The following is a 230,686-nucleotide window of genomic DNA, read 5'->3' as shown; positions in this document are numbered from 1 at the left end:
TTGCCCTTGCTCGACGGACTTACGAAGCCCTTCGAAGGGCCAGTCCAGTGCATGCCTTATCGCGCGGTCGTCCATCCAATCGTGCCCATCCACCGGCCGCTTCCGCCTCAACAGGGCTACTAGGTCCGGCGGAAAGACCAAACCAAATCGGCGTTGCGCTCGGTCGAGTTCAGATTGTGTGTAGCCCTTGGTCCACCGACCGATAGTATCGCTCGACTTCCCCACCGCCAGTCTCCCGACTAACTTGCCCCTCATGCTTGCGGCCTTATATGCCATCGGTCGTATGTCTACTATTGGCACGTTTGAGACATCCCAACAGGCCGTTCTGATGTCGGTTCATCGGGGTAGACCGGAAGTGATCGGCGCAGCGCCGAAGTGACGCGATTGACCCGAAGGCGACATCCTCCCGGATGGAAAGTGCTGTCTACGTAGTATAGTGTGATCGGAATATCGGTTGTGAGGGAGGGAACTATGCGAAGGACACTTGCTTCAGCATCGCTGGTTGCCGCGATAGTGGTCGGCGTTACCTTTCCATACGCCGCAAACGCACAGCAGACTCAGCTCGCGCAGGCTGGTGAAGACGTTGCGCAGGGCATGTCGCGCGAGCGACTAGATCGTATCGCGGGCGTTATGAAGCGAGAGGTGGCCAACGGCACGTTCTCGGGCACCGTCACGCTGATCGCCAGGCGCGGAGAGCTGGTCCATTTCGAGGCAAACGGCTTTCAAGACGCCGCTAAGACTAAGCCGATGGCGAAGGACAGCATATTCCGCATGGCATCAATGACTAAGCCGATCGTGACGGTTGCGGCGATGATGCTGGTCGAGCAAGGTGTCTTCAAGATCAACGATCCGATCGCGCGGTACCTGCCCGAGTTGAAGGATTTAAAAGTCGAGGTGAGCAGAACGAACGGTGACGGCACCACAACGATCGAAGATCTGCCAGCGAACCGGGCGGTCACGATCCAGGATCTCATGCGCCATACATCGGGCTTCTTCTATGGTGGCGCCATGAAGTCCAAACGGCTGAAGGACGCCTACGAGCAGGCCAATGTCGAGGCTGGCGAGCAAGATATCACCGGCGACGAGATGTTGAAGCGGCTAGGACAAATCCCGCTAGCTTATCAACCTGGCACGAATTTTCTCTATTCGATCTCGGTGGATGTTCTGGGCCTCCTTCTTGAACGCGCAACAAAGAAGCCGTTGGACGTTGTGCTGCAAGAAATGGTCATCGGCCCGCTCGGCATGAAGGACACGGCATTCTGGGTACCGGGGGAGAAAGCCTCGCGGTTGGCGGAGGTGCTTGATAGCGATCCCTTGAAGAAATTCTCACTACGCTTCTGCAGGACCGAAAGCGAAATCAAGATGTCCTACTTGAAGGGTGGCGCCGGCATGTGTGGTACTGCTGAAGATTACTTCAAGTTTTTGCAAATGATCCTGAACGGTGGCGAGTACGAGGGCAGGCGGTATCTCTCGAAGAAGACTGTAGAGTTCATGCTGCAAAACCATTTAGTTGGCATGGGTGGTTCCACGGAAGCTTCAACGGGTCCTGGCTACGGGTTTGGACTTGGTTTCGCCGTCCGTCTGCAGGACGGTTTTGGTTGGAGCCCGGGCTCAAAGGGCGATGCAATGTGGGGCGGCATATTCGGAACCAGCTTCACCATAGACCCCAAAGAAAAACTGCTCGCCATCCAACTGACACAAGGTGCCACCGCCCGCGTGCAAAGCCGGCATTTGTTCAAGAACCTCGTCTACGGCGCTATGGTCGAGTGATGGAATAGTGGGCTTGGCGCTCCGAGCGCGAAAAGCGCCACTTCGCCTCTTGGCACTTTTCGGAAGTGGTGGTCCCGATGCGTGATGTCCGCAGTTGGGGGAAGACCGGAAGTAGTCGGCCGACGACCAAGATGACGCGATTGATCCGAAGGAGACGTTAGCGAGTGCGGACGCGGCGTCTTGTAATTCGCGAGCTTTGTCGCGTGAGGTTCGCTCCGTCCTGTCACGCAAGGCCCCTGCCTATGACAGGAACACTGCCAGAATTCCACTGCCTTCTATAGATTCCGATTGGCTCCAAGGAGGTCTAGTATGCGCTCCGCTAAGCTGGAGCAAAATGCAGTAGTTTTCATCGCCTCCCGATAGGGACAGCTTTATGCCGACAACGCTTCGAGAGATGGCGCTCACACTCGATCTTGTGGCACGCACCACGCGCGTGGTCGAGGATGCAGGCCCGAGCCCCGGCGCGATCTACATGATGAAGATTACGACGCGGCCATCGAAAACGGTCGGCCTGACATTGCGACCAGCTCTTGACACACGTGTGCCGGACCTGCTCGTGAGGAAGCGGTAGCGCCTTGCGATCGGAAAGGGACAAGGCGGGTGCCACAGAATGCGAGACTCGCGTGACTTCTCAGTGGCAGTACCAGGTTAGGTTCGATCTGAACGATTCTGCCACGGCGGAATCGGTACGCCGAAAACACCGTGTTCCGGCACTGACGTCGCTGTTCGATATCCTCGCCGAGCATAGCGCTGCGCTGAAATGCCAGTTCGACGCCTTTGCGGAGTATGTCGCCGCGGCAGAAGAGCACGGCGTCGAAAACTATCCGCTCTACCAGTGGACGAAGGCGACGATCGAAAATCCGGCGAAGAAGGAAAAGTATTTGAGATCCTTTACAGTCTACGTGGACGACCGGGAGGTCTATGCCAAGGAGATTGCTGACGCGCTGGAGGCGGACTTGCAGCCGCTCGCCACTAGCGGGCTCATCAAGCGAATATCCAAGTACGATACCAATCCCGCCAACAATCCTCAGCCGCCGCAGGGCCCCCGCGGGCGGAGCTAGCCCATCCGCGAGAGCGAAATGAATGCCCCGCTCCCGGCACTTTTCGGACGTCACAACCGGACGCAGGAATGTCTGTTGTTGAGAGAAGAACGGAAGTCGCGATTGTCCTTGGAGTATGGCGGCATCATATGGGGGCCAAGGAACACTGTTGCTCGCGTCTAGTCGGCTCCAACTTTGTCACCAATTGGGGAAGCGTCGGCTTCTTCGGTCCCTTGACTGTGCATCCTGATCTCCAGGAGCGAGGTATCGCCCGAGCACTGCTTGCGAAAACCATGGAGCAATTCAATGCCTGGAATACGCGGCATGTCGGGTTATTCACATTCTCAGATAGCGCGAAGCATATCGCCCTATATCAAAAATACGGCTTTTACGCGCGTTTCCTCACAGCAATCATGTCGGCAAAAGCGGTGCGGCAAACGGCAGCCGGATGGTTGCGCTTCAGCGAGTTAAGTGAAGCGCAGCGAGAGCAGGCTCTCCAGTCGTGCCGGGACGTAGCTGAAACGGTTTACCCGGGTCTCGACCTGTCCGGTGAGATAGGCGCGACGCATGCGCAGGGTTTGGGTGATACAGTTTTGGTTGAAGGTGCCCGTGACATCGCGGCGTTCGCAGTGTGTCACTACGGGCCGCGCAGCGAAGCCGGCACAGACACCTGCTTCGTTAAATTCGGTGCAGCTCGCGACGGTGGATCGGCCGAACACGACTATCTCCGGCTGCTCGACGCGTGCGAGGCTTTAGCGGTCGCTGCCGGCATGTCGAACTTGCTGGCTGGCGCGAACATGGCGCGCCACGAAGCCTATCGGCATCTCGTCGCCCGCGGATTTCGCAGCGAAATTCAGGGCGTGACCATGCACAGACAGAACGATCCCGGCTATTGCCGCCCCGGCGCCTACATCATCGACGATTGGCGATAACATCCAGTAGGCGTGACTTCCGGAAGGGGTCATTCGTCGGCCCGCAACACAATCGAGATCGGCAGATCAAGGCCGGCGCCTTAGCTGTCTTCAGGTTGACGCTTAGCTCTGAAGAGTTCCCTCAATCACGACCCGGGCCGGGCGGTATCAAAGAACCGAAGCGCGTTCTCGTACAGCCTTGCGGGTCATGCCGAAAGGCGCGATGATGTTGTACCGGGCGCATCGATCGTACCGGCGCAAGTTCAACGAATGTCCTGCTTCGTCCTGCGGCTAAGTAAATGCTGGGAGGGGTCGATGGCGCACGTTGGCAAGCACGCGATCGTGGTGGGCGCGGGAATTGGTGGTCTTTTAGCCGCTCGCGCTTTGGCGGATCATTTCAACGAAGTGACCGTACTTGAGCGTGACGCGCTTCCGGATTCACCTGATCCTCGCAAAGGCGTACCACAAGGACGGCATACGCACGGATTGCTTGCCCGTGGGCGCGAGGTACTTGAACAGTCGTTTCCCGGGTTTACTGAAGGAATAATTGCCGAGGGAGCGGTAGCTGCGGACATCGTCAACGATGGGCTTTGGTTCAACTACGGTGTCTATCTTCACAACGCGCCCAGCAAGATGGTTGGGCTCGGCGTGAGCCGACCGACGCTGGAAAGCTTCGTGCGACGGCGGCTCGTTCAACTACCCAATATTCAGGTGCGGGAGCGACGTGACGTTGTGGAGCCCGTGTTTGATCGCCCGTCGGGCCGCGTGACCGGTGTTCGCGTCCAATCAAAAAATGGTTCAGGTGACAAGGAAACAATAGAAGCCGATCTCGTGGTTGATACAACCGGTCGCGGGTCATCAAGCCCCACATGGCTCAATGCGTTTGGTTTCGCAAAACCGCCAGAGGAGCAGATCACTATCAATCTCGGCTATGTCACCCGCTTCTATCGTCTCAAACCCGAACATATGGAGAATTATTTGCATGGCAGGAAGTTCGTTCTTATGGGAGCGTGTTTGCCTGATTTTCGCTTCGGTGCCCTTTTGCCACAGGAGGGCGAACGTTGGACCGTGACGTTAGGCGGTTACATGGACGATCAAGTACCGGTCGATGATGCTGGTTTCCTTGAGTTTGCACGTAGCTTGCAAAAGCCGGAAATATTTGACGTGATCCAGAATGCAGAACCGCTTACGCCGCTTACGTCATACAAGTTTATTTCGAACACACGACGCCACTACGAAAAACTGGCTCACTTTCCAGAAGGCTATCTGGTGTATGGCGACGCCTTGTGCAGCTTCGATCCGGTCTATGGTCAAGGAATGACGGTAGCCTGTGTAGAATCGCTGGCCTTGCGCGAGTGCTTGGCAAAAGGAACGCAAGGAATTGCTCGCCGTTTCTTCCAGATGGCTAGTCGGTTCATTGAAACTCCCTGGCAAATCGCCGTGGGCAGTGACTTGCAAAACCCGCGCGTTGAGGGCAAGCGGACGGCGCAGGTGCGCTTTGTCAACTGGTACATAGCGAAGTTTTACCGAGCGGCGCAACATGACGCCGAGCTGGCAACCAAGTTTTTGGAAGTGGCCAATCTTATGCAACAGCCAACCGCGTTGCTAAGCCCAGCGAATGCGCTAAAAGTGTGGAGTGGAAGTCGGGACATACAGCATCGCGACCTTGGTCGGGGGCGCCAAGCCGCCTAACCACGGTAGACGCGCGCCAGCAGACAGCATCGCCGGCTTCTGCACTCAATCTAATGAGCAGTGCGATCACAGCTACGCAAGCGCTTTTGCAACTGCGTGGCGACGGCAGCGAGGTGCGCATCCGTCCCGAGCTGGGCGGCCTTGGTGCGCGCCGCCAGGAAGGCGAGTGCCCCTTGCCGGGTTGGCCCATGTCTCAAGGGGGTCATCAGCGTTACTACGACTCCGAACAATGTCCGCGTTATCCCAGCCAACAGACATCGCCGCTGGAGTGCGACATGGTGCGCAAAGAGCCGTAGGGTGGGCAAAGGCGCCCTTGCGCTGTGCCCACCATCCATCGACACGTTCATCGTGAATGGTGGGCACGCTTTCGCTTTGCCCACCCTACAATTCTGTGCCTAGTAATTACTCGCCGTTGCCTCGTTCGGAATCCCCTCGATCGGGCATTCGTCGGTGCCGACCGTCGGCCGCGTCATCGCTTCGACCATCTCGCGCGTGCCTTCGGGATCGGCGATCCACTTCGCATAGAAATCGTAGGGGCACTCCGCCACGCCCTTCGCGTCTTCGCCGGAGTTGATCTTGCCGGTGTAGCCGCGATGCAAGAGCTTGAAGAGGTGGTTCTGCGACTGGTTGTTGCGGCGGGCGTCGCGGATCAGGTTCTTCGACAGGGCTGCATACTGGATGCCGTACTCCTCCTCGCCGGTCTCGCCGAGCGTACGGCCGTCGAAGCCGATGATCGCGGAATGGCCGAAATAGGAATAGACGCCGTCGAAGCCGGCGGCGTTGGCGACCGCGACATAGACGTTGTTGGCCCAGGCCATCGCCTTGGAAATCAGCACCTGCTGTTCCTTGGCCGGATACATGTAGCCCTGGCAGCGCACGATCAGCTCCGCGCCTTTCATCGCGCAGTCGCGCCAGATCTCCGGATAATTGCCGTCGTCGCAGATGATCAGGCTGATCTTCAGGCCCTTCGGGCCCTCGGAGACATAAGTGCACTTTCCGGGATACCAGCCCTCGATCGGCACCCACGGCATAATCTTTCGATACTTCTGGACGATCTCGCCCTTGTCGTTCATCAGGATCAGGGTGTTGTAAGGCGCCTTGTGCGGATGCTCCTCGTGGCGCTCGCCGGTCAGCGAGAACACGCCCCACACCTTGGCCTTGCGGCAGGCTTCCGCGAAGATCTCGGTCTCGGCCCCCGGGACCGACGAAGCCGTCTCGTACATCTCCTTGGAGTCGTACATGATGCCGTGGGTGGAATATTCCGGGAAGATCACGAGGTCCATGCCCGGCAGGCCGAGCTTCATGCCCACGATCATGTCGGCGATCTTCCGGGCGTTGTCGAGCACCTCGGCCTTGGTGTGCAGGCGCGGCATTTTGTAGTTGACGACCGCGACGCCGACCGTGTCGTTGCTGGAAGAAATGTCACCGTGGAGCATTGGATCGCCTCTTGTTCTGGTTTGGGTTTGAAGGATCGCTAGAGCATGTGGTCTTAGTCAGACAAGTTAGCCGCAGACGCGCTTTACCTCTCCCGCTTGCGGGGGCCGAGACGAGCGAAGCGGCAGTGTCGCCCGCGGAGACAGCCCCACCCCAACCCTCCCCCGCAAGCGGAGCGCACCTTCTTCGTGGTTGCAATCAAATCTGGTTTCATCATGCTTTAGTGGCTGATCATCCATGGCCGCGCAGTCGGAAAACCCTTCGCGCCGCCCTTTGTCTTGGTCACCAGCCGCGCCGGCTTCTTCTTTCCGGATGAACAGCAGCCGCAGCCGGGACCGTGGGACGCCTTGTATTCGCCTGATGTCTTCGGCGCGTGGGCGCTGCGCTCGTTGGTGGCGATTGCTTTCCGCTTGTCGGACGGCATGCAGAAGAACGCCGGCGCGGTCAGGATTACGCGCGGCGATTCATTGTCGCAGCGCGGGCAGTCCTGCGGATTGTTGTATTCGGACATCGGCCGTATGTCGGTGAACGGACCGCAATCGTTGCAGAGATACTCGTAGACGGGCATTGGGTTTCCTTGCGCGAGGGTCCGGAAGGGAATTTGGCGATGGCGGATGCGGGGCGGCCGGCACGCTTGAGCCGCCCCGCATCCTTCTCGCGCAGGGATCACTTGTCCGGCGAGATCGGCATCTGGATGTCGCCCGTGATGTGTTTGATCGGCCCCGCCGACGACGGCATGATGTCGAAGTCAAAGATCTCCGTCGGCAGCCACAGCGTGGCGCAGGCGTTGGGAACGTCGACCACGCCGGAGATGTGGCCCTGGCACGGCGCGGTGCCGAGGATCGAATAGGCCTGCGCGCCGGAATAGCCGAACTTCTTGAGGTACTCGATCGCGTTCAGGCAGGCCTGGCGATAGGCGATGTGAACGTCGAGGTAATGCTGCTTGCCGGCCTCGTCGACCGAGATGCCCTCGAAGATCAGGTAGTCCTTGTAGTTCGGCGTGATCGGCGACGGCTTGAATACAGGATTCTTGATGCCGTATTTGGCAACACCGTCCTTGATGATTTCGACCTTCAAGTGCAGCCAGCCAGCCATTTCGATGGCGCCGCAGAAGGTGATCTCGCCGTCGCCCTGGCTGAAGTGCAGATCGCCCATCGACAGCCCGCCGCCCGGCACATAGACCGGGAAGAAAATTTTCGAGCCGCGCGACAGATCCTTGATGTCGCAATTGCCGCCATGCTCGCGCGGCGGCACGGTACGGGCGCCTTCCGCGCCGACCTTGGCCTTGGCGTCGCCCTTGGCGCGACCGGCATGGGCGGTCGCGGCAAACGGCGGATTGGCAAGACCCGGGACGCGGGTCGGGTTGGTCGCGATCAGTGCGGTCTCGCGCTCGTTCCAGGTCGCCAGCAGCTTCGGATCGGGCAAACAGCCGATCAGGCCGGGATGGATCAAGCCGGCAAAACTCACGCCGGGCACGTGGCGCGACGAAGTGTAGAGACCCTTGATGTCCCAGATCGATTTCTGCGCCAGCGGGAAATGATCAGTGAGGAAGCCGCCGCCGTTCTGCTTGGAGAAGAAGCCGTTAAAACCCCAGAGGCTTTCCTTCAGTGGACCGACGTCGAGCAGGTCGACGACGAGCAAATCGCCGGGCTCGGCACCCTTGACCCCGATCGGACCGGACAGGAAGTGCACGATCGACAGATCGATGTCGCGCACGTCGTCGGCGGAATCGTTGTTCTTGATGAAGCCGCCGGTCCAGTCATAAGTCTCGATGATGAAATCGTCGCCCGGATTGACCCACGCCACGATCGGAATATCGGGGTGCCAGCGGTTGTGGATCATGTCGTTCTCGTAGGCCGACTTCGAAAGATCGACCTTGATCAGTGTCTCTGGCATCGATAGCTCCCCTTTTTAGAACACAGGTTCAAACGGACAGGAATTTCGAAACTTGCGCGGCGTCGACGCTGTCGCGCGGGTCGTCGCGGACGATCTCGCCGTTCTCGATGACCAGCACGCGGTCGGCGATATCAAGCGCAAAGCTCAAGACCTGTTCGGAGACCACGATGGACAGGCCGCGCTCGTCGCGAATGCGTTTCAGCGTGCGCGCCATTTCCTTGATGATCGACGGCTGGATGCCTTCGGTCGGCTCATCCAGCAGCAGCACCTTCGGCTTGGTGGCGAGCGCGCGCGCAATCGCGAGCTGTTGCTGTTGACCACCCGACAGATTGCCGCCGCGGCGGTTCTTCATCTCCAGCAGTACCGGAAACAGCTCGTAGATGTCTTCGGGCACCTCCGAGCCGCCTGATACGACCAGGCCGGTTTCGATGTTCTCTTTCACCGTCATGGTGGAAAAGATCATGCGGCCCTGCGGTACATAGGCGAGGCCTTTTGCCACCCGCTCGAAGCTCTGCATCGTGTTGAGCTCGGCGCCGTCCATTTTCACCGAGCCGCTCTTCGCGGGCAGGATGCCCATCAGCGATTTCATCAGCGTGGTCTTGCCCATGCCGTTACGGCCCATGATCGCTACGATCTCGTTGGGCGCCACTGACACGTTGAGGCCGTGCAGCACTTCGCTCTGGCCGTAAGCGACGTGAAGATCCGAGATAGCCAGCATGCCCCTACTCCCTCAATGTCCCAGATAAACTTCGATCACTTTCGGATCGTTCTTCACCTTTTCCATTGTTCCCTCCGACAGGATCTGGCCCTGGTGCAGCACCGTGACCTTGTGGGCGATGTCCTCGACGAACTTCATGTCGTGCTCGATCACCAGCACCGAGCGGTCCTTGATGATGCGGTTCAAGAGTTCGGCGGTCTTGGCGCGCTCGCTGACGCTCATGCCAGCGACGGGCTCATCGAGCATCAAGAGTTCCGGGTCCTGGATCAGCAACATGCCGATCTCGAGCCATTGTTTCTGGCCGTGGCTGAGCTGGTCGGCATAGGTATCGAGACGATCCTTCAAGAAGATCATCTCCGCGACCTCCTCGACGCGCTGTTTCACGGCGTCATCGCGCTGAAAGGCGAGCGAGCCGAACACGGAGCGGCCGCGCGGATAGGAGATCTCCAGATTCTCGAACACGGTCAGATCTTCGAACACCGACGGCGTCTGAAACTTGCGCCCGACGCCAGTCTGCACGATCTGATTCTCCTTCAGCTTCGTCAGCTCCTTGCCGCGAAACTGAATCGAGCCCGAGGTGGCCTTGGTCTTTCCGCAGATAAGATCGAGTACGGTGGTCTTGCCGGCGCCGTTGGGACCGATGATGACGCGGATTTCGTTCTCCTCGACATAGAAGGAGAGATTGTTCACGGCCTTGAAGCCGTCGAATGACACCGTGAGCGCCTCGACCGCGAGCAGAAAGGGCTTGGGTTGGTGACCGATGAGCATGCTTGCCTCACTCTGCCGGTGCGCCGTCGGCGACGGAATTGTCGGCCCACGCGCCAGGCTTTGATTTGCGTGATGCCAGCAGCCGGTCGATGCGCGGCTGAACGTAATCGGCCCAGATTCCCGACAGGCCGTTCGGGAACGCCAGCACGACCGCGATGAACAGCGCGCCGAGGCCGAACAGCCAGAGCTGCGGGAAGGATTCCGAAAGGCTGGTCTTGGCAAAATTGACCAGCAGCGATCCCCACACCGCGCCGAAGATCGACATCCGGCCGCCGACGGCGGTGTAGATCACCATCTCGATCGACGGCACGATGCCGACAAAGGACGGGGACATGAAGCCGACATTGAGCGCGAACATGGCGCCGCCGATCGCGGCGAACACCGCGGCCATGCAGAAGGCGAAGATCTTGAAGTTGGCGACGCTGTAGCCGGAGAAGCGGACGCGGTCTTCCTGTTCGCGCATCGCCACCAGGATACGGCCGAGCTTGGTCAGGCGGATGAACTGCGCGATGCCGATGCAGGCGAACAGCAACACCACCTCGACGAAGTACAGGATGATCTTGGCATGGTCCGGCCGGATGTCCCAACCCTTGAGGGTGCGCAGGTCGGTCATGCCGTTGATGCCGCCGGTATAGCCTTGCTGTCCCACGATCAGGATGGTCAGGATCGCGGCGACGGCCTGGGTGATGATCGCGAAATAGGTGCCGCCGACGCGGCGCTTGAACATCGCGGTGCCGATGATCAGGGCGAACAGGCCGGGCACCAGGATGATTGCGGCGATGGTAAAGGTGAGGCTGTGGAACGGCTGCCAGAACAGGGGCAGCGAGGTGATCTGATTCCAATCCATGAAATCCGGAATGCCCGGTGTCGACTGGATCTTGGTGTTCTCGACGCTGGAGGCTTCGAGCTTGAGGAACATCGCCATGCAGTAGCCGCCGAGGCCGAAGAACACCCCCTGCCCCAGGCTCAGAATGCCGCCATAGCCCCAGCACAGCACCAGCCCGATAGCGACAAAGGCGTAGGTCAGATATTTGGCGACCAGGTTGAGGCGGAACACATCCAGCGACAGCGGCAGGATCACGAACAGGATGGCGGCCAGCGCAATGAAGCCGATGAGTTCGGATCGATTGAAGAAGCGTGAGTGGATGATCATGACCGTGCCTGTTTCTGTTATTTGCGGACTTTTAGGGCGAACAGGCCTTGCGGCCGCAGCATCAGAATTCCGACCACAGCGAGCAGCGTGAGCACCTTGGCCATCGAACCCGACATGAAGAATTCCAGCGTCGACTGGGTCTGCGAGATCGAGAAGGCGGAGGCGATGGTGCCGAGCAGGCTGGCGGCGCCGCCGAACACGACAACTAGGAAGGTATCGACGATGTAGAGCTGGCCGGAAGTGGGCCCGGTGGAGCCGATCATGGTGAAAGCGCTTCCGGCGATGCCGGCGATGCCGCAGCCTAACCCGAAGGTGTAGCGGTCGACCTTCTCGGTATTGATGCCGACGGCGCCGGCCATGATGCGGTTCTGCACCACGGCACGGACCTGGCGGCCCCAGCGGGATTTGTACAGGACGTAAGCGACCACGATGGTGATCAGCACCGTCAGGCCCATCACGAAGACGCCGTTGATCGGGACTTCGATGCTGTCGGTCACCTTGAGCGAACCCAGCATCCATTGCGGCAGCTCGACGCCGACTTCACGCGGGCCGAACACCGAACGATAGGCCTGCTGCAGCATCAGGCTCAGGCCCCAGGTGGCAAGCAGCGTATCGAGCGGACGTTTGTAGAGATGGCGGATCAGCGCCCATTCGACCAACATCCCCAGCGCACCGGAGGCCAGGAAGGCCAGTATCATCGCCAGGAAGAAATAGCCGCTGAACAGGCTCGGCAGAAACGCCTGGAAGAAGTTCGACGTCATCCAGGTAACGTAGGCGCCGAGGATCATGAACTCGCCATGCGCCATGTTGATGACGCCCATCTGGCCGAAGATGATCGCTAGGCCCAGCGCCATCAGGACGTAGACGGAAAACAGGATCAGGCCCGCAAACCCCTGCATAACGAAGATGGAGCCCAGATCGCCAATCGAATAGTCGCCGAACATCGATGTTTCTCCGTCGGGGGGATAAAGTCCCCGCGCCGCGAGCAAAGTCGCGACGCGGGGTCGTCAAGCGCGGATTGACGGTCCACGCCAGGGAGCTCTGCTCGGGAAGCTTGCGGAAACCGCTGCGCTTACTGGTAGCCCTTCGGGAACGGATCGGGCTCAACCAGATCCGACGTCTCGAAGATCAGTTCGAACTGGCCGTCGAGTTTGGCGCGGCCGACCCGGGTCTTCGACCAGAGGTGATGGTTTTCATGGATGCGCACATAACCTTCGGGCGCTTCCTTGAATTCGACGCCGGGCGAAGCGGCGGCAATCTTGTCGACATCGAAGCTGCCGGCCTTCTCGCAGGTCAATTTCCAGAGCCACGGACCGAGATAGCCGGCCTGCGTCACGTCGCCGATCACGGTCTTCTCGCCCCACAGCTTCTTGAAGGCGGGAACGAACGCCTTGTTGTTGGCATTGTCGAGCGACTGGAAATACTTCATGCAGGCATAGGCGCCCGCGATGTTTTCGCCGCCGATGCCGTCGATTTCGTCCTCGGTCACCGAGATCGTCAGCAGCGCCTGCTTCGAGAGGTCGACGCCGGCCGCCTTGAGCTGCTTGTAGAAGGCGACGTTCGAGCCGCCGACCACGTCGGTGAAGATGACGTCGGGCTTGGTCAGCTTGATCTTGTTAATCACCGAATTGAATTGGGTGCTGCCGAGCGCGTAATATTCCTCGCCGACGACCTTGCCCTTCAGCACGTTCTCGACGTGCTTGCGCGCGATCTTGTTCGAGGTGCGCGGCCAGATGTAATCCGAGCCGATGAAGAAGAAGGATTTGGCGCCCTTCTCCTTGGCGATCCAGTTCAGGCCAGCGAGAATCTGCTGGGTGGCTTCCTGGCCGGTGTAGATGACGTTCTTGGACTGCTCGAGACCTTCATAGAAGGTCGGGTAATAGAGCATGCCGTTGTACTGCTCGACGACAGGCAGCACCGCCTTGCGCGAGGCCGAGGTCCAGCAGCCCATGATCGCGGCGACCTTGTCGTTGACGAGAAGCTTCTTGGCCTTTTCCGCGAATGTCGGCCAGTCGCTGGCGCCGTCTTCCTGGATGAACTTGATCTTGCGCCCGAGCACGCCGCCCATGGCGTTGATCTGTTCGATCGCGAGCTTTTCGGCCTGGATCGAGCCGGTCTCCGAGATCGCCATCGTGCCGGTGGCGGAGTGCAGGATGCCGACGGTGACTTCCGTATCGGTGACCGCGAGGCCCGTGGTGTTGACGGTGGCGGTTGCAGGAGCCGCCCCGAATGAGGGCCGGGGAAGGATCGAAATGAGCGGCAAGGCCGCTGCGCCCATCAGCAGTTTGCGGCGAAGCGGCGACTGCAAGCCCTTGTTTGGTTCGTCTGACATGAGCACCCCATTTTTTGTTCGAGAACGCTTATTGGTCAGGCGAGGATTGCCCAGAATTGTGCACTGCACAGATACGTGGGATTGCGTATACTGCACCGCAAAATAGCGACGTAGGTTTCTGGTACGGAGTTTGCTGGCTACGCAGGGTCGGGCAAACCGGGCAGGAGCAACTAAGTGGCAGGGCGGCAGCGGATAGACCGCGTCAGGCGCCAGTATAATCAGTGGGTTGCCAACCAGACGCTGGAAGACTACGCGCTGCGCTTCACCGCCAAGAGCGCGCGGCGGTGGTCCGCCGCCCGCGTCGCCAATACGGCCCTTGGCGCCATCTCGTTTCTGGCACTCGAGGCGATCGGCGGCACGATTACGCTGAATTACGGCGCGACCAACGCCACCGTTGCCATCCTTGTCGTCAGCGTCGTCATCTTCTTCTGCGGCCTGCCGATTGCCTATCATGCCGCCAAATGCGGCATCGATATTGATCTCCTGACCCGCGGCGCCGGCTTCGGCTATATCGGCTCGACCATCACCTCGCTGATCTACGCCTCCTTCACCTTCATTTTCTTCGCGATCGAGGCGGTCATTCTCGCCTCCGCGCTGGAGATGTGCTTCGGCATCCCCCGCCCGATCGGCTATCTCATCAGCGCCGTGGTGATCATTCCGCTGGTGACCTACGGCATCACGCTGATCAGTCGCTTCCAGTTGTGGACGCAGCCGATCTGGATCATCCTGCACATTCTTCCCTTTGTCGCGATCGCCTACGCCAATCCGCACTCGTTCACGGAATGGCGAAAGTTTGCCGGCGAACACGGCGACCCTGGCGGGCATCTCGATCTCTTGCTGTTCGGTACCGCCGCCTCGGTGGTGTTTTCGCTGGTGGCGCAGATCGGCGAACAGGTGGACTTCCTGCGCTTCCTGCCGCGCGACCGCCGCACGTCGCGAACGTCGTGGTGGATTGCGCTATTGATCGCAGGCCCCGGCTGGATCATTTTTGGCGCGCTCAAGCTGCTGCTGGGATCGTTCCTCGCCTTCTTCGCGTTGAGTCATGGCCTCTCCAGCGAGCAGGCGGCCGAGCCCGCCCATATGTATCTCGAAGCGTTCCGCTACGTGCTGTCGCAGCCGGACATGGCGCTGGCGCTGACCGGCAGCTTCGTCATCCTCTCGCAGATCAAGATCAACGTCACCAATGCCTATGCCGGCTCGATCGCCTGGTCGAACTTCTTCTCGCGGCTGACGCACAGCCATCCCGGCCGCGTGGTGTGGCTGGTGTTCAACGTCGTGGTCGCGCTGCTGCTGATGGAGATCGGCGTCTACAAGGCGCTGGAGCAGACGCTGGCGCTCTACTCCAACGTGGCGATCGCCTGGGTCGGCGCGCTGGTCGCCGATCTCGTCGTCAACAAGCCGCTGGGGCTCAGGCCACAGCACATCGAGTTCAAGCGCGCGCATCTGTGCGACATCAACCCGGTCGGCGTCGGCGCGATGACGATCGCGACCATCGTCTCGATCTCGGCGTTTTACGGCCTGTTCGGCCCGACGGCGAGGGCGCTTTCCGCCTTCGTGGCGCTGGCGGTCGCCTTCGTCACGGCTCCGCTGATTGCCTGGGCGACGGACGGAAAATACTACATCGCGCGAAAACCGAAGCGGAGCTGGCAGAACCTCGAATCGATCCAGTGCTGTATCTGCGAGCATTCGTTCGAGCCGGAGGACATGGCCTCCTGCCCGGCCTATGCCGGACCGATCTGCTCGCTGTGCTGTTCGCTCGATGCGCGCTGCCACGACCTCTGCAAGCCGCATGCGCGCGCCGGCGCCCAGGTCTCCGACATGCTCGGGAAACTGCTGCCGGAGAAAATCTACGCGCGGATCAACTCGCAGTTCGGACATTATCTCGGCGTGTTCGCGGTTTCCGCCGGCCTCGTTGGGCTGACGCTGGGGCTGATCTATCTGCAGACCTCGGCGACGATGCCCGCCGAGAACTTTGCGCTGTCGGACGTGCTGTGGAAGGTGTTTTTTGCGCTCAGCATCATCATCGGCGTGGTGGCATGGCTGTTCGTGCTGGCGGAGCAGAGCCGCCGCGCGGCGGAAGCGGAGACGCGGCGGCAGACCACGCTGCTGATCCAGGAAATCGACGCGCACAAGCGCACCGATGCCGAATTGCAGCGTGCCAAGGAAGTCGCGGAATCGGCGAACCTAGCCAAGAGCCGTTATGTGGTGGGGTTGAGCCATGAACTGCGCTCGCCGCTGAACGCAATCTCCGGCTATGCGCAATTGCTGGAACAGGATACGAGCCTGGCCACCAAGCCGCGCGATCAGGTGCGCGTGGTGCGACGAAGCGCTGACCATCTGTCGGGACTGATCGACGGCATTCTGGACATTTCCAAAATCGAGGCGGGGCGGCTGTATCTGTCGCGCGACGAGGTGCGCCTGAGCGAATTCCTCGACCAGCTCGTCGGCATGTTTCGCGTCCAGGCCGCCGCCAAGGGCATCGATTTCGTGTTCAAGCGGCCCGCTGTGCTGCCCGTCGTGGTCTATGCCGACGAGAAGCGGCTGCGGCAGGTTCTGATCAACCTGTTGTCGAACGCGCTGAAGTTCACGCAGACCGGCAGCGTGCAGTTCGTGGTGCACTACCGCAGCCCGGTCGCCGAGTTCGAGATCATCGACACCGGGCCCGGCATCCAGGCGGACGATCTCGAACGCATCTTTGCGCCGTTCGAACGCGGCGCGCTCGGCGTCTCGCAGCCGCAGACCGGCACCGGACTTGGTCTCACCATCAGCCGGCTGCTGGCCGGCGTGATGGGCGGCGATATCAAGGTGGCGAGCGAGGTCGGCAACGGCAGCACGTTCCGCGTAAAAATCCTGCTCTCGGAAGTGACCAACCCGACCCGCATCGCGCCGGTGGAGGCGCCGATCTTCGGCTATCACGGCCCGCGCAAGACAATCCTCATCACCGACGACGATCCGACACACCGCGATCTCCTCCGCGAAGTGCTGACGCCGCTCGGCTTCATCCTGCTCAGCGCGCCTGATGGGCCCGGCTGCCTGGCACTGGCGCAACATTGCCGGCCCGATCTGTTCCTGCTTGATATCTCGATGGCCGGAATGGACGGATGGACGGTGGCGCAGACGTTGCGCGAGAGCGGCCACCATCAGGCCCGCATCCTGATGGTATCGGCGAGCGCGCTGGAGGCGCATGGCGCGCCGCTGGCGCAGCCGTTCCATGACGGCTATCTGATGAAGCCGATCGATATCCCGAAACTGTTGGAGACCATCCGGCAACTGCTCAAGCTCGAATGGCAGTATGAGGCTGACCAGATCCCTGCCCCGCACTGGAAGCCGGAGACCGGGTCGCGGCCGCCGGTGAAGCACGTCGAAGAACTGATCGGATTAGGCCAACTAGGTTATATCAGAGCGATCCAGGTCAAACTCGACGAGATCGGGAACGATTACCCCGAACATGCCGATTTCGTTTCGCAAATGCGCGCGCTGATCGACCGCTTCGATCTCGATCAGTACATGGCGACCCTGAAAGCCCTGCACAGCTATGATCATTGAACCGAAAAAACGCGACGTCGCCCTCGTCGTCGACGATTCCCCGGAGACGCTGCGGCTGTTGACCGATGCGCTCGACGGCGCGGGTATGACGGTGATGGTCGCGCTCGACGGCGCTTCCGCGATGCGGATCGTCGATCAGATCACGCCCGACATCGTGCTGCTCGACGCCGTGATGCCGGGCATGGACGGGTTCGAGACCTGCCGGCGGCTGAAGCGCGACGCCGGGCTCGACCACGTGCCGATCATCTTCATGACGGGACTGGCCGAGACCGAGCACATCGTGCGCGGGCTGGAGGCCGGCGGCGTCGACTATGTGACAAAACCGATCGCGGTCCAGGAGATGCTGGCGCGCATCCGCGTTCACCTCGCCAACGCCCGGCTGACCCAGAGCGCGCGCGCCGCGCTCGACGTTTCCGGCCGTTACCTCCTCGCGGTGAATGCCGCGGGCAAGATCCTGTGGGCGACGCCGCAGGCGCAAAAGCTGCTGTCGGACGCGTTTGCGGCCGAGGGCGACGACGTCGTGCTGCCGGAACCGATCCCGCAATGGCTCGATCAGGCCCGCAAGGGCAAGGCCGGCGCCAAGGCCGCCGTGATGACGGCGCTTCACGGCAACGAGCAGCTTCGCCTGCAATATATGGGCAAGCTCGGTGCGAACGAATTCCTGTTGCGGCTTGCCAAGGATTCAGGTGCCGACGCCCCGGCGGAATTCTCCAGCGAACTGGGGCTGACCACGCGCGAGGGCGAGGTGCTGTCGTGGCTCTCCAAGGGCAAGACCAACCGCGACATCGCGCAGATCCTCGGCCTCTCCCCGCGCACCGTCGATAAGCACCTGGAGCAGATCTACTCCAAGCTCGGCGTCGAGAACCGCACCGCGGCGGCGGCGATCGCGGTGAATGCGAAGAACCGGAGGGGCTGAGCGGCTGATTGCCCCTCTCCCGTCCTTCACGGGGAGAGGGCTGGGGTGAGGGGCTGTTTCTAAGTATTCGACTTGCGGCGAGAGCCCCTCACCCCGACCCTCTCCCCGCAAGAGGGGGCGAGGGAGAAGAGACGGCGCGCTCAACGTCGTCATTGCGAGCGAAGCGAAGCAATCCATCTCTCCTCACGGGTGGAGCGATGGATTGCTTCGTCGCTTCGCTCCTCGCAATGACGGTTGGGCAGGCCGCCCTCAGTTCACCGCCGCGAGCTTTCGCGGCTCGGCATCGCTCGGCCCCGCCGGCGCAATCAATCGCTTCAGTTCCGGGATGCAGGCCAGGCGGGCAGCGGCCATGCCGTTGCCGACGATGACAAGCGGTTCGCTCATGGCGCACCCTCACTCGGCGGCTTGGGCGCCACCGTAGGCTTCCGAGATCATGTAGCCGGACAGCGTGCCGTAGGCGGCGGTCCAGGCATCGGCGATTTCCGGAGTCCAGGCCTCGCCGAGCCCTTTTTCGAGCGTCCACAACAGCGTCCCGCCGACCATGGGATAGTGTTCGGGCTTGGCGCCATAGGAGACGTGACGCTTTGCCAATGCGCTGGCGGCCGGCAACACCGACCCGAGATCGCCGAGGCCGTTGACCACGACGGCGAGCGTTCCCATCAGCTTCTTGCGCTGTTCCGTCATGTCGGCGGGAAACATCGCCTTGACCGAGGGAGCGACTTCGAACAGGCGGTCGTAGAACAACACGGCTGCCTGTTCGGAAATCGGAGCGACCTTGGCGAAACTTTGCTGCACGAGATTGACTTGCTCAGGTGTCATTTTCTTCTCCTGCCTCTTCCAAGCCCGGCCTACGCCGGACCAAGCAAAACTCAGGCCGCTTCGACGAAGCGGTGCCGCTCGTAGAGGAACTCGAGCACGCGCTGCCGGCACTTGAGGTAACCGGGGTTGGTCGCGAGTTCGAGCCGCTTGCGTGGGCGCGCCAGCGGCACTTCCAGCACCTCGCCGATCCGCGCACTCGGCCCGTTGGTCATCATCACGATGCGATCCGACAGCAGCACGGCCTCGTCGACGTCATGCGTGATCATCAGGATGGTGTTGCCGAGCTTCTGGTGCAGCGCCATCACCGAGTCTTGCAGATGGGCGCGCGTCAGCGCGTCGAGCGCACCAAAGGGCTCGTCGAGCAAGAGCACCTTCGGCTCCATCGCGAGCGCGCGCGCAATGCCGACGCGCTGCTTCATGCCGCCGGAGATTTCCGACGGGCGCTTGTCCTTGGCATGGGCCATCTGCACCAGGTTGAGATTGTGCATCACCCAGGCGTCGCGCTCGGCGCGGGTCTTGGTCGAGGCGAACACCTTGTCGACGCCGAGCCGGACGTTCTCATAGACCGTCAGCCAGGGCAGCAGGCTGTGGTTCTGGAACACCACCGCGCGATCCGGCCCCGGCGAGTTGACCTCGCGGTTTTCCAAGAGCACGCCGCCATTGGTCGCGCCGGTGAGGCCGGCCACGATGTTGAGCAGCGTGGACTTGCCGCAGCCGGAATGGCCGATGATCGAGACGTATTCGCCCTTCCCGATGGTCAGGTTGATGTCCTTGAGCACCTCGGTCGTGGCGTTGCCGCGGGTGAAGGTCTTGTCGATGTGGTCGAGCTTCAGATAGGCCTGCATGACATTCTCCTTCAATTCAGTGCGGTGCCGCGGGTTACGATCTTCGCCAGTCCCGCAATCAGGCGGTCGAGCACGAAGCCGATGATGCCGACATAGAACAGGGCCAGGATGATTTCGCTGATGTGCGAAGAGTTCCAGGCGTCCCAGATGAAGAAGCCGATGCCGACGCCGCCGATCAGCATTTCCGCCGCGACGATCGCAAGCCACGACAGGCCGATGCCGATGCGAAGGCCCGTGAAGATGTAGGGCGCCGCCGCCGGGATCATGATCTTGGAAAAGAACTCCAGCGGATTGAGCTGCACCACCGCCGCGACGTTGCGATAATCCTGCGGGATGTTGCGGATGCCGACCGCGGTGTTGATGATGATCGGCCACACCGAGGTGATGAAGATCACGAAGATCGCCGAGGGCTGACCGTCACGGAACGCGGCAAGCGACAGCGGCAGCCACGCCAGCGGCGGGATGGTGCGCAGCACCTGGAACAGCGGATCGAGCCCGCGCATCGCCCACACCGACTGCCCGACCAGCGTGCCGAGCGCGATGCCGACAATGGCGGCAATCGAATAACCGTAGGCAACGCGCTGGAGCGAGGCGGACAAATGCCAGAACAGGCCCTTGTCGATACCGCCATTATCGAAGAACGGATCGAAGATCAGTTCCTTTGTGTCCTTGAAAACTTTCGATGGTGGCGGCAGGGTCGAGCCGGTGCGGCGGCAGACCAGTTCCCAGAACAGCATCAAGAGCGCGAGAACGATCAGCGGCGGCACCACGCGTACCGCGGTCTCTTTCGCCATCTTGACGTATTTCTCGGCGCGCGGCGCCTGCTTCGGCGTCATCGTCACCACCGGCGCCGTAGCGGCCGGTGACGCGGTCGGAACGGCTACAGCGGTGGCTTCGGCTTTCATCGCGGGCATCGACATTGAAGTTGTATCTCCGTGTTTCCTGAGCGGGCCGCCCGCAGCTTGCGCGCGGCCCGGGCTTGATCAGACTTCAACACGCTTGATCGACAGGGACTTCAGATAGGCGGCGGGGTTTTCAGGGTCGAACACCTTGCCGTCGAAGAAGGTCTCCTTGCCACGCGAGGTCGAGGCCGGAATGTCTGTTGCGGCAACGCCCATCGTCTTGGCTGCGTCGCGCCACATGTCCTCACGGTTGACCTTGGCGATCAGTGCCTTGCTGTCGAAAGAGGCTTCGTACTTGCCCCACCGGATATCCTCCGTCATGAACCAGAGATCGTGGCTCGGGAACGGATAGGAGGCGTGGTCGCGCCAGTATTTCATGATGTGCGGCGAGTTCTCGACGACCTTGCCGGGAATGCCGTAGTCGAACTTGCCCTTGGCGCGATCGGCGATGTCCTCGACCGGGCAGTTGATCCACTGCCGCTTGGCCATGATGGTCGCGAGTTCGCCCTTGTTCTCCATCTTGTCGGCCCACTGCTGGGCCTCCATGACCGCCATCAGGATCGCCTTGGCGGCTTTCGGATTCTTGTCGACCCACGCCGCGCGCATGCCGAGCGATTTTTCCGGGTGCTTGCTCCAGATCTCGCCGGTATTGATCGCGGTATAGCCGATGCCCTGATGGACCAGTTGCCCGGGCCATGGCTCGCCGACACAGAAGGCGTCCATGGTGCCGACCTTCATGTTGGCGACCATTTGCGGCGGCGGCACCGTGATGGTTTCGACGTCCTTGTCGGGGTCGATGCCGCCGGCGGCGAGCCAGTAACGAATCCAGAGATCGTGGGTACCGCCCGGGAAGGTCATCGCAACCTTGGCCGCCTTGCCGGCCGCCTTCTTCTTCTCGAACACTGCTTTCAGCGGCGAGGCGTCGACGCCAATCTTGAGATCGGCATATTCCTTGGCGACCGAGATGCACTGCGCATCGAGATTGAGTCGCGCCAGGAGGTACATCGGCGTCGGCACATTGTTCTGCGTCACCTTGCCGGCCGAGATCAGGTAAGGCATTGGCGTCAGGATGTGCGCGCCGTCGATGCCGTTGCCTTCCGAGCCGAGCACGAGGTTGTCGCGGGTCGTGCCCCATGAGGCCTGCTTGGCGACTTCGACATCAGGCATGCCGTATTTGGCGAACAACCCCTTGTCCTTGGCGACGAACAGCGGCCCGGCGTCGCTGAGCGCGATGAACCCGAGCGTCGCCTTGGTGACTTCCGGACCTGCGCCTTGCGCAAACGCGCCGGCCGGGAAATTCAGCTTGGCCGCGGCGAGCAAGGCCGCCGTGCCGCCGGTTGCCTTCAGGAGCTGGCGACGGCTGAAGCCGCGACGTGAGGGGGGATTGGTAGGCATCGTCATGGGCGTCGTTGTCCTTTTGCGTCAGTGCGTGAAACGGGGGCCGTCCGATTGGGTCACCGCGCTAGGCGCAAAAAGGCGTGTTCCAGGGAGGCCCCGGAATGGCGGCGTCACAATTCGGATGAGTGGTCTCAAGGGACGGCATCGATGGCGTCAGCACTAGCTATTCAAGCTCCGTGCCAAGCCTCGGGCAGCGCAAAAAACTTATTGATATCAGTATATTGTTAGATTTATGCCGCAAAACTAGGCGACGATCAGGAACCAGTCACAGCTTTCCAAATTTGCGATTCGCTCAATTCTTGTGCGTCGCACAAGAATTGAGCAGGCCGTAGAACTCCCTGCCTTAAACGTCCTCGCTGGCCTTCGCCATCATCGGCTTCGGCGCGTTTCCGGCACCCGGCTTCATCCGGAATTCGTAGGTCATGAGGTGCCAGGGTTCGCCAGCGGGCTTGCCGTCTGGCATCTTCGTATCCGTGCGCTTTTCGATCCTGGCGACCAGTTCATCCTTGACGCCGAACACCACATCGGAATCGAGATATTTATCGCCGTCGATGAAGACATGCGTGATCAGCGGCTGGTAGCCGGGCGCATCGACCAGGAAATGCACATGCGCCGGCCGCATCGGGTGGCGGCCCGTCTGCACGATCATCTCGCCGACCGGGCCGTCGGTCGGGATCGGATAGCTGCACGGCAGGATGGTGCGGAAGAAGAACCTGCCATCGGCATCGGTGATGAAGCGCGCCCGCGACGACGGGCCCTGCGTCGCATAGGCCGGCTTCTGGGAATCATAGAAGCCGTCGCCATCGGCATGCCAGATGTCGACCGGCACAGCCGCCAGCGGCTTGCCTTCGAGGTCGGTGACGCGGCTCTGCACGAACATCCGCTCACCCTGCAGATCGGCCGAGATATCGGTGCCATGCGGCGTCACCTTGTGCTCACCGACATAGAACGGGCCGAGCACGGTGGTCTCGGTGGCGCCCTCGCGTTCCCTGTGGTTCACGGCATCGACCAGCATCGACACGCCGAGCACGTCGGACAGCAGGATGAACTCCTGCCGGATCGGGGTGCACTTCTGCCCGGTCCGAGTCAGGAAATCGATCGCGTACTCCCATTCCTCGAAGGTGAGGCCGGTCTTGCGGACATAGTCGTGCAGCGACTTCACAAGTTCCTGCAGCAGGAATTTGGCGCGCGGATCAGGCGTATTGTCGAAGCTGCGGATCACGGCGGCGGTCAGTTCGGTTTCGCTGAATTGGCGCATTTTTGCTGTCCTGCGGAATAGACGAAGGCTGGCGCGACCCTACACCACCGTTCCACCTCGGATAAGCACGGCCGGTTGGAACGTGAGACACTTTTCGGCTATCAAGACGTCTCGCCAGCCGGAGATCAGCGCCGATGTTAGCCCCTACCCCCGCCTCGCCCGAGCAAGCCGGAATGTCCCAGGCGGCGCTCGATCGCCTCGAGAACCACCTGAAGCAGCGCTACATCGATGCCGGCCGCTTCCCGGGCACGCAGCTCCTGATCTATCGCCGCGGCAAGGTCGTGCACTCGACCTCGCAGGGCTTTGCCGATGTCGAGCGCAAGGTGCCGGTCAAGGACGACACGATCTTCCGCATCTACTCGATGACCAAGCCGCTCACGTCCGTCGCCTTCATGATGCTGGTCGAGGAAGGCCGCGTCGCGCTCGACGAGCCCGTGCACAAATACATCCCGTCCTGGAAAAACCTCGGCGTGTTCGTGGCCGGCACCCATCCGGCCTTCCTCACCCGTCCGCCGTCGCGGCCGATGCTGATCGTGGACCTGCTGCGGCACACCTCGGGCCTGACCTACGGCTTCCAGCAGCGAAGCAATGTCGATGCCGCTTACCGCGAGAACAAGATCGGCGAAGTTGAGAAAGCCGGCACGCTGCAAGGCATGATCGACGACCTCGCCAAAATTCCGCTGGAGTTTTCGCCGGGCGAAGGCTGGAACTACTCCGTCGCCACCGATGTGATCGGCTATCTGATCGGCGTGATCAGCGGCAAGCCGTTCGAGCAGTTCCTCAAAGAACGGATCCTCGATCCGCTCGGCATGAACGACACCGATTTCTTCGTACCCAAAGACAAGGTGCATCGTTTCGCGGCGTGTTATTCGGCCGATCCGCAAGGCGGCTTCAACCCGCTCGCCGCCGATCGCAAGGGCACGCTGACGCTGCAGGACGATCCGGCGACGAGCTCGTTCCTGGAGCCGCCCTCCTTCATCTCCGGCGGCGGCGGGCTCTGCTCGACGACGGCCGATTATCTCACCTTCTGCCGCGCGCTGCTCAATGGCGGCGAACTCGGCGGCGTCCGCCTGCTGGGCCCGAAGACGTTGAAGCTGATGACGTCGAACCACCTGCCGGGCGGGGTCGACCTGCCGGCGATGTCGCGCTCCCTGTTCTCGGAAGCCGCCTATAACGGCATCGGCTTCGGGCTCGGCTTTGCCGTCACCATGAACCCGGTGCAGACGCTGATCCCCGGCAGCCCCGGCGAGTTCAACTGGGGCGGCGCGGCGACGACGTCGTTCTTCATCGATCCAGCGGAAGAGCTGATCACGATCTTCATGACGCAGGTGCTGCCGTCGAGCGCCTATCCCTTGCGGCGCGAACTGCGCACCATGGTGTACGCCGCCATCACCGACAGCAATCTTTGATTTCGGGAAGGCAGGGTTTCCCGCGGCGCGAGAGCGCGGCGGGAGCCCCGGCGCTTTTGCCGGACCAGACTTACATTCTTTATATCATTGGCGAAATTCGGCGGCTTCTCTTATGCTTGCCCCGCTTGGGCGCCGATCCGGGACTTGCGTTGCCGAAACCCTCACTGCCAGTACGTCTCGCCCTTCTGGTCGCGGGAACCACGCTGCCGCTGATCCTCTTCGCGGCCGGCATCGTTTTCAACCATTACAAGCAGGACCGCCAGAACGCGACGCAACGGGTCGTTGAAACGGTCCGCAGCATTCGCCTCGTGCTCGACTCGGAGATGCAGCGGATCACCGGCGCACTCCAGGTGCTGTCGCTGACAAACGCGCTGCGCGACGGAGACTTCGAGGGATTCCGCCGCATTTGCCAGGGCTTTCTCGACCAGTATGGCGAAGGCGGCGTCGTGCTGGTGGCCGACCGCGAAGGGCGGCAGGTGTTCTCCTCGTTGACGCCTGAGACGGCAAACCTGCCGCTCCGCAACAACCTGCCCATGGTCCAGAAAGTGTTCGCGGAAAGGAAGCCGGTCTATTCCAACCTGTTCTTTGGATCGGTGAAAAGAGGGCTGATCGTAACGGTCGAGGTGCCCGTTATCCGCGACAACGAGGTGCTTTACGACATCTCCTTCAGTCCGCCGATCGAAATCTTCCAGGCCATGGTCGAGCAGCAACGCCCCAGCAGGGACTGGACGATCTCGATCTTCGACGGCGAAGGCATCAATTTCGCGCGCGTGCCCAACCCGCAGGAGACAATCGGCAAGCGTGCATCGCCCTCGCTCTATGCGCAGATGTTCGACGGTCCCGAAGCGACCGTGCCGACCATATCGCTCGAGGGCGTACCGCTGATCACGAGCTTTGCCCGCTCCTCGCTCACCGGCTGGACGGTTGCCGCGGGCGTGGCCGAAAGCTCTCTCGTCGCGCCACTCTGGCGCAACCTCGCGATCACAAGCGTGATGGGCGCCGTCCTGCTGATGGTCGGCCTCGCCTTTGCGGTGCGGATGGCAACCCAGATCGCCCGCGGCGAGATGCTGCATAATCTCCTGATCGAGGAGCTCAACCATCGCGTCAAGAATACGCTCGCGGTCCTGCAGTCGATCGCCACCCAGACGTTCCGCAGCGCGAGCCGCACGGAGCGCGCGAAGTTCGAGGGAAGGCTCGGCGCGCTGGCGGAGGCGCACAATCTCTTGAGCGAGGAGAAGTGGCAGGGCGCGGAGTTGCGGGAAGTGATCGCGCGGGTGCTGCAACCCTATCTGTTGAACAATCCGGAGCGGGTGCGGATGTTCGGACCGCAAGTGCCGCTATCGCCGCGGCTCGCGGTGGTGCTGTCGATGATCGTGCACGAGATCGGAACCAATGCCGCCAAATACGGCGCGCTATCCAACGACAGCGGCACCGTCGCGGTGGATTGGGAGATCCTCGAAGAGAGCGACGGGCGCAAATTGCGGTTGATCTGGACCGAGACAGGCGGCCCACCGGTCACGACGCCGGTGCAGCGCGGTTTCGGCTCGCGGCTGATCGAGCGCAGCGCACGCGACCAGCTCGGCGGCGAAGCCACCGTCGACTTCCTGCCACGCGGCGTGGTCTACACGATCAGCTGCGCGCTCAACAGGGACGAGTAGCTATCTTCTTTGACGCGTTTTCTTCACGCGAACCGGAATCCACCCACGGATCAAGTCCGAGGGCATGCTTCGCTTGAAAACTCTGTGTTACTTGAGCATCTCCGGCACGATCAACCGCGGCAGAAACAGCGAAACCTCGGGCCAGATGATGAGCGCGGCCAGCACCAGCAGCATCGGTATCAGCATGATCACCGTGTCCTTCAGCGCATAGCGCAGCCGCACGCCAGCGATCGCGCACGCAATCATCAGGCACAGGCCATAGGGCGGCGTCACCAGCCCGAACGCCAGCGACACGATCGAGATGATCGCAAACTGAACGGGGTGCAGGTCGACCGATTTCGCCAACGGCTCGAGCACGGTGCCGACGATGACGATCGCCGGAATGGCGTCGAGGAAGCAGCCCACCACCAGAAAGCAGAAGGCGATGAAGAAGCCCGCCCCGATCGCGCCCATGCCCCAGGTCGAGACGTTGGCCAGCAGTTCCTGCGGAATCTTGTAGTAGGCCAACAGCCAGCCGAAGGCGCTCGCGGTACCGATGCAGAACAGCGCGACGCCGGCGAGACGTCCGGTGTCCAGCAACGCCTTGTAGAGTTGGCGCGCGCCAGTTTCACGGTAGAAGAACGTCGACAGCGCAACGGAATAGAGCACCGCGACGCATGCAGATTCGGTCGCGGTAAACCATCCCAGCAAAATACCGCCGACGATGATGAACGGCGTCGTCAGCGCCGGTATCGACCGCAAGATCGCCCACCACATCTCCCGCCAACTGTCCTTCGGATAGGTCGGATAGCCGCGGCGCACGGCATAGACATGCACTGTCGCCATCTGCGCGCCCGCGATCAGCAGACCGGGGATGATGCCGGCGAGATACATCGCGGCGATCGAGGTCGAGATCAGCCCGCCCCACACGATCATCAGGATCGAGGGCGGGATGATGACGGCGAGCACGGCGGAGACAGCGGTGATGGCGATCGAAAAGGAGAGATCGTAGCCCTCCTTGGTCTGCGCATCGATGAAGATCTTGGACTGGCTCGCGGCATCGGCCGTGGAAGAGCCGGAGATGCCGGCAAAGAACACCGACAGCACCACGTTGATCTGCGCCAGCGATCCCGGCCAATGCCCGACCATCGAGCGCGACAACGCGACCAGCCGATCGGTGATGCCGCCGATGCTCATCAGGTTGGCGGTCAGCAGGAAGAACGGCACGGCCAGCAGGATGAACGAATTGTAGGCGTTGAACGTCTCCTGCGCGAGCGTCATGATCGACAGGCGCGGCTCGATCATGAGGATCGGCACGCAGGCGAGGCCGAGCGCAAAGGCGACCGGCACTCGAATGATGAGCAGGCCGATGAAGACACCGAACAGGACCATAGCCGCCTGTCCGGCAGAAAGAACATTGCCGCTCATTGCTTTGCCCCAAGCAGAATCCGCGTTTCATCGAGGATCTGTTCGCCCGCAAACACGATCCACGTCACGCCCGCCACGGGCCAGGCGACATGGATCAGCCAGAGCGGCAGATCGGCCAGTTCAGAGGTTCGGTTCCAGGCGAACCGCGTGAATTCGAGCCCGGCCCACACAAACACCACTGCCATCGCCAGCACGCCGAGCCGGGCGAGAATCCGCACCGCGGCCTCGCTTCGGCGTGACAGATCCGGCCAGACGTCGACCTCGAAATGCTGTGCCTCGCGCACGCCGACCATGGCGCCGATCATGATCGTCCAGACGAACAGGAAGCGCGCCATCTCCTCGGTCCAGATGTAGGACGGAATGAACGGCGTGTAGCGCGAGATGATCTGCAGCGTGACCGGAATGACCAGAATGCCGACGCAGGCGGCGAGCAGGAATTCCAGCAGCTTTGCATAGGCCGCCGTCGCTCGGCGCCACAGCGACGGGGTGGACTCAACAGGCATTTCAGTCATTTCGGCTCCGTCTTGGATACCAGCCCGCCGATCCGGGCAAGAAGCGGGGCTTGCCCGGAGGCTTTCGGCGGTCGTTTGGCTCGACGTGCAATCCCGCGCAAACGCGTTTTCGCATTGTCGCGAGAGAAAACCGGCCCCCACCGGTTCACGATTCAAGCCCTATGCGACGTTGATCTTCTCGTAGATGCCCTCGGCGCCGATTTCCTTGGCGTAGGTGGCCATCACGGGATCGGCGAGCTTCTTCATCGCGTCGCGCTCCTCGAAGGGAACGCGCTTGAGCTTGCCTGCCTTCTCCAAAGTGTCGAGCTTGACGACTTCCTCGCTCGACTCCAGTTGACGGCCGTAATCGCCGGCTTCCTTGCCGGCCTTCATGATCGCGTCCTGCAGGTCCTTCGGCAGGGTCTTCAGCGTCTTCACCGAGAAGCAGATCGGCCGGATCGACACCGCGTGCTGCGTCAGGTTGAGATGCGGCGCGACTTCATAGAACTTCATCGCCTCGACGCCCGCCGCCTCGTTCTCGCCGGCGGCGATCACGCCGTTCTGGATGGCGTTGTAGACTTCGTTGTAGGCGATCACGGTCGGGCTCATGCCGACGGCCGCGAACGTCTTCGACCAGATCGGCGCGCCCTGCACGCGCACCTTGAGACCCCTAAGATCGGCGAGATTCTTGAGCGGCTTGTTGGCGAAGATGTTGCGCACGCCGCCGCCGGCATAGCCGATCAGAACCACCTCGGCCTTGGCCGCAACTTCATCGGCGATCGGCGCCAGAATGTTGGCCTCGACCACCTTGTTCATGTGCTCGATGCCCTTGAACACGAAGGGCGCGTCGATGAACGGCGCCGCCTTGGCGAAGGTCGACATGTGGGCCGGCGAGACGATGCCGTAATCGACCGCCTTGCCCTGCGACATGTACTCGAAATACTGCTTTTCGAGGCCGAGCGAAGAGTTGCGGTGCAGCGTGAAGTTGATCGGTTTGCCGTAATATTTCTTCACCAGCTCTTCGAAGCGGAGCAGCGCCCGGTTGAAGGCATGATCGTCGTTGAACTGGACGGCGCCATTGAGCGAGATCGGTGTCTGCGCCTTGAGGATCGATGGAAAGCCCAATGCGCCGGCAGCCGCCGTCGCACCAAGGCCCACGAGTACGGTTCTTCGCTTCATGGCGTTTCTCCCCTGTCATGCCCGTCCCTTGTAAGCGGGACTTTGGGCTTGGCCGACGATGCGGCCACTACGGCAAAGCGTATGCAAAACGGTGCGGCTGTGGAAGCCAATTTAAGTCGTACCCGGGCGCCAATCGGCCGCGGATGGCCATGCCTGTGGTTGCAATCATTTCGGCGCCCGAGGCTCGCGCCGAACCGATGTCCCTGCCGCCAATAGCCGCAAGCGTTCGCCAGCGCTTCGCCGCATGTGCGTGCCGAGCAAACTCGGACGCGCCGCCGGCCTCGTGCACGCAACTGACACACCGCAAATGTTGCACCATGTCGGGTGCGGCCCGGCCCGTCGAAGACGTGCAGGACATTCCCGCTCGGACGACACTCCCCCATACCAATTTGCAGGATTCCGATAGTGCGCGAGCTCGCAGGTTGCCGTAAATTCCCGACACGACTGACCCAGAAGCCGGAGCTGAACTCTGCTGCATTTTATCAGGCATCACTGTTCGCAGAAATGTCTGGCAACAACGCCGATGAATTGCGAACGCCCTGCACGAATAGTCGGCAAAACCCGTAAAAAACCGGTGGTTGAGCGCGACACAGTAAGTATGCTCGCCAAAATCTGTGTCCTTTGAACTCGCAGTGGTTGTGGTTTGTCGAATATTTTGTCAAATGTAGAGAGCGGGGTTTTGCCACTACGCCCCGGGCGCCGACAGCCTTAGGTGGTTAGAGGCGCCGGTATCAGGATGCTGTCAATGCGCGCAGGCGTTTGGCTACCATCCCGCAATAGCTCAGGAATTCCGTGGTTCCCGATTCTAACTCACGGTCCGGACTGAACTTTAACGCGGTACAAATGGACGAAACCCTGACCTACTTTTGCCAGGGTTTCCCGATTGAAGGACGGTAAAACCAGAATGAACAGATCAGCAGCGAAGAAGATGAAACAGCGCAGCGCCGGCAAACCCGATATCGAGTTGGGCAAGCGGATTCGCCTGCGGCGTGTGGAACAGAAAATCTCGCAAGCGGAGCTCGGCGACAAGCTCGGCGTCAGCTTCCAGCAGGTCCAGAAGTACGAGAAAGGCGTCAACCGTGTCGGCGCGGCTCGTCTTCAACAAATCGCTACCGCGCTCGACGTGCCGGTGACGTTCTTCTACGACGGCGACGGCAAGGCGCGTGAAGTCGAGAGCCTGCTCTTCCTGGACAGCGCCTTCAGCCTCAGGCTGCTGCGCGCCTACAGCAAGATCAAGGACCAGACTGTGCAGCGTCAGTTGGTGTCCCTGATGGAATCGATCGCCGCCAACGAGGGCTAGGCACTATCGCGCCTGGATCGCAGCACCGCGGACCCGATCAATCGACGCGAGAAATCGCCGGGTAGCCTGTTGCTGCGCTAGGCCGAATCTTAAGCTGCCCGGGACGAGACCCGTGCGACGCCATCGGGATGGGGGATGGCGGAGTCCGGATGCGCCACAGCGAACAGCCAACGACGACCCCGGTTCAACCAGCAACAACGACTGCATTACTGTCACGCCGATGCCCGCCACGCGCCAATGCGCGTGAGCCCACCCCTGCCCTGACGACCTCACCATTTGTGCCCAGTGCCCTGAGCTGACCACGCGTGCAGATGCGGCGATTGACCGCTGCGCGAAGCTTGTCCGACAATGGACCAGACTTCCCGAACTGAAAGCCGCAATCGATGCTCGACATCCCAAAACCTGCTGAAATCCCGCATGCCGACGGCAAGATCCTGCACAGCGTCAGCGATGGCGTCGGCGTCATCACCTTCAACAATCCCGACAAGCGCAACGCGATGTCGCTGGAAATGTGGGAAGGCCTGGGCCACGCGCTGACTACGCTGCGCGACGATCCCGATGTGCGCGTCGTGATCCTGACAGGCGCCGGCGACAAGGCCTTCGTCTCCGGCGCCGATATCAGCCAGTTCGAGAAGACACGCCACAATGCCGCGGCGGCGGAAGAATATTCGAAGCGGAGCGAGGCGCAGCGCGCGCTGCTCGCAAGCTACCCGAAGCCGACGATTGCCTGCATCCGCGGCTTCTGCCTCGGTGGCGGCATGCAGGTCGCGATGCTCACCGACATCCGTATCGCCTCGGACAACAGCCAGTTCGGCATTCCCGCCGCCAGGCTCGGCATCGCCTATGGCTATGACGGGCTGCGCCACCTGGTCTCGCTGGTCGGGCCGTCCTGGGCGCGGCTCATCATGTATACGGGAATGCGGATCGAGGCGGCGGAAGCCTTGCGGATCGGCCTGGTCGACCGGGTGCTGCCGGACGCGGAATTATGGGACGCCACCATGGATATCGCGCGCACCATCTCCGGCAACGCGCCGCTCGCCATCAAGGCCGCCAAGATCACGATTGCCGAGGTGCTGAAGGACGAAAGCAAGCGCGACATGGAGGCGATCAAGCAGATCGGCATGGCCTGCATGGACTCGGAAGATTTTCGCGAAGGCCGAACGGCCTTCATGGAAAAGCGCAAGCCGCAGTTCAAGGGGAAGTAGGCGCCCTGCGAAGGGTCAATTGGCGAAAGCCTACCCGCGTCATTGCGAGCCAACGGGTCGCGCGAATGCGCGCCCGATGACAGGCTTCGCGAAGCGATCCATAGCTCAGCGCGGGGATAGATGGATTGCTTGGTCGCTACGCTCCTCGCAATGACGGCACGTCGGCCTGCTAAAGTCCCGCCAGCACCGCCTTGGCGATATCCGCCGTACCGTTGCTGCCGCCGAACTCCATCGGCTTGATGCCTCCGGCATAGGCCTTGTCGACCGCGCGCTCGATGCGCTCGCCGGCCTCGGCGGCGCTTTCGAGGCCGTGCTTGTCGGCGAGCCAGTCCAGCATCATCGCAGCCGACAGGATCATCGCGGTGGGATTGGCCTTGCCCTGCCCCATGATATCGGGCGCGGTGCCGTGGCACGGCTGGAACACGGCGTAGCGGTCGCCGATATCGGCCGAGGGCGCCATGCCAAGCCCGCCGATCAGGCCGGCGGCGAGATCGGAGAGGATGTCGCCGAACATGTTCTCCGTCACCATGACGTCGAAATCCCAGGGACGCTTCACCATCATCAGCGAGCAGGCATCGACATAGACCCGGTCCGTCTTGACGGTCGGATGGCGTTTTGCGGCCTCATCGAACATCTCGCGAAAGAACGCGAAGGCCCTGAACACGTTCGCCTTGTCGACGCAGGTCAGGCCGCCATTCGCCTTGCCGCGCGCCTTGCGGCGTTCGGCGAGCTTGAACGAAAACTCGAACAGCCGCTCGGAGGTCTTGCGGGTGATGATGAGCGTTTCGCGCGCCTCGGTGTCGGTGACGACGCCCTTGCCCATCGAGGCGAACAGGCCTTCGGTCGATTCCCTGATGAGCACGAGGTCGATGCCGCGCTGGTCGGCGCCGACGATCGGGCTCGGCACGCCCGGAACGAGGCGCGCCGGGCGCACGCCGGCATAGAGATCGAAATGGAAGCGCAGTTCGATCTGCGGCGCGATCTCGGTATTGTCGGGATAACGCACCGACGGCAGGCCGCAGGCACCGAGCAGGATGGCATCCGCCTCCTCGCACAGCCGCACGGTGCTGTCGGGCATCGATTTGCCGGTCGCGAGATAATTGTTGGCGCCCGCCGGCGCATCGGTGAAGCGAAACTTCAGGTCGCTGGTCGCCTCGATCCTGCGCAGAACTTCGAGCGCTGGCGCCATCACTTCAGGGCCGATGCCATCGCCGCCGAGCACGGCGATGTGGAGGGCGTTATTTGCGGACATGGGGGTTCCTTGGGATCTAGCTCGCACGAACTTTAGGGCTCGTCATGCCCGGGCTTGTCCCGGGCATCCACGTCTTTACCGCGGGTATCGGCAAGAAAGACGTGGATGGCCGGGACATCTGCGCGAAGACGCGCTTCGCGCTTTCGCCCGGCCATGACGGAGAAAGTCTGGACCTACGGCGTCAGCACCGCGCGGCCAACGAGCTTGCCCTTCTGCAAATCGGTCAAAGCTTCATTCGCCTTCGCGAGCGGCATCGTCGTCACCGGAATGGGCGCGATCATCTTGTTGCGCACGAGTTCGAGCAACTCTTCGGTCTCGCGCAAATTGCCGACATAGCTGCCCTGGATCGTGATCGCCTTGATCGGGATCAGCGGCAAAGCAAAGGTCGCGCCGCCGCCGAACAGGCCGACGATGACGAGCTTGCCGCCCTTGGTCAGGCAGTCGAAGCCGAGCTGCGTGGTCTGCGCATTGCCGACGAGATCGATCACGGCGCGAATGGGGCCACCGGCTTTCTTCGCCAATTGTTCCAACGCATCCGGCGCCTTGCCGTCGACGGTGGCAAGCGCGCCGGCGGCTTCCGCAGCCTCGCGCTTGCGCGCATCGATATCGACGACGATGGCGCCCGTGCCGCCCATCGCCTTCAACAGCGACAGCGCCATCAAGCCAAGCCCGCCGGCGCCGAAGATCACGATCGGCGAGTTGAAGGCGAATTCGACCTTCTTCAGCGCGCTATAGGTGGTGACGCCGGAACAGGCATAGGGCGCCGCGGTGACGGGATCGAGCCCCTTCAGGTTCAGCAGATATTTCGGGTTCGGCACCGTCATGTGATCGGCATAGCCGCCGTCGCAATAGACGCCGAGCGAGTTCGGCTTCACCACGCACATATTCTCGTCGCCGCCAACGCAAGTCGGGCATTTGCCGCAGCCGAGCCAGGGATAGACCAGCGCGACGTCGCCGATCTTGAGATCGCCCTTGTCGGCGGCGGTGACGTCGGGTCCGAACGCCACCACCTCGCCGACGGTCTCGTGCCCCATCGTGCGCGGCAGCGACACGCCGCGGTCCTTCAGCGACAACGGCTTGCGGCCATGGCCGAGATCGTAACCGCCTTCCCAGATGTGGAGGTCACTGTGGCAGACGCCCGCCGCCTTCACCTTGATCAGCACCTGCGTGCCGGTCGGCTGCGGCGTCTCCTGATCGACCTCTTTCAGCGGCGCGTTGAACTCGGCGACCTGAAAACTCTTCATCGCTTCTCTCCCGTCATTCTTATTCTTGAACCCCGAACACGTCTTGGGAACGGACATTGCCATGTCCGTCCCATCGAGACAAACGCGTGCAGCGGTCTTCCGGTATTCAGATCAGCGGGTGGTGGCAGGCCACGAACTGGCCCGGCGCGACGGCGCGCAGTTCCGGCATTTCGTCGCTGCATCGCTGGTCCGCGCGGGGGCAGCGGGTTCGAAACCGGCAGCCGGACGGCGGCGCGATCGGCGACGGCGGCTCGCCGACCGGCACGGTCTCGGTGGGACGGACGTCCGGGTCGGGCACCGGGATCGCCTCGATCAGCAGCGCGGTATAGGGATGCGCTGGCCTGGCGAACAACTGTTCGGAGGGGCCGACCTCGCAGAGCCGCCCCAGATACATCACCGCGACGCGGTCGCTGACCGCCTTCACAACAGCGAGATCGTGCGCGATGAACAGCAGCGTCAAGCCGAATCGGCCTTTCATCTCTTCCAGAAGGTTCAGTATCTGCGCACGGATCGAAACGTCGAGCGCAGAGACCGGCTCGTCGCAAACGATGAATTCCGGATTGAGGACGAGCGCGCGCGCAATACAGATGCGCTGGCATTGGCCGCCGGAAAATTCATGCGGCAGCCGCCCGACAACCAGGCTGGGATCGAGCCCGACTGCGGTCAGCACCTCGTACACGAGTTGCTTGCGCTTCTCCGGGTCCTTGACGCCGGCAATCACCAGCGGCTCGGCGACGATATCGCCGATCTTGCGGCGCGGGTTGAGCGAAGCGATCGGATCCTGGAAGATCAACTGCACGCGCTGGCGCATCCGCCGCAAGGCCTCGCCGTGCATCGCCGTGAGATCCTGGCCGTCGAACGACACCCGCCCGGCGGTCGGCCGGCGCAACTGCAGAACGGCGCGCCCCAGTGTCGATTTCCCGCAGCCGGATTCGCCGACCAACCCCAGCGTCTCGCCGCGAGCGATCTGCAGGGAGACACCGGACACGGCGTGAACGATCTTGGGGCCGACCGGATATTCGACGACGAGATTGTCGACTTCGAGCAAAGCTTCAGATGAAGCGGATGGAGCGGCTTGCAGCATCATGCGTTGGCATCCGCGCGGGTTTCGATCGGATGGAAGCAGGCGAATGTGTGTGCGCTGGTCTCGGCAGCCTCGAGCGCCGGTTTCTCGGCCTGGCAGCGGGCCACCGCATAGCGGCAGCGCGGCGAGAACGAGCAGCCCCGCAGCGGCCGGGTCGGATCGGGCGGACGTCCCGATATCGCCGGCAGCGGCGTATGGGGCGCGGCGTCGAGCCGCGGGAGAGCGGCAAGCAGCGCTTCGGTATAGGGCATCCGCATTTTCTTGAACAAATCAGGCGTCGGCGCGCGCTCGACCACGCGCCCGGCATACATGACAGCGACCTCGTCGGTGCGCCCGGCGACGACGCCGAGGTCGTGGGTGATGATGATCATCGCCATGTGCCGGCGACGCTGCTCGCGCGCCAGGAGATCGAGGATCTGCGCCTGGATCGTCACGTCGAGCGCGGTGGTCGGCTCGTCCGCGATCAGGAGTTTCGGTTCACACGACAGCGCGATCGCGATCGCCACCCGCTGCCGCATGCCGCCGGAAAGCTGGTGCGGATATTGCGCCAGCCGCTGCTCGGGCGCGGGGATTCCGACCGCCGCGAGCAATTCGACACTTCGCCTCGTGGCGGCAGCATCGTCGAGTTCAAGGTGCTCCTGCAGCGTTTCGATCAACTGGGTGCCGATCGTGAGCACCGGGTTGAGCGAGGTCATCGGATCCTGGAATACGACAGCCAGCGACCGGCCGCGCAGCTTGCGCAGTTTTTCCGGCGAAAGCCGCAGCAAATCCTGCCCGTCGAACATCACGCGGCCGGAGAGCTTTGCCTTCTTCGGCAGCAATTGCAGGATCGCGCGGGACAGCATGGTCTTGCCGCAGCCGGATTCGCCGACGACGCCGAGCGTGCGCCCGGCGCCGACGGTGAGATCGACATGGTCGACCGCACGCAGATTGCCGCGCGGCGTCGGCAGATCGACGACAATGTCCTCGACGGAAAGCAAGGTATTCCCGGTCACAGCGCGCCCTGACGTGGATCGGTGAGCGCACGAAGCGTGTCACCAACGAGATTGAAGGCCAGTACGGTCAGGAACATGGCCGCCGCAGGCATGAATGCGAGCCGAGGCGCCACTTCAAGGCTCTCTCGCCCCTCCCCGATCATGCTGCCCCAGCTCGATATCGGCGGCGGCACGCCGAGGCCAAGGAAGGACAGCGCGCCCTCGACCACGATGGTGACGGCTACTGCGAGCAGGAAGAAGGCCAGCAGCGGCAGCGCGACATTGGGCAGCAATTCGCGCAGCAGGATGCGCGCATGCGTCGCCCCCAGCGCCTGTGCCGCAATCACAAACTCGCGCCGCGCCAGCGTCAGCGTCGCCGCCCGTGCCACCCGCATGAAGGCGGGAACGCCAAGGAAGCCGAGAATGAGGGTGAGATTGAGAATCGACTGCCCGAGATAGGCGGTCACGGCCATCGCCAGGATCAAGGGCGGAAACGCCAGCAGCACGTCCATGCTGCCGACTACGAGCGATTCGAACCGGCCGCGGAAATAGCCGGCGAGCATGCCAAGTGCGCCGCCGATGGCCAGCCCGATCACCGGTGCGCACAGCCCGACGACGAGCGAAATCCGCGCCCCGTAGATCAGCCGGGACAGTTCGTCGCGGCCAAGACCGTCGGTCCCGAGCCAATGCTCCGCGGAGAACGGGGCGCGCCGTTCCAGCATGTCCATATCGGTCGGGCTCGGCAACGGCAGCACCGGAGCGAAGATTGCGACCGCGATCATGAACGTCATCCAGCCGATCGCCATCCAGAACAGCAGTCCCAGCCGGCGTCCGCGTTTTGCCGGTTCCGCCGCGACGCCTTCATCGATTGTGAGTTCAAGCGTGGCCATGGCGAATCCTGGGATCGAGAACGGCGTAGAGCAGATCGACGATGAAGTTCATGATCACGAAGCCGGCGGCGACCAGCAGCACCACGCCCTGCAGGATGATGAGGTCGCGGGTATAGATCGCGCCGACCAGCAGCCGGCCGATGCCCGGCAGCGCGAAGATCGTCTCGACGATGACAGCACCGCCGATCAATCGTCCGATATTGATGCCTGTGATCGTGACCAGCGTCAGCGAAGAGGGCTTCAACGCGTGCACGAACAGGATACGCGACGCCTTCAGTCCCTTGGCCTTCGCCAGCGCGATATAGTCTTCCTGCAAGGTTGCGATCATGTCGGAGCGGAGCACGCGCATGATCCCCGGCCATTCGGCCAGCGCCAGCGTCAGCGCGGGCAACACCATGAAGCGCAGATTTCCGGCCGGGTCTTCGGTAAAAGGCACGTAGCCCGTCGCCGGCAACCAGCGCAGTTCCACTGCAAACAGATAGATCAACAGGATCGCCGAAAGGAATGCCGGCACCGACAGCATGGCAAACGCGCCGCCGGTCATAAAGCGGTCGAACGCGCTGCCGCTGCGGGCGGCGCAGACGATCGCCAGGGGAACGCCGATGACGAGGCCCATGATCTCGGCCAGGATCATCAGTTCGAACGATACCGGCAAACGCTCGGTCACCGCTTGCAGCACGGTTTGCCCGGTGCGGAACGACCGGCCGAAATCGCCCTGCAGGATGTTGCCGAGCCAGCCGAAGTAACGGATCCAGACCGGCTGATCGAGCCCCATGTCCTTGCGCAGCGCGGCGACGTTCTCCGGCGTCGCCTGATCCCCGAGGATGGTATAGGCGAGATCGCCCGGCAACAGCGACGCGATGAAGAACGTCAACAGCGATACGGCGATCAGGACCGGTATCAGGTACAGAAGCCTACGCGCCACAAACAGCAGCATGGAAGATTATTCCAGCCAGGTGCCGGAGACGTCCACCACCCCGCTGTACATTTTAGGCAAGCCCTTAAGCTTGACGCTCGACAGCGCGTAATAGGTGTTCTGGAAGGTCCAGAACCAGATCGCTTCCTTGTTGATGATACGGCTGATAGCGCAATAATCCTCGATGCGCTTGTTCACATCGGCCGTGGTGCGCGCTCGCTCGAGCAGATTATCGAGTTCGGGATTGGAATAGTTGGCGAGCGCCACCGGGCTGCCGGTACGGAAATTGGCATACATCTGCACATCGGGATCAGCGAGATCGACGATCCGCCATGGCGTCAACTGGAACTGGCGCATGAAGGCGCGCGGCGGGATGGTGGCCTGGTCGACCTGCTCTATCTCCATGTTGGCGCCAGCCCGCTTCCAGAACTGTTGCAGCACCTGACCGACGGTGCGCCCACGTGGCGTCGCTGTAACGAGCATCTTGAAATCGACGGGCTTGCCATAGTCCTTGATCAGCGCCTTGGCCTTCTCGAGGTCTTCGGGAAGCGCGCCATCATCCTTGCATTTGACCCAGGAGCCTTCGCCGTAGGGGTTGCTGGCAGGTCTTGCGAGACCATTGGTAATTGCCTGGGACATCTTCTTGCGGTCGATCGCCATCACCAGCGCCTGGCGGACACGCACATCGTCGAACGGCGCGACCTTGGTGTTGAAGGCGTAGACCTGCGCGCCGGACCCAACATAGGTGTGCACGGTCAGCTTCGGATCCTTCTGCGCCTTCATGATGTTGTCGGCGTCGAATTCGTCGTCCCAGATGATATCGGCCTCGCCGGATTGCAGGCTGGCAAAGCGCGACTGCGCGTCCGGCAGCGGCTTGAGGACGATGCGGTCGAGATAAGGACGGCCCTTGTCCCAATAGTCGGGATTTTTCTCGAGCACCATGCGGTCCCCCGCGGCCCATGACTTCAGGATATAAGGGCCGGTGCCAACGGGATTGCGGTTGTAGTCATCGCCCTTGGTCTTCCATGCCGTCGGCGACTGCACCGAATTATTGCCGCTTGGAAAGCTCACAATTGCCGGCAAGTTCACCGATGGGTCCTTCAGATTGTAGACCACCGTCAATTCGTCGGGCGCCTCCACACTGTTGACAAAGGCAATATAAAAGGCACAGCGACACTTGTTGGCGGGATCTTTCTGCCGATCGAAATTCTCCTTGAACGCTTTGGCGTTGAATGGTGTGCCGTCGTGGAATTTAACGCCAGGTCGCAGCTTGAAGGTCCAGGTCTTGAAGTCCTCGGAAGGAGTCCAGGACAGAGCGAGTTTCGGTTGCACAACGCCCTTGTCGTCCAGAGACGTTAGCGTATCGAAAATCGCCGCTGCTGCAGTTCCGGCCGAGGTATCGAATACACCGACCTTGAGCACATCGAAGCCGGGAATATCGAGTTCAAGGCCGAAGGTTATGCTGCCGCCCGCCTTCTGCGCGCTGGCGGGCATTGCCGACAACGCCACACCAAATCCCGCCACAAGAAATATTCGCGCGAGCGCGCTCGAACGGATCGCCGCCTTCATTGTGTTTCCTCCGATGTGTCGTCCGTCCGGTATTCCGGATCAGGTATGGCTGCCCGCAAGATTGTCCGGAAACGCAGTCGCGGGCAAGGCCGATCACACGCCGTGGATGAAAACGCCGCAGGTTAATGTTTCGCTATGCGGACCGCGCTGTCAGCCACGCGCGATCGCCTGCGCCTTGCCGGCAAAGGATGCGATCTCGTCGTCGGACAGGCCGGTCTCCTTCAAGTAAGCACGCGTGTGCTCGCCGAGCGTCGACATGCGCGACGCCGCCGACACCTTGGCGCCCGACATGCGGAACGGCAGGTTGAGTACCTTGAAGGAGCCGCCGCCATCCTCGACCTCGGCCAATGCGCCGCGATGGGCAATCTGCGGATCGCGCAGCGCTTCAGCGACGGTGCGATAGGCCGAGGACGGAACGCCGTGCGTATTGAGTGCAGCGAGGCACTGCTCAGTCGTCACGGTGCGCGACCACGCTTCGACGCCTTCCATCAGGCTCGTCCAGTTTTCTCGCCGATCGGAATATTTGGCAAAGCGCGGATCGCTCACCCACTCGGGGTGGCCGATCACCTGCATCAGGCTCTGAAAGGTTTTCTCGCTGGCGATCGCCATCATCACATAGCCGTCCGTCGTCTCGATCGGGCCGAACATCGGCCGCTGCGTCGGCTTCACCTCGAACTGCGACCACTGCAATTCGTTCAGCGTCAGGCTCAGCATGGATTCCAACATCGAGACGTCGATATGCTGGCCCTGCCCGGTCGCCGCGCGCTGGTAAAGCGCCGCCGAGATGGCGCCGAACGCGTAGACGCCGGTGAGCACGTCGGCATGATAGATGCCGCAATAGTCCGGCCGGCTGCGTCCCGGCTGATAGGCTAGATGCGCCATCTCATAGCCGGAGGCTGCGTGAATCACCGGCGCATAGGCCGGCAGCTCCGCCGACGGCCCGGTCTGGCCGTATCCCGAGATCGAGCAATAGACCAGTTTCGGGTTGAGCTCGTGCAGCGAGGCGTAGTCGAGCTTCAATCGCCGCATCACGCCTGGACGGAAATTCTCCATCAGCACGTCAGCGGTCGCGACCAGCCGGCGAACCGCCTCCACTCCCTTCGACGATTTCAGATCCAGAACAATACTGTTCTTGCCGACATTGAGCTGGCCGAAGGCCGTCGAGCAGTTATTCCGTACCGGCGGACGGGTTCGCATCGTCTCGCCTTCCTCGGTCTCGATCTTGATAACCTCGGCTCCCATATCGGCGAGCATTCGTGTACAATGCGGTCCGGCAATCGTGGTTGAGAAATCGAGGACCCGCAGGCCTGCGAAGCTGCCTGTCAAATTCCCCTGATCATTGCCGGCTATGGTCATTGCGTCGAACTCCTTCGGCCTTTTGCGGCCATTCGTTGTTGGTGGCCGTGACCCTAAATTGTGCAGCGCCGACAGGGAAGTAGTCGCAGAGGAACGACTATTCGGAGCCAGCGTTATAACGGGTAAGGAAGTTGGACCTATTCTTGCATCTGTTTCATCGCGGCTGGTACGAGGACGTTTTCCGTGAAGGTCTTGTTCGTCACCACTGAGATGGATGACTTCGTCCGGGTAGGCGGACTTGCTGCCGTTTCTGCGGCGCTACCTCGGGCGCTGCGCCGCTGGAGTGACGTCCGGGTCATGCTGCCCGGTTACCGGGACATTCTCGAACAGCTCACCCACATTGAAATTGTTGGAGAATGCGGTGCGCTGGCACAGATGCCAGCCTGCTCGCTCGGGCGGGCAGCCACCAAGGATGGTATGCCCGTCTACGTGCTGTTGTGCTCGCAATTGTACGACCGGCCTGGCAACCCCTATGGCGACGAATCGGGACATGACTGGCCGGACAACGACATCAGGTTCGGCCGGTTTGCCTCTGCCGCGGCCGAACTTGCCGCGGGCAACGTGGACAAGAATTGGGCAGCAGACCTGATCCACGCCAACGATTGGCAGGCCGCCCTGGCGCCAGCCTATCTGGCATGGAGGGGCACGAAGATTCCCTCGATCCTGACCATCCACAACCTCGCCTATCAGGGCCTGTTCCCGCCGGACGCGCTGCGCCGGATCGGGGCTCCCGAAAGTTCCTTCCACATCGATGGGCTCGAATTTTACGACCACGTGTCGTTCCTCAAGGGCGGCCTGGTCTACGCCTCGCATCTGACCACCGTCAGCGCGACCTACGCCAAGGAGATCACGACGCGCGAACTCGGCTGCGGGCTGGAAGGCCTGCTGCAGCAGCGCTCGAACGCCGCGCAACTGACCGGCATCCTGAACGGCATCGACGAAAGCTGGGATCCCAGCGCCTGTGCGCATCTGGCGCAGACCTTTGCCCCCGGCGACTGGAAAGGCAAACAGGCCAATGCCGATTACGTCCGCAAGCAGTTTGGCCTCGCGCTGTCGCGCGGCCCGCTGTTCGGCCTGGTCGCGCGTCTGGTTCACCAGAAGGGCGTCGACCTCGTGTTGTCCGCCGCCGACGAAATCATCGAGGCCGGTGGGCAGATCGTGGTAACCGGCAGCGGCGAGGCCCAGATCGAACAGGCGCTCGTCAATGCGCATCGCCGCAGGCCGGATGCAATCGGCGTCGTCATCGGCTTCAACGACGCCCAGGCGCGGCGAATCTTTGCCGGCAGCGATTTCACGCTGATGCCGTCGCGGTTCGAGCCGTGCGGGCTGAGCCAGATGTATGCGCAGCGGTTCGGATCGCTGCCGATCGGCCACCAGACCGGCGGGCTGGCGGAAACCATCCAGGACGGCGAAACCGGTTTCCTGTTTCCGCAACCGTCCGCAGAATCCTTCCTCGGCGGCGTCAGGCGCGCCTTCGACGCCTTCCGCGCCAAGGACAAGCTCGACGCGATGCGGCGAAGTGCGATGGCGCGTTCCTTTAGCTGGGACCTGTCGGCCGCGTGCTATAGCGCGCTTTATCGCAAGACGATCGCGCCCTCCATCATCGCATAAGTCTGCTATTCCGCCGCTTCCAGCAGGGCTTCCATCTGCTCATGGAGGACGACGCCGGAGAGCGGATCGAATTTGCCGACCCAGGGCTTCTTTTCGAGCACCGAGCTGGTGTGGCGGTAGCCGGCGTCCCAGCGTTGCATGATGCCGGATGGACTGAAATCGATGTCCTTGGTGTGGTCCTCGCGGCTGAGCTGCGGGGCGAGCAGCCGCACCACATGCATCCGGGTCGGGCAGCCGTAACCCACTAGCTCCCTCACCGCCTCGTTATTGCGCTCAGCCTCCGGCAGGCGCGCCGCGAGCTGGTTGATGACATGGCGCAGCCGATGCGCCTGCTGCTGGCGGGCGATGTGGCTGGCGATCCGGCTCGAATATTGCACGTCCTTGTGACGGTTCAGCACCTCCGCCATCGTGGTCGGCTCGGCGCCGGACGGATTCCACAGATGAACGGCGAAGATCAGCGAGTTCTTGCGCGGATTGTCGTCGAACACGGCTTCCGTCGGCGTGTTCGATAGGATCCCACCATCCCAATAGAGCTCGCCCTCGATGCGCACCGCCGGGAACGCCGGCGGCAGCGCGCCAGAGGCCATGATGTGCTTGACGCCAAGTTCGCAATCCCGGCTGTCGAAATAGCGCATCTGGCTGGTGCGGACATGGGCTGCGCCAACGGTCAGGCGGGGCGTACATTGATTGACCAGATCGAAATCGACCAGCTCGCTCAAGGTCCGCTCCAGCGGCGCGATCGAATAATAGCCGGCATTGTCGGCGCCGAGCGGATAGCTGTCGCCGGCATGGGCCAGCGGGTTGGGCCGGAAGAAACCGGGAATGCCGTTGGTCACGGTCGACCAGTAAGACAGCTTTTCGTTGAAGCCCGGAAAGGTATCGCGAAAGCTCCAGACCGGGCTCTGCTCCATCTTCTTCCAGAATTTGCGGAGACGCGACAGCCGGTCCTGTGGCGAATTGCCGGCGATCAGGCTGGCGTTGATGGCACCGATCGAGGTGCCGATGATCCAGTCCGGCTCGATCCCGGCCTCGTGCAACGCCTGATAGACGCCGGCCTGGTAGGAGCCGAGCGCACCGCCGCCCTGCAGCACCAGCACCACCTGTCCGGGCCCGGGCGTGTCCGGCGAATTGGCCTTCGCCGAGGAATGAATGCCCTGAACGTCCTTCATGTCACGCTCCCTGAATGCTGGTTGATCTAGTGCGCGGTCCATCCGCCATCGACCGGCAACGCAGCACCGGTAATCGACGCTCCCGCATCGCTGGTAAGAAACACCGTGAGCGCGCCGAGCTCTTCGACCGTGGCAAAACGCTTGTTCGGCTGCTGCGCCAGCAACACGTCGCGGACGACCTGCTCGCGGGAAATGCCATGCGCCTTGGCCTGGCCGTCGATCTGTGCCTCGACCAGCGGCGTGTAGACGTAGCCTGGACAGATCGCGTTGCAGGTGATGCCGTCTTCCGCCGTCTCCAGCGCCGCGACTTTGGTCAGGCCGACAATGCCGTGTTTGGCGGCAATATAGGCCGCCTTGAAAGGCGACGCGACCAGCCCGTGCGCGGAGGCGATGTTAATGATCCGCCCGAACCTGTTCTGACGCATCGCGGGCAGCGCGAGCCGCGTGGTGTGAAACGCCGACGACAGATTGATCGACAGGATCGCGTCCCATTTCTCGACCGGAAACTGATCGAGCGGCGCGACATGCTGGATGCCGGCATTGTTGACCAGAATATCGAGCCGTCCGTGGCTGGCGACGGTGGCTGCAATCATCTCGGCGATCGCCTCCGGGCTCGTCATATCGGCCGCAGAATAGCTGACCTTGACGTCGAAATCGGCTTCGATCCGATCCCGCGCTTTTGCAATCTCGGTCGCAACGCCGAAACCGTTCAGCACCACCGCCGAGCCGGCTTCCGCCAATGCGCGGGCAATCCCGAGCCCGATGCCGCTGGTCGATCCCGTGATAAGCGAGACCTTGCCGGAAAGCGGGCGCCGGGCCGCAGTATTCTGGGTTTTGAGCTGGATATTCATGGGCCTCCCTTCGTGTGGCTGATCAGCCTCTCGACGAGACCGCTCAGCTTCAGCCTGCACGGCGGGCGGGGTCTAAGAAAATGCCGTTTGGCTTCCAAAACCATACGTCGGCGCTATGGCGGTTTGGGTAGTCATCGGGGGGCGCGATCGGGTAGCTTTGCCGCACGACAGACCGGGGCACGGCCATGGAGATGCATCAGGTTCGCTACTTCCTCGCGGTTGCGCGCGTGCTCAACTTCACGCGCGCCGCCGACGATTGCAACGTCACGCAACCATCGCTGACGCGGGCCATCAAGCAACTGGAAGCCGAACTTGGCGGCGATCTGTTTCGCCGCGAGCGGCCCGCCGCGCAACTCACCGAACTCGGCCAGCGCATGCATCCGCTGCTCAAGCAATGCTATGAGGCCGCGACCGGCGCCCGCGAGCTTGCCTCTTCCTTCAAGAGCGGCGAAGTCGGCGCGCTCAGGATCGCGCTCACCCATTCCGTCGACCTGTCGCTGTTGATCCCGCACCTCGACCAGATCAAGCGGATGTTCAACCGCCTGGAGTTCCGCTTTCTGCGCGGCAATGCCCACGAAGTGGCGGAGTTTCTCAAGAAGGGCGAAGCCGAGCTAGGCATTGCCGCCGAAATCAGCGAAGAGTGGGACCGGCTCGACGCCTGGCCGCTGTTCACAGAAAACTTTCAGTTCGTCGTCAACAAGAACCACCCACTGGCAACGCGCGAGAAAATCGATTTTGGCGATCTGCGCGCCGAGCAATTGCTGTCGCGAAATTACTGCGAGCATGCAACGCGGGTGAACGCTTCGCTTCGCGAGCACGGTCTCGACGTCGATCGCAGCCATGAGATCGCGTCAGAACGCGATTTGATCGAGCTGCTGGAGGCCGATATCGGCATTGCCGTGGTGCCTGACACGGCCTCTATCCCACCGACGCTGAAGCGCGCTGCCGTCGAAGGGCTGGATGCGCGCCGGACCGTGAACCTCTACGGCGTTGCGGGGCGTGAACGGACCGCCGTGGCATCCGCCGTGATGCGCATGCTGCGCGGTGCCGACTGGCAGCAATTTATGCGCAAGGGCGGAACTGCATAGGTCCTGCTCCTTGCCCTGATGAGGTCAGATCAAGCTTTCGGCTGATGCTTCGGAACTGCCTCCCATTCCGGGAATTTCCATGGTTGACGCAAGGCCCCCGGCCAACAAGGGAGATCAGCCATGCCGCAGATCCACACCGACAAACAGCCCGTTACCCAGATCACGATCATCGAGTCAGAGCCCGAGAAGCAGGCCGAGGCGCTATCGGTCATGACCGAGCGCGCCCGCTTCATGGCGCGCCAGCCGGGTTTTGTTTCCATCAGTCTGCATCGCAGCCTCGATGGCCGCCGCATCGTCAACTACGTGCAATGGCAAAATCGCGATCTGCTGCGATCGGCCCATCAATCCCCGGAGTTTCGCAAGCGATGGGGCCATTTCGACGAAATCACCAGCGACATCGATCCGCATCTGTACGAAGTTACCGAAGTCATGGAGGGGGAACGGTAGGCAGCGCTTTCCGCCATGCGCATTCCGAAGGCGCCAAGGAGCTACCGCTCTTCACTCGCACTCTTTAGCGCGGCGAGAAGGTCGTCGATCTCCATGCGCTTGCGAAAATCGGGATCGACGAAGCGCGCCTTCACCAGCCCGTCGCGACCGACCACGAAGGTCGCCGGGATCGGCAGCACCCAGCCGTCATTGCCGTGAAAGCTCGCCATGTCCTGGTATGACAGCAGCCGCTGGATTTCGGCGCCGAGCCAGATCGCAAGGTTGAGCGACAGCGCGTAGCCATTGTCGAGGTCGGTCAGCACAGGGAACGGCGCGTTGGCCTCGGATTTGAATCTTTCAGCATAGGCCTGCGTCTCCGGCATGATCGCAACGGCTTGCGCACCCAACGCCGTGATCCGGACGTGGGCCTGGATCACAGCCCGGACATTTAGCCGGCAATAAGGGCACCAGTGACCGCGATAGAACATCACCGCGACCGGTCCGCGATCGATTAATGACTTCAGGCTGACCAGGTTGCCGGTCTCGTCCGGCAGCAGGAAGGGCGGCATCGCCTCGCCTACCCGCGGCGCATTTTCGCCGCCGCCGTTCTCATTGAGCCGCGCCACCAGCCGGTCGACCGCTTCGCCATAGGCCGGAAATATCTCCCGCCCCGCCGCCGCGTAGGCCTCGAGCTGTTCGCGCAACGAGCCTTCCCTGTCGCGGCATTGCTGGAACGCCTGCTTGAGACGTTCGGCGTTGGCGAGCGTCAGCATTGTCGTCATGGCTTGCTCCAGCATTCCCCGTATTATTTTCTGGTCCGGGCCGCACCGCAAGGGCGGCCCAAACTTTCATTGTGCCTTGATCAGGGCAGATAGAAATTGCCGGTGGGGTCGAGCATGCCCGAGGTCGAGTAGAGCTGCCCCTTGTCCACGAAGAACACGGTATTGTTCGGGACCTTCTTGGCGTTCTTCATCATCGCGTCGTGATTCTTGGGGCTCGCGGCCATGGCCATCGCCGACATCTTGCCGGGGCCGGCATACATGTAGGCCATGCCCGGGTTGAATTCCCATGGAACTTGCGAGAAGGCCGTGGTGGCGACGGCGGCAAACGCAGCGGCGGCAATCAGGGTTTTGGAAAAGGTTTTCATCGGGATTCCTCTGGATGGTGACGCCCGCCAATCGGGCGCTGTCCCATCAGAGGGCGGCCTGATCCGAATGAGAAATGCCGTTGCACAATCGGTTCGATAGCCGCGGCGCATTGAGGAACCTGCAAGCCGACTGCAATCGATCTCCGCCGCACATAGCGCGACGCTATGGAGTCGAGAGCCAACCGGCATTTCCTCCTGGTCGCGAATTCAATGATTTTCGCGGGCGTAGCCGGCCGGATCTTTCGGGCCGAGGCAAAACCTCAAGAGGAGACCACGACATGTCCAAATCAAATCTCGCCTCACGCGCGATGCGGCGAGGCCTCGCGCTTACCGCACTCATCGCGGGCTCGTTTGCAGCGACCTCCACTGCCGTGGCCGGTGAATGCCCGGCCGGGAAGATGCAAGCGAACGTCCGCCCGATGGTCGACTACAAGCCGGTCGGCGTCACTGACGTCACGCTTGGCTCGATCAACCTCGAGAAGCAGCCCGCCAACATCAGGGATCGTGAGCTGCGCTTCCGCAAGCTGACGATCGAGCCCGGCGGCATCGTCCCCTGGCACAGCCATGACGATCGTCCCGCGCTGATCTACGTCCAGCAGGGCGAGATCGTTGAATACGCCAGCAACTGTTCGGAGCCGATCGTGCACAAGGCCGGCGAGATCAGGCCGGAAGTCGCCGGCACCTCGCACTGGTGGAAGAACCTCGGCAAGGAAACCGTCATCCTCTATGTCGGCGACGTCCGTAAGGATCCGCACGATCACAACATGTAAGGAGCTGTAACGAGCGCCACCCGACGCCTCGTTGCCGGATGTGACGGCTTGGAATCCCCGTGTCGCCCCGCACGCCCCGGCCGTCACATCCTTCCTTTTTCCGAGATGACAGTGAGAAGCGCCATGACCGGCATTTCCGCGCCGATGGAAACCGAAGCGGTGGAAGTGCATGGTCACTCGCCGGGCGCGGTGCTGCGATCCTTCATCATTGGCCTCACGGCGTTCCTGACCGTGGTCGATCTGTTCGCGACGCAGGCCATCCTTCCCTCGCTGACGCGGCACTACAACGTGTCGCCCGCCGAGATGGGCGTCGCGGTCAACGCCAGCACGCTGGGCATGGCAATCGCCAGCCTCGTTGTCGGCTTCCTGAGTCCGCATATCGACCGTCGGCGCGGCATTCTCATGAGCCTGATCCTGCTGGCGATTCCGACCACCTTGCTGGCGATCGCGCCCGACCTCACGACATTCACCGTACTTCGGATCGCGCAGGGCCTCTGCATGGCCTCGGCGTTTGCGCTGACTCTGGCCTATCTCGGCGAGCAATGCAGCGCGATGGATGCGGGTAGCGCCTTCGCGGCGTACATCACCGGCAACGTCGCAAGCAATCTGATCGGACGGCTGGTGTCGGCGGCAGTGGTCGACACGCTCGGGCTGGCCTCAAATTTCTATTTCTTCGCGCTGCTCAACCTCGCCGGCGCCGTGCTGGTGTATTTCACCATCCAGCGCGTCGAGCCGATGCAGGCGGTATCCGCGGCGCCGTCGCCGTTCGCGGCGACGCTCGCGCATTGGCGCAATCCGGCGCTCCGCGCGGCCTTTGCGATCGGCTTCTGTATTCTGTTCGCTTTCATCGGCACTTTCACCTACGTCAATTTCGTATTGGTTCGCGCGCCGCTGTCGCTGGGGCGGATGGATCTCGGCTTCGTCTATTTCGTGTTTGCGCCCTCCGTGTTCACGACACTGTTCGCCGGCAAGGCGGTAGCCTGCTTTGGCACGCGCCCGGCGATCTGGGCCGCGCTTGCGGTCGCCGCGCTGGGATTGCCCATGATGCTGTCTTCGCATCTGTTGGCGGTGCTCGCGGGAATGGTGCTGGTCGGCGTCGGTACGTTCTTCGCACAGGCCTGCGCCACCGGCTTTGTCGGGCAGGCCGCCAGCGACAACCGCGGCATTGCCAGCGGAACCTACCTCGCCTGCTATTTCTTCGGCGGTCTCGTCGGAAGCGCCGCACTGGGCCAATTGTTCGACCGCTCTGGATGGACCGCCTGCGTCGCCGGAATCGGCGCGTCGCTGGTCATCGCCGCACTGTTGACCGGGCGGCTTACCCGGTTCGCCGGGTCTCCGGCATGAACAGCCAGATCACCGTCAGGCCGAGGGCTGCAATTCCGGCCAGCCCCGTGAAGGCGACGCTGCTGCCAAAGGTGTCGCTGATGTAGCCCGCCAGCACCGTGCTCAGCGACGCGCCGATGCCGGTCGCGGTGCCGACGACGCCCTGCGCCAGATTGAAGTGGCCGCTGCCATAGGCGACATCGGCCACGATCAGCGGCACCATCACGGCGAGTACGGCCGCGGTGATGCCGTCGAACACCTGCACGAGAACCAGAAGATAGGGATCGCGCACGACTGCGAACAGCAATCCGCGGATCGCCAGCGCGCCGAACGCCATGAGCAGCAGCGGCCGCCTCCCCCAGGCCTGCGCCTTGCGCCCGACCGAGGGTGAAGTCAGCGCGACGATCGCTTGAGGTACGATGATGCAGGCCGCAATCAGCACCGGCGCCCATTGAGCCGATCGCGTCGTGACCACGCCGGCCATGAGCGGCAGCATGGCGGCGTTGGCGAGTTGAAACAGCAATACGCCGCCGGCGAAGATCAGCAGCGGGCGCTGCCGGAGGAGATGCAGCACACTGGTCGCCTCCTTGTCGGTGGCGTTGCTATCCCTGTCCTCGCTCAAGGCGCCGTGCGCCTGCGCCACGTTGATCTCCTGGCCACGAATCCGGGTAAGCGCCAGCAAGGTGGGGATTGTCAGGAGGAAGGTGACGAAGAACACCGACTGGCTTGACAACAGATAGCCGCATGCGCCCATCAGCGCCGCCGCCGAACCGTTGCCGAGGGACGCGAAACGGGCGTTGCGCCCGAGCCGCTCGCCGATCGCGAGCGGCCCTACCAGACCGAGACTGATGGCCGCGATTGCCGGACCCAGCACGCAGCTCGCCAGCGCATGCAGCACCGCCGCCGCGGTCACGACCGGAAAAATTGGCCATAGCGCATAGGCCAGCGCGGCGCAGCCGATGGTGGCGACCGCGAGCCCCGCCACCAGCCGCTCGGAACGGGCTGCATCGACCACGGCCCCGCCCGGCATCTGCCCGAGCAGGCCGATGATCCCGCCGATCGACAGCACGAAGCCGATCTCGACCTGCGTCCATTTCTGCGTGGTCAGATAGACCGCAATGAACGGACCGAACCCGGTCTGCACGTCGGCGAGGAAGAAGATGAACCAGTCGAGGCCACGCTGGCTCCCAATCGACGGTTTGGGCCGCTCGCTGGGAGCGGGCGGCTGCGGCACGATATTGCTCTCGCCGGCGGATCGCCTCTGGCGATCGTCGTTCATCAGATCGAGCGACTGGGACGGGAGCGCGACCAGATCGTTTTCTCCCTTACTTGTCGAAATCCCACGGCTGTAGGCGGCCAGCCGCACCGAGCACGATTACCGGCGCGTCCTGCTTGTATTCCGGCGCCGCCGTCACCTGTTCTTTCGTCAGCTCCAGGGTGATGCTGTCGCTCTTATTGGCAACTCGACCAAAATGCAGCGCACTCCAGTCGACGACTATCTTTCGGCTGCCGACACCGAGAAATCCGCCGAAATCGATGACCGCGGCCCGTACAGCGCCCTCGCGGTCCACAATCACGTCGACGATGCGTCCCATATTTTCGTTGGCTGCACTGCGGACCTCGCGACCCAGAATGCCGAGCGCGTCACGGGCCCCGATCACCGTGACCGAAGCTGGAGGCGCCGGTTCCTTTTTCGTGGCATCTTTTGCGGCATCGGCCGGCGCGGCGCGGCTTCCCTGCGTTCCGCCGTCTTCCGCTACCGATACCGGAAGGCTCATCGCTAACCCGGCGATCATAGATAGGACAAGAATACCGGCGCGCATATGGTCTCCTGATCTTGGCGGACGCTTCGGTTACCCGAATCCGCCATCGCTAATGCGTCAATACGATCGACACCTGAATCTGGCCGCGGGTGCGCAATACTTCGAGCGAGACCTCATCGTCGTGGCGGCGCACCCTCAAGTCGACGCTGGACGGCCCGAGTTGCAGATCGCGCAACACCACCTCGTTGAGGAAATCCGGCAGCTTTGGGTCGCGAAGGCGGATCTCGCCGCGCGCGGCATCGAATTCGAGGCCGAGCGCCGCTTCCAATAGCGTGAAGGGCGTCGCGCTGGCCCAGGCCTGCGGCGCGCAGGCGACGGGATAGAGCACCGGACCTCGGCGCTTTTCGCGGCGGAATCCGCAAAACAATTCCGGCAGCCGCCGCAAGTCCATGTAGCTCGCGGCATCGAACAGGCCCTTGAACAGATGCGCGACCGAATGCTTCAGGCCGTAACGCGCGAAGCCGAGCGCGATCAGCGCATTGTCGTGCGGCCAGATCGAGCCGTCGTGATAGGACATCGGGTTGTAGCGAACCTCGCCGTAGGCCACGGTGCGGATGCCCCATCCCGAAAAGAATTTCTGGCTCATCAGATCGGCCGCGACGCGACGGGCGCGATCGGTTCGGACGATGCCGGTGAAGAGAAGCTGGCCGGCATTGGAGGTTCGTACCTTGCACGGCCGCTTGGCGCCGTCGAGCGCCAGCGCGTAGGTGCCGAGTTCCTCGCACCAGAACGCCTCTTCGAAGCGCTCGGCCAGCAACAGCGCTGCGGATTCCAGTTCCGCCGCGCGATCGATCTTTCCGAGCCGGCGGGCGCAACGTGCCGCCAGCCGCTTGGCGGCGAAGACATATCCCTGAACTTCCGCCAGCGCGAGATAGCCCTCGGCGAGCTGTCCATCGGCGTGGAAGATCGCATCGAACGAATCCTTCCAGCCCTGGTTGGCAAGCCCTTGCTCGGTGGCGCGCTGGTACTCGACGAAACCGTCGCGATCGGGATCGCCGGGACCGTCGATCCATCGCAAGCCCGCTTCGATCGCGGGCCACAACTCGGCCAGCGTGTCATCATCGCTGGTGCGCTCGACATAGAGGCCGGCCAGCAGCACGAACAGCGGCGTCGAATCGACGCTGCCGTAATATTGCGCGAACGGCACTTCGCGCAGCGCCGCCATCTCGCCGCCGCGCATCTCGTGCAGGATCTTGCCGGGCTCGGCATCGGCGAGCGGATCGACCGTCTTGGCCTGAAAATGGGCGAGCCGCCGCAGCACTCCCTTGGCGATGCGCGGATCGACCCACAACATCTGCAGCGCGGTGATCAGCCCGTCGCGGCCGAACGTGGTCGAATACCAGGGAATGCCCGCATAGGGATATCTGCCCTGCGGCGTGTCCGTCATCAGCATGTTGAGATCGGCCATCGCCTGGCACAGCACCTCGTTGAAGATATTGTTCGAGGTCTCGATGCTGGCTGCGCCGGCCGTCGACCGCCGCATCTCGCGGCGATGCGCCAGGAGGCCGCGAAAGAACGGTACCGGCTTCTGCATGATCGGCTTGTTGCAGGACACCGCGACGAACAGGGCGATCACTTGCCCGGGTTCGAGTTCGAAATGATAGGTCGCTGAATTGACGGCGAGCCGGGTCGGCCGCGGCTCGAAATGCAAGGCGGTAATGCGGGCCTGGCCGTCAAGCCCGCTATACTCCAGCACCACATCGGCGGGGCCGAGCAGCCGGCTCGAGCCTATTCCCCGGCGCGATCGGCGCTCGCCACGCACCTCGAACAGATCGGCGAAATCATTGTCGAACAGCAGCGTCAGGTCGAAACTTGCCGGCCGCTCGCCGTGATTTTGCAGGGCGATGCGCTGGTAGGCGGTGCCGCGCCACAGGAAGATCGAGCGCACGATGTGCAGCGTGTCCTTTGGCAGCGTCAGCCTGCCGTTGCGGTACACGTCGGAATTGGTGAGGTCGACGGTCAACGCCGAATTATCGTCACGCAGATTGGAGCCGAGCAGCAGCGGCTGGACGTCGTCGAGCACCATCTCCAGCCGGGCGAGATAACGCGTATCGGCGTTGAACAGGCCGTCGGGCCCGCCGGCAGAGGCGCCGATATCGCCATGGCTGTCGAGTACGATAAAGGTGTCGTCGTGCTTGAGCGAGCGGCGCTGCCGCGTCGCCGGTCCCGTCATCGGAATATAGAACGGCGATTCCGCGACGTGTTCGGCAGCCTCAATGGTGATGAATTGAGTGACTTCGGCTGTCATATTGACCTCAGGCGATTTCCTTGCGTTGCGAGGGACGCATCGGGACGCAAACGCTACTGCCGCAGATCAGGCCGCGTGGCTGGCGAGACGGCCCATTTCGCGCGCGACCAGTTCGCGGTAAGGGCCCCTTCCCTGTACCAGAATATCCGGCGGGCCGTCTTCGATGATCCGCCCGTTCTGCAATACCACCACGCGGTCGAAATTGCGCAAGGTGGCGAGACGATGGGCGATGGCAATCACGGTGCGTCCACGCATCAGCCGCGACAGCGCCTCGCGGATCGCCTCCTCCGATTCGCTATCGAGCGCAGCAGTCGCTTCATCCAGCAGCAGGATCGGCGAGTCCTTCAGGAAGGCGCGCGCGATGGCGATGCGTTGCCGCTGTCCGCCGGAGACCTTGATACCACGATCGCCGACGATGGTCGCCATCCCTTCCGGAAGATTTTCGATGAAATCGCACCGCGCTGCAATCGCCGCGCGCAGCACCTCGTCGTCGGTCGCGTTCGGCCGTCCGTAGCGGATGTTTTCCATGATCGAGCGGTGGAATAGAGAGATATCCTGCGGCACCACCGAGATCGCTTCGCGCAGGCTTTGCTGCGTCACCCGCGCGATATCCTGGCCATCGATCGTGATGCTGCCATGCTCGACGTCGTAGAAGCGCTGCAGCAGTGTGAACAGGCTGGATTTTCCGCCGCCGGAATGACCGACCAGACCGACCCGCTGTCCCGGCTGAATGCGCAAGTTGAACTTTTCGAACACCTGAACACCGCCAGGATAATGGAATGCGACGTTATTGAATCCGACGGCGGCGCCGCTGCGGATCAGCGGCTCGGCCTCGGGATGATCCTTCAATTCGTGCGGCAGCAACAGGGTGGCGATCGCCTCGGTCAGGCGGGCGACATGCTGGGTCACGTCGACCAGTGCTACTGCAAGGTCGCGCGTCGCGCTCAGGATCGAAAGGCCGAGCGTACAGACCAGCACGACATCGCCGGTGGTCGCCGCGCCGCGCTGCCAAAGCGCGATGGCCCATGCCAGCAACGCGATCGTCAGCACGATTGTCACGACGGCGTGTAGCAGCCGCAGCTTCTCGAGATAGCGCAGGCTGCGGCCTCGGGCGTCGAGTTCCCGCTCGACGGTGGCATCGAAGCGGTCGTGTTCGTAGCTGAGGCCGCAGAACGCGCGAACCAGCGGCAGATTGCTGATGACGTCGACCATCTCGCCGTCGACCGCAGCGGCCTTGTCGGCAAAATCGTCATGCAGCGGCTTACCCGCCGCGGCGAGGCGGAACATCGCCATCAGCATGATGGCGGCGATGACGATCAATCCGGCGGACATCGCCAGGCTAACGGTCCCGATCAGGAGAATTGCCGAAATGGTCGCGATGCACGGCGGTAATACGTTCCAGACGAACATGTTCTCGACCGTGAAAACCGCATTTGAGGTCGCGGTGATGCGGCTGGTCAGCATGCCCGGCAGCCGGTCGGAGAAATAGCTGGGCGCATGACCGGTCAGATGCCGGAACATGTCACGGCGGAGATCGCCGGTGACGCCCACGAAAGTGAAGCTCGCCGTCCAGCTTGCAACACGCCACAACAGATTGTCCGCCGCGATCAGCGACATGAGAAAAGCGAATGCCAGCCATACGCTCCCTGCACGTTCCGACCCGGCCGTCAGGCTGTCGACCAGATGCTTCACGCCGTATTGCGTGCCCACGGAGCAGGCAACCGCCGCCACAACAGCAGTCAGAATGACGGCATGGGCCGCGCGGCGCTGCCGGAGATAGCGCAACACAAACGGAAACGGCCGGCGCGCATACCCTGAAAGATTGTCCATGTCGTCTGCAAACCTGTTGAGAGTGAACGGGAATCCCTAACGCGCGTCGCGCACGAGGTCGTGAACGATACTGCGGCGGTTTTGCGGGCACGCGGCCATCAGCGCGCAACAATAAGTCGCCGTAAATCTGTTGTTGTCAGATGGCATCAGCAAGACAGTCGTGTGGAAGAACCAAGATGCGCCGATGAGTGGAACTTCGCAGATGCAAGAACGTTCCACCTATCGGCACACCGGTGTCGACTTGCGGGCTGAGGGCTTCATTCAACTATCATTCCAAACAGGAGACGAAAGATGCGCATCGCGCAGGTCGCCCCGCTGACGGAGGCTGTTCCCCCCAAACTGTACGGCGGCACCGAGCGGGTGGTGCACTGGCTGACTGAAGAACTGGTAGCGTTAGGGCATGAAGTCACGTTGTTCGCCAGCGGCGATTCCCGCACCTCGGCGAAACTCGACGCAGCCTGGCCGAAGGCCTTGCGCCTCGACGGCTCGGTGCGCGACCCCAACGCGCTGCATATGGTGATGCTGGAGCGCGTGCGGCAGAAATGCGACGATGAAGAGTTCGATTTTCTGCACTTTCATCTCGATTACTATCCATTCTCGCTGTTCTACCGGCAGCCGACGCCGTTTTTGACGACGCTGCACGGCCGGCTCGACCTGCCGGAGCATCAGCCGGTGTTCACGACCTTCTCCAAGATCCCGGTGATATCGATTTCCAACTCACAGCGGCGGCCGGTGCCGCAGGCCAATTGGGTGCGCACCATTCACCATGGACTGCCGGAGGATCTGCTGACGCCGCAGCAGGTGAGGCCATCCTATCTCGCCGTGCTCGGGCGCATCGCGCCGGAAAAGGGCGTTGATCGTGCCATCCGGATCGCGACGCGATGCGGTATTCCGCTCAAGATCGCAGCCAAGGTCGACCGCGCCGACCAGGAATATTACGATGAGTTGATCTCCCCGCTGATCAAGGCCAATCCGCTGGTCGAATTTATCGGCGAGATCAGCGACCGTGAGAAACCCGATTTCCTCAGCGGCGCGATCGGCCTCCTTGTCCCGATCGACTGGCCGGAGCCGTTCGGCCTGGTGATGATCGAAGCCATGGCTTGCGGCACGCCGGTCCTTGCCTATAACCGCGGCTCGGTGCCGGAGATCATCGACCCAGGCCTCACCGGCTTCGTCGTGGAAGACGAAACCAGCGCGGTCGCTGTGGTCGACCGTCTCGCTGCGCTGGACCGGGCCGCCATCCGCAAGCAGTTCGAAGCACGGTTTACCGCGCGCCGCATGGCGCTGGATTATCTCGCCGCCTATCGCGGCCTGGTGGAAGAAGCGGAGCCGCGGATCAAGCTCGTCAGCAGCGCGGAGTAGCGGCGCGATAACGCCTTCCCTTGTCGTCGCAAGACGGCCGTAGGGTGGGCAAAGCGCAGCGTGCCCACCATCAAGCAATGGATCCGGACAGATGGTGGGCACGGCGCGTACGCGCCTTTGCCCACCCTACAACTCTCTGCGCTCCGTCATTGCGAGGAGTGAAACGACGAAGCAATCCATCTCACCGCGCATGGAGAATGGATTGCTTCCGCCCTTCGCCAAGGCTTCGGCGGACAAGTCGCTTTGCTCGCAATGACGCTAGGAGATCACTGTCCGCTTCGGCTCGACGATCTCGAACATTCGCGGGAATTCATCCATCAGCATCATCAACTCGCCGAGACGCATCGGGTTGCCGGCGGCCTTGATCTTGCCGGCGCTGACCGCTTCGGGAAACGTGGTCAGCTTGGCGATCACGTCGTCGAGCACGCCGCGTGCCAGGGTAAAGGTAGCATCGGCGTCGGCGGCTTGCGCGCCGGCCGTATAGGTCAGCGCGCAATTTTCCAGATTGAGAATGAAGCTCTCATTGGTATCGGTGAAATTCCAGTTCAGCACGATGCGCTCGCCTTCGGCCTTGGGGCCATTGAGGCGAACACCGAGCACGTCCCATAACTGTTCGGTGCGAAGTGCAGCCAGCGTTTCGCGCGGCATCGTGGAACGCGGCGGCGCCTTCGGCATGCCCTGCCGCAATTCCTGGGCGCCGAACAGATAGGCATTACGCCAGGTCGAACTCTCCGAGGCGTAGCCGAGCTGCTCGAACGTGTCGGCGAGCATCGCGCGCGCCGCCTGGTTGTCGGGATCGGCGAAGACCAGATGGCTCACGGCCTGCGCGACGAAACGGAATTCGCCCTTGGCAAAATCCTTGGCCGCGCGCGCGAGGATCGCATCCGCGCCGCCCATATACTCGACATATTTCTTGCCTGATTCCACCGGCGGCAGCGGATCGAGATTGACGGGATTAGCGTCGTACCAGCCAAGATACTTCTGATAGATCGCCTTCACATTGTGCCTGATGTGACCGTAATAGCCGCGGCCATGCCAGGCGCCCTCCAGGCTCGCCGGCAGGCGGATGGTCTCCGCGATCTCGGCAGCGGTGAGCCCGTGGTTCATCAGGCGAACGGTCTGGTCATGTGCGAACTTGTAGAGATCGCGCTGCTGGCGGATCATGGTATCGATCCGCTCCTGGCCCCAGACCGGCCAATGGTGCTGGCCGCACATCGCATCCGCCTTGCCGCCCCACATCTGCTGGGCTTCGCCGAGATACTTCGACCAGGCCAGCGCGTCGCGCACGTCGGCGCCGCGGAACGGCAGCAGATTGTGGAAATTATGCGTACAGTTTTCCGCAAGGTTGAGAAGCTTGTAGCGCGGGATGAAGAAATGCATCTCGGCCGGCGCTTCGCTGTTCGGCGCCATCTGAAATTCAAACTCGACACCGTCGATCGTCCGCTTGTCGCCGGTTGCCATGATCAGGTCGGTCGGACGCACCAGCGCGACCGCCCCCGCCGCCATGGTCTTGCCCAGCCCGCAATCGACCTGTCCACGCACGCCCTTGGCAAGGAACGGCCCGAACTGATACTGCGCACGCCGCAGCATGGCCGGGCCGGCGATGATGTTTTCGGAGACCGCATGCTCCATGAACAGATTGGGCGCAATGATCGGCACCTCACCGCCGGCGCGCATTGCATCGTCGAGCACGCCGCGCGCGCCGCCCCAATGGTCGGTGTGGGTATGGGTGAAGATCACGGCCGCGACCGGCCGTTTGCCGCGATGCTGGAAATAGAGCTCCATCGCTGCCCGCGCGCCTTCGATCGAGGTCAGCGTATCAACCACAATCACGCCGCTGTCACCCTCGATCAGCGTCATGTTGGCGATGTCGAGCCCGCGCACCTGATAGACGCCTGATACCACCTCGAACAGGCCGTGATGCATGTTGAGCCGCGACTGCCGCCACAGGCTGGGATCGACCGTCGGCGGCGCTTGCTCAGCGGAAAGAAAGCCATAAGGCTCGAGGCTCCAGACCACCCTGCCCTGTGGCGAGGTGATCTTTGCGTTCTCCACCGTGCGAAGGAAGCCGCGCGCCGCGTCGTCGAAATCGCGCGTGTCGGAAAACGGCAGCGCCTTCAGCGTCGCCGCGTGCTGCGCGATGACGGAGGCGGAAGCTTCCTTTGGAGACTCCCGGGGTGTTTCGATCGTGGCTGGTTGGCTCATTGTTGCTTGCTCCCTTGCACAAGACAGAAGGTCGAAAATCCGAACGAGGTCAGCGAAACTGCAGTCCCTCGAACTCGCCGCTGTTGCGCCAACCCTCGATATATTTGAAGTAGGCCATCGGGCCTGCGGGATGGCCGACATTGAGCTTGGCCGCGGGAACCGGGCTCGCGTCCTTCATTGTTGTAGTAGCCGGGCGTGCAGTCGGGCGAGCCGATCATGCGGCCAGCGCCGGTCAGCAGCAGCTCGACCCAGCGCTCTTCCGCCTCCCTGGTGACCTCGATCTCCTTGAAGCCGTTCGTCTGGGCATGCCGGACCATCAGCGCGATGGTCCGCGCGGCTTCGGTCAGGTTGTGCGGCACGTTGGAGATGAGATTGGCGCCCTGCGTCGGCTGGACGAAGAAGGCGTTCGGAAAGCCGTGAACGTGAATGCCGTGCTTGGTGCGCATGCCGGACGCCCAATGCTCCGACAACTTGACGCCGCCACGGCCGGTCAGGTCGAAGCCGGCGCGCCGCTTGTACTCGGTGCCGACCTCAAATCCCGAGGCATAGATGATACAGTCGAGCTGGTATTCCCTGCCCGCAACCACGACACCGTTCTTGGTGATACGCTCGACGCCCTTGCCGTCGGTATCGACGAGATGCGTACCCGGCGTGTTGAAGGCCTGCAAATAGGAATCGTGGAAACACGGCCGCTTGCAGAGCTGGCGATACCAGGCCTTGAGCTTTGCGGCGGCCTCGCGGTCATTGACGATGCTGTCAACCCGGGCGCGGATCTCCTCCATCTTCTCGAAATCGGAATCCTCAAACGCCGCCAGCATGTTTGCCGGCGTTCGCTGCTCGCGCGGCAGATGCATGACCTTGGCGCGAATCCGCCGCGACAGATCGGTCCAGCCGTCCTGCACCAGATCCTCTTCCGCCTAGCCGCCGGCCTGGTTCGCCGTAAAATTCTCCAGCCAGCGCTGCTGCCAGCCGGGTGTAGCTATCCCTGCAAACCACTCCGGATCGATCGGCGCGTTGGCCCTCACATCGACAGAGGACGGCGTGCGCTGGAAGACGTAGAGCTCCTTGCAGGCACGCGCGAGATGCGGCACGCACTGCACCGACGTCGCGCCCGCGCCAATGATGCCGACGCGCTTGTTCGCCAGCTTTTCCAACGGTGCGCCGGAGGGGTTGCCGCCGGTGTAGTCATAGTCCCAGCGGCTGGTGTGGAACGAGTGGCCCTTGAACGAAGAGATGCCGGCAATGCCGGGCAGCTTCGGCACGTGAAGCGGGCCCGTACCCATACCGATGAACTGCGCGGTGAACGCATCGCCACGGTTGGTGCGGATATTCCAGCGAGATTTGGCCTCGTCCCAATCGAGGCTCACGACCTCGGTGTGGAACAGCGCGTTGTCGTAGAGACCATACTGCTTGCCGATGCGCTGGCGGTGCGCGAGGATTTCCGGCGCATGCGCATATTTCTCCGACGGCATGTGCCCGGTTTCTTCCAGCAAGGGCATATAGACCATCGACGCCGTGTCGCATTGCGCGCCGGGATAGCGATTCCAGTACCAGGTGCCGCCGAAGTCGCCGCCCTTCTCGATGATGCGGACATCCCTGATGCCGGCTTCCGACATTCGCGCTGATGTCGCGAGGCCGGCAAATCCGCCACCGATGAAGGCGAAGGTGACGTGGTCGGTTTTCGGCTCGCGCGCGGTAACCGGCGTATAGGGATCGTCGAGATAATGCGCGAGCTGGCCGGCGACGCGAATGTATTGATCGTTGCCGTCTGGACGCACTCGCTTGTTGCGCTCCTCCAGATATTTCTGGCGCAGCCGCTCCTTGTCGATCGGAGCGCTATGCGAGGACGGGGCATGGTCAGTCATTGTCATCCGGGCGCCTTTCGGAAGTGGCGAAGGTGCCCATCATTATCATTGTTCCCCTCCTCTGCGCAGCCCGTCATTGCGAGCGAAGCGAAGCAACACACCTATCCACGCAGGGATAGGTGGGCTGCTTCCGCCTTCGCTCTCCGAGCTACGGCGGTCAGGTCGTCGCTTCGCTCCCCGCAATGACGGACGAGAGAGCCTGCCCGACTACTTCTTCACCTTGCTCGCATCCATCTTGATCGACGTATCCAGCATCTTGACCGAAAACGCCGTGTTCACGTCGAACGGCTTCTCCATGCCGAGATAGGTCTGCACCAGCTCGTAGTCCTTTTTCATGCGATCGGCGTCGATCCAGCCCAGCGCCTTGGTCGTGGTGAATTCGTCCGTCATCAAAAACTTGATGCGCTCCCACTGGCGCTGCTGGTTTTCCTTGTCCAGACCCGATGCCTGGTCGAGCAGCGCCTTGAGGCACGGCGCGACGTCGGCGACGCAGGCGGCATAGGCCTTCTGGCTGATTTTGACGAACTCCTCGACCAGCTTCGGATTCTTTTGCAGATAGGCGCCGTTGACGATCAGCGAATTGCCGTAAGGATTGAGCCCGATGTCCTTCCAGTTGATGAAGCCGAGATCGGCGCCGAACTCGATCACCTTCAGATCGTGCTCGTTGTAGAAGTCGCTGATGATATCGACGGTATGGCTCTTCAGCGCCGCGATCTTCGCGGTCGGGCCGACATTGACGAAATTCACCGAGTCGGGTGCGATGCCGGCGGCCTTGGCGAAGGCCGGCCACATGACTCGCGAGGCATCGCCGGGCGGATTGCCGATCTTGTGGTTCGGAAAGTCCTTCGGCCCGTTCACCCCATAGCTCTTCAGCCAGTAGAAGGTCTGGCCGGTGTTGGCGTAGATGCTCATCAGCGCCACCACGTCGGCGCCCTTGCTCTTGGCCACCAGCGCAGTCGCGAGATCAGCGATGCCGAACGGCGAGCCGCCGGAGCCGACTTTCAGGGACGAGACGCCGGATCCCTTGCCGACCTCGATCGTGAGATCGATGCCGGCCCTCTCGTACCAGCCTTGTGACTTGGCGTAGTAGAACGGCGAATGATCCGCCGTCGGCGTCCAGTTCAGGATGAGGTTGACCGCCTCGGCCGCAACGCTGGGAGCAGCCGGCATGGCAAGCGCAAGCGCCAATCCCGCAATTCGCAAAGCCTTCATTGCACCTTCCTCGTTCTGCAACCGATCTTGTCGTCGCGCATCCGTGACGCTACCAATGCAACAAGGGACCAGACGACTTGTCAACTATTTGGTTGGAAATGCCCAGGAAACGACCTGACGACTTAAAGCCGCAGCGGCGCGATCCGGCTGCGACCCGGAAAAAACTACTGACGGCGGCGCGGCGCGAGTTCGCCAGCAGCGGCCTTGCCGGCGCCCGCGTCGATGAGATTGCCGCGCGCGCGGGCGTTAACAAGCAGCTTGTCTACCACTATTTCGGCGACAAGGACGCGCTCTATCTGGCGGTACTGGAATGGGTCTATGAGGAAATCCGTGCCCAGGAGCGCGAGCTTAACCTCGAGGGACTGCCGCCCGAGCAGGCGATCAAGAAGCTGATCGAAAGTTCCTTCGACTACCTCGCCGCACACCCGGATTTCATCGTGCTGCTGAACGACGAAAACCGTGGCGGCGCCCGCCATGTCCGCGGTTCGCGCAAGCTGGAAGCGATGCATTCGCCGCTGGTCAGCCTGGTTTCGACCACCCTGTCCCAGGGCGTGAAGGCCGGCATCTTCCGTAGAGGTATCAACCCCGTTCACCTCTACATCTCGATCGCCGGACTCAGCTATTTCTACTTTTCGAATACGCCGACCCTGTCGGCGATCTTCGGCAAGGACCTGTCGAGCCGGGCCGCCCGGCAGGCCCGCCGGAAGCACGTGGTCGATCTGGTGATGCATTCGCTGCGCCCCTAATCAACCAGATGGTTGATCGGTAGGAGAGGCCGCGATAGATTGCGCCACGCGGCCGGGAACCGGCTACGAGTCTAACGGGAGTACCGGGTGTTCAGCGGGGATGGCGGATCGGCACGGTCTTTCGCGATCATCCTGATCGTGCATCTGGCCGTGATCGTGCTCTGGCAGGTGCTGGTCGACGTCTTCCAGGTGCCGAAATTCATCCTGCCTTCGCCGCTTGCAACCATCAAGACGCTGGGCACGCCCGGTTATGCCTGGCTCTCCAACCTCGCGGTGACGGCGGCCGAAATCCTCGGCGGGTTCTGCCTCGGCGCGGTGGTCGGCATCATGCTGGCGGTGATGTTCACCTGGTCGCCGCTGGTCAGCCTGTTGCTGCTGCCGCTGTTCGTGACGCTGAACATGATTCCGAAGGTGGCGCTGGGCCCGCTGTTCATCGTCTGGTTCTCGTACGGGATATTCCCGAACATCCTGATCGCGTTCTCGATCTGCTTCTTTCCGATCCTGCTGACGACGGCCCGAGGCTTGAGCGAAGTCGAGCCGGATCTGCTGGATCTCGTAAAATCGCTGCGCGGCTCGCGCTGGACATTGTTCCGAAAGATCCAGTTGCCGGGCGCGCTGCCTTACGTGTTTTCCGGAATGAAGGTCGGCGCGATCCTGGCGGTGGCCGGCGCCATCGTCGGCGAGTTCATCGCCTCCGAGCGAGGGCTCGGCTACCTCATGATCCAGGTGCAGTCGTCGCTCGATACGCCGGCGATGGTGATGGCCGTCGTGCTGCTGACATTGCTGGGCGTGGCGCTGTATGGGCTCGTGCTCGGCCTGGAGCGGATGTTCGTCGTCCGGGACATCCGGCTGCAATAAGACAGGAAGAAACATGCTTCTAACGCGCGAAAGCCTGCCGCAGACGATTTCGGATATCGCAGCACTGGACGAACTGCTGTGCCGCCCGAGCCAGGCGCTGATCGACGATCTCGGCAAGGTCGACGGCGACATCATGATTTTGGGCGTCGCCGGCAAGATGGGGCCTACTCTCGCGGGCCTCGCCAAGGCCGCCGCGCCGAAGCGCCGCGTGATCGGCGTCGCCCGCTTCAGCGATGCCGGCGTGAAAGACTGGCTGCAGGCCCGCGGCGTCGAGACCATCAATTGCGATCTGCTCGACGAGACCGCGATCAAGGCGCTGCCCAAAACTCCGAATATCGTATTCATGGCCGGCCGCAAGTTCGGCGCCGAGGGCGATCTCTCGCTGACCTGGGCGATGAATTCGCACGTCCCTGCCCTTGTCGCGCAGGCCTTTTCTACGTCGCGCATCGTCGCGTTCTCGACTGGCTGCGTCTATCCGTTCGTGCCCGTCAACGGCAAGGGCTCGGACGAGAACATGGCGCCGAACCCGCCCGGCGAATACGCGCAATCCTGCGTCGGGCGCGAGCGCATGTTCGAGTATTTCTCGAAGAAATATTCAACGCCCGGCCGGCTGTTCCGGCTCAATTACGCGATCGACATGCGCTACGGCGTGCTGCACGACATCGCCAGCAAGGTGCTGCAGGGCAAGGCGATCGACGTCAGCCTCGGCCATGTCAATTTCATCTGGCAGGGCGACGCCTCCGCGCAGGCGCTGCGCTGCCTCGCGCATTGCGACACGCCGACCTCGCCGATCAATGTCAGCGGCCACGAAATCCTGGCGGTGCGCGATCTCGCCGCAAAATTCGGCCAGCGTTTTGGCCGCGCGCCCGTCATCACCGGCAAGGAGGAGCCGACGGCGTGGCTCACCGACACATCGCAGGCCGTGAAGCTGTTCGGCCTGCCGATCGTCGACACCGAGCAACTCATCAGTTGGACCGCCGACTGGGTATCGCGATCGATGCCCAGCCTCGGCAAACCCACCAAATACGAGGTGCGCGATGGCCGCTATTGAGCCGATCGACATCGTCGAGCTCGACGTCGACGATGCGCCAGCCGGGCTGGTGTTGTCGACCGAAGCGGGCTGGAACCAGAACGAGGCCGATTGGCGCTTTTTCCTGAGCAATGGCGTTGTGTTCGGCGTGCGTCACGACACGAGGCTGGTAGCATCAGCCGCCCTGCTACCGTACTCGGCTGGCAATGCCTGGATCAGCATGGTGCTGGTGACCTCAGACTTTCGCCGCCGTGGCATTGCGACAAAGCTGGTCGACGCTTGCCTCGGCGCGGCGGCTCGGCGCGGCCTCACCGCCTGGCTGGATGCGACGCCGGCAGGCGCCACCGTCTATGGTCCGCTCGGCTTCACGCCGACACTGCAATTGCGGCGGCTGCGGCTGGAAAAGCCGCAAGGCGCCACAGCGACGCGGCTGCTGGCGGCCGGCAAGCTCGACGCCTTGGCCACGCGCGATAGCAGCGCCATGGGCTTCGACCGAAGCACATTGCTGTCGGAATTTTCTGCGCGACCGGGCTCGCGCATCGTGTCGGATGATCGCGCCATGGCCCTCGTACGCGATGGGCGCGCCGCGCGGCAGATCGGGCCACTGCTGGCCGATCGAACCGAGCAGGCGCTGGCGCTGGTGGACGCCATCGTCGGCTCCGAGACTGGACCGTGGCTGATCGACGCCGTTCATTCTCAGGAAGCGTTTCTGCAGGAGCTCGTTCAGTCAGGCTGGAACATCGAGCGGCCGTTTCAGCGGATGCGCTTTGGCCGTCCCACCGCGCCGCCTGCGCAACTGCCGTTCGCCGTCGCCGGGCCGGAATTTGGATAGGAAGTGCCGATGCACCACAGCGAGATCAAGGCCGAAGTCCGCAAGCTGATCGCCGACGGCACCGTGCTGCCGGCGCATCCGCTTGCGCTCGATGCCAACCGCGCGCTCGATGTCAGGCATCAGCGGGCGCTGACGCGCTATTACCTCGATGCCGGTGCCGGTGGCCTCGCCGTCGGCGTGCACACGACCCAATTCGCGATCCGCGAGGTCGGTCTGTACCGGCCGGTGCTGGAACTGGCAGCGGAGACCGCGGCTTCATGGACCCAACGACCGGTCGCGATGGTCGCGGGGCTCGCTGGTCCGACAAAGCAAGCTGTTGCGGAGGCGCAAACCGCACGCGGCATCGGCTACCATGCCGGCCTGCTCAGTCTGGCCGCGATGAAATCGGCATCCGACGACGACATCATCGCGCATTGCGCGGCGTTGGCGCGCGAGATCCCGCTGGTCGGCTTCTATCTGCAGTCGGCGGTCGGCGGCGTCATCCTCAGCGCCGATTTCTGGCGCCGCTTCGCTTCCATCGATAACGTCATCGCGATCAAGATTGCGCCGTTCAATCGCTACCGGACGCTTGACGTTCTGCGCGGCGTGGCGGCGGCCGGCGCGCTCGACCGGGTCGCGCTCTATACCGGCAATGACGATCACATCCTGCTGGACCTCACTTTGCCCTTTGATCTGCGTGACAAGGGCGTCACCACCCGCGCCTATTTTAAGGGCGGCCTGCTCGGGCACTGGTCGGTGTGGACCGCGAGCGCGATCATGCAGTTCGAGATGTGCAAGGCGGCGCGCGGCAAAGACACCGTACCGGCCGATTTGCTGGCGCTCGATGCCCGCGTCACCGATTGCAACAGCGCGTTCTTCGATGTCGCCAACAATTTCCATGGCTGCATCGCAGGCTGCCATGAAGTGCTGCGGCGGCAAGGATTGATGCAGGGCCTCTGGTGCCTCGATCCCGCCGAGGGTCTCAGCCCCGGCCAGATGCAGGAGATCGACCGCGTCTGCCGCGAGCATGCCGACCTATCCGACGACGCCTTCGTGAAGGCGAACCTGCAGAAATGGCTGGCATGACGGTGGACGAGCCCTTCATCAGCCTGAAGAACGTCCGCAAGGTCTATCGGTCCAAGGGCACGGAATTCCTCGCCGTCTCCGATGTCACCATGGACGTGAAGGAGGGCGAGCTGGTATCCCTCGTCGGCCCCTCCGGCTGCGGCAAGACCACCGTGCTGAAGATCCTGGCCGGTCTGCATGATGCCGACGGTGGCACCATCAAGATCGGCAATTCGAGAACACCGTTCGACCCCGCACGCGACATCGGCATGGTGTTCCAGCAGGCCCTGCTGCTGAAATGGCGAACTATCCTCGATAACGTTTTGCTGCCCGCCGAAATCGTCGGCCTGCCCATGAAGCCCGCGCGGGACCGCGCCCGCGACCTGCTCAACCTCGTTGGCCTCGCCGGCCACGAGAACAAATATCCGCAGCAATTGTCCGGCGGCATGCAGCAGCGCACGGCAATTGCGCGCGCCTTCATCCATGATCCAAAACTGATCCTGATGGACGAGCCGTTCGGCGCGCTCGATGCGCTGACCCGCGAGCAGATGAACCTCGAAATGCTGCGGATCTGGCGCGAAAGCGGCAAGACCATCCTGTTCGTGACGCACAGCATTCAGGAAGCGGTATTCTTAGCCTCGCATTGCGCCGTGCTGACCGCGGGACCAGCGCGGATGGCGGAATACTTCCCGATCGAGCTGCCGTTTCCCCGCGCATTGCCGATCAAGACCACGGATGAATTCGGCGCCTATGCGCGGCGGATTTATGAAAAGCTGGGGTTGAGCCCAAGCGCCTGAGTCTCCTACTCATACGCCGTCGGTCCCGTATCGCGATAAGCCCAGCAACTCTCCCGCGGCAGCGAAACCTCGGTCTCGACGCCGACCTGATGGCGGGCCGCGGTGCCGAGTTCGACGACTTCCAGCCGCCGGCCGAACAGCTCGATGCCGTAGGCGGTCTGCGTGCCCTGGTAGCGGCGATCGAGCACGCGAGCGGAAAAGACGTTGGCGCCGTTGTGCTGGCCGATCGTGATGTTTTCCGGCCGCAGCGCGATGCGTACCTTCTCATCCGGGCTGAGCGGATGCAGCAAGGCCACCTCGCCGCGCCGCCCCTCGCCGAAATCGACTGTGCCGAACGCGCCGTTGCGCGACACCAGCGTGCCGGCGAGCTCGTTGGTCGCGCCGGTGAAATTGGCGACGAACAGATCCGCCGGCCGGTTATAGATCGCGTCAGGCGTATCCATCTGCAACAGCTTGCCGTCGCGCATGACGCCGATGCGGTCGCCCAGCACTACCGCCTCGGCCTGGTCATGGGTGACATACAGCGCGGTCATTCCGGTTTGCTTGAGGATGACGCGCAGATCGTCGCGCAGCCGCAACCGCAATTTGGCATCGAGATTCGACAATGGCTCGTCGAGCAGCAGCAATTGCGGCCGGTAGACGATGCTGCGCGCCAGCGCCACGCGCTGCATCTGCCCGCCAGACAATGCGACCACCGGCCGGTCGGCATATTCCGACAGGCCGACCAGCTCGAGCGCCTCGTCGACCTTGCGGCGGGCGTCCGCGCGAGAGAGTTTGCGGTGCTTGAGCGGATAGACCACGTTCTGCCGCACCGTCATATGCGGCCACACCGCGTAGGACTGAAACACCATGCCGAGATCGCGCAACCGTGGCGGCACCAGAATGCCACGCTCGGGCGACGAGACGACCTTGCCGGCAATGCTGATCTCGCCCGATGTCGGATGTTCCAGCCCCGCGACGCAGCGCAGCGTCGTGGTCTTGCCGCAGCCGGAGGGACCGAGCAGAACCACGATCTCGCCGGCCGGCACGCCGAAACTGACGCCGTCGATCGCCGGCCGGCCGATCGCAAACTGCTTGCGCAGGTCGGTAACTTCGAGGGTCGCCGTCATCGGTCCGACAATTCCACTGATGTGACGATCATTGCGCGTAGCCGTAGGTCTTGTTCCACTCGGCCACCCAGGCCGTGTGCAACTTCACATACTCGTCGAACTTGGGGAACCAGACCTTGACCACCTTGGGATCAAAGCCCTCCGGATAGGCCGGCGGCACCTTCAGCGACGTGAGATTGCCGAGCTCCTTGATCATGAACGTCTGGCCCTCCTTCGACAGGCACCAGTTGAGAAACAGCTTTGCGGCGTTGGGGTGTGCGGCGGTTTTCGGAATGCCCGTGGCATAGGGATTGACCGGTGCGCCCTCCGGCGGAAAGAAGATCTGGATCGGCGCGCCATCCTTCTGCTTTGGATAGATCGCGTTGTAGAGCAACGGCCCCATGGCGATTTCGCCGCGTACCAGCGAATCCGACATCGGCGCGCCCGATGGATAAAGTACCGGACGGGTCGCTGCCTGCTTGGCCCAATAATCCTCGCCGAGCACCTGGCGTTCGAACATCACGCGGGTCCATGTGGTGCCGCCAGACGGGGCGATCACCTGCCCGGTCAATTTGTTGTATTCGGGCTTGGTAAGGTCCATCCAGGTCTTGGGCGGGTTCTTCACCAGTTCGGTGTTGTAGGCGATCGACCATACCAGCGTGACGCGCGGCCAAAGCTGCGGTGCGATTTTCGATTCGGGATTGTAGTCGGCGGCATTTGGCGGCGCGTAGTCCTGGAACATGTCCGCCAGGGGCTGCATCAGCGCGCGGTCGGAATGATCGACCACGTCGGCGATGAGTTTTCCGGCCGCCGCTTCGGTCTTCACCCGGGTGATGAGTTGACCACCTGGCGCGCGCACCATCTCGATCTTGATTTCGGGGAATCGCTTGTTGAAGGCCTTGATGACCTGCTGTTCGACCTCGGCGAAATTCGCGGTGTAGAACACCAGCTTGCCTTCGGCTTTCGCCGCCGCGATTAATTCGGGCGGACCGAATTCCTGCGCCTGTGCCCGCGCGCCCCATGTGAGTGCGAGACCGGCGATGCCGGCGGCTGCCACGATGTTGGTGAGGATCCTTCCAGTCATAGCCAATCCCTCCCTTCCTTTGCCCTTCGTTTTGTTATCCGGTCCGGGCGACGCTGCCCTGCGCCGCACCGCGCGACAGCCAATTGGCGCCGCCAATGAGAACGCCGAGCAGAACGGTTTGCACCAGGCTGAATGCGGCGGTCTTTCCGAGGTTCCCGCCCTCGTAATAGTCGAGCAGCAGCACCGACATCACCATGGTGTCGCTGGTGTAGAGAAACAGCGACGAGCCGAGTTCGCGGATCGCGAGCACAAACAGCAGCGTCATCGAGGCCATCACGCCGGGCCGCGCCAGCGGCAGCACGATCGTCCTGATGGTGCCGAGCACGCCCTTGCCGCAGACCCATGCCGCTTCCTCGAGCTCGCGATGGATTTGCAGGAACGAGGTCGACAATGATTTGACCGTATCCGGCATGAAGCGCGCGATGAACGCCAGCGCCAGAATCCAGATGGTGCCGTAGAGACCGCCGGGAATGCCGATCCATGCCCAGAGATAGGCAACGCCGACCACGAGGCCCGGGATCGCCACCGGCAAGGTCGAGATCACGTCGATCCAGCGCCGGCCCATCACTTGCGTGCGGTGGATGGTGTAGCCGATCGCAAAGGCGAGCGCCCCGCCGACCACGGCGGTGATGATACCGACCTCGACCGCATTGTAGATCGAACGCATGGTCAAGGGATTGTCGAAGATGCTGTGAAAATGCATCAGCGAATACTGCCTGGCGTCAAACAGGCTCGAGACGTCGCGGATGAACATGAATTTCCGGAACGCCGCAACGATCAGCGCCAGCGACGGCAGCACCACCACGATCAGGAGATAGACGATGCCGAGACCGAAGGTGAACCAGCGCCAGCGCCCGAGATCGAGGCTGCGCGGCCGGAACGCCTTGCCGGCGACGGTGGTGTAGCTGCGGCCGCTCAGCACCTTGTGCTGCAAAAACACCAGCAGGCCCGTGACGGCCATCAGGATGATCGCCACTGCAGCGGCGGTGTTGTAGAGCGGCGGCGACCAGTTGGTGAGCTTGAAGATGTAGGTGGTGAGCACCGCCAGGTTGGTCGGCGCCCCCAGCACCGCGGGGATGCCGTAGATGCCGAGCATGACGATGAACGACAGCAGCATGCCCGAGACGATCGCCGGCATGATCAGCGGAAACGTCACCGTGAACAGCGTCGCGAACGCGCTGGCGCCGGAAATCTCGGCAGCCTCCTCCAGGCTCGGGTCCATGTTGCGCAGCGCCGACGAGGTGAACATGTAGACGTACGGCGCGTAATAGATGCCGAACACGAACACCAATCCCCACATCGAATAGAAATCGACGCGCCAGTCGAGCCCAACCCATTTGAACATGGTGTTGATCAGGCCGGTCTTCGGGGAGCCGAGAATGGCCCATGCGACGCCCGCGACCAGCGGCGGCGCGAACAGCGGCAAAATGCTCGCGGCCGCGATAAAACCCTTGAACGGCGTATTAGTGCGGACGACGATCCAGGAAAACAGCAATCCGACCGCGACCGCAATCAGCGTGCCGCCGCCGCAAGCGATCAGCGTATTGGCGAGCGCCTCGGCGACGTTCGGGTTCGCCAGCACGGTGAGGAAGTTCGTGACCGAGAGGTGGCTGAGCTGGATGCCGTCGACCACCGGATTGGTGTCGGTGAGCGCGCCGAGCAGCAGCATCAGGATCGGGTAGATGACGAGGAAGCCGAGGATTGCGAGCAGGAGCGAAACCCACAACCCCGCCCCTACGCGCCCACGCCCGCCCTCACTCGCGCTACGCATGACCTCGCTGCGCCGGCTCGCCAGTCCGTCCAAAACGTTTTCCTCGCCGGTGACCGTCTTTTTATAAAACTGCGGTCGCTGTGCGCCCAAGCCTAGTCGATCGTTGGGCAGGCGGAAAGGTATCCGAAAGTCGGCGCACGGATATGGCGCGGCGGGCGTCCATCCCTTCGCATACGCATCATGCAGCGGTGTGCCTGTGGCTTGCACCGTGTCCGTAGTACACGCCGCCGTGGGCGCGACCGCCCCCGGCGTGGAGAGCCCGAACGAAATGACCGCAGACGCAACCGGAAAGCCATCAACCGCGCCGATCGACGGCCTGCCCCCGGAACTCCGGCGCTGGGCGGTCGCGGCGATCTTTACCGCGCTGGCGATGGCTTCGCTGGATACGGCAATTGCGAACGTCGCGCTTCCCGCGATTGCCGCCGACCTCCATGTCAGCCCGGCCGACGTGGTCTGGGTGGTCAATATCTACCAGATCGCGCTGGTGGCGACGCTGCTGCCGCTCGGTGCGCTCGGCGAAATCGTCGGCCATGAGCGAATCTATATCGGCGGCCTCATCCTGTTCACGCTGGCCTCGCTCGGCTGCGCCCTGGCATGGTCGCTGCCCAGCCTGACGGCGGCCCGGGCACTGCAGGGACTGGGCGCCAGCGGCATCATGAGCGTGAACGCGGCGCTGGTCCGTTTCGTCTACCCGACCCACATGCTCGGCCGCGGCTTCGGCCATAACGCACTGGTGGTTGGAACGGCATTCACATTCGGCCCGACCATTGCCTCGGCGATCCTTGCGATCGGAACATGGCCGTGGCTGTTTGCGATCAACATCCCCTTCGGCGTGATCGCGATCTGGATCGGCCTGAAGACGCTGCCGAAAACGCCGCGCGCGAAGCACGCCTTCGATTTTGCCAGCGCAGCACTGACCGCAAGCTGCCTCGGGCTTTTCATCATCGGCATCGGCAGCGCCGCGCATCAGGCGCCCCCCGCCCTTGTCGGACTGGAGCTTGGCGCTGCGTTGCTGCTTGGCTGGATCATGATGCGCAGAGATGCGGACCATCCGGCACCGATGTTGCCGATCGATCTGTTCCGGCGGCCGATGTTCGCGCTGTCGGCGGCCACGTCGGTCTGTGCATTCGCGGTGCAGGGACTGGCGTTCGTCTCGCTACCCTTCTACTTCGAGGACGTGCTGCACCGGTCTCAGGTCGAGACCGGCTTCTTCATGACGCCGTGGCCGCTGGTGGTGGCGATCATGGCGCCGATCGGAGGCCGATTGTCCGACCGCTATCCCGTCGGCATTCTCGGCGGCATCGGGCTGGTGCTGCTCGGCATCGGCATGGCGCTGCTGGCGACGCTGCCGCCGGACCCCAGCATTGCCAACATCGTCTGGCGCACTGTGGTCTGCGGGATCGGATTCGGCTTTTTTCAAACGCCCAATTTGCGGGCGCTGATGTCGAGCGCGCCGCCGCATCGCAGTGGCGGCGCGAGCGGCATCGTCGCGACCGCGCGCCTGACCGGACAAACCCTCGGCGCGGCGCTCGCCGCCCTGTGCTTTGCGCTGGCCGGCCATAATGGTGCAACCGTCGCGCTGGCGCTCGGAGCCGGATTTGCTGCGCTCGGCAGCCTGATGAGTTTCCTGCGCCTCGCCGTAGGCGCAGAGAAAACGTGACGGCCGGCGATGCAGCACGGCCAGCCGCTACTGCTAATTGAGCGCCCACAGATAGGCCAGCGTCGCCGCGATCCCGAGACCGGTCCTGACCGCGTGCAGCCCTCCCCACTTCACGATCAGCGCACGTGATTCCGGGCCGGCGTCCTTCTCGTCGATAGCGTTCAGTACGCGGTTGGTCGGCATGATGCCGATCAGCGTATAGGGCCAGTTGGCGAGAATGAGCACCGCACCGACGATCCAGCGCCAGTCCCCGGTCAACCAGGCGGCGATCAGGCCAAACACGCCCGAAATGACCGCACAACTCGCCTGCATCGTAAAGCCGCGCGCGTAGCTTGGCTTCCACTGTCGCAACAGACCTCGGTCATCGAGAGCCAGCCTGGCCGGCTGTTCGGCGAAGTTGATGAAAAATGCGGCGCCGGCGAATGCCGCGGCGACGATCGTCGCTAGCTGTCCTGCAAACATGACTCACTCCAGATATCGTTTGCTAATTGACAATATATTGTCATCTTGGGTACTAATAGTCAAATGGCGACAAAACGACATACGCCCGGCGGCGAGGCCCTGACCGATCTGGTGCTGGCGGTGTTCCGGCTCAACGGACGGCTGCTCGCGGCCGGCGACCGCCTTGTGGCCGATCTCGGTCTGACCAGCGCGCGCTGGCAGGTGCTGGGCGCGATCGCCCTTTCGCCAACCCTGCAGCCGGTGGCATGGCTGGCGAGAAGCATGGGGCTTAATCGCCAGGGCGTTCAGCGCATCGTCAATGAGATGCGGGACGACGGCCTCGTCGAGCTGCGCCCCAACCCAAATCACCGCCGCGCCCATCTCGTTGCGCTGACCCGGCGTGGGCAGGATGCCTTTTCGGCCGCCACGAATTTGCAGACGCCGTGGGCAAATGCCCTCGCCAAGGGGATCACGCCCAACGAGATTGCCGCCGCCAGTCGAACCTTGAAGGCGCTGAACGAGCGCCTCGATAGCGCGGATTAGCCCGGCCGCGCCGATGGGGACGATCGCGCCCGACCCGCCATAACACCGGCCGGTCAAGTTTCATCCGGCGCGAAAACGCGTTTTTTACCGTGCGCACAAACGCATTTTCTTGATTTGAACTATTCCAAGTTGCGGGCCATCTTCCGCGCGCAGCTCCCTCGGTGGATGGAGCGAACAGGGGATACGCGATGGCAAATCTCACAATTAACGGCAAATCGATCAATGTGGACGTCGAAGACGACACGCCACTTCTTTGGGCAATCCGGGAGAACGTCGGGCTGACCGGCACCAAATATGGGTGCGGCATTGCACAATGCGGCGCCTGCACGGTGCACATCGATGGCGTCGCGATGCGCTCCTGCGGCGTTACCGTCAGCGAAGCGGTCGGCAAGCAGATCACTACGATCGAAGGTCTCGCCACTGGCGGCACGCTGCATAAGGTGCAGCAAGCCTGGGTGGCCAACGACGTGCCGCAATGCGGCTATTGCCAGGCCGGCATGATCATGGCGGTTGCGGCGCTTCTCAAGGAGAAGCCAAAGCCTACCGACGAAGACATCAACGAGGCCATCACCAATATCTGCCGATGCGGGACCTTCCAGCAGGTCCGCGAGGCGATCCACGCCGCCGCGAACGCTTGAGGAGGACGCCATGAACAAGCACGTCATGCCCAAGCTCAACCGCCGCGCCTTCGTAATCGGCACCGCTGCTGCCGGCGCCGGCCTCGCGATCGGTCTCGATATTCCCTTCGGCGGACCGAAGGTCGTCCGCGCCGCCGACGGCTCGCCGGAAGTCAATGTCTGGGTGGTGATCCGCCCCGACAACACCACGGTAGTTCGCGTTGCCCGCTCGGAAATGGGCCAGGGCACCCTCACCGGCCTCGCCCAGCTCGTCGCCGAAGAGCTCGAATGCGACTGGTCGAAGGTCGTCACCGAATATCCGACACCGGGTCAAAGTGTCGCACGCAAGCGCGCCTGGGGCGATTTCTCGACCGGCGGCAGCCGTGGCATCCGCACCAGCCAGGAATATGTCCGCAAGGGCGGCGCCACCGCGCGCATGATGCTGGTGCAGGCCGCCGCGAACGAGTGGAAGGTGCCAGCCTCGGAATGCAGCGCGGCCAACAGCGTCATCACCCATACGCCGTCGGGCCGGACCACGACCTACGGCAAGGTGGTCGAGGCCGCAGCGAAGCTCACGCCGCCGGCCGACGCCGACGTCAAGCTGAAGGATCCGAAGGACTGGAAGATCGCCGGCAAGGGCGTGAAGCGGCTCGATACCGTCGACAAGACCACGGGCGCAATGATCTACGGCGCCGATATCAAGCTGCCCGGCATGCTCAACGCCGCGATCAAGGACGCGCCGGTCTTCGGCAGCAAGCTGAAGAGCTATGACGAAGCCAAGATCACCGGCATGAAGGGCGTCAAGAAGGTGGTGAAGGTCGGCGACAGCGCTGTCGCCGTCGTCGCCGACACCTGGTGGCACGCCAAGACCGCGCTCGATGCGCTGCCGATCGTCTGGGACGAAGGCGAGAACGCAAAAGTCTCCAGCGAGTCGATCGCAAAATGGCTGGCCGAGGGCCTCGACAATTCGCAGCCGGCCTTTATCGGCAACCAGAACGGCGATGCCAAGGCGGCGATTGCCTCTGCCGTCAAGAAGGTCGAGGCGGTCTACAACTATCCCTACCAGAACCACGCCACGATGGAGCCGCTGAACGCGACCGCGGTCTATACGCCGGACAAGTGCGAAGTCTGGTGCGGCACGCAAAACGGCGAAGCGGCGTTCGCCGCCACGACGGAAGCCTCAGGCCTGCCGGCCGAGAAATGCGAGGTGCACAAGCTGATCCTCGGCGGCGGCTTCGGCCGCCGCGGCATGACCGACTACGTCCGGCAGGCGGTTCTCATCGCCAAGGAGATGCCGGGCACGCCGGTCAAGCTGTTGTGGTCGCGCGAAGAGGACATGGCGCAAGGCAAATTCCACCCGGTCACGCAGTGCAAGCTGACCGGCGCCTTCGATGCCGACAACAATCTCACGGCGCTGCATGTGCGATTGTCCGGCCAGTCGATCCTGTACACCGTGCGTCCGGCGGCGCTGGTGAACGGGATGGATACGGCTGCGTTCCAGGGGCTCAGTCCTTCCGGCGACGCTGCGATCGGCTACTCCGTGCCGAACCTGCTGGTCGAGCATTCCATGCGCAACCCGCACGTCCCGCCCGGCTTCTGGCGCGGCGTCAACGTCAACCAGAATGCGATCTACATGGAATGCTTCATGGACGAACTGGCGCATTCGGTCGGCCAGGACCCGGTCGAATTCCGCCGCAAGCTGATGAGCAAGCACCCCAAACATCTCGCCGTGCTCAACGCGGTGGCCGAGAAGATCGGCTGGGGCAAGCCCGCGTCGCAAGGCGTCTATCGCGGGATTGCGCAGGTGATGGGCTACGGCAGCTATGTCGCGGGTGCCGCCGAAATCTCCGTCACCGAGGGCAGCAAGATCAAGGTGCATCGCATCGTCGCTTCCACCGATCCCGGCTACATCGTCAACCCGGCGCAGGTCGAGCGCCAGATCGCGGGCTCTTTCGTGTACGGCCTGTCCGCCCTGTTCTATGGCGGCTGCACGGTGAAGGACGGCAAGATGGAGCAGACCAACTTCGACACCTACAATTCCATGCGCATCGCCGAGATGCCGAAGGTGGAATGCGTGATGGTGCCGAGCGGCGGCTTCTGGGGTGGCGTTGGCGAGCCGACCATCGGCGTCGCCGCACCCGCCGTACTCAACGCCTACTTCGCGGCCACCGGCAAGCGGATTCGTTCGGTGCCGCTGAAGGACCAGAACATCACGTTCGCCTGACAAAAGTAGCGGCGGCCTTCGGGCCGCCGCTCCATCTTCCGGAGGGGCCGCTGATGAAAACCTTGTCTGTCATGCTCGGGGTGGCAACGATTGTGGCGTCGAGCCTGCCCGTGCTGGCGGCCTCCGTCCCCCCGCCCGGCGCGGCGTCCTGTTCCGGCTGTCACTCCGCCGGAGCAGCATCGGTATCGCGGCTGTACGGCCGCGACGCCGGCGAGATCGTGACCGCGATGACCGGATTTCGCGATGGCTCGGTTCCCTCTACGGTGATGACCCGCATCGCCAAGGGCTTTACGGACGACGAGCTGCGCGCGATTGCGGCGTGGCTCGCGGCGCAGAAATAAGGGGGCCGGCATGGGTATCAGCCATCGCATCAGCCGCCGGGAATTCCTGGGCACCAGCGCGGCCACAGCAGCGTCCCTGACGTTTCCGCTGCCCGCCTTCGCGCAAGCGGCAGCCCGCGTCGTCGTGATCGGCGGCGGTTTTGGCGGCGCGAGTTGTGCGCGTGCCCTCAAACAGATCGATCCGAAACTGCAGGTCACGCTGGTCGAGCCGAACAAGACCTTCACCGCCTGCCCGTTCAGCAACAATGTCATCGCCGGGCTGCGTTCGATCGAGGAGCAGCAATTCGGCTACGACAAGATCGCCGCCGGCGGCGTGACCGTGGTGGCGCAGATGGCGACCGGCGTCGATGGCGCGGCGCGGACCGTTACCCTCGCCGACGGCACCTCGCTCGGCTATGACCGGCTGGTGCTCTCGCCCGGCATCGATCTGCGTTTCGGCGCGCTGCAGGGCTATGACGAAGCCGCCGCTTCGAAGATGCCGCACGCCTGGAAGGCCGGCGAGCAGACGCTGTTGCTGCGCAAGCAGCTCGAGGCGATGGACGATGGCGGCCTGGTGGTGATCTCAGCTCCCGCCAATCCGTTCCGCTGTCCGCCGGGACCTTACGAACGCGCCTGCCTGATCGCGCATTATCTGAAAACCAAAAAGCCGCGTTCGAAGCTGATCATCCTCGATGCCAAGGACACCTTCTCCAAGCAGCGCCTGTTCCAGAACGCCTGGAAGGAGCTTTATCCAGGCATGGTCGAATGGGTCTCGCTGTCGCAAGGCGGCAAGGTCAATGCCGTCGACCCCGCGACCAACACACTGATCACCGATTTCGGCAACCACACCGCGCAGGTGGCCAACGTCATTCCGCCGCAGCGCGCCGGCCGCATCGCGACGGCAGCCGGCGCCACCGACAACACCGGCTGGTGCGCGATCGATCCGGTCACCTTCGAATCGAAATCGGCGCCAAACATCCATGTCATCGGCGATGCCTGTCTCGCCGGCGCCATGCCGAAATCGGCCTTCACGGCGAATGCGCAGGCCAAGGTCTGCGCGGCCGCGATCGCCACGCTGCTGTCGGGCGGAACGCCTGCCGCGCCAAAGCTGATCAACACCTGCTACAGCCTGGCGGCTCCCGGCTACGGCATCTCGGTGGCCGGCGTCTATCAGCCGAAAAATGGAGTGCTGGCCGATGTCGAGGGCGCCGGCGGCGTCAGCCCGGCGGACGTACCACGTGAATTCCGCGCGCGCGAAGCCGACTACGCGCAGTCCTGGTTTGCCACCATTACGGCGGAAGTCTTTGGCTAGGCTCACTTATCGCATGTCGCGTCGCATCATTGCCGGGGTCGTGCTCGCCCTGCCCGGTTTGGCTGCCGCAACGGAACTTCGCCTCTATGCCGTCGCCGGCGACGCGATACCGCAGTCGCTGACGGGCACGGCCGGCGATGTGGCGCGTGGGCGAGAACTTGTGGTGGAACGTTCCAGCACTTGCATCCTCTGCCACAGCGGCCCATTTCCCGAACAGAAATTCCAGGGCGATCTGGCGCCCGACCTTTCCGGTTCCGGCAGCCGCTGGTCGGAAGGTCAGTTACGGCTCCGGCTGGTGGATGCGTCGCGCCTCAATGCCGAGACGATCATGCCGTCCTACTACCGCCTCGACGGCCTTCAACGTGTCGGGACACCATGGCGCGACAAGCCGATCCTGTCGGCGGAACAGATCGAGGATGTCGTGGCGTATCTGGCAAGCTTGCGCGAATAGGAAGACGTGATGCAACAACAACCCGACACAACACGCCGCCAATTCCTCAACCTCGCCGGCGCCGCCGCCATAGCCGGCGCGGTCCCCATCGTCACGGTCCAGCCCACTGAAGCGACGCCAGCGATGCTCGCCTCCGCCATCCGCAACGTGACCGGTGGCGCCGCGGTGAAGACCGGCAAGGTCAAGCTGGACATTCCCCCGCTGGTCGAGAACGGCAATACCGTGCCGATGACGGTCAGCGTCGCCAGCCCGATGGCGCCGGAGGATCACGTCGCAAGTATCCACATCTTCAACGAAAAGAACCCGCAGCCGAACATCGGCAACTTCCATCTCGGTCCGCACGCGGGCCGCGCCCAGATTTCGACCCGCGTCCGTCTCGCCGACAGCCAGAAAATCGTGGCGATCGCAAAGCTCTCGGACGGCTCGTACTGGTCGGCCAGCGTCGACGTCGTCGTCACGCTGGCCGCCTGCACCGAGGATGTCATCTGATGGCTTCAGCACTGATCAACGTTCCTGCGAAGGCCAAACGCGGCGACATCATCGAGATCAAGACGCTGATGTCGCACATCATGGAAACCGGCTATCGCCATACCGCGTCAGGCGAAGTCGTGCCGCGCGACATCATTACGAGCTTTACGTGCCGCTTCAACGGCACCGAGATTTTCCGCGCCGACCTGTTTCCGGCGATCTCGGCCAATCCCTTCATCACCTTCTTCACGACCGCGACCCAAAGCGGCAAGTTCGAATTCGAGTGGATCGGCGACAAGGGCTTCTCCGAAACTGCTTCCGCTTCGATTACGGTCGAATGAGATCTTTCGGCGCCATAGCCGCCGCGCTGCTGGTGGCGGGCGCCGTTGGCGCCACCGAAATTCCGCAGGCCGAACGCCGCTCCGGTTACAGCTTCATGAAACCTGACACCAAGGCGATGCAGGACGAGGATACCGCCAATCCCGGCATGCTCTGGGTGCTCGATGGCGAAGCCTTGTGGAAGCGCAAGTCGGGTGCGGCGGAGAAGGCTTGTGCCGATTGCCATGGTGACGCCCGCACCAGCATGAAGGGCGTCGCCGCCCGCTATCCCGCTTTCGACAAGGCAACCGGGCGCCCCGTCGATCTGGAGCAGCGCATCAATTCCTGCCGCGCTGGCCACCAGCAGGCGACGCCGCTGGCCTTCGAGGGCCGCGAGTTGCTGGCGCTCACCGCCTTCATCGCGCGGCAGTCGCAGGGCGTGCCGATCGAAACCGGCGCCGACCCGCAGCTTGCACCATTCATCGCCAAGGGGCGCGAGCTCTACATGCAGCGGCAGGGACAGCTCAATCTCGGCTGCGCCAATTGCCATGACGATAATTGGGACAAGCGTCTCGCCGGCTCCGCGATCACGCAAGGACACCCGACGGGTTACCCGCTCTACCGGCTGGAATGGCAATCGCTGGGATCGCTGCAGCGGCGGCTGCGGGCGTGCATGTCAGGCATCCGGGCGCAGGCTTATGACTATGGCGCGCCGGAACTGGTCGAGCTGGAGCTCTATCTGATGTCGCGGGCGCGCGGGATGCCGATGGAGACACCCGCCGTCAGGCCCTAGCTTCGGAGGAAGCCTAGCGCTCCGCGAACGCCTTCTCGACCACGAACTGGGCCGGTTCGCCGTGATTGCCTTCGACAAAACCTCTGCCGTTGAGCAGCGTGCGGGTGTCGGCCACCAGCGCGGGGCTGCCGCAGATCATGACGCGGTCATGCGCGGGATCGAGCGAGGCCAGCCCGATATCGCTAAACAGTTTGCCTGATGTGATCAGGTCGGTGATGCGGCCGCGGTTGCGGAAGGGATCGCGCGTCACGGTCGGATAATAGATCAACTGGTTGCGGATGTACTCGCCGATCAGTTCGTCGTTCGGCAGCTTTTCGGTGATCATCTCGCCATAGGCGAGCTCGGCGACACGGCGGCAGCCATGCAGCAGCACCACCTTCTCGAACCGCTCATAGGTCTCGGGATCCTTGATCACGGAAAGGAACGGCGCGAGCCCGGTGCCGGTGCCGATCAGATAAAGGTTGCGGCCGTCTTCGAGGTTGTCGATGACCAACGTGCCGGTGGCCTTGCGGCTGACGATGATCTCGTCGCCCTGCTTCAGGTGCTGCAGCCGCGAGGTCAGCGGCCCGTCCGGCACCTTGATCGAGAAGAATTCGAGCCGGTCCTCATAATTGGCGCTGGCGACCGAGTAGGCGCGGAGCAGCGGCTTCTCGCCGACCTTGAGTCCGATCATGGTGAACTCGCCGTTGCGGAAGCGGAACGAGGGATCGCGCGTGGTGGTGAAGCTGAACAGCGTGTCGGTCCAGTGATGGACGCTCAGCACGCTTTCCTGGTTGAAATTGCTCATCGCACCGTTTCCTGACCTGCTGGCCGGATTGACCGGCCGTATCATTCGTATACGATCATTCGTATACAAATGAATAATCCAGCTTGATCCGATCGTCAAGCCGGGCAGAATGTCCGGCGAAGGCATTGAACCAAAAGGAAAAACCATGGCCCACGATGCACCCCAGGCGACCGGCCCGAGCAAGCTGGTGATCCGCAATATCGGGCTGCTGCTATCGGGTGCCCTGGAAAAGCCGATCCTGGACGGCGATACGATCGTCGCCGAGAACGGCAAGATCACTGCCATCGGCCGCTTCAAGGACGTCGATATCGAGGGCGCTACCACAATCGTCAATGCCAACGGAACCACGGTTGCCCCGGGCCTCATCGACAGCCACGTCCATCCCGTCGCCGGCGACTGGACGCCGCGGCAGAACCAGATCAACTGGATCGACAGCTACCTCCACGGCGGCGTCACCACCATGATCTCCGCTGGCGAAGTCCACATGCCCGGCCGTCCGCGCGACGTCGTCGGGCTGAAGGCGATGGCGATTTTTGCGCAGCGCGCGTTCTGGACGCTGCGGCCCGGCGGCGTGAAGGTTCACGCCGGCGCGCCGGTGATCGAATGCGAGATGGTGGAAGACGACTTCAAGGAAATGGCCGCGGCCGGCGTCAAGCTGCTTGGCGAAGTCGGCCTCGGCGGCGTGAAAGACGGCCCGACCGCGCGCAAGATGGTGGGCTGGGCGCGCAAATACGGCATTCAAAGCACGATCCACACCGGCGGGCCCTCGATCCCCGGCTCCGGCCTGATCGACAAGGACGTGGTGCTGGAAGCCGACACCGACGTGGTTGGCCACATCAACGGCGGCCACACCGCCCTGCCCGACGACCAGATCCGTTGTATCTGCGAGGGTTGCAAGCGCGGGCTGGAGCTGGTTCACAACGGCAACGAACGCTCGGCGCTGTTCACGCTGCGCACCGCGCGCGAGATGGGCGATTTGCACCGCGTTATCCTCGGCACCGATGCGCCGGCCGGCTCCGGCGTGCAGCCGCTGGGCATCCTTCGCATGGTATCGATGCTGTCTTCGCTCGGCGACCTACCGGCCGAACTCGCCTTCTGCCTTGCGACCGGCAACACCGCGCGCATGCGCGAGCTGGACTGCGGCATCATCGAGGTGGGCCGCTCCGCCGATTTCGTCCTGATGGACAAGGCGCAGCATTCGCCCGGCAAGAACATCCTCGAAAGCGTGCAGCTCGGTGACCTCCCGGGCATCGGCATGACCATCATCGACGGCATCGTCCGCACCCAGCGCAGCCGCAACACGCCGCCGGCCGGCAAGGTGCCGGAGATCGTCAGCGGACATTGATGGTGCCGGCCGCGGCACGACGACGCCGGCGCGTGTGAAAAAGTCACATTAAGCCTCGAAGGCAGTGAACGAATTGCCGGTCAGCCCCGTCCAATGCGGGCTGGCCTGACGGCCATTCGCTCAGACCTTCGAGGAACGTTTGAAGAATTCGTTGCAAGTCGCCGGCGGGGTCGTCGGCGCGGTCATTAGCTTTGTCGCGACATTGCTGCTGCTTGAGCTGGTCGGCTTCGGAAACCGGGCCGATCCCATCATGTCCGGCGTGCTGGCGCTGCTGGTGCTCGCGCCCCTTGGCGCGACCGCGGGTCTCGTCCTCGGCACGACGCTGGCGAGGCGGCTGCGCGGCAGAGAAAATACCGGCACACTTCTCCGTAACAGCCTGAAGGCACTTGCCGTTGTCATCGCACTCTGCGTCGCGGCCGGCACCGCCTACTATGTTTACGCAGTCACGACCGCCACGCCCTGGCTCAATCCGAATGCCGCCAATCCGATTCTCGTCTTTGAAGTGCGCCTCCCCGCAGGCGCAGCATTGCCAAGTTCCGCCCGTGACATAGCGATCGAACTGCAGACCGACATCAACCGCATGCCGGGTGAGCCACGCTTCAACCAGTTCCGTAGCGACGGCGACAGGCCGGTGTTCGCGGGCGACGTCGAGCTGGCGTTCCGCACCGCGCATAGGCAGTTGGAGATCAGGATCGAGGGCCAGCCTGACCGACTCTACCGCATCGGACTGTCAGCCATGGCGCCGCATGCCTCCGAGCTCGGGTCGTGGCAGCCGATTCCCGACGGCAGTGAAATTCGCTATCGCGCCAAATGGCCGGGACGGGATTGAGCCCTGCAAGCGCGAGGCGCTCATCCACCTCTTCCTTGAAAACTGGCTTGCCGTTGAGGTGCATTAGCTGAGCAATCCAACTGGTAGTGCTCGCCATTGGAACTCAAACCGCCGTGCTGGTCGGCAGTGTTCATGCAATTGCGAGCATCATTGGCCGGCCGGTCGATGCCGGCCAGTCCGTTTGCCGGTATTCAGGTCTGCAGTGCAAATCCGGAATCTTCATGATCTGGATCACACTCAATCTCATGTTCTCATGTTCTCATCCGCCCATTGCCCGTGCCAGCCAGCGTGGAACCCGCCCGGCTGCTTTGCCGCCAACGGGCGGTATGGTACGGTGCGGATGCTGGAAAGATTGCTTGCCTTACACTGTGTTAGCAGGTTGGGAGCCAATCCGAGCCATGGCCCAGATTCGTGACATCAAGTCGGGCCGCGTTGGTGAGCCTCCACGCGAGCCAACGCCGCGGCGCCTTGCGGCCATCGTGGCAGGCGACATCTCCGGCTACAGCCGCCTGATGCAGATCGACGAGGAAGGGACGCATAACCGCGTCAAGCGGCTCGAGCGCGACCTCATCGAACCCACCATCAGAGAACACCACGGCAGGCTCGTCAAAACCACGGGCGACGGCTTCATCGCCATTTTCGACAGCCCCGTGGAGGCCGTCCGATCCAGCATCGTGATCCAGCAGAATATGGTCGGTCGCAATGCGTCACTGCCCAAGCATCATTGGATCGAATATCGGATTGGCGTCAATCTTGGCGACGTCATCATCGAAACCGACGACGTCTATGGCGATGGCGTCAATATTGCGACGCGGCTCGAGGGCATAGCCAAGGCCGGCGAAGTCTACATTTCCGGCGGCATCTACGAACAGATAAAGCATAAGCTGGTGTGCGGGTACGAGTCGCTCGGTGATCGAAAGGTCAAGAACATCACCGATCCGGTGCGCGTCTACCGCGTGCTTCCCGACCCGTCCGCACTGCACGAGAACCGGAAGCGACGCGAAAGGATCCTGACCTTCCTGCTTATCCTTGCATTACTGATCATTGCGGGAGGCACTCTCTGGAGCATCTTCGCGCCGGTTCGCAAGGCGACGGAACGGGCGTCAGCGCCCGTTTCAGCTCCGGCGGAAGTGCCGAAAGCGCCTGCGCCTGCTGAGAAACAACCAGCGCCGCCGCCCCAGCCCTCTCCTGCCGTGGCACCAACTCAACAACAGGCGACACCTAAGCCGGAGGCCTCTCCGACGGAAAAACAAGCGGCGCCGCTGACGCCACCCGCATCTCCCGCGATTCCTGAGCCTGCACCGACGACACAAGGAGCCGCGTCGTTTCGAGAACCCGAGACGATTCTCCTTCGCGGTGGCAGCTTCGCGATGGGAAGCAACGAAGACCTCTCGGAAAGGCCGGTCCGTCAGGTAACGATCAAGCCATTTGCGATGGGGAAATTTCCCGTCTCGGTGCGGGAATGGAACGCATGCGCCGCGGCAAAGGCATGCGGGTTCACAGCGACTGGAAAGAGCGATGCGCCCGTTACGAACGTGAGCTGGAGCGACGCCAAACAGTATGTCGCCTGGCTTGCGCAAGTCACCCGAAAACCATATCGCCTGCCGAGCGAGGCCGAATGGGAATATGCAGCCCGCGGCGGCACGCAGACCAGATACTGGTGGGGCGATCAATTTCAGCCGGGCATGGTCAATTGCAAGAACTGCACTGACATTCCAGCCGTCGATCAACCGGTCAAGGTCGGAAGTCTGAAGCCAAATCCCTTTGGGCTGTTCGACATGGGCGGCAGCGTCGATCAATGGGTCGAAGACTGCTGGCACAAAAACTATCAGGGCGCTCCCACGGACGGATCAGCGTGGGTCGAGAGCGAGTGTCCCTCGCATGTGATACGTTCCGGCTCCTGGAGAAAAGACTCCAATTATGCCCGGACGTCAAACCGCGGCGCTTATGACACCAATGTGCGATATCCCACCCACGGGTTCCGTGTTGCGCTATCCCCATGAGGTTGAGAGGCAGTCATGAAGGTTATGCAGTGGATCGCTCTGTCCGTAGCGCTCACTTGCCTGCCGTTCGCCGCCTGCGCTCAAGGAAAGCCCGCCGCAAAGGATGCCCGTCTCTATTTCGTGTGGCCGCAGAATGGCGCCGTCATCAAGGGTGCATTCTGGTGCCGCTTTGGTCTGCGCAACATGGGCGTAACCCACGCGGGCGACAACTACCCGAACAGCGGCCATCATCATCTGCTGGTCGACGTGAATGAACCCATCAATCCGAACGAACCGATCCCGCAAGACAAGTCACATCTGCATTTTGGGGCGGGTCAGACCGAAGCCCGGATCGAGCTTCCGCCTGGCAAGCACACGCTTCAGCTCGTGCTGGGCGACGCCGAGCACTATCCGCACGTCCCTCCGGTCATCTCCGAAAAAATTACCATAACGATCAAGTAAAACCCGGCGGCCGACCGCATTGCGGTGTATGGTCGATTGCGCAAACCCCGGCCGGCGGCACTCGCGAGAGGAACTCAACGCGCCGGGTGATATCTTGCTGTTGCGTGCCGCTGAGCCGTGTTGCTGATCATTTCAGGCAAACAGGGAGGCAGTACGATGAACATTCGACCCGATCCCACGTTTCACGCTTCGCCCAAGCTTGCCATGGAAGCTCCGCCGGAGAGCTTCGCCTATACCGTGCTGCTCAGCCCGGACTTCTCGAAGCCGGATGCGCTTGCCGTGATCGACGTCAAGCCGGATTCCCAAAGTTACGGCCAGATCGTGCACACCGTGACGATGCCCAACAAGGGCGATGAGTTTCACCATTTCGGCTGGAACGCCTGCTCGTCGGCGCTGTCGCCGCTCAGCGGACACGCCTTCCTCGAACGCCGCTATCTCATCATCCCCGGCATGCGGTCGTCCCGCATTTACATCGTCGACACCAAGCCGGACCCCACCAAGGCGGCGATCCACAAGATCATCGAGCCCGAAGAGATCTTCAGGAAGACCGGCTACTCGCGGCCCCACACCGTTCATTGCGGGCCGGAAGGCATTTACATCTCTACGCTCGGCGGCGGCGGCAAGAACGGCACTGACGGACCGCCCGGCGTCTTCATCATGGATTGCGAGACGTTCGAGGTGCTCGGACGCTGGGAGCTCGATCGCGGTCCGCAAACACTGCATTATGACTTCTGGTGGAATCTGCCGCGCGATTACATGGTGACGAGCGAGTGGGCACTGCCGCCGCAGTTCGAGAACGGGATCGTCCCGGAGGATCTGCTCTCCAACAAATACGGCCACCGGATTCATTTCTGGGATCTGCGCGCCCGGCGCAATGTGCAGACCATCGATCTCGGCGCCAACCATCAGATGGCGCTGGAAGTGCGTCCCGCACATGATCCGGTTCGTGAATACGGCTTCCTCGGCGTCGTGGTCGACACCACGAATCTCGAAGGCTCGATCTGGACCTGGTGGCGCGAGGGCGGCGTGTTTCACATCGAGAAGACGGCGACGATTCCGCCCGAGCCGGCAGCGAAGGAGCAACTGCCGCCGCTGCTGCAGGGCTTTGGCGCCGTGCCGCCGCTGGTATCTGATATCGATCTGTCGATGGACGACAAATTCCTCTACGTCGCCTGCTGGGGCACCGGCGAGATGCGTCAATACGATGTCCGGGAGCCGAGAAAACCGAAGCTGGCCGGCTCGGTCCACATCGGCGGCATCGCGCGCCGCACGCCGCACCCGAACGGCAAGGCGTTTGCCGGCGGTCCGCAGATGGTCGAGATCAGCCGCGACGGCAAGCGGGTGTACTGGACCAACTCGCTCTACTCGACGTGGGATGATCAGTTCTATCCCGACGGTGTTCCGGGCGCCATGGTGATGGCCAACGCAAAGCCGGACGGCGGCCTCGAACTGGCGCGGGATTACTGGATCAATTTCCCTGACGGTTACCGCTCGCACCAGGTCCGGCTCGACGGCGGCGATTGCTCGACGGATTCATTCTGCTATCCGTCGGTCTAGACTTGAGCGGAGCCGACTGGACACTCGCCTGGCTCTGGCTGGCTGTCATCGCGAGCGGCCTCTATCACGGCGTCAACCCGGGCATGGGCTGGCCGCTCGCCGTGTCGGCTGGACTGATGGAGAGGAGTCCACGGGCGCTAGTGGCCGCGCTGTGGCCGCTCACGGCCGGCCATTTGCTGGCAATGCTGCTGGTGATCCTTCCCTTCGCGCTGCTGGTCGCCGTCGTCGAATGGCAGCGCACGATCCAGATCGGCGCCGGCCTCCTCGTCATCGGCTTCGGTCTGTTTCGATTGGCCAACCGGCGCCATCCTAGAGTTTTGGCGCGAATATCGCCGGCGCAATTGGGACTGTGGTCGTTCGCGGTGGCGCTTGCGCACGGCGCGGCGCTGATGCTGGTGCCGATCTATCTTGGGCTGTGCCGCGAAGCCGAGCTCGACAGCGGCCATGCCGCCGCCGGCACGCTCATCAACGCCAATCTTGGTATGGCGGTGCTGGTCGCCACCGTCCACGCCGCCGCGATGGTCGCCGCCGGTGGATGTTGCGCGTGGCTCGCCTACCGCTATCTCGGCCTCAAATTCATATCGCAAAGCTGGTTCAACCTGGATACGACCTGGGCCGTCAGCCTCATTCTGGTGGGCGCGATCGCACTGGTGCTCAATCTGACCTGACGCGAGCTTGGCCTCAACGCAGCTTGTCGAGCAGCGCAATCAGCGTCTCGCGCTCCTTGGCGTCCAGCGGCGCCAGCGTCTCCCTGGAGATCGCCAGCGCATTCGGCGCGGCCTTCTCCGCCAGTTGCTGGCCAGCGCGCGTGAGACTCACCAGCAGGCGGCGGCCGTCCTCGGGGTCGGGGCTCGTTTCCGTCAGGCCGCGCGCGGTGAGGCGGTCGATCACGCCCTTGATGGTCGCGACATCCATCGCCGTCAGCCGTCCGAGCAGGTTCTGCGAGCACGGCCCGGTCTCGGCAAGCTTTGAGACGGCGGCCCATTGCGTCGGCGTCAGATTGATGCCGATCTCGCGGGCGAAGATGGTGGCATGGCGCTGCCAGACCTGGCGCAGCATGAAGCCGATCTGCTCATCGAGAATGTAGGACGGCCGCGCCGGCTTGACGGCCCGTTTCGGCGAAACACTCCTTCCCATCTGCGTCCCCCGCCCTTCCCTGATCACAACGACAGATGCGCGTCGCGGATATCCGGTCGCGCGTCGAGTTCGGCCATCGTGCCGCCGAAGCAGATCTTGCCGCGCTCGATGATGTAGGCGCGGTCCGAAATCAGCCGCGCAAAATGCAGGTTCTGCTCGGATACCACGATGCTGACGCCTTCCTTCTTCATCGCCAGGATGGCGTCGACCATCTGCTCCACGATTTTGGGCGACAGGCCCTCCGAGGGCTCGTCGAGCAGCACCAGCGACGGATTGCCCATCAGCGTCCGCGCGATGGTCAGCATCTGCTGCTCGCCGCCGCTCATGCGCCCGCCCGGACGATTGCGCATTTCGCCGAGGTTCGGAAACAGCGTGAACAGCTTTTCGCGCGTCCAGTATGGCGCGTTCGGCCGCTTCGGCTGACGACCGACTTCGAGATTTTCATCGACCGTCAGGTCCGTGAAGATGCGGCGCTCTTCCGGCACGTAGCCGAGCCCGCCGCGGACGATTGCATGCGTCGGCTCACGGGAGACGTCCTTGCCTTCGAACATGATCCGGCCCGAGCGGTTCTCGACCAGGCCGACGATGGAGCGGAAGGTCGTCGACTTGCCGGCGCCGTTGCGCCCGAGCAAAGCCACCACCTCGCCCTCGCCGACCTCGAGCGCGATATCGAACAGGATATGCGCCGGGCCGTAAAAGCTGTTGAGATCGGCGACCTGCAGCTTCATGCGCCGGCTCCCTCGCGATGCCGCGCATCGTAGACCAGGCCTTCGCCGAGATAGATCGCGCGCACCTGCGGGTTGCCGCGGACTTCCTCGGGCGAGCCTTCGGCGATCAGGCTGCCACGGTTCAGGACCAGGATGCGGTCGGCATGCTCGAATACCACGTCCATGTCGTGTTCGGTGAAGAGCACGCCGATCGATTGTTCGCGGGCGATGCGCGCGGTGAGCCGCATCAGTTCGATCCGCTCGCGCGGCGCCATGCCGGCGGTCGGCTCATCCATCAGCAGCAGCCGGGGCTGGTTGGCGAGCGCGATCGCAAGCTCCAGCCGCTTGAGATCGCCATAGGCCAGCTCGCCGCAGGGCCGCCCGGCATAGGCGCCCATGCCAACGAGATCGAGCAGGCGCCCCGCTTCGTCGCGCGCGAACTGCGCGGTCGAGCCCCAGAGATTGAACAATTGCCGGCCATACGACACCAGTGCAACCTGCACATTCTCGCGCACGGTCATGGTCGGGAACGTCGCGGTGATCTGGAACGTGCGCCCGACGCCAAGCCGCCAGATCGCGCGCGGCTTGCGGCCGATCGTATCCTCGCCCAAGAGCGTGATGCGGCCGCTGTCCGGCATGTTCTGGCCGTTGAGCATATCGAAGCAGGTGCTTTTTCCGGCGCCATTGGGTCCGATCAGCGCCAAGATTTCGCCGGCGCGCAATTCAAACGACACGCTGCGCACGGCATGGACGCCGCCATAGGATTTGCTCAAGGCTTCGACCTTCAGCAATGTCGGAATCATGCTCATTCGGCTACCTCCACGCGGGAGGTGGCAAGCGCGGATTTCTTGTCATCGGAGGACCGCCGACGATTCCAGAACGCCTCCAGCGTGCCGACGATGCCCTTCGGGAATGCCACCACCATCAATACGATGAAGGCGCCCAGCACCAGCTTCGAGAGATCGGTCTGGCTCACCAGCCAGATATTCGCCGCCTTGAACACGATGGCACCGATCACCGCGCCGGAAACCGTCTCGACGCCGCCGAGCAGCACCATGACCAGCGCATCGACCGACAGCGAAATCCCAAGACTGTCCGGAAATACGCTTCCCTTCAGATAAGCGAACAACGCGCCGCCGATACCCGCAACCGTGCCTGATATGACGAACGCCGTCCATTGCACACGCTTGCCGTTGATGCCGATCGCCTCGCTGCGCAGCGGTGAATCCCGCGTCGCGCGCAACGCAAAGCCGAACGGCGAGAAGACGATTACCCGCAGCGCGGTGACGGCGACCGCGGCGATTGCAAGGGACAGCCAGTAGAACGCGGCCGGGCCCGCCGCCCACTTATCCGGCCAGACGCCCAAAATGCCGTTGTCGCCGCCGGTCACCGCGACCCACTGGAACGCGATCGACCAGACGATCTGCGCAAAGGCCAACGTCAGCATCGCGAAATAGACGCCGGAGAGTTGCACGGCGAAGAAGCCGAACACGGCTGCGCCCAATAGCCCCAGCACCGGACCCAGCAGCAGCGATGCGATCATCGGCAGTCCCGCCGCCTTGGCGAGGAACGCGACGCCATAGGCACCGAGCCCGAAATAGGCGGCATGGCCGAACGAGGCGAGCCCGCCGACCGACATCAGGAAATGCAGGCTGGCGGCGAAGATCACGAAGATCGCGATTTCCGAACAAACAGTGAGCGCGTAGTTGCCGGCGAACAGCGGCAGCATGGCTGCAAGCGCCAGCGCGCCGACCGACATCAACCGCTCAGCCGAGGTCAGCGGCCGCCACGGATTGACGGTCAGCCCCGGCGTACGCCGCGCCGCGGCCTCCGGCTTGCCGAACAGGCCCCAGGGACGCACGATCAGCACCACCGCCATCACAAGGAACACGAGGATGATGGAGATCTTCGGGAAAATCAGGATGCCGAAGGCGTTCAGCTCGGACACCAGCACGGCGGCCACGAAGGCGCCGATGATGCTGCCGAGCCCGCCGATCACCACCACCACAAACACTTCGACGATGATACGAAGATCCAGCGCATGATGCACGGCATCGCGCGGGATTTGCAGCGCGCCACCGAGCGCTGCGAGAAACACGCCAAGCGCAAACACGCTGGTGAACAGCCATTTCTGATTAACACCGAGCGCCGCGACCATGTCGCGGTCCTGTGTCGCCGCGCGCACCAGCACTCCCCAGCGCGTGCGCTGGAATAACAGCCAGAGAATGCCGAGCACGACCGGACTGAGGCCGATCAGGAACAGATCGTAGCTCGGGATGTTCTGTCCGAAGAAATCGACCGCGCCCCTGAAGCCAGGCGCGCGGCGGCCGAGCAGATCGTCCGGCCCCCAGATCATCACCACGATATCCTGAACCATCAGGGTGAGGCCGAACGTCGCCAGCAACTGGAACAGCTCCGGCGCGTGATAGATCCGCCGCAGCAGTATCATTTCAACCAGCACGCCAACGACGGCCACGACCAGCGCCGCCGCGACGATCCCGCCCCAGAACCCGAGCGCACCTGAGAAGCGCTCGGTCAACGTGAACGCGACGTAGGCGCCGAGCATGTAGAACGCGCCATGGGCAAAATTCACGATCCGCGTCACGCCGAAGATGATCGACAGGCCCGACGCGACCAGAAACAGCGACGCCGCGCTGGCGAGACCGGTCAGGAACTGAACGAAGTAGAAGGCCATGGGCGGTCCGGGTTCACATTATTGCGGCGTTGAATTGGCGTCGGCGGGTCCGGCTTACCTCTCCCCGCCGGCGGGGAGAGGTCGGATCGCCCTTGCGATCCGGGTGAGGGGGTACAGGTCTCACAACTTGCATGACTCGTGGAGAGAGCCCCTCACCCCGACCCTCTCCCCGAGCGGGGCGAGGGAGAAGAGCCGTCAATCCTTCGGACGCAGCTTTGCCACTTCCGCGTCGCTCGGAAGATAGTCCGCGCCCTTGCGATAGACCGAGTTCACCATCACGCCCTTGCCGTCCTTCAAAGCGGTCTTGCCGACATAGGCCCCGAGCGTCGACTGGTGATCGATCTTGCGGAAGGTGATCTCGCCGAACGGCGACGGCATCGACAAGCCCTCGGTCGCCGCGATTAGCTTTTCCGGATCGGTAGAGTTGGCCTTGGCAAGGATCGCGGCAGCCGCCTTGATGGTCTGGTAGCCGACAATCGAGCCGAGCCGCGGATAGTCGTTGAACTTGGCCTGATACGCTTTCAGGAACTTGTCATGATCAGGCGTCTTGATGTCGTACCAGGGGTATCCCGTGACGATCCAGCCTTCCGGCGTCTCATCCTTCAGCGGATCAAGATACTCCGGCTCGCCGGTGAGGAAGGAGACCACCGAGCGGTTCTTGAACAGGCCACGGGTGTTGCCTTCGCGCACGAGTTTGACGAGGTCCGCACCGAAGGTGACGTTGAGGATCGCTTCGGGGTTGGCGGCCGCAACCGCCTGCACCACCGGACCGGCGTCGATCTTGCCCTGCGGCGGCCACTGCTCGTCGACCCACTGAATGTCCGGCCGCTTTTCCGACATCAGCTTCTTGAACACCGCGACCGCCGACTGGCCGTATTCATAGTTCGGCGCAATCGTCGCCCAGCGCTTGGCCGGCAGCTTGGCGGCCTCTTCCACCAGCATCGCGGCCTGCATGTAGTTTGAGGGGCGGAGGCGGAAGGTGTAGCGGTTGCCCTTTGACCAGGTGATGGCGTCGGTCAGCGGCTCCGCGGCCAGGAAGAACACCTTCTTCTGGTTGGCGAAGTCGGAGACCGCGAGACCGATATTGGACAGGAACGTGCCGGTCAGCATCGCGACGTTTTCGCTCGACACCAATTCGTTGGCAGCCGTCGTTGCATCCGCCGGCTTGCCACCGTCGTCCTTCGAGATGACAACGAGCTTCTTGCCGTTGATGCCGCCCGCGGCATTGATCTCCTCGACCGCGAGCTGCCAGCCCTTGCGATAGGGCTCGGTGAAGGCCGGCAACAGCGAGTAGCTGTTGATCTCGCCGATCTTGATTTCGCTTTGTGCCATGGCGCTGCCCGCCATGCCCGCCACCGCGATCGCCAGTCCCGCGCCCAGTAAGTGTCTCCGTCGCATCCCTACCTCCAATGTACTGTGAAACTATCTCAAACCGTCTTCGCCTTTGACTTCCGAAACTGTCAGTCCACCGACGCGCGGCAATGGCCTGCCGCTGTCGGTGACCGCGACCGCGACCATGATCTCGTTGGCGCGCGGCGCGTCGTTGATCTGCACTTCCATGCCGTCGAAATGGCTGCGCACGAACGCCGCATCCTTGTGGCCGAGCGGAATGTCCAACGTGGTCCCAGGGCCGCTACGCTTCTTCGACGAAGGGATCAGCGCCGCGCCCTTGCTCAGAACCTTGCGCACCGGCGCGCCCATTTTCGGATGCAGGATTGCTGCCGCGTGCTCGAGTTCGCCGTTCTCGCCGACGGCCGCGGCCTTGCCGTAGCTGTGTGCCTTGGCACCGTCGATGCCGAGCGCCGCCACCGCTCTTTTTGAAAGCAGGTCGCCGAGCTCCTCGCCGATTTCGATGAGCGGCGAGAGATCCTCGACGTACCGGCCTGCAAACGGATTTTCGATCACGGCAATCGCGGCCGCCCGCCGCGTCGGCGGCGCAACCTTCTGCCCCATCTCCAGATGAGTCTCCTCGACCACCGTGACGATCTTGCGAATGATCGCGCTCATTTTATTCGCCTCGCTCCCGATCAACCATGCGCCACTCTCTCTATCGCGCTTCGATGAAACGCCGGCAGCGCTTCCGCCTTGGTCCCAATTGCTCCCACCATCACAGTCTCGCCAAGTAGACGCAAGGCCGCACCTTCGATCAATCCTGCCACAAGCAATTGTTGCGCCCGGCTCGCCCCTACCCGCAACGCATCGTCGATTTCCTCCTCGCGGAGCTTGCCGACGTCGCGGGTGACGGGGCGCGCGCCGAGGTCACTGTCGGGCTGCAGTTCGTTGGCCGGACAGCGCATAATGGCAGGATGGCCAGGCAGGTCGACGGCGTTGGCGATGATGGTGGCCGCGGCATCGGCCTGCGACGCAGTTCGCGCCAGCACGGTGACGGCATCGGCAATGCCGAGCGAGAAACTGCGGCCGTGACGCCCACTGGTCGCGATGCCGCGTACGGGATCGTCGGCGTGAATGTTCATCGTTTGCATCACGCCATAACGGTCCGGTCGGTCCATCAGCCCGATCACAAACTCCTCGCCACCAGCGAGATGCAGTGCGATATCGCCGCCATTATTGACATAAACCCGGTCCAGTCGGGAAACCCGCAGCATCGCGTCGAGAATTTCTTCCGCAACGCTCCCCGCCACCGCCGCCATCGGCGTGATGAACTCTCCAGCCGCAAACGGCGCGACTGCAGCATGCATCCGACGCGCGACAACGCCGTTCAGCGTGCATCGGGCCGGATCGGCAGCCGTCCGCAACTCGACCAACTCTCCACACAGCTCATCGAGCAGGCCGGTGAAGCGCCGTGCCGCAGCCTCATAAGCGGCGCGCACCTCGCGCTCAGTCCCCTTCGCCTCGATGATCAGGTCGATCGGGCCGTCCTGCAAATGCAGCCGCTTGCCGTCAGGAAGAAGCGCCATTTGCGGGAGCCGTTTCATGCGCGCCGTCCGGGGATAAAGGGCATCGGCCGGAATTCGCTGTTCTCGCGCAAGGACGCCAGCGAACGCACATGATCCATGTGGCCGCCAAGCGCCGCGTAGTCGGACAGTTTCAGCGTGAACTCGATCGGCGCCACCAGCGCCGGCGTCGGCACATAGCCGAATGCACCCGCCGGCATCTGCGTGACGTCGACCATGAAGGTGATGCCGCCGCCGGGCCAGACATAAACCGGCGCGCCGCCGCTGGTGACCCGCGTCAGCGCGTCCTTGACCGATCGCGTCAGCCGCACCGGATTGTCGGTGACGCCGGCGCGCAGCGAGCCGCCCGCACCGCCCATGAACAGCACCGTGCACAGCGCCGGTTCGCAATTCTCCTGGATCCGTTCGACGGAGAATTGCAGATCGGGCGGCATCTGCTTCTCGATCGGCCGCAGCGCCTCGTCGAGCTCGTAATAGGCCGCGTGCTCGCCCGTGGTCGAAACCATGAGCATGGTGAGGCCCGGCCGCGCCTCCTTCGGATTGAACGGTCCCAGCACCGCCAGCGGATCGGAAATATTGGTGCCGCCCCATCCCGTCCCGGGATCGGCAACCTGGAAATAGCGGCCGGGCGTCGAGCGCCGTCCCTTCATCTTGATCCCGGTATCGGGAATATCGAGCAGCTTGCCGGCCTGATGTTCGCTGAGAACACCGGTAATGTGATCGTCGACGACCACAACCTCATCGACCTTGCCGTGCCATTGCTTGGCGAACATGCCGATAGTTGCCGAGCCGCACCCTACCCGCATGCGCTCTTCGGCAACGCCGTTGACGATCGGCGGCCGGCCGGCCTGCACCACGACCGTGGCGCCGCCATCGATCGTCAGTTCCACCGGCTTGCAGTTGGAGAGGTCCATCAGCGCATCGCAGGTGACGCGCCCCTCCTTCTTGGAACCGCCGGTCAGATGATGCACGCCGCCGAGCGACAGCATCTGCGAACCGTATTCGCTGGTCGTGACATGACCGATCGCTTCGCCCTCGGCGCGGACCGCTGCCGTCTCGGGACCGAGATAGCGGTCGGTGTCGATCTTCACCTTGACGCCGCAATAGCTGAAAATACCTTCGGTCACGACCGTGACCATGTCGACGCCATCGACTTCTGACGACACGATGAAGGGAGCAGGCTTGTAATCGGGATAGGTGGTGCCGGCGCCGATCGCGGTGACGAACACGCTGGGCTCGTGGACCAGCTTGCCATCCCAGTCGCCGCCGGCCTGGAACGGCACCAACCGTCCGCCATGCGACACCGTTCGCTCCAACACGATGTGCGGATCGACGCGCACCAGCTCGCCATTGTGGTTGGCATAGCGATCGCACGCGCCTGCCGCGCCCGGCTTGATGTAACACATCACCGGACAGGCATCGCAGCGGATCTTGTCGCCGGCGGCGACGGTAGCGTCAGTCATGAACAAGCCTGCTCGTTCGAGGCGCCGATCATAGCCGCGTCTGCACGGGCCCGATCATTTGTTCGTATACGAACGATGTTGCGCGCGGACTGAAACGCTGTCAAGCGGCCATCGAGGTCGATAAGCACAGTTGCCGTATAATACCGCATTTGCCTCGCCCGTTTGTTCATAAAGCGAGCAACGCGCTGCAGCGCGGGATCGCACGGCTTGCACGTTTGTACACAAACGGTATCTTTCGCGAACGTCCAGCGCAGAATTTTGCAACGCAGCGAGGACTTGAGGGGAGCATGACGCAGACCACGATGCGCCTGACCGTCAACGGCAAAGCGTACGATGTCGGCGCCGCTCCGGACACTGCATTGCTTTACGTGCTTCGCAACGACCTCGAACTGAACGGACCGAAATACGGCTGCGGGCTCGGCGAATGCGGCGCCTGCGCCGTGCTGATCGACGGCGTTGCCGCACGCTCCTGCGTGATCCCAATCGACGGCTGCACCGGCCGCGACATTGTGACGCTCGAAGGACTCGGCACGCGCGAACATCCCGATCCCGTGCAGCAGGCCTTCATCAGCGAACAGGCCGCGCAATGCGGCTATTGCCTCAACGGCATGATCATCACGACCAAGGCGCTGTTGCTGCGCTCCCCTCGCCCGTCGGAGGACGAAGTGCTGGAAGCGCTGCGTCATCATCTCTGCCGCTGTGGTGCTCATATCGAAATCATGCGTGCGGCAATGCGAGCTGCAGGCCGTGCGGTTGAGGCGCAGACCTGATGACAGCGCCGAATTCTCCCGGGCATCGTGAACGGCCGCAGGGGACGCTGTCGGTCTTTCGTCCCGCCTCACCCGTCGAGGCCGTCAAGTTCGAAACATTCATCAAGATCACCGCTGACGGATCGGTCACAGCCTATAACGGCCATGTCGATCTCGGCACCGGCATCCGCACCGCGCTCGGCCAGATCGTCGCGGAGGAGCTTGACGTCTCCTTTGCCCGTGTCGTCGTTGTACTTGGCGATACATCGCTTGTTCCCAATCAGGGCGCAACGATTGCCAGCGAAACAATCCAGATCACCGCCGTGCCGTTGCGCAAGGCCGCAGCACAGGCGCGGCAGTTTCTGGTCGCGCGCGCCGCGGCGAGACTGGAACTTCCGATTGAGGATATCATCGTTGAAGACGGCCTGATCCGCGGCAAGGACAATCGCAGCATCAGCTATGGCGAACTGATTGCGGGTGAGACCATCCGCCTTGAACTGTCGGACGACGTTCCGGTCAAGCCCGCCAGCGCCTACAGCATCGTCGGTCGATCCGTTCCGCGCGTCGATCTGCCGGCGAAGGCAACAGGCGAACTGGTGTACGTCCACGATATGCGCGTTCCGGGCATGCTGCACGGCCGCGTCGTCCGTCCGCCCTATGCCGGCGTCGATGTCGGCGACTTCATCGGCAACAGCCTGATTGCGGTCGACGAGTCCTCGGTACGCGACATCCCCGGAATTGTTGCTGTCGTCAGGATTGGCGATTTCGTTGGCATCGTCGCCGAGCGCGAGGAGAATGCGATCAAGGCGGCGGCGCAGCTCAAGGTGAGCTGGAAGCCAGTGCCGACGCTGCCCGACCTGAAGGACATCGAGACTGCGCTGCGCGCCAATCCGTCGACACCGCGAACGCTGATCGACAAGGGTAACATCGAGGCGGCGATCGCAGGCGCCGCCAAGCCGATGCAGCGTACTTATATCTGGCCCTACCAGATGCACGCCTCGATCGGCCCGTCCTGCGCGGTCGCCGACTATCAGGAGGACCAGACCAGGGTCTGGTCCGGGACGCAGAATCCGCACCATCTGCGCACCGAGCTGGCACGGCTGATCCATCGCCGCGAAGCCGAGATCGAGGTGATCCGAATGGAGGCCGCCGGCTGCTACGGCCGCAACTGCGCCGATGACGTCTCTGCCGACGCGGTGCTGCTATCGCGCGCCGTCGGCCGGCCCGTTCGCGTGCAGTTGACGCGCGAGCAGGAGCACGCCTGGGAGCCCAAGGGCACCGCACAATTGATGGACGTCAACGGCGGATTGAACGCCGACGGCAGCGTCGCCGGTTACGACTTCGCGACCCGCTATCCGTCGAACGGCGCGCCGACGCTGGCGCTGCTGCTGACCGGCACCATCCCGCACACGCCTGTTGTGTTCGAGATGGGCGATCGCACCGCGATCCCGCCCTACGATTACGAGAATCTGCGGGTGGTGGCGAACGACATGCCCCCGATCGTGCGCGCCGCCTGGCTGCGCGGCGTCTCGGCGCTGCCGAATACCTTTGCGCATGAATCCTGGATCGACGAATGCGCTGATGAAGCCGGCGTCGACCCGATCGAATACCGCCTGCGCTACCTGAAGGACCCGCGCGCCGTCGATCTCGTCAATGCTGTGGCCGAGCGCGCCGGCTGGAAGCCGCGGCCGGTGCGGCAGGAGCCGGTGGCCGAGGGCGATATCGTGCGCGGGCGCGGCTTTGCCTATGCGCTCTATGTCCACAGCAAGTTTCCCGGTTACGGCGCGGCATGGTCGGCATGGATCGCCGACGTCGCGGTGAACAAGGTAACCGGCGATGTCAGTGTCACGCGTGTGGTGGCAGGCCAGGACTCCGGCCTGATGATCAATCCGGATGGCGTGCGTCATCAAATCCACGGCAACGTCATCCAGTCGACCAGCCGTGCGCTGATGGAGGAAGTATCGTTCGACCGAACGTCCGTGACGGCGCGCGAGTGGGGCGCCTACCCCATCATCAAATTCCCCGAAGTGCCTGAGATCGACGTGCTGATGCTGCCGCGGCAGGACCAGCCACCACTCGGCGTCGGCGAGTCCGCGTCCGTACCCAGTGCTGCAGCGATCGCCAACGCGATCTACGATGCGACCGGCGTGCGCTTCCGTGAATTGCCATTCACACCGGAACGCATTTTGCGAGGCCTGCACAGCGAGGAGCAGGCAGCGCCGGAAGCATTGCCCGCACCGTCTCCGCAACCCGCCCCCTCATCTCGCACATGGCAGAATCCGTTCACCATACGCAGCAGCGTGTTTGCAACCGCCGCGGCCCTCTGCGCCGCCGCGATCGGCATCGGTGCCGCGACGCTGCCGTGGCGCGCAATCGCGCCGATCGCGCGTCCCGATGCGTCGGTCTATTCGGCGGCGACCATCGCGCGCGGCCAGCAACTCGCCGCGCTCGGCGATTGCGCGGTCTGCCACACCGCAACAAACGGCGTCCTCAATGCCGGCGGCAAGCCGCTGCCGACGCCCTTTGGTACGATCTATTCGACCAACATCACGCCCGATGTCGAAACCGGCATCGGTGCGTGGTCCTATCCCGCGTTCGAGCGCGCCATGCGCGAGGGCATCCATCGCGACGGCAGGCATCTCTATCCCGCGTTCCCCTACACTCATTTCGCCAAGACCACCGACGCCGACATGCAGGCGCTCTACGCATATCTGATGGCGCAGCCGGCGGTGCGTGCGGAGACGCCACAGAATGCGCTGGCGTTTCCGTTCAACCTTCGTCCGCTGATGGCGGGATGGAATGCGCTCTTCCACCAACCCGCGGTTTTTCAACCTGATCCCACCAAGTCCGAGATCTGGAATCGCGGCGCCTATCTCGTCGAAGGCCTCGGCCATTGCAGCGCCTGCCATTCGCCGCGAAATGCGCTCGGCGCGGAAATGGCTGGCGCTCATCTTGCCGGAGGATTCGCCGAGGGCTGGGAAGCGCCGGCACTGACCTCGCTCTCGCAGGCACCGATCCCATGGAACGAAGACGAGTTGTACGCCTATTTACGAACCGGCGAGTCGCGCTTTCACGGCGTCGCTGCGGGGCCGATGGCGCCGGTGGTGAAGGAGCTCGCGGCATTGCCGGATTCCGACATTCGCGCCATGGCGGTCTATCTCGCTTCGTTCAACGCGACTTCGATGGATCGCGCGACGCAGGAGGCGCTCGCCGCAAAACTGGAGGCCTCGACCGTCACGCGCGCGTCAGCCGCCTCTGGTGTCGGCGCCCGGATCTACCAGGGCGCCTGCGCCGTGTGCCACGAGGTCGGCGGTGCGCCGCTGTTCGGCAGCCGGCCGTCGCTGGCGCTGAACAGCAATCTGCACAGCGCCGCGCCTGACAATCTGGTTCAGGTCATCCTGCACGGCATCGCCAAGCCAGCCACAACGGACCTCGGCTACATGCCGGCCTTCAGGGACAGCCTGACCGACGGCCAGGTCGCCGAACTGGTTGCGTATCTGAGGCAACAATTTGCCCCGGACAGGCCGGTCTGGAAGGATATTCATGCTGCGATTAACCGTATCCGGCGGGAACATGTGCGCTGAGCTGCCATGCCGGGGGCAAAACCCACTGGTTGGGCGGCCGTCGGCACGGTAGAGTTCCGCCATGGCAGTTACCGATATTGCGTCCCGAACCTATAACCACGGCTGGCGGCTCGACCCGATCGTGCGCAGCCTGCTGGATACCGATTTCTACAAGCTGCTGATGCTGCAGATGATCCGCGATCTCTATCCGGCTCAGCGCGTCACCTTCTCCGTCATCAACCGCAGCAAGCACGTCCGCCTCGCCGAGATCATCGACGAGGGCGAATTGCGCGCGCAACTCGACCACGCGCGCACCATTCGGTTCACCAAGAAGGAGCTGATCTGGCTCGCCGGTAATACGTTCTACGGCAAGACCCAGATGTTCTCGCCCGACTTCATCCACTGGCTCGCCAACTTCCGCCTGCCCGAATACGAGCTGAACAAGGTCGACGGCCAGTACGAGCTGCACTTCCACGGGCCGTGGACCCACACCACGATGTGGGAGATCCCGGCGCTCGCGATCATGAACGAGTTGCGCTCGCGGCAGGCGACCAAGGGACAAGGACGCTTCGTGCTCGACGTGCTCTATGCCCGCGCCAAGGCCAAGCTGTGGTCCAAAGTCGAACGGTTGCGTAAGCTCGATGGCCTGCGGCTCTCCGACTTCGGCACCCGCCGCCGCCATGGCCATCTGTGGCAGCGCTGGTGCGTCGAAGCGGTCAAGGAGGGTCTTGGCCCATCGTTCACTGGCACCTCCAACGTGCTGCTGGCGATGGACAACGACCTCGAAGCGATCGGCACCAACGCGCATGAACTGCCGATGGTTGCTGCCGCGCTCGCCAATTCGGACGAGGAACTGCGCTGGGCGCCCTATCGCATCCTCGACCAATGGCGCCATACCTACGGCGGCAACCTCTTGATCGCCCTGCCCGACGCCTTCGGCACCAAGGTGTTTTTGCGCGACGCGCCGGACTGGGTCGCCGACTGGACCGGATTTCGCCCGGACAGCGCGCCGCCAATCACCGCTGGCGAGGAGATTATCAAGTGGTGGAAGCAGAAGGGCCGCGATCCCAAGGAGAAGCTGCTCGTGTTCTCCGACGGCATGGATGTCGATTCCATCGAGGAGACCTACCGCCACTTCACCGGACGCGTTCGCATCTCCTTCGGCTGGGGCACCAACCTCACCAATGATTTCGTCGGCTGCGCGCCGGATGGCTCCGCCGATCTCGATCCGATCTCGCTGGTCTGCAAGGTGACGTCGGTCGATGGCCGGCCCGCGGTCAAGCTGTCCGACAATCCCGAGAAAGCGACCGGCACGCCGTCCGAGATCGAGCGTTACTTGCGCGTGTTCGGTAATGCCGGACGCGTCCGCACCGCCGTGCACGTCTGAGCTATCGAATACTTTCCCGCCACCAATTGATCTGACGAGGCCCGCATGCCCGCACCCAAGCCGCCTGCCTTTGAAACCCTGAGCCTGCATGCCGGCCAGCGCCCGGACCCCGCCACCGGCGCCCGTGCCGTTCCGGTCTACCAGACCACGTCCTACGTGTTCCAGGATTCCGACCATGCCGCGGCGCTGTTCAATCTCGAGCGCGCCGGCCACATCTACACCCGCATTTCCAATCCAACGACGGCGGTGCTCGAGGAGCGGCTCGCCGCGCTGGAAGCCGGCGTCGGCGCGATCTGCACGGCGAGCGGCATGGCCGCGCTGCATCTGGCGATCGCAACGATCCTCAACGCCGGCGACCACATCGTCGCCTCCTCTTCGCTCTACGGCGGCACCATCAACCTGCTGGCCCACACGCTGCCGCGCTTCGGCATCACGACGACGTTCGTCAAGCCGCGTGCGCTCGATGAATTCCGCGCCGCGATCAGGCCGAACACGCGGCTTGTGATCGGCGAGACCATCGGCAATCCCGGGATGGAAGTGCTGGATATCCCGGAGGTCGCCCAGGTCGCGCACGATGCCAAGATTCCGCTGCTGATCGACAACACCTTTGCCACGCCATTCCTCAGCCGCCCGATCGAGCTCGGCGCCGATATCGTGATGAATTCCGCGACCAAGTGGATCGGCGGCCACGGCATTGCGATCGGCGGCGTCATCGTCGATGGCGGACGGTTCGACTGGCACGCCTCCGGCAAATTCCCGCAGCTCACCGAACCCTATGCCGGCTATCACGGCATCGTCTTCGACGAACAGTTCGGCCAGGCCGCCTTCATCATGCGCGCCCGAACCGAAGGCCTGCGCGACTTCGGCGCCTGCCTGTCGCCGACCAACGCATTCCAACTGCTCCAGGGTGTGGAGACACTCGGCGTTCGCATGGAGCGCCACATGAGCAATACGCTCGCGGTGCTTGAGGCGCTGACCGCCAACAAGGCGGTCGACTGGGTGCTGCATCCGGCGCTGGAAAATCATCCCGATCATCAGCTTGCGAAGCGGCTGCTGCCGCGCGGCGCCGGATCGATCGTCTCTTTCGGCATCAAGGGCGGGCGCGCAGCGGGCAAAAAATTCATCGAGTCCTTACGGATGATCAGCCACCTCGCCAATGTCGGCGACGCCAAGACGCTGGTCATTCATCCCGCCAGCACCACGCATCAGCAGATGGACGCCGCGCAACTCAAGGCCGCAGGGATCGGCGAGGAATTGGTGCGACTGTCGGTCGGCATCGAAACCGTTTCCGACATCATCGACGATCTCGGCCAGGCGCTTCGCGCATCGCAGAAGGTTTAAGCCATGCAGTTGTCCGTGAATGGTGCTGATGTCTTCGTTGCGACCGGGGGCCGTCCGTTCGATCCGTCGCTGCCCGCGGTGGTAATGCTGCACGGCGCCGGTTTTGATCATTCGACCTGGGCGCTGCACAGCCGCTGGTTCGCGCATCACGGCTATTCCGTGCTCGCGCCGGATCTGCCGGGGCACGGCCGCTCGGGCGGCAGCCCGCTGCCGACGATTGCCGACATGGCGGACTGGACCGCCGCGCTGCTCGATGCGGCCGGTGCGCCGAAGGCGAAGCTGATCGGTCACTCGATGGGATCGCTGATCGCGCTGGAGACATCCGCGCGGCATCCCGACAAGGTCTCCGGCCTCAGCCTGATCGGCACCGCCGCGACGATGACCGTCGGCCCCGATCTGCTCAAGGCCGCGGAGGTCAACAATCCCGATGCCATCGACATGGTCTCGATCTGGGGCCTCGGCTTCAAGGCCGAACTCGGCGGCAGCCTCGCGCCGGGACTGTGGATGCATCAGGGCGCGCAGCGCGTGCTGCAGCAGACGCGGCCGGGCGTGCTGTACAGCGATCTCAATGCCTGCAACACCTATCAGAACGCGCTCGCGGCCGCCGCGCAGGTCAAGGTGCCCGCGACCTTCATTCTCGGCGAGCGCGACATGATGACGCCAGCGAAGGCCGGCAAGACTCTTGCAGCGGCGACGCCGAATTCGCGCACCGTCGTCGTTCCCGGCGCCGGCCACATGATCATGGCCGAAGCGCCCGACGAGTTGCTGGCGGCGTTGCGGCAATAATCTCGTTCTCTTTCTTCCCTTCTCCCCCTGTGGGAGAAGGTGGCGTGAAGCGCCGGATGAGGGGTTCTCTCCGCGGAGACAGACCCCTCACCCGTCTCGCCGCCGCTATGCGGCGTCGATCCACCCTCTCCCACAAGGGGAGAGGGGAAGCGGTGCGTCGGGCGGCAAGCATCACTGCTTCGCCGGCTTCCGCTCCACCGGATGAATGTCGACAGCACGCAGGCGGCCCATCCGCAGCACGTCCATCGCGAGCGTGCGGCCGATGCGGTCGCGGTCGAGGGCGCGGATCAGATCGTCGACGCCGTTGATCTCGACGCCGTCCAACCTGATCACGACATCGCCGGGCAACAGGCCGGCTTTTGCCGCCGGGCTGTCCGGCTCGATCTGCGCCAGCAGCGCGCCCATCTTGTTGTCGACGCCGGCGACCACCGCATGGCGCCGCGGAATCGGCGCGGTCTGGCCGGCGACGCCGATATAGGCGCGACGGACATAGCCGTGGCGGATGATCTCGGACAGCACGAACTGCGCGGTGTTGCTGGCGACCGCAAAGCAGATGCCCTGCGCGCCGCTGATGATCGCGGTGTTGATGCCGATCACTTCCGATGCCGACGACACCAGCGGCCCGCCGGAATTGCCGGGATTGAGCGCCGCATCGGTCTGGATCACGTCCTCGATGGTCCGCCCGCTCACCGAGCGGATCGAGCGGCCGAGCGCCGACACCACGCCGGCGGTCACCGTCGATTCGAACCCGAGCGGATTGCCGATCGCAACCACGAGCTGGCCGCGGCGCAGGCTCTTGGAATTGCCGAGCGAGGCATAGCGCAGATCGCGCGCGCCATCGGCGCGCAACAGCGCCAGATCAGTGTCGGGATCGACGCCGAGCACGTGCGCGTCGGTGACGAAGCCTTCGGTGTCGCGCAGACGGATCTCTTTCGCCGACCCGACCACGTGGCTGTTGGTCAGCACGAGACCATCGGGCGAGATGACGATGCCCGAACCCAGCCCGCCGCGCTCGCGCGCACTGCGTACCTTCGGCCCGGTTTCGACGCGGACGACCGCCGGACCGACGCGTTCGGTGACGTCGATGACGGCATTGGAATAGGCATCGAGCAGAGCCCGGTCGTTATCCTGGGCAGACTCGGCCGTTCGCGATGACAGCTCGTCATCGGCGATATCTGAGGTAAAATCCAACATGGCGAGATTCCTTCGGCTTCCTCAGATGGTGGCCGGGAACCGCCTGCGCAAGGTGCCTGCTATGGGCGCAGGGCTGGCCTGCTAGGCCCGCCTCAATTTCCCCCCGCGTGCCTTGACGGGATCCAGCAGCGCCCAGTCGCCGTGCTCCAGCGTGTAGCCCTTCGGGAATGGGGCGCGCAGATCGAGTCCGAGCGAGCGCAGCACTCGGTCGTCGCGGTAGTAGCATTGCAGGACGACGCGGACGAGCGTCGCCGCCGCCGCACCGCCAGTAGCGCGGAACTCGGTCGCGACGGCATCGCGTTTGGCCGTGTCGAGTTCGGCGAGCGGTTGGCCTGCGAGACGCGCGAGATGATCGAGCGCCCGCGCGACCAGCGCGGTGTCGCGGCCGAGCGTCGCCAGCATGTCGGCCTGGATCGCGGGATCGTCCGCGCCGGGCACCCTGTACTCGTCGCTGGCGGGAATGATCATCGCAGCGACGGTGCGGAGATCGTCGCGTTGGGTTGAGGTCAATTCAATGCTTGCGGACATGTTGTTCTCAGTCGAAGAGGTTGGCAAGGCGTTGCTTCATCTGGTCGGCGACGTAGAGCGCGATCGCCTGGATGGTCGAGGTCGGATTGACGCCCCCTGAGGTGACAAACACGCTGCCGTCGACGATGAAGAGATTTTTCACGTCATGCGAGCGGCCCCATTCGTTGACCACGGAGCGCGCAGGGTCGGTGCCCATTCGCGCGGTGCCGAGCAGATGCCAGCCGCCCCAGGGAATCGGATTGTTGATGCAGATGTCGGTGGCGCCGGCGGTTTCGAGAATCTCCCGGCCGCGCGCCAGCCCATGCTCCATCATCTTCCGGCTGTTCTCGCTGATCGTGTAATCGATCTTCGGCGCCGGGATACCGTGGCTGTCCTTCAGCACCGGATCGAGCGTGACGCGGTTGTGCTCCTCGGGCAGATCCTCGCAAATCGCGGAGACCCCGAGCCGATGGCCGTTGAGCTTGCGGAACACGCGGTGATGATCCGCGCCCCACGGCAGAATCCCTTTTTGCTCGCTCGCTACGGCCTCGAACACCGGCCCTGCGCCACGGACGAATTGGATGCCGTAGCCGCGGACGAAGCCGCGCGACAGGTCGGTGTCGTAGAACTGCTTGCTCCACAGGCAAGTCGGCGGCGCGCGGTTGCTGTCGGTCGGCTCCTTCACGTAGCCGTAGATCTGCGCATAGGGATGGAACATCAGGTTCTTGCCGACCAGGCCGGACGAATTCGCCAGCCCATTCGGGAAGCGGCCGGAGACCGAGTTCAAGAGCAGCCGCGGCGTGCCGACGCCGTTGCAGGCGATGATGACAACCTCGGCGGGCTGGAAATGCTCGACGCCATCCTGGTCGTAGTAGACGACGCCGGAGGCCATGCCGTGCTCGTTGGTCAGGATCTCGCGCACGCGGCAATGGGTCTTGAGTTCGACGCCGGCGCGGATCGCCTGCGGCCAATAGGTGATGTCGGTCGAGGCTTTTGCGCCTTGCGCGCAGGCCGGCGTGCAATGGCCGAGATTGATGCAGCGCGCCCTGCCCTCGTAATCCATCGTCGCGACCGTCGTATCCGATGGCCACCAGTGCCAGCCAAGCTTGTTCATGGCCTTGCCGATCAACGGACCGGAGAGCCCGAGCGGCTGCGGCGGCATCGGCGGGTGCGTCAGCGGCGACAACGGATCGCCTGACAGGCCCGAAACGCCCATCATCCGGTCGTTCTCTTCGAAGAACGGGGTGAGTGCATCGTAATCGATCGGCCAGTCATCGGCGACGCCGTCGAGCGTCTTCACCTTGAAGTCCGAGGGGTGCAGCCGTGGCCAATGCGCGGTGTACATCACCGTCGAGCCGCCGACGCCGTTGAAGTTCACGACCTTGATCGGCGAGTTGTCGTCATTGATCGGATAGTCCTCGGGCCGGCCGCGGATGTTCGGGCTGGTCGACCACTCGCCGTAGAATTTTGCCTCCCAGTCGCGCCCGGTGCTCGGATATTCCGACGGCTTCATCCAGCCGCCCTGGTCGAGACAGAGGATATGCATTTTCGTTTCGGCCAAACTCCACGCCACCGCCGCACCGGATGCGCCGGCGCCGATGATGAGGACATCAACGGGATCGTTCTTGTTCATTCTTGGTCCTTAAATCTCTCTCCTGTCGTTCCGGAGCATCGCGTAGCGATGAACCCGGAACCTCGAGATTCTCAGGTGCGCAATTGCGCACCATAGTTCGATGCTGACGCATCGCCCCGGAATGACGAGCTAGCTTACAATCCTCACCGGCAGTGTGCGGATGCCGCGGATGAAGTTTGAGTAGAGGCGTTGCGGCGGGCTCATGATTTCAAAACGAAGGTCTCTTGCCAATATTTCCTCCCAGAGAATGCGTATCTGCTGCTCGGCCAAGCGGTCGCCGACGCAGCGGTGGATGCCGGCGCCGAAGGAAAGATGCTGCCGTGGCTTGGCGCGGTCGATGATGAATTCGTCGGCGCGGTCGATCTTGCTCTCGTCGCGATTGCCGGAGATGTACCACATCACCACCTTGTCGCCCCTGGCGATGCGGCGACCGGCGAGTTCGACATCATTGCGCGCAGTGCGGCGCATGTGCAGCACCGGCGTGTGGTAGCGGATGATTTCGGAGACGAGGTTCGGGATCAATTCGCGCCGTGCGCGGACCAGTTCGAACTCTTCAGGGTTTTCCACCAGCGCCATCAACCCACCGCTCATGGAATTGCGCGTGGTATCATTGCCGCCGACGATCAGAAGCGCCATCGTGCCGATGAACTCGCGCGGCTGCAGATGACGCGTCGCCTCGGAATGCGCCAACATCGAGATCAGGTCGAAGGTCGGCGGCGCATTCGCACGCGCATCCCACAATTTTCGGAAGTACTCGCCCATCCTGGCCAGTTCATCGTAACGCTCGGCTTCCGAATGCACCACGGCATCAGGCGAATCGACATTGGCGATTGCGACATCCGACCACCAGGTCAGCTTGATGCGATCTTGCCAGGGAAAATCGAACAGCGTCGCCAGCATCATGTTGGTGAGATCGGTCGAGACCCGCTCGACCCAGTCGAATGTCTCGTTGCGCGGCAGCGCGTCCAGCACGTCGGAAGTACGCTTGCGGATCAGCGGCTCGAAATTGGCGAGGTTGGACGGCGCCACGATCGGCGCGACGGTGCGTCGCTGCGCGGTGTGACCGGGCGGATCCATCCGGATGAAATTGGAGATCTCGCGCCCTTTGGGCTGGTCGGCCACCTGAATACCGCCGAGCTCCGAACTCGACGAATAATTCTCATGATCGAGCTCGACCGCAAAAATGTCATCGTAACGCGTCACCGACCAGTAAGGCCCGTACGCCGACGCCTCGCAATAATGCACGGGATCGTCACGGCGCAGTTGAGCGAACAGCGGACGCCAAATATCGTCCTGATAGAGATGGGGATCGCTGACATCGATCGAGGCCAGCTTACGCAGCGCCTCAGCCATCGTTTCCCTCCCCTCCTGCCATCGCCGCTTGCCGGGCGCTCCATACCCTGACGATAGGGGTAGATGCGGTCGCGAGTAAAGCCGAAGGGCGCAGGCTGGCGGCAAACCTGCAACCCTGCCACGCGTCCATGCGGGGTTTGTCCACGGCTGCGAGAGCGGATAGCCTTGGCGCAAACGATAAACGCGGGAGCGACGCCGATTTCGGATTTCGACGCCATCATCATCGGTGCGGGCATGTCGGGGCTTTACCAGCTCTACCGCTTGCGCGAACGAGGCTTGCATGTGCGGGTGTTCGAGGCGGGCACCGACGTCGGCGGCACCTGGTACTGGAACCGCTATCCCGGCGCGCGCTTCGACTCCGAAAGCTATTCCTACGGCTACTCGTTTTCGAAGGAGCTGCTGGAGGAATGGGAATGGTCGGAGCATTTTGCCGGCCAGCCGGAAACGCTGCGTTATCTCAACTATGTCGCCGACAAGTTCGACCTGCGCCGCGATATCCAGTTTCGCAGCCGGGTGACGGCGGCGGTCTATGATGAGGAAACGCGGACGTGGACGATCACGCTGGAGGATGGCGCTGAGCACAGCACGCGTTTCCTGATCACGGCGATCGGGCCACTGTCCACGCCGACGCTGCCGCGGATCGAGGGCCGCGACGATTTCAAGGGTGCCTGCTTCCACACCGCGCGGTGGCCGAAGCAGCCGGTGGATTTCGCCGGAAAGCGCGTCGCCGTGATCGGCACCGGCGCTACCGGCGTGCAGACCATCCAGACCATTGCCGGACAGGTCGGCCATCTCACCGTGTTCCAGCGCACGCCAAACTGGTGCGCGCCGCTGCACAACGGCGAGATCGACGCCGAGACGCAGGCGAAAATCAAGGCGGGCTATCCCGAGATCTTCGCCCGTTGCAAGGAGACCTTCGCCTGCTTCCTGCATACGCCTGATACACGCGGCGCGTTCGAGGTGTCGGACGAGGAGCGCGAGGCATTTTACGAAAAGCTCTACGGCGAGCGCGGCTTCGGCATCTGGCAGGGCAATTTCAAGGACATATTGGTCGACCGCAAGGCGAATGCCACGATCTCCGATTTCGTCGCGCGCAAGATCCGCCAGCGCGTGAAGAACCAGGCGGTAGCTGAAAAGCTGATCCCGAAAAATCACGGCTTTGGCACCCGCCGGCTGCCGCTCGAAACTTTCTATTACGAGGTCTATAACCAGGACAATGTCGAGCTGGTCGACATCAACGAAACGCCGATCGAGCGGATTACGTCCAAGGGGATCAAGACCAGCGACCGCGAATACGAATTCGACATCATCATCTATGCGACCGGCTTCGACGCCATCACCGGCAGCTTCGACAAGATCGATTTTCGCGGGGTTGGCGGCGCGCGGCTGAGGGACAAGTGGAAACGCGGGCCGGAGACCTATCTCGGCATCATGGTGCATGAGTTTCCGAACATGCTGATGCTGATGGGACCGCACACCGCGCTCGGCAATATCCCGCGCAGCATCGAATACAGCGTCGACTGGGTGACCGGGCTGATCCTGTTCGCGATGGAGAAGGGGCTGACCCGGCTGGAGGCGACGCCCGAGGGCGTGAAATCCTGGACCGATCACGTCAAGACGCTCGGCGAGGGATCGCTGTCCAACGAGGTCAATTCGTGGATGACCGGCATCAATTCCAACGTCGAAGGCAAGCAGACCCGCATCGTCGCCCGCTACAGCGGCAGCGCACCGGCGTATCGCGCAAGGTGCGATGAGGTGGCGGCGAAGGGGTATGAGGAGTTGCGGTTGGGGTAGCAATTTGGCTGACTCGGCGAAGCGCCGCTCCGTCCCCCGTCATTGCGAGCGCAGCGAAGCAATCTATTCTTCCGTTACGCCGCGAGATGGATTGCTTCGCTGCGCTCGCAATGACGTGGATATAGTTTCGCGGTCTCGCGACGCTGATCGCCCGAGGTTTGCATCTCGTTCCCACCCTCCAATCAGAGGGAGCAGGGAAGACCGGGCGCTTGCTGCACCCGAGGTCTCGTGTGCCGTTGCGCATAAAAAAAACGCACACGAGCATACAGGTACAGCGGGGGCATCCCGGCCTTCCCTGCGCAATGGCTTTACGGCTTACTTCGTGCTCTTCCCGGAGAACGGCTCTTTTGCCTCCGTCGCCTGCGCTTCTTATCACAGGCTTAACGCCAGCACCGCGGCGCCCGAACCACACGACTTCGCCGTACACAACAGCCACGCACGTCGGTCATGGCTCTCGTGTCCATCGCATCTCACCGCGCGTTCGTGACGATGGCCAACGTCCCTCATCTTGCCGCGAGACGGGCGGAGTTATGCGACTGATTTGGGTGAGAACGAAAGCAGAATATTTTTGCGCAAAGGGCTGGACAGGTTTTTTGATTTGCCTGTCGGGCAGTCACACACGAGGTCACAGATGTCGGTACCCGTAGGATTGGGCAAAGCGAAGCGTGCCCACCATCGCGAATCGGGTTCGATGGATGGCGGGCACGGCGCTATCGCGCCTTTGCCCACCTACGCGACTTCGCTCTATCCATCCTACGATCTTTGCTGCCTCCACATCGTCATTGCGAGCGAAGCGAAGCAATCCATCCCTCCGCACGCGCGGACGCGTGGATTGCTTCGTCGCTTTGCTCCTCGCAATGACGGGGAGAAACTACCACGCATCGATGCACGGCCGTTTCTTGGTCGTGCGCGCTTCCGGCTTCGGCACCGAGCGCAGGCCCGCTATGATCCACTGCCGGGTGTCGGCGGGATCGATCACCTCGTCGATCTCCAGCACCGAGGCGATCGAGACCGCCTTGCCGTTGGCGTAGAGCTCGGCGACCTTGGACTTGTAGTAGTCCTCGCGCTCGCCCGGGTCTTCGATGGCTTCCATCTCCTTGCGGAAGCCGAGCCGGACATAGCCCTCCAGGCCCATGCCGCCGAACTCGCCGGTCGGCCAGGCCACCGTGAAGAAGGAGGCGTGGAAGCCGCCGCCGATCATGGATTGCGCGCCCAAGCCGTAACCCTTGCGCAGAACGACGCCGAACAGCGGCACGGTCAGGCTGGCGCCCGTCACGAACATGCGCGCGACATGGCGCACGATCGCGGTCTTTTCCGCTTCGGGCCCCACCATGAAGCCCGGCGTGTCGCACAGCGAGACGATCGGGATGTCAAAGGCGTCGCAAAGCTGCATGAAGCGCGCGGCCTTGTCGCCGGCCGGCGCATCGATCGCGCCGCCGAGATGCTTTGGATTGTTGGCGATCAGGCCGAACGGTTTGCCTTCGATGCGGATGAAGGCGGTGATCATGCCGACGCCGAAATCCCGGCGGATCTCCAGGACCGAGCCTTCATCGGCGAGGAGATCGATGACATTGCGGATGTCGTAGACACGCAGGCGGTTTTCCGGGATCGCACGGCGCAACAGACGCTGGTCCGGCGCCTTCCAATCGGCGATCGCTCCCTGGAAGTACGACAGGTACTTTTGCGCGGCGCTCGTCGCTTCCGCCTCGTCCTCGACCAGGATGTCGATGACGCCGTTCGGCGACTGGAACGACACGGGCCCTACTTCAGCCGGGTGATAGACGCCGAGGCCGCCGCCCTCGATCATCGCAGGTCCCCCCATGCCGATCGATGCGTTGTTCGTGGCGATGATGACATCGCAGCAGCCGAGCATCGCGGCGTTGCCGGCGAAGCAGTAGCCGGAGACGACGCCGATCACCGGCACCAATCCCGAGAGTTTTGCGAACTGCACGAAGGATGGGCCGTCGAGACCGGTCATGCCGAGCCGGTCGGTGTCGCCGGGCCGGCCGCCGCCACCCTCGGCATAAAACACCAGAGGTAACCGCCATTGCTCGGCCAGGCTCAGCATGCGGTCGATCTTCTTGTGGTTCATATGTCCCTGCGTTCCGGCGAGCACGGTGTAGTCGTAGGCGATCACCATGCAGCGGGCGGCATCCGCGCCGAATTTTTCGGCGTTCACGGTGGCGACGCCGGAGATCAGGCCGTCGGCCGGTGTGTTGCGGATGAGATCATCGACCGTTCGGCGGCGACGTTGCGCGGCGATGGCGAGCGATCCGTATTCGACAAAGGATCCTTCATCGACGAGATGGGCGACGTTTTCGCGCGCCGTGCGCTGGTCGGTCTTGCGGCGGCGTTCGACCGACGCCGGACGGTTCTCATCCAGCGTGATGGCGCGACGCTCGATCAGTTCGGCCAGATCAGGACGGATGTGATCGAGATCGACGTCCTCATCCTCGGCGATATCATGGGCGTCGAGTTCGGCCGGTTCGAGATAGAGGATCGCCTCGTCCTGCATCAGCGTCATGCCGGAGCCGGCTGCGATCTGCAACACCCGACCGCCATGCGGCGCCGTGACCAGATGCTCCATCTTCATGGATTCGAGCACGGCGATCTGCTGGCCGGGACGAACGAGGTCTCCCTCCTCGACGTCGATCGCGACGATCGTGCCTTGCAGCGGCGCCGGCACCGCGACCGAACCCGCCGGGCCGGTTGCCGACGCCACGACGGCGGCCGCGAGCGTCTCGTCATCGGCGGCGCTGCCGGATTCGACCAGTTCTGTCTCCGCCGTCGTGTTGGCCTCGCCAACCAGGGACGCGACATGCTTGTCGATGAAGCCGGTGCTGAGGCGGTTCTCGGCAAAATCCGGATGCGCCAAAATCGCCGCGAGGAAGGGGATGTTGGTGGCGACGCCGTCGATCCGGAACTCGCGCAGCGTGCGCGTGGCCTTGTGCACGACGTCGGTCCAGTTGCCGCCCGGCGAATGCACGATGACTTTTGCGAGCAGCGAGTCAAAGGCTGTGCTGGTTCGATAGCCTGAGTAACCGAACGTGTCGACGCGAACGCCCGGTCCGGACGGCAGGTCGAATACGGCCAGCGTCCCGCCGGTGGGTTTCGTCCCGCCGGTTTCGTCCATCACCTCCATGTTGACGCGGAGCTGCATCGCAAAGCCGCGCGGCCGCGGGATGTAGCCCTGCGCCAGGCCGAGCGAGCCGAGCGTCGCGCCGGCCGCGACCGCAAGCTGCGACTGCACGAGATCGAGGCCGAGCACCTCCTCGGTCACGGTATGCTCGACCTGCAGCCGCGGATTGGCCTCGATGAAGGCGAACGCCTTGTCGCTTCCCCGGGCGTCGTTGTCGACGAGGAATTCGAAGGTGCCGAGATTGTCGTAGTTGGCGGCAGCCGCGAGATCCTTGGCGGCGTCGATGATGCGCGTGCGCAGGGCATCGTTCAGCGATGGGCTTGGCGCGACCTCGATGAGTTTCTGGTTACGACGCTGGATGGTGCATTCACGCTCCCACAGATGGCTGATCGCGCCGTGGTGGTCGCAGATGATCTGCACCTCGATATGGCGGGCATTGCGGATGAGACGCTCGACATAGACGCCGTCGCTGCCGAAGGCGGCGTTGGCCTCGGACTGGCAGCGCGCATAGGCCTCTTCCAGCCGCTCCACGTCATCGACGATGCGCATGCCGCGGCCGCCGCCGCCGGCGATCGCCTTGATCATGACGGCGCCGCCCGGACCCAACGATTGCAGGAAGGTTTTGGCCTCCTCCAGGCTGGTCGGCCCGCTGGTGCCCTCGATGACGGGAACGCCGCATTGCCTGGCCAGCGCCTTGGCCCGCGCCTTGTCGCCGAACAGGTCGAGCGCATCCGGCAACGGCCCGACGAAGACGATGCTTTCCTCGATGCAGCGCCGGGCGAGCGCGGCATTCTCGCTGAGGAAACCATAGCCCGGGTGCACCGCGTCGCACTCGGTCGCCTTGGCGGCCGCAATCACCGCCTCGATATCGAGATACGCCCGCGCGCCGCGCCCGGGGATTTCGCAGGCCGAGTCGGCGGCGCGGATGTGCAGCGATTGCGCGTCGTCGGCGGAATGGATCGCCACCGTGGCGAGCCCGGCGTCGCCTGCTGCACGCGCGATGCGGATGGCGATCTCGCCGCGGTTGGCGATCAGCAGCTTGTGGAAAGACATGGACGTTCCCGGTGCCCCTCGCGTTCGCGATCCGAATTCTCCGGCGCAAAATCGCTGTCAATTCAGATTCTTGTTGGTGAACATGACAACCTTGCGCGAAATCCGATGCAAGTGGAATTTTGTTCCGCAAAACGGAAATCACTGAAAGTATGCGCGCGCGGGTGTTCGCTCCCGGCTCCAGGGAAATGCTTCGCCTGAAGGCGCGATGGCCTAGCGGCAATCCAGGTGGGTTTCGAACCAGCGCTGCAGCGAGGCCGATAGCTGTGGCCAGGCGCGCTGAAAGCCGGAGAGCTTGCCGGCGCTGGCGCGGTAGATGCCGCGAAGTTCCTGCTCGATGTCAGGAAGATCGACGCCGGTGCAGCGGCCGTCACTGACGATCTTTCGGCCGCCCACCACCACGTCGCGCAGCAGCGAGGCGTTGCCGCGCGCGAACAGGAGATCGATCGGATCGACCGGCATGATGCGGTCGCGGTCGAGCCGGTCGAGATCGAGGGTGACGAAATCGGCCGGTGCGCCTGATAGGAGCGCGCCGGTTCCGGGGGCACCCGTCGCCTTGCGGCCGTTGGCGATCGAGAGCGCCAGGAATTCGGACGCGGTCCAGGTTCGCTCAAAGCCGAGGCCGCCGTGCATCATCTGCACCAGCCGCATTTCGCGCAGCACGTCATCATCCTCGTCCAGCGCCAGCCCGTCGACCCCGACCGCAATGGCGCAGCCGCATCGGTGCGCCGCGGCGATCGGGGCAAGGCCGGAGCCCAGGTGCAAATTGGAGGAGAAATTGGTGACGATGCGCGCGCCTGACGCTGCGATCATCTCGATTTCGTCGGGACCGGCATGAATGCAATGCGCCAGCGTCAGCCGCTCCGACAGCAAGCCGATGTCGCGGAGGTAGCGGACGACGCCACCGGGAAAATGCTGGTCGGCCCAGGCGCGCTGATAGATAGTTTCCAGGAGATGCATGTGAATGCGCCGGCCGGTCAGCGCCGAATTTTCTGCCACCGCCTCCAGCAGCGGCTTTGAGCACCATTGCACGCCGGCCGGGCCGAGTTGCACATCGACCTTGGGCCCGGCGATCTCAGATGCGATGGCGTCCGTCAGTTCAATATAGGCCTTTGGCGCCATCGGCGCGCGGACGAACAGGTCTTCGATCGTCTTGCGATCATCGCCCGCGAGTTCCGAGAGCACCGGCTCGCTATCGCCATACACCACCGGATTCTGGTCGCGGACGGCGAGCGCAAAGGCGATGCGGATGCCGACATCAGACGCTGCCCGCGCGATGGCTTTTGCTTCCTCGACCAGCGGCATCGCCCCGCTCGGCCGGGTGTAATGGATCATCATCGCCGCGCAACCGGCCCGCGCCGAGCGCGCCAATGCCGAGGCCGCAGTCAGGTAGGGATCGACCGGCGTGCCGAGCGCGGAACGGAGGATCCAGCTTTCCAAGGGCATGCCGAGCGCGCCGAAGGACGAGGCGGCCGGGCGGGCATGGTCGTGGGCGTTGACGAAGGCGGGAAGGATGAGAGTGCGCGGACCGATTGTTGGTCGCGCCCCCTCGGAAATGTGGGTGATGAGCCCGTTGTCGTGCCGCAGCACGACGTCATTGAGCAAGCCGCGATCCGGGCCGGAGAACAGGCTGTGTGCCGGAACGTCCATCATCATAGTCGCACTCCGTCATTGCGAGGAGCGAAGCGACGAAGCAATCCATCTATCCCCGTGCAGAGGCATGGATTGCTTCGCGAAGCCTGTCATCGGGCGGCGCTTCGCGCCGACCCGTTGGCTCGCAATGACGAATGGATACACCAAGCGTCAATTCGCTGTATACACCAGCTCCCTTTCCGCGCGCGGCGGCAAAAATTCGCGCGAGAAAATCTCCGACGGCGCAGGCGCGCGGGCGAGCTGGTAGCCTTCGACGATGATGCCGATGGCGCGGGCCATGCGGTCGTCCTTGACGTCGCCGACGCCGATCTCCTTCATCTCGGGCGAGACGATCAGCTTGTCGAAGGAAAACTGCAGGCGCCGCTTCTCGACATCGACGTTGATGAGATTGTCGTAGTTCACGGCCGACTTCATGCCCGCGTTCTGGTCCTTGGCGATCGCGATCATTGCCTTGTTGACGGCGCGGACGAGGCCGGCGACGGCTTTCGGATTGGACGCGAGCAGCTTGCGTGACACCATTAGGCCGTTGGAATAGAGGTCGAGGCCGTAATCGCCGAACGAGAACCATTTGTAGTCCTTGTCCGGATCCTGACGGTTCAGCACCAGGTTGAAATAGCTCGTGATGTTGAACACCAGCGCCGCGTCGATATCGCCCTTGATCAGCATCGGCTCCTGCAGGTTCGGCGCCATGTTGGAGATCTTGATCTTCTCGCCTTCCAGCTTGTTCTTGTTGGCAAACACCGGCAACAGCCGCGTGGTCGGCGTGCCCTGCGCGCCGCCGAGCGTGCGGCCCTCGAAATCCTTGATGGTGTTGATGCCGCTGGTCTTCTTGGTGACGATCGCAAATGGGGGCTGGTTCCAGATCTGGTAGACCATCACAGGCGCTTCTTGCGGCTTGGTCGAGGCGTTCTGGATGATGGCGTTGACATCGCCGAAGCCGGCGTCATAGGCGCCGGACATGATGCGCGTCACTGTCGCGCCGGAGCCCTCGCCCTGGTCGATCACGACGTTGAGGCCTTCCTCTTTGAAGAAGCCGTGGTCCTTGGCATAGAAGAATGCGGCGTCCGACCCCTGCGTCTTCCAGCCCAGAGTGAACTTGATCGTCGTCTCCTGCGCGCTGGCGGTGCCGGCGAACAGGGCAACTCCCAGCAGCGCGGCGGTTACTCTGGCTAACATGGCGATCTCCTCGATAAGGGTTGGATGGCGGTTGACGGAATCCTGGTTCATGTCGTGATCACGTCGTTCTTGCGGGTGGCCCAGCCGGTGACGCGTCCCTCGATCAACGAGAAGATGACGTAGAGCGCGACGCCGAGGCCGGCGAGCACAAACAGGCCGGCAAACACCAGCGGCACGTTGAAATTCGAGGACGCGGTCATCATGACGTTGCCGATGCCGCGGTTCGAGGCGACAGTCTCCGACAGCACCGCGCCGACAAAGGCGTAGGAAACCGCAACCTTCAGGGAAGCAAAGAAGAACGGCATGGTGCGCGGCAGCCCGACGTTCCAGAGAATGTCGAGCTTGCTGGCCCCTAACGCCTTCAGCACGTCTTCCAGTTCGGGTTCGGTGGTGGCGAGGCCCGTCGCGATGTTGACCACGATCGGAAAGAAGCAGATCGAGAGCGCGGTCAAAACCGCCGGCACCGTGCCGGAGCCGAACCACAGCACGAAGATCGGCACGACAGCGACCTTCGGAATCGAGGAGAAGCCGACGAGAAGCGGATAGGCTGTGTCATACGCGGTCTTGGAAACGCCGATGATGGCGCCGAGCAGGACGCCGAGGCCCACGCCAAGCACGAAGCCGATCATCGTCGTCGCCAGCGTCTGCAGGATATGCGGCCACAGGATCGGGAATTTCTCGAACAGCGTGACGAACACCTGCGACGGCCGCGGCAGCACCAGGTCGGACATCCCTGTCATCAGGCAGAACAATTCCCAGGCGACGAAGAACAGGACGATCAGCCCCGCCGACCAGACCTTCTGGCGATAATCGAACTCGGACATCTCAGGCCGTCCCCTTGGTTGCCGCGCCTCTCGCGTCGGCGATGAAGGCGCGCAGCTTCTGGTTCAGCGCGACGAAATCCGGCTCGAAGGTCATCGCCACCGTGCGCGGCCGAACGAAATCGACGCGGCTGTCGTCGAGGATGCGGCCGGGGCGCGCGCTCATCACGCAGATGCGGCTGCCGAGGAACGCCGCCTCGCGCAGATCGTGCGTCACCAGCAGCACGGTCGGCTTGTGGGCGATCCAGAGCTCCTGCAGGATCGACCACAGTTCTTCCCGCGTGAACTGGTCGAGCGCGCCGAAGGGCTCATCCAGCAAGAGCATGCGCGGCTCGTGGATCAGCGCGCGGCAGAGATTGGCGCGCTGGAGCATGCCGCCGGAGAGTTGCCAGGGGTAGCGGTTGCCGAACCCCTTGAGGCCGACCTGCTCAAGAAGCGCGTTGGCCTTGTCGCGGAATTCGGTCTTGCGCAGCTTGCGGAATTGCGAGCGGAACGGCTCGACGATCTTGAGCGGCAGCATGATGTTCCGCTCGATCGACATCCACGGCAGCATGGTCGGGTTCTGGAACGCCATGCCGACGCGCATGGCGCGCGCCGCAACTTCCCGACCGCCGACGATGACCACGCCCGACGACGGTTGCACCAGGCCGCTGACCAGCCGCAGGATGGTCGACTTGCCGCAGCCGGAGGGGCCGACCAGCGCGACGAACTCGCCGTCGGCGATCCGCAAGGTCGTGGTGGACAGCGCCGGCACCGCCCGGGCGCCGCGGCCGAAGGTGACGGAGGTTTCCGATAGTTCGATGGCGATCGGGGCGGCGGCCGCCGAAACGGGTGAGCCGGCGAATTCGGAGTGTGGCTGCATGCGCATCATGGCTGGAAGTGCATGCAAGCCGGATGCCAGCGAAACTCGCCTTTGAAATCAATGGTCCTGCGATCTGCCGCCCAATCCAGCGGATTCCTTTTGTGCAATTCCGCCCTCAAACTGCATGCAATTGAGGCGCACAATTGGTCGGCAATTGTGATAAGAGGCGCCATTCGCAGCACGTCCTCTAAGGATTCGCCGATGGCGCCCCGCCCCGCCAGCAAGACCGCCGAACCGTCCGACAAGGTCGGGCTGATCTGCCGCGCGCTTCGCCGCGCCATCATCGAGCAGGCGCTGGCGCCGGGGGCGAAACTGCCGGAGGATTCCCTAGGAGAGAGGTTCGGCGTCAGCCGCACCATCGCCCGCCACGCGCTGGGCCAATTGGCCGCCGAAGGTCTCGTCGAGCTTCGCCGCAATCGCATTGCGGTGGTGGCGACGCCGAGCTGGCAGGAAGCGCGCGATGCCTTTGATATCCGGATCGAGCTCGAGCGGCTGGTAGTGCGCCAGCTCGCCGGCAAACTCACCAAGGCCCAGATTGCCGAGCTGAACGCCCATGTCGATGCCGAGGACCGCGCCCGCGACGGCGTGGATGCGGTCTCGATTCGCCTCGCGACGGAATTCCACATCCTGCTCGCCAACATGACGAACAGCCCGATCCTGGTGCGCTATGTCAGCGAGGTCGCCTATCGCTGCTGCCTGACGCTATCGCTCTACAGCCGCCCGCATTCGTCGGAATGCGCGATCAACGAGCACCGCGCGATCATTGCTGCGCTGGTCAAGGGGGATGAGGTCAAGGTGATGAGCCTGATGCACAGCCATCTGGATTCGGTCGCCAGCCGCGCGCTGGTGGCCCCTGCCCCACAGCGCGGCCGGGATTTGCTGGATATTCTGGCGCCCTATGCCGAGGAAGGCGAAGGCGAGCGCGTGGTGAAGCTGCCGAAGGTGGTCAGGGCGCGGTAGTTTCCACCGTCATTGCGAGCGAAGTCGAAGCAATCCATCTCTCCACGCGCGCGGAGAGATGGATTGCTTCGTCGCTTCGCTCCTCGCAATGACGAGAAACCCCTACGCCTCGATCCCACGCTGCAGCAGAATTCGCTCGGCACTGTCGTTCCAGACGTCCATCTTCACGATCTGGCCACCCCTGACCACGAAGCGGTCGACATAGCGGTTGCCCTCGAACGGCGTGCCGTCGATCCACTCGCCGTAGAGGGTGCCGATGCTGTAGACGACAGTCTCCTCCGCGCCGGGGCAGACGTCGAAACGGTCCATCTGCTTCTTGACCCAGCGATAGCGTTTTGCGTTGAAGCCGGTCGGCCCGCGCGGATGGTCGAACTCCCGCCCGCCGGTGAAGGTGATGATGGTGCCGGGCTTCATATAGGCCGATGCGGCATCGGGATCCGGGATCATCGACGCCGTAAGATAGGCCTCGACCACCTCGGCATCGGACATTCCCTTGCGTTCGGCTTTGGCGGCGGTGGACATGGCGGGTTCTCCTGATGCCCGCGGATACTACAGTCCAGCCACCAAACTGCATGCACATTTTTTGAACAATTTGACCGTCAAATTGCACACAATCTGGAGCTGCCCGGCCTCCCCGCTTCCGGTAGGTTGAAGCCCTCTCCAGCCTGACGCCCGATGACCGCGAAAACCGCCTTCGATCTGATCTTCCGCAACGCCAAGACCCGGGCCGCAGCGACGCCGGTCGATATCGGCGTTGCCGGCGGGCGCATTGCCGCCATCGGGCCACGGCTAGCCTGCGACACCGCCGAGATCGACGTCGGCGGCAGGTTGGTGCTGCCCGGTTTCGTCGACACCCATATTCACCTGGACAAGGCCTGCCTGCTCGGCCGCTGCGGGCACAACCATGGCAGCGTCGGTGAAGCTATTGCCGCGGTCGCCGCCATGAAGCGCAACTTCACGGTGGAAGACGTCTATGCCCGCGGCGCGCGGGTGATCGAACGCGCCATCGTGCATGGCACGACGCGGATGCGCACCCATGTGGAAATCGATCCACGCATCGGCTTGCGCGGCTTCGAGGCGGTGAAAGCGCTGAAACGCGACTATGCCTGGGCGATCGATCTCTCGATCTGCGTGTTCCCGCAGGAAGGCCTGACCAACGATCCCGGCGCCGAGGAATTGTTGATCGCGGCGCTGCGCGATGGCGGCGAGGCGATCGGCGGCTGTCCCTATATGGACACCGACCCGAACGCGCATCTCGAAAAGGTATTCGACCTGGCGCAGCAGTTCGACATCGATGTCGACCTGCATCTCGATTTCGATCTCGATCCGTCGTGGTGGCATCTCGAAGAAGTCTGCCGGCAGACCGAGCGGCGCAACTATCAGGGCCGCGTCGCGATCGGCCACGCCACCAAATTGTCGGCGCTGCCGCCGGACCGGCTGAAGGCGGCGGCGGCGCGGCTGGCCAAATCCGGCGTCGCGGTGACTGTGCTACCCGCGACCGATCTGTACCTGATGGGCCGTGATGCCGCGCACAATGTGCCGCGCGGACTGACAGTGGCGCACAAGCTGGTCGAGGACGGCGTTGTCTGTTCGGTCGCGACCAACAACGTGCTCAATCCGTTCACGCCGTTCGGCGACGCCTCGCTGCTGCGGATGGCGAACTTTTACGCCAATGTCGCGCATGCCGGGATCAGCGAGTTTGACGCCTGCCTCGATCTCGTCACGGAACTGCCGGCACGGCTGATGAACCTGCGGAACTATGGCATCGCGCCGGGCAACCCGGCGGACCTGATCGTCCTCGATACCGACAGCGGGACCAATGCGATTGCGGAATTGCCCGACGTGCTGATGGGATTCAAGAACGGGCGGCAGGTGTTCGAGCGGCGGAAGGCGACGCTGTTTCGGCCGGAGGCGTAGAAGTCTCCGTCATGCCCGGGCAGAAGCGCGAAGCGCGTCTTCGCACTAGATGTCCGGGCATCCACGTTCTTGTTCGACACAAGCAAGAAAGACGTGGATGGCTGGGTCATAGGCGAGCGGAAGCGACGCCGTCCTTCAGACGGCTGTGCCCGGCCATGACGAAAGTGGAGACCACGCTTCGTGAGTCTCGAACCATGCAGGCCATGCTCTGCCTCATGCGCTGCCCTGCAATTGACACCCCACCGATCCGTTGTTGTTATCGGACCAACCACAACAACAAGCCCCGGGGCAGGAAATCATGAAAAAGGCCACGACCGTGCGCAGCGTCGAAACGCTTGCCTGCGACGCCGGATGGCGGAACTACCACTTCGTCAAGATCACGACCGAGGACGGCATCGTCGGCTGGAGCGAGTATGACGAAGGCTTCGGCGCGCCCGGCGTGACCACGGCGATCGAGCGGCTTGGCGCGCGCGTGGTCGGCAAGAATGCGTTTCAGCATGAGCGGATCTACGTGGAGCTGTTTGCGGCGACGCGGCCGGCCGCGGGCGGCGTGGTGGCGCTGGCGTTAGGGGCGATCGAGAACGCGCTGCTCGACGTCAAGGCCAAGGCGCTGGGCGTGCCCTGCTACGAACTGCTCGGCGGCAAGATCCGCGACCGCATCCGGGTCTACTGGTCGCATTGCGCGACCTGGCGCATCAACCATCCCGACTGGTTCAAGCCGGCGATTACCGATCTCGACGGCGTCAAATCGATCGGCCGCGAGGTGCGCGAAAAAGGTTTTACGGCGATGAAGACCAACATCTTCGTCTACACCGACGGCAAGCCGCAGGGCTGGCGGCCCGGCTTCGGCTCGCCGTTCGAACCCGAGCTCAATGTCGACCGCACCGTGTTGCGCAATCTCTGCACGCACCTGGAAGCGATCCGCGACGGCGCCGGTCCCGATGTCGATCTGCTGCTCGACCTCAACTTCAATGCCAAGACCGAGGGCTACCTGAAGATTTTGCGCGCCATCAAGGACATGGATCTGTTCTGGGTGGAGATCGACACCTTCAACCCGCAGGCGCTGGGCTATATCCGCCGCCAGAGCCCGCACCCGATCTCATCCTGCGAAACGCTGCTGGGCCTGCGCGAGTTCCTGCCCTACTTCAACGAACAGGCGATGGACGTCGCCATCGTCGACACGCCATGGAACGGCGTGTGGCAATCGATGAAGATTGCCGCTGCCGCCGAACATTTCGAGGTCAACGTGGCCCCGCACAATTTCTACGGCCATCTCTGTACCATGATGAACGCGCATTTCTCGGCGGCTGTGCCAAATCTGCGCATCATGGAGACCGATATCGATCGCCTCGCCTGGGACCATGAGCTGTTCACGCACGTGCCCGAGATCGTCGACGGTCACCTGGTGATGCCGGACCGCCCGGGCTGGGGCATCGAGCCCAACGAAGAGGGCCTGCGCGCGCATCCGCCGAAGAGCAAGGGCGGGCTGCTGAATTACGGGCAGAAGAAGTAGGCGGCGAGATTTGCCAGCGCTCTCACGGTCGTCATGCCCGGGCTTGACCCGGGCATCCATGCCTTCTCGATCTATCGGCAAGCCAGACGTGGATGGCCGGGTCAAGCCCGGCCATGACGGAGAGACTTCGTAGGGTAGGCAAAGCGAAGCGTGCCCACCATTCAGTTTGCGCAATCGGAGAGATGGTGGGCACGCTACGCTTTGCCCACCCTACACTCACTTATCTCCCGGCGCGCCCAGAAACGCGCTTTCGATCACATCGCCGATCGGCTGCCAGGAGTTGCCGTCGAACTGCACCAGCCGCATCTGTTCGATTGGATGGAAGTCGGTCGGCCCGGTGTTTATCGTTATTCCCGGCAAGGCGACCGTGCTCTGGTAGTTTCGCAGCGACGCCGCCTGCCGCATGATGTTTTCGCGCGACAGGTCATCGCCGCACTGGGTCAATACCCGAGCCAGAGTCTCAGCGGCCGCGTAGCCGAAGATGGCGTTGCCATCCTCCTTGTCACCATCGGGATAATACTTGTCCATGAACGCCAGCCACTCCTTGATGGCAGAATCATCTTTCCAGGTGGTGTCGCTGGCATCCTTCAGGAACGAGGTGGAGATCACGCCGACGGAATTCTGCAGCCCCGCCGGCCTCAGCGCGTTCGCGATCGACGCTGCCGCGTTGACCAGCACGAGCTGCGGATGCCAGCCCAATTCGGCCGCCCTGCGGATCGCGCGCGCCGAGATCGGCGGCGCGCAATTGAGTACCAGCACCTCGGCGCCGGAGTTCTTCAGGATTTCAACCTGGGTATCGATCGACATATCCGCTTCGATGGCGATGTCGGCCACGATCATGTTGGCGGTGAAGCCAAGCCCCTCCTGCAATCCTCGGAACAGATCGCGGCCGAACTGATCGTTCTGCCAGAGCACGGCGATCTTCCGGCTCGGATAGGCGGCCTGGATGTAATTGGCGTAGATCCGGCCCTCGGCCCGGAACGTCGGCTGCCATCCCATCGTCCACGGAAATCGCTTCGGATGCGCCCACTCCTCATCGCCGGAGGCGACAAAGAGCTGCGGAATGTTTCTCTCATTGAGATAGGTTCGCGTCGCCAGATTGCTCGGCGTGCCGAACGAACCGAACATCAGGTGCACACGCTCCTGCTCGACCAGCTCATGGGTCTGCTCGACCGCGGTTCTCGGATTTGAGCTGTCGTCACGCGAGATGAACTTGATCTTGCGCCCGTTGATGCCGCCGCGCTCATTGATCATGTCGAAATAGGCGGCTTCCGCCCGGCCGATCGAAGCGAACGCGGCCAGCGGCCCGGTATAGGGCATGATGTTGCCGATGCGGATTTCGGTGTCGGTGACGCCGGCAGCCCGGGCCGGCTGCAGGGCGGCCAACAACAATGCGGCGAAGAAGGTTGGTAGCAGCCATTTTATTCTTGTTCTCATCGACGCGGCCTCGAACGCCAAGCTCGCGGGAGCTTGTGACGCCACCCAGCGATCACGATGATAGCGCCGAAAGCGGGGCCATTGAAAATGAAATGTTGGCCCGCGATCAGCGCAACAAAATATCCAGCCATCCCAACGGATTGACCGTGACGCGGTCGCTGGTGTCGACCAGCACGGTCGTGGTCTCGGCTTCGATGATGGCCGGACCGGTCAGGGTATGGCCCGGCCGCAGTTCATCGAGTGCGTAGACCGGCACTTCGCGCCAGCCGCCGAAGAAGGCTTGGCGTTTGCCGCGTGGCGAACAGGCGTTGGATGCCGCGGCCTCCCGCGCGCCCTCATCCAGCCGCGCGACTTCGCCGACCGCGGCGACGCGGGCGTTGACGAAGACGACTTCCTGGCCGCCCGAGGCGTAGGTGTACAGTTCCTCGTGCCTGACGTGAAAGCGATCCTCGATCCGCTCGACGAGATCGGCGCCGCTCCAGTCGAGGCCGTCGAGCGAGACGTCAATCTCAAATATCTGCTCGCCGTAGCGCATCTCGGCGGAGCGTTCGATCGCAATCGGCCCATCGAACCAGGAGCGCAGCCGGCCAGCGGCCTGCTGTTCCAGCCCGGCGAACAGCTCGTGCACTTCATCGGCGGTGATGCGCGCGCCGGCGCCGTAATGCGTGCGGCTGACTTCGTAGCGGAGATCGCTGGTCAGCATGCCCCAGGCCGACAGCACGGAAGCCACCGTCGGCACGATGATGCGCTTGATCTCGAGTTCACGCGCTACTTCCGCCGCGTGCAGGCCGGCCGCGCCGCCGAAACTCAGGAGCGCGAAGCGTCTCGGATCGACGCCGCGACGCAGCGTCATCAGGCGGATACCGTCGGCCATGTTCAAATTGATCATGCGGTAGATGCCGGCGGCGGCCTCGATGCGCGACAGCTCCATCGCGGCAGCGATGCGATCGACCGCCGCTTCCGACGCTGCGCGGTCGAGCGGGCGTTTGCCCCCCATGAAGGCTGAGGCATCGAGATAGCCGAGTACGACATTGGCGTCGGTAACCGTCGCGGCCTCGCCGCCATTGCCGTAGCAGGCCGGGCCCGGCACCGAGCCCGCGCTCTCCGGCCCGACTCTCAGCGTGCGGCTGCCATCGACGCTGGCGATCGAGCCGCCGCCCGCCGCGATGCTGGCAATGTCGAGGCTGCGCAGCGCGATGCGCTGGCCGGCCAGCATGCCGTCGGCGGATAGCGACGCCTGCCCGCCGGAGATCAGCGAGATGTCGGTCGAGGTGCCGCCCATGTCGAACGGCACCAGATCGGGAATGCCGACCAGATCAGAACAGCGCCGCCCGCCGGACATGCCGCCCGCGGGTCCCGACAGCACGGTGCCCGCCGCAAGCCGCGAGGCTTCTTCAACGGGCGCCATGCCGCCATGCGAGAGCACGACAAAGAGGCTGCCCTTGAAGCCGGCCTCGCCGAGCCGCGTTTCGAGATTGGTCAGATAGCGCCGTACGATCGGCTCGACATAGGCGTTCACGATCGTGGTCGAGACGCGCTCATACTCCTTGATCTGCGGCAGCACGTCGCTGGAGCGGGAGATGCTGATGCCAGGCAGCGCCTGCTTCAGCCGCTCGACGGCGGCGAGTTCGTGAACGGGATTGAGATAGGAATGCAGAAAGCACACCGCGACCGAGGTTGCGCCTGATCGCTTGATCCCGGCTATGGCGTCGTCGAGCGATGTCGCCTCGAGCGGAATCAGAATCTCGCCGTTGGCCTTGAGCCGCTCTTTCACACCGAAGCGCAGATCGCGCGGCACCAGCGGCGCCGGCGGCGGCGAGCGCAGGTCGTAGCGGTCCGGCTTCAGGCCCTCGCGCATCTCGACGACGTCGCGATGGCCTTCAGTGGTGATAAGCGCGACCTTGGCGCCCTTGCGCTCCAGCAGCGCATTGGTCGCAACCGTCGTGCCGTGCACGAGACGATCGGTCGCGGCGAGCATTTGCGCGCGCGTGACGTTCAGCCGCCGCGCCAGTTCTTCGAGCCCCGCCATCACGCCGATCGATTGATCCGCCGGAGTAGATGGGGATTTTGCAAACACGGTTCGCCCACTCTCGTCGGTAGCCACGAGATCGGTGTAGGTCCCGCCGACGTCAACGCCTATCCTGAACATGATTAGCTACGCTGCTCCGCCGGGACTTCCGTCATGCCCTGCTCGCGGTCGCGACGGCGGGCTTCTTCCAATCGCTTGGCGGGCGGCCCCCAGCCGCCGCCGCCGGAGGATCGTATCTCAAGGCAATCGCCGGGGTGCAACTCGATGCCGACCTCCTTGGTGCGCAGTACGCGCGGCTCGCGGCCTTCGGACAAGAGACGATATTGGTGCGGCTTACCATCCTCGCCGCCGAGCATACCGCAGGGACCGTGGCGCGCGCCGTCGCCGGCAGTGTTGCCCTTTGCGGGCTTTGCCGTCTCCAGCACCAGATCGAGCGACACGCCGAGACCGCCGCGATGCTGGCCGTCGCCGCCCGAGCCGGGGCGGAATTCATGCGTGCGGAAATGCAGGGGAAAGCGCACCTCGGCAACTTCGAGACTGCCGAATTTGAGCCCGCCAACCGAGTGCCACTCGCCGATCGACGACCAGCCGTCGCCGCCCGACGACGCGCCGCCGCCGGGCCGCGCCTGAAACAGGTGCCAGATGAAATTCTTTCCGGTGCGCGGGTCCTCGCCCTGGATCGCAATCCGGAATCTGCGGCTCCAGCCGGCCATTGCGCGTTCCGGGCAGGATGCCGATAGCGCCTTGACGATCGCCTCGACGATTTCATTGGAGGGGTGGCTGGTGCACAGCGTCACCGGCCGGCCGGGATCGGCCCACACCACCGTGCCCTGCTTTGCGATCACCTTCAGCGGCCGCAGCGCGCCGGTGTTTTTGGGAATCTCGGCGTCGATCAGATAGGCGAATGCCATCGCGACGGCGGCCTGCATGTTGGCATGGGAGGAGTTCACAAAGCTGGTCGATTGCGGATCGGAATCGGAGAGATCGACCTCGACGTCGCTGCCCTTCTTGGTCACCTTCGCGGCAATGCGGATGTCGGTGCGGCCATGGCCGTCGTCATCGAGAAATGCCTCGCCGTGGAATACGCCGTCCTTCCACGTCGAAACCACCGCTCTCGTCTGCTGCTCCGTTGCATCGAGGATCGCCTCGACGGCGGCTTCGACCACCGGTGCCCCGAACTCCGAAAACAAACGCGACAGCCGCCGCTCGCCGAGATGCGCCGCGCCCAGCATTGCGGCAAGGTCGCCGCGGAATTCGCGGGGGTTGCGAATGTTCAACGCCAGCAAATCGAGTAGATCGTCGCGCAGTTTGCCAGCCTCATAGAGCTTGATCGGCGGGACGCGCAGGCCTTCCTGATAGATCTCAGTGGCAGCAGGATTGTAGGCGCCATGGGTTGCGCCGCCGATATCGCTCTGATGCGCGCGGACGATGGTCCAGAGCAGACGCTTGCCGTCGGCGAAGACCGGGACGAAGGCGGTGAGATCGGGCAGATGGCTGCCGCCATAATAGGGATCGTTGAGCAGGATGACGTCGCCCTGCTGCACATCCTTGAACCGTTCCTCGACCGCGAGCGTCGCCCAGGGCAGCGCGCCGACATGGACCGGCAGGTGGTCGGCCTGCGCGATCAGCCGTGCGCTCGTGTCGCAGATCGCCAGCGAAAAGTCGCGGCTGGAATTGAGGATCTGTGAATAAGAGGTGCGAAGCATGGCCTCGCCCATCTCCTTCACGATCGAACTGAGCCGGTGCTGGACGACGGAGCGCGTGATAGGATCGATCTTAGCGGACATTCGTAGACGTCTATTCGTAGGATGGGTTGAGCCCTTGCGAAACCCTCACTAACACGGGCGGTGCATGATGTCTGCACATGATGGGTATCGCTTCGCTCCACCCATCCTACAGCTTGATGGTCACAACGTCCTTGCGACTTCTTCGAGCGCGCCCGACGCCGCGTCGATGATGGCATGGATATCGGCATCCGTCATCGGGGTCGACAACGCCATCAAGCCATTGCCCGCGGACAGCACGCCGCGATTGATAAATGCGCGGAAGAATACTGTCTGGCGCCGCGCCTCCTCCTCGCTCAGGTAGGCTGAGCGATAGTCGCGGACTGGCCGGTCGGTGAAGTGAATCTTGAGCAAGGAGCCGAGTCCGACCGTGCCGCCGGGCACACCGTGGCGCCTGAATGCGGCGTCGATGCCGGAGCGAACCGCCTCACCCATCGCATCGAGCCGCGCGAATGCGGCATCATCGAGCAGTTCCATCGCAGCGATCCCGGCGCGCATCGTCACCGGATTGGCGGAGAACGTGCCGCCATGCGGCAGCGCCGGCTTGCCTGCGCGCGGATCGAATACCGCCATGACATCCCTGCGGCCGCCGATCGCGCCGACCGGAAAACCGCCGCCGATGATCTTTCCCAGCGTGGTGAGATCTGGGTCGATGTTCCAGATACCCTGCGCACCGTGATAGCCGAGGCGGAACGTGATAACTTCGTCGAAGATCAGCAGCGCGCCGACCTCGCGCGTCACTTTGCGCAGCGCCTCCAGATAGGCCCGGTCAGCCGGCGCCAGACCGGCACGATTAGGCATGGGATCGACCAGCACACAGGCGAGTTCGCGGCCATGCTCGCGGATCAGGCTGACCGCCGCTTCGGTGTCGTTGAAGGGAATGGTGACGACATCGGCCAACACATTGTCGGGCGTGCCTTTGGCATAGGCGACCGAGACCGGCGCGTTGCGGCCCCAGGCTTCCGGTGTCGGATCTAGGCTCACCTCGGCGTAGTCATAGGAGCCGTGATAGGCACCTTCGCATTTGGCGATTTTTGGCCGGCCAGTATGCGCGCGCGCCGCCTTCAGCGCCATCATCACGGCCTCGGTGCCGGAATTGGCAAACCGCACCTGATCGACGGACGGCAATCGCGACGCCAAGAGTTCAGCGAGATCGACCTCGGACGCGGTCGGCAGGCCGAATGCCGAGCCGAGCGCGAGCTGCGCGGTTGCCGCCTTCACCAGCGCGGGATGCGCGTGGCCGTGAATCTGCGAGGTGAAATTGTTGATGCAGTCGATATAGACGTTGTCGTCGAGATCCCAGACCCGGCAGCCCTCCCCGCGCGCGGCATAGATCGGATAGGGCTTCATGAACACGGTCGTTCGCGTGTTGCCGCCGGGCAGGCTCGCCAGCGCGCGGTCGTACATTTTCTGCGATGACGAGTCAGGATCCGGGTACATGTGCCATTTCCCAAAGGGGTCAGGTGTACATCAAAAACACAATCGTCCCGATGATCAAGGTCGCGGCCATGAATAGCAGCACTGCGGGAAGGCCGAAGATCGTCGCCACCACGCCGGTGGCCGATTGCATCAGTGCGGCGCCGAGGAAGAACGCGAGGTTGATGGCTGAGAGCGCCTTGCCGGCGTTCTGCGCCCCCGCCATTTGCCGTGTCATGCCGAACAGCAGCGGCTGCGTCGATATCGCGATGCCCATCAGGACTAACAGCACGCCGTCGATTGGCGCCGGCACGGCCTTCAATCCGAGCAGTTCCGACAGCGGATAATGCGGCGCGCCAGCCGCCATCAGTGCCAGCAACAACGCGGCAAGGGAATGCGTGGCGGCGAGCATCTCGCGGCGATGGCCGATACTGCGATCGACAATCCCCATCAGCACGGGACCGGCGATCAGCGCCAGCGTGAACAGGCCGAGCGCGTTGCCGGCCTCGATGCGGCCGAGCGCCTTGATCTCCATCAGCCACGGCCCGCCCCACAATCCCCGCAACACCAGCGAAGCCGCCAGCGAGACCAGCGCCAACCCGATCAGACCCCGCAACGGCCGCGACAGCCCGATGCGCAGCACTTCGGCCATCTGCGACAACGGCGAGGATGGATCGGCATGCGCGGCCGGGTGTTTCGGCACCAGCGCGAACACCGCGAGCGCCACGGCGGCGCCGAAGCCGGCGGAAATCCAGAATCCCATCCGCCAGCCAAAGTGCTCGACGACGAAAGCCAGCGGGCTCGCCGACAGCAGCATGCCGATATTGCCGATCGAGAGGATGATGCCGGACCACAGGCCGAAGCGCGCCGCCGACATCTGCTTCGCCGCCAGTGTCATCGGGCACATCAGCATGCCCGAGGTGGCGACGCCGAGCAGGAACTGGCCAACCAAAAAGCTCTCCGGCCCCGTTGCCAGTCCCGAGGCCAGCGCGCCGATGATGGTTCCCACGAGCAGGCTCAAGGAAACCGGGCGGACGCCGAAGCGATCCATCGCGGCGCCGACCGGGATCTGCGAGGCCGCGAAGGCGAAATGATAGATCGAGGTGAGGCTCGCCAGCGTCTGCGGCGAGGTTCTGAAATCGGCCGCCATCACGTCGAGGCTGACGGCCGGAATGGTCCGCAGCAGCGTCGACAGCATGTGACCACAGGCCAGCGCCAGCAGCGCAAAAACCAGGGCGCGGAAGTTGCCATCCGCGCTATCGGCCTTGCCGTCCATGAACCGTCTCGCCCCAAAACTGTCTGGGGGCGAGGTATCACCAATAGGATGGGAACGCGAATCCGCCCACCTTGCGGCGATCAGTTCCTATGGAACACCAGCGTCCGCAACTCGATGCTCTCGCGCGGCGGCGCATCGGCAGGCGTGGTTGGATCGATGAAGGCGGTGTGCGGCCCGAACCGCGTGCGGCCGTCGGTTGCGGAATCGTAGCACTTCAACAGCAATGCCTCGTCGGTCCGCATTTCCGGGATGTAGTACCAGCGGTGGTTCGGATTGTATTTCACCGAATAGGTTTCGCCGCTGCGGTTCGGATAGATCAGATCGGAGGCAATGAGATCGCCCGCCTCGACGGTCTGGCCGTCGCACATCGCCAGCGGCGCGTCGCGCAGCGGTCCCCGGATCGGCCGCCACACATTGATGACCTGCACGCGTCCCTTCAGGAGTTCGTCGGCCTCCTCGGGCAGATGTTCGCGAACGCGGTTGGCGCCTGATTTATCGGTCTGGTCGACATGGACCCGCGTGGCCGGCTGACGCGGCCCGGCGCCCCTGATGTCGGCGGCGCCCTCGACGCGCTTGCGAACGGTGTGGTCGAAAATGAAGACGCGGTCGGCCTTCAGCGTCGCCTTCAGGAAAGCTTCGACCGCCGGATAGTAGACGCCTCTCACTTCCTTATCGTCGTAAAAGTCCTTGACGATGGTGGGATGGCGGACCAGCGAAAAGCCTTCGCGGTCCAGCGATAGATTTGCGGCGATCAGGCGCGCGTCGAAGATCGGAACGTTGTGGGGCTCGGGCAGCGCGGTGGATTTGGGTTCGCCCGGCGGCGGATCGAAGGCGTAGGTGCGAGGCTTTCCCACGACGGGCGCGAGATAGTTCAGTTCGGCGGTGACGAAGGGAAGCGATTCAAGTTTGGCTTGCTGCAGGCCCATGGTGTTCTCCTGGACTCCATTGTTGTTCTGTTAGATTTTGGACCGGCCGCCGAACCCGACAAGGCGCTTTCGAAAATAGCAAATTTGCCATTGCGAGCGGCGGCAAACAGGGAAAATCCTTTTCGAAGATGCCTGTTGAACCGCACGGTATTTCCGGCGCTCACGCGTTCGTCATTATGTGAGAGCGCGTTGACGCGGCGACGAGGCACGGCAACAATAAGTTCACTCGACCAGTTCCCGCTCAATTCACAGGCAGAACCACATGCAAGTCACGATCAAGGACAGAGTCGCCGTCGTTACCGGTGGCAGCAAGGGCATCGGCCTCGCGGTCGCAAGGCAATTCGCCGCCTCCGGCGCCAAGGTTGCGATCCTCGCGCGCGGCGCGGCCGACCTGAAAGCGGCGCGGGAGTTGCTCGCCAAGGACGGGATCGCGGTGCGCGACTATGTCTGCGATGTCTCGAGGGCGGCTGACATTGCGAAGGCGCACGAAAAGATTGTCGGCGATCTCGGCCCGGTCGACATCCTCGTCAACAATGCCGGCACCGCGCGGACAATGGCGTTCGAGAACATTTCCGACGAGGCGTGGCAGGAAGACCTCGACCTCAAACTATTCGCCGCGATCCGTTTCAGCCGGCTGGTCTGGCCTGGCATGAAGGCGCGCAAATGGGGCCGCATCATCAACGTGCTCAATACCTACGCCAAGGCGCCGGCGGCGTCCTCGGCCCCCACCTCGGTATCGCGGGCGGCCGGCATGGCGCTGACCAAGGTGATGGCAAGCGAAGGCGGCGAGCACAACATTCTGGTAAACGCCATGCTGGTCGGCCTGATCATGAGCGATCAATGGGTGAAGCGGCACGCGGCGCAGGCGCCGGGTACGGATTTCGAGGTGTTTGCGAAAAACCTCGCCAAGGGCACCCCGCTGGGGCGCATCGGCACGGCGGAGGAATTTGCGAACCTCGCCTGCTTCCTCGCGTCCGAGCAGGGATCGTTCATCACCGGCACCGCCATCAATGTCGATGGCGGCCGGTCGCCGGTGGTGTAGCGCATCTGGCGCGAAGGGCGCGGCACACTCAGATCACCTCGCCCCGCCTGCGGGGAGTGGTCGAAATTCAAGCACAGCTTGAATTTCGGGTGAGGGGACTCTCCACGAACACCTCTTTCAAAGAGTTTGCGGAGGCCGCCCCTCACCCCAACCCTCCCCCCGGTGAAGAACGGGGAGAGGGAGAGATTCTTAGACCGCGTCCTTGGCAGCCTTGACCGGGCGGGCCCGGACGATCTTGCGGGCCGGCTTGGCCTTGAACATCATTTCCTCGCCCGTGAAGGGGTTGGTGCCCTTCCGAGCCTTGGTCGCGGGCTTCTTGACCACGACGAACTTCGCGAAGCCAGGAACGAGGAATAGCCCGTTCTTCTTGAGCTCCTTGTGACCGACGTCAACGAGCGTGTCCATCACGTTCTTGACCTCTTTCTTCGAAAGTTCGGTGGTGGTCGCGATCTTCTCGATCAGCTGCGACTTAGACATTTGGGTGGCCATGGTTGCTCCATTGATTCTGGCACAGGCGACGATATGGCGAAAAACGCCTAGAAAATAGGGCTTTCGACAATCTGCACAACTATCTCGCTAGTCGAGTTGCAGTGATTCGTCCAATTTTTCCGGGTTTTTTTAACATCGGAAGCCTCCGGAGCCTATTTTTAGGGGGATTCTGCGCTCTCTGAGGTCCCGTTTCAGGACAATCCCGGGCTGCTCTCCCCTTTCCACCTCTATCGGAGCGAGCCGCGATTTGCCTTCTGGCAGGACAAAATGCGCAGACTGATCGGCCGGTAAGCACCTTGTTTTCAGGAAGGATTTTCCGCCCTGCGCGTTGATTTGAAAATGACTCGCGTTGGCGTTCCATCGTAAAATCGCCCCCTAAGGCGGACGCCTGAACGGTTCGCCATCAATATCACCTTCGGAGACTTCGCATGGATTTGACGCGCCTTGAGATCAATCGCCGCACCGCGCTGCTGACGTCGGCGGCCATCGCGGCCAACGTCATTAATCCGATGCGGGCCTTCGCCCAGGAAGCGCCGCGCAAAGGCGGCGTGTTCAACGTCCATTACGCCGCCGAGCAGCGCCAGCTCAACCCGAGCATCCAGGCTTCCACCGGCGTCTACATCATCAGCGGCAAGATCCAGGAAAACCTCGTCGATCTCGATGCCAGCGGCCAGCCGGTCGGCGTGCTCGCCGAGAGCTGGGAAGCGGCCCCCGACGGCAAGACCGTGTCGTTCAAGCTACGCAAGGGCATCACCTGGCACGACGGCAAGCCGTTCACCTCGGCCGACGTCGAATTCACCGCCATGAACATGTGGAAGAAGATCCTCAATTACGGATCGACGCTGCAGCTGTTCCTGACCGCGGTCGAAACGCCTGATCCGCACACCGCAATCTTTAAATACGAGCGGCCGATGCCGCTGAACCTGCTGCTGCGCGCCCTGCCCGACCTCGGCTATGTCTCGGCCAAGCACCTCTATGAGAGTGGCGATATCAGGCAGAACCCGACCAATCTTGCGCCTGTCGGCACCGGGCCGTTCAAGTTCGTCAAATATGAGCGCGGGCAATACATCATCGCCGACCGCAACGAGAATTACTGGCGGCCCAACGCGCCCTACCTCGATCGCATCGTGTGGAAGGTGATCACCGATCGCGCAGCGGCGGCGGCGCAAATGGAAGCCGGCGAACTTCACTACGCGCCATTCTCGAGCCTTACGCTCTCGGATCTCGCTCGCCTCGGCAAGGACAAGCGCTTCATCGTCTCCACCAAGGGCAATGAAGGCAACGCGCGGACCAACACGCTGGAGTTCAACTTCCGCCGCAAGGAGCTGTCCGACATCAAGGTTCGCCGCGCCATCGCCCATGCGATCAATGTGCCGTTCTTCATCGAGAATTTTCTCGGCGACTTCGCCAAGCTCGGCACCGGGCCGATCCCCTCGACCTCGACCGACTTCTATCCGGGAGCGAACACGCCGCAATATCCGTACGACAAGGCCAAGGCCGCCGCGCTGCTGGACGAAGCCGGCTTCAAGGCGGCACGTGGCGGCACGCGCTTCTCGCTCAGGCTGCTGCCCGCCCCATGGGGCGAGGACATCTCGCTGTGGTCGACCTTCATCCAGCAATCGCTGGGCGAGATCGGCATTCCCGTCGAGATCGTGCGCAACGATGGCGGCGGCTTCCTCAAGCAGGTCTATGACGAGCACGCCTTCGACATCGCCACCGGCTGGCACCAGTACCGCAACGACCCCGCGGTCTCGACCACGGTCTGGTATCGCTCCGGCCAGCCCAAGGGCGCGCCGTGGACCAACCAGTGGGGCTGGGAAGACAAGAACGTCGACAAGACCATCGACGACGCTGCGACTGAAGTCGATCCAGCCAAGCGCAAGGCGCTCTATGCCCAGTTCGTCACGGAGGTGAATACCGAGCTGCCGGTCTGGATGCCGATCGAGCAGATTTTCCTCACCACGATCACGGCAAAGGCGCGCAACCACTCCAACACCCCGCGCTGGGGTTCGACGAGCTGGCACGATCTTTGGCTTTCCGCATGACCTTATCTCCGCCAGAATAGGCGTATGCGTATCCTGACCCTTGCGGGGCGGCGGCTCGCCGCCTCGATCCCGACCCTTGTCCTGATCCTGATCGGCGTGTTCCTGCTGCTGCAGTTCGCGCCGGGCGACACCGTCGACGCCATGATGGCGCAGATGGGCGGCGGCGATGCCGCGACCGCCAGGGATCTGCGCAAGTTCTACGGCCTCGATCTCTCGATCCCGGCCCAGCTCGGCAATTATCTGTGGCGGCTGGTGCGGCTCGATCTCGGCTTTTCCTCGATCTACGGCAAACCGGTGGCGTCCGTGATTATCGAGCGGCTGCCGCCGACGATTCTTCTGATGACCGCGTCGCTGTCGTTCGCGTTCTTCTTCGGGCTGGTGTTCGGCGTCATCGCCGCCCGCGGCGTCAACCGCTGGCCGGACACGCTGATCTCGACGCTCGGCCTGATCTTCTATGCGACGCCCTCGTTCTGGTTCGGGCTGATGGCGATCGTGGTGTTTTCGGTCTACCTGCAATGGCTGCCGCCCGGCGGTTTCGAGGATATCGGAACGATGCGGACCGGCATCTGGCGCGTGCTCGATATCGCCAGCCATCTAGTGCTGCCGACGCTGACGCTTGGGCTGATCTTCCTGGCGATCTATTTGCGCATCATGCGCGCCTCGATGCTGGAGGTGCTCAACCTCGACTACGTCCGCACGGCGCGCGCCAAAGGCCTCGACGAGACGCGGGTGGTGACGCGGCACGTGCTGCGCAATGCGCTGTTGCCGATGGTGACGCTGATCGGCCTGCAGGCCGGGACCATGCTGGGCGGCTCGGTAGTGGTCGAAAGCGTGTTCTCGCTGCCGGGGCTCGGGCGGCTCGCCTATGAATCGGTGGTGCAACGCGACCTCAACACGCTGCTCGGCATCGTGTTCGTCTCGGCGCTGCTCGTCATATCAGTGAATTTCATCGTCGATCTCATCTATGCGCGGCTCGATCCGCGCATTACGGCTGAGGGCTAGCGCGATGGATGCGGTCAAGCGCTATTTCCGAAGCCCCGCCGCCGTCGCCGGCCTGATCCTGCTCGTGATCGTGATCGCGATGGCAATCTCGGCCGGCTGGTTCTATCCGCGTGATCCGCTGGCGCTCGCCGGCCGTCCGCTGGTGTGGCCGTTCTCCAACCCGCGCTTCCTGCTCGGCACCGACAATTCCGGCCGCGATATCGCCGCCCAAATTTTCTACGGCGCGCGGATATCGCTTCTGATCGGCGGCGTCGCTACGGCCATCGCGATCCTGATCGGTATCCTCGTCGGCGCCTTCGCCGGCTATTATGGCGGCTGGGTCGACAATGTGCTGATGCGGATCACCGAGGCGTTCCAGACGCTGCCGAACTTCGTGCTGCTCTTGGTGCTGGTCGCGGTGTTCGGCTCGACGCTGACCACCGTCACCATCGCGGTCGGCGTGGTGTCGTGGCCGGCGCCGGCGCGGCTGACCCGCGCCGAGTTCCTGTCCTTGCGCAGCCGCGAGTTCGTCCAGGCCGGCCGGACGCTCGGCATGAAGAACATCCAGCTCATTTTCCGGGAGATCCTGCCCAATGCGCTGCCGCCGGTCATCGTCTATGCCAGCGTGGTGATGGCGGTCGCAATCCTGCTGGAGAGCGCGCTCGCCTTCCTGCGGCTATCCGACCCCAACGTGGCGTCGTGGGGCAACCTGATCGGCTTGGGGCGCGATGTACTTCGCGTGCAATGGTATGTCTCGGCAATCCCCGGGATTGCCATCCTCGTCACCGTGCTCGCGGTGTCGCTGGTCGGCCAGGGCCTCAACGACGCGCTCAATCCGAGGCTGAAGGGCCGATGAGCGAGCACGAGACCATCCTTTCGCTCGATCGCCTGAGCGTCCGCCTGCCCGGCGGCGCCGATAGAACACATGCGCTCAGGGACGTGTCGCTGGAAATCGCTTCCAACGAAATCCTCTGCGTGGTCGGCGAATCCGGTTCCGGCAAGTCGATGATGGCGAACGCCGTCATGCGGCTGTTGCCGAATGAGGTGACGATCGACGGAGGTCGGATCATGTTCGAGGGCCGCGACCTCTGCGCCGCGTCGATTGCGGAAATGCGCGAGGTGCGCGGCGACGGCATTGCCATGATCTTCCAGGAACCGATGACGGCGCTCAATCCGCTCCGCACCATCGGCGACCAGATCGCCGAGATGTTCTCGATCCACACCGATCTGTCGAAGGCAGAAATCAACACGCGGGTGCTGGCGCTGCTGGCGGACGTCCGCATTCCCGACCCCAAGATCGCCGCGAAAGCCTATCCGCATGAGCTCTCCGGCGGCCAACGCCAGCGCGCCATGATTGCGATGGCGCTGGCACTTGATCCAAAATTGCTGATCGCGGACGAGCCGACCACCGCGCTCGACGTCACGACGCAGGCGCAGATATTGAAACTGATCCGCGACCTGCAGCAGCGCCGCAAGACCGCGGTCATGTTCATCACCCATGATTTCGGCGTGGTTGCCGAGATCGCCGACCGCGTGGTGGTGATGCAGCATGGCGTCATCGTCGAACAGGGCACGGCTTCCGACGTGCTGCACCATCCGCAGCATGCCTACACAAAACAGCTCATCGCTGCCGTTCCGCCGCTGAAGGCGCCGCCACCGCGTGCGCTGGCGGCCGACAATATCCTGGCGATCACGGACGTATCCAAGACCTACCGCACGGGCGGCTTCTTGGGCCGTGGCGCGCGGGTGACGCCGGCCGTGAAGAACGTGTCGCTCGCCCTGCCCCGCGGCGCGACGCTCGGCATCGTCGGCGAATCCGGCTCGGGCAAATCGACGCTGGCGCGCTGCATCGTGCGGCTGATCGATCCCGATACCGGATCGATCGTGCTCGATGGCCACGACTGGGCGAAGATGTCGCGGGAAGAAGTTCGCCGCGAGACGCGCCATATCCAGATGGTGTTTCAGGACCCGTTCGCTTCGCTCAACCCGCGCCGCAAGGCCGCCGAGCTGGTGGCGCAAGGCCCGATCGTGCATGGCACGCCGCGGGCGGATGCGATTGCGCATGCGAAGGAGCTGTTCGCACTGGTCGGGCTCGATCCTTCTGCCGGCGACCGGTACCCGCATGAGTTTTCCGGCGGCCAGCGTCAGCGCATCGGCCTGGCGCGTGCGCTGGCGCTGAAGCCGGATGTGCTGGTCGCGGACGAACCGGTGTCGGCGCTGGATGTCTCCGTGCAGGCGCAGGTGTTGAAGCTGCTCGCGGAACTGCGCCAGCGGCTCGGGCTCTCGATCGTGTTCATCACCCACGATCTGCGCGTCGCCGCGCAAATCTGCGACCTCGTCGCCGTGATGAAGGATGGCGAGGTGGTGGAGCATGGGCTGGCGGCAGAGGTGTTCGGAAGTCCACGGCATCCGTACACGCAGGCGCTGCTCGACTCGATCCCAGGCGGGGAGTTTGCGCGGGAGCACGATACAGCGGCAGTGTAGCTTCATGACAGGGACGGCGGTGCGGCCTCTCTCCCTCTCCCCGCAAGAGCGGGGCGAGGGAGAAGTGGCGCCTCGCCTGCTCGGATCACGCCATCTCCCTTGCGTCGCGCCGGCGATACACCAGCAGCATCAGCGGCGCGAGCTTGCGCAGGACGCCGTGACCGACGATCGGCACCGGCTCGGTGAACGGCAGCGCCAGTTCGTGCTCCGGCACGCCGCGGGCGGCCTTTGCCAGTTCGTTGCCGAGCGGCATCGTCAGCGCCACCGCGCGGCCGTTGCAGCCGGTCCAGCCATAGGCATTGGGCCCGAGCTTGTGGATGCGCGGCAGAAAGTCCGTGGTCATGCCGACATAGCCGTTCCAGACATAATCGAACGAGACTTCGCCGATCTGCGGCCACAGCCGCTGCAAGCGCTCGGTAACGCGCGCCTTGATGCGCTCGACCTTGTTGCCGGGGCCGATTACCGCGCCCCCCGTGACGAGGCGGTTTCGCGCGTCATAGCGCGCGAAATAGAGTTCGCCATGGGTGTCCGACATCGCCTGCCGTGCCGGGATGATGGTCTTGCGGACATTGTCGGACAAAGGCTGCGTCGCCATCTGCCATGACAGGACCGGCATCACCTCGCGGGCAATCTCAGGCACCAGCGACTTCGAAAACTCGCCGCTATAGGCATTGGTCGCCACGACAAGCGCGCGGCCGGAAATCTCTCCCCTCGCCGTCTTGACCAGCCAGCGGTCGCCTCGGCGCTCAAAGCTCTCGGCCGGTGAGCGTGCGTAGATGCGCGCGCCCAACCCAAGCACGGCGCGCGCGAGGCCGCGGGCCAGCGCCAGCGGATTGATGTGGCCGCCGGTCTTGTTCCAGAAGCCGCCGAACCACGCATCGGAGCCCAGCATATCGCGCGTCTGCTCGCGCGACAGCAGCTCAACAGGTGCGCCGAATTTCGACCATTGGCGCACGCGCCGCTCCGCGATCTTGATGCGGCCTGGCGAATGCACGGGCTGAACCCATCCGGCCTGTTCCCCCTCGGCATCAATATTGTAGCGCCTAGTGACGTCGAAGAGATAGGAAGCACTGTCGCGCAGCATGCCGACAAAACGTTCTCCCGCCTCGCCGTGCTTCGCAACAATGTCCTCCGGATCGGGCCGCGACAGCGTCGGGATCACCTGCCCGTTGTTGCGCCCCGAAGCGCCCCACCCCGGCTCCGCGGCTTCGACGATGGCGACATCGACGCCGGCCTCGCGCAGATGCAACGTAGTGGAGAGGCCGGTGAAACCGCCGCCGATCACGATGACATCCGCCTGCTGCGTGCCGGTCAGTTCGGGCAATTCCGGCCCTGATGGCGTCACGGCCGCCCATAGCGAATTGGGCCAGCGGACGTTACTCGTATTCATCGGTATCCTTTCTTGCGGCGGCCTTTTCGTTCTGCTTAGTTTAGCTCCCCAACCGCATCCAGGGAAATAAAAGAGTGGCACTCAAAAACGTCATCGGAATCGATCACGCCGTGATCATGGTGAAAGATCTCGACAAAGCCGCCGAAAACTACAAGCGGCTCGGCTTCACCGTGTCGCCGCGCGGCACCCACAGCGCGCATATGGGATCGGGCAACTACACCATCATGTTCGATCCCGATTATATGGAATTGCTCGGCGTGCTGACGGCGACGGAACATAATGCTCCGGCGCGGGCCTATCTCGAAAAGAACGGCGAAGGCATCGAGCGCATTGCGTTCACGGCGGTGGATTCGGCCGAAGGCGCCGAGGAAATCCGCGCGCGCGGCTATCCGCCGGTCGGCCCCACCGATTTCGAGCGACCGGTGACGATGCCTGATGGAACGGTGTCCGCAGCAAAATTCCGGACGTTTCAGTGGCCGACGGCGGAAGCGCCGGGCGGCGTACGCATCTTCGCCTGCCAGCACAAGACCCGCGAGACGGTGTGGATTCCCGAACTGATGAAGCACGCCAATGGCGCCAAACGGCTGAAGCAGGTACTGATGGTCGCGCCCGAGCCGGCCACGGAGGCCGCGCATCTGTCAAAGATGATCGACCGCGAGACGCGCAACGAGACTGATGGCGCGGTCGCGGTGCCCTCAGGTGGCGACCGCGCGGATTTCGTGTTCCTGACGAAAGATCAACTCGGCAAGCGCTATCCCGGCGTGTCGCTGGCCGGCCTGCCCGAGCGCGGCGGCGCGGGGCTCGTGATCGCAGCCGATGTCGCGGCGACGGAGAAGGCGCTGGGTGCGACCGGTGTGAAGAGCGCCGGCGGCGTTGTGGTGCCGCCGGCTGCAGGCAACGGCACGCTGCTGGCGTTTGTGGCGTAGCCAAGCGCATCGATCGCGCCGCACCGGTTCAGGGGCTGGAAATCCGGACGATGGCGAAGGGCAAGATGACAACGGAAGGTGACGCGGCGGCCGCCCGCCGCGGCCGCCCCCGTTCTGCCGAAACGACAAACGCAATCCTGCAAAGCGCCTATACGCTGATGGCGAGCACAGGTCTTGCCGCCACCAGCATCGACGCGATTGCGCGGCACTCGAACGTTTCGAAGATGACCATCTATAAATGGTGGCCGTCGCGCGAGGCACTTCTGATCGACGCATTTCTGAATCAGGCGTCGATGATGCTGCCGATCTCAGGCACCGGTCAGCCGGCGGCCCGCTTTAGACGCCACGCCGCCGCCTATGCCGAAGCGCTGCAGGGCGAGTTCGGCAAGGTGCAACTCGCGGTGATCTCGGAATGCATCTCCAGGACCGGATCAGCGGAGATCTTCTACGAGCGTTATCTCGACCATCGCCGGACTGCGCTGATCGAACTGATCGCGGCCGGCCAGCAGGACGGCAGCATCGGCGCAACAGGCGCGCCGGAAGACCTTTACGATGCGATCTACGGGAGCCTGTTCTACCGCTACATTTTCGGCATCAAGCCGATCTCGCCCGCGCAGGCTCGCAACCTCGTCGATACCCTCCTGATGATCAGAGATCGCCAGGGCGGCTTGCCGGACTGACGCGAGCCTGGCGGAACCAGGCCCAGGTCTCGCGCGTCACCGCTCGATAGCCCCTGCCCCGGAACTTGATCTGACCATCAACGATCCTGTTCAACTTCGGCAGCGCATGGAACGGAATGGACGGATACGCGTGGTGCTCGGCGTGATAGGGCATGTTCCAAGCGAACCACTTCATGACCATGCCGGTGTAGGTGGTGCGGGTGTTCTGGAAAGCGCTGCGCGTCCGTTCGCAGCCGGTGTGCTCGGCATAAAGGTACGGACGCAGAATCAACTGGCCGAGAAGCAGCGGAACGATCCAGACCCAGAGCAGAATCGCGGTGTACAAAGCGAGCGAAGCGAGCAGCAGCAGGACATAGCCCGTCAGATACAGGCGCGCCTCCCTGACGACGATGTGGCGCTTGCTTTCGGGAACCCAGGGAAGCGCGACCTTGCCGGTCAAGGCGTGACGCAGCATCAACAACTCTCGCCCGGCGAGTTGGACAAGGCCGGTATAGGCAATCGCCAATTGCGTGTCAGAGGATGGCTTGGGCCCAACGATCAGCTCCGGATCGCGCTGGGGATCCTGGGTGTAGCGATGATGGTCCCAGTGAAACAGGCAATAATATTCATAGCGGTTCGCGATCACGAAAGCCGACAGATGGCCGACGACAAGGTTGAGCGCGCGGCTGCGGAACGCAGTCTTGTGGGCGGTTTCGTGCATGGGCATGAACAGGAAGGCCACGAAATAGGCCTGCACGACGATCAGGGGCAAGGCCCACGCCAGTCCGTAAGTCGTAGAGACCAGCCATATCAGGGCGCCGACCACCGCGATCGCACCGTAGTGACTGATGGTGCGAATGGCGCCTTGAAGGTCCGAACGCACTGAAAGCTCGCGGAGTTCGGCCGACGTCAGCGGTTTCTCCCCTGTTGCCGTAATCGCAGTGCTCATGTCGTCGTCGCCTCCGATAGATGATTTTCAGGCCAGCAGCAGCGCCGAGATCTCGGCATTGATGAAAGCGCGATCTGTGGCGTTGTTGATCGGGTTTCCGGCACGGTGACCGTGGATCGAGGGAATCGGATGCAGTTCGGCTGACCTTGCATTGACGAGCCGGCCCAGTTCGGCCTCGTTGTCGCGCATGTCGAAATAGCGATCGGTCTGCCCGGGCATCAGCAGGATGCGCGCCCTGACGGCGGCGAGCGCGCGGTCGATGTCGCCGCCGAATTCGTCACACCGGCTGATATCGCCGCGCTGCCAGATGGCGATCTGCGCCAGCAGATCGTTGGCGTCGCGCCTGGCGAAAGCAACGTCCCACGAGCGCGCCAGATAATCCTCGAGGCTCGTAAAGCCGGCCTCGCGCCAGACCTCGTCGCGGTAGTACGCATGCGACATCGCCCAGCCCGCATAGACGCGTCCCATGGCGCGAAGTCCGGCGGAAGGTTTTGCGATGAAACGGCCGTCGCGGAAAGCCGGGTCCGCCGTGAGCGCGGTCTTCACGCCCTCAAGGAATACGTGATTATAGGGCGAACATCTGGCGCTGCCGCAGACGACGGCCGCCCGCTCCACCATATCGGGATGACAGGCGGCCCAGTGATAGGCCTGCATGCCGCCCATCGACCAGCCATAGACGAGCGCGATTTTCGAGATTCCGAATTGCTCCACAAGCAGGCGGCGCTGAACCGCGACCGCGTCGTGATAGCTGATCGCCGGAAACGGCGTGACGTCGGAATTGGACGGCGACGAGGACAGGCCGTTGCCGAACAGATTCGGGATGATGATGAAGTAGCGATCGGGATCCAGCGCGCCGCCGCGCTGGATCAGCCATTCGGTGTCATAGTGCTGCGCGCTGAACGATGTCGGATAGACGATCACATTGTCCTTGCGCGCGCTCAGCGTGCCATAGGTCTGGTAGGCGAGCTGCATCGAAGGGAACGCGACGCCCGACTGGAGCAGGACGTCTCCCGCCTCGAAGACATGATAGTCGCTGCGAGTTGTCATAGCCGCAGTTCCAGGGCCTCTAATTACTGTACTTATAGTACATTATTTGAGTTGGACCGCAACAGATTTCGCTGGCCGGCAATGACTTGCCCGCGGTCGAAGGTGGGAATGAAAGTTGGCGCCGTTTCGCGCTCCGCTCATCCCGGGGAGCGCGGAACGCGCGTCTCGAAGGAAGAGGCCCGACTGTGGCCTCATGGTCGAGACGCGCTTCGCGCTCCTCACCATGAGGAGTTGGAAGCTCACTCCGCCGGCGCCGCCGCCGGCACTTCCGAATGCGCGCTGTAGTCCACGCTCGGACTATTCTTCGCCAGCGCGTACAGGCCCGCTGCCACCACCGCATAGGCGAGCGCCACGCCCGGCGTGACACCAAGACCGCCGCCGATGCCGACGGCTTCGCCGTGCATGAAGCCGAAATAGGTCATGACCGCACCGGCGAGCGCGAAGGCTGACGCCTTCATGAAGTCCCGCTCGATGACGAACACGCCGATTGCGCCGAGAACGAGGCCGGCGAGGATCGAGCCGCCGCCCATCACTTCCAGCCCGTGATAGATCACGCCCTGCTGCGGCAGCGCCGCGATGGCGGCGGCCTTCACCGCGTCCGCCTTGTCGGCCGCAAGCCCGCCCACCGTCTGCGCCACGGTCATGGTCGAGGCCAACATGGTGTCGATCTGCAGTTTGGCCCACGCGGCAAGATGCGGCGTCAACGCCAGCACGATCGCGGGCGCGTGCTTGACCGGCGTGGTCTGGAACGCCTGCGCGCCGATCAGCATTCCGATATAGAGCAGGATCGGCGAGATCGCGACCACGGGCACCAGCGCCAGCAGCACCGAGATGATGCCGAACCACGATAGCAGCACCACCAGGATGCCGGTCGCCGCCGAATAGCCGATCCGTCCGCCCATCGCCTTCCAGCCGGGATGGCCGATATAGACCGCGTTGATGAAGGGATTGCCCATCAGGCAGCCGATCAAGCTGACGACCCCGTCGGCCGTGAGCACGCGCGTGGTCGGATATTCGTCGCCGGCCGCTTCCGCGCTTTCTACATTGTCCATGGCTTCGACGAGGTCGTAGATGCCGAACGGAATCGCCGTCACCAGAATGATGCCGAGGTATTCAAAGCCGGAGAAAACTTGGCCGAAGGCCGGCAACGGCACCGAGAAGCCGAAATTGGCAAAGGCATCGCCGACGCCTTTCAGGCTCAAGCCGCCGAGCCCGAGGCCGAACAGGTTCGAGCCCCAGGCGATCAGCATGCCGGCGGCAATGGCGACGAGGCCGGCCGGAATTCCCTTCGGGTATTTTACACCGCCGAACCAGGCCACCAGAATGATGGCGAAGCAGATCAGGCCGATCTGCGGCGTCATGTACATTTCCAGCGCCGGCCGCATCGAGATGAAGGTGACGGAGACGCCAGCGAGCGTGCCGAGCAGCGCCGCGCGCGGGGTGATCTTGCGGATGTACGGCGCGATGAAACCGCCGATCATCAGAATAAAACTCTGGAAGAACACCCAGACGAGACCCGCCGACCAGCCCTTGACGGGATCGCCGGTCTTCAGCGTGATCGGCAGCATGATCACGAAGGTGACGATGAACATGTGCGGCACGCTGACGCCTGATGGCAGCGCGCAAACGTCGTTGCGGCCGGTCTTCTGTGCGAGCCTGTAGGCAAGGTACGCATAATAGAACGTGGAGAGGCACATCATCAGGCCGAGCGCCGGCAGGATGCGGCCGAATACAATCGAGTCAGGCATCTTCAGCACGAAGCGCAACAGCCCGGTCAGCACCAGCATGTTGACGAGGATGTTGGTGCCGAAGCCGAACAGCGCGTTCCAGTCGCCCGGCGTCCACAATGCCGGCTTGAAGGTGGATGATGCTGATGTCCCCGTGGTGCTCATCGTGATGCCCCCGCTACTGCCGTTGCTGGAATCTCCGGTGAAATCGCCTCCAGCACCGCGGCCGAATTGGAGACCCAGCCGAAGATGCCGCCCTGGGCCTTGATCATCTTCAGGCCCATCTCGTGGAATTCCGGAAAGTAGGAGGCGCAGCCGTCCGCCAGCACCACGCAGCGATAGCCGCGGTCATTGGCCTCGCGCACGGTGGTGTTGACGCAAACCTCGGTGGTGACGCCGCACACCAAAAGGTTCTCGATGCCGTAGCGCTGCAGCACCTCGCCAAGCTCCGTGGCGTAGAACGCGCCCTTGCCCGGCTTGTCGATCACGATCTCGCTGTCGAGCGGATAAAGCTCAGGAATGATGTCGTGGCCGGCTTCACCACGAATGAGGATCCGCCCCATCGGGCCGGGATCGCCGATGCGCAGCGACGGCGCGCCGCGCTCGACCTTGGCCGGCGGCGCGTCGGAGAGATCGGGCAGATGACCTTCCCGGGTGTGGATGACGAGCATGCCGGCCCCGCGCGCCGCATCCAGCACGGATGCGATCGGCTTAACCGCCCGCGCAAGCTGGCTGACGTCATTGCCGAGCGTCTCGCCGAAGCCGCCGGGCTCCATGAAATCGCGCTGCATGTCGATGATGAGAAGCGCGGTGACTGTCCAGTCGAGCTCGATCGGCTCCGGCTCCGCTGCGAGCTTTGCTGAGTTCGCCATGACGTACGCGCCCCGAACGAGACAAGTCTCGCGGTAAGGCAAGCAAGGCGCATGCCATTGTGTACAATGAAGTCAGGTGGTGGGTCTGAAGAAAATCGGCCGTACTGTCAGTCCGTTACTTGTCGATGCTAATAGTGGCGCATCTTCGCTGAACGCACTGCAAGCGAGCAGTTGCCCATTAGCTGTGCACGCCGCGATGGCGCCTCCCCGACCTCTGATCTGATGATCCGCCGTTTCCTGTCCGCACCTGTCCGAGCAGCTCGACCAGCCAGGCAAGGCCAGCATCCATCAATGCCACTTTCGGCAGGACGACATTGATCGAGAAACGGGGAAGCGGCAGCGGCGGTTTGATGGCGACGACATTGAAACGGGCGCCATGAATTTCCACAAAGCGTTTCGGCAGTGCGGAAACCATCTCGGTCTCGGCCAACACCGAAAGGGCGAAATTGAAATTCGGCACCGTCAAGGTAACGTGCCTCGCCAAGCCTTTCTTGGCGAGTTCAACGTCCACGAATCCGGAGACATCGCCGGTGTGGGAAACAACGAGATGCTCCAGCTCGCAGTAGCGCTTGAGAGTGGGATTGCGCTGGAAGGCATGGCCCTTGCGCGCGGCGATAACGAACTCTTCCTCGTAAAGCGTCCGTTTGTGGAAGCGAACCGGGATATCGCCGAATGGAATGATTGCAATGTCCAGCGTCCGGTCTTCGAGCTCCTTTAACGCATCCTTCCACGCCAGATGGGGCACAGTGAAGCCTTGCACCGGCAGGAGCTGGCGGATGCTGATGTCGGTACCCGGCGCGACCTCCCGCAATGTCTCCAGTAGCGAAGGCAGAATAACCGACGACACGCCGTCCGGCGCGCCAATGACGAAGCGGCGCGTCGATTGGCGCGGATCGAACGGCGCAGCCGTCGAAACGACCCCGCGGATACGCGCGAGAATTTCAGCCACTGCTGTCGCGAGCTGAAGGGCACGTTCTGTCGGAACGACGCCCTTCGGGGTCTTGAGAAACAGGGGATCGCCGAGCAGCGTCCGCAGGCGGCCAAGGCCATGGCTGATGGCGGACGGCGAAAGATGCAGCCGCTCCGCCGACCGGCCGACATGCCGCTCCTGAAAGACGATCTCGAACAATACGAGCAGGTTGAGATCGATCCGGGACAGGTCAGTTTGGTTCAGCATAATGCTGAAATCATATCACTGGATTCAGCATGATTGAAGTGAGATTTGGGCAGGACCCGCCGGTCAGTCGCCGGCCCAATTCGAATGAAAAGAGATCGAAATGTTCAAATCGAACCACTGGAAGCGTTTGGCGCTGAAGGCCGCACTCGCCTTGCCGCTGTCGGCCAGCGCCGCACAGGAGCCACCGGCCGCAACAACGGATCAGGAGCTCATCGACCTGGTCGGCAAGACCGAGGCGCGGGCGTCGGCTTTCATGAGCGGGGACATGGGCAGATGGTCCAGCCTCACGCGCATCTCCGATGACTTTACACTGATGCAGCCGTTTGGCGGCGGCGCCAGCCGGGGTTTTGACATGAGTCCCGAGCGGCTGGCGCGGCTCGCCGACTATTTCAAGAACGGCGATGCCAAGCTCGAGCTCGTCCAGGCCTACACGTCGAACGATCTGGTCGTCCTTGCAGCGATCGAACGTCAGCACGGTGAGGTCGGCGGCTTGCCGGACCAGGATTGGTCGCTGCGGGTGACGCTGGTCTATCGCAGGCAAGGCGCGGAGTGGTGGCTGGTTCACCGCCATGCCGACCCGCTGGTCCGAAACGTCGGACTTGAGACCGCGGCCGCACTGGCCCGCGGCGCAAAACTCGAAGCCCGGTGACTAGGTCCTAAGCAGCGACATTCCGAATGCCCGCTGCCAGACCGACAGAAAACGTGGAAACCAGGAGTGAGCGACGGCGCTCTGATAAGCCCACGTGCGGTACTTGAGGCCCTTTTCCGACAGCAGCTCCTGATATCCGCCGTGCGTTTCGGTCGCGGTACGGATGTCCCTCAATATATCGCGGGCACGGGACCGGTACGTGTCGGTGCCGGAATGTTCATCGTAGTCCAGCATGCGGTCGGCGAATTCGACGTTAAACGTCGGCCAGCAGGAACGCCCCTGGTAGGCCGAAGCCGCGATCTTGTGGATCATCTTGGTCTGCGGATTATCCACGGATACCAGGAAGTGAGACGTATCCGGAATTCGAAACTGCGGCTCGCCAAGTATCAGATCGGTCGTGGCTGCGAACAGCGCGCGTTCGCTCTCGTCACCGAGATCCCAAAATCCCTGGTGCACATTGACGAAATCGAGCGCAATGGCAGACGCCGCCGGCTGATGTCTGGAATCTAGGGCATGCTGAATATGGCCGTGCTTGCCGAACAACCGCAGAAGCTCCTTCTTGTACTGCGAAAGCGCGCGTCCAATCAGCCCCTCCAGCTCCGTCTGGTCGACCACCCCCAACCGAATGCCGCGCACAAAGGTCGCGTAGACGCATGCATTGGTGACGAAACGCCTGCGCTCGGCACGGGTATCCGTCGCCGCGGAACGAGGTGCGTTTAGGTCACACAGCAGAGCCGCGATGCCGTTGTCGTCGAACGGCTGCAGGGCGCTGGCGAGTTGAAGTATCGCCTTCTTCAGGTCCTCGCGGTACCCGGCGAGCAACAGACGGCCGGCATGAGCGCCTTGCGCCATCGCCAGATATGAAGACGCCCTTTGGTCGGCGCGTATGATCTGTTCCAGACCGGCGAGGATGCCCAGCAGCGTATCCGACGGCAGCGAGAAGTAATTGACGCCGATGTACCGATCGCCGCCTGCGGGAACAATGGTCGTGGTGACGACATCGGCGCGGACGGCCTCCAGCATCAGCCGGACGCTCTTTTCGAGCAGGCGAACCCTGCGGACGGCATCCTCGGAATCCAGGATGGTCTCGGGATCGAGAACATCGGGATAAAACCAGGCAAAGTCCCGAGGATAGTAGGCGGATGCGTGCGGCGCCCCCGTGACCAGAAAGGCTTCCTGCGGAGAAAAGGCATTGTCGACCGAGCGCCTGTACAGCTCCTCGATCCCGGTCGATGAGTGATATTTTCTCAGGAACCGGTCGGCGAGAAAATTGACAGCCTGAATACCGTTGGCGACGCAGGTGGCAATCGGACCCTGGTAAAATCGGTACTCGCGATGAGATGAAAATGAAATGTGACGGTGCATCTGCCTGGACGAACGAGGTTTCCGTGGCTTCGATTACCACGGGTTGGCGCCCCAGACATCGTCGATTCGTATTTCTGCCAGATGACTCATGATGTCATTGCGTTGTCATAAAAGCGGGAAGCCCTCTAGCCTGTAGGGTGGGTAGAGCTCAGCGAAACCCACCATGCCTTCCCGATTGCCCTCGCTCACAGCTGCAAGTTAGCGTGAGCCAGAGGTGATGGGTTTCGCTGCGCGCTACCCATCCTACGATCAGGCGGCTCCGCCTCATACCTTTGGCCGGAAATTCTCGATCAGCCGCAGCAGCACGCGTGCCCCCGCATCGGCATCGGCGGGCTCGACATGCTCGGCCGGGTTATGGCTGATGCCACCGCGGCAGCGCACGAACAGCATGGCGACATCTGATATATCGATCATCGCCATGCCGTCATGCCCCGCTCCGCTCGGCAGTTCGAACGCGCCGAAACCTTCGGCCGCAACCGCTTCCGCCATTTGCGCTTTCAGCCAGGGCGCACAGGGCACGGTACGATTTTCGTGGGTCACGTCGATCTGGAGCGACAGTTCCCGGCGCTTTGCGATCGCCTCGATCCGCCGCACGATCTCGGCGACAGCGCCCTTGCGGTGGGTGTCGGTCGGCGCGCGGATGTCCAGGGTGAATGACACCTTGCCCGGAATGACGTTGGTCGCGCCCGGCAGCGCGGTGATGGCGCCGACGGTGCCGACCAGGCCCGAGCCGTCGTCCCTGCAGAATTGTTCGACCGCGACGATGCATTCGGCGGCGCCCGCCAGCGCATCGCGCCGCAGCGCCATCGGCACCGTGCCAGCATGGCCGGCCATGCCGGAGAGGTTCGCGGCGAGCCGCGTGGCGCCCGCGATCGCCGTCACCACGCCGACGGGAATGTTTTGCTGTTCCAGCACCGGCCCCTGCTCGATGTGCAGTTCGACATAGGCATGCAGTTCGCGGCGCACCCGCGCGGCCGCGCCGATGCGGTCAGGGTCGAGGCCGAACTGCGCAAGCGCCTCGCGCATCGAGACGCCGTCACGGTCACGCGTGTTGAGCACGCTTTCGTCGAAGGTGCCCGCAACGGCCCGGCTGCCGAGCAGCGTGGAGGCAAACCGCACGCCCTCCTCGTCGGCAAAGCCGACGATTTCGACCGCGAAGGGCAGCCGCACGCCGCGCCGGTTCAGATCGGCGACACAGGCAATCGCCGTGATCACCCCGAGCGGCCCATCCCATTTGCCGGCGTCGCGCACGGTATCGTAGTGCGAGCCCAGCATCACGCACGGCAACCCCGCGCGCGCGCCCTCGTAGCGGCCGCAGACATTGCCGATGGCGTCAAGATGCGCGGCCATGCCGGCGTCCTTCATCCACGACAGGATGAGATCGGCCGCGGTACGGTGCTCGGGCGACAGGAAGATCCGCGTCAGATTATCGCCGGTCTCGGAAATCGCTCCGAGCTGATTGATGCGGCTTACGATTTCATCGCCGAGCATGGCTTCATCCAATATCGAAAGCATCGTCGGCGAGATGGGCCAGATTGGCGTGCCAATGCTGCGCGATCTCCAGCCGCGTCGGCACCCAGACCCGCTCGTGCTTTCCGATATAGTCGAGAAACCGCATCAGCGCCGCGGCGCGGCCGGGGCGGCCGACGACCCGGCAATGCAGGCCGACGGACATCATCTTCGGCGCGGTTTCGCCTTCCGCATAAAGAACGTCAAAGCTGTCCTTGAGGTAGGTGAAGAATTCGTCGCCGCCGCCAAAGCCCTGCGCGTTGATAAACCGCATGTCATTGGCATCGAGCGTATAGGGGATGACCAGATGCGGCTTCGAGTCGCGCGACTTGACCCAGTATGGCAGGTCGTCGGCATAGGAGTCGCAGAGATACAGCAGACCGCCGGCTTCCATCAGAAGCCTTAATGTGTTGATCGAGGAACGGCCGGTATACCAGCCGAGCGGACGTGCGCCGGTCGCCTCGGTGTGGACGCGGATTGCAGCTGCGATCTCGGTCCGCTCCTCGGTTTCCGACATGTCCTTGTGCTCGATCCATCGCAGGCTATGGCTGGCGATGTCCCAGCCGGCCTGCTTCATGGCGGCGACGATGTCCGGATTTCGCTGCAGCGCCTTGGCGACGCCGAACACGGTGGCGGGCAGATTGCGCTCAGTGAACATCCGCCACAGCCGCCAGAAGCCGGCGCGCGAACCATATTCGAACATCGATTCGATATTGGCGTGGCGCTGTCCGGGCCAGGGCTTCGCGCCCAGTACGTCGGACAGAAACGCTTCCGAGGCAGGATCGCCATCGAGAATATTGTTCTCGCCCCCCTCCTCGAAATTCACCACGAACTGGACGGCGACCCGCGCATTGCCGGGCCACTTCGGATCGGGCGGGTTGCGCCCGTAGCCGCGGAAGTCGCGCGGGTAGACAGGCGCGGCCATGCTCAGACTTCCTCGAAGCGGATCTTCTGCGCGCCCTTCCACAGCACGGTCTTGCCGAACGCGGTCAGGTTCTCAAGGCCCGAGGTCAGGGTGATGAAGTGGTTGCCGGCGAGCTGGCCCATCTTGCTGGCGAAATGCACGCCGCCATAGGCCAAGAGGATTTCGGTCTCGCTGATGCCGCCGGGATAAAGAATGATCTGGCCGGGCGCGGGGTAGCTGGTGTGGTTCTCGTAGGAGACGCCGAAATCGAGATCGCCGAGCGGCATCCAGACACCCTCGCCGCTCCAGCGGACGTGGATCGCCTGGCTCTCGAACGGCATCGCCTTGCGGAAGGCGGCGACCGTCTTCGGCGCCAGTTGCTCCTCGAAACGGGCCTCGAAGGTGAATTCACCGGCGCGGACAATCAGTTGGCTCATCGATCTCTTCTTCTGGATACAGGTAAAGGACGAAAGTTCAACCGTATCCATTACAGCCGGAACCAGCGGAAGCAAGGCCCATTCCGGCCCCGTCGGGATTGAGTTGGAGGAGCATGGACCGAATTGCCTGAGATCGGTGTTGTTGGAGGCGCCAGACTTCAACCCGGGGAAAACAACTGATGGAGAACGCTGTAAGGAAGCTATTCGAGCGATACGAGAGCTTTTTCAATCAGTCCCTCGAAGGGAACTCGGATATGGATGAGGTCGCGTCGCTGTATGCCTCGCATTTCATCGCGGCCTCGACTGCCGGGGTTATGACCGGGAAGAACGACGATGAGCTAAAGTAGGTCATGGCACAAGGATACGCGCACTATCGCGCGATCGGGACCAAGGGGATGCGGATTCGTCATATTCGTATCTCGCCGATCGATGAGCATCACTGCGTGACCCATGTCTCTTGGACCGCGACTTATGCTCGCAAGGATCAGAAGGACACAACAATAGACTTCGATGTTCACTATCTGGTCCAGAAGCTAAACGGCGAGGCAAAGGTCTTCGGCTGGGTGTCGGGCGATGAGCAGGCGCTTCTAAAGCAGCACGGCATTGTCTAGAGCCCTTTCGGTTTGATTGAACCGATCATCCGTGGTGCTCAGCTATGAGCCCGCGCCGGCACCGGCCGCGACCGCGCATCGCCATGCTCGAACGCGCCGCCGAAATCGGCGATCGGGGGCGATACCATGGCGCGCTCGCGCGGGAATGCTTCGGGCATTTCCTCGCGAATGAAGGCCAGCAGCTTTTCCCTGATCTCGCAGCGCAGATCCCAGGATTGCGGTGCGGATCTGGCACTGACCAGCGCCCGGAGTTCGATCGCCCGCGGGCTGGCCTCGATCACCTGGAGATTGACCACGGCGCCATCCCACAATTTGGACTCGCGCACGGCCTGCTCGAGCCGCTGCCTGATCCGTGAGACGTCGGTGCAGTAATCGACATGAAAGGCGATGGCCCCGATCAGCGATTGGGTGTCGCGGGTCCAGTTCTGGAACGGACGCTCGATGAAGTAGGACAGCGGGACCACCATCCTGCGCCAGTCCCAGAGACGGACCACGACATAGGTCGAGGCGATATCCTCGACCCATCCCCATTCGTTCTCGATGATGACGGCGTCCTCGATCCGGATCGGTTGCGTGATCGCGATCTGGACGCCTGCGATCAGGTTTGAGAGCAGCGGCCTTGCGGCAAGGCCGACGATCAGGCCGGCGGCGCCGGCGGACGCAAACAGGCTGACGCCGTATTGCTTGACGGATTCGAAAGTCATCAAGGCGGTCGAGATCGCGATGAGGATGATCAGCGTATCGATTACGCGCTTGAAGACGCGAACCTGGGTGACATGCTTGCGGGCGAGAAAGTTCTCATCGGTGTCGAGGCGGAACCGCTGCAGATAACGCGCGGCCCCCATGTCGACGGCGCGAACCGTGATCCATCCGATCAGGGCGATGACGGCGACTACGAAAAAGTGCCTGAGCTGCTCGCGCAGCACGTCGTTCAGCGGCGCCAGCGGCAGCACCAGCGCGACCGCCACCAGACAGAGCGCCAGCCGGCTCGGTCCGGCGATCCGCTGCAGGAGCAACGTCACCGCCGGCCAGCGTGCTGCGACTACGCGCCTGACGATTCTGGCGGCAATACCGTAGACGAACAGTGCAATGAAAATAGCTCCCACGACGAGGCCCAGACCGATTGCCCATTGCGGCACCCAGCCAAATATCTGTTCGAATTTTGACAGAAGATCTTCCATGCAAGATTCCCCGCTGCGTAGCGCCCGTTGGGCCGCTAACGCATTGATCCGTGCATTGGTCCCGCATCTGACGCAGCGCAGCAATTCACTGAGCGCATTTCGCTATTCGACGGGTTTGCTTGCTTTCCCTTCGCCTTACGCGTTTCATTCGGAACAAACATGAGGGACCAGGGACGCACCAATGCCAGCAAGAATCATCGGAATGATCGGCACCCAGCAGGAGGGCGTCGCGGTTCACCTGATCAAGGGACAGATATCGCGGCAATGGGTGATCGATTTCACCCGGCTGCATGAGCAGTGGAACTATGATTCCGTGCTGGTTGGATATTATGCCTCCGCCGCCGAAGGTTTTGCGATTGCGCTCTATGCGGCCGACCACACCGAGCGGATCAAGTTCCTGATCGCGCACCGGCCGGGCTCGGTGGCGCCGGCGCTTGCCGCGCGGCAGGTCGCGACCTTCGACCAGCTCACACAGGGCCGGCTGTCGCTGCATATCATCGCCGGCACGAGCGACGCGGACCAGGCCAGCGAGGGCGACTTTCTGCCCAAGAACGACCGCTACCGCCGCGCCAGCGAATATCTCGAGGTGTTGCAGAAGCTCTGGACCAGCGACGGCCCGATCGATCACAAGGGCGAGTTCTACCGCGTCGAGGGCGGTTTCTCCGACATCAAGCCTCATCAGCAGCCCTACCCCACCCTCTTCTTCGGCGGCTCTTCCGGGGGCGCGCTGGAGATGGGCGCAAAGCATTGCGACGTATTCGCGATCTTCGGCGAGCCGCTGAAGGAGACACGCGAGCGGGTGCAGGATTTCCGCCGGCGTGCCGCCGTGTTCGGGCGCCAGGTCGGCTTCAACATGTCGCTGCGGCCGATCATGGCGGATACCGAAGGCGCGGCATGGGACAAGGCCAACGCCCTGCTGGCGGATGTCGAGCGCAAGACCGGCGCCGCGCCGCAACCGACCAACCAGTCCGCCGAACGCCTGCTCGGCTACGCCGCGCGAGGCGACGTACATGACGAGCGGCTGTGGATGGGAATTGCCCGCGCCACCGGTGCGCCGGGCAACACGTCATGCCTGGTCGGCACGCCCGAGCAGGTTGCGGCGGCGGTGTTGAAGTATTACCGGCTCGGCATTCACTCCTTCCTGCTACGCGGTTTCGAAAATCCGCACGACACGATGGCGATCGGCCGTGACTTGATTCCGCTCATCAAGCAAGGTGCGCTGGCGATCGACCGGCAGGCCGAGGCGGCCGAATAGAGTTCACCTCAACAATCCGCACGCACCTCAAGATGCCTTCGCAAGGCCTTGAGGTTGACCAGGAAACCGCATGAGAGATTTTGCATGAAGGCCGTCGTTGTCGACAACTACAATTCGATTGACGGTATCTCGATCAGGGAGATCGATACGCCCGGCCTCGCCGCGGGCGAAGTCCGTGTCAGGATCGGCGCGGCGGCGGTCGGCTTCGTCGATGGCTTGAAGGTACAGGGTCTCTACCAGACCAAGGATCCGCTGCCGTTCGTGCCGGGAACGGAGTTTGCCGGAACGGTCGACGACGCCGCGGACAATGTCAGCGCCTTCAAGCCGGGCATGCCGGTGATCGGCATGGCCCGTTCCGGCGCGCTCGCCGAATATATCTCGGTGCCGTCGGCAGCGCTCAGGCACCTGCCGCCGCAGGTGCCGTTCGAGGCCGGCGCATCGTTTCAAGCCAATTATCTGACCGGGCTTTACGCGCTGGAGGCCCGCGCCTCGCTTCAGGCCGGCGAGATATTGCTGGTGCTGGGCGCGGCCGGCGGGGTCGGCATTGCCGCCGTTCAGATCGGCAAGCTGATGGGCGCGCGGGTGATCGCCGCCGCCTCAACGGCCGAGAAGCGCGACTTCGCGGTTGGCTTCGGCGCCGATCAGACCATTGACTACACCAAGGCGGACTGGCGCGACACGCTAAAGGAATTGACCGGCGGCCATGGGCCCGATGTCATTTACGATCCCGTCGGCGGCGAAGTATCGCTGCAGGCGTTTCGCTCGATTGCCTGGCGCGGACGGCATCTCGTGGTCGGGTTCGCTTCGGGCACCATCCCGGCGCTGGCGTTCAATCTGCCGCTGCTCAAAGGAGGCGCCCTGCTCGGGGTCGATCTGGCGCAGATCCAGCGGCGCGAGCCGGAGACTCACACCCGGCTGATGGCGCAATTGTTCGACTGGCTGGCATCCGGCAAATTGCAGCCGGTGGTCGGCAAGATTGTGCCGTTCGAAAATTTCCGCGAGGCGTTCAAGACCATGCAGTCGCGATCGGCGCTGGGCAAGATGATCATCAAATTAGGCTGAGCGACGCGTCGAGGATATTTGCTGATGTCTCTGGAAAATGCCAACAAATCGCGCCGCCTGATGCACACGCGATCGGTCGAGTGCGAAGGCTTTCTGCGCGACGACGGGCTCTGGGAAGTCGAGGCGTGGCTGCGGGACACGAAACCGTTCACCCAGCGCGCCGATCGTTTTCGCGAGGAATTGAAGCCGGGCGATCCCGTGCATGACATCGGCCTGCGGCTCGCCATCGATGAAGGCATGATCATCCACGAGGCGGAGACGATGATGCGCGCGACGCCCTACCCGACCTGTGTCGAGGCCGAGCCGATCCTGCGGCGCCTGATCGGCGAGCGCATCGGCCCGGGCTGGCGCGAAACGGTGCGGCGCAAGATCGGCCGGCTGGAGACCTGCACGCATCTGATGGAGCTCCTCGGCCCCGCCGTGACCACGCTGTACCAGACCATGTCCTATGGCAGGAAACCGGAGGGACGCGACACGCTGGAGAACCAGCAGAACTCTGGTGAGCGTCCATTCTTCATCGGCGGCTGCCATTCCTGGCGCACCGACGGCCCGATCGTCGCCGCGATGTTCCCGCAGTTCGCAACCAAGCCGGCGGCGAGGGATTAATGCGTGATCCGATAAACTCCTGATCAGATTGATTCAAGGGAGCCAACGATTCTTCGCTGGCATCGTGCGGCGGTCAGCCTTGATGTCCGCGGCCGGCGTCGAGACCGGCGCGACTGAAGGCGGCGTCCTTTTGGGAACCGTTCAGATAGACGTCCTTGCGGGTCACTTCACCGCTTTCATTCACGGTGACGACATCGACCATCTCGACCTTGGCGGGAAACGGTTTGCCGTTCGTATCCAACAGATCCATGGTCATGGACCATTCAAAGATCCAGTGATCGGCGCCAAACAGCTTTCGCCTTTCTTCAAGGCCGAACTGATACTTGGCAAACAATCCAATGCAATGTTGCCGGAGCGCTTCGCGTCCGTTCACCGGCTCCGATCCGTCGTGCACCCAGAAAACGGTGTCATCGGAATGAAGCGATGCAATCAAATCCGGATTACGCGTCGTCCACCCGACATGATAGCGGGCAAACAGCTTTTCCAGATCGTTGCTTTGTTCGGCAATTGCTCTCACGTCCACCCTCCCAGTTGGCTTGTTATGGAGGATGCATTTACCGACTCATAGTCGGTAAGTCAAGAGGAGGGAGACGGAGGCTGTCCGCAGCGATTTTTTTACGGATGCTTCTGAAGTCCGTACAGCATGCTCCGCAAGGTCGCACAGTAAACGCGGGCGACCGCAACTGGGTTTTCGGAGCTACCAGTCACCAGCGCGGCTTCCATGGTTGCTCCGGCGACAAGCCGGGCGGCAGACTCAACTTGCCGCCGAGAAGCTTTCGGTCCCATGATTGCGACGAGGCCGCTATGGATCGAAGCAAAGAAGTGATGATCATCGATCTCCCGCCATCGCTTCCAGCCCAGCACGACAGGCCCATCGATCAGAATTAGCTGCCGTAATCCGGGGGCGCTGGCCGCCTTCAGATAGGCGAGAATATTCATCGCGATAGTTTCGGGTGTGCGCTTCCCCGTGTTCGATTTAAGGCGCGATTCAAGCTGACTCGCCAACTCTGCCTGTACACGATCGAGCACCGCCTCGAATACAGACTGTTTGGACGAGAAGTGGTGATAGAAACCGCCTTTCGCGATGCCGGCTGCTGCAGCGATCTCATCAATGCTGACTGCATCGAATCCTCGAGTCATGAAGAGCCGTTGAGCCGCGCCTAACACTCCCTCAATCGTCGCCGCCGATCGTTCCGACTGCCGAGCCATTGCTTCTCACATCCTGGAAATTCTTGCCGACAGACATCGGCCGTGCATGCACGTTTACTTTGTCCGGTACGAAAATTCACTATCGATGTATCGCTAACCTGGCGAAATGCCTGGCCCTTTGCCCCGGCGTCATGCTGTCGGGAAGCGAACGCCGATCCGCTTTCGCAACCAGCCAGGCAGTTCGACCTACCGCGCAGCCCTGATGCGATCGTAGATCGCAAACGCCGCGGCCAATGCGCATCCAGCGATGATGCCGACGGTCAGGTCTTCGATCACGGTCAGGCCGAAGGTGGCGATCAGCACCGCGGCGCTGCGCCAGCCGCGAAGCAGGCGAAAAAACTCTTCCTTCTCCGCCATGTTCCAGCACACCACCACCAGCACGCCGGCCAGCGCCGACAACGGAACGAAGCTTGCGAGCCGGGCTCCGAGCACCATGAACACCAGCACAAACAGCGCGTGCGCCATGCCGGAAACCGGGCTGCACGCGCCCGCGCGGATGTTGGTTGCCGTACGGGCAATCGTGCCGGTGACGCTGATGCCACCGAACAAGGCGGAGGCGACGTTGGCGATGCCTTGCGCCACCACCTCCATATTGTAGCGGTGCTTGCGCCCGGTCATGCCGTCGGCGACCTTTGCGGACAGCAAGCTCTCGACGGCGCCAAGCAACGTGAAAGAGAGCGCGGCAGGCAGCACTTCGAGCACGGTGGCGTAGGAGATCGCCGGCAGGCGTGGCCCTGGGAGTCCATCCGGAAGTTGGCCGAAACGGCTGCCGATCGTCTCGACCGGCAGATGGAACAGCCAAGCGGCCACCGCGGCCAGCACGACCGCGATCAACATTCCCGGCGAATTCGGTGAAAGCCGCCGCAGCAGGAAGATCAGGGCCGCCGAACCGATGCCAATCGCGACCGCGGCCGGCGAGATGGTCGGCAAGGACTGCGCCAGCATTGCAAGTTTCGGCAGCAGCGGTCCGGGTTCGGCCGCCGGAAGCTTCAGCCCTCCGAGATCCCGCAGCTGGCTGGCAAAGATCGTAACCGCGATGCCGCAGGTGAAGCCGACGGTCACCGCATGTGGAATGTAACGGATCAACGCGCCGAGCCGCAAAAGGCCGATCAGCGTCAGCATGAAGCCGGAGATGAAAACCGTCAGCAGCAGCCCCTCGAGGCCGAACCGCGTTACAGTGGCCGATACCAGGACGATGAACGCGCCGGCCGGACCGCCGATCTGATAGCGGCTGCCGCCCAAAGCCGATACCAAAAAGCCGCCAATGACGGCGGCGTATAACCCGCGCTCGGGCGATACGCCCGAGGCGACGGCGATCGCCATCGAGAGCGGGAGAGCAACGATGGCGACCGTCAGGGCCGCCAGCATGTCCTTGCGAAAGCACCCGAGACCGTATCCGTCGGACAGGACGGTGAGGAGCTTGGGGCGATAGGTATGGGCAGTAGCGGAGCCGTCAGGCATTGCGGGTTAACCAATCAAGGATTCGCAGATTATAGCGAAGGGAGAGAGGCGGAACCAGAAGAACTCCCCCTGCGCAGCGATCGTGCAGAGTCCCCGTAAAAGCACGGCATCGGCCGGCGCCGGCATGCCGGAGGTTGCGATGAACGACCGCGTCACCCAGTAAGGCTTGCGGCCTCGACAGGCCGGACGAGGCTTGTTGGTTGTGCGCAACTTCCGTGCACGCCATCGACAAAGCCGCGCGAGCGGAACGCATGCGTTCCCGCGAGGCGAAATTCTCGCATTGCGGAATTTCATCACGGATGTAAGGCGCAAAAGGACGCAGCCGAAAACGAATTGTCAGATTGGGCGTGACGCCACGGCGGACAGGTGTCACTATCCAGCGATAAACAAATGTCGCGCACGTCGGACGAAGCGCGGCTGCCAAGGGGGAAACAAAGCGTCGACGTGGACGTATGCGCTCCCTTTTGGCCTAACCGGTCCGCTGGCGTCGCATGGGACAACAGATTGTCCATCGTCTGCTGATTTCGTTCCCCGCCTTGCTCGGGGTTCTCTTCCTCTGCTTTTGCCTGTTGCAGGTCGTGCCCGCCGATCCCGCGATGATCATCGCGGGGCCTGACGCGAAGGCCGAGACCATCGCGGCGATCCGCCAGGAGCTCGGCCTCGACCGATCGATCCCGGTTCAATTCTTTGAATACATCCTGCGTGTGCTGCGCGGCGATCTCGGGCGCTCCATCATCTCCAACCGGATGGTGAGCGAGGAATTGGCGATGACGATCGGGCCCACGATCGAGCTGATGCTGGGCGGGATGCTGATCGCGGTGCCGATCGGGCTCGCGCTCGGGACGCTTGCGGCGGTCAACCGCGGCCACCTTACCGATCGCATCATTATGGCTTGCTCGGTCGCGGGCGTGTCGATGCCGGTGTTCTTCATCGGCCTGATCCTGATCCAGTTCGTCGGATTCAAATGGGCGCTGTTGCCGTTCACCGGCCGCACCGGGCCGGTATGGGACGGCGGATTGCCGAGCCTGATCCTCCCCGCCCTGACGCTCGGCGCGGTGCTGATCGGCCCGATCGCGCGGCTGACGCGCACCGCCGTGCTGGAAGTGCTCGGCGCCGATTTCGTCCGCACCGCGCGCGCCAAGGGATTGCGTGAGCGCGTGGTGATCATCCATCACGCGCTGCGCAACGCCATGATCCCCGTCGTCACCCTGATCGGGCTGCAGGCGGCGTTCCTGCTCGGCGGCGCTGTCGTCACCGAAACAATGTTCTCGTGGCCCGGTGTCGGCCGGCTTGCGGTCGGCGCCATCGTCTCCAGCGATTTTCCGACCGCGCAGGGCGCGATCATGATCCTTGCAGTGGCCTTCCTCACCATCAACCTCATCGTGGACGTGCTTTACGTGTACCTAGATCCGAGGGTGCAGCGAAGATGAGCGCCGAAGCCCTCGATACCGGCTTTGCCAGGGAGCGCGAAAGTGGCGTATTCGCCCGCGCCGGAGTGCTGCGCCGGCTGGCGCGCGACCGGGTGGCTGCGCTCGCCGGGCTGGTGCTTTCGGCCATCGTGCTGGCGGCGCTGTTCGCGCCGTGGATCGCGCCCTACGATCCCTACTTCACCGACCTCACCAAGGTGATGCAGTCGCCCGACGCCAAGCACTGGTTCGGCACCGACAATACCGGCCGCGACATCTTCAGCCGCGTTCTCTACGGCACGCGCAGCACGCTGATGCTCGGGCTGGTCGGCGTGATCGTCGGCGGTTTCATCGGCGGCGTGCTCGGCATCCTCGCTGCCTATTACCGGCGGCTGGACGGCTGGATCATGCGACTGGTCGACGTGATGCTCGCGTTCCCCGCGATCCTGATCGGGCTCGCGGTAGCCGCGATCTTTGGCGCCGGACTGACGGCGGTGGTGATTGCGCTCGTCGTCGCCACCGTGCCCGACGTCGCACGCGTGGCGCGGGGTGCGGCGATCGGCGTGATGGGCCAGGAATTCATGGAGGCCGGCCGCGCCGTCGGCGTCTCTGACAGCGAGCTGATCTGGCGCTACCTGACGCTCAACTGCATTTCGACGATCTTCGTGTTCCTCACCCTGCGCTTCGGTCAGATCATCCTGATCGGCGCCGCGCTCGGCTTTCTCGGCATGGGCGCGCAACCGCCGACCGCTGAGCTCGGCATGATGGCGGCGCAGGGCCGCGACTTCCTGTTCATGGCGCCGCATATCGCGACGATCCCGAGCTGTGCCATTTTCGTGATCGTGCTGGCCGCCAACCTTCTGGGCGACGCATTCCGCGACGTCCTCGATCCGAGGCTGCAGACATGATCAGACTAGCACTGGGAATGTCCTTGGCACTGTGCGTGACGGGCCCGGCGTCGGCTCAGACGCTCCAACTGATGAAGGGGATCGACGCACCGCATTACGATGCGCAGCGCACGACCTGGGGGCCGACCTCCGACATCGTCAACATGTTCCAGGATACGCTGGTCGCGCTCGACTGGGACGGCCGCACGCCGGTCCCCTATCTCGCCAAATCCTGGACCATCAGCGAGGACGGCCGGACCTATACCTTCAAGCTGCGCGACGACGTTTCGTTCTGCAGCGGCAAGAAATTCACCGCCGACGACGTCGTCTACAGCTTCAAGCGGCTGAAGGATCCCGCGATCAAGGCGCCCTATGCCTGGCGCGCCGGCGTCATCAAGGAGCTGCGCGCGACCGACCCCACCACCGTCGAATACGAGCTCGAGGAACCCTACTCCGAGCTGCTGCTGCAGCTCACGATGTTCACCAACGTCATCCACAACAAGGAGAGCGTCGAAGCGCTGGGCAAGGACTACGGCATCAAGGGCGCCGATGGCACCGGGCCCTGGTGTTTCGAGAGCTGGCAGCCGCGCACCGAGATCGTTCTGAAGCGCCACGACGCCTACAAGTGGGGTCCGTCGATGTACAAGAACAAGGGCCCGGTGAAATTCGAAAAACTCAGCGTCAAGATCATGCCCGAGGAATCCAGCCGCGTGGCGGCCATGATGGCCGGGCAGTTCGACATGACCCATCAGTTCCCGCCGCAGTTCATCGCGCAGGCCAAGGCCGCTCCGATGCTGACCGTGACGCCGGCAAAGCCGAACTTCCAGTTGCTCTATTTCGGCTTCAAGACAACGCGGCCGATGGTATCGGACAAGCGCGTGCGCGAGGCGATGAGCATCGCCATCAACCGCGCCGAGATTGCCAAGGGAGTGCTGCTCGGCAATGCCGATCCGGCCTTCACCATCGTCGATTCCGACGCGCTCGATCACGACGCCGGCACCAAGGGCATCGTGAAGGAGGACATCGAGCGCGCAAAAGCCCTGCTTGACGAAGCCGGCTGGAAGATCAGCAGCGACGGCGTCCGCGAGAAGGACGGCATCAAGCTACAGCCCAAGGTCTATTACACCCAGGCCGGCAACACGCCGCGGGTCGCCGAAGCGATCCAGGGTTACCTTCGCCGCATCGGTGTGCAGTGGCAGCTGCAGCCTTGGGACTCGACCATTGCTTCCGCCAAAATGGCCGAGCAGGACTACGAAATCTGGTCGGTGACCGTGCCGTATCTATCGGCCGGCGACCTCATGAACATCTACTTCGATTCCCGCAACATCCCGACGCCCAACCGGATGAACTGGAAGGACGCAGAGACCGACGACTGGCTGAAGCAGGGCCGCTCCGCGCTGACTGACACCGACCGCGCCAAATATTACGCGCTGGTGCAGCAGAAGGTGATGCGGGAGCATCTGTGGATGCCGGTGCTCAACATCAACATGGATCAGGTGGCCAATAAAAAGATCACCGACGCCAGGCCGCACATGATCTACCAGAATACTTTCTACAAAGGGTTGGACGTGTCGCGCCAGAAATAAGAAATAACAAGGGAGAGAACACGATGCGCAACATTTTGACGGGCATTGCGGCGCTGCTGGGAGCAACCGGAATGTGCGCGGCGGCCGAGGCGCAGACCTTGCGGGTAATGAAGTCGCTGGACGCGCCGCATTACGACGGCCAGCGCACGACCTGGTCGCCGACATCAGACATCGTCAACATGTTCCAGGATACGCTGGTGGCGCTCGACTGGGACGGCCAGACGACCATCCCCTACCTCGCCAAGTCGTGGACGATCAGCGAGGACGGCAGAACTTATACCTTCAAGCTGCGCGACGACGTGACGTTCTGCAGCGGCAAGAAGTTTACCGCCGCCGACGTCATCTACAGCTTCAAGCGGCTGAAGGATCCGGAAACCAAGGCGCCCTATGCCTGGCGCGCCGGCGAGATCAAGGAGCTGCGCGCGCCCGATCCCTACACCGTCGAATATGAGCTCAACGAGCCCTATTCCGAGCTGCTGCTGCAACTCACCATGTACACCAACGCGATCCACAATCAGGAGAGCGTGGAGCAGCTCGGCAAGGACTACGGCATCAAGGGCATCGACGGCACCGGACCCTGGTGCTTCGAGAGCTGGCAGCCGCGCACCGAAATCGTGCTGAAGCGCCACGACGCCTACAAATGGGGCCCTTCGATGTACCAGAACAAGGGTCCGGTAAAATTCGAGAAGCTCAGCATCAAGATCGTGCCCGAGGACGCCAGCCGCGTCGCCGCCATCATGGGCGGGCAGTTTGACCTCACCCACCAGGTTCCGCTGCAATTCATCGAGCAGGTCAAGGCTGCGCCCAACCTCACCGTCCAGGAAGCCAAGCCCAACTTCCAGCTGATGTATTACGGCTACAAGATCACGCGCCCGATGGTATCCGACAAGCGCGTGCGCGAGGCGATGAACATCGCCATCAACCGCGCCGACATCGTCAAGGGCGTCATGCTGGGCAATGCCGAGCCGGCGTTCACCTTCGTCGATCCCAAGGCGCTCGACTTCGCCGACAAGACCAAGGGCGTCATCAAGGAGGACGTCGAACGCGCCAAGAAGCTTCTCGACGAGGCCGGCTGGAAGGTCGGCAGTGACGGCATCCGCGAGAAGGACGGCATGAAGCTCGCGCCTCGTGTGCTGTTCACGCAGGTGTCCTACTTCCCACGCGTATCGGAGGCGATCCAGGGCTATATGCGCAAGATCGGCGTCGACTGGAAGATCGTCGGCTTCGATTCCACGATTGCACCGGCCGAGATGGGCAAGCAGGATTACGAACTGTGGACGGTGACGGTGCCCTATCTGTCGGCGGGCGAGTTGATGAACATCTATTTCAACTCGAAGAACATCCCCACCCCCAACCGCATGAACTGGAAGGATGCCGACACCGACGAGTGGCTGCGCGCCGGCCGCTCCGCATTGACCGACGCCGAGCGTGCGCTCAACTACGCGCGCGTGCAGGAGAAGGTGATGAGCGAGCATTTGTGGATGCCGGTGATGAACGTTGCCATGTACACCACCAGCTCGAAGAAGATGAAGGGCGTCAGGCCGCATATGCTCTATCAGAACACCTTCTACAAGGGACTGGATTACTCGTTCTGATGGACACGCTGCTCGAGGTTCGTGGACTGAAGACCCACTTCGCGACGGATCGCGGCCTGTTCCGCGCCGTCGACGGCATCAGCTTTAGCGTGCCTCGCGGACGCACCATCGGCCTGGTCGGCGAGTCCGGTTGCGGCAAGAGCGTGACCTCGCTCTCGGTGATGGGGCTGGTGCCGAGCCCGCCGGGCAAGGTCGAGGCCGAGGCGGTGCTGTTCGGCAATCGCGACGTGCTAAAGCTCACGGCCGACGAACGCCGCAAGCTGCGCGGCGGCAAGATGTCGATGATCTTCCAGGAACCGATGACCTCGCTCAATCCGGTCCATACCGTGGGCCAGCAGATCATCGAGGCGATCCTGGCCCACACCGCGATGACGCCGCGAGCGGCGCGGGCGCGGGCGATCGAAATGCTCGACCTGGTGCGGATCCCATCCGCGGCGCAGCGCATCGACGATTTTCCGCACAATATGTCCGGCGGCATGCGCCAGCGTGTCATGATCGCGATGGCGCTCTCCTGCGAGCCGGCATTGCTGATCGCCGACGAGCCGACCACTGCGCTCGATGTCACCATCCAGGCCCAGATCCTCGACCTCCTGAGCGACCTGCAGCGGCGTCTCGGTATGGCGATCCTGATCATCACCCATGATCTCGGCGTCATCGCCGAAGTCGCCGACCAGGTGCTGGTGATGTATGCTGGCCGCATCGTCGAGAGCGCCGACGTCAACGACCTGTTCGCCGATCCACAGCACCCCTATACGATCGGCCTGCTCGGCTCGATCCCGCGCATCGACGTCGACCGCAAGCGCCTCGCCACCATCGAGGGCACGGTGCCGAGCCCGAACAACCAGCCGGCCGGCTGCCGGTTCGCGCCGCGCTGTCCGTTCGCGGACCAACGCTGCCGGCTCGATCCGCCGCCATTGCGCGAGATCTCGCCCGGCCATCAGGTGGCGTGCTGGAAAGCTCCGGTCGAGGTGGCATCATGAGCGATGCCGCGAACACAGCGCCGGTTCTGCAGGTCGACAGCCTGGTCAAGCATTTTGCGGTCACGCGCGGCCTGATCCGCCGCAAGACGATCGGCCTCGTCCGCGCGGTCGAGGATGTCAGCTTCGAGATCGCCCGCGGTGAGACGCTGGCGCTGGTCGGTGAATCCGGCTGCGGCAAGTCGACCACCGGACGCCTGATCCTGCGCTTGATGGACCCGACCTCCGGCTCGGTGCGCTTCAAGGGCAAGGAAATCGCCGATCTCGACAAGGATGCGTTGCGCCGGATGCGCCGGCACATGCAGATCATTTTCCAGGATCCCTACGCCTCGCTCAATCCGCGCATGACCGTCGGCGAAATCCTGGCCGAGCCGCTGCGGGTTCACGAGATCGGCAACGATGCCTCGCGCGAGGCCCGCGGCCGTGAGCTCCTCGATATCGTCGGCCTGCTGCCCGAGCATGCCAGGCGCTATCCGCATCAGTTCTCGGGCGGGCAACGCCAGCGCATCGGCATCGCGCGGGCGCTCGCCGCCAATCCCGATCTGATCGTCTGCGACGAGCCGGTGTCGGCGCTCGACGTCTCGATCCAGGCGCAGATCGTCAACCTTCTGCAGAATCTGCAGCAGCGCTTTGGCCTTTCCTATCTGTTCATCGCCCACGACCTGGCCGTGGTGAAGCACATCAGCGACCGCGTCGCGGTGATGTATCTGGGAAAGCTGGTCGAAATCGCCGACAAGAAGACGCTCTATGACCGGCCGTTGCACCCCTATACCCAGGCGCTGCTCGCGGCGATCCCAAAACCCGATCCTGCCTTGCGCACCAAACGCGTGATGCTGCAGGGCGACGTGCCGAGCCCCTTCAAACCGCCGACCGGCTGCCGCTTCCACACCCGCTGCCCGCATGCGCAGGCGCGCTGCTCGGCCGAGGAGCCGGAGCTGCGCGAAGCCGCATCCGGCCATCGCGTGGCCTGTCATTTCTTTGAAACGATACCCGTACCAACCATTCTCGCGCGAGCCGGCCTGGCGACCGGAAAATTCGCCGAGCGGCTGGCGGCCTTCGAGGCGGCCAAACAGGGGCTGAAACCGGCAGACGCGCAGTTACCCGGCGTGTTCAATGGCGCGAATGGCGCCGCGCAACTCGGCTAGTCCCCGCAGACGCCCGATCGCGGTATAGCCGGGATTGGTACGCTTGGTTGCGGCGAGATCGTCGAGCATGCGATGGCCGTGATCCGGCCGGAACACGATCTGGTCGCTGGACGAACGTGTGCGGTTCTCGGTGAGCAGCGCTTTCAGCACCGCGATCATGTCGACGTCGCCGTCGAGATGATCGGACTCGAAGAACGACAGGCCGTCGGCCTCCCGCTTGGTCGCGCGCAAATGGGCAAAGCCGATCCGCGGCGCAAAGCGCCTGGCCATTGCGGGAAGATCGTTCTCCGCACGCACGCCGAGCGAGCCGGTGCAGAAGCAGATGCCGTTGGCTTTCGACGGCACGGCATCGAACAGCGCCTGATAGTCCTCTGCCGACGAGGCGATGCGCGGCAGGCCGAACAGCGGGCGCGGCGGGTCGTCCGGATGCAGCGTCAGCTTCACGCCAAGCCCTTCGGCGACCGGCGCCACGCGAGCGAGGAATTCGCTCAGGTGTTGGCGCAGCACGTTGGAATCGATGCCGCGATATTGCAGCAGCCGCTCACGGAACTGCGGAATCGTCAGCGGATCGGTGGTCGATCCCGGCAGCGCGCTGGCTATGTTGGTGACGATGTAGTCGATGTCGACCTGCGTCATCGCCTCAAAGACCTGCCTGGCCCGGCGCTGCGCAGCCTCGGAATATTCCGCGGGCGCCTCGGGGCGCTGCAGGATGTGCAGATCGAACGCCGCGAACCGGTCCTGGTCGAAGCGCATGGCCTTGGCGCCGTTCGGCAGCTCCCATTCGAGGTCGGTGCGGCACCAGTCCACCACCGGCATGAAATTGTAGCAGATGACCTTGATGCCGCTAGCCGCAACCGCCTCGAGGCTGGCGATCCACGCCTCGATCGAGCGCGTCGCCTTGCCCCCGAGCCGCTTCACGTCGTCAGGTATCGGAATCGATTCCACCACCGACCAAGTCAGCGGCGAGCGACCAGGCTGACTGTTCTCGATCAGGTTCTTGCGCTCTTCGACCGCTATGCGCGTCCAGGACTCCCCGATCGGCACCTGATGCAGCGCCGTCACCACATCGGTCGCGCCGGCCTGCCTGATATCGTCGAGCGATACGGGATCATTGGGCCCGTACCACCGCCATCCCTGCAGCATCATGGGCGATCTCCTGGATTACAATTGCAATCAAGCCGTCAGCACGACCTTGACGCTTTGCGAACGGTCGAGCGCCAACCGCACCGCGTCCGGCGCGACCGAGAGCGGACGTTGCGCTGTCACCAGCGACAGCACATCCACGCTGCCGTCGGCGATCAGCTCGACCGCAGTGAAGAATTCCGTCCCGAACCGGAACGAACCGCGGAGATCGATCTCCTTGGCCATCACCGCATTCGCCGGCACCGGGATCTGCCCGCCCGGCAAATTGCCGACCTGAACTACGACGCCGCCGCGCCTGACGGCTCCGATCGCGCTGGCAAGGCCCGCCGCGGTGCCCGAGACCTCGAACGCGACGTCGAACGGCTTTGCAGCCGCCTCCGCCTTCAGCGCTTCCTCGCCGCCGGAGATATCGACGACGTTGTTGGCGCCCAGCCGCGTGGCGAAGGCCAGCGGCGCCGCCGCGATGTCGACGACGGTCGTCTCAGCAATGCCTGCGCGCTGCGCGGCCAGCATGGTCAGGAGGCCAATCGGGCCGGCGCCGAACAGCACGGCGCGCTTGCCGGTGACGTCACCGGCGCGAGCGACCGCATGCAGGCACACGGCGAGCGGCTCGGCGAGCGCCGCCGCCTGATATGTGACGTGATCAGGGATCTTCACGCACTGCGCCGGAATAGCGTCGAAATAGGAAGCAAAGCCGCCCTGCATATGCGGGGTCTTCGAGGCCGAGCCCATGAAGAAGATGTTTTCGCAGAGATTGGGCCGGTTCTCGCGGCATGGCTTGCAATGGCCGCACCAGCGCGACGGATTGACGGCGACGCGATCGCCGACCTTCACGCCTTGCGCGGCGCCTGCGCTCTCCACCACCTCGCCCGCGATCTCATGGCCGAGTACGAGCGGCGAGGTCACGACGAAATCGCCGGTGCGGGCATGGCGATAATAATGCATGTCGGAGCCGCAGATGCCGCCCGCGCCGAAGCGGATACGCACCATGCCTGACGCGAGCGGATCGAGCGGCCGCTCGACCATGCGCAGATCTTCCGGGCCGAACAGCGTTGCGGCCAAAGCCATCGATGTCATTTTGAGAGTCCCATGTATTTTGGCAGCCAGAGCGTCAGCTCCGGGATGTAGGTGATGGCGACGAGCGCCAGGAGCAGCGGCACCAGCCACGGCAGGATCGCCATGGTCGTGCGCTCGACGGACAATTTTGCGACGCGCGCAAGCACGAACAGCACCATGCCGAGCGGTGGATGCAGCAGCCCAATCATCAGGTTCAGCGTCATGATCAGGCCGAAATGGATCGGATCGATGCCGAGCTTGAGCACAATCGGCAGCAGGATCGGCACCAGAATGGTGATCGCCGCGATGGTGTCGATGAAGCAGCCGACGAACAGGATCAGAATATTCGCCAGCAGCAGAAACACCCATTTATTCTGGGTGATCCCGAGCATCGCGTCCGTCAGCGTCTGCGCGGCCTGCGACACGGTGAGCAGCCAGGCAAAGATCGAGGCCGCGGTCACGATGAACAGCACGGACGCCGTGGTCTCGATGGTGTCGAAGGTTGCCTTCGCCACCGTCTGCAGCGTCATCGAGCGGTAGCGTACCAGCCCGAGGAACAGCGACCAGATCACCGCGGCAACCGCAGCCTCCGTCGGCGTGAACCAACCAAGCGTCATGCCGCCGATCAGGATGACCGGGGCCATCAACGCCATCACGGCGGAGAAATCGTAGTACCAGTCGAGCGCCAACAGCGCCACGAGGCCGATACCAACAGCCATGTTCACCGAGAGCCCGGCGACAACCAAAAGCCAGACGACCAGTGGGAATGCGAGCACGATGACGATCTCGAGACCGGCCGAGCCGATTTGCGGCCAGGAGAACGGCGTATCGCTGCCCCAGCGGTTCTTGTGTGCGAAGTACGCAACCGTCGCCATCATGGCCAGGGTCATGACCACGCCCGGAATCACGCCGCCGAGGAACAGCGCGCCGATCGAAACGTTCGCCATCATGCCGTAGATCACGAACGGCAACGACGGCGGGATGATCGGGCCGAGGGTTGCGGAAGCCGCGGTGACGCCGACGGCGAACTCGGTCGAGTAGCCGTGGTCCTTCATCGCCTTGATCTCAATGGTGCCGAGGCCTGCGGCATCCGCGATCGCAGTGCCGGACATGCCGGAGAAGATCACGGAGCCGACGATATTGACGTGGCCGAGCCCGCCGCGCATCCAGCCCACCAGCGCGACCGCGAATTTGTAGATGCGCCCCGTCACGCCCGCGATGTTCATGAGATTGCCAGCAAGAATGAAGAATGGCACGGCGAGCAGTGGAAAGCTCTCGACGCCAGCGATCATGCGCTGCGCCAGTGTCACGTCAGGCGTGATGCCGGTGACGAGAATGTAGACCAGCGACGACACCGCCATGGCCAGCGCGACCGGCAAGCCGACCAGCATCAGCAGGAGAAATCCCCCAAGCAGCAGCAGCATCGCCCTACCCTTCCGTTCCGTCGAATGCGCCGGGGCGCTCCAGAATCGAATAGCCCCGTCGCCAGTTCTCGACCGCGATCTGGATCGAGCGCACGAACATCAGCACGAAGCCGAGCACCACGGCGTAATAGACAAAACCTTTTTGGAATTTGATCGTGGTCATCCGCTCGTCGCCGATGATCTCTGTGAATTGCCAGACCAGCTTGATCGCGTAGCCGAAGAACGCGATCCGGATCACATCGATGACCGTCGAGAGCGCACGCCCCGCAGTATGCGGCAGATAACGGAACAGGAGATCAACCTGGATGTGCCGCGACAGCCGCACGCACATGGAAGAGCCGATGAAGACCACGCCGATCAGGCAGTAGGTCGCTATCTCCTCGGTCCAGGCATAGCTGTCGTTGAGGACATAGCGGGTGAAGAACTGCAGGAAGACCGATAGCGCCATGATCCAGAAGATCAGCAGCGCCAGCCAGTCCTCGGGCGCATATCCGCTGAGATCGGCGCCCTTGGGGACTTCGTCCTCGAAGGTGTGGGCGATCTCGTCCGCCGTGATTTGCTTGTGCACTTCAACCGTCGACATGCATTTATTCCCCAAGTAGGGTCGCGTGATTGCTCACGTCATTCCGGGGCGGCTCGGAGAGCCGAACCCGGAATCTCGAGATTCCGGGTCGACGCTAATGCGTCGCCCGGAATGACGACTTCGTCGTCACTTCACCGCCTGGATGCGCTCCCAGTCGGCCTTGCGGTAGTCGAAGCTCTCGAAGCTCACGGTCTTGAGCACGGTGTCGCGGAACTCGTCCTTGTTGACCTCGGTCACCGTCAGGCCCTTCTGCTTGAAGAAATCGACCAGCTTGGCTTCGTTGGTCTTGATCTCCGCGGTTGCTTTCGCGGCCGCCTCCTGGGCGACGTCAGTGAAGATCTTGCGGTCTTGTTCCGAGAGCTTCTTCCAGAGGCCACTGGCGATGACGGTGTTGAGGTGATCGACGATGTGGCCGGTCAGCACGATGTGCTTCTGCACTTCGTAGAACTTCTTGGCTTCAATCGTGGTGAGCGGGTTTTCCTGGGCTTCCACGGTGCCGTTCTGCAGGGCGAGATAGACTTCGGCAAACGCGATCGGCGCGGTGTTGGCGCCGCAGGCGCGCGGCATCGCCAGATAGGCCGGCACGTCGGGCACGCGCATCTTGAGGCCCTTCATGTCGGCACAGGCCTTGATCGGCTTGTTCGACGAGGTCTGGCGCACGCCGTAATAGGTCACCGCCAGGATGCGATGGCCGGTCTTGTCCTCATAGCCCTTGGCCAGCTCCTTGAAGACGTCGCTCTTGGTGTAGGCCAGCAGATGATCGGCATCGCGGAAGGTGTAGGGATAATAGGTCACGCCAATCGGCGGAAAGCTCTTCGCCGCGAAGCTCGAGCCCGAGATGATCATGTCGACCGAGCCGAGCGAGAGCCCCTGGTTGATGTCGGTTTCCTTGCCGAGCTGCGAAGCCGGATAGACGTCGATCTGGTAGCGCCCGTTGGTGCGCTTGCCGATTTCACCTGCGGCCCAGACGGAAGCGGTGTGGAACGGCTCGGAAGTTTCGTAGACGTGAGCCCATTTGAGTTTGGTCTGCGCCATGCCCGAAGTGGTCGCGGCCAACAGCGCGGCAGCAGACGCAGCTGATACAATCGTTAATTTCTTCAACACGTGAATTTCCTCCGTTGCTACAATTTGCTTTTGTTACTCAACCGGCTCGGCACTTCGCCGAGCCGTTCGAATCCGTATAGTTCAGCCGCTCGCCCGCACGCGGGAAGCGGCTGATGCTTCAGCTCCGAAATTTTGCGCGAAGCGGTCTTGCGAACGCGCTAGATGCTCGCGCATCGCCACGCGCGCCGCATCCGGATCACGGGCGACAATGGCATCGCGGATCGCGCGGTGCTCGGCCAGCGCGGCATTCCAGGATGCCGGGTTTTCGAAATAGTGCGCGAGCTTGGCGAAGTAGGGATTGAGCCGCTGGTCGAACAATTCGCCGACCACGCGGACCAGCACGGCGTTGTCGAGACATCCGGCGACCGCGACATGAAACGCGCGATCGTGAATCATCGAGGCTTCGCCGGGATGCTGCACGGTGGCCATTGCTTCGAGCGATGCGTCGATGCGCGATATATCTTCTGGCGTAGCCACCCGCGCCGCCTGCTCGGCAATAGCGCCTTCGAGGAATTCGCGGGCACGCAGCAGCTCGAACGGGCCTTCGATCTCGGCCGCCGCCGGCAAGGGCGGCGCCAGCGTCGCCGGTTCGCTGACATAAATTCCGGAGCCGACGCGAATCCGCACCCGGCCCTCGACTTCGAGCGCGATCAACGCTTCGCGCACCGTCGGCCGCGACACTTTCAATTGTTCGGCAAGATCGCGTTCGGTGGGGAGACGGCTGCCCACGCGGTATTCGCCGCTGTCGATCAAGGCGCGAAGCTGATCGGCAACCTGGCGATAAAGGCGTCGCGCTTCCACGGCTTCGAGCGGCACGCTCGGCTCCCTTGACGATCCCCTGAGTGAATCGATTCTTCTTGCTTTGATCGGGCCAAGGCCAATACATCTGGACAATTGGCCTTACCAATTGACCAAAGATTGATAGATTGAATCCCCTATGTCAAGCGAAACGCCAAAAATCCCGCCATCTGGCTCGAAAGACGGCGATTTTCGCCTCTGCAATGCCAACCTTCGCCGGCTTCCCGGCCAGATCCGGCAGCCGGCCTATGACCGCTCTCTGATCTCGCCGGGCATTGTCCATCTCGGAATTGGCGCGTTTCACCGGGCGCACCAGGCGGTGGTGATCGACGACCTCTTGGCCGGTGGCGCGATGGATTGGGGAATCGTTGGGGCGAGCCTGCGCAGCCCCACGACACGCGATGCCCTCGCCCCGCAGGACTGCCTCTACACACTCGCTGTTCGTTCCGGCGCAGGCACCGATCACCGGATCATCGGCTCGGTGCTCGCCAGCGAAGTCGCGCCCGAGAAACCTGGGCAGTTGATCGCGCTCATGGCCAACCCGGCGACGCGCATCGTTTCGCTGACGGTCACCGAGAAGGGCTACTGCCATACGCCGCAGACCGGCGATCTGGACGAGCATCATCCCGACATCGTTCACGACTTGCAGAATCCGGGCACGCCGCGCTCGGCCGTCGGATTCCTGGTAGTCGCGCTGGCGCGCCGGCGGATCGCCGGCGCAGCTCCCTTTACAGTTCTGTCCTGCGACAATCTCTCCGCCAACGGCCATACCGTCGGGCGCATCGTGACGCAGTTCGCCGCCTTGCGATCGCGCAATCTCGCCAAATGGATTGAAACCGAGGTCGCCTTCCCTTCGACCATGGTGGACCGGATCGTGCCGGAGACGACGGAAGCCGATCGCGCTGCGGTTTCCTCCGCGCTCGGGATGACCGATGCATGGCCTGTCGTCACCGAGCCGTTCACGCAGTGGATCGTCGAAGACCACTTTCCGGGCGGACGGCCGGACTTCGCGGCCGCAGGCGTGCAACTGGTTCCCGACGTCACGCCGTTCGAGCACATGAAACTGCGGCTGCTCAACGCCAGCCACTCGGCGCTCGCCTATCTCGGCTATCTCGCGGGCTTTGAGACCATCGCGGCCACCATGACCGACGAGCGCTTTGCCGCGTTTGCCTTGCGGGTGATGCAGGACGCGGCGCCGACGCTGGCGATGCCCGAGGGGACCGACCTTGCGGCCTACAGCGCTTCGCTGCTGAAGCGTTTTTCCAATCCGGCTCTGCACCATCGCACCTGGCAGATCGCGATGGATGGATCGCAGAAACTGCCGCAACGGCTGCTCGCCACGATGCAGGACCGCCTGCGGATGGGACTGCCGATCGATACCCACGCGCTCGCAGTCGCAGGCTGGATGCGTTACGTCACCGGGACCGACGAACAGGGCCGCGCGATCGACGTACGCGATCCGCTTGCCGCGAAGCTAAAGGCCATCGCCGAGAGCGCGGGTCCGGTCGCGGACCTGCTTGCTCCCGCATTGCTGGAAGTGGAACAGATCTTTGGCACGCTGGGCGCCGATCCTCGCATGCGCAGCGCCGTTACCGACGCGCTGGAAAAACTGTTCGAGGTCGGCGCGCAACAAGCCGTACGGACGTTTCAGGCAGCATGATCGGCAGATCAGAACTACCGCAGCCGCCGTTCGTTTCGGAAACTCAGCAGGCTACGGCGACAACAAGGTCCTGGTGAGTTGGTGATCGGGATCGGCGAGCCCGTCGATGACATCGAAATGATGCCGGCCCGGCTCTTCGATCACGCGGGTTTTCGCTCCGAGCCCGGTCCAGATGTTGGCGAGGAGCGCGTTCTGGCGGACGAATTCCGGGCGCTCGGCGCTGCCCACCCAGCACGTCACGCGCGCATCCTGCATCGGCTCCAGCAATGCGGGGCTTTCCGCGCGCGCCTCGGCCTCATCGATCCGCAGCTCCGTATTCATGGCGGCCTTCATCAGCGGACGAAGATCATGAAGGCCGGAGATCGAGACGGTGTGGCTGATGCGCACCTTGATATCGCCCGGGAGCGGCGACGTCGCCGAAATCATGCGCGTCACCAGGTGCCCGCCGGCGGAATGGCCGGCCAGAAGAAGCCGGCCTTCGATCATTGCGGCGGCGCACTCGACGGAAGCGGCAATTTCGCGCGTGATCTCGGAGATGCGCACAGCCGGGCACAGCGTGTAGGAAGGCATCGCCACCGCGTAGCCGCTATCAACCGATCCACGCGCGAGATGCGACCAAAAGCTCTTGTCGAGCGCCTTCCAGAATCCGCCATGGACGAAGATGACCAGACCCTTGGGCCGGCCTTCGGGCCTAAAGAGATCGAAGCGGTTTCGTGCGCCCTCGCCATAGCTGATATCGAGCGTCGCGCGGCCCTGGAGTGTGTCGCGATAGGCCTGCGCGGGCTGCACCCACGCGGCCGGCCAGCGGTCGCCGCCTGGAATGTTCGGAGCATTCGCATAGGCGTCGCTCCAGTCGGAAATCTGATGAAAAATCACGCGGGTTCTGCTTCCATTCGAACTTGTGGGTCGGGCCGGGATCGATGTACGCGCGCAACCAGTCTATACCGGGAAGCGCGCCTCCCGCCATAAATTTTAAGCTTGAAATAATCGATGTCAGCGCGAATAATTCCAGGGGGCGCGGAACAGGGAATGACATGACCGATTTCACGCGAACAAAATCCCGGTTCGCCATCCCCGACGGTGTGATCTATCTGGACGGCAATTCGCTCGGTCCCCTGCCCGTTGCAGCCGCCGATCGCGTCGGTCGCATGATATCGGAGGAATGGGGCAAGCACCTCATCAAGGGCTGGAACGTCGCCGGGTGGATGACGCAGCCGCGGCGTATCGGTGACCGCATCGGCCGGTTGATCGGCGCTGCCGACGGGACGGTGGTGGTAGGCGATACGCTGTCCATCAAAGTCTACCAGGCGCTGGCTTCGGCGCTCGAGCTCAATCCGTCGCGGCGCGTGATCCTGTCGGACACCGGCAACTTTCCTTCCGATCTCTACATCGCCAGCGGTCTGCTTGAATCGCTCGACCGTGGCTACGAGTTGAAGGTCGTGGCCCCCGAAGACGTCGAAGCCGCCATCGACGAGACCATCGCGGTGCTGATGCTGACCGAGGTCGACTATCGCACCGGCCGGCTGCACGACATGCGCGCGCTGACACGCAAGGCGCATGCCGCCGGCGCGCTGACGGTCTGGGATTTGGCGCATTCCGCGGGCGCGCTTCCGGTCGAGTTGGAAAATGCCGAAGCCGATTTCGCCGTTGGCTGCACCTACAAATACCTCAATGCCGGTCCCGGTGCGCCGGCCTTCATCTATGTCGCGCCGAAGCACGCCGATACGGCGCGCCCGGCGCTTTCCGGCTGGATGGGTCATCATGCGCCCTTTGCCTTTGACCTCGACTATCGGGCCGGGCCGGGCATTGAGCGAATGCGGGTCGGTACGCCCCCGATCATTGCGATGGCCGCGCTCGACGCCGCCCTCGACGTCTGGGACGGCGTCAGCATGACCGACGTGCGCCAGGCATCGATCGCGCTCGCCGACCTGTTCATCCGCGAAGTCGAATCACGTTGTCCCGAATTGACGCTGGCTTCGCCGCGGGACGGAAAGCGGCGCGGCAGCCAGGTTTCGTTTCGTCACCCGGAGGGCTACGCGATCATGCAGGCACTGATCGCGCGCGACGTGATCGGCGACTTCCGCGCGCCGGACATGATGCGCTTCGGCCTTACGCCGCTCTACATCGGAGAAGCCGAGGTTCGCGCGGCAGTCGACATCATCGCCGACGTCCTGACCAATCGCCGCTGGGATACCGCGGAATACCGCAAGAAAGCACTCGTAACATGACCGGCAAGCCCGACGAGCCCCCGCGTGAGGGAGCCCAGATGTCGTTCGAAGGGCGGATGTCCTACAGCGATTATCTGCATCTGGAACGCGTTCTGGACGCGCAAGAGCCGCTGTCGGACGCGCATGACGAACTGCTGTTCATCATCCAGCACCAGACGTCCGAACTCTGGATGAAGCTGGCCATCCACGAAATCCGTTCCGCCATCAAGGCGATCCGCCACGACCAGTTGCAGCCCGCCTTCAAGATGCTGTCGCGCATCGCCCGGATCTTTGAGCAGCTCAATACCGCCTGGGACGTGTTGCGGACGATGACCCCCAGCGAATATTCGGAGTTTCGCGATCAGCTCGGGCAGTCCTCGGGTTTCCAGTCATACCAGTACCGCGCGATCGAGTTCCTCGCCGGCAATCGCAATCTGGCGCTGCTGGGCCCGCACGCCCACCGCGCCGACATCACGGCCAAGCTCGAGGAAATTCTCGCCGAGCCGGGCCTCTATGACGAGGCGCTGCTGCTATTGGCGCGCAATGGTTTTGACATCGGCGAAGACGCACGCCGAACCGACTGGCGCGTCAAGCGCACGCCGAACGACGAGGTTTTGGCGGCCTGGAAGACCGTCTATGCGTCGCCGGCAAAACACTGGATGCTCTACGAGCTTGCGGAAAAGCTGGTCGATTTCGAAGACTATTTCCGCCGCTGGCGCTTCAACCACGTCACGACGGTCGAGCGCATTATCGGCCTGAAGCGCGGGACCGGCGGCACGTCGGGCGTCTCCTACTTGCGCAAGATGCTCGAGGTCGAACTTTTTCCGGAACTCTGGAAGCTGAGAACAGAGCTTTAAGACGACACCCTGACAAGGGGGTTTCAGCGCGGCACCACCGCCGTCGCCTCGATCTCGACGCGGGCTTCCTTCTCGACCAGGCGCACCACCTGCACCAGCGCCATCGCCGGGTAATGCGCGCCGAAAATCTCGCGATAGACGCGGCCGAGCTCCTTCAGGCTGGCGAGATATTCCTCGATGTCGACGACATACCAGGTTAGCCGCACCAGGTGCTCTGGCTTGGCGCCGCCCTCGGCAAGAATTTCGGCAATGTTGGAAAACGTCTGGCGCACCTGCGCGACGAAGTCCGGCGCCAGATGCCCTTGGGTGTCCCAGCCGATCACGCCGCCGGTCACCACAAGCCGGCCATCGGCGGCCATGCCGTTGGCGTAGCCTTTCGGCATCGGCCAGCCGCTCGGCTGCAGCACTTGCGGGGTGGACGTCGGGGTATCGGTCTTTGTATCGGTCTTGGGATGAGGCACCACGCTCAGCGTGGGGCCCTTGGGGGCAGTCACCGGCTTTTCTCCATCAGGGTTACAACTTATTCCGCGGCGACGCCTGGCGACGCCGGGCTAGCCGCAGCCATCTGCCTCAGCGCAAAGCGCCGGAGCTTGCCGGTTTCGGTCTTCGGCAATTGCGCGACATATTCGATCGCGCGCGGATATTTATACGGCGCAATCGCCTGTTTGACATGATCCTGCAACGCCTGCGTCAGCGCGGCATCGGCTGCCGCGCCGCCCGCCAGAACCACGTAAGCCTTGACGATCATGCCGCGCGCCTCGTCGGGCGCGCCGACCACGCCGCATTCGGCGACGGCCGGATGCGACAGCAGCGCTGCTTCGACCTCGGGACCGGCGATGTTGTAGCCGGAAGAAACGATCATGTCGTCCGAGCGGGCGACAAAGGACAGCCGCCCATTGGCGTCGCGAACAAAGGAATCGCCCGTCAGATTCCAGCCGTCGCGCACATAGTTCGATTGCCTCGCATCCGCGAGATAGCGACAGCCGGTCGGCCCGCGCACCGCAAGCTTGCCGACGGTACCATCTGGCAATTCGTTCATGTCGTCGTCGACGATCTTCGCCTCGTAACCTGCGACCGGCCGTCCTGTCGTCCCGGCGACGGCGTCACCGACGCGGTTGGTGATGAAGATGTGGAGTAGTTCCGTGGAGCCGATGCCGTCGAGAATGGTCTTGCCGGTCTTGCGGGTCCAGCTTTCGAACACCGGCGCCGGCAACGTCTCGCCGGCGGAAACCGCCAACCGCAGCGACGACAGGTCGGCGCCGTTGTCCATCGCCGTCATCATCACACGGTACGCGGTGGGCGAGGTAAAGCAGATCGTCGCCTTGTAGGTCTCGATGATCTTGATCATCTCGGGCGGCGACGCGTTTTCCAAGAGCGTCGCCGTCGCGCCGAACCGCAGCGGGAAGATCGCCAATCCTCCGAGCCCGAAGGTGAAGGCCAGCGGCGGCGACCCGACGAAGACATCATCCTCGGTAACGTTGAGGACTTCACTCGCATAACCGTCGGCCACGATCATAAGATCGCGATGGAAATGCATCGTCGCCTTGGGCTCACCCGTGGTGCCGGAAGTGAATCCCAATAGCGCGACGTCGTCGCGTCCTGTTTTCACGGCGTCGAACTTCACCGGCTTGTTCAGCGCCACCCGGTCGAGCTCGGCATCGTGGTTGGAGGTACCGTCGAAATTCACCACCTGCTTGAGGAATCGGCTGGTCTTCGCGCAGGCGACCAACTCATCGGCAATGCGGCTGTCGGTCAGCGCCAGTGCAATCTCCGCCTTGTCGACGATCTTGCTCAACTCGCCCGCGCGCAGCATCGGCATGGTGTTGACGACGACGGCGCCGGCCTTGGTGGCCGCCAGCCATGCCGCAACCAGCGCCGGGTTGTTGCCGGAGCGGATCAGAACGCGGTTGCCGGGCTTGACGCCGTAGTTCTCCACCAGCGCATGCGCTAGGCGGTTGGACCAGTCGGCCAGCTCCTTGTAGGTGCGCTGGCGCCCGTTGCCGATCAGCGCGATCCGGTCGCCCCAGCCTTTTTCGACGATCCGGTCGGTCAGCTCGACCGCGGCATTGAGATATTCCGGATACTGAAACTCCGGCCGGTCGAGCAGCAGATCCGGCCATTGTTCTGATGGCGGCAGGTTTCGCCGCGCAAAATCGTCAACATGGCCCGACGGGCCAAGAGACCGGCTAGCGGTCCGGCTGGGAGTTCTACCTGACATTTTCATCTCCCTCGCTTCCAACGAAAGGCTCGAGATCAATATCGAGGACGCCCGGCAACGCCGTCTCGCAAATCATTTTAGGCTTAAAACAATTTTTCGCAAGCGCGGAATCAGGATCGCGCCTTCCTGCCCGCAGGGGTTACCCCCTGCAGGGAACCTGCCTCTCAAGCTGCCCGATAGGCGGGCGCCGCGGCGAGGAAGCGGCCATAGGCCGCGGCATCGGGCGGGGTGAATTTCTCCACCAGCGGATTAGCCCGCCGGCCGGACACGCCGATATCGGCGAGCAATTCGTCAAAATGCTTGAAGTGATAGGGTGCGACGCACAGCCCGCCATAGACACCGGCCGCCGGCCGCTCGACGCGCCTGAAGTGCAGCATCATCTCGATGTTGTCCTGCATTTCCTTAAGCGTGGGCTGACGCGCCAATTGGCCATCGGCGTAACGCACCAGCCAGTTCGCCGCGAGGTCCGCGCACAACACCGTGCAGAAACTCGAGTTGAAGCCGACGAATCCCATTTCCGGCAGGTCTGGATTGGCGATCAGGCGATAGAGCCGATACTGCCCGTCGGAATCGACGAGTTTTTCACGGTATGCCTGCGGCAGGAACGGCACGCCTAATTTATAGCCGATCGCGAGCACGGCGACGTCAGCCTGGACGCGCTGCCCGCCGGTCATCACGATGGAATTGCCCTCGTAACGTTCGAAGCTGCCTCTGATAGCCTTGATACGGCCGTCGGCGACCATCGGAAAGAATCCGGGCGTTGCGATCGGCACCGAGCAGTTGACGCCATCCTCGATCCGCTCCTTCGGCACCATGTCGCACTTGCCGAGCCTGAGCTGAACCTTCAGGAGACTCTCCAGCCCGCGCCAATTGGCCCAGACAAACGGCTTTGCGACCGCATGGGCAAACCGCGACATCGCGCCGATGCCCCAGCTTTTGAACATCTCCTCCTGCGCGCGGATGTAGAGAATGCGTTTGAAGTTGACGAGGCCGCCGATGAAATAGGGAATCCGCCACACCGGCTCGCGGTACACCAGCGTGACTTCGGCGGCGCCGGAATTGACCGCGTTGACGGCAATATCCGTCGCCGATTTCGAACCGCCGAGCACGACAACCCTGCGGCCCTTGGCAATATCAGGATCGTTGTATTTCGAGGAGTGCAGGATGCGCCCGCCCTGCGCCTTGAAGGCGTCTTCGCCGGGCAGACTAAGCGTCTGCGGCTCGTTGAACTGCCCGGTGCAGACCGCGACGAAATCGAAATCTGCGTGGCTGGTGCTGCCATCCGGCCCGCGCAGGTCGAGCCGCCATCCCGGTTTCGAGTCCGGCCGACGGTCCATCTGCACCACCGTCGTGTTGAAGCGGATCGCGCCGAGGAGATTGTTGTCCTTTGCGTATTCGGTCAGATAGGCATGGACCTGCGGCCCCTTCGGCCATTCCGGATAGGAATCCGGCATCGCCTTGTCGGTGTAACGATAGAGATCCTTCGGGCTTTGCGTTTGCACCTCGGGATAGGATCGCGCCGGCTCCCAGACGCCGCCAAGATCGCCGCTGCGCTCAATGATCGTGATCTGATGACCGCGCGCGGCGAAAGCTTTTGCAGCCGCCAAACCCGATACGCCAGCGCCGATGATACAAACCTGTTTCTGCCTGATCATGACAACTCTCCCGCAAGGATTGGCCTGGACTCGATTGTTGTGCTCTACTCGTTCGCCTCGGGCGGCAGGAAGTTCACTTCATGCTGCGCCGAGATCCGGACCACCTCTGCGGGGTCGGTCAGATTGTGGAGCTGGTTGAACAGCGCCTCGAGCTTCTGCATCGGCGACACCCAGAACAGCGCGCGCGCCGGCTTGTCGGATTTGTTGAAGTAGCCATGCGGGATGCCGCGCGGCATCCGGACAAGGTCGCCGGCCTTGGCCTGCACCCAGACGCCGTCGAGCTTGAGGTCGAGGGTGCCCTCCTGCACCAGGATGAATTCATCCTGCGTCGGGTGGACATGCACTGGCACGAACTGGCCGGGCTCGCTGTTGGTCTCGAAGGCAAAGGTCGAATCGGTGACCGCCTTGGGGAAGTAGACCTGACCCAGGATGTTCCAGGTCTTGCCGCCATAGCCGGTGCCGTTGGCGGTGATGCCTTTTTCGAGCGCTGCCATTGTCATCTCCTGTATCGCGGGTTGATGTGGTTGCGACGTTGCGAATGGTCCGCGCAGGCTGGATCGGGCCGCGGCGACCGTCTAGCCGCAAAACGAATCTGCGCGACCCGGCAACGAAAATTTCGGATTGTTGCGGCGCGAAATGAACGGGAGGCTGCGTGATCGCACCGGCTGCCTTCCGATCAGGCACCAGCGGCCACCAAATCGCCTTTCCAACCCGGTCGCCGGCAGATATTATAGGCTTCAAATAATGCGGAGAGCCGGGCCGTGGCGACGGGCACCAGCATTGTCAGGCATGATCCGACGGTTCGGCTGACCGCGTTCAACCGCGTTTCGACCGACAGTGTCGATGCTGCCGCCGACGCGGTCGGGCGGATATTCTGCCCGCATCGACTGACGCCCGAACACAACACGTCACCCGAATTCTTTGCTCTGCACAACAGCGCGGTCTTTGGCGGCCTGTCCGTCAACTATGTCGCCTATGGCGGATCGGTGTCGATTGATCCCGGCTGTCTTGAGCGCTTCTTCCTGCTGCAAATTCCCGTGCACGGCGCAGCGCGGATCCGAACCGCTTCGCACGATATCGCAACCACTCCCGGCACCTGCGCTTCGCTGTTATCGCCGACGATTCCCACGCGGATGACCTGGGAGAGCAATTGCGCCCAGATCATCGTGCTGGTCGATCGCCGTCTCCTGGAGCAGCGGTCCGCGGCGCTGTCGGGCCAGCCGACGGCCGCGGTCGAGTTCGAGCCGGCGATCGATCTCTCCTCCGCAGCCGGCCGGGCACTTCAGTCGCGGATTTTGGAGTTCGTCGATCTCGCCGAACGGCTTGGACCGCAACGGCCGCTTTCGCCGATAGCGGCTACCGATCTGCGCGAGACGCTGTTGAGCGGCTTGCTCCGCGGCCAGCGCCACAGCGCGAGCGACGCGATCGAACGGTTTGGCGGCCGGGCCGAAGCGCTGCCGCAATCGTTACGGCGGGCACGCGAATTCCTCTCTGCGCATGCGGACGAGCCGCTCGACCTCTCAGAGCTTGCTTCAGCCGCCGGCACAGGCATCCGTGCGCTGCAACTCGGCTTCCAGCGGCACTTTAGAACATCAATCTCGGAGATGCTGCGCGACATCCGCCTTGCGCATCTCAACGGCAGATTGACCGCCGCCTGCCCTGACGACAGCATCACCGACATCGCATTCGAGCTCGGGTTTACCCATCTCAGCCGAATGGCCAGCGCCTATCGCGCCAAATTCGGCGAGACGCCCTCGGCGACCCTGCGCAGGATGCACTAACGCGTCATCTCAAGATTATGGCTCGTCATGCCCGGCCTTGTGCCGGGCATCCACGTCTTTATTCCCATCGAGCAAGAAAAGACGTGGATGGCCGGGCATAGGCGAGCGGAAGCGACGCCGTCCTTCAGACGGCTATGCCCGGCCATGACGGAAAATGATTCATTTCATCCTTCCCGCGCAGCCTCAGCCCGTCCGCGCCTTCGCGGATTTCTGCGCCGACGCCTTGGTCTTGGCCAACAGGCGCATCAAATCTCGAACATCCTTTGGTGTCAGGTCGCCGAAAACATCGGCGATCCATAATTCGTGTTCCGCCGCCATCTTGCGGAATTCGACGCGGCCAGCCTTGGTCAGGCGGATCACCTGAACGCGGCGATCGGCGTCCGACGTGCGGCGATCGAGATGCCCGGACTCGACGAGGCGCTCGACCAGGCCGGTGACGTTGCCGTTCGAGACCATCATCCGCTTGGAAACGTCTGACAGCGTCATGCCCTCCGGCACCTTGTCGAGCTGGGCCATCAGATCGAATCGCGGCAGCGTGACGTCGAAGCGTTCGCGCAGGCGGCTGCGCACCTCGCCCTCGATCAGGGTCGTGCAGGTCAGCAGGCGAAGCCACAGCCTGAGCTCATCGCCATGATGTTCCGGCAGTTCGACGGCCTTGGTCTCTGAATCGAGGGTCATGATGCAAATCTTGTCCGGCTTGGGTGTTCGGCGATCCGAACAGAGCGCAGCTCTGCGATCATTGCCCAGATTTCTTTAGGTTTCAAGCAATTGGCGCATGGCTTGCATGGAAGCGTTCTGCTTGCAGGTGCAGTCGACGTCAGAATAAGCTGCGCTTCAAGCATCTGGCGTGGCGTGAGTTTCGGCCGCAGAGGCGAAACGGAGGAATAATCATGAAGCAGTCGTTGAAGCTGACGGGACTTGCCGTTGTGTTGGGTGTTGCCGCGGCTCCCGCCGCAGCGCAGGAGAAAATCAAGATCGGCGTGATCACGACCTTGTCCGGCCCGGCAGCCGTGCTCGGCCAGCAATCCCGCGACGGCCTCCAACTCGCAATCAAGGATCTCGGCGGCAAGATGGGCGGCAAAGACGTCGAGGTCGTTGTCGTCGACGACGAACTCAAGCCCGATGGCGCCGTGACCAAGGCCAAGGGCCTGCTCGAGCGCGAGAAGGTCGATTTCGTGGTGGGGCCGATCTTCTCCAACATTTTGCAGGCGATTCACCGGCCGGTGACCGAGAACAAGACGTTCCTGATCAGCCCGAACGCCGGGCCGTCGAGCTATGCCGGCAAGGAGTGCAACCCGTTCTTCTACGTGACCTCCTACCAGAACGACCAGGTTCACGAGATCCTCGGCAAGGTCGCGCAGGATCGCGGCTACAAGCGCATGTATGTGCTGGTGCCGAACTATCAGGCCGGCAAGGATTCGGCGGCCGGATTCAAGCTCGATTACAAGGGCGAGATCGCGGAGGAAAGCTACACGCCGCTCGGCACGCTGGATTTCCAGGTCGAGTTGACCAAGATCGCCTCCTCCAAGGTCGATGCTCTCTTCACCTTCATGCCGGGCGGCATGGGCGTTGGCCTCGTCAAGCAGTACCGGCAGGCCGGCCTTGCCGACAAAATCCCGGTGCTGTCAGCGTTCACCGTCGATGAATCCACCCTGCCCGCGCAGCAGGATGCCGCCGTCGGCATGTTCGGCGGCGCCAACTGGGCACCCGACATGGACAACCCGCAGAGCAAGAAGTTCGTCGCCGCTTACGAGGCTGCCTACAACAGCGTGCCCGGCACCTACGCGATGCAGGGCTATGACACGGCCTTGCTGATCGACAGCGCGGTGAAGGCGGTGAAGGGCGATCTGAAGAACAAGGAAGCGGTGTCGGCGGCGCTGAAGAAGGCCGAGTTCGCCTCGCTGCGCGGCGACTTCAAGTTCAACGTCAACGGCTATCCGATCCAGAATTTCTATCTGACCAAGGTCGCCAAGCGTCCAGACGGAAAATTCCAGACCGAGATCGTCGAGAAGGTGTTTTCCAACTACGGCGACCGTTACGCCAAGGACTGCGCGGCCAAATAACAGGAGGGAACAAGACGATGAAAACCGAAATCGCCGGCATCACCCGCGCCAACGAGGGCATTCAGGGAATTTCCTGGAGCATTCTCGGCCAGACCTATGTGCCGAAAAACGTCACCGAGCATTCCTTCTCCTGGCACGCGACGTTCCCGCCCGATACCTTCGTGCCGCCGCATATTCATCCGGACCAGGACGAATATCTCTATATCCTCGAGGGTCAGCTCGACTTCTTCCTCGACGGCGCCGACACGCAGGCGACCCCGGGCGATCTGGTGCGGCTGCCGATGGGCAAGCCGCACGGCATCTTCAACAAGTCCGGCCGCACCGCAAAAACGTTGTTCTGGGTGTCGCCGACACGGCGGCTCTATGATCTGTTCTGGGCGATCCACAACATGAAGGAGCAGACGCCGGACGCGGTGGTGGCGCTCGCGGCCGAGCACAACATCCACTTCCTGCCGCCGCCTCCGGGGGCGTGAGGCGTTCAGGTTCGTAGCCCGGGTGGAGCGTCGCGAAACCTGGGACCGCTGCTGCTGAACGAACCCCGGATTTCGCTTCGCTCCATCCGGGCTACGGGTTTGATTACCCCCGAACTGCGGCCAATCCCAGCGGCGGCGCCGCAAAGCCGGCCTTGGAAGCATAACCGCGGACGATCGCCTCGCGCTGGGCGTGGCTCAGCACGTTCTCGATATCGCTAAAGCCATCCGGCGCCAATTGCTCGACGGCGTCGATTACGCCTTCGGGACCGCCGCGGCGATTCGCGCGCACGATCTCCGCCGTCATCGGCAGGCGCTTCTGCTCATAGGCCACCAGCGCCTGACGCGGATGTTCGCTACGCGCCAGTTCGTCGGCCAGCGCACGGGCATCGAGAATCGCCTGCGACGCGCCGTTCGATCCGACCGGATACATCGGATGCGCGGCGTCGCCGAGCAGTGTCACCCGGCCCCAGGTCCAGTATGGCAGCGGATCGCGGTCGCAGCACGGATATTCATAAAATTCCGGCGTCGCCGAGATCAGGCTGCGCACGTCGACGTGCGGCACCTTGAACCGCTCGACATGCGGCATCAGTTCCTCGCGCTTGCCGGGCCGCGACCAATCCTCGCGGCGCGGTGGCGGCGCGTTACCGTCGCCGATCCTCACCATGACGGCCCAGTTGGTCAGCCGGCTCGACGGGCTCGATCCTTCCGCAATCGGATAGATCACCACTTTGGCGTTCAGCCCGCCGGCCACGATCATCGAGCGGCCGGTCAGGAACGCCGGCCAGTCGCGCGCGCCGCGCCACAGCATCAGCCCGTTCCAGCACGGCGGCCCCTCGTCCGGAAACAGCACCTCGCGTACACGCGAATGAATGCCGTCGGCGCCGATCAGAATATCGCCGCGCGCGGTTTTGACATGGGCGCCGCTGCGGTCGAAGAAGTGCGCGACCACACCGCCCTCATGCTGCGCGAATGCGCCGAGACGGCAGCCGGTGTGGATCGCCTCATGACCAAGCCGTTCCTCGACGGCGCGGTGGATCACGCTCTGCAGGCGGCCGCGATGAACCGAGAATTGCGGCACGTCGTGGCCGGCATCGAGCCCGCGCGGCTCGCGCCAGACTTCCTGGCCGTGGCGGTTGAGGTAATACAATTGATCGGTGCGGATGGCGGCCGCATCGAGCCGGTCCAATAGCCCGAGGCCCGTCAATTCCCTGATCGCATGCGGCAGCGTGTTGATTCCGACGCCGAGTTCGCGGATGCTGTCAGACTGTTCGAACAGTTCGCAATCGATGCCGCGGGCGCGCAACATCAGCGCGGTGGTGAGGCCTCCGATGCCGCCTCCGACGATGAGTGCTTTCATGCGCTACTCCACTCTCTTCCCTCAACCTCGCCCGCTTGCGGGGAAAGGTCGGATCGCCCTTGCGATCCGGGTGGGGGGGTACTGCACTCGCCGCGTTCACTGCTCGCGGAGAAAGCCCCTCACCCCGACCCTCTCCCCGCGAAGGGCGGGGAGAGAGGGATAGAGTCTGAGCCTGCCATTCGGCCTATTCGGCTGCAAGCGGCTTTGTCGCTTCGGCTTTCAACTCGGCGCGGGTTTTCGGCTTACCCTTAATTTTGAGGTCTTCAAAATCCTGCCGGTCGCGCACGCTGTTGCGGAAGATTTGTTCCTTGCCGGGCAGATATTGTGGCGGACAAGCGATATCGGCGCCATACCAGGCCGCCGCCCGCATCGTGAAGGACGGATCGACCAGGTGCGGCCGGCCGAGCGCCACCAGGTCGGCGCGACCAGCGGCGAGAATTGTGTTCACCTGATCCGCGGTCGTGATGTTCCCGACGCACATGGTGGCGACCCGGGCCTCGTTACGGACCTGATCGGAGAACGGCGTCTGGAACATGCGGCCATAGATCGGCTGCGCGTCACGCACGGTCTGGCCGGTGGAGACATCGACCAGATCGACGCCGGCCTCGCCGAAGGCGCGCGCAACCGCGACCGCGTCGTCGCCGGTAATGCCGCCCGCGGCCCAGTCGGTCGCGGAGATGCGAACCGACATCGGCTTGTGCGCCGGCCACGCCGCGCGCATCGCCTCGAACACTTCCAGCGGATAGCGCAGCCGGTTGGCGAGCGTGCCGCCATATTCATCCGTCCGCTGATTGGTCAGCGGCGAGATGAAACTCGCCAGCAAATAGCCATGGGCGCAGTGCATCTCGAGCATGTCGAAACCGCAGGCCACGCCGCGCAAGGTGGCCGCCACGAACTCCTGCTTGACGTGGTCCATTGCCGTACGATCCATCTCGCGCGGCACCTGGCTGTCGGGGAAGTAAGGCAACGGCGACGCCGAGATCACGTCCCAGCCGCCTTGCTCCAGCGGCCGGTCCATTCCCTCCCACATTAATTTGGTCGCGCCCTTGCGGCCGGCATGGCCGAGCTGCAGGCAGATCTTGGCAGCAGAATTGGCGTGCACGAAATCGACGATCCGCGTCCAGGCGGCCTGCTGCTCGTCGTTCCACAAGCCGGCGCAGCCGGGCGTGATGCGGGCATCGCGGCCGACGCAGGTCATCTCCGTGAACATCAGGCCGGCGCCGCCGATCGCGCGCGAGCCGTAATGCACCAGATGGAAATCGGTCGGCACGCCCTCCTTCGCCGAGTACATGCACATCGGCGACACCACCGCGCGGTTCTTGACCTCCATCTCGCGAAGCTTCAACGGCTGGAACATCGGCGCGACCGGCTTGTCGACATCGACATCAAAGCCCTTGCCGCGCACCTGCTTGGCAAAGGCCTTGTCAACCTCGCGGACGAACTCCGGCGCGCGCAGCGTGAGGTTATCGTAGGTGATCGCCTTGGCGCGGGTCATGACGCCGAACGCGAACTGCACGGGATCGAAATCCCAGAAGCGGTCGACATGTTCGAACCAGACCAGCGACACGTCGGCGGCATGCTGGGTCTTCTCGACCTCCTCGCGCCGGCCGTGCTCGTAGGTCTGCAATGCTGCGTCGACGGTCGGCGCCTGCGCCATCGCATCCGCAAGCGCAATCGCGTCTTCCATCGCGAGCTTGGTGCCAGAACCGATCGAGAAATGCGCGGTCGCCTTGGCGTCGCCAAGCAGCACCATGTTGCCCTTGACCCAGCGCTGGCTGCGGATCATCGGGAAATTACGCCACATCGAGCGGTTGATCAGCAGCGGATGGCCGTCGAGGAACCAGTCGAAAATCTTGGCCATCCGGTCGGCGGATTGCTGTTCATCCAGGCCTTCGAGGCCGGCGCGCTTAAAAGTCTCCGCATCGGTCTCAAAGATCCAGGTCGAGCGTCCCGCCTCGTATTGATAGGCATGGGCGATGAACGGCCCCCACTCGGTCTCCTGGAAGATGAAAGTGAAGGCGTCGAGCGGCCGGGTCGAGCCCATCCAGGCGAACTTGTTGGAACGGAGGTCGACCTGCGGCTGGAAATGCTCGATGTGCTTGTCGCGGAAGCGGCTGTTGATGCCATCGGCGAGCACGATCAGATCGGTATCGGCGAAGCGGGCTTCGTCATCGATGTCGGTTTCGAACAGCAGTGTGACGCCGAGTTCGCGGGCGCGCTCCTGCAGGATCAACAGCAGCGTCCGGCGCGAGCAGCCGCAAAAGCCGTTGCCGCCGACGCGATGCACGGTGCCGCGGAAATGCACCGCGATGTCGTCCCAATAGGCGAATTCCTCGGTGATGCGGCGATAGCTGGGCGGATCGTATTTCTCGAAATTGTCCAGCGTGGCGTCGGAGAACACCACGCCGAAGCCGAAGGTGTCGTCGGCGCGGTTGCGCTCATAGACCGTGATCTCGGCCTGCGGCCGCTGCTTTTTCAAGAGGATCGCGGCATAGAGACCGGCCGGTCCGCCGCCGATAATCGCGATCTTCATCTGCCGCCTCCGAAACAGGCTGTCGGGCTCGTCCGGAAATTACTTTAAGCCTAAAATAATTTTTGGCAAGGGGGCCGTTGGTTACCCGTAGCCCGGGTGAAGCGAAGCGCAACCCGGGATTCTCGCCTGAAAGGCTGTGGTCCCGGGTTTCGCTGCACTCCACCCGGGCTACATGGTCCTTCAATTTCCCTGGAACGCCGGGGTCCGCTTGTTCGAAAACGCCTCGAACGCGCGATTGAAATCTTCCGTGGTCATGCAGAGCGCCTGGGCCACGGCTTCGGCCTCGATCGCCTCTTCCACCGACATCGCCCATTCCATCGCCAGCATGCGCTTGGTCATGGTGTTGGCGAAAGTCGGCCCTTCGGCAATCTGCTTGCCCAACAGTTGCGCCTGCGGCAACACCTGTTCCGGGGTGACGATCCTGGAGAAGAAGCCCCATTTCTCGCCCTCCTCCGCCGTCATGAAGCGGCCGGTATAGAGCAGTTCCGATGCGCGCGACTGGCCGATGATGCGCGGCAGGATCGCGCAGGCGCCCATGTCGCAGCCGGCGAGCCCAACCTTGTTGAAGAGGAACGCTACCTTGGCGCCGGTGGCCGCCAGCCGCAGGTCGGACGCCATCGCGATGATCGCGCCCGCGCCGGCGCAGATGCCTTCGACGGCGGCCACGATCGGCTGCGGGCAGGCGCGCATCGCCTTCACCAGATCGCCGGTCATGCGCGTGAAGGCGGTCAATCCCTTGGTATCCATCTGGATCAAGGGACCGATGATCTCGAACACGTCGCCGCCGGACGAAAAATTGCCGCCCGCGCCGGTCACGACGACGGTCTTGACCTCATCGTCCATCGCGCAGGCGCGGAAGAAATCGGTGAGCTCGCGATAGCTTTCGAAGGTCAGCGGATTCTTTCGCTCGGGCCTGTTCAGCGTGACGGTCGCGACGCGATCGACGACAGCGAGCAGAAAATGCTTCGGCGAATAATCCGCCAGCGGCAGCGTGACGGGGTTTGCGGGCTTGCTCATGATCTCTCCCTGAATTCAATCGTTATCAATATGGCGGCCGATCAGACTTCTCCGCCTGCCACGGCAATAGCCTGCCCGGTGATGGCGCCTGCGCCCTCGCCGCACAGCCACAGCACGGCGTCGGCCACTTCTGACGGCGCGACGAGGCGTCCTTGTGGATTGTGCTTTGCCAGTTCGGCGATCGCCTGCTCGCGGCTGCGCCCAGTCTTCTTGATGATGTTGTCGATCGAGCCTTCGAGCAGGTCGGTTTCGGTGAAGCCGGGGCAGACGGCGTTGACGGTGACGCCGCTCTTCGCCGTCTCCAGCGCCAGTGAACGGACGAGTCCGATGACGGCGTGCTTCGCCGCGCTGTAGGCCGAGACATAGGCGTAGCCCTTGAGCCCCGCAGTAGACGCGACGGCGATGATCCGCCCGCGGCGGCGTTCCACCATTCCAGGCAGGACCGCCTGCGCGGCATGGACCACACCCATGAAATTGACGTCCATCATCCGCTGGAACAATGCCGCATCGGAACGGCCGAACGGCGCTGACTCCGCCGCGCCCGCATTGGCAATGAGGATGTCGATCGGTTGCCGCGCGGCCGCTTCCGTAACGGCCGATTTGACCGACGCCTGGTCGGCGACATCGGCCATGGCCGCGAACTGTGCTACGCCGGATGCAACGGCTTCATCGAGCGTCGCGCGGTTGCGGCCGAGCACCGTGACCGTCGCACCGGCCTTCGACAGCGCCGCCGATATCGCAAGACCAATGCCCCGCCCGCCACCGGTGACGAGCGCATGGGAGGAACGCGACAATTGGGACATCGGTCAGGCCTCCAGGATGAAGGTTCAGCATATATTTTAAACTTCAAGCTTTTGCAAGGAAGGCCCCGGACCGTCATACCCCGCGCAGGCGGGGGTATCCAGTACGCCGCGACCTATCCGCGTCATTGCGAGCGAAGCGAAGCAATCCATATTTCGACGCGGAGATAGATGAATTGCTTCGTCGCTTCGCTCCTCGCAATGACGGTGGATGCAGAGCTCCGTCGGCAGCAGACGTCTGGTGGGCAAAGCGAAGCGTGCCCACCACCAGGCGGCGCGCTCGCGGTTGCATACATGGTGGGCACGGCGCTGGCGCGCCTTTGCCCTACCCTACGGGGGAGCAACCCTCTCGGTCCACCGCGCAGCGACATCGCCGCCGATATTCGCCTCCTCAGCCTTGAACAGATGAACAATCGCGTTCGCATAGTAGTGCAACAGTCCGAGCTCTTTCGGGTTGGCGCGGTAGGTGTCGTCGGTCTCGAGGACCAGATGGCGCAGCGTCAGCATCCGCAAGCCGACGGAGATGGCGTAGTCGCGGTCGGCGCGCGGGATGTGAACGTAGCTTCCCAGTCGTTCGAGATCGCCTATGAGCGCCGAAACGCGGCCCTTGATTTCGAACAGCGTCAGCGGCTGGTCGCCAGCCGCAAGGATCGCGGTCGAGACCAGCGATACCGGCAGCGCCGGCACCACGCGGCCAACGGCCTCCATCAGTTCGTTGCCGAGCCGCTCGACCTCGAGGCGGCGCGGCTCGGCTGCGAGAACGCGAAAGTCGATCTTCCTGGCCTCGACATAGTTTCGCAGCGACACCGGCACACCGAAACTCACGCAGGTGTAGCCGAAGCGATACCACTCGCCGCGCATGGCCAGCCAGATATGGCGGAAAAAATGGCGTGCAAAGGTCGCAAAGTTGAAGCCGAACACCGGCTTCTTTCCTGGCTCGGTGTTGGCCGCAGCATGCGGTCTTCCAGCACGCGGTCGTAGTTGACGGCAACCGGGATGAACACCACGTCGCGCGGTCCGTGCGGATCGAAGCCCGCCACCATGTAGCTCAGCAGTCCGAATTTCGGCGGACGCAGCTTGCCGTCGCGGCTGAGCCCACCCTCCGGAAAAATCGCCTGCGTGACGCCCGCAGCGGTGGCCATGTGCACATAGCGCGACAGCACCTTGCGATAGAGCCCCTCGCCGGAATCGCGCGCGATGAAATAGGCGCCCATCGAGCGGATCAAATTGCTGAGGCCCCACACCTTGGCCCATTCGCCGACGGCGTAGCTCAGCGCCGACGAGGTCGAGGCGACGTAGGTCACCAGCACGTAATCCATGTTCGAGCGATGGTTGATGACGAAGATCACCGATGAGGCTGGATCGACGGCGGCCAGCGCCTCGTCATTGCGGACGCCGATCCGCACCCGGTACAGCATATGGGAAACGGCGCGCGCGATCCGCGTGCCGATGCGGAAATAGGCATAGGCGCTGAACGCCGGAACGATCTCGCGGGCGTAGCGCCGCACCTTTTCCATCGCGACTTCGTTCGGCACGCCGGTTTGGAGCGAATATTCCTCGGCCGCCCGCAGCACTTCCGGGTCGAACACCAGGCGATCGATCAGCACCTGGCGCTCGGTCAGCTTGAACGGCTGAATGCGAAGCTTCAGTTTAGTATTGAGTTCCTCGATGGCGCGATTGGCGCGGCGCCGCAACGCCCAGCGCACGCTGGGAATCAGAATGCGATCCAGGGCCGCCAGGATTGCGAGGATCGCCATCAGGACGACGACCCAGAGCGGCAAGCTTACCTGCGAGCCCATGCAAAACCCCGATATCGCCCCGGCCGCGCATTCTCGCTGCGCGACGTCACGATACGGTCTGGAACTCCATTGTGACAAGCGTTCCGAGCATCGAGACCGGCCGATTTCCGGCGATCGGCCGATATGTTCACAACCGCGATATCGACGACGTTCGTTCGAACCAGGGTGCGTACTCAAAATCGAGCTTGATCGGCGCTGCCTGATCGATGTCCGCTATGCTCCGGATAGTACGGCAGGTCTGCCCGCAGATATACTGAGCACGCTTCTTCACCCCACAATCACGATCGACCGCGCCGCAGCGTTATCTCGCAATTGCCACCTTGTAGGACCGGTTGAAATGGACACAGTATACTCGCTTCGGGATCGAGGAGGATGCCATGCCCGAAGCACCAAGCGACATTGATTATACGGTTCATATAGGCAGACACGAGACGACGTTCCGTGCGAACACGCCCAAAGGAGAGAAATTCCTCGGCGGCGTTGACCTTACAATGTCCAATGAGGAAGCGCATACATTCATACAGGATGCCCGCGCAGCAGGGCTGACGGTCAAATCGTTTTTCTAGCAGTTTCGCAAACAGATCCTGCACTTCGAAGGGCAAGCCATCGGATGCTAGAGGCGCACGGCTTCAACACCATTCTAGTTCAGCTTCAGGCCGCTGAATGGTAACCGGTCATTTGCTCTGCAACGGCTCCCGCGCGTAGCAGCGGAACACGCTAACGGCAGGAAATGTCTGCGCTCTCATGAAGAGCACTGAACGCGCCTATCCGTTGAGGGTCATTCGCGTCGTTCTGACGGAGCGCCAAGCACTTCCGGTCTATCCCGATAAGCAGACAAGTTCAGAGTCCGTCGGCATGTCTCAAAGGTGCCACAAACCGACACCGATCAAATCGACCCGACCACGATCTGCCATAAGTGCCGAACTCGGGAGACCTAATTCGCTGGGGAGGAGGGCGATGCGTTTGGCAGCGTCGGTGCATTAATCGCACGGCCCCCCAACCCGCCGTCGGCGAGTGAGGCCATAGCGTTGGCGTCGGCGGCAACCTGACTGGGATTGCGCTCTGACGAGGGCTAATGCGCCAAGAGAACGGGGCGCGCCGAAGCGTTCTTAAGGATGTGGCGCGTGGCCCCGCCCAGAAGCATCTCGCGCAGGCGGCTATGGGAATAGGCGCCCATGATCAGCAGGCCGGCTTCATGCTCTGCCCCCGCCGCGAGCAGCGTATCACCCACCGAGCGCAATTCCGGTGCAACCACCTGCGCGGTCGCACCGATGCCATGACAGCGCAAATAGGCAAGCACCTCCGCCTGCGAGGCTTGGCGATTGCTGGCGTCCCGATCAACGCTTATGACCTGCACTGATTTGGCGAGTTGCATGAACGGTATAGAAGCCGAGACCGCGTGCCAGCATTCCGGGCTCTCGTCCCAGGCGATCATCACGCTGTCGGTCATATCGCTCTGCGGGCGAGCCGGCGCCAACAGCACGGGGCGACGGGTCTGCAGCAGCGATTGCTCGGCAATAGCCATGAACGATTCCATCACGGTGGCGCTTGCGGCGACGATTAGGTCGAAGGCAGCGGCCCGTTGCGCCGCGATTTCGACATACGATCCCTCGGCTTCGCGCCAGGATGCTGCGAGTGGGCTGCCGGGCTCGTCGTTCGCCGATAGCATCGGGATGCCGACTACCGCGCAGGCCTGCGCGAAAACCTCGCGCGCATGCCGCGTAGCTCGCTCGCGTTCCTCGGCGTACCAGTTCACCGATGCGGCGGTCACCGTTTGTCCCATTTCGGTGGCCGTTAGGCCGCCACGCGTGACACCGCTACGTGAGACCGGCGGCGGCTCACTAATGAACAGTGCCTGGACATGAGCCCCAAATGCCTTCGCGGCAGACAGGGCCGTTTCAATTTGACCGGTGTGACTGGCTGAGCCGGGAAGTGGAACCAGGATTCGCTTGATACTCATGAGAGCCTCCTGCGATGCCGCCGTGTGCGACTACAGACGGCATATGTGTTGAGCCGAAAGCGAAATCGCACAATACCGCTCAATTCATAACTCCCGGAATCACCCCAAAGTTCCGGAGACCAGCAGGTGCCGGTTGCCGACTTTGGTCGTCGATGTCCGGTGTGGGGTCATTCGCGACCGGGTCGAGCCAGCGGCATGTCCGGTGTCCGGTATGCCCGGAAAGCGGAAGTAGATTCATGGCGCTTCAATCCGAATTTGGCTGCGTGCCGATGGGTCCACGCCCTAACTAATCTAGCCCGGCATGAAGGCATCGAATGCGGCCCAGAGTTGCTCGCGATAGCGGTCGTCTTCCTGCAGGATTTCGTGCTTCGCACCCGCAATCAGGCGATGCGATCCCGCTGGCAGATGCCGGGCAAACGCCGCATTGGCAGGGGTTGATACGATGGTGTCGGCGCCTGCCGCGAGCGTCAGGACGGGCCGGCGAATGCCGCGGGCAAACTCCGGCGAACGAAACTCGGCCATCGCCGCAAAGGCCGCGTCGAGCCACGCTACGGTCGGCGACGCAATCCCGAGCGTCGGATCGGCCTCCAGGATAGCCGCGTTGCGGACATAGCGGCGCGGGTCCGAGGTCAGGGGATTGCCGGGAAAGCCCGTCGGCTTCATCAAGTCGACGTTGCCGCCTGGAATAAACCGCTTGCCCATTCCGGCCGCGCGCAGCGTGCGCATCAGACCGCGCATCGGCAGCGACGCGCGCGGGCCTGGCAGGCCGACCATGGGCGCGCAGAGCACGAAGCGCTCGAACACGTCGTTGCCGGCATGGGCGACGCGCAGCATCACCGCACCGCCCATCGAATGGGCCAACGCAAAATAGGGCGGCGGACAATCCGGCAGCACCACCTGCTTCACGAAGGCCGTCACATCGGTCTCGTACTCCGAAAAACTCTGCACATGGCCCTTCAGCGGATTGAGCAGCCGGCGCGCGGAATGGCCCTGCCCGCGCCAATCGATCATCGCTACCGCATAGCCTCGCTTGCGCAGGTCCTGCACCGTCTCGAAATACTTCTCGATGCACTCGCCGCGCCCGGTGAACACGCAGACGGTGCCCTTGCTCTTGGCCGGCGCCGGCCAACGCGCAAAACGCAACGCGGTGCCGTCCGGCGCCCCGATCGTTCCGGCAAGCGCGCCCTTTGGAACAGGATTGACCGGTATCGACACGAGCGTCATGGCGAAGGCGACCACGCGCCGGTTAGGCGAAGAATCGCCTCACAGCAACGAACAAGGCGCCGGGTCGTCTGCCGCTGCATCTAGATGATCCTGTTGTTGCGGAGCGCGGCGATAGCGTCCGCATCATAGCCGATATCGGCCAGCACGCGGTCGGTGTGTTCGCCGAGCGTTGGCGGGCGCGTGACGATTTCGCCGGGAGTTTCCGACAGCCGCACCGCGGCACGCACCGTCGGCGCGGGATTCGGCAAGCCGGGATAGTCGACATCCTGCATGAAGCCGGTGGCGCGGATATGCGGATGCTCCAGCGCCTGTTGCGGGCTCAGCACGGGACCCGCCGGAATCATCGCTTTGCCGAGCGTATCGACGGCTTCCTGCGTGGTGCGCTCGGCGCACCAGCGCGCCATCCGTTCGCTGATGACGGGGCCATTGTCGCCGCGCTTGATGTCGTCAGCAAAACGCGGATCACCCAGCCATTGATCCTCCTCGCCCATCAATTTGGCCCAGCGGATAAACAGCGGGTGCCCGGTGACCTGGCACAGCACCCAGCCGTCCTGGGTGCGGTAGATATCGGCGGGCGCCGCGGTCTGGCCGAGATTGCCTGATGGTACGCGGTTGGCCGCGATCACCGCCTGCTCGATCAGCGTCGCGTTGGTGAAGGACAGCGCGGTTGCCAGCAGCGCGCCCTCGACGATCTGCCCGCGCCCGGATTTGCCGCGCTCGATCAGGGCGGCGAGCGTGCCGAACGCACAATGCAGCGCAGTGCCGAAATCGACCCAGTTCACCGCGGCCCGGTATGGCGGATCGCCCTTGCCCGTCATGTACACCGAGCCCGACATCACCTGGCCGACACCGTCGAAGCCGACGCGGTCGGACCACGGCCCGGGATTACCGAAGGCGGTCGCGGTCGTCAGGATGATGTCCGGCTTGATGGCTTTAAGCGAGTCGTAGTCGAGCTTCATCGCCCGCAGCGTCTGCGGCGGCAAATTGGCGACAACGACATCGGCGGTAGCAACCAGCCGGCGCATCACCTCCTGCCCTTCCGGCTTCATCGGATCGAGCGTGATGCACTTCTTGTTGCGGTTGACTTGCAGGAACAGCGCACCCTCGCCGCCTGCCCCGACCGGCGCGACAAAACGGTCCTCGCTGCCGTCGCGCTTTTCCACGCGAATGACTTCCGCGCCAAATTCAGCCAGCAATGTCGCGCAATAGGGCCCCGCGATATAGCGCCCGAAATCGAGGACGCGAACGCCCTCCAGAACTCCCCCCATCGATCTCTTTCCTTGTCTACCAGCCCGGTTGTGCCGGGCCTTCTAGCATGTTGATGAATGAACTGGACGACCATACAATCACTGATCTCCCTCGAACGGAACCTCCTTAAATGACCTCGACTGCACAACGGCCCTATCGTGGTGTTTTCCCCGTCGCTCCCACCATTTTCGACGAGCGGGGCGAGCTCGATCTTGCGGGGCAACGGCGCTGCATCGATTTCATGATCGATGCCGGCTCGAACGGGCTGTGCATTCTGGCCAATTTCTCCGAGCAGTTCGTGCTGACCGATGCCGAGCGCGAACAGGTGATGCACGCGGTGCTGGAGCACGTTGCCGGCCGCGTGCCAGTGATCGTGACGACGACACATTTCGGCTCGCGCATCTGCGCCGAGCGCAGCCGACAGGCGCAGGACGCAGGCGCCGCGATGGTCATGATCATGCCGCCCTATCATGGCGCCACTTTTCGCGTACCGGAAAAAGCTATTTTCGACTTCTATCGCACCGTGTCCGACGCGATCGATATCCCGATCATGATCCAGGATGCGCCGGTTGCCGGGACGCCGCTTTCAGTCGATCTGCTGGCGCGCATGGCGCGGGAAATTCCCAACATCCGCTATTTCAAGATCGAGGTGCCGATGGCGGCAACGAAGCTGCGCGATCTCATCGCCGCCGGCGGCGACAGCATCGAAGGGCCCTGGGACGGCGAGGAAGCCATCACGATGATGGCCGATCTCGACGCCGGGGCGACCGGCGCCATGACGGGAGGCGGCTATCCTGATGGCATCAGGCACATCATCGATCCCTATCTCGCGGGGCGCCGCGACGAAGCGATGGCGGCCTATGCCCGCTGGCTGCCGCTGATCAATTACGAAAACCGCCAGTGCGGCTTGCAGGCCGCAAAAATCCTGATGAAGGAAGGCGGCGTGATCGGCTCGGACGCGGTTCGTCATCCACTGCAAAGGGTTCATCCGGCGGCCCGCGCCGGTCTCATCGAAATCGCCCGCCAGCTCGATCCCGTGGTGTTGCGCTGGGGACGGTAGATCGCCACCGTCATCCGGCACCGCGCTAACTGCTTGCCCGACTTGATCCGAGGAACGTCACCGCTCCGTGCGCATTAAGGCGTAGAGACGTGGAACGGTCCGGCATGAGCAATCTGAGTTACGTGCACGACACGACGCCTGAACCGGCGCGGCGCGAGCCGGACGCTTCAGCGTCGTCAGACGATCAGGGCCGCGGCCGCCGTGCGGTATCGCCGTGGCAAATTCCCTGGAGGGGTTGGAAGGACATCCTGATCCGGACCTACCAGCAGGTCAGCGAGGACCGCGTTCTCGCGGTCGCCGCGGGCGTCGTCTTCTATGGGCTGCTCGCGCTGTTCCCGGCGATTACCGCCCTCGTCTCGTCCTATGCACTTTTCGCCGATGCAAGCACGATCAACGACCACATGACGATGCTTGCGGGCATCTTGCCGGAAGGCGCTCTCGGCATCGTCAGGGATCAGGTCGAACGGGTGCTGGCCCAGGGTGAGGTCAGGCTCGGACTAGCCTTTCTGTTCTCCTTCCTGCTTGCCGTGTGGAGCGCCAATGGCGGGCTGAAGGCCATCATGGATGCGCTCAATGTCGTCTATGACGAGGACGAGAAGCGTGGTTTCTTCAAGCTCAACGCGGTTTCCCTCGCGTTGACCTTTGGCGGACTTGTTGCGGTACTTCTCGCCATCGGCTCCGTAGTCGCACTCCCGATCGTTCTGTCAACCATCGGGCTCGGGGCCGTTACCGATGCTCTGTTCCGGTTCGGACGATGGCCCGTTCTGGTCCTGACCATGCTTCTGGGCCTCGCCGTGCTCTATCGGTTCGGACCAAGCCGCCGCGCGGCGCAATGGCGGTGGCTGACCGTCGGCAGCGTGCTTGCAACGCTCGCGTGGCTTGCCGGCTCTGCCTTGCTGTCGTTCTATCTTGCCAATTACGCCAATTACGACGCGACCTACGGTTCGCTCGGCGCGGCTATCGGCTTGATGATGTGGATGTGGATGTCGACGATCGTCGTGTTGTTCGGCGCTGAACTCAATTCGGAGATCGAGCATCAGACCGCAGTCGACAGCACCGAGGGCGGAAACAAGCCACTGGGTCGACGCGGCGCGACGATGGCGGACACGATCGGGGAAGCGAAATCTTAATCAGGCAACCAAATGTTCCTGTTTTTCTCGAACCGGCTGGGATGTCTCGGCTCGCTGCTGCTTTCGGCAGCCGTGACCTTCGCTCTGCTTATGGCCCTGGGCTTTCTGCACTTTTGATCCCGTTTTGCTACCTTGGCAGGGCTGAACTGGAAATCAGGATTGGAGCGACTACATCAAGAGCCTGCAATCCGTTCCAATTGATCCCCGCCGTGAAAAGATACCTGGTCATTTTTCTGCTCCTCGTGCTCGTTCCCGTGGCTGTTTCCGCCGTGAAATATCTGCTCGGCGACAGGCGTGAGAACTGGCAGACGGCGGACCGTTCAAGCGCCGGGCTGCTTCCCAAGGCCTCTGAGCATGCGGATGCCGTCATCCGGGTTTTCGCGGCAAGGACCGTACGCTGGCGCGGGATATTCGCGGTTCACACCTGGATCGTCGTCAAGGAGCGCGGCGCCAGCCGTTACAGCCGCTATGATTACACGGCCTGGGGCGAGCCGATCCGGATCGATGGATTCCAGGCCGACGGACGCTGGTTTGGCGCGATCCCCGAAACCGTCGTCAGCGTCGACGGTCCGAAGGCGGAAGCGCTCATTCCCAAAATCCGCTCGGTCATCGAGACCTACAGGTTTCGCGCCAATGGGGATTACAGCGCCTGGCCTGGTCCGAACTCCAACACTTTCATCCAGGCGATCCTGAACGCCGTTCCGGAACTCGAAGCCGTGCTGCCGCCGACTGCGATTGGCAAGGATTACCCTTACCATGGCGACTGGGTCGGCTTCACGCCATCGCGCACCGGCGTGTTTGCTTCGCTCGGAGGCTATCTCGGGCTGACGATCGGATGGATCGAAGGGTTCGAGCTCAATCTCTTCGGAGGCGTCCTCGGCTTCGACATCCGCCGCCCCGCATTGAAACTGCCCGGCGTCGGCCGGCTGGGTCTGCAGGCCGGTCCGTAACTCCATAATCGTCAACGGACGAAACGGGATCGATTCCGGTCGATGGAACCTTCGTTCCGGTCAAACGTCGAAGATCGGGAGGATCGACATGACCAGCGAACAGACCTTTGCATCATTGCTCGGCGAGGCTGCGATGGCGGTCTGGGGCGACATGCCACGCGACATCCAGGAAGCGCTGTTCGAGACCGCCATGCGCGACCGGTCCGAGCTGCGTCACGATCTTGCAAAGCTGTTGCATGAGCGCCATCCGAGAACACAGCATCCGGCCAAGCCCGCCTGATGTCACCTTTTAGTCCGGAAACATGACGTCGGCGATCACGGGCAGATGGTCCGAATAGGCGCGGGCCTTGCGATCGGTCCAGGCCGAGCGGATGATCAGATCGCGCGAGGCGTAGATCCGGTCCAGCCGCATCATCGGCAATCTTGCGGGAAACGTCCGTAGCCGCGTCCGGACCGGGCAGATCCGCGCCAGCACGCCCCGCACCGACTTCACCCAGAACCAGTCGTTGAAATCGCCGAGCACGATCGTTCGCGTCGGCTCCACCAGGTCGACCAAAGCGTGCGCCTGAGCATGCCGTTCATGAATGCTCAAACCGAGATGGGTGGCAATGACCCTCATCTCCCCGAAATCAGACAATATGCGCGCGGCGATGGCGCGGCGGGGCTCGCGCTCCTGATAGGAGACGTCGGAGATTGTTGGCGGCTCGGCGAAGGGCCAGCGGCTCAACAGCACCTGTCCGTAGTCGCCGTCCTGCGTGACAATCGATCTTGCGTCGACGCTGTGGTCGCCGACGGCCTTCGCGAGAAGGGCAAAGGGGTCGTCGGTTCGTCCGCGTGAATCGACTTCCTGCAGCGCCACCACATCAGGCGACCAGTGGCGGATGACGGAACAAACGCCGTCCAGATCGAAACCCGGATTGAGGTGGAAGATGCCGTGCACGTTCCACGTCATGATGCGCAGCGTAGCCGTCACGGTCGTCGTCCCGCCATCCACGTCACCAGGAACTGGACGCCAAGGCACAGCGCGATCCAGGCCAGGATTGCCAGCGCCAGCAGCAGCGCATTCGTCCATGAGGCATTTCGGGCGAGATCTGCGATCTGCGCGCCGAGCGCAGCCATCACGGCGATCCCCGGCGCCATACCCAGCACGGTGCCAAGCAGGAAATCGCGCAGGCTCAGCTTGCTGGCGCCCGCTACCACGTTGACGATCGAGAACGGGGCGATCGGCACCATCCGGATCATGGCCACCGCAACGACCCCCTTGCCGATGATGCGGCCCTGAACCCTTGCAGCCCGCCGGCCGAGCAGCCGCTGCAACCGCGCCTGACCCAGCACGCGGCCGATCGAAAACAGTGTGAGCGCGCTGAGCAGCACGCCGGCGCCGGCGCTGAAGAACCCCATCCAGGGCCCGAGCGCCGCCGATGTCGCGGCGATCAGAACCAGCACGGGAAATACCACCAGCCCACCGACCACGAAGGCGGCAATCGCGAACAGCGGCGCGAATTGCGACCGCGCAGGCTGCGAAATGACTGAGGAGACGAAGCCGACATCGGTGAAATCGCGCAGCGATGTGTACTGCCAGGCCAGCGCCAGGCCGGCGAGCGCCGCGGCCAATCCGGATACGGCCAAAATCGTTCTCGGCGTCCACATGCGCGTCGCGGCACGGTCGAGATGAAGCGGCTCCCTGGGATCGGCGACCGGCTGCACCATGGTCGCCATGCTGCCGGCTGTCGCGGCCGGATCGATCGGCCGCAACGATTTCGCGCCGCCACCTTCGGCCAGACGATCCAGATATCCGAACAGGTCAGCTTCGTTGCTTGCGATTTCCCGTTCGTCGACGCCGCAGAAATGGCCGATCAGTTGACGACGAAGCCGGGCGATACATTTGAGATGCGCCTCGGACGTGGCTTCGAACGCGAGATCGCATTCGGTGTCCGCCCCCATCGAGCGATTGTTGAGGTTGGCCGAGCCGACGCGCAGGATGCGGTCGTCGACGATCATCACCTTGCTGTGCACCATGACGGCGGCGGCTTCGTCCCCGTCCTGCGTCGATGGATAGAGAAAGCGGATCCGGTCCATGACGCCGGCCGCCACGAATGCCGCGATGAATCCGCCGCGGCCGCTCTGCATCGCCTGCGATTCGAACCAGGACGAATGCATCTTCGGCGTGACGATTAGGACGCGAAGCTGTGGCACGTCCAGCATCCGCTGCGCCAACAGGCGCGCGATGTCGGTGGCGCTGGTGAACTGGTTTTCGATATAGATGAAACGATCGGCGGCGTTGATCGAGGCCTCGAACAGCCGCGCGACCTCGTTGACGCCGCTATCGCTTGCGGTCGCGATCTCAGTGCGGGCAATGCCGACCGTCATGCCCCGGCATTGTACCGGCACCGAGGCCGGCCAGCGGTCGCCCGCGACCGCCTCTGAAGTTTCGACGGTGCAGCCTGCGGCCCGCCATCTGTTCTCCACCACTTCCATCAGACTGGCCGCGGCTTCGCCATCCACCACGCATTGCACGTCGTGAAACGGCGGATACGGCTTGCCGTCGGGATCGGTCCGCAGCGGGTGATGGGTTTTGTGCTCGCTGGTGTCCCAGCGCCGGATCGTGAGGTCGAGGCCGCCGGAAAACGCCAGCGCGCCGTCGATGACGACGATTTTCTGATGTTGCGCTGACCCCAGAGGAAGACTGGAATCGAAACAGAAGCAGAGCCGGTCCGATGCTTCCGCGGTGAATTTGGCGGCCGAATTCCACTCCCGCTCCGCCGCATACAGCGCTGGAAAATTCCAGCTCAGGATGTTAATGCGCAGTTCTGGCTTCGCCTTCAAGAGCGCTTTCAGAAACGCCCCGAGTCCTTCCGGATAACCATCATCGGCGTGCCCGGAAGGCCCGACAAAGCGGGTCAGGCTGTGGATGTCCCAGCCGATGATGTAGACCTGCCGCGTCGCGAGCAGCAGCGCTTCCCGCAAAGCGGCGAAATACGCGGCTGCGTCGTTGAGAATTGCCAGCCGCCTTGCCTTGCACCTTCTCCAGACGGTTTTACCCGGGATGAGGATCGATGAGCTTCGCAGCAGGCGACACCTCGACAAAACGTGGAAGCAGATGCGGGATCGAAAAGCGTACGTCCGCCCGCCGGTAAATCAACGTTTTGCGGGCAGGACGGTTCCAGCCGTGCGGAACTTGGCCCCTCCTCGACTCGGGCTTCAATGAAATCGCCGGCCCCGCACGTGGACGCCGGCTTCTCCCTGTCGGGTAGAACCGGCGCCCAGGCGCACCGCGCTGGCCCGGGGGGAAGAACCTTCTTCCTCCACCACGGGCTCGATGTAGCTGTTATGCAGCGATGTCGGCGACTTGAAACCGTCGAACATGACGCGGATGGTGCTGCGATAACGGCCCGAGCCGATGACAACCGCTTCCCGGCCGGCGAGATTTGGGCATCGCATCGCTCCGAGCGCACTCGTCCTGACACGGGTCCCTGCAGACAGCGGAGGCTGTTGATCGGCTGACCCTTTGCGGGATCCGGTTCTGGGACCAAGCGCTTTTGCGGAATTCATCAATCCCGTCCTACGCCGAGATCGAACGTTCCGGGGCCTGCCGATCCGGTATGCTTCGCCAATCGCGCCACTTCCTCACCGACGGTCCGCTCGCCGGTTCGATTGCGGCCAACAGCGCGGCATTGATTTCCGCAATTCGCCCGAGCTTCGCCATGCATCTGGCGACCGCGACAAACCCGTCGGGCGAATCCGGCAGCAACCGCATGAACTCGAGATACTGACGCAGCGCCTGCTCATGCTCACCGAGACTTTCGCAGACCTGGCCCAGGCACTGCCACGCCTTGGCGACGCCGGGGCGAACCGCGGTCAAGGTACGGAACACCCGCTTGGCTGCGACAAAATCAGCCTTCGCCGCCAACAACTGGCCCAGCCGGTGCAACGCGTCGGCGTGTTTCGGCTGCGCGGCTAAAATCCGCCGGTATCCCATCTCGGCTTCAGCAATTTTTCCCTTTCTGTGCAGTTCGGTTGCCTTCTGCAACACGTCCGGAATGCTCCGCGGATCGATGCCGGTGCGAAGATTCCTGCCGTCCCTGGTCTCCAGGATCGTGTTGCGGATCTTGCGCTCGGCGCAGCCAAACGAATACTTGTAGGGCTCGTTGCCGCGCAGGAAGTCGTATTCGCAAAAGCCGTTCGCGATGGCGTGGCGAATGCTGAAGGCATGCAGGATCACTCCCGCCGGCGGTCCCTCGAACGTCTCGTCACGTCCGGTCATGTAGAATGAGAAGGTACGCTTGCGCGGATCCACCAGCGTGGCCAGCGCCGCAACCGCACGCTCGCCATGCCAGAACGTCGGCAGGTACACCAGACCGGATTGGAAACTGCGCGTCAGCATCGCGCCGTTCGAGCGCACGAGGCTGTCGGTGCGGTCCCCCTTGCGGGGACGCCACTTTGTCTCCCAGAACCGCAGCAAGGTCTTGAGGTCCTGCTCGAAAGTTTCTGATGTGGAGACCGATATCCGATATTCGCCCGGCGCGTCGACCTGCTTCAGCAGGCGCCGAATCTTCTGCCTTGTGTTGGTGCTCAGCGTTTCGAGGTAGGCATTCCAGTCCCCCGGCAGCGTCACATAGGGGCAGAGGCTGTTATCGATTCCGTCGACCTTGTTGACCGCGTTGGCCTCCCGATAACGAAAACTGGCTTTCGGAAAGCACGCCAGCAGCAGCCGCACCCGCCGCTCCGACATTCGTAGATTGTCGAGATTCAAGCGCGCCCAGTTCATATGCCTGACGTAGCGGGCAAAGGCGGGGAGAACCTTGTTCTCCACCTCGGGCCTGCAGACGATGCCGGTGTAGTCCGCGCCGAAATTGCCTGCCATCCTCATGTCATGGATAATGTCGGCGTCCTCGATCGTGGTCTGCAGCCGCAGCGGAAAGAACGCAACATAAGGCAGGTCGGCGGCCTTGCCGGCCTTTGCCGCCAGAATGAACCACGGCCCATGGATGCAGGACAGCCAGCCGTGCAGCCACTTCCACGACAGAAATATCTGGGCCTCGGGATCCTCGTCGTAGACGGCGTTCCAGTTGTCCTCGAGCTTGGCCAGCGACGGCAGGTCTTCGATGATGTCGATATGCACGGCGACCGCCTTTCCAATGTGCTTGTTACACTTCTCACGCGATGACTAGCGCTCCCGGAATGCGCGCGTCATGCTGTCGTGGATCGGCCTGACGATGTACTGGAAGAAAGTTCGCTCCGATGTCTTGATGTAGACCTCGGCCGGCATGCCGGGCGTCGGACTGAAATTCGGAACATTCCTGCTCTCCTCGCCGTTGAGCCTGACGCGAACGAGATAGATGTCGGTCGGCCCGACCTGTTGGGACTTCTTTTCGTCCGCAAGCGTATCGGCCGACAGGTACACGACATCTCCGGAGACCATCGGCGTGATGCGCTGGTTCAGCGCCGTCAACCGCACCATCGCGGTTTGCCCGTACTTGACGTGGTCGATGTCCTGCGGCCGCAATCGCGCCTCGATGATGAGTTCGTCCTTCAAGGGCAACAGCTCCATGATGTTCTTGCCGGCCTCGACCACCCCGCCCCGCGTGTGATAGCGCAGCTTCACCACGACGCCGCTGACCGGCGCCGTGACACGGACACGATCGAGTACGCCCTTGGCGCTCAGCATTCGCTCGCGGACGTCGGCCAATTCGCCGCGGATCTCGTGCATCTGCTCGACCGCAGTCTTGATCGCGGTCTTGCGCACGCCATTGATCTGCTCGAGCGCGCGAGCGATGCGCTCCTTGGCATCGCCGATGTCGCCCATGATGCGGCCGACTTCGCCTTCCAGATTGGCCTTGGAACGCTGCAGCACCATCAGCTCGGGCTTGCGCACCAGCCCGGCCTGCACCAGCTTGTCCTTGGTGGCGATTTCCTCGTCGAGCAGAACGATCTGGCGATGCACGGCCTCGAGCTGCACCCGAGATCCCCGAATTCTCTCCTCCAGGGCGTTGATGCTCTCCTGGATGCTCTTGATGTCGCTGCTGAGATTGTTGCGGCGCGCCGTGAACGTCATCTGCTGGCTGTCCACGATTTCCTTCACCTCGGGCGAACTGGTCAGCCATTTGCCGACTTCGGCAGGAAGCGTGATCTCCGGATCCTCCTTCATCTCGGCAGTCAGCCTGGCGTCCATCGCCGTCAGTCTGATGCGGCGCAAGAACAAGCGCTGCAACTCCGCGCGCGCCGCGGTGTCGTCGAGCTCGAGCAAGATTTGTCCGGCTTCTACCGTGTCGCCTTCGCGCACGTAAATTTCGCGGATCATTCCACCTTCGAGATGCTGGATGATCTTGTTCTGTCCGGTCACGACGAATACGCCGGAGGCGACCACGGCACCGGCGATCGGCGCCATGTTGCCCCAGACACCGAATCCCATCAGCACCACCGCCATTATCAGCGCCCCGGCAGCGGTTGGCAGCTTGGTCGATCGCGGCAGCGAATCGTACCAGGTGCCCTCTGATTCCGCGGAGCGGTCCGCAATCTTCCTGTTGGCCATCGCGCAACCTCGTTCCTGTAAAACCCGGCCGACGCCTTCAATTCAACGACGGCGGATTATCCGGTCCCATCGGGGTATTGTTCGGCTTGCGTCCGGCAATCATCGGAATGATCTCGTCACGGCTGCCGAAAGCCTGCACCGCGCCCTGGTGCAGGATCATGATCTTGTCGACGCTCATCAGCAGGGCCGCGCGCTGGGTGATCGTCACCACCGTGATCTGTTTTTCCTTGGCACGTACCAGCGCCTTGGCGAGCGCCCGCTCACCATTGGCATCCAGATTCGAGTTGGGCTCGTCGAGCACGATCAGACGCGGATTGCCGTAGAACGCGCGGGCCAATCCGATCCGTTGCCGTTGGCCGCCCGACAGCGGACTTCCATCCATCCCGACGATGGTCTCATAGCCCTGGGCGAAGCTCGAGATCATCTCATGCACATCGGCGGTCTCGGCGGCATCGAACACATCCTCGTCACGTGCGTCGTCGCGCATCCGGCCGATGTTGGCCTTGATGGTGGCCGGGAACAATTGCACATCCTGCGGCAGGTAGCCGACGCTCTCGCCAAACTGGCGCGGATCCCAGTTGCGCAGATCCATCATGTCCAGTCTGACACTGCCGGCTGTCGGAATGATGGATCCGACCAGCATGCGGGCCAACATGGTTTTCCCGGTGCCGGAGTCTCCGACGATGGCAAGCGATTCCCCCGGCTTCAACTGAAAGCTGATCCCGTTCAGGATCACCTTCTTGTTCGGTGGCGGCACGTAAAGAATGCGCTCGACGTTGAGATATCCCGCGGGACGCGGCAGGCGGAGCCGCTCCAAGTTGAGCGGCGAGTTCAAGAGCAGCGCCCTGATGCGGGCATAGGCCGAACGTGCCTGTACGAAGCTGCGCCAGCCTTCGATGGTACCTTCCAGCGGCGCCAATGCGCGGCTCGCCACGATCGAGGCCGCAATCACCATGCCGCTGGTGATATGGGCCTCCAGCGCCAGCCACGCGCCCCAACCCAGGATGGCGATCTGGGTGCACAGCCGCAGGAACTTCGACACCCCCGTCATCAGGATGTTGCGATCCTGTCCGATCACCTGTGCCTTTAGCGACTCCACGGTTTCGCGGCCCCATACCTGGACGCCTTCCGGGATCATGCCCATCGCATTGATGACCTGGGCATTGCGGGCCATCGATTCCGCCGTCAGGTTGGCCCTGGCGCCATAGTTGTTGGCCTGGTTGAACGGGGCCGCTGTGACGCGCTGGTTCAACAGCGCCACGATAACCAGCGCGACGCCTGAGCCCAGCACGATGAATCCGAGATGCGGATGGATCAGAAACACGACAGCGAAATAGACCGGCGCGACCGGCGTATCGAACATCGTCAGCAATACCGGACCGGTAATAAACGCGCGGAGGTGCTGCAGGTCGGCCAGCGTCTGGAATTCGCGGCTGGATCCACTCTGCGCGGATTTGGCAGCAGCGCTCAGCACGGGTCCGCCCAATTTAGCTTCGGTCTCGACCGCAACCCGCATCAGGATGATGCGTCGCATCATGTCCATCAGCACATGGGCCCCGATCGCGATGACCACGATGATCGTCAGCATCACCAGCGTGTCCGTGCTGCGGCTGGTCAGCACGCGATCGGACATGTTGAACAGGTAGATCGGAATGGCGAGCACCAGCAGGTTGACCGCAACCGAGAACAACCCGACGGTCACCAGGTTACGGCGGGCGTTCGCCAGACCGCTGCCGAGCACGTCCCTGAATTCATTGTCGCTGGAACGCCTATGCAGGGGCGGCGAGTTACTACCCCCGCCTCCACCGCCGCCGCCTCCGCGGCCTGAAGAGCCGCCACCGTCCTTGTCACCTCCGGTGCGCAGTGGAGGAGCCGGAACCGTCTGCTCGATCACAACGGTGGATCCCGGCGGCGGGGTCTTGGCTTCCGTCTTGGCCTCAACCTTGGCTTCAGTTTTCGCGTCAGGCTTGGCTTGGGTCTTGGCCACAACCCGCAGGGATGGCTCGGCGGTCTTGGCTACGGTCCTGGCTTCGGCCGCGCCACTGTTCTCGTCGGCGAATTTGACGAGCGATTCTTCGGCGCGCGAAGGCGGTGGATCAAACCACGGGCGGAGCGGAATTATCTTGGCCGTGCTCGCCGTTGCTTCGTCATACTGAATCAGGCGCGAACTCCCCGCACCGCCTGGACGATCATCCCAGCCCCACATTTGAAAACTCTCCTGCAACTGCAATAGGGAAAATACCTGCAATAGCGGCTAATGCAGCACGCTCGCCATCGGGTCTGCCTGCACCGAATTAGCAATCGCTGCCGGCGGCGGGCTCGTCGTGTCCTGAGGGTGGTCATCGACGAAAGCAATGAGTTCAGTCACTAAGGCGTTGGTATCGGCGTTGACGGTGTTATCCGAAGCTGTCGGCACCAGATCGGCCTGCACCAAAATGGAATCGGTGTAGATCTGGCCTCCGACGTAAGTTGCATCAGGATTGACGTCCACGACCGCCGCGTCGTTGACCAGTTCGTTGCCGCCTGTGGTGACCGACTGCGTCACGGCTCCGTCCGGATCAAGCGCCATCAGATCGGCCAACGGCTGGTTCTGGAGCTGATACATCACGTCAACGTCGGAGGTGATGTTGGTCTGCCAGACCGCATTGATGTCGTAATAGTCTCCAGTGATGTAGAGCACCTTCAGGGGGCCACCATGGCCGATGAGGGCGCCGGCCAGTTCGGGATCGAGCGATGTCAAGCCGGCGGCCAGCAAGCTTTGGATCAGCTCGAGGTTGGCGGGCAGCTCGTCGAAGGTATCCCCGCCATAGTTCGCAACCGCGGCTTCGTTCAACAGGCTGTTGTTACCTGAACTCGCTGATTGAGACGGGTCAGCACCGTCGGCCGCCATCTTGATCTTGTCGTTGTCCAGCAAGATGTTGTTTTGAAAGATGACGTTCAGGCCGTGATAGCTGCCCTTGATGATGATCAGGTCGTATTCGACGCTGCCGTCAAGGATCTGGGCCAAGTTGCCCTGGGTATTGTAACCACCGACGAGATTGTAGTGGGAACTGCTGCTGACCTGCGTTGCCACATCGTTGTCGGAGAGATAGTTGACCTGAGCCACCGCATGAACGCTGTAGAAGTCGCCGTCGACCACATCGACGATCCAGTTCGGGCCGGCAAATTGGGCCGGGAAGCCGACGTAGATGCTGGGGTTCTGAAGAAAATCGGCGATGTTGGTCGCGACGTTCTCATCGCTGGTTGATGATGGCTCGCGGTCCCCGCCCGATACGCGGACCCGGTCATCGTCCATAATGGTGTTGGTCTGGAAGATGGCATTGGTCTTGAAGTAATCTCCCATCACCACCATGGTGCGGGCGGACTCGCCGATATCGACGATCAGCGCGGCGTTGATGCTGAAGTTGTTGCCCAGCGAGGCCCATTGGCCGATTCCGTGTCCGGTATCGGGCAATTCTGGCGCATCAGCTGGCGGCGACGGTTCTATTGGGCGTTCCTGCAGCTCGCCGTTGACGTAGTAGCCAGGCGTCACAGAGTTTGCATCCGGCTCGCCGTCGGCCCAGGCCGCGTCGCGGGCGACTAGGAAATCCGTAACGCCGCCGTCGGTCTTCGGCATCTGCCACTCGGCGGGAAGCTCGGCGTTCGCATCGGCCGCCAACTGCTCGATGGTGGCCATCGCATCGCTGTTGAGGCTTGTGATCAGAGGTTCAACAACGGTCAGTAGATCCGTGGGCAGATTGACGTCGTCATCATTCAAGAAGTTGTACTGATGAACCGTCAGTTGGGTTTCCGGACCACCGTCCTGGTATTTTACCTTGACGTGAAAGTCGGGGCTGCCGCCTCCGCCACCGCCGCCCAGCGGTTTCGGCGGCGGTACGCTCGGCGCCGGCGAACGCGGAAAGAGATCGGAATCGTCTTCCTCTGAACTACGGAGCTTGAGTGCGCGCCCTCTGACGAAATGGATCGGATCGTCCGGCATCAGCTCCGGCACCGGGCCGGCCGCGGTCTCCAAATCCTCGGGCACGACGCGATAATCGTAGTTCGGCCGAAGCGTGGTGTAATCGCCGGCCGGACGGGGAGCGAGACTTTCGTCATACTGGACGCGGTCGCGGGCGATATCGTGGAAGATCTGCAGATATCCTGCAAAGTGGGAAATTATTTCGACAAAACTCGCTGACGCCATGGGAACCTCCCCGGTCGCCGTAGACTGTCAAGGCCGCGGTACGGCCCTCAGTCCTCATCGGCAACGCAGCGACTGAAATGAAATGACTGGCAAAAAAGACCCGCGCGGCTAACGCCGCGCGGATCGAACGCAAAAACTAGCCTATATCGTTATCAGTCAGAGCGTCACCGGCAGCCTGAATGGTGATGCTGTTGAACTGGATGTTCGCACCCTGCGTGATGTTCTGATCGAAGGCAGACTGGTTGAGAACCGCATCGGCACTGGACGAAACGTTTGCACGATCGCCAATGTCCCCGGCGTCGATCCTGGACGTCCCGCCCTCGATCTTGGCGTCCATGCTGAAGCTGGCACCCGGCTCACACCACGATCCACCGTTGCCGCCATAGTACGTGGCATACGAGCTGTTGGTGTCGTTATCGACCAGGTTGTTGACCTGATCAATATTGAACTGGTTGCCGTCGTTCATCGTCTGGGTCACGACGTCAGGCATGACGACAGAACCGTGCGTGTCGAAGTCGTAGAGAGCGATGACCGGGGTGCTCAGGCCGCTTGTGTCCACGTCGACATCCACATCGACATCAACGTCTACCTTGGTCTCGACGGTGTTTTCGATCTTGTTTTCGATGTTGTTGTCGATCTTGTTGTCGACCGTGTTGTCGACATCGTTGTCGAGATCGTTATCTACCTTGTTGTCGAGCTTGTTGTCGACGGTATTCTCGTTCTTGTTTTCATTCTCATTCTTGTTGTCGTTGTCGTTGTCGTTCTCGTTCTCGCTCTTGGAATCCAACGACTGAACGGCGAACTGCAATTGGCCCTGACCCTGGCCTTGACCCTGGCCTTGGCCCTGCAACTGAGCCTGGAGGTTGGCTTGCGCCTGCAACTGGTCTTGCTTCTGGTCCTGGTCCTGATCCTGGTTGTTCCTGGGGTCGTACTTCTTCTTTGGGCTACCCATGACGAGCTCCTGAGGTTGGAGCATCGCGAGCGGAACGAGATCGCTGATCTTCTAAGTCTGCGGTCTGCGAAGCGCGGCGCTGCTCTGCAATGTCGGTTCTTCCGACTGCCGGCACCGCGTGATTGCGGATGCCAGCCCTGTCAGTTTGCCGACACACCCTCGCCAACAACATGCATGCATTCGATCTGACGTTGTATCTTGCGATATCAACCATCGACACACGTCACGTTCAGGAGATTCGAGAATGCCGATGAGACCACGACGACGGCACAAAGTTCCGTTGTCGCCGGATAGCGTCAGGCCACCTTGGTAGGAAGGTCTTTCTGCTGCACGCCGCCGCAGACATGCGCTTCGAGGCGCGGAAGAAGATCCCAGATGTCGCGATTGATCTTCGTCATCTCGGTGGTTGTCCGCAGCATCTCCTGCAGCCGGCTTTCATCCAACGCCTTTATCTCTCCGAATCTCAGGCTGGACTTGGTTTCCGTCAATCGCATCGACTGAGTGTGGGTGATGGCGCCTGTGGAATCGAAGATGAACATGCAATGATTCAGTTCATTGCGAACCCGGGTGGATTCGGAAAAGCGTTCGACAAGCGCAGTCAGACTCCTGGCGAGCGCCTTGTCGGTTACTCTGATCTTGGCCAACCGCTGGATCAGATCGAGTCTCGCACGGGTGGTGTTCAGCGTGGCGAACACGACGGCGGCCGAAGCTTCATCTGTTCGCAACAGGATCATCAGGACGTAGATGAAGAGACTTTCGTTGTTCGACCAGCTGCAGATGAGGTTGCCCATTAAGGCGTGAACGAATGTGCGACGATCCGCGGAAGCCGGGGCAGCGGCCGCCAGCACTTCGAAATCCGGCTTTGGGGGCAGCTTGCTGACAAACATCGTATGCGTCCGCGACGTGCAAGGCCGAGAGGATACTATCGTATCTGCTTGGCCACTGCGGATGTACGTATCGAAAGATATAATAGCGAAGGTTGTGGAGCGTGATTCTTAAAATCGAAGAATGAAAACGCACTTTAATGACCCAGTTTTGACGACATCTCGTCACACTCCAGCTTCTTGGCATCCCTTCCGTATAGGAGTAAACTTTTTCTGAACAATTTTGACGTTAAGTGAACTAATTAATAGCGACCAGCGCGATTTGGAAAGAATCTATCGATAGCATCACAAAGTCCGGGGGCGCGTTATGTCAGTCCCACCTAAGAAGACGGTGTTTATTGTAGACGCAATGGCTTTTCGACGAGCTCGAGCAGAGAGCTTTTTAAGTCCTTGGGCCAGGAACGAACAGGTTGAGCTGATTTCGCTCGGTCCTAAAGAGGCGCACATCAAGCTCGTCGAGCGCAGCGACTGCGACATGCTGATCTACAGCGTCGGCGCTCCCTCCGCGCTTGAGGTATTCAACGAGATCCAGGTGCTGCATATGCTGCGCCGGGAGGCAGCGCTGGCAATCGTCTCCGACGACGAAAATCCCGCGACCATCATCGCAGCGATCCGTTCGGGAGCCAGGGGCTACTTCAGCAATTCGATGCCTCCGGATCTTGCACTGCAAGCGCTTTCATTCGTTCTGCGCGGTGGAACCTATTTTCCTCCTGCCGTCATCATGGCCGGTCGCGCATTCGGTGGAACGTCGCCGATAGAATTCGGGCCGCCGGATTTGGCTCCGGAGCAGACGGTTCCGGACCCTGAGCAACAAAATCAGGCGCCGATGGGCCCGGATGGCGGGCTTTACGAGCCACAAGGCGCCCTTTTTAATGGAAAGTCCCCCGGTATCCAGCGTGGCAACGGCTCCGAAAGTGCTCGGCCTGCGCCCGAGTTTACCGAGCGGCAGTATGCGGTTCTCGCCTGCCTGTGCCAGGGTGATCCCAACAAGGTTATCGGTCGCAAGCTCGGAATGACCGAGACAACCGTGAAAGTCCATGTCCGGGAGATCATGCGCAAGCTTGGCGTGTGCAACCGCACGCAAGTCGCCATCGCCGCCGGCCGCAGCGTCGGCTCCGACGGCGTCGACCTCGTCCCCTCGGACTCGCCGCCTATGGTCAAATCCTCCGCTCCCCATTAGCGATTCATGTCCCGCGTTGCGGACGCACCATGCATTGGCAAGGCTTTGCGAACGCTATTGGACCAGGGACGTCTTTCGCTCCGAAAGCGTCCCCGGCCACAGGGGGCTGTTCCGGGGTCGCCTTCGGAGGTGGGGCTGGCATTCACCGAAGTTCAGAGACTTCTTCTTGCAGGGCAAAGCATAGCATCGATCGGGTTCCCGCACTGAATGGCATCGGCGCAGGCACGGGATCATTGGTGTTAATCCTTTCGACGCCGCGAGGCTCAGCGTCCGATCGGAGAGAGCCAACGCGCCCGCCAGCGTTTACCGGCACTAGCGTGTGTCGCTGAGGCGATAGCGCACGGCGACGGCGCGGCAACCTCTCAGGACCGAAAACGGCCGTTCGGCCGCATTCCCCAAGAAATATTCAAGGAACTTTCCAGATGGATCGTGGCCCCTGCGATGGCGGCGCCTCTTTGCAATGCCGCAATATATGATTACCATCATATAACAATCCGTGCACGAACAGGAGAACCTATCATGTCCGCAGCCGCCGATCCCGTCGTCATCCTTTCTGCCGTCCGCACGCCGCTTGGCCGCTTCATGGGCGAACTGTCTCCCCTCAGCGCGCACAAGCTCGGGGCTCACGTGATCGGCGCGGCGCTGGAGCGGGCTCAACTCGCGCCGGAACGCATTGACGAGGTCTTCATGGGCAATGTGCTGCCGGCCGGACAGGGCCAGGCACCGGCACGACAGGCCGCGCGCGGCGCCGGACTACCGGACGCCACCGGCGCCACCACCGTCAATAAGGTGTGCGGCTCCGGCATGAAGGCGACCATGCTGGCCCACGACATCATCAACGCCGGCTCCGCTGCCATCGTGCTGTCCGGCGGCATGGAGAGCATGTCGAACGCGCCCTATCTCCTCGCGAAGGCGCGCGGCGGCTACCGCGCCGGCCATGACCGGATCATCGATCACATGATGATGGACGGGCTGGAAGACGCCTATGAGACCGGCCGCTCGATGGGCGATTTTGGCGAGGCTACCGCGGAAGCCTATCAATTCACCCGCAAGGACCAGGACGCTTACGCGATCGAGACGCTGACCCGTGCGCGCAAGGCGGTGGAGAGCGGCGCGTTCAGGGCCGAGATCGCGCCGATTACGCTATCCGAGAAAGCCGGTCCGCGCGTCATCGCCAGTGACGAGCATCCGCTCAAGGTGGACCCTTCCAAGATTCCCGGATTGAAGCCGGCGTTCCGCGCAGGTGGCACCATCACGCCGGCCGCCTCCTCCGCCAATGCCGACGGCGCCGCTGCCCTCATCCTGGCCAGGCTCTCGCGCGCCGATCGCGAGGGCTTGCCGGTGCTGGCCGAGATCAAGGGCCACGCCACCCACAGCCAGGAACCGCAATGGTTCACCACCGCGCCGATCCCCGCGATCCGCAAGCTGCTAGACAAGGTCGGCTGGTCGGTCTCCGACGTCGGCCTGTTCGAGATCAACGAAGCGTTTGCCGTGGTCGCCATGGCGGCGCAGAAGGATCTCGGCATTCCCGCCGAGAAGCTCAACGTCAATGGCGGCGCCTGCGCGCTCGGTCATCCGATCGGCGCCACCGGCGCACGCTTGATCGTGACGCTGCTGCATGCGCTGGAAGCACGAAACCTGAAACGCGGCATCGCCACGCTGTGTATCGGCGGCGGTGAAGCGACCGCCATCGCCGTCGAGCGCATGACGCGCTGATCGAGCGATCTGAAGGAAGCGAGCGGCGCGAACGCCGTCGCTCGCTTCTTTCCCTTCAAGCCGCCATCTTCCCCGCCGGGAGGGAGGCGGCTTTCAAATGCCTGGTCGCCGCGCGCCTGACCTTTTCGAAGGCCAGCGTTTCGATCTGGCGGACGCGCTCGCCGGAAATCGACAGCTCGCGCCCGAGGTCCTCCAGGCTCGGCGGATTCTCACTCATCCGCCGCGCTTCGAACACGCGGCGCTCCCGCGCGGTCAGCACATCGAGGGCTGAATGGAGCGCCCTGGTCCGTTGCGTGCCTTCATCCTGATCGGTGACGATTGCCTCCGCGCTCGGCGACTGATCAACCAGCATCGCCTCCCATTCGGCCGGTCCGTCGTCGCCGATCGGCACATTCAGCGAGAGGTCTCCGGTCAAACGGCTGTTCATCTCGATCACTTCGCGAACGGGGACGGCGAGCTCGCGGGCGACGGCCTCGGCCACTTCCTGCGTGAGCCCTTCTCTATCGCCTCCGAACTTGCGCATGGCGCGCTTCAGGCCAAAGAACAGCTTTCGCTGGGCGGCCGTCGTCCCGATCTTGACCAGCGACCGCGACCGCAGAATGTAATCGTGGATGGCAGCCTTGATCCACCACAGCGCATAGCTGGAAAACCGGGCGCCACGTCCGGGCTCGAAATGCGAGGCCGCGATGACGAGGCCGAGATTGGCCTCGCCGATCAGATCGGCGAGCGGAAGGTCGTATCTCTGGTAGCGGCGCGCGACCTTCGCCGCCAGCCGGAGATGGCTGGTGACGAGTGCGTCAGTAGCTGCGCGGTCGCGATGCTCCTGCCAGCGGCGTGCAAGCTGCTGCTCCCGCGCCGGTTCGAGCAGAGCGTATCGCTTGATGAGAGATGCATATTCATCGACGAGGTCTCGCGATCTGTCCGCGGTCAGCATCTCCCGCCTGTCTGACATCAACGTTGTGCTGTGGGCGTTCATGGGTGGCTCCAATCCATCAGGTCCGGCGCGCAGACCCTAGGAGAAGACACCGCAACGCAGCCATTAAATTGGAATTGAGGAATCTAAATTCGCTGTTAGCGTCCGCAAACGCTTCGATCCCGGTCTCAAGATCGCGCGATCGTGTTGTGGGCGAGATCGCAAAACATCGATCGGTGAGCCTTCCCTCGCACCCGCACGAGTTCGACCGCCGCTTCCCCGTGCGAACCTTTGCTCGCGGCACTGATCAATTCAGCTTTGTAAAACGCAATTTAGTGGGCCGACGTCGCGCACGTCCTACATCTCCACATGCATCCGCTGAGCGATGCAGCTTCAAGCGAGCAGTTCGCGTTCGGAAAAAGGCGCCCGTTGCGGCGCACGGCCGCGCTTGCGCGGCCAGGCGAACGCTCGCATCGACATGTGGAGAAGAACAATGACCTCGATCAAGACAATCGCCGTCGCAGGATTGCTGTCGATGCTGGCAGCGGCACCGGCCCTCGCGCAAGAAGCCATCCAGGAGCCGGGTGCTTTTGCATTCTATTACCCGAATCTGGACGTGCTGAATGGCGGTGCGCCTACGCCGGCTTACAGAATGGAAGGACTGCCGCCTTCCGTGATGCAGGCCTATAACGAAAGGGAAAGCGGCATGACCGGCCCCACTGTCTGGCATCATCGGCAGGTCCACCACGCATCCCGCGCCGAACATGACGACCGCCGCCATGGGTGATGGTGGCGGGCAGCTATCCTATGTCTGACCGCCCTGCTCATCGGGGCAAACGATCTCCACCCGGCCTCCCGGGCCGGCGTGGATGATCAGGCGAAATCCGTGCAGCTTTACGATCGCCGAAACCAGGTTGAGGCCAAGGCCGACACCGGGCGTGTTGCGGATCTTGTCCGAGCGATAGAACCGGCGCAGCACGGCTTCGTGCTCGTGCTCGCTGATCCCCGGACCCGTATCCCTCACCCGCAGAATGGTTTCCCCTTCGCCGCGCAGCAGGTCAAGCTCGACGCTTCCGTTCCGGGGCGTGAATTTGATGGCATTGTCGACGAGGTTGGCGACTGCCTCCAGCAGCAAGTCCCGGTCGCCGCGCACGGAAAGCGCGGCTGGTATGTTCGCGCTGAGCGCAATCTGCTTGTCTTCGGCGATCGGCTCGTACATGTCGCAGACTTCGCGCAGCATCTCGCCGAGCGCAACGTCACCGAATGCGGATGACCGGCGGCTGTTCTCGATCTCGGCGAGTCGCAGCAACGCCGTGACGATCGACAGCGACTGGTCGATGCCGGCGATAGCCTTGTCGGCGGCCTGCTGGAGCTGCTCCAGGGTGGTCGCGTTGGTACGGCCGCGCTCGAGCGTCAGGCGTGCGCGCGTCAGCGGCGTTCGCAGATCGTGGGCGATGTCGTTGCCGACGCCGGCCAGCGCGTTGATCGTCGTCTCCAGCTCGTCGAGCATGCCGTTGACGATGCCGGCGAGCCGCGAGAACGGCTCATCGATGTTCCGGTGCGGCAGCCGCTCGCGCAGATCTCCGGCGATGATGCGCTGGACCCGCAGATTGACCTCCTCGACGCGCCTGCGGGCGCGCGCACTGAGCCAGGCGCCGGCCAGTAACCACAGACAGAATGCAGGCAACAGGCCGAGCGCGAGCGCAGCTCCGACGACCCTGAAGACCTCAGCTGTTTCATCGACATTTCGCCCGATCACCAATATGTCGCCGTTATCGAGCCGGCGCGCGACGGTTCTAACCGATGTTGCGCCGACCTCCTTGTTATCGAGACGTGTCAGCGGCACGCTCCGAGCCGGTGCGCCGATCTCGAGTCCGTCCGGCAGGGCCGCGATGTTGCCGGCAAGCCGGTTCCTCCCGGCATCGAATATGCCCGAGAACTGGACGCCGCGCGAATCCTGCTCAAGACGATCGTCGAGCGCACTGATCATGCGCTCGCGCGGCAATCCGGCGAAGAAGCCCGCTTGTGTCGTGATCATGTTGTCGGAACGTGCGATCAGGTAGTCGTCGATCCTGAAGTAGATGAACCCGAACAGTATGATGACGAAGATTGCGAATAGGCCCGCCAGCGCCGCGGTCCGGTGAAACGTCTTCGAGCGGATGAACTGCAACTGAAACTTCCCGAGCCTGCCGTCCGATTACCTTGCCGGCCCGACGGCGCGGGCATCCGGCAAGGTCGCCAAAAATCAGTCAGGGCACGGCGCGCAGAATGAACCCGGCACCGCGGACATTGTGGATCATCGGGGTGTCGCTCGGACCGTCGACCTTGTGCCGCACGCGGCCCATGTGGACGTCGACCAGGTTGGTGGCCGGAACGAATTTGTAGTTCCAGACCTCCTCGAGCAGCATCGCACGCGTCAAGAGCTGGTCGCTCCGCCGCATCATGTATTCGAGCAGGCGAAACTCGCGCGGCAAGAGGTCGATCTTGCGCTCGCCGCGCTTTGCCGTGCGCTCGATCAGGTCGAGCTCGAGCTGGCCGACACGCAGTTTGGTCTCGCGCGTTTCCGGCGGGCGACGCAGCAATGCCTCTATTCGCGCGACCAATTCGACGATCGCAAACGGCTTGGTGAGATAGTCATCGCCCCCCATCCGCAATCCGCGCACACGGTCATCGACCGCGCCAAGCGCGCTCAGCACCAGGACCGGGGTGCGCACCTGATCCTTTCGCAAGGATTCTATGACGGTAAGGCCGTCCATCCCCGGCAGCAGGCGGTCGACGATCATGGCATCCGGCCGCAAGTCGCGCGCCTTGGCAAGACCGTCCAATCCGTCGGACGACCATTCGACCTCAAAGCCGCGATCGGCAAGCTCGGCGGTGATTTCCCCGGCCGTCTCGTCGTCATCCTCTATGAGAAGAACCTTCGTCATCTGATCGGTCCGATTTGCCATCAAGATACCCTCTCGCCGTCAGGTGGCAATGGCGACGTTCACACGCCGCATCGTTCATGGAGCCGGACGGCGCTGCCATCCCTTCCGGAATCGGGCGGGCGCCATCCGCCCGGCGGCCATTCCGCCGCCTCGGTACGAGCACAGCGGGCCCGTGCCAGACAGTTAGCCCTCGCCAGCGCGTCGCGCCAATAAATAGCAATTTAATGAACCGGCGGGCCTGCATTGCCCGATCCGGCCGACGCGATTTTGGCAAATCGTGGCCCGCATTGCCGTCACGCCGAGTTGAAAGCGCGTGAAGCGATATTCCTTTGGACGAGGACGGGCCAGCCGCACGTCAGAGGAAGAAGCCAGCCCGGCTTCCCCTCACCGAATGGAGAATACCCATGCGCAAAGTGAAACTCCTGTCGGCTGCGTTACTCGCCGCAGCCACCCTTGCTACTCCGGCGCTCGCCGCCACGCACACCTCGCGGCATGTCGTAACCAACGACAATACGAGTATGGCGTCCGTCATGCGTTCGGCCGATCGCGATAGCTGCATCCGCGCCCCGGACGTCGGCGCCTATGCCACTCAACCGTGGACCGTGCCGCCTTGTGAGCCCAACACGGGTTACTGATCCGCGCGCTGCGATGTGACGACACTTGACGGGCTGGCGGGATTTCCTCCGCCAGCCCGTCTTCTTTGCTGTGCGCCAAGGCGTTCGCCTTTGAAGCCCGTAGCGCTGCTCTGGTTCGTGAGCGTGACTAACGCCGAATTTAATGGATGCCTTGTGCATCGCACCTACCTGTCACTCATCCGACGTTTCGTCCGCGCGACCGACTGAAGCTCGCGCGTCGCGGCGCCGAACAATCTGACTGAAAAGGAGTGTCACGATGAAACGGATGATCACGATACTGGCAACAGCTCTGCTTGCTTCCAGCCTGGTGACCGGTGCGGCTGAGGCCCGCGGGGGCGGTGGTGGCGGCGGTCATGGCGGAGGTTTTGGCGGCGGAGGCTTCGGTGGCGGCGGCCATATGGGCGGCGGCTTCGGCGGCGGTCACATTGGCGGCTTTGGTGGCGGCGCCCATATCGGCGGCTCGGCGGCGAGAAACTTTGTCAGGCGTGGGGCGAGCCACTGGGCTGCAAAGCTTGGTGCACAGTGCACCCTCAAAAGCTGCGGACCGCGACCGGAAACTTCTTCGATGCCACGCCGCAGATTATCAAAAGCAGCACCCGCATGACGCATCAAGTTCTCGCCTGCAGGCGTTAGCCGGACAGACCGGGCACTTCGCTCGAAAAGCGTGGTGCTCATCGTGCTTTCAAGCTTGCGGATGGCGTGGCTGACCGCGCTAGGCGTCAAATGCAGTTCGTCTGCCGCGTCGCTGAAGGAGCCAGTACGCGCAGCCGCTTCGAAGGCGCGGATAGCCGAGATCGGGATACTCGACAGCAGCATCCCATGAGTGAACCAGATTCACATATCCAAGACAACTGCGCGTTTGTCCCGGAAATGACCTGAGCGTACCAAATGCGGTCAAGAAGGCCGGCTGCCACGGCGCCAAAAAACATCGACCAGGGAGGATAGAAATGCTGCTTCGCGGCAAAACGGCAATCATTACGGGTGCGGCCTCGCCGCGCGGCATTGGCCTCGCGACCGCCAGACGGTTTGCGGAAGAAGGCGCGCGCATTGCAATCCTTGATATCGATGGCCCCGCGGCGATCACCGCGGCCCAAGGTCTCGAGCAGTCCGGAGAGCAGGCACATATCGGGGTTGCGTGTAACGTCGCCGACCAAAGCTCCTGCGCGAAAGCCGTTGAAACCGTTATTGGCGCCTTCGGTCAGATTGACATTCTGATCAACAACGCCGGCATTACCCAGCCGGTAAAATTCCTCGACATCAAGCCGGACGACTGGGATCGCATCCAGGATGTCAATCTCAAGGGAATACTGTTCCTGTCTCAAGCGGTGATTCCGTACATGCAGAAGCGCAAAGCGGGATCGATTGCATGCATGTCGTCCGTTTCCGCGCAGCGCGGCGGCGGCATCTTCGGCGGACCGCACTATTCCGCAGCAAAGGCCGGCGTACTTGGGCTTGCGAAGGCTATGGCGCGTGAATTCGGTGCCGATGGAATCCGCGTCAACTGCGTCACCCCGGGTTTGATCGGAACGGACATCACGTCCGGAAAGCTCACGGACGAAATGAGGTCAAAAATCCTCGAAGGCATTCCGCTCGGCAGGCTCGGCGAAGCCAAGGACGTCGCGGGGATCTACACGTTTCTCGCTTCGGATCTGTCCGCCTATGTCACGGGCGCCGTGATCGATGTCAACGGCGGGATGCTCATTCACTGAGCGCAGCGAAGGAGAAAAAAAATGGATACCGCGAAAACGCTTTCCAACGCGCCCACGCTTGCGCAGCGCGCCCGCAACATTCGCCGCAATGCGCTGCGTATGGGCGAGGTTCAAGGCCAGGGCTATATCGCGCAGGCGCTCGATATCGCGGACGTGTTGGCCGTCGCCTACTTTCACGCGATGCGCTACCGTCCGGAAGAGCCTTCGTGGGAAGATCGCGACCGATTTCTCCTCTCAAATGGTCACTACGCCATCGCGCTCTACGCCGCATTGATCGAGGCGGGGATCGTTCCCGAAGCTGAACTTGAGACCTATGGGTTTGACGAAAGCCGGCTCCCGATGTCGGGCATGGCGTCCTATACGCCTGGCATGGAAATGTCCGGTGGCTCTTTGGGTCTGGGATTAAGCATCGCAGTTGGCATGGGCCTCGGGTTGAAGCGCAAGGGCTCCCATAGCCGCGTCTACACGCTGTTCTCGGACGGTGAACTCGACGAGGGCTCCAAATGGGAAGCGATGATGTCGGCAGCACATCACAAGCTCGATAATCTTATCGCGATCATCGATGTCAACAACCAGCAGGCCGATGGACCCTCGAAGCAGATGATGGGGTTCGAGCCATTGGTTGACAAGCTCGAGGCCTTCGGCTGGTTCGTGCGCCGGGTCGACGGCAACGATCTCGATGCCGTCGTGGCGGCCTTCGATGCAGCGCGTTCGCATCCCGAACCGCAACCGCGCGTAATCGTCGCTGACACGCTCATGGGAAAAGGCGTTCCGTTCCTTGAACAGCGTGAAAAGAACCATTTCATCCGGGTCGAGCCGCACGAATGGCAGCTCGCGCTGGCAGAACTCGATGCGGGAGACAAGTCATGAAGTCTGCAGCCTCACCCACGCCCGGGAAACCGCGGCTCACCACCTCGGCAATGATCGCGTCGATCGCAGCCGAGGGGCAAAGGACGAAGCCGGCGCCGTTCGGTCACGCGCTCGTCGAACTGGCTCGGAGCCGACCCGAGGTCGTCGGACTAACGGCCGATCTCGGCAAGTACACGGACCTGCATATCTTCGCGAAGCAGTTTCCGGATCGCTACTATCAGATGGGTATGGCCGAGCAACTGCTCTTCGGCTCAGCCTCGGGTCTGGCGGCTGAAGGCTTCATGCCGTTCGCGACGACTTATGCGGTGTTCGCGTCCCGACGTGCCTACGATTTTATCCACCAGACGATCGCCGAAGAGGACCGGAACGTAAAGATCGCCTGCGCCTTGCCCGGCCTCACCTCCGGCTATGGACCGAGCCACCAGGCGGCTGAAGACCTCGCCCTGTTTCGAGCGATACCGAACATGACGGTGATCGATCCCTGCGACGCTCACGAGATCGAACAGATCGTTCCGGCCATCGCGGCGCATCAGGGGCCGGTCTATATGCGGCTGTTGCGCGGCCAGGTACCGCTTGTACTGGACGAGTACAACTACCGCTTTGAGATCGGCAAGGCCTCGCTAATCCGTGACGGTCGCGATGTCCTGATCATTTCCTCGGGCATCATGACCATGCGCGCACTGGAGGCCGCAAAAGCGCTTACCGACGACCGCGTCGATGCAGCCGTGCTGCACGTTCCGACGATCAAGCCGCTCGATGAGCAAGCGATCCTGCACGAAGCTGGCAAGCCCGGTCGTCTCGTTGTTGTGGCTGAGAACCACACCGTCATCGGCGGCCTCGGAGAGGCCGTTGCGGCCTTGTTGATGCGTTCCGGCATCCATCCGATCTTCCGTCAGATCGCATTGCCCGACGAGTTTCTTGCCGCGGGGGCGCTTCCCACGCTGCATGATCGCTACGGTATTTCGACTGCCGAAGTCGCACGGCAGATCAAGGGGTGGCTGCGCTAAGCGCGCACCGCCATTCGTCAAGTTCGACTGAGGAAACATCGCTCCGCGGCATCGCCGCGGAGAACGATGGCTGCTGCCCGATGCCGGCGCCCGAGAGCCGGCCGAAGCTGCAGTTAGGTGCCGCTGCTGAACAGACCACTTCGCATCAAAAAGGAGGAAGCCATGACTCAACCCAAACCGATTGCCATCACTCGTCGCAAGTTGCTCCTGGCCGGCGCAGCCGTTCCGTTGTGCGCCATACTCACTCGCCCCGCCGCAGCGGCGGAGTTCACCTACAAGCTTGCGACCGGGCAGGACCCGACGCATCCCGTCAACGTTCGCGCCAAGGAAGCCACCGATCGTATCCGGGAGGCGACCAGCGGACGTCTCGAAATCAACCTCTTTCCGGCCAATCAGCTCGGTTCAGATACCGACCTCCTGACGCAGGTCCGGAACGGAAGCGTCGAATTCTTCAACCTGTCCTCTCTGATCCTCGCCACCCTCGTGCCGGCCGCGGGCATGGTGAACCTGGGCTTCCTCTTTCCCAACTACGACGCGGTATGGAAAGCCATGGACGGCGATCTCGGCGCATACATCCGTGCGCAGATCGCAAAAATGCCGATCATGACGGTGTCCAAGCCATGGGACAACGGATTTCGACACATCACGTCGTCGGGGCGGGAGATCAAGACGCCGGAGGACCTCAAGGGTTTCAAGCTCAGGGTGCCAGCAGCACCAAATCTGACTTCGTTGTTCCTTTCGCTCGGGGCTGGCCCGGCGCCGATCAACTTCAACGAAGTTTATTCCGCGCTGCAGACCAAGGTCGTCGATGGTCAGGAAAATCCCCTTCCGATCATTGCGACGGCACGTCTGTATGAAGTTCAGAAGACCTGCAGCCTGACTGGCCATGTCTGGGACAATTACTGGATCCTCGGCAACAAGCGCGCGTTCCAGAAGCTGCCGCAAGACGTGCAGGCAATCGTCACGCGCGAATTCGATCGCTCGGCCAATGACGAGCGGAGTGACATCGCGAAGCTCAGCGAGTCGCTGCGCACCGATCTGACCGCAAAGGGGATGCAGTTCCTCGAAGTAGATCGATCGGTCTTCCGCCAGGCGCTGGCGAAGACAAGCTTCTATTCCGACTGGAAGGCCAAGTTCGGTGAAGAAGCCTGGGTGCAGCTTGAGAAAGCCGCCGGCAAGCTGGGATGACCGCCATGGAACACGCACACATAGATGGGGCTGAAATTGCCCTTCCGAGCCCGGCATCCGGATGGCGCAAAGCTGTCGTGGGCTTGAACAAAGCGCTCAAGCCTATCGTGGCAATCCCCGCCGCATTATTGGTCGTTGCGGAGGTTATCGTCCTTCTTGTCGGCATCGTTTCCCGCTACGTGCTTCACGCGCCGATTGTCTGGTCGGACGAACTGGCCGGCATTCTCTTCCTATGGCTCGCTATGCTGGGATCTGTCGTCGCGTTCCAGCGAGCCGAACATATGCGGATGACCGCGGTCATTGGCATGATCCGCCCTGAAGCGAGGTTGTTCCTCGATGTCTTCGCGACCGCCGCGTCGTTGGCGTTCCTGCTTTTGGTCATTCACCCGGCGTTCGAGTTCGCGGCCGACGAAGTGTTCGTCACCACTCCCGCTCTGGGAATAGTCAACACTTGGCGCGCCGCCGCGCTTCCAGTCGGCATCGGCTTGATGCTGATCGTCGCAACCCTGAGGCTGGCAGCAACGACCAACCTTAAGCACCTTGCGACGGCTGTCGTTGCTGTGGGAGCACTGGTTGCGATACTCGCGCTACTGGCGCCAGTTTTGAAGCCGCTCGGCAATCTCAACTTGCTGATCTTCTTCGTGTTCATCGTCGGCGCCATGGTTTTCGCGGCAGTGCCGATCGCCTTCGCGTTCGGCTTGGCGACCGTCGGCTACATAACGCTCACCACCAGCACGCCCGACGTGGTCGTCATCGGCCGCATGGACGAAGGTATGAGCCATCTCATCCTGCTTGCGGTGCCGCTGTTCGTGTTCCTCGGGTTGTTAATCGAAATGACTGGCATGGCCCGCGCCATGGTCGGCTTCCTTGCCAGCCTGCTTGGTCACGTCCGGGGCGGCCTCCATTATGTGCTGGTCGGTGCCATGTATTTGGTCTCTGGAATCTCGGGATCGAAGGCGGCCGACATGGCAGCAGTAGCGCCCGTGCTTTTTCCCGAAATGACCAAGCGCGGCGCTAAGCCTGGCGACCTCGTCGCACTCCTTGCGGCCACCGGCGCTCAGACCGAGACCATTCCACCGTCCCTGGTGCTGATTACGATCGGATCGGTGACCGGCGTTTCGATCGCGGCGCTGTTCACGGGTGGCCTGCTGCCGGGAATTGTGTTGGCAATCGGGCTCTGTGTAGTGGTGTGGTGGCGATACCGTAGAGAGGACTTGTCACACGTTCAGCGGGCAACGGGTCGAGAAATCGGTCGCGCGTTCCTGATTGCGATTCCTGCCATTGCCCTTCCCTTTGTGATCCGCGCTGCCGTTGTCGAAGGCGTCGCGACTGCTACTGAGGTCTCGACGATAGGCATCGTCTATTCCATCCTGGCTGGGCTCCTCATTTATCGCCAGTTTGACTGGCGTCGCCTCTATCCAATGTTGGTCGAGACGGCGGCTTTATCCGGTGCGATCCTCTTTATTATCGGTGCGGCAACAGGAATGGCCTGGGCCCTAACCCAGTCGGGCTTCTCGGCTTCGCTTGCAACGTTCATGACCTCCTTGCCGGGTGGGGTGTCCGTCTTTCTCGTCGTGACCATCATCGCGTTCGTCATCCTGGGGAGCGTACTCGAGGGTATCCCCGCCATCGTGCTGTTCGGTCCTTTACTGTTCCCGATTGCGCGCCAAGTCGGTGTGCACGAGGTTCACTATGCAATGGTCGTCGTTCTCGCTATGGGGATTGGTCTTTTCGCCCCGCCCTTCGGCGTCGGCTATTACGCGGCGTGCGCCATCAGCCGGATTCATCCCGACGAAGGCATGGGACCGATCGTAGGTTACATCGTCGCCTTGCTGATCGGCACGCTGGTAGTGGCGGCCGTGCCGTGGATCTCTATCGGCTTTCTTTAAACCTTGCATCGAAGAATGCGAGGCGCGGAGATCGTTTGCACGCCTCGTTCCCCCGGCGGTTGATAGGGTTGGAACGGTGAGCTACGGCGAGCTGAACAGCCTGTTCGAACACTTCTTCGCCTTGGTCGAGGCTGCGGTTCGTCTTCCACCGGGTTCGGAGCGACGAGCTGCCTTCAGGGATGTGCGCGATTGCGGAGCACGCATCGATCAGATCGCCGCGCGGCTCTTGAAGCAAGATCGGAGTTGATCTTGGATCAATTCCCATCGGCGGGCTCAATCCAGTCGATGTGAGCTAACGCCGGTGCCATGTCCGTTAAAGGGTCATTGGCCGGCATTCGCTTGGCAATTTACCAACGTACAGTCGGGGTGCCGAACGAGATCACTCAACCTTCTCCAAGCATCGGCCCGGGGCGACGCTGCTGCGCGTTTAGTTCAGCGCGCTCATGCTTGTTGTCGCTGGATTTTCTTTGCTCTCTCGGTGCACGTCGTGCACACACTGCCCTTTAACTGATTGAAGATATTGAACTCTCGCTCCAATCCATCATGGGCGCGCAAGAAAATTTCCAGCGTAAGCCGTTCATTTCGTTGATCTATTTTGCTTCCAACCGATCCTTTATGTGATCGGACCGACTGAGGAATTCCGTGCGACCAAGCATCGGAATCCTAGTTCTTCTAGAATCAAATAGGTCCAGATTGGAAGTGAAAATCGCGCTTTCGCATTCTCAGTGCACACAGCGTGCACACGAAAGTTGAAGTGCACACGCGTAGATGCGCGAACACCTAACTGGAGGCAGAGCCATGATCAAAGATATTCTTGTCAACCTGTCTTATGGGGCATCGCAAGATGGCGTCTCTAAGTATGCCTTATCGGTTGCGGAGACATTCGGCGCACACATCATGGGGACCGCCTTCTATCCGGCAGTGGTCGGTGGCGTTGACCTGTCGGCTAACTTCATTCGAGCACAGCAAGCTGAAGCCCGAAAACGCGCAGAGTCCGTGGCCACCGCGTTTGACGAGGCGACGCGGCGCGCCGGCGTTTCAGTCGAAACACGCAGAATTGAAACTGACGTCGGCGACGTACCAACCCAGTTCGCGCATCTCGCAAGACGACTCGATCTTTCCGTCATTGGCCAATTTGAAGGGGCCCGAGATCATCGAACCACGAATATCGTCCTTGAGGCAGCGCTGTTCGAATCCGGAAGACCGGTGCTCATCGTACCTTTTATTCAGACGGATCGCCTCAAACTCGATCATGTCATGGTGTGCTGGGATGGCAGCCGGGCAGCCGCCCGAGCGATCGCCGATGCCATGCCGTTTCTTACCCGCTCCGGCAAGACGAGTATTGTTGTTGCGGACACTCAGAGCGCCAAAAGCGCAGACCTTCCGGGTTCGGATATCGCGACCCATCTGTCCCGTCACGGAGTAAACGCCGCGATCGAGCGCATTCCCGTCAGCAAGATCGATGTTTCCAATGCAATCCTGTCATATGCAGCCGATACAGGTGCCGACCTCATTGTCATGGGCGGGTACGGGCATTCCCGGCTGCGGGAATTTATTCTTGGCG

The 230,686-nt window shown here is 62.9% G+C and carries 198 protein-coding genes and 4 pseudogenes (1 of these 202 cut by a window edge); 87 read left to right on the top strand and 115 right to left on the bottom strand.

Annotated features, from left to right (window positions below):
* Positions 1-75: the start of a hypothetical protein gene (locus AC0QUY_RS11775; RefSeq protein ID WP_475386958.1), read on the bottom strand. The gene continues 318 nt to the left of window position 1, outside the view; the window shows 75 of its 393 coding nt (coding positions 1-75); the start codon lies at positions 73-75; the stop codon falls past the left edge of the window.
* 396 nt (positions 76-471) lie between these two features.
* On the opposite strand from AC0QUY_RS11775, the gene AC0QUY_RS11770 reads away from it, so the two are divergent.
* The 5 genes from AC0QUY_RS11770 to AC0QUY_RS11750 all read left to right on the top strand — a co-directional run bounded on the left by AC0QUY_RS11770 (position 472) and on the right by AC0QUY_RS11750 (position 5,413).
* Positions 472-1,770, top strand: a complete 1,299-nt coding sequence (locus AC0QUY_RS11770) for a serine hydrolase domain-containing protein (protein ID WP_161852826.1) — start codon at positions 472-474, stop codon at positions 1,768-1,770.
* Positions 1,771-2,143: 373 nt separating this feature from the next.
* Positions 2,144-2,341: a hypothetical protein gene (locus tag AC0QUY_RS11765; protein ID WP_202639364.1), complete on the top strand. Its 198-nt coding sequence runs from the start codon at positions 2,144-2,146 to the stop codon at positions 2,339-2,341.
* 52 nt (positions 2,342-2,393) lie between these two features.
* Entirely contained in the window at positions 2,394-2,831 is a 438-nt protein-coding gene (locus AC0QUY_RS11760) for a hypothetical protein (protein ID WP_161852825.1), read from the top strand.
* Between the two features lie 68 nt (positions 2,832-2,899).
* The gene (locus AC0QUY_RS11755; RefSeq protein ID WP_475386957.1) at positions 2,900-3,742 is read left to right on the top strand and encodes a GNAT family N-acetyltransferase; all 843 of its coding nucleotides are present in this window, start codon (positions 2,900-2,902) and stop codon (positions 3,740-3,742) included.
* Between the two features lie 294 nt (positions 3,743-4,036).
* Positions 4,037-5,413 carry an FAD-dependent oxidoreductase gene (locus AC0QUY_RS11750; RefSeq protein WP_475386956.1) on the top strand — a complete coding sequence of 459 codons (1,377 nt, stop codon included), beginning with the start codon at positions 4,037-4,039 and terminating at the stop codon, positions 5,411-5,413.
* Between the two features lie 395 nt (positions 5,414-5,808).
* Here AC0QUY_RS11750 and AC0QUY_RS11745 read toward each other — a convergent pair whose 3' ends face one another.
* From AC0QUY_RS11745 to urtA, 8 genes are all read right to left on the bottom strand, one after another.
* On the bottom strand, positions 5,809-6,849 hold the full coding sequence (locus AC0QUY_RS11745; RefSeq protein ID WP_475386955.1) for an aliphatic amidase: 1,041 nt from the start codon (positions 6,847-6,849) through the stop codon (positions 5,809-5,811).
* Between the two features lie 218 nt (positions 6,850-7,067).
* Positions 7,068-7,415, bottom strand: coding sequence for an FmdB family zinc ribbon protein (locus AC0QUY_RS11740; RefSeq protein WP_161852820.1), 348 nt, complete (start codon positions 7,413-7,415; stop codon positions 7,068-7,070).
* Positions 7,416-7,513: 98 nt separating this feature from the next.
* The gene (gene fmdA, locus AC0QUY_RS11735; protein WP_475386954.1) at positions 7,514-8,743 is read right to left on the bottom strand and encodes a formamidase; all 1,230 of its coding nucleotides are present in this window, start codon (positions 8,741-8,743) and stop codon (positions 7,514-7,516) included.
* Positions 8,744-8,771: 28 nt separating this feature from the next.
* Positions 8,772-9,461, bottom strand: a complete 690-nt coding sequence (gene urtE / locus AC0QUY_RS11730) for an urea ABC transporter ATP-binding subunit UrtE (RefSeq protein WP_475386953.1) — start codon at positions 9,459-9,461, stop codon at positions 8,772-8,774.
* A 12-nt stretch (positions 9,462-9,473) separates the two neighbouring features.
* Positions 9,474-10,229: an urea ABC transporter ATP-binding protein UrtD gene (gene urtD / locus AC0QUY_RS11725; protein WP_161852818.1), complete on the bottom strand. Its 756-nt coding sequence runs from the start codon at positions 10,227-10,229 to the stop codon at positions 9,474-9,476.
* Between the two features lie 7 nt (positions 10,230-10,236).
* Positions 10,237-11,382 carry an urea ABC transporter permease subunit UrtC gene (gene urtC, locus AC0QUY_RS11720; RefSeq protein WP_475386952.1) on the bottom strand — a complete coding sequence of 382 codons (1,146 nt, stop codon included), beginning with the start codon at positions 11,380-11,382 and terminating at the stop codon, positions 10,237-10,239.
* A 17-nt stretch (positions 11,383-11,399) separates the two neighbouring features.
* Positions 11,400-12,326, bottom strand: a complete 927-nt coding sequence (gene urtB / locus AC0QUY_RS11715; protein ID WP_475386951.1) for an urea ABC transporter permease subunit UrtB — start codon at positions 12,324-12,326, stop codon at positions 11,400-11,402.
* A 128-nt stretch (positions 12,327-12,454) separates the two neighbouring features.
* Positions 12,455-13,714, bottom strand: a complete 1,260-nt coding sequence (gene urtA, locus AC0QUY_RS11710) for an urea ABC transporter substrate-binding protein (RefSeq protein WP_475386950.1) — start codon at positions 13,712-13,714, stop codon at positions 12,455-12,457.
* Between the two features lie 174 nt (positions 13,715-13,888).
* On the opposite strand from urtA, the gene AC0QUY_RS11705 reads away from it, so the two are divergent.
* Together AC0QUY_RS11705 and AC0QUY_RS11700 are read left to right on the top strand one after the other, a co-directional pair.
* Positions 13,889-17,260, top strand: coding sequence for a hybrid sensor histidine kinase/response regulator (locus AC0QUY_RS11705; RefSeq protein ID WP_475386949.1), 3,372 nt, complete (start codon positions 13,889-13,891; stop codon positions 17,258-17,260).
* Positions 17,250-18,176 (top strand): response regulator, encoded by a 927-nt coding sequence (locus AC0QUY_RS11700; RefSeq protein WP_475386948.1) that lies wholly within the window; start codon positions 17,250-17,252, stop codon positions 18,174-18,176. Before AC0QUY_RS11705 ends, AC0QUY_RS11700 begins: the two co-directional genes overlap by 11 nt.
* 249 nt (positions 18,177-18,425) lie before the next feature.
* On the opposite strand, the gene AC0QUY_RS11695 is transcribed toward AC0QUY_RS11700, so the two are convergent.
* The 6 genes from AC0QUY_RS11695 to AC0QUY_RS11670 all read right to left on the bottom strand — a co-directional run bounded on the left by AC0QUY_RS11695 (position 18,426) and on the right by AC0QUY_RS11670 (position 23,398).
* Entirely contained in the window at positions 18,426-18,560 is a 135-nt protein-coding gene (locus tag AC0QUY_RS11695) for a hypothetical protein (RefSeq protein ID WP_475386947.1), read from the bottom strand.
* A 9-nt stretch (positions 18,561-18,569) separates the two neighbouring features.
* Positions 18,570-18,995 carry a globin family protein gene (locus tag AC0QUY_RS11690; RefSeq protein WP_475386946.1) on the bottom strand — a complete coding sequence of 142 codons (426 nt, stop codon included), beginning with the start codon at positions 18,993-18,995 and terminating at the stop codon, positions 18,570-18,572.
* Positions 18,996-19,045: 50 nt separating this feature from the next.
* Complete coding sequence (locus AC0QUY_RS11685) at positions 19,046-19,840, bottom strand: ABC transporter ATP-binding protein (RefSeq protein WP_475386945.1); 795 nt, start codon at positions 19,838-19,840, stop codon at positions 19,046-19,048.
* Positions 19,841-19,851: 11 nt separating this feature from the next.
* Positions 19,852-20,760, bottom strand: a complete 909-nt coding sequence (ntrB, locus tag AC0QUY_RS11680; protein WP_161852808.1) for a nitrate ABC transporter permease — start codon at positions 20,758-20,760, stop codon at positions 19,852-19,854.
* A gap of 63 nt (positions 20,761-20,823) precedes the next feature.
* Positions 20,824-22,143 carry a CmpA/NrtA family ABC transporter substrate-binding protein gene (locus tag AC0QUY_RS11675; protein ID WP_161852807.1) on the bottom strand — a complete coding sequence of 440 codons (1,320 nt, stop codon included), beginning with the start codon at positions 22,141-22,143 and terminating at the stop codon, positions 20,824-20,826.
* A gap of 340 nt (positions 22,144-22,483) precedes the next feature.
* Entirely contained in the window at positions 22,484-23,398 is a 915-nt protein-coding gene (locus AC0QUY_RS11670; RefSeq protein WP_475386944.1) for an intradiol ring-cleavage dioxygenase, read from the bottom strand.
* A gap of 134 nt (positions 23,399-23,532) precedes the next feature.
* Between AC0QUY_RS11670 and AC0QUY_RS11665 the strand changes: the two genes are divergently transcribed.
* Both AC0QUY_RS11665 and AC0QUY_RS11660 read left to right on the top strand, forming a co-directional pair.
* Positions 23,533-24,807, top strand: coding sequence for a serine hydrolase domain-containing protein (locus tag AC0QUY_RS11665; protein WP_475386943.1), 1,275 nt, complete (start codon positions 23,533-23,535; stop codon positions 24,805-24,807).
* A 149-nt stretch (positions 24,808-24,956) separates the two neighbouring features.
* Positions 24,957-26,465 (top strand): sensor histidine kinase, encoded by a 1,509-nt coding sequence (locus AC0QUY_RS11660; protein ID WP_475386942.1) that lies wholly within the window; start codon positions 24,957-24,959, stop codon positions 26,463-26,465.
* 87 nt (positions 26,466-26,552) lie between these two features.
* Here AC0QUY_RS11660 and AC0QUY_RS11655 read toward each other — a convergent pair whose 3' ends face one another.
* The 3 genes from AC0QUY_RS11655 to AC0QUY_RS11645 form a co-directional block, all read right to left on the bottom strand.
* A complete protein-coding gene (locus AC0QUY_RS11655; RefSeq protein ID WP_161852803.1) occupies positions 26,553-27,872 on the bottom strand; it encodes a TRAP transporter large permease in 1,320 nt (439 codons plus the stop codon).
* The gene (locus tag AC0QUY_RS11650) at positions 27,869-28,384 is read right to left on the bottom strand and encodes a TRAP transporter small permease (RefSeq protein ID WP_475386941.1); all 516 of its coding nucleotides are present in this window, start codon (positions 28,382-28,384) and stop codon (positions 27,869-27,871) included. Before AC0QUY_RS11650 ends, AC0QUY_RS11655 begins: the two co-directional genes overlap by 4 nt.
* Positions 28,385-28,543: 159 nt before the next feature.
* The gene (locus AC0QUY_RS11645; RefSeq protein ID WP_475386940.1) at positions 28,544-29,542 is read right to left on the bottom strand and encodes a TRAP transporter substrate-binding protein; all 999 of its coding nucleotides are present in this window, start codon (positions 29,540-29,542) and stop codon (positions 28,544-28,546) included.
* Between the two features lie 904 nt (positions 29,543-30,446).
* Between AC0QUY_RS11645 and AC0QUY_RS11640 the strand changes: the two genes are divergently transcribed.
* Entirely contained in the window at positions 30,447-30,842 is a 396-nt protein-coding gene (locus tag AC0QUY_RS11640) for a helix-turn-helix domain-containing protein (protein ID WP_028347342.1), read from the top strand.
* Between the two features lie 383 nt (positions 30,843-31,225).
* Positions 31,226-32,047: an enoyl-CoA hydratase gene (locus AC0QUY_RS11635; RefSeq protein ID WP_161852800.1), complete on the top strand. Its 822-nt coding sequence runs from the start codon at positions 31,226-31,228 to the stop codon at positions 32,045-32,047.
* 169 nt (positions 32,048-32,216) lie between these two features.
* Here AC0QUY_RS11635 and AC0QUY_RS11630 read toward each other — a convergent pair whose 3' ends face one another.
* The 8 genes from AC0QUY_RS11630 to AC0QUY_RS11595 form a co-directional block, all read right to left on the bottom strand.
* A complete protein-coding gene (locus AC0QUY_RS11630; RefSeq protein ID WP_475386939.1) occupies positions 32,217-33,299 on the bottom strand; it encodes an isocitrate/isopropylmalate dehydrogenase family protein in 1,083 nt (360 codons plus the stop codon).
* 173 nt (positions 33,300-33,472) lie between these two features.
* Positions 33,473-34,543: an alcohol dehydrogenase gene (locus tag AC0QUY_RS11625; RefSeq protein ID WP_475386938.1), complete on the bottom strand. Its 1,071-nt coding sequence runs from the start codon at positions 34,541-34,543 to the stop codon at positions 33,473-33,475.
* 106 nt (positions 34,544-34,649) lie between these two features.
* Positions 34,650-35,630: an ABC transporter ATP-binding protein gene (locus AC0QUY_RS11620; RefSeq protein ID WP_475386937.1), complete on the bottom strand. Its 981-nt coding sequence runs from the start codon at positions 35,628-35,630 to the stop codon at positions 34,650-34,652.
* A complete protein-coding gene (locus AC0QUY_RS11615; RefSeq protein ID WP_475386936.1) occupies positions 35,627-36,622 on the bottom strand; it encodes an ABC transporter ATP-binding protein in 996 nt (331 codons plus the stop codon). Before AC0QUY_RS11615 ends, AC0QUY_RS11620 begins: the two co-directional genes overlap by 4 nt.
* Positions 36,619-37,491, bottom strand: coding sequence for an ABC transporter permease (locus AC0QUY_RS11610; RefSeq protein ID WP_475386935.1), 873 nt, complete (start codon positions 37,489-37,491; stop codon positions 36,619-36,621). The genes AC0QUY_RS11615 and AC0QUY_RS11610 overlap by 4 nt, the downstream gene beginning before the upstream one ends.
* Complete coding sequence (locus AC0QUY_RS11605; protein WP_475386934.1) at positions 37,478-38,428, bottom strand: ABC transporter permease; 951 nt, start codon at positions 38,426-38,428, stop codon at positions 37,478-37,480. The genes AC0QUY_RS11610 and AC0QUY_RS11605 overlap by 14 nt, the downstream gene beginning before the upstream one ends.
* Positions 38,429-38,434: 6 nt before the next feature.
* Entirely contained in the window at positions 38,435-39,976 is a 1,542-nt protein-coding gene (locus AC0QUY_RS11600) for an ABC transporter substrate-binding protein (RefSeq protein WP_475386933.1), read from the bottom strand.
* Between the two features lie 150 nt (positions 39,977-40,126).
* Positions 40,127-41,332 carry a CaiB/BaiF CoA transferase family protein gene (locus AC0QUY_RS11595; RefSeq protein WP_161852792.1) on the bottom strand — a complete coding sequence of 402 codons (1,206 nt, stop codon included), beginning with the start codon at positions 41,330-41,332 and terminating at the stop codon, positions 40,127-40,129.
* A gap of 183 nt (positions 41,333-41,515) precedes the next feature.
* Between AC0QUY_RS11595 and glgA the strand changes: the two genes are divergently transcribed.
* Positions 41,516-42,943, top strand: a complete 1,428-nt coding sequence (gene glgA, locus AC0QUY_RS11590; RefSeq protein ID WP_475386932.1) for a glycogen synthase GlgA — start codon at positions 41,516-41,518, stop codon at positions 42,941-42,943.
* Positions 42,944-42,948: 5 nt separating this feature from the next.
* Here glgA and AC0QUY_RS11585 read toward each other — a convergent pair whose 3' ends face one another.
* Positions 42,949-44,112, bottom strand: a complete 1,164-nt coding sequence (locus AC0QUY_RS11585; RefSeq protein WP_161852790.1) for a patatin-like phospholipase family protein — start codon at positions 44,110-44,112, stop codon at positions 42,949-42,951.
* 26 nt (positions 44,113-44,138) lie between these two features.
* Positions 44,139-44,963: a 3-hydroxybutyrate dehydrogenase gene (locus AC0QUY_RS11580; RefSeq protein ID WP_475386931.1), complete on the bottom strand. Its 825-nt coding sequence runs from the start codon at positions 44,961-44,963 to the stop codon at positions 44,139-44,141.
* Between the two features lie 185 nt (positions 44,964-45,148).
* On the opposite strand from AC0QUY_RS11580, the gene AC0QUY_RS11575 reads away from it, so the two are divergent.
* Together AC0QUY_RS11575 and AC0QUY_RS11570 are read left to right on the top strand one after the other, a co-directional pair.
* Entirely contained in the window at positions 45,149-46,051 is a 903-nt protein-coding gene (locus tag AC0QUY_RS11575; RefSeq protein ID WP_161852788.1) for a LysR family transcriptional regulator, read from the top strand.
* Between the two features lie 120 nt (positions 46,052-46,171).
* The gene (locus AC0QUY_RS11570; RefSeq protein ID WP_475386930.1) at positions 46,172-46,498 is read left to right on the top strand and encodes an antibiotic biosynthesis monooxygenase family protein; all 327 of its coding nucleotides are present in this window, start codon (positions 46,172-46,174) and stop codon (positions 46,496-46,498) included.
* A 41-nt stretch (positions 46,499-46,539) separates the two neighbouring features.
* Here AC0QUY_RS11570 and AC0QUY_RS11565 read toward each other — a convergent pair whose 3' ends face one another.
* Together AC0QUY_RS11565 and AC0QUY_RS11560 are read right to left on the bottom strand one after the other, a co-directional pair.
* On the bottom strand, positions 46,540-47,259 hold the full coding sequence (locus AC0QUY_RS11565) for a peroxiredoxin-like family protein (RefSeq protein ID WP_475386929.1): 720 nt from the start codon (positions 47,257-47,259) through the stop codon (positions 46,540-46,542).
* A gap of 80 nt (positions 47,260-47,339) precedes the next feature.
* On the bottom strand, positions 47,340-47,624 hold the full coding sequence (locus AC0QUY_RS11560; protein ID WP_475386928.1) for a hypothetical protein: 285 nt from the start codon (positions 47,622-47,624) through the stop codon (positions 47,340-47,342).
* 278 nt (positions 47,625-47,902) lie between these two features.
* On the opposite strand from AC0QUY_RS11560, the gene AC0QUY_RS11555 reads away from it, so the two are divergent.
* Entirely contained in the window at positions 47,903-48,394 is a 492-nt protein-coding gene (locus AC0QUY_RS11555) for a cupin domain-containing protein (RefSeq protein ID WP_161852784.1), read from the top strand.
* Positions 48,395-48,517: 123 nt separating this feature from the next.
* A complete protein-coding gene (locus AC0QUY_RS11550) occupies positions 48,518-49,738 on the top strand; it encodes an MFS transporter (RefSeq protein ID WP_475386927.1) in 1,221 nt (406 codons plus the stop codon).
* Here AC0QUY_RS11550 and AC0QUY_RS11545 read toward each other — a convergent pair.
* The 4 genes from AC0QUY_RS11545 to AC0QUY_RS11530 all read right to left on the bottom strand — a co-directional run bounded on the left by AC0QUY_RS11545 (position 49,710) and on the right by AC0QUY_RS11530 (position 55,618).
* Positions 49,710-50,996: an MFS transporter gene (locus tag AC0QUY_RS11545; RefSeq protein WP_475386926.1), complete on the bottom strand. Its 1,287-nt coding sequence runs from the start codon at positions 50,994-50,996 to the stop codon at positions 49,710-49,712. The genes AC0QUY_RS11550 and AC0QUY_RS11545 overlap by 29 nt on opposite strands.
* 46 nt (positions 50,997-51,042) lie before the next feature.
* A complete protein-coding gene (locus AC0QUY_RS11540; RefSeq protein ID WP_475386925.1) occupies positions 51,043-51,540 on the bottom strand; it encodes a PRC-barrel domain-containing protein in 498 nt (165 codons plus the stop codon).
* A 49-nt stretch (positions 51,541-51,589) separates the two neighbouring features.
* A complete protein-coding gene (locus tag AC0QUY_RS11535; RefSeq protein WP_475386924.1) occupies positions 51,590-53,788 on the bottom strand; it encodes an amylo-alpha-1,6-glucosidase in 2,199 nt (732 codons plus the stop codon).
* Positions 53,789-53,854: 66 nt separating this feature from the next.
* Positions 53,855-55,618, bottom strand: a complete 1,764-nt coding sequence (locus AC0QUY_RS11530) for an ABC transporter ATP-binding protein (RefSeq protein ID WP_161852779.1) — start codon at positions 55,616-55,618, stop codon at positions 53,855-53,857.
* Positions 55,619-55,909: 291 nt separating this feature from the next.
* On the opposite strand from AC0QUY_RS11530, the gene AC0QUY_RS11525 reads away from it, so the two are divergent.
* Positions 55,910-56,980 carry a glycosyltransferase family 4 protein gene (locus AC0QUY_RS11525; RefSeq protein WP_161852778.1) on the top strand — a complete coding sequence of 357 codons (1,071 nt, stop codon included), beginning with the start codon at positions 55,910-55,912 and terminating at the stop codon, positions 56,978-56,980.
* Positions 56,981-57,238: 258 nt separating this feature from the next.
* Here the strand turns inward: AC0QUY_RS11525 and AC0QUY_RS11520 are convergent, their stop codons facing one another.
* The 3 genes and pseudogenes from AC0QUY_RS11520 to AC0QUY_RS11510 all read right to left on the bottom strand — a co-directional run bounded on the left by AC0QUY_RS11520 (position 57,239) and on the right by AC0QUY_RS11510 (position 62,262).
* Entirely contained in the window at positions 57,239-59,185 is a 1,947-nt protein-coding gene (locus AC0QUY_RS11520) for an alkyl/aryl-sulfatase (protein WP_475386923.1), read from the bottom strand.
* 49 nt (positions 59,186-59,234) lie between these two features.
* Positions 59,235-61,056: pseudogene (locus tag AC0QUY_RS11515) on the bottom strand (flavin-containing monooxygenase).
* Positions 61,057-61,257: 201 nt separating this feature from the next.
* A complete protein-coding gene (locus AC0QUY_RS11510; RefSeq protein WP_475386922.1) occupies positions 61,258-62,262 on the bottom strand; it encodes an ABC transporter substrate-binding protein in 1,005 nt (334 codons plus the stop codon).
* A gap of 98 nt (positions 62,263-62,360) precedes the next feature.
* Here AC0QUY_RS11510 and AC0QUY_RS11505 point away from each other — a divergent pair, with 98 nt between their 5' ends.
* The 6 genes from AC0QUY_RS11505 to AC0QUY_RS11480 all read left to right on the top strand — a co-directional run bounded on the left by AC0QUY_RS11505 (position 62,361) and on the right by AC0QUY_RS11480 (position 67,569).
* The gene (locus tag AC0QUY_RS11505; protein WP_475386921.1) at positions 62,361-63,008 is read left to right on the top strand and encodes a TetR/AcrR family transcriptional regulator; all 648 of its coding nucleotides are present in this window, start codon (positions 62,361-62,363) and stop codon (positions 63,006-63,008) included.
* A gap of 87 nt (positions 63,009-63,095) precedes the next feature.
* Positions 63,096-63,866, top strand: a complete 771-nt coding sequence (locus tag AC0QUY_RS11500; protein WP_475386920.1) for an ABC transporter permease — start codon at positions 63,096-63,098, stop codon at positions 63,864-63,866.
* 13 nt (positions 63,867-63,879) lie between these two features.
* On the top strand, positions 63,880-64,917 hold the full coding sequence (locus tag AC0QUY_RS11495; protein WP_475386919.1) for an NAD-dependent epimerase/dehydratase family protein: 1,038 nt from the start codon (positions 63,880-63,882) through the stop codon (positions 64,915-64,917).
* Positions 64,904-65,728: a GNAT family N-acetyltransferase gene (locus AC0QUY_RS11490; RefSeq protein ID WP_475386918.1), complete on the top strand. Its 825-nt coding sequence runs from the start codon at positions 64,904-64,906 to the stop codon at positions 65,726-65,728. The genes AC0QUY_RS11495 and AC0QUY_RS11490 overlap by 14 nt, the downstream gene beginning before the upstream one ends.
* A gap of 9 nt (positions 65,729-65,737) precedes the next feature.
* On the top strand, positions 65,738-66,793 hold the full coding sequence (locus AC0QUY_RS11485; protein ID WP_475386917.1) for a dihydrodipicolinate synthase family protein: 1,056 nt from the start codon (positions 65,738-65,740) through the stop codon (positions 66,791-66,793).
* Positions 66,781-67,569: an ABC transporter ATP-binding protein gene (locus AC0QUY_RS11480; RefSeq protein ID WP_475386916.1), complete on the top strand. Its 789-nt coding sequence runs from the start codon at positions 66,781-66,783 to the stop codon at positions 67,567-67,569. The genes AC0QUY_RS11485 and AC0QUY_RS11480 overlap by 13 nt, the downstream gene beginning before the upstream one ends.
* A gap of 5 nt (positions 67,570-67,574) precedes the next feature.
* Here AC0QUY_RS11480 and AC0QUY_RS11475 read toward each other — a convergent pair whose 3' ends face one another.
* Genes AC0QUY_RS11475 through AC0QUY_RS11465 form a run of 3 tightly spaced genes read right to left on the bottom strand, consistent with a single transcriptional unit; the run spans position 67,575 to position 71,512 of the window.
* Complete coding sequence (locus AC0QUY_RS11475) at positions 67,575-68,678, bottom strand: ABC transporter ATP-binding protein (RefSeq protein ID WP_475386915.1); 1,104 nt, start codon at positions 68,676-68,678, stop codon at positions 67,575-67,577.
* A gap of 28 nt (positions 68,679-68,706) precedes the next feature.
* The gene (locus tag AC0QUY_RS11470) at positions 68,707-69,741 is read right to left on the bottom strand and encodes an ABC transporter substrate-binding protein (protein ID WP_475386914.1); all 1,035 of its coding nucleotides are present in this window, start codon (positions 69,739-69,741) and stop codon (positions 68,707-68,709) included.
* Positions 69,742-69,775: 34 nt separating this feature from the next.
* A complete protein-coding gene (locus AC0QUY_RS11465; protein ID WP_475386913.1) occupies positions 69,776-71,512 on the bottom strand; it encodes an ABC transporter permease in 1,737 nt (578 codons plus the stop codon).
* A gap of 268 nt (positions 71,513-71,780) precedes the next feature.
* Here AC0QUY_RS11465 and AC0QUY_RS11460 point away from each other — a divergent pair, with 268 nt between their 5' ends.
* A complete protein-coding gene (locus tag AC0QUY_RS11460) occupies positions 71,781-73,172 on the top strand; it encodes an MFS transporter (protein ID WP_475386912.1) in 1,392 nt (463 codons plus the stop codon).
* A gap of 33 nt (positions 73,173-73,205) precedes the next feature.
* Here AC0QUY_RS11460 and AC0QUY_RS11455 read toward each other — a convergent pair whose 3' ends face one another.
* A complete protein-coding gene (locus AC0QUY_RS11455) occupies positions 73,206-73,634 on the bottom strand; it encodes an anthrone oxygenase family protein (RefSeq protein ID WP_475386911.1) in 429 nt (142 codons plus the stop codon).
* A gap of 63 nt (positions 73,635-73,697) precedes the next feature.
* Between AC0QUY_RS11455 and AC0QUY_RS11450 the strand changes: the two genes are divergently transcribed.
* The 9 genes from AC0QUY_RS11450 to soxA all read left to right on the top strand — a co-directional run bounded on the left by AC0QUY_RS11450 (position 73,698) and on the right by soxA (position 80,659).
* Positions 73,698-74,156 carry a MarR family winged helix-turn-helix transcriptional regulator gene (locus AC0QUY_RS11450; protein WP_475386910.1) on the top strand — a complete coding sequence of 153 codons (459 nt, stop codon included), beginning with the start codon at positions 73,698-73,700 and terminating at the stop codon, positions 74,154-74,156.
* A gap of 188 nt (positions 74,157-74,344) precedes the next feature.
* Positions 74,345-74,794 carry a (2Fe-2S)-binding protein gene (locus AC0QUY_RS11445; protein WP_161852762.1) on the top strand — a complete coding sequence of 150 codons (450 nt, stop codon included), beginning with the start codon at positions 74,345-74,347 and terminating at the stop codon, positions 74,792-74,794.
* A gap of 10 nt (positions 74,795-74,804) precedes the next feature.
* The gene (locus AC0QUY_RS11440; protein WP_475386909.1) at positions 74,805-76,997 is read left to right on the top strand and encodes a xanthine dehydrogenase family protein molybdopterin-binding subunit; all 2,193 of its coding nucleotides are present in this window, start codon (positions 74,805-74,807) and stop codon (positions 76,995-76,997) included.
* 53 nt (positions 76,998-77,050) lie between these two features.
* Positions 77,051-77,338 carry a c-type cytochrome gene (locus AC0QUY_RS11435; protein WP_475386908.1) on the top strand — a complete coding sequence of 96 codons (288 nt, stop codon included), beginning with the start codon at positions 77,051-77,053 and terminating at the stop codon, positions 77,336-77,338.
* 10 nt (positions 77,339-77,348) lie between these two features.
* Positions 77,349-78,629, top strand: coding sequence for an FCSD flavin-binding domain-containing protein (locus AC0QUY_RS11430; RefSeq protein ID WP_475386907.1), 1,281 nt, complete (start codon positions 77,349-77,351; stop codon positions 78,627-78,629).
* A gap of 13 nt (positions 78,630-78,642) precedes the next feature.
* Positions 78,643-79,080, top strand: coding sequence for a sulfur oxidation c-type cytochrome SoxX (gene soxX, locus AC0QUY_RS11425; protein ID WP_475386906.1), 438 nt, complete (start codon positions 78,643-78,645; stop codon positions 79,078-79,080).
* Positions 79,081-79,089: 9 nt separating this feature from the next.
* On the top strand, positions 79,090-79,569 hold the full coding sequence (locus AC0QUY_RS11420) for a SoxY-related AACIE arm protein (RefSeq protein ID WP_475386905.1): 480 nt from the start codon (positions 79,090-79,092) through the stop codon (positions 79,567-79,569).
* Positions 79,569-79,889, top strand: coding sequence for a thiosulfate oxidation carrier complex protein SoxZ (soxZ, locus tag AC0QUY_RS11415; protein WP_161852757.1), 321 nt, complete (start codon positions 79,569-79,571; stop codon positions 79,887-79,889). Before AC0QUY_RS11420 ends, soxZ begins: the two co-directional genes overlap by 1 nt.
* A complete protein-coding gene (soxA, locus tag AC0QUY_RS11410) occupies positions 79,886-80,659 on the top strand; it encodes a sulfur oxidation c-type cytochrome SoxA (RefSeq protein WP_161852756.1) in 774 nt (257 codons plus the stop codon). Before soxZ ends, soxA begins: the two co-directional genes overlap by 4 nt.
* Positions 80,660-80,672: 13 nt before the next feature.
* Here soxA and AC0QUY_RS11405 read toward each other — a convergent pair whose 3' ends face one another.
* The gene (locus tag AC0QUY_RS11405) at positions 80,673-81,446 is read right to left on the bottom strand and encodes a ferredoxin--NADP reductase (protein WP_475386904.1); all 774 of its coding nucleotides are present in this window, start codon (positions 81,444-81,446) and stop codon (positions 80,673-80,675) included.
* A 145-nt stretch (positions 81,447-81,591) separates the two neighbouring features.
* Between AC0QUY_RS11405 and AC0QUY_RS11400 the strand changes: the two genes are divergently transcribed.
* From AC0QUY_RS11400 to AC0QUY_RS11375, 6 genes are all read left to right on the top strand, one after another.
* Positions 81,592-82,791 carry an amidohydrolase family protein gene (locus tag AC0QUY_RS11400; RefSeq protein WP_161852754.1) on the top strand — a complete coding sequence of 400 codons (1,200 nt, stop codon included), beginning with the start codon at positions 81,592-81,594 and terminating at the stop codon, positions 82,789-82,791.
* A gap of 139 nt (positions 82,792-82,930) precedes the next feature.
* Positions 82,931-83,620, top strand: coding sequence for a hypothetical protein (locus AC0QUY_RS11395; protein ID WP_475386903.1), 690 nt, complete (start codon positions 82,931-82,933; stop codon positions 83,618-83,620).
* Positions 83,621-84,018: 398 nt separating this feature from the next.
* The gene (locus AC0QUY_RS11390) at positions 84,019-85,623 is read left to right on the top strand and encodes an SUMF1/EgtB/PvdO family nonheme iron enzyme (protein WP_475386969.1); all 1,605 of its coding nucleotides are present in this window, start codon (positions 84,019-84,021) and stop codon (positions 85,621-85,623) included.
* Positions 85,624-85,638: 15 nt separating this feature from the next.
* Positions 85,639-86,064 carry a DUF4399 domain-containing protein gene (locus AC0QUY_RS11385; protein ID WP_161852752.1) on the top strand — a complete coding sequence of 142 codons (426 nt, stop codon included), beginning with the start codon at positions 85,639-85,641 and terminating at the stop codon, positions 86,062-86,064.
* A 156-nt stretch (positions 86,065-86,220) separates the two neighbouring features.
* A complete protein-coding gene (locus tag AC0QUY_RS11380) occupies positions 86,221-87,621 on the top strand; it encodes a selenium-binding protein SBP56-related protein (RefSeq protein ID WP_161852751.1) in 1,401 nt (466 codons plus the stop codon).
* Between the two features lie 2 nt (positions 87,622-87,623).
* Positions 87,624-88,289 (top strand): hypothetical protein, encoded by a 666-nt coding sequence (locus AC0QUY_RS11375; protein ID WP_475386902.1) that lies wholly within the window; start codon positions 87,624-87,626, stop codon positions 88,287-88,289.
* Positions 88,290-88,302: 13 nt separating this feature from the next.
* Here the strand turns inward: AC0QUY_RS11375 and AC0QUY_RS11370 are convergent, their stop codons facing one another.
* From AC0QUY_RS11370 to AC0QUY_RS11335, 8 genes are all read right to left on the bottom strand, one after another.
* On the bottom strand, positions 88,303-88,758 hold the full coding sequence (locus AC0QUY_RS11370; RefSeq protein ID WP_474415248.1) for a MarR family transcriptional regulator: 456 nt from the start codon (positions 88,756-88,758) through the stop codon (positions 88,303-88,305).
* A gap of 23 nt (positions 88,759-88,781) precedes the next feature.
* Complete coding sequence (locus AC0QUY_RS11365; protein ID WP_065756668.1) at positions 88,782-89,486, bottom strand: ABC transporter ATP-binding protein; 705 nt, start codon at positions 89,484-89,486, stop codon at positions 88,782-88,784.
* Positions 89,483-90,274, bottom strand: a complete 792-nt coding sequence (locus tag AC0QUY_RS11360; RefSeq protein ID WP_475386901.1) for an ABC transporter ATP-binding protein — start codon at positions 90,272-90,274, stop codon at positions 89,483-89,485. The genes AC0QUY_RS11365 and AC0QUY_RS11360 overlap by 4 nt, the downstream gene beginning before the upstream one ends.
* Positions 90,271-92,160 (bottom strand): ABC transporter permease, encoded by a 1,890-nt coding sequence (locus tag AC0QUY_RS11355; RefSeq protein WP_475386900.1) that lies wholly within the window; start codon positions 92,158-92,160, stop codon positions 90,271-90,273. Before AC0QUY_RS11355 ends, AC0QUY_RS11360 begins: the two co-directional genes overlap by 4 nt.
* Positions 92,161-92,355: 195 nt before the next feature.
* Positions 92,356-93,558: an ABC transporter substrate-binding protein gene (locus AC0QUY_RS11350; RefSeq protein WP_161852747.1), complete on the bottom strand. Its 1,203-nt coding sequence runs from the start codon at positions 93,556-93,558 to the stop codon at positions 92,356-92,358.
* Between the two features lie 24 nt (positions 93,559-93,582).
* Complete coding sequence (locus tag AC0QUY_RS11345; protein ID WP_057833511.1) at positions 93,583-94,167, bottom strand: amino acid synthesis family protein; 585 nt, start codon at positions 94,165-94,167, stop codon at positions 93,583-93,585.
* A gap of 20 nt (positions 94,168-94,187) precedes the next feature.
* Positions 94,188-95,096, bottom strand: a complete 909-nt coding sequence (locus AC0QUY_RS11340; protein WP_475386899.1) for a UPF0280 family protein — start codon at positions 95,094-95,096, stop codon at positions 94,188-94,190.
* Complete coding sequence (locus AC0QUY_RS11335; protein WP_475386898.1) at positions 95,093-96,538, bottom strand: 6-hydroxynicotinate reductase; 1,446 nt, start codon at positions 96,536-96,538, stop codon at positions 95,093-95,095. Before AC0QUY_RS11335 ends, AC0QUY_RS11340 begins: the two co-directional genes overlap by 4 nt.
* 287 nt (positions 96,539-96,825) lie before the next feature.
* On the opposite strand from AC0QUY_RS11335, the gene AC0QUY_RS11330 reads away from it, so the two are divergent.
* The 5 genes from AC0QUY_RS11330 (at position 96,826) to AC0QUY_RS11310 (ending at position 104,364) form a co-directional block, all read left to right on the top strand.
* A complete protein-coding gene (locus AC0QUY_RS11330; protein WP_475386897.1) occupies positions 96,826-97,308 on the top strand; it encodes a (2Fe-2S)-binding protein in 483 nt (160 codons plus the stop codon).
* Entirely contained in the window at positions 97,308-100,871 is a 3,564-nt protein-coding gene (locus AC0QUY_RS11325) for a molybdopterin cofactor-binding domain-containing protein (protein ID WP_475386896.1), read from the top strand. The genes AC0QUY_RS11330 and AC0QUY_RS11325 overlap by 1 nt, the downstream gene beginning before the upstream one ends.
* A gap of 61 nt (positions 100,872-100,932) precedes the next feature.
* Positions 100,933-102,237 (top strand): nicotinate phosphoribosyltransferase, encoded by a 1,305-nt coding sequence (gene pncB, locus AC0QUY_RS11320; RefSeq protein ID WP_475386895.1) that lies wholly within the window; start codon positions 100,933-100,935, stop codon positions 102,235-102,237.
* A gap of 45 nt (positions 102,238-102,282) precedes the next feature.
* The gene (locus tag AC0QUY_RS11315; protein ID WP_475386894.1) at positions 102,283-103,578 is read left to right on the top strand and encodes an O-acetylhomoserine aminocarboxypropyltransferase; all 1,296 of its coding nucleotides are present in this window, start codon (positions 102,283-102,285) and stop codon (positions 103,576-103,578) included.
* A gap of 3 nt (positions 103,579-103,581) precedes the next feature.
* Positions 103,582-104,364, top strand: a complete 783-nt coding sequence (locus tag AC0QUY_RS11310) for an alpha/beta fold hydrolase (RefSeq protein ID WP_475386893.1) — start codon at positions 103,582-103,584, stop codon at positions 104,362-104,364.
* A 171-nt stretch (positions 104,365-104,535) separates the two neighbouring features.
* On the opposite strand, the gene AC0QUY_RS11305 is transcribed toward AC0QUY_RS11310, so the two are convergent.
* The 4 genes from AC0QUY_RS11305 to AC0QUY_RS11290 form a co-directional block, all read right to left on the bottom strand.
* Positions 104,536-105,558 (bottom strand): S1C family serine protease, encoded by a 1,023-nt coding sequence (locus AC0QUY_RS11305; protein ID WP_475386892.1) that lies wholly within the window; start codon positions 105,556-105,558, stop codon positions 104,536-104,538.
* Between the two features lie 81 nt (positions 105,559-105,639).
* The gene (locus AC0QUY_RS11300) at positions 105,640-106,086 is read right to left on the bottom strand and encodes a hypothetical protein (protein ID WP_475386891.1); all 447 of its coding nucleotides are present in this window, start codon (positions 106,084-106,086) and stop codon (positions 105,640-105,642) included.
* Between the two features lie 7 nt (positions 106,087-106,093).
* Positions 106,094-107,698, bottom strand: coding sequence for a GMC family oxidoreductase (locus tag AC0QUY_RS11295; protein WP_475386890.1), 1,605 nt, complete (start codon positions 107,696-107,698; stop codon positions 106,094-106,096).
* Between the two features lie 129 nt (positions 107,699-107,827).
* Positions 107,828-109,051, bottom strand: coding sequence for a cytochrome P450 (locus AC0QUY_RS11290; protein WP_475386889.1), 1,224 nt, complete (start codon positions 109,049-109,051; stop codon positions 107,828-107,830).
* A 165-nt stretch (positions 109,052-109,216) separates the two neighbouring features.
* Here AC0QUY_RS11290 and AC0QUY_RS11285 point away from each other — a divergent pair, with 165 nt between their 5' ends.
* Entirely contained in the window at positions 109,217-110,845 is a 1,629-nt protein-coding gene (locus AC0QUY_RS11285; protein ID WP_475386888.1) for a flavin-containing monooxygenase, read from the top strand.
* 871 nt (positions 110,846-111,716) lie between these two features.
* Here AC0QUY_RS11285 and AC0QUY_RS11280 read toward each other — a convergent pair.
* From AC0QUY_RS11280 to AC0QUY_RS11260, 5 genes are all read right to left on the bottom strand, one after another.
* The gene (locus tag AC0QUY_RS11280) at positions 111,717-115,037 is read right to left on the bottom strand and encodes a carboxyl transferase domain-containing protein (RefSeq protein WP_475386887.1); all 3,321 of its coding nucleotides are present in this window, start codon (positions 115,035-115,037) and stop codon (positions 111,717-111,719) included.
* 210 nt (positions 115,038-115,247) lie between these two features.
* Positions 115,248-116,690 (bottom strand): amidohydrolase family protein, encoded by a 1,443-nt coding sequence (locus tag AC0QUY_RS11275; protein WP_475386886.1) that lies wholly within the window; start codon positions 116,688-116,690, stop codon positions 115,248-115,250.
* A gap of 147 nt (positions 116,691-116,837) precedes the next feature.
* On the bottom strand, positions 116,838-117,863 hold the full coding sequence (locus AC0QUY_RS11270; RefSeq protein ID WP_161852731.1) for an ABC transporter substrate-binding protein: 1,026 nt from the start codon (positions 117,861-117,863) through the stop codon (positions 116,838-116,840).
* A 47-nt stretch (positions 117,864-117,910) separates the two neighbouring features.
* Complete coding sequence (locus AC0QUY_RS11265) at positions 117,911-118,687, bottom strand: ABC transporter permease (RefSeq protein WP_475386885.1); 777 nt, start codon at positions 118,685-118,687, stop codon at positions 117,911-117,913.
* 1 nt (position 118,688) lies between these two features.
* A complete protein-coding gene (locus AC0QUY_RS11260; RefSeq protein WP_475386968.1) occupies positions 118,689-119,552 on the bottom strand; it encodes an ABC transporter ATP-binding protein in 864 nt (287 codons plus the stop codon).
* Between the two features lie 195 nt (positions 119,553-119,747).
* On the opposite strand from AC0QUY_RS11260, the gene AC0QUY_RS11255 reads away from it, so the two are divergent.
* Entirely contained in the window at positions 119,748-120,506 is a 759-nt protein-coding gene (locus tag AC0QUY_RS11255) for a GntR family transcriptional regulator (protein ID WP_161852729.1), read from the top strand.
* Positions 120,507-120,608: 102 nt separating this feature from the next.
* Here AC0QUY_RS11255 and AC0QUY_RS11250 read toward each other — a convergent pair whose 3' ends face one another.
* Positions 120,609-121,028: a nuclear transport factor 2-like protein gene (locus AC0QUY_RS11250; protein ID WP_161852728.1), complete on the bottom strand. Its 420-nt coding sequence runs from the start codon at positions 121,026-121,028 to the stop codon at positions 120,609-120,611.
* Between the two features lie 153 nt (positions 121,029-121,181).
* Between AC0QUY_RS11250 and AC0QUY_RS11245 the strand changes: the two genes are divergently transcribed.
* Positions 121,182-122,423: an amidohydrolase family protein gene (locus tag AC0QUY_RS11245; protein WP_161852727.1), complete on the top strand. Its 1,242-nt coding sequence runs from the start codon at positions 121,182-121,184 to the stop codon at positions 122,421-122,423.
* A 298-nt stretch (positions 122,424-122,721) separates the two neighbouring features.
* The gene (locus tag AC0QUY_RS11240; RefSeq protein WP_161852726.1) at positions 122,722-123,936 is read left to right on the top strand and encodes a mandelate racemase/muconate lactonizing enzyme family protein; all 1,215 of its coding nucleotides are present in this window, start codon (positions 122,722-122,724) and stop codon (positions 123,934-123,936) included.
* A gap of 216 nt (positions 123,937-124,152) precedes the next feature.
* Here the strand turns inward: AC0QUY_RS11240 and AC0QUY_RS11235 are convergent, their stop codons facing one another.
* The 6 genes from AC0QUY_RS11235 to AC0QUY_RS11210 form a co-directional block, all read right to left on the bottom strand.
* Entirely contained in the window at positions 124,153-125,373 is a 1,221-nt protein-coding gene (locus tag AC0QUY_RS11235) for an ABC transporter substrate-binding protein (protein ID WP_475386884.1), read from the bottom strand.
* A gap of 106 nt (positions 125,374-125,479) precedes the next feature.
* Positions 125,480-127,522 carry a hydantoinase/oxoprolinase family protein gene (locus AC0QUY_RS11230; protein ID WP_475386883.1) on the bottom strand — a complete coding sequence of 681 codons (2,043 nt, stop codon included), beginning with the start codon at positions 127,520-127,522 and terminating at the stop codon, positions 125,480-125,482.
* Between the two features lie 2 nt (positions 127,523-127,524).
* Positions 127,525-129,189, bottom strand: coding sequence for a hydantoinase B/oxoprolinase family protein (locus AC0QUY_RS11225; protein WP_475386882.1), 1,665 nt, complete (start codon positions 129,187-129,189; stop codon positions 127,525-127,527).
* Between the two features lie 120 nt (positions 129,190-129,309).
* A complete protein-coding gene (locus AC0QUY_RS11220; RefSeq protein WP_475386881.1) occupies positions 129,310-130,626 on the bottom strand; it encodes an aspartate aminotransferase family protein in 1,317 nt (438 codons plus the stop codon).
* 19 nt (positions 130,627-130,645) lie between these two features.
* Positions 130,646-131,878, bottom strand: coding sequence for an MFS transporter (locus AC0QUY_RS11215; protein WP_475386880.1), 1,233 nt, complete (start codon positions 131,876-131,878; stop codon positions 130,646-130,648).
* An 80-nt stretch (positions 131,879-131,958) separates the two neighbouring features.
* Complete coding sequence (locus tag AC0QUY_RS11210; protein ID WP_475386879.1) at positions 131,959-132,804, bottom strand: CmcJ/NvfI family oxidoreductase; 846 nt, start codon at positions 132,802-132,804, stop codon at positions 131,959-131,961.
* Positions 132,805-133,066: 262 nt separating this feature from the next.
* Between AC0QUY_RS11210 and AC0QUY_RS11205 the strand changes: the two genes are divergently transcribed.
* Entirely contained in the window at positions 133,067-133,846 is a 780-nt protein-coding gene (locus AC0QUY_RS11205; RefSeq protein ID WP_475386878.1) for an SDR family oxidoreductase, read from the top strand.
* 189 nt (positions 133,847-134,035) lie between these two features.
* Here AC0QUY_RS11205 and AC0QUY_RS11200 read toward each other — a convergent pair whose 3' ends face one another.
* A complete protein-coding gene (locus tag AC0QUY_RS11200; protein WP_028347431.1) occupies positions 134,036-134,335 on the bottom strand; it encodes an HU family DNA-binding protein in 300 nt (99 codons plus the stop codon).
* A gap of 428 nt (positions 134,336-134,763) precedes the next feature.
* Here AC0QUY_RS11200 and AC0QUY_RS11195 point away from each other — a divergent pair, with 428 nt between their 5' ends.
* Genes AC0QUY_RS11195 through AC0QUY_RS11180 form a run of 4 tightly spaced genes read left to right on the top strand, consistent with a single transcriptional unit; the run spans position 134,764 to position 139,845 of the window.
* Entirely contained in the window at positions 134,764-136,380 is a 1,617-nt protein-coding gene (locus tag AC0QUY_RS11195; RefSeq protein ID WP_475386877.1) for an ABC transporter substrate-binding protein, read from the top strand.
* Positions 136,381-136,404: 24 nt separating this feature from the next.
* Complete coding sequence (locus AC0QUY_RS11190) at positions 136,405-137,382, top strand: ABC transporter permease (RefSeq protein WP_475386876.1); 978 nt, start codon at positions 136,405-136,407, stop codon at positions 137,380-137,382.
* 4 nt (positions 137,383-137,386) lie between these two features.
* On the top strand, positions 137,387-138,217 hold the full coding sequence (locus AC0QUY_RS11185) for an ABC transporter permease (protein WP_161852716.1): 831 nt from the start codon (positions 137,387-137,389) through the stop codon (positions 138,215-138,217).
* Entirely contained in the window at positions 138,214-139,845 is a 1,632-nt protein-coding gene (locus AC0QUY_RS11180) for an ABC transporter ATP-binding protein (protein WP_475386875.1), read from the top strand. Before AC0QUY_RS11185 ends, AC0QUY_RS11180 begins: the two co-directional genes overlap by 4 nt.
* 85 nt (positions 139,846-139,930) lie before the next feature.
* On the opposite strand, the gene AC0QUY_RS11175 is transcribed toward AC0QUY_RS11180, so the two are convergent.
* Positions 139,931-141,235: an NAD(P)/FAD-dependent oxidoreductase gene (locus AC0QUY_RS11175; protein WP_475386874.1), complete on the bottom strand. Its 1,305-nt coding sequence runs from the start codon at positions 141,233-141,235 to the stop codon at positions 139,931-139,933.
* Between the two features lie 74 nt (positions 141,236-141,309).
* Here AC0QUY_RS11175 and AC0QUY_RS11170 point away from each other — a divergent pair, with 74 nt between their 5' ends.
* Together AC0QUY_RS11170 and AC0QUY_RS11165 are read left to right on the top strand one after the other, a co-directional pair.
* Positions 141,310-142,161, top strand: a complete 852-nt coding sequence (locus tag AC0QUY_RS11170) for a VOC family protein (protein ID WP_475386873.1) — start codon at positions 141,310-141,312, stop codon at positions 142,159-142,161.
* Between the two features lie 50 nt (positions 142,162-142,211).
* Positions 142,212-142,841, top strand: a complete 630-nt coding sequence (locus tag AC0QUY_RS11165) for a TetR/AcrR family transcriptional regulator (RefSeq protein WP_475386872.1) — start codon at positions 142,212-142,214, stop codon at positions 142,839-142,841.
* Here AC0QUY_RS11165 and AC0QUY_RS11160 read toward each other — a convergent pair.
* From AC0QUY_RS11160 to AC0QUY_RS11140, 5 genes are all read right to left on the bottom strand, one after another.
* Positions 142,810-143,769, bottom strand: a complete 960-nt coding sequence (locus AC0QUY_RS11160; protein ID WP_475386871.1) for a fatty acid desaturase — start codon at positions 143,767-143,769, stop codon at positions 142,810-142,812. The two genes, AC0QUY_RS11165 and AC0QUY_RS11160, sit on opposite strands and share 32 nt — an antisense overlap.
* A gap of 27 nt (positions 143,770-143,796) precedes the next feature.
* Complete coding sequence (locus AC0QUY_RS11155; protein ID WP_161852710.1) at positions 143,797-144,816, bottom strand: alpha/beta fold hydrolase; 1,020 nt, start codon at positions 144,814-144,816, stop codon at positions 143,797-143,799.
* Positions 144,817-145,055: 239 nt separating this feature from the next.
* Positions 145,056-146,708, bottom strand: coding sequence for a regulator (locus AC0QUY_RS11150; RefSeq protein ID WP_475386870.1), 1,653 nt, complete (start codon positions 146,706-146,708; stop codon positions 145,056-145,058).
* Positions 146,705-147,415, bottom strand: coding sequence for a cysteine hydrolase family protein (locus AC0QUY_RS11145; protein WP_475386869.1), 711 nt, complete (start codon positions 147,413-147,415; stop codon positions 146,705-146,707). The genes AC0QUY_RS11150 and AC0QUY_RS11145 overlap by 4 nt, the downstream gene beginning before the upstream one ends.
* A 178-nt stretch (positions 147,416-147,593) precedes the next feature.
* On the bottom strand, positions 147,594-148,592 hold the full coding sequence (locus AC0QUY_RS11140; RefSeq protein ID WP_475386868.1) for a LysR family transcriptional regulator: 999 nt from the start codon (positions 148,590-148,592) through the stop codon (positions 147,594-147,596).
* 100 nt (positions 148,593-148,692) lie between these two features.
* Between AC0QUY_RS11140 and AC0QUY_RS11135 the strand changes: the two genes are divergently transcribed.
* A complete protein-coding gene (locus AC0QUY_RS11135; RefSeq protein ID WP_475386867.1) occupies positions 148,693-149,241 on the top strand; it encodes a YybH family protein in 549 nt (182 codons plus the stop codon).
* Here the strand turns inward: AC0QUY_RS11135 and AC0QUY_RS11130 are convergent, their stop codons facing one another.
* From AC0QUY_RS11130 to AC0QUY_RS11115, 4 genes are all read right to left on the bottom strand, one after another.
* Positions 149,242-150,606, bottom strand: a complete 1,365-nt coding sequence (locus AC0QUY_RS11130) for a hypothetical protein (RefSeq protein WP_475386866.1) — start codon at positions 150,604-150,606, stop codon at positions 149,242-149,244. It abuts the gene before it with no gap.
* A gap of 264 nt (positions 150,607-150,870) precedes the next feature.
* A complete protein-coding gene (locus tag AC0QUY_RS11125) occupies positions 150,871-152,097 on the bottom strand; it encodes an allantoate amidohydrolase (protein ID WP_475386865.1) in 1,227 nt (408 codons plus the stop codon).
* A gap of 4 nt (positions 152,098-152,101) precedes the next feature.
* Entirely contained in the window at positions 152,102-153,040 is a 939-nt protein-coding gene (gene puuE / locus AC0QUY_RS11120) for an allantoinase PuuE (protein ID WP_475386864.1), read from the bottom strand.
* A 2-nt stretch (positions 153,041-153,042) separates the two neighbouring features.
* A complete protein-coding gene (locus tag AC0QUY_RS11115) occupies positions 153,043-153,456 on the bottom strand; it encodes a DUF3830 family protein (RefSeq protein ID WP_057833489.1) in 414 nt (137 codons plus the stop codon).
* Positions 153,457-153,635: 179 nt separating this feature from the next.
* Between AC0QUY_RS11115 and AC0QUY_RS11110 the strand changes: the two are divergent.
* Positions 153,636-154,067, top strand: a pseudogene (locus tag AC0QUY_RS11110) (nuclear transport factor 2 family protein).
* 38 nt (positions 154,068-154,105) lie between these two features.
* Here AC0QUY_RS11110 and AC0QUY_RS11105 read toward each other — a convergent pair.
* Positions 154,106-155,248: a mechanosensitive ion channel family protein gene (locus AC0QUY_RS11105; RefSeq protein WP_475386863.1), complete on the bottom strand. Its 1,143-nt coding sequence runs from the start codon at positions 155,246-155,248 to the stop codon at positions 154,106-154,108.
* A gap of 181 nt (positions 155,249-155,429) precedes the next feature.
* On the opposite strand from AC0QUY_RS11105, the gene AC0QUY_RS11100 reads away from it, so the two are divergent.
* The 3 genes from AC0QUY_RS11100 to AC0QUY_RS11090 all read left to right on the top strand — a co-directional run bounded on the left by AC0QUY_RS11100 (position 155,430) and on the right by AC0QUY_RS11090 (position 158,171).
* Positions 155,430-156,503, top strand: a complete 1,074-nt coding sequence (locus AC0QUY_RS11100; RefSeq protein WP_475386862.1) for an LLM class flavin-dependent oxidoreductase — start codon at positions 155,430-155,432, stop codon at positions 156,501-156,503.
* Between the two features lie 84 nt (positions 156,504-156,587).
* Positions 156,588-157,565, top strand: coding sequence for an NADPH:quinone oxidoreductase family protein (locus tag AC0QUY_RS11095; RefSeq protein WP_475386861.1), 978 nt, complete (start codon positions 156,588-156,590; stop codon positions 157,563-157,565).
* A 24-nt stretch (positions 157,566-157,589) separates the two neighbouring features.
* Entirely contained in the window at positions 157,590-158,171 is a 582-nt protein-coding gene (locus AC0QUY_RS11090; protein ID WP_475386860.1) for a DUF2889 domain-containing protein, read from the top strand.
* 73 nt (positions 158,172-158,244) lie between these two features.
* On the opposite strand, the gene AC0QUY_RS11085 is transcribed toward AC0QUY_RS11090, so the two are convergent.
* The 3 genes and pseudogenes from AC0QUY_RS11085 to AC0QUY_RS11075 all read right to left on the bottom strand — a co-directional run.
* Positions 158,245-158,688 (bottom strand): nuclear transport factor 2 family protein, encoded by a 444-nt coding sequence (locus AC0QUY_RS11085; protein ID WP_475386859.1) that lies wholly within the window; start codon positions 158,686-158,688, stop codon positions 158,245-158,247.
* A gap of 98 nt (positions 158,689-158,786) precedes the next feature.
* Positions 158,787-159,380 carry a TetR/AcrR family transcriptional regulator gene (locus AC0QUY_RS11080; protein WP_475386858.1) on the bottom strand — a complete coding sequence of 198 codons (594 nt, stop codon included), beginning with the start codon at positions 159,378-159,380 and terminating at the stop codon, positions 158,787-158,789.
* 213 nt (positions 159,381-159,593) lie between these two features.
* A pseudogene (locus AC0QUY_RS11075) lies at positions 159,594-160,841 on the bottom strand (SulP family inorganic anion transporter); the annotation flags it as partial.
* A gap of 491 nt (positions 160,842-161,332) precedes the next feature.
* Here AC0QUY_RS11075 and AC0QUY_RS11070 point away from each other — a divergent pair.
* The 6 genes from AC0QUY_RS11070 to AC0QUY_RS11045 are packed head-to-tail and all read left to right on the top strand — an operon-like array spanning position 161,333 to position 168,437.
* On the top strand, positions 161,333-162,271 hold the full coding sequence (locus tag AC0QUY_RS11070) for an ABC transporter permease (RefSeq protein ID WP_475386857.1): 939 nt from the start codon (positions 161,333-161,335) through the stop codon (positions 162,269-162,271).
* The gene (locus AC0QUY_RS11065) at positions 162,268-163,155 is read left to right on the top strand and encodes an ABC transporter permease (protein WP_475386856.1); all 888 of its coding nucleotides are present in this window, start codon (positions 162,268-162,270) and stop codon (positions 163,153-163,155) included. The genes AC0QUY_RS11070 and AC0QUY_RS11065 overlap by 4 nt, the downstream gene beginning before the upstream one ends.
* Positions 163,152-164,720 carry an ABC transporter substrate-binding protein gene (locus tag AC0QUY_RS11060; protein ID WP_475386855.1) on the top strand — a complete coding sequence of 523 codons (1,569 nt, stop codon included), beginning with the start codon at positions 163,152-163,154 and terminating at the stop codon, positions 164,718-164,720. The genes AC0QUY_RS11065 and AC0QUY_RS11060 overlap by 4 nt, the downstream gene beginning before the upstream one ends.
* Positions 164,721-164,743: 23 nt before the next feature.
* On the top strand, positions 164,744-166,315 hold the full coding sequence (locus AC0QUY_RS11055; protein ID WP_475386854.1) for an ABC transporter substrate-binding protein: 1,572 nt from the start codon (positions 164,744-164,746) through the stop codon (positions 166,313-166,315).
* Positions 166,315-167,295, top strand: a complete 981-nt coding sequence (locus tag AC0QUY_RS11050) for an ABC transporter ATP-binding protein (protein WP_202639286.1) — start codon at positions 166,315-166,317, stop codon at positions 167,293-167,295. Before AC0QUY_RS11055 ends, AC0QUY_RS11050 begins: the two co-directional genes overlap by 1 nt.
* Positions 167,292-168,437 (top strand): ABC transporter ATP-binding protein, encoded by a 1,146-nt coding sequence (locus tag AC0QUY_RS11045; RefSeq protein ID WP_475386853.1) that lies wholly within the window; start codon positions 167,292-167,294, stop codon positions 168,435-168,437. The genes AC0QUY_RS11050 and AC0QUY_RS11045 overlap by 4 nt, the downstream gene beginning before the upstream one ends.
* On the opposite strand, the gene uxuA is transcribed toward AC0QUY_RS11045, so the two are convergent.
* From uxuA to AC0QUY_RS11015, 6 genes are all read right to left on the bottom strand, one after another.
* Complete coding sequence (gene uxuA, locus AC0QUY_RS11040; protein ID WP_475386967.1) at positions 168,390-169,580, bottom strand: mannonate dehydratase; 1,191 nt, start codon at positions 169,578-169,580, stop codon at positions 168,390-168,392. The genes AC0QUY_RS11045 and uxuA overlap by 48 nt on opposite strands.
* A 30-nt stretch (positions 169,581-169,610) precedes the next feature.
* Entirely contained in the window at positions 169,611-170,657 is a 1,047-nt protein-coding gene (locus AC0QUY_RS11035) for an L-idonate 5-dehydrogenase (RefSeq protein ID WP_475386852.1), read from the bottom strand.
* Positions 170,654-172,060 (bottom strand): TRAP transporter large permease, encoded by a 1,407-nt coding sequence (locus AC0QUY_RS11030; RefSeq protein WP_161852688.1) that lies wholly within the window; start codon positions 172,058-172,060, stop codon positions 170,654-170,656. Before AC0QUY_RS11030 ends, AC0QUY_RS11035 begins: the two co-directional genes overlap by 4 nt.
* 4 nt (positions 172,061-172,064) lie before the next feature.
* Positions 172,065-172,643, bottom strand: coding sequence for a TRAP transporter small permease (locus tag AC0QUY_RS11025; RefSeq protein ID WP_475386851.1), 579 nt, complete (start codon positions 172,641-172,643; stop codon positions 172,065-172,067).
* Positions 172,644-172,769: 126 nt separating this feature from the next.
* Positions 172,770-173,744: a sialic acid TRAP transporter substrate-binding protein SiaP gene (locus AC0QUY_RS11020; RefSeq protein WP_371419464.1), complete on the bottom strand. Its 975-nt coding sequence runs from the start codon at positions 173,742-173,744 to the stop codon at positions 172,770-172,772.
* Between the two features lie 84 nt (positions 173,745-173,828).
* Complete coding sequence (locus tag AC0QUY_RS11015) at positions 173,829-174,563, bottom strand: FadR/GntR family transcriptional regulator (RefSeq protein WP_475386850.1); 735 nt, start codon at positions 174,561-174,563, stop codon at positions 173,829-173,831.
* A 121-nt stretch (positions 174,564-174,684) separates the two neighbouring features.
* On the opposite strand from AC0QUY_RS11015, the gene AC0QUY_RS11010 reads away from it, so the two are divergent.
* Positions 174,685-176,205: a mannitol dehydrogenase family protein gene (locus AC0QUY_RS11010; protein WP_161852685.1), complete on the top strand. Its 1,521-nt coding sequence runs from the start codon at positions 174,685-174,687 to the stop codon at positions 176,203-176,205.
* A gap of 51 nt (positions 176,206-176,256) precedes the next feature.
* On the opposite strand, the gene AC0QUY_RS11005 is transcribed toward AC0QUY_RS11010, so the two are convergent.
* Positions 176,257-177,081 (bottom strand): alpha/beta hydrolase, encoded by an 825-nt coding sequence (locus tag AC0QUY_RS11005; RefSeq protein ID WP_475386849.1) that lies wholly within the window; start codon positions 177,079-177,081, stop codon positions 176,257-176,259.
* A 158-nt stretch (positions 177,082-177,239) separates the two neighbouring features.
* Here AC0QUY_RS11005 and kynU point away from each other — a divergent pair, with 158 nt between their 5' ends.
* Together kynU and kynA are read left to right on the top strand one after the other, a co-directional pair.
* Complete coding sequence (gene kynU, locus AC0QUY_RS11000; protein ID WP_475386848.1) at positions 177,240-178,433, top strand: kynureninase; 1,194 nt, start codon at positions 177,240-177,242, stop codon at positions 178,431-178,433.
* Positions 178,430-179,269 carry a tryptophan 2,3-dioxygenase gene (kynA, locus tag AC0QUY_RS10995; protein ID WP_475386847.1) on the top strand — a complete coding sequence of 280 codons (840 nt, stop codon included), beginning with the start codon at positions 178,430-178,432 and terminating at the stop codon, positions 179,267-179,269. The genes kynU and kynA overlap by 4 nt, the downstream gene beginning before the upstream one ends.
* Before the next feature lie 23 nt (positions 179,270-179,292).
* Here kynA and AC0QUY_RS10990 read toward each other — a convergent pair whose 3' ends face one another.
* The 4 genes from AC0QUY_RS10990 to AC0QUY_RS10975 all read right to left on the bottom strand — a co-directional run bounded on the left by AC0QUY_RS10990 (position 179,293) and on the right by AC0QUY_RS10975 (position 183,636).
* Positions 179,293-179,763: a RidA family protein gene (locus AC0QUY_RS10990; RefSeq protein ID WP_475386846.1), complete on the bottom strand. Its 471-nt coding sequence runs from the start codon at positions 179,761-179,763 to the stop codon at positions 179,293-179,295.
* 26 nt (positions 179,764-179,789) lie between these two features.
* On the bottom strand, positions 179,790-181,487 hold the full coding sequence (locus tag AC0QUY_RS10985) for a benzoate-CoA ligase family protein (protein WP_475386845.1): 1,698 nt from the start codon (positions 181,485-181,487) through the stop codon (positions 179,790-179,792).
* Between the two features lie 164 nt (positions 181,488-181,651).
* Positions 181,652-183,142, bottom strand: a complete 1,491-nt coding sequence (locus tag AC0QUY_RS10980) for a flavin-containing monooxygenase (RefSeq protein WP_475386844.1) — start codon at positions 183,140-183,142, stop codon at positions 181,652-181,654.
* 44 nt (positions 183,143-183,186) lie between these two features.
* The gene (locus AC0QUY_RS10975; protein ID WP_161852679.1) at positions 183,187-183,636 is read right to left on the bottom strand and encodes a cupin domain-containing protein; all 450 of its coding nucleotides are present in this window, start codon (positions 183,634-183,636) and stop codon (positions 183,187-183,189) included.
* 267 nt (positions 183,637-183,903) lie between these two features.
* Here AC0QUY_RS10975 and AC0QUY_RS10970 point away from each other — a divergent pair, with 267 nt between their 5' ends.
* Entirely contained in the window at positions 183,904-184,923 is a 1,020-nt protein-coding gene (locus tag AC0QUY_RS10970) for an AraC family transcriptional regulator (protein ID WP_475386843.1), read from the top strand.
* 183 nt (positions 184,924-185,106) lie between these two features.
* Here the strand turns inward: AC0QUY_RS10970 and AC0QUY_RS10965 are convergent, their stop codons facing one another.
* Positions 185,107-185,601, bottom strand: coding sequence for a MarR family winged helix-turn-helix transcriptional regulator (locus AC0QUY_RS10965; RefSeq protein ID WP_161852677.1), 495 nt, complete (start codon positions 185,599-185,601; stop codon positions 185,107-185,109).
* 212 nt (positions 185,602-185,813) lie between these two features.
* On the opposite strand from AC0QUY_RS10965, the gene AC0QUY_RS10960 reads away from it, so the two are divergent.
* Positions 185,814-186,986 carry an ABC transporter substrate-binding protein gene (locus AC0QUY_RS10960; RefSeq protein WP_475386842.1) on the top strand — a complete coding sequence of 391 codons (1,173 nt, stop codon included), beginning with the start codon at positions 185,814-185,816 and terminating at the stop codon, positions 186,984-186,986.
* Between the two features lie 17 nt (positions 186,987-187,003).
* Positions 187,004-187,459, top strand: a complete 456-nt coding sequence (locus tag AC0QUY_RS10955) for a cupin domain-containing protein (protein ID WP_475386841.1) — start codon at positions 187,004-187,006, stop codon at positions 187,457-187,459.
* A gap of 103 nt (positions 187,460-187,562) precedes the next feature.
* Here AC0QUY_RS10955 and AC0QUY_RS10950 read toward each other — a convergent pair whose 3' ends face one another.
* The 6 genes from AC0QUY_RS10950 to AC0QUY_RS10925 all read right to left on the bottom strand — a co-directional run bounded on the left by AC0QUY_RS10950 (position 187,563) and on the right by AC0QUY_RS10925 (position 194,965).
* Complete coding sequence (locus AC0QUY_RS10950) at positions 187,563-188,816, bottom strand: flavin-dependent oxidoreductase (RefSeq protein WP_475386840.1); 1,254 nt, start codon at positions 188,814-188,816, stop codon at positions 187,563-187,565.
* Positions 188,817-189,000: 184 nt separating this feature from the next.
* On the bottom strand, positions 189,001-191,349 hold the full coding sequence (locus AC0QUY_RS10945) for a bifunctional salicylyl-CoA 5-hydroxylase/oxidoreductase (RefSeq protein ID WP_475386839.1): 2,349 nt from the start codon (positions 191,347-191,349) through the stop codon (positions 189,001-189,003).
* 180 nt (positions 191,350-191,529) lie between these two features.
* Entirely contained in the window at positions 191,530-192,366 is an 837-nt protein-coding gene (locus AC0QUY_RS10940) for an enoyl-CoA hydratase family protein (protein WP_475386838.1), read from the bottom strand.
* A 41-nt stretch (positions 192,367-192,407) separates the two neighbouring features.
* Positions 192,408-193,169 (bottom strand): SDR family NAD(P)-dependent oxidoreductase, encoded by a 762-nt coding sequence (locus tag AC0QUY_RS10935; protein ID WP_161852671.1) that lies wholly within the window; start codon positions 193,167-193,169, stop codon positions 192,408-192,410.
* A 327-nt stretch (positions 193,170-193,496) separates the two neighbouring features.
* Positions 193,497-193,991 carry a hypothetical protein gene (locus tag AC0QUY_RS10930; protein WP_475386837.1) on the bottom strand — a complete coding sequence of 165 codons (495 nt, stop codon included), beginning with the start codon at positions 193,989-193,991 and terminating at the stop codon, positions 193,497-193,499.
* Positions 193,988-194,965: a 1-acyl-sn-glycerol-3-phosphate acyltransferase gene (locus tag AC0QUY_RS10925; protein ID WP_475386836.1), complete on the bottom strand. Its 978-nt coding sequence runs from the start codon at positions 194,963-194,965 to the stop codon at positions 193,988-193,990. The genes AC0QUY_RS10930 and AC0QUY_RS10925 overlap by 4 nt, the downstream gene beginning before the upstream one ends.
* A 377-nt stretch (positions 194,966-195,342) precedes the next feature.
* On the opposite strand from AC0QUY_RS10925, the gene AC0QUY_RS10920 reads away from it, so the two are divergent.
* Positions 195,343-195,531 carry a hypothetical protein gene (locus AC0QUY_RS10920; protein ID WP_247832873.1) on the top strand — a complete coding sequence of 63 codons (189 nt, stop codon included), beginning with the start codon at positions 195,343-195,345 and terminating at the stop codon, positions 195,529-195,531.
* A gap of 506 nt (positions 195,532-196,037) precedes the next feature.
* Here AC0QUY_RS10920 and AC0QUY_RS10915 read toward each other — a convergent pair.
* The 3 genes from AC0QUY_RS10915 to AC0QUY_RS10905 form a co-directional block, all read right to left on the bottom strand.
* The gene (locus AC0QUY_RS10915; RefSeq protein WP_475386835.1) at positions 196,038-196,925 is read right to left on the bottom strand and encodes a universal stress protein; all 888 of its coding nucleotides are present in this window, start codon (positions 196,923-196,925) and stop codon (positions 196,038-196,040) included.
* 291 nt (positions 196,926-197,216) lie between these two features.
* Positions 197,217-198,149 carry an alpha/beta fold hydrolase gene (locus AC0QUY_RS10910; RefSeq protein WP_475386834.1) on the bottom strand — a complete coding sequence of 311 codons (933 nt, stop codon included), beginning with the start codon at positions 198,147-198,149 and terminating at the stop codon, positions 197,217-197,219.
* 80 nt (positions 198,150-198,229) lie between these two features.
* Positions 198,230-199,417: a CaiB/BaiF CoA transferase family protein gene (locus tag AC0QUY_RS10905; RefSeq protein ID WP_161852666.1), complete on the bottom strand. Its 1,188-nt coding sequence runs from the start codon at positions 199,415-199,417 to the stop codon at positions 198,230-198,232.
* A gap of 110 nt (positions 199,418-199,527) precedes the next feature.
* Between AC0QUY_RS10905 and AC0QUY_RS10900 the strand changes: the two genes are divergently transcribed.
* The 4 genes from AC0QUY_RS10900 to AC0QUY_RS10885 all read left to right on the top strand — a co-directional run bounded on the left by AC0QUY_RS10900 (position 199,528) and on the right by AC0QUY_RS10885 (position 202,817).
* Positions 199,528-200,457 carry a dihydrodipicolinate synthase family protein gene (locus tag AC0QUY_RS10900; protein WP_475386833.1) on the top strand — a complete coding sequence of 310 codons (930 nt, stop codon included), beginning with the start codon at positions 199,528-199,530 and terminating at the stop codon, positions 200,455-200,457.
* A gap of 104 nt (positions 200,458-200,561) precedes the next feature.
* Complete coding sequence (locus AC0QUY_RS10895) at positions 200,562-201,587, top strand: YihY/virulence factor BrkB family protein (RefSeq protein WP_161852664.1); 1,026 nt, start codon at positions 200,562-200,564, stop codon at positions 201,585-201,587.
* 221 nt (positions 201,588-201,808) lie between these two features.
* Positions 201,809-202,537, top strand: a complete 729-nt coding sequence (locus AC0QUY_RS10890; protein ID WP_161856481.1) for a DUF3750 domain-containing protein — start codon at positions 201,809-201,811, stop codon at positions 202,535-202,537.
* A gap of 88 nt (positions 202,538-202,625) precedes the next feature.
* Positions 202,626-202,817: a hypothetical protein gene (locus tag AC0QUY_RS10885; protein WP_475386832.1), complete on the top strand. Its 192-nt coding sequence runs from the start codon at positions 202,626-202,628 to the stop codon at positions 202,815-202,817.
* 9 nt (positions 202,818-202,826) lie between these two features.
* Here the strand turns inward: AC0QUY_RS10885 and AC0QUY_RS10880 are convergent, their stop codons facing one another.
* The 9 genes from AC0QUY_RS10880 to AC0QUY_RS10840 form a co-directional block, all read right to left on the bottom strand.
* Positions 202,827-203,510, bottom strand: coding sequence for an endonuclease/exonuclease/phosphatase family protein (locus AC0QUY_RS10880; RefSeq protein WP_475386831.1), 684 nt, complete (start codon positions 203,508-203,510; stop codon positions 202,827-202,829).
* Positions 203,507-205,504, bottom strand: coding sequence for a VTT domain-containing protein (locus AC0QUY_RS10875; RefSeq protein WP_475386830.1), 1,998 nt, complete (start codon positions 205,502-205,504; stop codon positions 203,507-203,509). Before AC0QUY_RS10875 ends, AC0QUY_RS10880 begins: the two co-directional genes overlap by 4 nt.
* 234 nt (positions 205,505-205,738) lie before the next feature.
* On the bottom strand, positions 205,739-206,089 hold the full coding sequence (locus AC0QUY_RS10870) for a hypothetical protein (protein ID WP_475386829.1): 351 nt from the start codon (positions 206,087-206,089) through the stop codon (positions 205,739-205,741).
* Positions 206,090-206,099: 10 nt separating this feature from the next.
* Entirely contained in the window at positions 206,100-207,659 is a 1,560-nt protein-coding gene (locus tag AC0QUY_RS10865; protein WP_475386828.1) for a GNAT family N-acetyltransferase, read from the bottom strand.
* A 45-nt stretch (positions 207,660-207,704) separates the two neighbouring features.
* Positions 207,705-209,069 carry an HlyD family type I secretion periplasmic adaptor subunit gene (locus AC0QUY_RS10860; protein ID WP_161852662.1) on the bottom strand — a complete coding sequence of 455 codons (1,365 nt, stop codon included), beginning with the start codon at positions 209,067-209,069 and terminating at the stop codon, positions 207,705-207,707.
* 37 nt (positions 209,070-209,106) lie between these two features.
* Positions 209,107-211,275, bottom strand: coding sequence for a type I secretion system permease/ATPase (locus AC0QUY_RS10855; RefSeq protein WP_475386827.1), 2,169 nt, complete (start codon positions 211,273-211,275; stop codon positions 209,107-209,109).
* Between the two features lie 48 nt (positions 211,276-211,323).
* On the bottom strand, positions 211,324-213,252 hold the full coding sequence (locus AC0QUY_RS10850; RefSeq protein ID WP_475386826.1) for a hypothetical protein: 1,929 nt from the start codon (positions 213,250-213,252) through the stop codon (positions 211,324-211,326).
* Between the two features lie 136 nt (positions 213,253-213,388).
* On the bottom strand, positions 213,389-214,204 hold the full coding sequence (locus AC0QUY_RS10845; protein WP_475386825.1) for a hypothetical protein: 816 nt from the start codon (positions 214,202-214,204) through the stop codon (positions 213,389-213,391).
* 296 nt (positions 214,205-214,500) lie between these two features.
* On the bottom strand, positions 214,501-215,052 hold the full coding sequence (locus AC0QUY_RS10840; protein ID WP_475386824.1) for a hypothetical protein: 552 nt from the start codon (positions 215,050-215,052) through the stop codon (positions 214,501-214,503).
* A 367-nt stretch (positions 215,053-215,419) separates the two neighbouring features.
* Between AC0QUY_RS10840 and AC0QUY_RS10835 the strand changes: the two genes are divergently transcribed.
* Together AC0QUY_RS10835 and AC0QUY_RS10830 are read left to right on the top strand one after the other, a co-directional pair.
* On the top strand, positions 215,420-216,268 hold the full coding sequence (locus AC0QUY_RS10835; RefSeq protein ID WP_475386823.1) for a LuxR C-terminal-related transcriptional regulator: 849 nt from the start codon (positions 215,420-215,422) through the stop codon (positions 216,266-216,268).
* A 519-nt stretch (positions 216,269-216,787) separates the two neighbouring features.
* Entirely contained in the window at positions 216,788-217,984 is a 1,197-nt protein-coding gene (locus AC0QUY_RS10830) for an acetyl-CoA C-acyltransferase (protein ID WP_475386822.1), read from the top strand.
* Positions 217,985-218,039: 55 nt separating this feature from the next.
* Here AC0QUY_RS10830 and AC0QUY_RS10825 read toward each other — a convergent pair whose 3' ends face one another.
* Positions 218,040-218,960, bottom strand: a complete 921-nt coding sequence (locus tag AC0QUY_RS10825; protein WP_475386821.1) for an RNA polymerase factor sigma-32 — start codon at positions 218,958-218,960, stop codon at positions 218,040-218,042.
* 430 nt (positions 218,961-219,390) lie between these two features.
* Here AC0QUY_RS10825 and AC0QUY_RS10820 point away from each other — a divergent pair, with 430 nt between their 5' ends.
* The gene (locus AC0QUY_RS10820) at positions 219,391-219,684 is read left to right on the top strand and encodes a hypothetical protein (RefSeq protein WP_161852657.1); all 294 of its coding nucleotides are present in this window, start codon (positions 219,391-219,393) and stop codon (positions 219,682-219,684) included.
* An 18-nt stretch (positions 219,685-219,702) separates the two neighbouring features.
* Here the strand turns inward: AC0QUY_RS10820 and AC0QUY_RS10815 are convergent, their stop codons facing one another.
* Both AC0QUY_RS10815 and AC0QUY_RS10810 read right to left on the bottom strand, forming a co-directional pair.
* Positions 219,703-221,067, bottom strand: coding sequence for a sensor histidine kinase (locus AC0QUY_RS10815; RefSeq protein WP_475386820.1), 1,365 nt, complete (start codon positions 221,065-221,067; stop codon positions 219,703-219,705).
* Between the two features lie 79 nt (positions 221,068-221,146).
* Positions 221,147-221,824 carry a response regulator transcription factor gene (locus AC0QUY_RS10810; RefSeq protein WP_475386819.1) on the bottom strand — a complete coding sequence of 226 codons (678 nt, stop codon included), beginning with the start codon at positions 221,822-221,824 and terminating at the stop codon, positions 221,147-221,149.
* A gap of 404 nt (positions 221,825-222,228) precedes the next feature.
* Here AC0QUY_RS10810 and AC0QUY_RS10805 point away from each other — a divergent pair, with 404 nt between their 5' ends.
* Positions 222,229-222,459, top strand: coding sequence for a hypothetical protein (locus tag AC0QUY_RS10805; protein ID WP_475386818.1), 231 nt, complete (start codon positions 222,229-222,231; stop codon positions 222,457-222,459).
* Positions 222,460-222,909: 450 nt separating this feature from the next.
* Here the strand turns inward: AC0QUY_RS10805 and AC0QUY_RS10800 are convergent.
* Positions 222,910-223,272: pseudogene (locus AC0QUY_RS10800) on the bottom strand (LysR family transcriptional regulator); the annotation flags it as partial.
* A 134-nt stretch (positions 223,273-223,406) separates the two neighbouring features.
* Here AC0QUY_RS10800 and AC0QUY_RS10795 point away from each other — a divergent pair.
* The 6 genes from AC0QUY_RS10795 to AC0QUY_RS10770 all read left to right on the top strand — a co-directional run.
* Positions 223,407-224,168, top strand: coding sequence for an SDR family NAD(P)-dependent oxidoreductase (locus AC0QUY_RS10795; RefSeq protein WP_475386817.1), 762 nt, complete (start codon positions 223,407-223,409; stop codon positions 224,166-224,168).
* A gap of 21 nt (positions 224,169-224,189) precedes the next feature.
* Positions 224,190-225,038 (top strand): transketolase, encoded by an 849-nt coding sequence (locus tag AC0QUY_RS10790; RefSeq protein ID WP_475386816.1) that lies wholly within the window; start codon positions 224,190-224,192, stop codon positions 225,036-225,038.
* On the top strand, positions 225,035-226,045 hold the full coding sequence (locus tag AC0QUY_RS10785) for a transketolase family protein (protein WP_475386815.1): 1,011 nt from the start codon (positions 225,035-225,037) through the stop codon (positions 226,043-226,045). Before AC0QUY_RS10790 ends, AC0QUY_RS10785 begins: the two co-directional genes overlap by 4 nt.
* Positions 226,046-226,207: 162 nt before the next feature.
* The gene (locus tag AC0QUY_RS10780) at positions 226,208-227,233 is read left to right on the top strand and encodes a TRAP transporter substrate-binding protein (protein WP_475386814.1); all 1,026 of its coding nucleotides are present in this window, start codon (positions 226,208-226,210) and stop codon (positions 227,231-227,233) included.
* Positions 227,230-229,122, top strand: a complete 1,893-nt coding sequence (locus AC0QUY_RS10775; protein ID WP_475386813.1) for a TRAP transporter large permease — start codon at positions 227,230-227,232, stop codon at positions 229,120-229,122. Before AC0QUY_RS10780 ends, AC0QUY_RS10775 begins: the two co-directional genes overlap by 4 nt.
* Positions 229,123-229,920: 798 nt before the next feature.
* Positions 229,921-230,686: universal stress protein (locus tag AC0QUY_RS10770; RefSeq protein ID WP_475386812.1), on the top strand; the 766-nt coding region annotated here is incomplete at its 3' end.

This window comes from Bradyrhizobium sp. WYCCWR15520 (genome assembly GCF_056174665.1).
This window is presented reverse-complemented; position numbering and strand designations above follow the sequence as displayed.

Coding starts and splice junctions, on each gene's coding strand:
- AC0QUY_RS11460 (WP_475386912.1), top strand. CDS start 71,781: ATGACCGCAGACGCAACCGGAAAGCCATCAACCGCGCCGATCGACGGC.
- AC0QUY_RS11675 (WP_161852807.1), bottom strand. CDS start 22,143: ATGACGATGCCTACCAATCCCCCCTCACGTCGCGGCTTCAGCCGTCGC.
- AC0QUY_RS10945 (WP_475386839.1), bottom strand. CDS start 191,349: ATGAAGATCGCGATTATCGGCGGCGGACCGGCCGGTCTCTATGCCGCG.
- soxX (WP_475386906.1), top strand. CDS start 78,643: ATGTCGCGTCGCATCATTGCCGGGGTCGTGCTCGCCCTGCCCGGTTTG.
- AC0QUY_RS11365 (WP_065756668.1), bottom strand. CDS start 89,486: ATGAAGCTGCAGGTCGCCGATCTCAACAGCTTTTACGGCCCGGCGCAT.
- AC0QUY_RS11520 (WP_475386923.1), bottom strand. CDS start 59,185: ATGAGCCAACCAGCCACGATCGAAACACCCCGGGAGTCTCCAAAGGAA.
- AC0QUY_RS10810 (WP_475386819.1), bottom strand. CDS start 221,824: ATGACGAAGGTTCTTCTCATAGAGGATGACGACGAGACGGCCGGGGAA.
- AC0QUY_RS10905 (WP_161852666.1), bottom strand. CDS start 199,417: ATGGGGGGAGTTCTGGAGGGCGTTCGCGTCCTCGATTTCGGGCGCTAT.
- AC0QUY_RS11330 (WP_475386897.1), top strand. CDS start 96,826: ATGACGCAGACCACGATGCGCCTGACCGTCAACGGCAAAGCGTACGAT.
- AC0QUY_RS10915 (WP_475386835.1), bottom strand. CDS start 196,925: ATGAGTATCAAGCGAATCCTGGTTCCACTTCCCGGCTCAGCCAGTCAC.
- urtA (WP_475386950.1), bottom strand. CDS start 13,714: ATGTCAGACGAACCAAACAAGGGCTTGCAGTCGCCGCTTCGCCGCAAA.
- AC0QUY_RS11270 (WP_161852731.1), bottom strand. CDS start 117,863: ATGTTAGCCAGAGTAACCGCCGCGCTGCTGGGAGTTGCCCTGTTCGCC.
- AC0QUY_RS11190 (WP_475386876.1), top strand. CDS start 136,405: ATGCGTATCCTGACCCTTGCGGGGCGGCGGCTCGCCGCCTCGATCCCG.
- AC0QUY_RS11225 (WP_475386882.1), bottom strand. CDS start 129,189: ATGTCCGCTAAGATCGATCCTATCACGCGCTCCGTCGTCCAGCACCGG.
- AC0QUY_RS11505 (WP_475386921.1), top strand. CDS start 62,361: ATGCCCAGGAAACGACCTGACGACTTAAAGCCGCAGCGGCGCGATCCG.
- AC0QUY_RS11745 (WP_475386955.1), bottom strand. CDS start 6,849: ATGCTCCACGGTGACATTTCTTCCAGCAACGACACGGTCGGCGTCGCG.
- AC0QUY_RS11535 (WP_475386924.1), bottom strand. CDS start 53,788: ATGACAGCCGAAGTCACTCAATTCATCACCATTGAGGCTGCCGAACAC.
- soxZ (WP_161852757.1), top strand. CDS start 79,569: ATGGCTTCAGCACTGATCAACGTTCCTGCGAAGGCCAAACGCGGCGAC.
- AC0QUY_RS11280 (WP_475386887.1), bottom strand. CDS start 115,037: ATGTCTTTCCACAAGCTGCTGATCGCCAACCGCGGCGAGATCGCCATC.
- AC0QUY_RS11540 (WP_475386925.1), bottom strand. CDS start 51,540: ATGCGCGCCGGTATTCTTGTCCTATCTATGATCGCCGGGTTAGCGATG.
- AC0QUY_RS11600 (WP_475386933.1), bottom strand. CDS start 39,976: ATGAAGGCGGCGATCCGTTCGAGCGCGCTCGCGCGAATATTTCTTGTG.
- AC0QUY_RS10885 (WP_475386832.1), top strand. CDS start 202,626: ATGACCAGCGAACAGACCTTTGCATCATTGCTCGGCGAGGCTGCGATG.
- AC0QUY_RS11130 (WP_475386866.1), bottom strand. CDS start 150,606: ATGCACCGTCACATTTCATTTTCATCTCATCGCGAGTACCGATTTTAC.
- AC0QUY_RS11690 (WP_475386946.1), bottom strand. CDS start 18,995: ATGACACCTGAGCAAGTCAATCTCGTGCAGCAAAGTTTCGCCAAGGTC.
- AC0QUY_RS10925 (WP_475386836.1), bottom strand. CDS start 194,965: ATGGGCTCGCAGGTAAGCTTGCCGCTCTGGGTCGTCGTCCTGATGGCG.
- AC0QUY_RS11355 (WP_475386900.1), bottom strand. CDS start 92,160: ATGGCCTTCTACTTCGTTCAGTTCCTGACCGGTCTCGCCAGCGCGGCG.
- AC0QUY_RS11485 (WP_475386917.1), top strand. CDS start 65,738: ATGCACCACAGCGAGATCAAGGCCGAAGTCCGCAAGCTGATCGCCGAC.
- AC0QUY_RS11475 (WP_475386915.1), bottom strand. CDS start 68,678: ATGACGGCGACCCTCGAAGTTACCGACCTGCGCAAGCAGTTTGCGATC.
- AC0QUY_RS11755 (WP_475386957.1), top strand. CDS start 2,900: ATGTCTGTTGTTGAGAGAAGAACGGAAGTCGCGATTGTCCTTGGAGTA.
- AC0QUY_RS10825 (WP_475386821.1), bottom strand. CDS start 218,960: ATGAACGCCCACAGCACAACGTTGATGTCAGACAGGCGGGAGATGCTG.
- AC0QUY_RS11555 (WP_161852784.1), top strand. CDS start 47,903: ATGTCCAAATCAAATCTCGCCTCACGCGCGATGCGGCGAGGCCTCGCG.
- AC0QUY_RS11315 (WP_475386894.1), top strand. CDS start 102,283: ATGCCCGCACCCAAGCCGCCTGCCTTTGAAACCCTGAGCCTGCATGCC.
- puuE (WP_475386864.1), bottom strand. CDS start 153,040: ATGGCCGCGCCTGTCTACCCGCGCGACTTCCGCGGCTACGGGCGCAAC.
- AC0QUY_RS11655 (WP_161852803.1), bottom strand. CDS start 27,872: ATGAGCGGCAATGTTCTTTCTGCCGGACAGGCGGCTATGGTCCTGTTC.
- AC0QUY_RS11275 (WP_475386886.1), bottom strand. CDS start 116,690: ATGATGATGGACGTTCCGGCACACAGCCTGTTCTCCGGCCCGGATCGC.
- AC0QUY_RS10860 (WP_161852662.1), bottom strand. CDS start 209,069: ATGGCCAACAGGAAGATTGCGGACCGCTCCGCGGAATCAGAGGGCACC.
- AC0QUY_RS11400 (WP_161852754.1), top strand. CDS start 81,592: ATGGCCCACGATGCACCCCAGGCGACCGGCCCGAGCAAGCTGGTGATC.
- AC0QUY_RS10965 (WP_161852677.1), bottom strand. CDS start 185,601: ATGACCCTCGATTCAGAGACCAAGGCCGTCGAACTGCCGGAACATCAT.
- AC0QUY_RS11245 (WP_161852727.1), top strand. CDS start 121,182: ATGACCGCGAAAACCGCCTTCGATCTGATCTTCCGCAACGCCAAGACC.
- soxA (WP_161852756.1), top strand. CDS start 79,886: ATGAGATCTTTCGGCGCCATAGCCGCCGCGCTGCTGGTGGCGGGCGCC.
- AC0QUY_RS10795 (WP_475386817.1), top strand. CDS start 223,407: ATGCTGCTTCGCGGCAAAACGGCAATCATTACGGGTGCGGCCTCGCCG.
- pncB (WP_475386895.1), top strand. CDS start 100,933: ATGGCAGTTACCGATATTGCGTCCCGAACCTATAACCACGGCTGGCGG.
- AC0QUY_RS11510 (WP_475386922.1), bottom strand. CDS start 62,262: ATGAAGGCTTTGCGAATTGCGGGATTGGCGCTTGCGCTTGCCATGCCG.
- kynA (WP_475386847.1), top strand. CDS start 178,430: ATGACCGGCAAGCCCGACGAGCCCCCGCGTGAGGGAGCCCAGATGTCG.
- AC0QUY_RS11380 (WP_161852751.1), top strand. CDS start 86,221: ATGAACATTCGACCCGATCCCACGTTTCACGCTTCGCCCAAGCTTGCC.
- AC0QUY_RS11370 (WP_474415248.1), bottom strand. CDS start 88,758: ATGGGAAGGAGTGTTTCGCCGAAACGGGCCGTCAAGCCGGCGCGGCCG.
- AC0QUY_RS11480 (WP_475386916.1), top strand. CDS start 66,781: ATGGCTGGCATGACGGTGGACGAGCCCTTCATCAGCCTGAAGAACGTC.
- AC0QUY_RS10985 (WP_475386845.1), bottom strand. CDS start 181,487: ATGTCAGGTAGAACTCCCAGCCGGACCGCTAGCCGGTCTCTTGGCCCG.
- AC0QUY_RS11145 (WP_475386869.1), bottom strand. CDS start 147,415: ATGGCGAACTCAGCAAAGCTCGCAGCGGAGCCGGAGCCGATCGAGCTC.
- AC0QUY_RS11150 (WP_475386870.1), bottom strand. CDS start 146,708: ATGAGCACCACGGGGACATCAGCATCATCCACCTTCAAGCCGGCATTG.
- AC0QUY_RS11360 (WP_475386901.1), bottom strand. CDS start 90,274: ATGAGCATGATTCCGACATTGCTGAAGGTCGAAGCCTTGAGCAAATCC.
- AC0QUY_RS11060 (WP_475386855.1), top strand. CDS start 163,152: ATGATCAGACTAGCACTGGGAATGTCCTTGGCACTGTGCGTGACGGGC.
- AC0QUY_RS11560 (WP_475386928.1), bottom strand. CDS start 47,624: ATGAAAACCTTTTCCAAAACCCTGATTGCCGCCGCTGCGTTTGCCGCC.
- AC0QUY_RS11295 (WP_475386890.1), bottom strand. CDS start 107,698: ATGAACAAGAACGATCCCGTTGATGTCCTCATCATCGGCGCCGGCGCA.
- AC0QUY_RS11445 (WP_161852762.1), top strand. CDS start 74,345: ATGGCAAATCTCACAATTAACGGCAAATCGATCAATGTGGACGTCGAA.
- AC0QUY_RS11440 (WP_475386909.1), top strand. CDS start 74,805: ATGAACAAGCACGTCATGCCCAAGCTCAACCGCCGCGCCTTCGTAATC.
- AC0QUY_RS10845 (WP_475386825.1), bottom strand. CDS start 214,204: ATGGGTAGCCCAAAGAAGAAGTACGACCCCAGGAACAACCAGGATCAG.
- AC0QUY_RS11465 (WP_475386913.1), bottom strand. CDS start 71,512: ATGCGTAGCGCGAGTGAGGGCGGGCGTGGGCGCGTAGGGGCGGGGTTG.
- AC0QUY_RS10895 (WP_161852664.1), top strand. CDS start 200,562: ATGAGCAATCTGAGTTACGTGCACGACACGACGCCTGAACCGGCGCGG.
- AC0QUY_RS11650 (WP_475386941.1), bottom strand. CDS start 28,384: ATGACTGAAATGCCTGTTGAGTCCACCCCGTCGCTGTGGCGCCGAGCG.
- AC0QUY_RS11595 (WP_161852792.1), bottom strand. CDS start 41,332: ATGACCATAGCCGGCAATGATCAGGGGAATTTGACAGGCAGCTTCGCA.
- AC0QUY_RS11610 (WP_475386935.1), bottom strand. CDS start 37,491: ATGGCCACGCTTGAACTCACAATCGATGAAGGCGTCGCGGCGGAACCG.
- AC0QUY_RS11240 (WP_161852726.1), top strand. CDS start 122,722: ATGAAAAAGGCCACGACCGTGCGCAGCGTCGAAACGCTTGCCTGCGAC.
- urtB (WP_475386951.1), bottom strand. CDS start 12,326: ATGTTCGGCGACTATTCGATTGGCGATCTGGGCTCCATCTTCGTTATG.
- AC0QUY_RS11470 (WP_475386914.1), bottom strand. CDS start 69,741: ATGACTGGAAGGATCCTCACCAACATCGTGGCAGCCGCCGGCATCGCC.
- AC0QUY_RS11210 (WP_475386879.1), bottom strand. CDS start 132,804: ATGGGCCTGCAGCAAGCCAAACTTGAATCGCTTCCCTTCGTCACCGCC.
- AC0QUY_RS11630 (WP_475386939.1), bottom strand. CDS start 33,299: ATGTCCGCAAATAACGCCCTCCACATCGCCGTGCTCGGCGGCGATGGC.
- AC0QUY_RS11300 (WP_475386891.1), bottom strand. CDS start 106,086: ATGTCCGCAAGCATTGAATTGACCTCAACCCAACGCGACGATCTCCGC.
- AC0QUY_RS11430 (WP_475386907.1), top strand. CDS start 77,349: ATGGGTATCAGCCATCGCATCAGCCGCCGGGAATTCCTGGGCACCAGC.
- AC0QUY_RS11180 (WP_475386875.1), top strand. CDS start 138,214: ATGAGCGAGCACGAGACCATCCTTTCGCTCGATCGCCTGAGCGTCCGC.
- AC0QUY_RS11235 (WP_475386884.1), bottom strand. CDS start 125,373: ATGAGAACAAGAATAAAATGGCTGCTACCAACCTTCTTCGCCGCATTG.
- AC0QUY_RS11155 (WP_161852710.1), bottom strand. CDS start 144,816: ATGACAACTCGCAGCGACTATCATGTCTTCGAGGCGGGAGACGTCCTG.
- AC0QUY_RS11525 (WP_161852778.1), top strand. CDS start 55,910: ATGCGCATCGCGCAGGTCGCCCCGCTGACGGAGGCTGTTCCCCCCAAA.
- AC0QUY_RS11390 (WP_475386969.1), top strand. CDS start 84,019: ATGGCCCAGATTCGTGACATCAAGTCGGGCCGCGTTGGTGAGCCTCCA.
- ntrB (WP_161852808.1), bottom strand. CDS start 20,760: ATGTCGATGCCCGCGATGAAAGCCGAAGCCACCGCTGTAGCCGTTCCG.
- AC0QUY_RS11230 (WP_475386883.1), bottom strand. CDS start 127,522: ATGTTCAGGATAGGCGTTGACGTCGGCGGGACCTACACCGATCTCGTG.
- AC0QUY_RS11045 (WP_475386853.1), top strand. CDS start 167,292: ATGAGCGATGCCGCGAACACAGCGCCGGTTCTGCAGGTCGACAGCCTG.
- AC0QUY_RS11200 (WP_028347431.1), bottom strand. CDS start 134,335: ATGGCCACCCAAATGTCTAAGTCGCAGCTGATCGAGAAGATCGCGACC.
- AC0QUY_RS11545 (WP_475386926.1), bottom strand. CDS start 50,996: ATGAACGACGATCGCCAGAGGCGATCCGCCGGCGAGAGCAATATCGTG.
- AC0QUY_RS11100 (WP_475386862.1), top strand. CDS start 155,430: ATGCCAGCAAGAATCATCGGAATGATCGGCACCCAGCAGGAGGGCGTC.
- AC0QUY_RS10855 (WP_475386827.1), bottom strand. CDS start 211,275: ATGTGGGGCTGGGATGATCGTCCAGGCGGTGCGGGGAGTTCGCGCCTG.
- AC0QUY_RS11405 (WP_475386904.1), bottom strand. CDS start 81,446: ATGAGCAATTTCAACCAGGAAAGCGTGCTGAGCGTCCATCACTGGACC.
- AC0QUY_RS11050 (WP_202639286.1), top strand. CDS start 166,315: ATGGACACGCTGCTCGAGGTTCGTGGACTGAAGACCCACTTCGCGACG.
- AC0QUY_RS10805 (WP_475386818.1), top strand. CDS start 222,229: ATGCGCAAAGTGAAACTCCTGTCGGCTGCGTTACTCGCCGCAGCCACC.
- AC0QUY_RS10775 (WP_475386813.1), top strand. CDS start 227,230: ATGACCGCCATGGAACACGCACACATAGATGGGGCTGAAATTGCCCTT.
- uxuA (WP_475386967.1), bottom strand. CDS start 169,580: ATGCTGCAGGGATGGCGGTGGTACGGGCCCAATGATCCCGTATCGCTC.
- AC0QUY_RS11645 (WP_475386940.1), bottom strand. CDS start 29,542: ATGAAGCGAAGAACCGTACTCGTGGGCCTTGGTGCGACGGCGGCTGCC.
- urtC (WP_475386952.1), bottom strand. CDS start 11,382: ATGATCATCCACTCACGCTTCTTCAATCGATCCGAACTCATCGGCTTC.
- AC0QUY_RS11135 (WP_475386867.1), top strand. CDS start 148,693: ATGTTCAAATCGAACCACTGGAAGCGTTTGGCGCTGAAGGCCGCACTC.
- AC0QUY_RS11770 (WP_161852826.1), top strand. CDS start 472: ATGCGAAGGACACTTGCTTCAGCATCGCTGGTTGCCGCGATAGTGGTC.
- AC0QUY_RS11335 (WP_475386898.1), bottom strand. CDS start 96,538: ATGACTGACGCTACCGTCGCCGCCGGCGACAAGATCCGCTGCGATGCC.
- AC0QUY_RS11325 (WP_475386896.1), top strand. CDS start 97,308: ATGACAGCGCCGAATTCTCCCGGGCATCGTGAACGGCCGCAGGGGACG.
- AC0QUY_RS11685 (WP_475386945.1), bottom strand. CDS start 19,840: ATGCAGGCCTATCTGAAGCTCGACCACATCGACAAGACCTTCACCCGC.
- AC0QUY_RS11340 (WP_475386899.1), bottom strand. CDS start 95,096: ATGAAACGGCTCCCGCAAATGGCGCTTCTTCCTGACGGCAAGCGGCTG.
- AC0QUY_RS11640 (WP_028347342.1), top strand. CDS start 30,447: ATGAACAGATCAGCAGCGAAGAAGATGAAACAGCGCAGCGCCGGCAAA.
- AC0QUY_RS11435 (WP_475386908.1), top strand. CDS start 77,051: ATGAAAACCTTGTCTGTCATGCTCGGGGTGGCAACGATTGTGGCGTCG.
- AC0QUY_RS11665 (WP_475386943.1), top strand. CDS start 23,533: ATGTTAGCCCCTACCCCCGCCTCGCCCGAGCAAGCCGGAATGTCCCAG.
- AC0QUY_RS11255 (WP_161852729.1), top strand. CDS start 119,748: ATGGCGCCCCGCCCCGCCAGCAAGACCGCCGAACCGTCCGACAAGGTC.
- AC0QUY_RS11195 (WP_475386877.1), top strand. CDS start 134,764: ATGGATTTGACGCGCCTTGAGATCAATCGCCGCACCGCGCTGCTGACG.
- AC0QUY_RS11220 (WP_475386881.1), bottom strand. CDS start 130,626: ATGTACCCGGATCCTGACTCGTCATCGCAGAAAATGTACGACCGCGCG.
- AC0QUY_RS10790 (WP_475386816.1), top strand. CDS start 224,190: ATGGATACCGCGAAAACGCTTTCCAACGCGCCCACGCTTGCGCAGCGC.
- AC0QUY_RS11740 (WP_161852820.1), bottom strand. CDS start 7,415: ATGCCCGTCTACGAGTATCTCTGCAACGATTGCGGTCCGTTCACCGAC.
- AC0QUY_RS11030 (WP_161852688.1), bottom strand. CDS start 172,060: ATGCTGCTGCTGCTTGGGGGATTTCTCCTGCTGATGCTGGTCGGCTTG.
- AC0QUY_RS10975 (WP_161852679.1), bottom strand. CDS start 183,636: ATGGCAGCGCTCGAAAAAGGCATCACCGCCAACGGCACCGGCTATGGC.
- AC0QUY_RS11585 (WP_161852790.1), bottom strand. CDS start 44,112: ATGAAGGACGTTCAGGGCATTCATTCCTCGGCGAAGGCCAATTCGCCG.
- AC0QUY_RS11565 (WP_475386929.1), bottom strand. CDS start 47,259: ATGACGACAATGCTGACGCTCGCCAACGCCGAACGTCTCAAGCAGGCG.
- AC0QUY_RS10785 (WP_475386815.1), top strand. CDS start 225,035: ATGAAGTCTGCAGCCTCACCCACGCCCGGGAAACCGCGGCTCACCACC.
- AC0QUY_RS11550 (WP_475386927.1), top strand. CDS start 48,518: ATGACCGGCATTTCCGCGCCGATGGAAACCGAAGCGGTGGAAGTGCAT.
- AC0QUY_RS11580 (WP_475386931.1), bottom strand. CDS start 44,963: ATGAATATCCAGCTCAAAACCCAGAATACTGCGGCCCGGCGCCCGCTT.
- AC0QUY_RS11750 (WP_475386956.1), top strand. CDS start 4,037: ATGGCGCACGTTGGCAAGCACGCGATCGTGGTGGGCGCGGGAATTGGT.
- AC0QUY_RS11105 (WP_475386863.1), bottom strand. CDS start 155,248: ATGGAAGATCTTCTGTCAAAATTCGAACAGATATTTGGCTGGGTGCCG.
- AC0QUY_RS10900 (WP_475386833.1), top strand. CDS start 199,528: ATGACCTCGACTGCACAACGGCCCTATCGTGGTGTTTTCCCCGTCGCT.
- AC0QUY_RS11625 (WP_475386938.1), bottom strand. CDS start 34,543: ATGAAGAGTTTTCAGGTCGCCGAGTTCAACGCGCCGCTGAAAGAGGTC.
- AC0QUY_RS10910 (WP_475386834.1), bottom strand. CDS start 198,149: ATGACGCTCGTGTCGATACCGGTCAATCCTGTTCCAAAGGGCGCGCTT.
- AC0QUY_RS11490 (WP_475386918.1), top strand. CDS start 64,904: ATGGCCGCTATTGAGCCGATCGACATCGTCGAGCTCGACGTCGACGAT.
- AC0QUY_RS10830 (WP_475386822.1), top strand. CDS start 216,788: ATGTCCGCAGCCGCCGATCCCGTCGTCATCCTTTCTGCCGTCCGCACG.
- AC0QUY_RS11265 (WP_475386885.1), bottom strand. CDS start 118,687: ATGTCCGAGTTCGATTATCGCCAGAAGGTCTGGTCGGCGGGGCTGATC.
- AC0QUY_RS11025 (WP_475386851.1), bottom strand. CDS start 172,643: ATGTCGACGGTTGAAGTGCACAAGCAAATCACGGCGGACGAGATCGCC.
- AC0QUY_RS11250 (WP_161852728.1), bottom strand. CDS start 121,028: ATGTCCACCGCCGCCAAAGCCGAACGCAAGGGAATGTCCGATGCCGAG.
- AC0QUY_RS11605 (WP_475386934.1), bottom strand. CDS start 38,428: ATGCTGCTGTTTGTGGCGCGTAGGCTTCTGTACCTGATACCGGTCCTG.
- AC0QUY_RS10960 (WP_475386842.1), top strand. CDS start 185,814: ATGAAGCAGTCGTTGAAGCTGACGGGACTTGCCGTTGTGTTGGGTGTT.
- AC0QUY_RS10940 (WP_475386838.1), bottom strand. CDS start 192,366: ATGAGCAAGCCCGCAAACCCCGTCACGCTGCCGCTGGCGGATTATTCG.
- AC0QUY_RS11115 (WP_057833489.1), bottom strand. CDS start 153,456: ATGAGCCAACTGATTGTCCGCGCCGGTGAATTCACCTTCGAGGCCCGT.
- AC0QUY_RS11345 (WP_057833511.1), bottom strand. CDS start 94,167: ATGAGCGCGATCATTCGCAAGATCGTCACGGTGGTCGAGGAGACTCAT.
- AC0QUY_RS10935 (WP_161852671.1), bottom strand. CDS start 193,169: ATGTCCCAATTGTCGCGTTCCTCCCATGCGCTCGTCACCGGTGGCGGG.
- AC0QUY_RS11035 (WP_475386852.1), bottom strand. CDS start 170,657: ATGACATCGATGGCTTTGGCCGCAACGCTGTTCGGCCCGGAAGATCTG.
- AC0QUY_RS11080 (WP_475386858.1), bottom strand. CDS start 159,380: ATGGCTCGGCAGTCGGAACGATCGGCGGCGACGATTGAGGGAGTGTTA.
- AC0QUY_RS11140 (WP_475386868.1), bottom strand. CDS start 148,592: ATGCTGAACCAAACTGACCTGTCCCGGATCGATCTCAACCTGCTCGTA.
- AC0QUY_RS10870 (WP_475386829.1), bottom strand. CDS start 206,089: ATGAATTCCGCAAAAGCGCTTGGTCCCAGAACCGGATCCCGCAAAGGG.
- AC0QUY_RS11070 (WP_475386857.1), top strand. CDS start 161,333: ATGGGACAACAGATTGTCCATCGTCTGCTGATTTCGTTCCCCGCCTTG.
- AC0QUY_RS11310 (WP_475386893.1), top strand. CDS start 103,582: ATGCAGTTGTCCGTGAATGGTGCTGATGTCTTCGTTGCGACCGGGGGC.
- AC0QUY_RS11700 (WP_475386948.1), top strand. CDS start 17,250: ATGATCATTGAACCGAAAAAACGCGACGTCGCCCTCGTCGTCGACGAT.
- AC0QUY_RS11765 (WP_202639364.1), top strand. CDS start 2,144: ATGCCGACAACGCTTCGAGAGATGGCGCTCACACTCGATCTTGTGGCA.
- AC0QUY_RS11495 (WP_475386919.1), top strand. CDS start 63,880: ATGCTTCTAACGCGCGAAAGCCTGCCGCAGACGATTTCGGATATCGCA.
- AC0QUY_RS10820 (WP_161852657.1), top strand. CDS start 219,391: ATGACCTCGATCAAGACAATCGCCGTCGCAGGATTGCTGTCGATGCTG.
- AC0QUY_RS11205 (WP_475386878.1), top strand. CDS start 133,067: ATGCAAGTCACGATCAAGGACAGAGTCGCCGTCGTTACCGGTGGCAGC.
- AC0QUY_RS11635 (WP_161852800.1), top strand. CDS start 31,226: ATGCTCGACATCCCAAAACCTGCTGAAATCCCGCATGCCGACGGCAAG.
- kynU (WP_475386848.1), top strand. CDS start 177,240: ATGACCGATTTCACGCGAACAAAATCCCGGTTCGCCATCCCCGACGGT.
- AC0QUY_RS11065 (WP_475386856.1), top strand. CDS start 162,268: ATGAGCGCCGAAGCCCTCGATACCGGCTTTGCCAGGGAGCGCGAAAGT.
- AC0QUY_RS11695 (WP_475386947.1), bottom strand. CDS start 18,560: ATGAGCGAACCGCTTGTCATCGTCGGCAACGGCATGGCCGCTGCCCGC.
- AC0QUY_RS11160 (WP_475386871.1), bottom strand. CDS start 143,769: ATGAGCACTGCGATTACGGCAACAGGGGAGAAACCGCTGACGTCGGCC.
- AC0QUY_RS11290 (WP_475386889.1), bottom strand. CDS start 109,051: ATGGCTGAGGCGCTGCGTAAGCTGGCCTCGATCGATGTCAGCGATCCC.
- AC0QUY_RS11010 (WP_161852685.1), top strand. CDS start 174,685: ATGTCAAGCGAAACGCCAAAAATCCCGCCATCTGGCTCGAAAGACGGC.
- AC0QUY_RS10980 (WP_475386844.1), bottom strand. CDS start 183,142: ATGATCAGGCAGAAACAGGTTTGTATCATCGGCGCTGGCGTATCGGGT.
- AC0QUY_RS11420 (WP_475386905.1), top strand. CDS start 79,090: ATGCAACAACAACCCGACACAACACGCCGCCAATTCCTCAACCTCGCC.
- AC0QUY_RS11215 (WP_475386880.1), bottom strand. CDS start 131,878: ATGGACGGCAAGGCCGATAGCGCGGATGGCAACTTCCGCGCCCTGGTT.
- urtD (WP_161852818.1), bottom strand. CDS start 10,229: ATGCTCATCGGTCACCAACCCAAGCCCTTTCTGCTCGCGGTCGAGGCG.
- AC0QUY_RS10955 (WP_475386841.1), top strand. CDS start 187,004: ATGAAAACCGAAATCGCCGGCATCACCCGCGCCAACGAGGGCATTCAG.
- AC0QUY_RS10950 (WP_475386840.1), bottom strand. CDS start 188,816: ATGAAAGCACTCATCGTCGGAGGCGGCATCGGAGGCCTCACCACCGCG.
- AC0QUY_RS11455 (WP_475386911.1), bottom strand. CDS start 73,634: ATGTTTGCAGGACAGCTAGCGACGATCGTCGCCGCGGCATTCGCCGGC.
- AC0QUY_RS11670 (WP_475386944.1), bottom strand. CDS start 23,398: ATGCGCCAATTCAGCGAAACCGAACTGACCGCCGCCGTGATCCGCAGC.
- AC0QUY_RS11575 (WP_161852788.1), top strand. CDS start 45,149: ATGGAGATGCATCAGGTTCGCTACTTCCTCGCGGTTGCGCGCGTGCTC.
- AC0QUY_RS11305 (WP_475386892.1), bottom strand. CDS start 105,558: ATGTTGGATTTTACCTCAGATATCGCCGATGACGAGCTGTCATCGCGA.
- AC0QUY_RS11530 (WP_161852779.1), bottom strand. CDS start 55,618: ATGGACAATCTTTCAGGGTATGCGCGCCGGCCGTTTCCGTTTGTGTTG.
- AC0QUY_RS11570 (WP_475386930.1), top strand. CDS start 46,172: ATGCCGCAGATCCACACCGACAAACAGCCCGTTACCCAGATCACGATC.
- AC0QUY_RS11175 (WP_475386874.1), bottom strand. CDS start 141,235: ATGAATACGAGTAACGTCCGCTGGCCCAATTCGCTATGGGCGGCCGTG.
- AC0QUY_RS11450 (WP_475386910.1), top strand. CDS start 73,698: ATGGCGACAAAACGACATACGCCCGGCGGCGAGGCCCTGACCGATCTG.
- AC0QUY_RS10920 (WP_247832873.1), top strand. CDS start 195,343: ATGCCCGAAGCACCAAGCGACATTGATTATACGGTTCATATAGGCAGA.
- AC0QUY_RS11620 (WP_475386937.1), bottom strand. CDS start 35,630: ATGATGCTGCAAGCCGCTCCATCCGCTTCATCTGAAGCTTTGCTCGAA.
- AC0QUY_RS11125 (WP_475386865.1), bottom strand. CDS start 152,097: ATGCTCGGCGATGAAATCGTAAGCCGCATCAATCAGCTCGGAGCGATT.
- AC0QUY_RS10850 (WP_475386826.1), bottom strand. CDS start 213,252: ATGGCGTCAGCGAGTTTTGTCGAAATAATTTCCCACTTTGCAGGATAT.
- AC0QUY_RS11260 (WP_475386968.1), bottom strand. CDS start 119,552: ATGCGCATGCAGCCACACTCCGAATTCGCCGGCTCACCCGTTTCGGCG.
- AC0QUY_RS11095 (WP_475386861.1), top strand. CDS start 156,588: ATGAAGGCCGTCGTTGTCGACAACTACAATTCGATTGACGGTATCTCG.
- fmdA (WP_475386954.1), bottom strand. CDS start 8,743: ATGCCAGAGACACTGATCAAGGTCGATCTTTCGAAGTCGGCCTACGAG.
- urtE (WP_475386953.1), bottom strand. CDS start 9,461: ATGCTGGCTATCTCGGATCTTCACGTCGCTTACGGCCAGAGCGAAGTG.
- AC0QUY_RS11165 (WP_475386872.1), top strand. CDS start 142,212: ATGGCGAAGGGCAAGATGACAACGGAAGGTGACGCGGCGGCCGCCCGC.
- AC0QUY_RS11055 (WP_475386854.1), top strand. CDS start 164,744: ATGCGCAACATTTTGACGGGCATTGCGGCGCTGCTGGGAGCAACCGGA.
- AC0QUY_RS11185 (WP_161852716.1), top strand. CDS start 137,387: ATGGATGCGGTCAAGCGCTATTTCCGAAGCCCCGCCGCCGTCGCCGGC.
- AC0QUY_RS10780 (WP_475386814.1), top strand. CDS start 226,208: ATGACTCAACCCAAACCGATTGCCATCACTCGTCGCAAGTTGCTCCTG.
- AC0QUY_RS11090 (WP_475386860.1), top strand. CDS start 157,590: ATGTCTCTGGAAAATGCCAACAAATCGCGCCGCCTGATGCACACGCGA.
- AC0QUY_RS11350 (WP_161852747.1), bottom strand. CDS start 93,558: ATGCGACGGAGACACTTACTGGGCGCGGGACTGGCGATCGCGGTGGCG.
- AC0QUY_RS11385 (WP_161852752.1), top strand. CDS start 85,639: ATGAAGGTTATGCAGTGGATCGCTCTGTCCGTAGCGCTCACTTGCCTG.